This is a genomic window from Nonomuraea polychroma (genome assembly GCF_004011505.1).
In the GTDB taxonomy this organism is placed as follows: Bacteria; Actinomycetota; Actinomycetes; order Streptosporangiales; family Streptosporangiaceae; genus Nonomuraea; species Nonomuraea polychroma.
The window spans coordinates 4,203,085-4,430,981 of sequence record NZ_SAUN01000001.1 but is presented as its reverse complement, the minus strand read 5'-3'; the positions used below and the strand labels follow the sequence as shown (position 1 = coordinate 4,430,981).

The following is a 227,897-nucleotide window of genomic DNA, read 5'->3' as shown; positions in this document are numbered from 1 at the left end:
TGTGCGCCACGGCGTAGCGGAAGACGTTGCCGGGGCCGGAAGTGAGCTTCGCGGCGAAGCCGTCGGCGTCCTCGCCGTCGGAGTCGGCGTTGTCGTGCGACACCGCGCTCAGGACGAGGTTGTTGGACGGCCACTGGTCGCGGGGGGTGGTGGAGGTCATCCGCGACAGTTGCAGCCCGGTGTCGCGGTTGAAGCGCGTCACCGTGCGCTCGAAGATGTTGTTGTGGCCGCCGACGAAGATCCCGTTGTCGCCGGCGCGCTCGACGACGATGCCATAGACGTGCCAGAACGACCCGTTCACGGCAAGCCCGCGGTTCGCCGAGGCCTCGCTCTGGGCCGAGAAGTTCAGTACCGGGGTCTCACCCGGGTAGGCGGACAGCTTCTTGCGGGCGCTGGAGGTGCCGTTGTTGCCCGCCGCGATGGTGATCGTCTGCGAGTAGTTGTAGCGCCCGCCGCGCATGAGGATCGTCCCGCCGGGAGCGATGCGGGTGATCGCCGAGGCGAGTGTCGTCGGGCTCGACTCCGTCCCGGCTGCGCTGTCGCTGCCGTTCGGCGCCACATAGAGCGTGCTCCCTGATGGCGGGGGTGTTGTGCCGCCCGCTTCGACGTCGATGTAGTCGATGTTGGCCAGGCCGTTCGAGGTGGTCGGGTTGAGCCGGATGGTGTTGCTGCCCGACCTCAGCGACACGGTGAGCGTCTTGGTGACCCAGGTGTTCCAGGCGCCGGTGGCCTCGAACGAGACACTTTGGACGGTCGAGCCGTTGACGATCAGGTCGGCGGTCCGGGCACTCGTGGTCCCGTTGGCGAACCGCACGCCGAGAGTCGCCGTCCCGGCTGTGCCGGCGTTGACGGTGAACTCGGCGTAGGCGCCGGTGGCGTTGTTGCCGTTGCAGAATCCGCTGCCCGAGTATCCGGAGTGGTTGCTGTCGATGGTGCCGGTGCAGACCGCGGGCGAGCTTTCGGCCTCGTACCGCGTCGGCGCGGCATGCGCGGCGGGTTGTGACAGTGCGACGAACGTCCCGGCCAACAGGCCGGAGCACACGAGGACGCCTTTCAGGCGCATGATCCATCTCCCATGGTGTCGGTACGGCGGCGCAGGCGCGTGTTCCAGCGCACGAAACCGCCGACAAGATCGCCTTGTGTCCCTGCCCGGGCAAAGCATGGAAACATCGATGAAACGACGCCACAGTAGGAAAGCGCTTTCCCCGCGTCAACTGCCTGTGAAACTTTCATGACGTGATTCCTGTTCGGGCGACCACCGTCCACATCTGCGATGGCGCTGTGGCGCCGACGTTGTGATCGTGCGCTGACCCGCTGAGACGGGTGCTGACGATCTACGCTGGGCCCGTGAGCCGAATCGCCGTTGTCACCGGGGCCAACCAAGGCCTCGGATACGCCTTGGTCGAGGGACTGGCCCAGCGTCTCGGGCCGGAGGACATCGTCTATCTCACCGGACGTGACCGGGACCGGATCCAACAGGCCGCGAGCCGCCTCGACACGACCGTCGCCCGGATCCGTACCCACACGCTCGACGTACGGGATGAGGACTCGGTCACCGGATTCGCCCAGGAGCTGAGCGGGAGCCACGGGGGAGTGGACATCGTCTTCTCCAACGCCGCCGCTCGCCTGACGCCCGACACGCCCTGGAGCGAACTGGTCGGCCCGCTCGTCGAGACGAACAACCTGGGCACGACCCGGATGCTGCGCGCGTTCGCGCCCATCCTGCGTCCAGGCGGCCGCTTACTGGTCGTGGCCAGCGACTTCGGCACGCTGCGCAGCCTCCCCGCCGGCCTGCACGAGCGCTTCGGCACCGACGCGATGACCCTCGCCGACGTGGACACGGTCATGACCGCATGGCGCGACGCCGTACTCAACCGGACGGCCGAGCAGGAGGGGGTGGCCCGACTGGATCAACATCCCGTCCAAGGTCGGCCAGGTCGCCGCCGTCCGGGTCCTGGCTCGAGAGCGGCGCGAGGCGGACGTGGCCGCCGGTACGCTGCTGGCCGCCGTCTGTCCTGGCCTGGTGGACACGGACGCCTCGCGTCCATGGTTCGACAACATGAACGAGGCCCAGAGCCCCGCCGAGGCCGCGGCCGCCCTGCTCGATCTTGCCCTCCAGCCGGTCAAGCCGGAGACGTACGGCGAGCTTGTCCAGTTCGGAGTTGTCCGCCCATGGAGATGACCATGATACGGACCAGCCAACTCGCCGAGTCGGTCCCCCACGACCGGCCAAGCATCTGGCGTGCCGCCGGCACGAGGATCTGGGCCGGTCTGCGGATCGATCTCGCCAAAGTGCCGGAGGAGCGTGTTCAAGAGCTCGTCGAGCGCGCCTGGCGGCACAAGACCCCGAAGCGGGTCGTGGCTGGCTACGACGCCGGATGAGGGGCGGCGGCATGTGCCGCTTCGGCCGTGGGCTCGCCGGCGAGCCGGCGCCGGCTCTCCACGTACGACTTGAGCCGCATCAAGTCCTCCTTGAGCTTCGTCGCCGGATCCGCGCCCAGCAGTCGCGCGATCGCATGGCCGGCCGCACCCACCACCGGGTTGTAGGACATCTGCACCTGCACGCGCGTCCTGCCGTTTTCTTCGGGCGTCAGCCGCACCGTCCCGGCGTGGGCGATCAGCCGGCCTTCGGCGGATTTCCACGCGATGTGCTTGCCCTCCTCACGGCTGGTCTCGATGGCGTCGAGCCGGATGAGCCGACCGGCGGGGCCGGTGATCTCCCAGTGCGAACGGAGGCCGTCGGCGGAGCGCCGGACCTCGCGCACATCGGGCATGAACGTCGCGAAGACGGAGTAGTCACTGATCAGCGGCCAGATGTCCTCGGGGGGCGCCGCGATCGAGATGGCGCGGTTGACATCGATGGCACGCCGGCCGGCATTGATGCCGGTCAGCCGGCGTAGCGGAAGGTTCGTGGCGGCGCGGACGGCGAGCGTGACCCCCATACCGCGCAGGAGCCAGGCGATCGCGGGACGGGATCTGCGGGCAAGGACCCACAGGGCGGCGGCGGCCGTGCCGGTGACGAACCTGGCGGACGGCGCCCAGTGCTGATGGAGCAACTCGGGGGCGGGCGGGCGGACGCGGCCAGGACCCTGGAGCTGGGGCAGATCCGACGGAGCTCGGTGCACCTTCCACCTCGCATCGACGGCCTTCACGCCGGGGATGCGGCGGACCGCGCGTTCTGCCGGTCGCTCCTCGCCGCTGAGGACGTCGCCTTCCAACCGGGCCACGTGGTCGTCCACGCTCACGTGTACGGCATGCGGATGCGTCAGGTAACGACCGAGCTCTGCTCGCACGCGTTCGTGCAGGATCCGGTCGTCCGCGGAACGGCCGGTCAGCCGGAAGCGGGTCTGCGCGGCGATTCCGCGTGACCGGTTGCGTAGATCGCGGCCCACGCGGCCCACGCCGTACGTGAACTCGTGAACGGCGTGCGCGGCCTGGTCACGGACCTTGGCCCGGCGGCTTCGCCCACACTCAGGGTCGAACAGATACTGGATGGTGGCACCGGCTGCGGCGCCTGTGCCGAGCACGCGTACGGTCCTGGTCCACGGATGCCCTGCCGCCGTAGTCACCAGCGAATCGACGTCATGAGTGCGCACGACGTCCCCCCTTCCTCGCCTACCGATCGCGGCTACCCCGGCCCGTGCACGGCTAACGGGCACGCGCTGGTGTTCGCCCCGCTGGGAGGGCGGTGTCGGCCTACGACGACGGTCGCGCGGCTGAGGCGGAGGGGGTGCAGGTGGCGCTTCCGCCAGTGTGGGCGCGGATGGTGTGCGGGCCTACCTTGTGTGTGCGGACGGCGACTGTGGCGCGGCCGTTCACCACGGTGGCGATGCGCGTGCTGCTGTTGCTGCTGGTGCTGGTCGCACCCCCTGCTGGGCAATGCGCATACGATGTCGGTTTTTTCGGGTGGCCCATGTCCTGATGCCCAGGCGTGGGGCTGGTGTCGGGGTCGGGGTTGGCGTTGCCGGTCGCAGCCGTGATCGTCACCGTCACCAGCTCCGAGGCTGATGGGGCGCATGCGTCGTCACCTCCGTACGTGGCCATGATGGTGTGCCGACCGGGGGCGAGAGAGGCGACCGTGAGCGTGGCGCGGCCGTCCACAAGGGTGGCGGTGCCCAGTTCGGTGCCGTTCGCGGTGAAGACGACGGCCCCCGTTGCGGTTCCGGCCGGGCATGCCACGTCGGGTGTCAGTGTCACCGGCCGGCCGTGCGCCTGTGTTTCCGGTGAGGCCGACAGCGTGGTCGTGGTCTGTTCGAGTGCGAGGGGAACGATGGCCATGGCGTTGGATGAGCCGGACCCTATGGCCTGGACCGTGACGTCGGCTGGCAGCTCTACCTCGGCGGGCAGGCTGCTGTTGACGTCGGTGCCGTCGCCGAGCCGGCCGTAGCGGTTGTATCCCCAGGTCAGCACGCGTCCCTCGGACGTCAGCGCCACGGTGTGGTCTTCGCCGGCGGCGATCTGAGTGAAGGTGGTGCCGTCGGTCAGGTCGACCTGGATCGGGACGTTGCTCTGGGTGGTGGTGCCGTTGCCGAGCTGGCCGTAGGCGTTGTCGCCCCAGGCGAGCAACTGCCCATCGGATTGCAGCGCCAGGCTGAACCAGCCATGGCCTGCCGAGATGGCGGTGACCGTGGTCCCGGCCGGCAGGTTCACCTGAACCGGGACGTTGCTCTGGGCGGTGGAGTCGTTGCCCAGCTCGCCGCGGACGTTGAACCCCCACGACCACATCTCCCCGGTGGACGTCAGCGCCAGGCTGTGGGCCGAGCCGCCGGCCACCGCGGTGATCGTGACATCGGCGGGCAGGGGCACCTCCGCCGGCCGGCTGCTGCCGGTGGTGTCGCCGATCCCCAGCTGGCCCGTGTTGTTGTATCCCCAGCTCAGCACGCGCCCGGTCGAGGTCACCGCCAGGCTGTGCCCGGCGCCGGCGCCGATCGCCGTGATCGTGGTGCCGGCTCTCAAGGCGACCGGGACCGGGGCGTTTCTGTCGATGGTGGTCCCGTCTCCGACCTGGCCGAAGTCGTTGTACCCCCAGGCCAGCAGGCTCCCGGTGGAGGTCAGTGCCAGGGTGTGGTCGTCGCCGGTGGCGATGGCGGTGACGGTGGTGCCGGCCGGCAGGGCCACCCGGACCGGTACGGGGCTGCTGTTCGTGGTGCCGTCCCCGAGCTGGCCGTTGAGATTTTCGCCCCAGGCCCACACCTGCCCGTCCGAGGCCAGCGCCACGGTGAACCCGTAGCCTCCGCTGATCTGTGTGATCGTCGTGCGGTCGGGAAGCAGCGCCGTCACCGGCAGGTTGCCGTGGTCTGTGGAGTCGTCCCCCAGCTGACCGAACTGGTCGCGCTCCCAGGTCAGCACCTCGGTCTCGGGAGCGCGGGCGCCGCGCCCTGCGGCGCTCGCCGTGCCCGCCGCGCTCGCCGTGCCCGCCGCCACGCCCGCCGGCCCGAGGACCAGCGCGGTCACGAGGCACAACGAGGTGCCCAGCCGCCGGTGGACCCGGAATGCCGACCGCGCCCGCAATCGATAATTCACCTTCACCATGACCCCGTCAGTTGTTGAAGCATCGTTGGGTAAAGGCCAGGAGAAAAGCGGAATCGCCGTCAAAATCAAGAATCCCTGGCGACGCAGGAGCGTAGCACGATGTTTCCATCGAATTCAGATTCGCCGCTTACGCGCGTGTCGGGAGTCTGGCAACCCCTGGAACGGAAAGAAATTTTGGGGTAGCGCCGGGTTTCGGTTTTATCTGAATACCTGGAACCTTGTCGCTGTGGCAGGCGAGTTCAACCGCGCGCGGCGGCGGAATGCGGGCGGGTGTGGTGCGGGCATGGAGGAACATTCGGCGACAAGAGGCCGAAGTGGCCTGGAACGAACGACTCCCCGTGGTACGGAAACCGCCGAGCGCTATGGGGTGCGTGCCGGCAAAGCGGCAAGATCCCGTTCGGCGTAGAGCCGGTGTTCCCATTCCTCGCCGAGAATGCACAGCAGGCATTCACGCACCGAAAAGCTACGCGAGGGTGGCCATCCCGGCGTCTCGATCACTTCGGTCTGGCCGTCCAGCGACTCCTCGGTGAGGCCGCCGATGACCTCCCGCACGGTCGCCATCCGGTCGCGGCGTAGCTCGAGCACCGCGTCCAGCGAGGGTCGTGCCGTGCGGTCACGCGGTATCCCCGGTATGTCCGGCATCTCGTCCCACGGCAGATCCAGCGGATCCCACGGAGCGGGATCGCCGAGAATGGCCCTTCTGACCCAGGCGTCAGTGGCGAACACGAGATGACGCAAGGTCTCGACGAAGGACCACTCGCCGTCGACGGAATCGTGCAGCAGCGCGGGATCCAGGCGGCGGGCCCGTTGGACGGTGCCGTCCCAGAGCCGTTCGATCGTGTCCCATGCGTCCCGGAAACCGGCGGGCGTGGTCGGGCGCATCGTGGCCCGTTCGGGGTGGCGCCGGTCGAGCTCGGCGTCGATCAGCGGCCCGACGTCCACACCATTGATCGTCACGTTCACGATCTCGCCGGAGATGTCGGCGTTGACCAACTCGACTCCGCGCATCACGACACCGCTCATCTTGACGCCGCGGAACTGGGCACCGGCCAGGTCGCTGGCGCGGAACCGCGCGCCGCTGAGATCGACGCGCTCGAACCGCGAACCCTTGAGTTCTTCACCCATGAAGTCAGCCATGCCGCGACAGTAACCCCACGGTCCGACAGTCCCCACTCATCAGCAGAAGCGCGTAGTTCGCCGAACCGCTCGCAGACGACCGCGGCACAAAACAGGTGGCGAACCGGCTCCGACTTTCGAGATCGTCCAACCATGTCGAACGATGCTTCAGAACGCTATCGAGCAGGCCAAACAGCTTTGCTGGCCGTAATGGACGAAGCCGAGCCGCTGGTCGGGCACTGGCGGCGGCGCTTCGATGCCTCCGCGTCGGCCGGGGTTCCCGCGCACGTGACGGTGCTCGTTCCGTTCCTGGACATCGACCGTATGGACCCTGGAGTGATGGACGTTCTCACGGTGCTGATCGGCGAGCACAGTCCCTTCACCGTCCGGTTCGACAAGTGCCAACGCTTCCCTGGCGTGCTCTCTCTCGCGCCGACGCCTGACCAGCCGTTTCGCGCGCTGACCGAGACCGTCGCGGCGCGATGGCCGGAGGCGCCTCCCTACGGAGGACAGTACGCCGAGATCATCCCGCACTTGACCGTCGCCCATGGCCGGCAGACCCACGTGTTCGACGACGTGGAAGAACACCTGACCGCGCAGCTGCCGGTGACCGCGGAGGTTGCTGCGGTCAGCCTCTTCGTCAGCGATGGCGACCGCTGGCACCGACGCGCCGAGTTCCCCCTGCTGGGATGATCTCCCGTACCCGTCAGGCCCCGAGCAGCATGGCCAGGGCGAGGGCGAGCAGGAGGGAGTCAAGCCGGTCCAGCAGTCCACCGGCGCCCGCCAGCCAGGAAGCGGAATCCTTGGCCTCGACACCTCGCTTGATCATCGACTCCAGCAGATCCCCCAGGGGCGCACCGACCGTCACGGCGACGGCCAAAGGGAGCGTGAACGTACCCAGGAGGGCCAGCATGGCCAGGCCGGCGACGGCGCCGGCCGGCAGGCCGCTCCAATGCTTGGCCGGTGACAGCGGCGACAACCGCGGCCCGCCCAGCAGCCTGCCGCCGAACGAGGCGGTGATGTCAGCGACCGACACCGCGGCGAACAACGCGAGAACGGCCGGGCCGAGCAGCACCACTCCGATCAGCGGCGCGAACCACACGACGCCGAACACATCCAGGCACAGCCGATTCAGCCCGCCCGCCGCGTCCCCGGCCAGCAGCGGAACCAGCGCGACGACCAGGACTACGGCGGCGAGCACTCGAGGCAGCTGCGCAGGAGCAAGCCAGGCCGCCAGGGGTGCCACGGGCACGGCGAGGGTGAGCACCACGCGGTCCGGCCGAGGCAGGCTGGTCAGCCGGCCGTACTCGACGGCGCATCCCACACCCGCCGCCGCGGCCAGGACGGCCGCACCACCGGGCCCGAGATACAGGGCGGCGACCACTACAGGTACGGCCACCGCCCAGGCGCACCACCGCAGAACGTACTCGCGCCGCCGCGACACGGCCACGGCGATCCCGCCGGCCGCCAGTGCGCCGGCGAGGTACGGGATCAGATCACCGACGTCGGTCAAACCGTGCGCCGAAGGTCATGGAGCGCATCGGCGACGGTGTCGGCGGTGCGGGCATTGGCCGAGGCCTCACGCACCGCGATCCGCACCGTCCTGCCCTCGAACCCGGGCGACAGTGGTGACAGGTCACGCAGGAACACCCCCTGCCGCCGGCACCAGTCGACCAGGCGGGTGGCACTCGGGTCACCGCGGGGCAGCGTGATCAGGACAAAGTTCGCCACCGACTCGTGTACCTGGAGGTCGCCGTCGATCTGGGTGAGCGCTGTTGCCAGCTCGGCGCGCAGCAGGGCGGTCTGCGCCCAGCGGGCGGTGTAGTAGCCGGGATCGCGCAGGGCGTGCACCGCGGCGATCTGTGCGGGCAGGCTCACCGCCCACGGTGGTGTCCAGCGGCGTAGTTCGGCCGCGATCTGTGGTGGTGCGGTCAGGTACGCCGCCCGCAGACCCGACAGCGCATACATCTTTGACATGGACGTGCACACGACGGTGTTGTCCGTGCTCGCCGCATACCGCTCCAGCGACTGCCCGGGTCCGCTGTAGCCGACGTAGGCCTCGTCGATCCAGAACCGGGTTCCGCCCGGCGCCTGTGCCAGCACTTCCCGTAGCGCGCCCGAGTCGAGATGCACGCCGGTGGGGTTGTTCGGATTGACGACGACCACCAGGTCGTAGCGTCCGCGCAGGCAGTCGGCGAAGCGGTCCAGGTCGATCCGCCACCCGTCCTCACGGCGCAGGGAGAACCGGTCGGCACGACAGCCGATCACCCGCTCGACGACATGGGCATACTCGCCGTAGGAGGGATCAACCAGCAGCACCCGCGAAGAGGCGTCCAGCCAGCGGCCGAAAGCCCGGAAGATCAGATCGGAGGAACCGGCACCGACGGCGACGGCGCCTTCCGGGACGTTCCGGCGAACCGCGATCTCCTCAATGAGCCCAGCGGCCCGCGCAGGCGGAGATGTCCGCATGATCCACTCCTGGCCACCCGCGAGCGCCGCGACGACGGTGGGGGCAGGCGGAAACCAGGCGTCGAGCACGTCGGCGGCCACAACGTCGCGGCGCGTTCCCAGGGTGTCGAACCGGTGCCCCAGCGCCTCGATGGAAGCGCCGCCGTGCTCGCAGGACTCCGCCTCGGGCAAGAAGGACACCTCCAATCCCCAGCGCACCGTTCGCTGCACATCACGCAGCAAGGGACCGTACCGCCGCAGTGTCCGGTCAGTCAGATCGGCGACCTCGCCGGTCAGGAGTTCGAAGTCGACGGCACCCGAACGTACGGGCACGCCGGTAGAGGTCAGCCCCAAATCCAGATACACCGGCAGGAGCTCGACACGGCCCAAGGCCACGATGGTGCGGCCGCCGTGCGACATCACCCACCGCAGCGCCGCGTACATCAAGAGCTTGCCGGTCATCACACCCCGTCGACTCGGATCAACGGTCAGGATCCGGATCTCGAACAGGCCGCTCTCGCGCAGCTCCGGGTGCTCCTGCCTGCGCAGGTACTTGTCGATCGAATAGCGGCCCGCCCACGGAGGCGTGACGCTGACGAATCCGACAGGTCGGTCCCGGAGGGCCGCCACGATGTAGACGTTGTTCTCGTCGAGGTCGTCGGTGAGCCGCTCTGCCGCATTGGGGGCGTGCTGGCCAAGCTCACGCGCGTACACCTCATGCCGGAGGCGGTAGATCCACTCACGGTCGGAGGTCGACGCCAAACGTAATTCCAGCCCATCGGCAACCGCGGTCATGATCTCACCGTATATCGCCTCGCCAACGGTGATCTTGCGAAATTCAGGGATCGTCGGCCACCCCGCCACAGGGGCCTGGCGACCCTTGGCGGGGCTATTGCGAGCCGGCCCCGGTTGCTCGGGCGCCCACGCCATGCTGCAGGTTTTGCTCGACCGCCCAGGCGTCCAGGCATCGGATGGCGGCGTGGGACGGGGATCCGGCGGGCGCGCTGAGCAGCACGATTCCCTGCTCCGTGTCGTCGACCTGGGTGAGAACGTGCCAATCGACGAGGAATCGCCCGATTATGGGATGGTTGAGCCGACTCTGACCGCAGGTGCGCGTCGTGACGAGGTGCTGCCTCCACCACGTACGGAAATCGCGATCACAAGCGGTCAGCTCGTTGACCAGCTCGCGCAACCTGGCATGCGCCGGGTACGTGCCGACGGCCATGCGCAGACTGGACACGACTTCTTGCGCTCGCTCCCTCCAGTCCACCAAGAGGGACCTGGTGTGCGGATGAAGAAAGACCATGCGCGCGTAGTTACGATGCCGCGGCTTCAGATCCGCCAGGTTTCCGAGCAGCGCTGAGGCCAGCCGGTTCCACGCCAGGATGTCCAGGTACGGGTTGAAGACCAGGGCCGGCGTGTCGACAAGGTTGGTCAGCAGGCGCGCCACCTGTGGACTGACGCATTGCTCCACCTCTCCGTCGCCACAGCGATCGCCGTCATCGGGATGAGCGAGCTGGATCAGGTAGCGCTGCTGGTCGCCGTTCAGTTGCAGGGCCCGGCCAAGGGAGTCCAGCACGGCGCGCGAGGCGGTACGCACGCGTCCTTGCTCCAGACGGCTGTAGTAGTCGGTGCTGATGCCGGCCAGTTGCGCCACTTCTTCGCGGCGCAGCCCGGGTACACGGCGGATCTGCCCGGTTTGCGGCAAGCCGGCCTCGGTTGCGCTGACCGATGCCCGTCGCGCGGCCAAGAAGTCCCCTAGCGGGCCACGACTACTGCTGCCGCTGCTCTCGTGATCCACAACGGGGATTGTCGCACGTATGACCGGCTCTCCGTGGGAGGGCCCTTCCTATGAAAGACGTGTCCTTGCAGGTCAGCGGCCATATGTAGCAAGGTGGGAGCTCGGCGGATAGAAGCTGACGGGGTGGCACGGTTCGTGGCCAAGCAGGCGGGGCCGACGACTCAGATGGGGTGAGTCGTCGCTTGCCGTTTCAGAGGCCGCGGAGATCGCCGTGCCTCAATGGGCATCACCGTGCCTGGCCAAGGCGGCATCCGTCATGCGCGTCGCGCCTTCACGACACACACAGGGGGAGAAATGACATACGCAACAACGAGGGCTTGGCAGCCTTCCACGCCGATGCAGGGTGCGCAGCCGGCGTCATTTGGTGGTGGTTTTGGTGGGCAGCAGGGCCAGCAGATGGTTCCGGCGGATGCGATCGGCACGGTCGTGGATCTGGCGATCAAGCATGGACCCGGCCTGATCAGGGGCATCCTCGATCTGTTCAGCACACAACAGCAAGGTATGCGTCCTGCTTCGCCGGTCGGCTTCGGCGGTCAAGGGCAGCAGCAGTTCACTCCTTACAGCACTCAGCAGCAGGGTCAGCAGCTCTATCCTGCGGAGCTGGTGAGCACGCTGGTCGGTCTCGGGGTCACCTTCGGTCCCAGCCTGGTCAAGGGCATCCTCGATCTGTTCAGTACGCAGCAGCAGGGGATGCAGCCGGCGTCGGCTGGTTTGGGCGGAGCTCTGGGGCAGCAGGGCCAGCAGATGGTTCCGGCGGACGTCGTCAACACGATCGTGGATCTCGCCAGACAGCACGGTCCTGTCCTGCTCAAGGGCATCCTCGATCTGTTCAGTACGCAGCAGCAGGGGATGCAGCCGGCGTCGGCTGGTTTGGGCGGAGCTCTGGGGCAGCAGGGCCAGCAGATGGTGCCCGCGGACGTCGTCAACACGATCGGGGAACTGTTCAAGCGGTACCCCTCCTACACCATCACCGACTGCTTCGGCGCGCTGAGCGGTAAATTCTGAGCTGCGCGGGCAAATTCGGCCCGGCCTCTCCAAGACGACTCGGCGGACAATTCTGGGTCCGCAGTCCTGCGCCTGGAGACATGCGCGAAACACACTCATCGCGGGGACGCCGAGAAACGGGCTGCAACCAGCCACGTATATTCCGCCAACCGAAGCTGGTCGGACATTTTCCCACCGGAATGTTCGCCGACCGGCTTTCCGCTCATCAAAGCCTGACGGGTAGAAGTGATGTCATCATCAGCACAAACCAACACGCCGTCCGCGCAATCGATCTCATTCCGTCCGATGTCGGAGAGTGCGACGGCACCACCGTCCGTCGAAATCGGCGAACGATGCCGGGTGCTGCTGGAGCAGTTCAATAACTGGCTGCAGGCAACGGTGCCGCAGCAACCCCATCTCGTGGGAATCGTCCCTGTAGCGATTCAGGCCATTCAGCTGTACCGCACCAAGCAGTACGACGCATGCATCGGCCGGCTCCGGGACGCGGCAGAAATCCTCCGGCTGGTGGGCTATCCGGCTCCGATCCAGCCGTGAGCAAACCAGGTGAGCCGTCCGGACCGGACATGTTCCGGTCCGGACGGGCCGTGAGATTCATGATCGGCGGCAGGGACCGAAGTCTGCTCGCCCGGCTGGCGCAGGAGCTCGCCCGCGATCCACAGGTCAGGGTGCTTCGAACGGTCGGCAACGAGCAGGCTCCCAGCCTTGTCGTGGTGGAGATGACTACGGCACACGCCCAGGCGCTCAAGCGCCGGCTGGGGCCTCAGGTGGTCATCGAGCCTGACAATCCCCTTACTCCGCTGGGCTCCGGTCCGCAATCACAGTCTACTGAAAATGGCGATCCAATGGCAGAAAAAGAAAAAGGTGAGAACGGGAAGTCGCGAGCCCGTTCAGCCAAATCGAAACCGCAGCCGAACGCGCAGCCCGTGGATTCCGAGTCGGTGAAGAAGCGGCAACCCGCCGAGGGAATAGAGGCTCGTCTCCAACGCTATATGCTGGCGGCCAAGTCCCCGATGCAGCTCATGGGCGCCGGAATGGCCGAGCAGCCCGTCAGCCCGGCGGCCTTGCACCAGATGCTCCAGGAGGATTCCCGGGTCCAGGTCGTGCGCCGTCTCCAGCCGGCCCGTGCCACACTCTTCTCCACGGCGGTCGCCGTGCCGGAAATCGTCGTCGCGGAGATGGACGTCGAATACGCGCGCATGCTGCGCCAGCAGCTTCCGCAGGTGCAGATCGAGCGCGATCGCCTGCTCACCCTGGCCAAGAGCACGCCAACGATCGACACGGTGCATGCCGAGCCGCTGCTGACCCCGCTCGGCCTGCAGACCACCATCTCCTTCCTGGTCCAGGACGCCGCAGCCACTCCGCTGCGGGACGCGACGATCCATGTCATGGGAACAGCGGGAAGGTTCCAGGCGGTGACAGGGAACGACGGACGGGCGCAGGTCACGCTGTTCGGCGACACACCCCAATCCGTCCAGTCCGTGCTGGTCATGCCGGCCCACGGGCATTGGAATTGGCGCATGGACCGGCCCGCATTGTCTCCGACCCGAGACAACGTGGTGACGTTGAGGAAACTGTCGGACACGTTCACCGGGTTTCCGGCACAGCAGATGTTCGGCTGGGGACAGCGGGCCATGCGCTTGGACCAGTTGTCGCCCACTTTCCGGGGTGCAGGTGTCAAGATCGCGGTCATTGACTCGGGGGCCGACATCCAGCATCCCGATCTGAGAAATCAGGTCGCGGCTGGAAAGGACCTGGTCGATCGGAAGCCGAACGGATGGACCGTGGACGCCATCCGGCACGGATCGCATTGTTCCGGAATCATCACGGCGGAAGACAATGGCCAGGGCATCTTCGGATTCGCCACGGAAGCGGAGATGCACATTTGCAAGATCTTCCCCGGGGGATACGAGAGCGATCTCATCGAGGCCCTCGACTACTGCATCGACAAGCAGATCGATGTGGTGAATCTCAGCATGGGCATGCTCGGTTACAACAACCTGATCGCAGACAAGATCAACGATGCCCGTACTCTCGGAGTGGCGTGCATCGTCGCGGCCGGCAACACCGCGGGCCCCGTCAACTTCCCGGGCAACATGCCCACGGTCCTGACCGTGGCGGCCATCGGCAAGGTAGGCACCTACCCGGCAGACAGCGGACACGCGGCCGAGGCCCTGCAGCCGAACGGCGACGGATACTTCTCCGCGCGCTTCACCTGTCTCGGCCCGGAGATCGATGTCTGCGCCCCAGGCGTGGCCATTCTGTCGACCGTCCCTGGCGGCTACGCGAGCTGGGATGGCACGTCCCAGGCGGCACCTCACGTCACCGGACTGGCCGCGCTCGTGCTGGCACACCGAGAGGAGTTCCACAACGAGTATCGGTCGCGCGACCACCGGCGCGTCGACCGCCTGTTCGAGGTGCTCAAAGCCAGCTGCGTGCCTGTTGAACTCGGCGATCCGAACCGTACGGGAAGGGGAATGCCCGACGCCATACGAGTGTTCGAGCCCGTTCCGTCGGGGATGGTGCCGGCTCCCGGGGGACAGGCCGACCTGGAGCAACTCCTGAAGAAACTCCTTGAATCAGGGCTGATCCCCGCAGGGACCGTGGCTCCGCAACATCACCTGATTCCCGCTCAGGCCTCACCTTCGGCGACCGGTCCGGCAACGACTCCTGCGGGAGAACATCCCGTTTCCACGGGAGTGCAAGGGGCACTGGCCCGGCTCGATCGCGAGATGTACGCCGCGGGTCTTGCCGGCCATGGTCCCGATCCGCTTGCCTGACGCCGAAGGAGCCCTTCGTGAGGAGCATCAGCGGTAACGAGCGGATCCCTGGCTGGAGAATCCGGTTTCCGGCTGTTTCCTGAGCGCCTTTCTGAGCTCCGGCGAAAGCAGCCCCTCTCCGTCGCTGCTGGCTCGCCGGGCCCGGGCCCGCGCCGACCCCGGCGGCGCGGGCCCGTTGGAGGGCCATGCATGGATCGATGCGTCATTCACTGCGGCTGGTGCAGCTCCAGCCCGTACTCGGCGGCCGCGTCACCATCGCGGCGGGCTCCAGGGGACCGGCGCTCATCAAACCGACGTGCTCCGCCAGGACACGGCTGTGAAGCTTAGGCTTCCCGGTCGCCAGGGCCTCCGACACGAGCCCTGCGCTGCGACGCCACACCTTCGCGTTGCGTAAGAGCCTCGCTGCGCGACCTGATCAGCAACATCCGCGAGACCCACCTGACCCAGCAGGGCTGCCGGCTGAACGACATCATGAAGAAGCTGACCAGCTGGGCCGCCATCATCGCCGTCCCCACCATGATCACCGGTTTTCACGGCCAGAACGTGCCCTATCCGGGCTCTGAGCAGCCGATCGGCTTGTGGACCTCGTCCCTCGTCGTGGCCTCGGTCGGCCTCCACCTCGCCTTCCGCAAACGCGAGTGGCTCTGAAGCCCAAGGTATCGTCACGCCAGGACCGGATCAGGGCCACGTAGCGCGGCTCCAGGACACAGAGCTCGGGCGGTCGATCGTTCAGTGGGCCGATTCGTACTGCTTCACCACGCTGGCCGCGATGCGGCCTCGCTCGCTCACCGGCAGGCCTTGCTCCCTGGCCCACCGCCTGATCTCAGTGGACTTCTCACGGCTGATGCCTCGACCGGCGCCGGCGGCTCCGCGCCGGCCACGAACGCCCTTCTCCGCGCGGACCGGGCGGGCCTTGGTGATGAAGGGAGCGAGGGCTTTCTCCAACTTCTCCCTGTTCCGGCCCGACAGGTCGATCTCGTAGGACGTGCCGTCGAGAGCAAACGTGGTGGTTCCCTCGGCGTCACTGCCGTCGATGTCATCGATAAAGGATTCCACGATGCGCTTTGCCATGATGATGCTCCAATTACGTTATGGTTGCAGGTACTGTAGCGTCCTTCAGTACATTATGCATCGCCTGGAGCGCCTCCCTCGAACACGAGATCCGAGAACGGGCCGGGACCGCGAAGTCCTTCACTCGTGTGCGTGGTTCTCGAGTGTTACAAGCCTGTTATTCATCGTGAGCCAGTTGGCTCATGGCCAGGGCCGGTGAGACCTCAACCGATCCGCTCGACGGACAACCTCGCACTCCAGGTAGACCCCGACATCGCCACGGGACCCGCGTGGGCCTCGATATCCGGGATCATCACGTCTCCGGCCCCGTGGCGCGCCTCGGCCGGCGCGAAAGTCGCTGGTCGCTGTCGCGCGCGTCCGCGCTAAGCATCGGGCCTGACTCGGCTCTGGGCGATTGGAGTCCTAAGGGCGCCTGTCCTGAGTCAATTGCGATGAGATCTCGATGTTGAAATTGAATTCAACTCTTGCCCAGCTGTATAGCTATCGGCGGAAGCGATGGAACGGGCCGGCAACTCGGTATGGCAGACACCCCCGAATATTGCGGCAGTGCCGGGGATGGGCTTTGATCTGGCGCGGGCCCGCGAGGCGACGGTGAAGCGGATTACAGCCCGGTGGCACCGTCGATGAGTTCGCGGAGGATGTCCGCGTGTCCGGCATGCTGGGCGGTCTCTTCGATCATGTGGGTGTAGATCCACCTCAGCGATACCCGACCAAGCCTCTCGGAGGGGACCGTGTCGTCGAGAGCGAATCCCGCTGCGATGCGGCGGCTCTCCTGGCATACCTTGTCGTACTCGGCGATGAGGTGGTCGAGGGTGTCGTCGGGGCCCAGCTCCCAGCTCTGATCGTCACCTCTGGAGTTGCCGGGGATGCCGGCGGGATCGCGTTGTGCCAGCTGACGGTGGAACCAGTTTCTCTCCACCGCGGTCAGATGCTTGATCAATCCCGCCGGCGTGGTCTTCGAGGGCACGATTCGCCGGCGCGCGGCTTCCTCCGCGACCCCTGCGAGCTTCGCTTTGATCTGTCTGCGTTGGCAGTCCAGGAACGCTTCCAGGACTTCGCGTTCAGCACCGGTGCTGACCAGTTCTTCCGGCCACAAGGGCGGCGTGGACATGACTGTACCTCCATGTTCGCAACGTGGACTGTCACAGGTGGGACGGCGGCCGTTTGGCCGAAAGTACGACGGCCCCGGTGGCTCATAGGCGGATCCGGCGCGGACCGTTCTGCCGATGAGCCGGCACCGCCCCGGAGGCCACCATCGGAGGCATGACCTACCAGAGCACGACGAGGGCACCACGGGCGGGCTGGCTGCTTCCCACCGGGCTGATCGTCCTCAGCGTCATCCCGGTGCTCGCCGGCGCCATCCGGGTGACCGAGCTGACCGCCGGCGCCGAGATCACGCCGGCGAACGAGCGCTTTTTCGCCGCCCCCGTCCCCGTGGTGCTGCACATCGTCTCCGCCAGCGCGTTCAGCGTCCTGGGCGCCTTCCAGTTCGCGCCGCGCCTGCGCCGCCGCCGGCCCGGCCTGCACCGCGCCGCCGGACGGATCCTGGTCCCGGCCGGGCTCCTGGCCGCGTTGTCGGGCCTGTGGATGACCTTGTTCCACACTCTCCCGGTCGGTGACGAGGGCCTTCTCACCGTGTTCCGGCTCGGCTTCGGCACCGCCATGGTCGTCTCCTTGGCACTCGGCCTGGCCGCGATCCGGCGGCGCGACATCGCCCGGCACCGCGCCTGGATGACCCGCGGCTACGCGATCGGCATGGGCGCGGGCATGCAGGCGGTGACCCATGCCCTCTGGCTCGCCGCCGTCGGCACACCCGGCCAGCTCACCAGGCAGTTGCTCTTGGGCGCCGGCTGGGCGATCAATCTGGCCGTCGCCGAATGGGCGATCCGCAGGAGCCGCCGCGGGCGCAGGCCCGCCCCGGTCGGTGCCTGACGCGGTCGGCCCTGGTACGGCACGAGTGGCCGCGCACAGTGCTCTACGCACCGTAGAGTAAGTGGCGTTGCCTTCAGGACTTCCGGCTGCGGTCATGGCCCCGCGGCGGGCGTCGTCCTGGAGCCAGGCAGGTCGGAAGATCTGGAAGTCGCAGGAAGACAGGAAAGGTGGCGTGTGGTGGAGCTTCGTCTGTTCCGGCTCGTGGCGATCGCAGAGGCGCTGTCGTGGGCGGGGCTGCTCGTCGGGATGTTCTTCAAGTACATCCTGGTGACCGGCGAGCTCGGCGTGAAGATCTTCGGTCCTGTCCACGGCGGGCTGTTCCTGCTGTACGTGGCCGCGGTGATCTCTGCAGCGCGCACCCACGGCTGGAGCAGGGGGACGATCGTGCTCGGCCTGGCCTGCGGGGTGCCGCCGTTCGCCTCGGTGTGGTTCGAGCGGCGCATGTCCCGCCGGGCGGTGGAGGTCGCCCCAGAAGCCGTCTGACCTGCGACGGATCTATGAGTTCGCCACATCGTCCACCACGCCGGCAACGTCCGCCACTCCTATGGTGCCGTTGCCGGCGTCGCCTCTGTGGGCACGGGAATCGAGGGCGACGTCGCGGTTGTCGCTCATGATCCAGAGTCGGTCCCGCGGCACGTACACCTCGAAACTCAGATGGGATGCCGGAAGCTCGGCGAGGTAGGGCTCGTCCAGGGGCTTGCCGTCCACTTCCAGCCGGCCCTGGGCGTCGCAGCACTTCACCCTCGCTCCGGGTACGCCGATGACCCGCGAGACATACGTGCCGTCAGATGTCGTGGAGGACCACTCCCTTGGCGCGCGGTAAATGATGATGTCGCCGAGGCTCGGGACGTAACCGTCATCAGTCCGCCGCGCCGACACACGGGAGTCCTTCTTGATCGTCGGTTCCATGGCCTCGGACGTCACCGTGAACGTGGACCTGCCGAGGGCCATGCCGGCCAGTCCGCAACCGGTGGTCGGCGCCAGCATGAGGGCCAGGGCGAGGAGGGTCAGGCGTTGGCGGATCATCAGGGCATTATGGGGGTGCTGTGATGGATTCCGCCACCAGATGATCACGTCGGATCCGGGGACCGTGCCGGGAACTGTCGCAGGTGGCCTGGTTGCGCGCGTCCTACCGGCGCATCTCGGCCTCCAGCCGCTGCTCCTCGACGTCCTGCGCGTGCGGCTCGCGCCGCCGGTCCGCGGCGGCGGCCGGGCAGATGGGCGCGAGCACGCCCAAGCTGATCCGCGAGCGCGGGTAGGCGGCGCACTGGGCGCGGCCGTAGGCGAGCAGCAGATGGTCGGGCAGGGTGGGGAAACTGTGGTGGGCGCGCGCGTTGCGGCCCACCATAACCGTGATCTCCTGGACGTAGCTCGCCAACCTACCGTGAGCCGTGTTCTCTGGCTTTCGCCGCCAGCAGCTCTCGAAGCCTTCCCGGACCGTACGGCGCCGCGCCGCGGGTGTTCGTTCGCCTCAGAAGCAACGTGATGCTGTTCAGAGAGGCGAGACCGGCTGGAAGGAGCTTGCGGCGCGGAAGGCGGCGGTCGCTTGCCGGGGAGCGAGCCACAGCTGACCGTTGCGGGGGAGGACGACCCGGTCAGGGTAGTTGAACGATTCCAGGATCACCGATCCGGTGATCGAACCCGGACGGGCGTAGAAGGTCGCGTCCTTCTTGAACAGGGCACTCCCGTCACCGCGGTCGAAACGCAGCCGGAAGTGCTGATGGCGCAAGTAACGGCCGTCGGGGCCGATGAATGAGTACCCCTGGGGATCGGCGAGGCCCGGCACGATACGCAAGCCGGCGGCCTGCCGCGCTGCGACCGGGTCTTCCTCGCGGATGGCGGCAAGCCGGGCGCGGCCGCGGGACGCCTGGATGAAGGCCTCAGGAGTGCCGACCGACCGGAAGGACCGCCTGACACCTGTGGGCAGTCCGGCAGTGGCCGGCGGTGTGGACGTCCGTGATGGGGACACCGCGGCTGACGGACCGGGCGTGGAGGTCGGGGACGGCACAGAGGCGGCCGACGGGGTGGCGGAGGGGGTCGCGTCCGCGTTCCGCTTGACCAGCTTGATCCTAGGACTTCCCGCGGGCACGAAGCTCGCCCAGGCGGACGTGTCGCCGGTGTAGTAGATGATCAGCTTGGCCGGATCGGTTCCCGCGAACGCGGCCGGGTCCTGGACCGGTGGCTTCTGACCGAGGTACAGCGCCCGCAGTTGGGGATCACGCGCGAAGACCCGCGGACCGAGCCTGCTCAGGCTCGGCGCGTACACCGAGGTGAGGCTCGCGTTGTCGGAGATCGAGTCGTGCCAGGCGGTGGTCAGCGCGGGCGCGTACAGCTCCTTGAGCGAGGCGAGGCGGACGACGGCGTTCTTGTCCAGCGCCTGCAGGCTCGGCAGCCGCAACACCTTGATCCCTGTCCCGGCGGCGGCGTTGCCGTTGAGATCGAAGCAGTTGATGCCCATGTAGCGGAGCTCGGGCAGGTTGACCGCTTCCAGCACGTGGCTGTCGTTCAGTCCGTTCCTGCCGATCGACTCCAGCTCGGGGGCGTTGAAGTAGCGCAGGCGGGAAGCGTCGTCGAACGCGAAGTCGTCGATCGTGCGCACCCGCGGGAGGTTGACCTTCGTCAGGTACTGGTTCCGGCGAAAGGCGTTCGCGCCGATCTCCGTGACGCTGGGCAGGTAGAGCACACTGAGCTTGGCGTACGGTCCGTGCCCGAACGCCATCGCGCCGACGGTGCGGGCCGCCTTGAAGCTGACCGAGGCGAAGTTGTGGTTGCTGAAGGAGCCCGGTTTGATGTCCTGCAGATCGTCCAGCACCAGGTGCCTGACCCACGATCCCCACCAGCCGTTGTGCCACAGGTACGGCGAGCGCCCGCCGCGTGCGATCTGCCCGGCGCAGGCCAGGCCGGAGCCGGGGGTGCATTCGGTCCCGCCCTGGAGCGATCGCAGGTTGTAGACGTGCAGCCGATTGAGCTTGGTCAGCCCGAGCCCGCCCGCGCTCTCGGGGTTGCCCACGGTCTGTACCGCCCTCAGGTCGGCGTCGTTCAGCGCCGTCCCGCCGGTGAGGTAGAGCGCGATGCCCGTGCTGTGCGCGAGCTCCGCCCGCGCCTTGACGAGCTCCGCCTTCAGAGGGCGCCGTGCGGCTTGGGACACGTCGTACGACAGCGTGAACGTCCCCGGCGGCAAGGCGTGGTCGCCGGGCGCGGACGGCCGGTAGGTGTAGGTCTCCTTCCTGCTCAGATCCCCGTCGGAGGAGAAGACGGGATCGGCTCCCGGGTCCTTGACCGGATCGGGCAGGCCGGTGCCGCCGTACGGCGCCGCCGAGGCGCCGGTGCGCACGGTCGCGGAGGCCGCCGGCCCTTGCGCGCCGCAGACGGCGACCGCGGTCGCCAGCACGGCGAGGGCCAGGTGACGGGCTGAGGGGTTCGCAAAACCCTTGTCGCTCATTGCTGCCTTATCATCGCCGCCCCCCGAGTGGGGGCTCTCGTGAGAGGGGACGAAGCCGGCGGGCCCGGATAACAGAAAGGTGCCGAGTCAGATGGCAGCCGATGATGCCGGACGTCGGCAAGCCGATCCGCGAGCTCTGAACGATCTTCGGCGGGCGATGGAACGAGCTGATCGGCCCCACCCTGTTTCCGAAAACCGGCCGGTGACGCTCGCTGGGCTTCTTTCCATATGACTAGTAATTAGTGAAACTCCATATCATGGCCGCATTAATGATGAAAATACGGCGGAAAGTCGCCATCAGCGTGATGCGGGCGGCCAGGGCGGCCAACCGGAGCCGGGCGGCCCGCGCACTGCTGCGCGGCCGTAGCATCCGGCGGTTCTCCCTGGTCAACCGGCTCTACCACACGGTGTTCCGGCTGGGCGTCATCGCCGGGAATCGCGAGGCCGAGGCGCATTATCGAGGGGTGGTGCTGACCGGCCCGGCATGGGACACGACGATCATGCCTTCGGTCTCGGCGGGATACTACGAAGAGTTCGAGGTGAGCGTCTTCGAACGGCTGGCCACGGTGAGTCAAGTGATAGTCGACGTCGGAGCGAACATCGGCGTCTACGCTTGCACCGGTGCGGCGCGCCTTCCGCGGGGCGGCAGATTGATCGCCTTCGAACCGGTGCCGGAGAACGCCGCCTACCTGCGACGCAACGTAGACCGTAACGATCTGACCGGCCGCGTGACCGTGGAGCCGGTGGCCGTGGGAGCCTCGCCTGGCGAGCTGACGATGTATCTGTCGGGCGAACAGTCCGGCAAACACTCGGCTGCGGAGGCAAATGTCGGCACGCCCGCGGGGACGGTCACCATGCCCATGACGTCGATCGATGCCTACCTTGCCGGCAGTCGCCTTGAACCGCCCGACATCATCAAGATCGACGTCGAGGGTTACGAGGGCTTCGTGCTGCGGGGCTCGGCCCAGACCCTGACCGCCCTGCCGACGCTGCTGTTCGAGCTGCATCCCGAACTCCAAGCGGCCTGCGGCTGCAGTGCCGGCGACCTGCTTGACCTTGTCTTCGCCCGCTATCGCTGGGTCTTCCTGGTGGACGAGCTGGACAACGTCCTGCGGCCGTGCTCGCGAGCCGACCTCGGCAAACCCGACGCTGTCGGCCTCTACCGCTCCAATCTCGTGGCGATCGGACGGCAGGAGCACCTCGACGCGGTCCGGCAGTGGCACCGCCTCACCTGAGCGCCGCCGTGTCCGCCGAGGGCCCTGGCGGGATGCTTGGTCTCATGGCGACGGGGTAGGGCGAGCGCATGCCGCATCCGCTTGTGATGACGCAGTCTGGCGGTCGCTGATCCGGAGGTCGCATCGTGGCACGACGACTCGGTGACGCCGCGACCGGGCGGAGTCAGGCAGGCGCGGGCGACCGGCCACCAGCCGGCTGGCCTGCCGTACCGGGCCTGCTCCGCACCATCGCCGCGACGAGCACCTGCCTGCTGGTCGCGGCTGCCGCGATCGCGCTGGTGGGCTGGGTGCTCGTACGTCTGGCGCCCGTGACTCTGGCGGTGACGGCCGCGCTGTTCCTGACGGCGTTGCTGCACCCTGTGGCGGCCTTCCTGCACCGGCTGCACGTCCCCAAGGGGCTGGGTGCGCTCGCCGGAGTGCTCCTCCTCGTACTCGTCGTGGCCGGACCGCTGACCTTGGTGGCCAACCAGGCGATCGCGCAGTTCGACGATCTGCGACGCCAGCTCCTGGCCGGGCTGGATCAGCTGCGTGCCTTCCTGACCTCGGGCCCGCTGAACCAGCAGCAGCTGAACGCGGCCATCGAGGAGCTGATCAGGGCCCTGCGGGGCGCCGCTCCGGATCCCGTCGCGGGAGCGATGACCACGCTGCAGACGCTCGCCGCCATGGCCGCGGCGCTGGTGTTGCTGTTCTTCTTCCTGCGTGACGGGCCCGGCATGTGGGAATGGATCGTGCACCGTTTGCCGGCCCGCCGTCGCGAGCGCGTGGACGCGGCCGCCCGGGCTGGATGGAGCACCCTGGTCGCCTACGTCCGGGGAACCATGGCAGTCGCGGCCGTCGACGCGGTCGGCATCGGCCTCGCGCTGATCCTGCTGCAGGTGCCGTTCGCCCTGGGGCTGGCGTTCCTCACTTTTCTGTTCGCCTTCGTGCCCATCGTCGGCGCGGTCGTGGCCGGTGCGGTGGCCGTGCTGGTGACCCTCGTGAGCAACGGCGTGACCGACGCGCTCCTGGTCCTGGGCGCTGTCGTCATCGTGCAGCAGCTCGAGGGCAACCTGCTGGAACCCGTCATCATCGGCAAGGCCGTCCGTCTGCACCCGGCCGTGGTGCTGGTGGCTGTCACCGCCGGAACCTTGGTGGGCGGGATCGCGGGCGGGGTCGTGGCGGTTCCCCTCACCGCGGTGGTCTATCGTGCCGTCACGCGAGGTCTCGCCTTCCCCGAGCCGGCTGCGCCGGACGAGCCGGCTGCGCCGGACAAGGCGCCGCCGCCCCCGCCCAAGACTCCTGGGGATCAGCAGTCCAGGCCTTAGACCGAGCCGGCACGGGCCTATTGGTCCGGCCAGCCGAGTGGATAGGGCAGGTTCGCCGGTGGTTCGCCGCCTGCCTGGTTGAAGGCGGTCATGGCCGAGATGAGGGCCTGGCACTGCTCGGGGGTCATGCGAGAGACGATGGCGGCGATTTCCTCGCGACGGCGTCCGGTCACCTCATCGACGATGCGTCGTCCCTCGGAGGTGAGCCGCATGAGGACCTCGCGGCGGTTGTGGGGGTTGACCTCGCGGACGATCAGGCCGGCGTTCACGAGACGGTCCGCCATGCGCATGGCGGTGGAGCTGTTGACGTTGAGCAGGTCGGCCATGGTGACGAGCTTGGTCTCGCCATGGGCGGACAACACGACCAGCATGCGGAACTGGGGGAGCGTCACGCGGTCCTGGACGGCGGCCAGGGAACGGGCGGTGATGGCGACCAGCAGCCGGGAACCGGTGAGGACCGCCGAGACGACCGCGCCGAGATCCTCGGCATTCGCCCGGTCCGAAGCGCGCGATCCCATGGTCACAGTTGTACATGCTCGCGGCGATGACGGTGCGCACCAGCTGCCACGTCCGGCAGGACAGAGCCACCTCCGCGCCTCGATCTCGACCGGCGTGTGCTCGGCCGCGCTGCCCTGTCAGCCGGATGGGGTGGGGAAGCTTTCGGGGGTGGTGAGTCCGGTGCTTTCCAGGAGACGCTGGTGATTGAGCACAGCGGCGTTGGCCTGTTCGGAGAAGCGCCGGACCAGGGTGTTCTGGGTGCTGCCGCGGACGGTGCCGATCAGGGCGAAGACCTTGCCGTGAGCCAGTCGCAGCCATTTGACATAGGTGGCGTCGTAGGCTGACCCGGACTTGCTGGAGATGTCGTTCATCCAGTCCTGTTGCTCGTCGGTGGGCGTCACCGGCAGCTTGACCTTCAATTTCGCGGCCACGTCGCGGACCTGCTCGTCGAGGGTGTGGTGCTGTCCGGCGATCTCCTTGCTGATCTCGCGCACGCGGGAGGTGCTGGCTCGCTGCACCGCGTCCTGCGCCATGGGCATCTCCCACAGGCTGGCGAGCCGGACCCCGGTGATGAGCCTGCGGTCGGTTTCCGTCAGTGGCCCCCATTTGGTCTGCCAGGTGCCGGTCTCTGGTTCGGGCTCGGCCTCCGCTGAAGGCGAGCTGGTCTCGTCCACGTCGACGACGGCCGGCTCCGTGCTGAAGGCGGATGCGCCGGAGCCGGGCGTCGGAGAGTAGGGGGCGCAGGCGATGAGTGATGAGAGCGCGGCAATGCCGCAGACGGTGAGTACGGGGCGGCTCTGGCGCAGTCGCATATGCCGTCATCCCCTTCCGGGTCCTTGGGCGCGGCCTCGACGAGCGGCACCCGTCAGCTAGTTAGGGATACGCCGCACAGGGGAGCCATGTTCATGGCTGTATGCAAGTCTTGCAGTGAGCAAGGGAGCAGCGGTTCGACGCCTTCGAACGCGGCCGCCCCGGACCTGCCGACCGCTCATCTATTCTCCGAGGATGCTCGTCGTCCCTGCCGACTCCGGCACCGTCTTCTCCGCCTCCGGTGAGGCGGAGACCAGGCCGTCCGCCGCCAGCCGGTCGAGGACGTCGCCCATGTACGTGAGGGCCTGGCGGTCGCTGATCTGGTGCTCTGATGTGGGCGGGCGGGAGCCGTACGGGCTGCTGGAGACTTTGCCGGCGGCGGGGACGACGAGCGTCCGGGCAGCCATGGCACCGAAGTCGTTTCGCGTCTCGAGATACGCGAGCATGCGCGCGGCCTCGTCGTGATGGTCCAACACCGCCATCATGTTGATGAATTCGATGCAGACGACGCTGGCGGCGATCACGTTGTCGGTGGTGATGAGCTCGTCGATGTAGGTGCGGAGAATCCGGAACGCACGCCGGCGGTGGCCGCGGCGGAACGCCGTCTGCGCCTGGACGGCCTTGTTGGCCGAGAGTGAGCCTTCAGGGACGTCGACGGTGGCCGCCTCGTCGAAATACCGCTCGGCGTGGTGGGGCCGTCCCTGAAACGAGGCCGAATATGCGAGGGTTTGCAGGGCCCAGTGCCGGAGCGTGGGCGGACCTCCCGACCGGTACCGATCGGCCATGGCCGAGACGGTCCGGTCGACCTGGCCGAAGTGGCCGATGCCGAGCAGCGTCCCGGCCGAGTTCAACTCGAGGAAGGCGGCCACGTACGGCTCGCCCTGGCGGCGCAGGTCGGCGACAGCCGCCGGGAGCCATCGGCTCAGGGCCTGGCCGTCTCCACCGGCGTACGCACGGGCATAGCCGCTCAGTGGCCGGTCGGGCTGGCCGCCGCGGTTCACCAGGTCGTCGTAGCCGGCGGGGTTGCCGTTCTGGGTGTACCGCTCGGCCGCCCACAGAAGCCAGAAGGCCCGCACGTCCTGCTCGTCCGGCGGGACCATGTCGAGGATCCGCTCCGCCCAGTCGCCGATCTCCTGCTGGCCGCGAAGGGCGAGTTCCGTCGCCACCGGCCGGACCAACGCGCCGGCCAGCCGCGGATCGCCGGCCGAACCCGCCCACGCCACCGCCGCACGCAGGTTCGGCCACAGCTCGCGGAGGCGAGCGACCCCCTCGATCTCGGCAGGACCGGTCAGGAGCTCACCGACGCGGGTGACCTCGCGCAGGCACCAGCGCGCGTGCCGTTCGCCGACCAGGTCCATGCGGCCCTGTTCACGCAGGTGTACGGCGGCGAACTGGCGCATCGGCTCGAGCAGCCGGAAGCGCGAACCGAACGGGCCGGGCTCGACGGTCACCATCGACCGGTCGACCAGGGCGCTCAGAACGCCGTCGACCTCGTCGAGGCCGCGCGCCGGGTCGTCGGCGACCGCCGCCACCGCGTCGAGGTGGAACGGTCCGTTGAACACCGACAGGCACTGCAGCAACGCCTGCTCAGGAGACGTGAGCAGGTCGTAGGACCATTGGATCGCGGCATGCAAGCTCCGATGCCGTGGTGCGCCGGTCCGGCGGATGCCGGTCGCCCTGAAGTGATCGTGGACCCGAGCCAGCAGTTCGGCCGGATGGTGGCTGCGCACGCGAGCGGCGGCCAACTCGATCGCCAGCGGTACGCCGTCGAGCCGGCGGCAGAGCTCCGCGACGTCGTCTCGATACGCATCACGCTCATAACTCCGGTCCGCGGCGAGCGCGCGTACATGGAACAGTTCGGCGCCCGCGGCGGGATCCAGCGGGCCGACGACGAGCACCTGCTCGCCGTCGACGTCGAGGCGCTCCCGAGACGTGACCAGCACCCGCACACTTGCGCAGCCCAGGGCGACCGCCTGGACGAGCCGTGCCGCACCGTCGAGGACGTGCTCGCAGTTGTCGACGATCAGCAGCGCGGGACGGGACCCCAGAGCGGTGACGACCGACTCGGTGAGGCTGCGGCCGGGCCGCTGCGCGACCCCGAGCGTGCCGGCCACCGCGCGTGGCACATCGCTGGAGGAGTTGATCTCGGCCAGTTCGACGAACCAGGCACGCCATCCTCGATCGGCGGCCACGCGTCTTCCCGCCGCCAGGGCGAGCCGGGTCTTGCCGATCCCGCCCGGCCCCACCAGGGTGATCACCGTCGCCCCGGCGATCACGTCGTCGATGGTACGGAGGGCGTCGTCCCGGCCGATCAGAGGACTCAGACGGCGGGGCAGGTTGCCTTCCTGCCCGCCTGGCGCCGACGCCGGCGCGTCAGGCTCGCGCAGCCGCTCGTCCTCACGAAGAATCAGCGATTCCAGCTCCCGCAGCCGCGGTCCGGGTTCGATGCCAAGCTGCTCGATGAGGTGGTGCCGGGCCTGCCGGTACGCGGCCAGCGCATCGCCCCGGCGTCCGGTACGGGCGAGCGCGGTCATCAGCAAGGCCCAGAGTCCTTCACGGAGGGGATGGCGCCCGACCAGCTCTGTCAACGCGGCGATGGACGCGTGCGGGTCGGAGTCCACGCTGCTTTCGAGGTCGTCCTCGACCGCGCCGAGCCATTGCTCCGCGAGGCCGTCCACCGTCGCGGCGAGGCCCGGAGCGTCCACGCCCGCCAGTGGGATTCCCGTCCACTCCGCGAGGGCCGCGCCGACGTCACCCTCGCGAAGGTGCCTCCGGAACCGTGCGACATCGACCGCGTCGGGCGGCACGTCGAGGCGGTACGCGGCACCGACCCGCCTGATGGCGGCGTGGCCCAGTCCCTTGCGTAACCGGGCCACGTGCCATTGCAGGGTCTTCGCCGCGGTCCGCGGCGGCGCGTCGCCCCACACCAGCTCGATGAGGCGGGTGACCGGGACGGGGGAGCCGGGCGACATCGCCAGGGCACCCAGCAGTGCCTGGGTCCTGCCCGATCCGACGTCGATCGGCTGCCCGTCATCGGTCTCGGCGCCGACGCCGCCGAACACCCGGATCCAGACCACAGGGCTGCTCCCGAACCTCGGCCTCAGCCGAGCCTGCCACGGCCAGACCGCGCGGGCAACACCGCGGCGGGATCCCCCAACCGCCCGCACACCGCCGGCCCACCACTGGCACACCGGGCTCGGCCACGGTGGGAGTGTGACCGGCAGCGCGGTGGAAGCCAGCGGGCCGGACCGAGCCCTCGATCGGACGACATCGGACCATAGGAGCCAGGCTATGCGCAGGCGGACGACGGCACGAGCCGTCGGTGTCCTTTTCTTCATCGCGACGGCCGCGGGCGTGCTGAGCGTGGTGTTCCTCGGACAACCAGACACAGAGCTCTCACGCGAGGCCGTGATACAGGGCGCCCGGACCACGACGACCGGCGCGCTCATGGTGCTGATCATGGCTGCCGCCATCGCCATGATCCCACCGTTGATCTTTCCCGTGCTGAAGGAGCGCAGCGAACCGCTGGCGCTCGGGTACGTCGTGTCCAGGACGGTCGAGGTCGTCCTCCTGCTCCCCGGCGCCATCGGTCCGCTGATGGTGGTGGCCGTCAGCCGAGAGGCCTCGTCGCCCAACTCGTCGAACGCCGACGCCCGCCTCCAGGCGGCGTACACGTGGTCGCAGACCTACGACGACTGGGGCCACCCCGTAAGTTCGATCTTCTTCTGCCTGAGTGTCCTGCTGCTCAACTGGGTGCTCTACCGGTCATCGATGGTCCCCCGGCTGATATCGGCCTGGGCGCTGGCCGCGGTGGCGCCGTATCTGGCCGACGGCCTCCTCGTCATGTTCGGCGTGCTCAGCCTCTCCTCGCCGCTGCACACCATCCTCATCGTCCCGCTGGCGGTGAATGAAATGGTGCTCGCGCTCTGGCTGCTCACGAGAGGCTTCAACCCCGCCACACCACTCGCCGACGCGAGCACGACCCGGCGCGCCGAACCGACGTGAGTCCGGTAGCGCCCGATCTGCCGGTCATGCTGGCTCTTCGCCCTTCGATCGGCAGGCTGGTGGCAAGACCGAGCCGATCGGTCGCGTGGTAGCTTCGGGCAAGGAAGCCTTGATCCGGCGCGAGGAGAGTGCCCGGGCGTGACCACCGAGGACGATCACGACGAGCAAGGCCGGCCATCGGCATGGCAAGCGGCATGGGACGTGCTGGCACCCGTAACGGACCTGGTCACGCCGATGGCGGTGCGGGTCGCGGCCTCGCTGCGGCTGACCGATCTGATGGCCGGCGACGCTGTGCCGGTCGAGGAGCTGGCACGCCGGTCTGACAGCAACGCCGACGCGCTGGGCCGGCTGCTGCGTCACCTGGTCTGCCGGGGTGTCTTCACCGAACCGGAGCCGGGCACGTTCGCGGTCAACGAGCCCGCCGCGCTGCTGGCGTCCGACCACCCTTCCGGGATGCGGGCGCGGCTCGACCTGGACGGCTTCGGCGGGCAGATGGACCTGGCATTCATCGGTCTGCTGCACACGGTCCGCACCGGGCAGCCGGCGTGGGAGACGGTCTTCGGCGCCCCGTTCTGGCGCCATCTCGCCGCGAACCCAGAGCTGAGGGTGTCGTTCGACGCGATGATGGCGGCCGGAGCGGACTACGTCGCCGATGCTGCCAGCGGGTACGACTGGTCCGGTGTGCGGCACGTGGTCGACGTCGGCGGTGGCACCGGCGCCCTGCTCGCCGAAGTGCTGCGCGCCCACCCGGATATCCGGGCCACGCTCGTGGATCTGCCGGACACAGTGGACCGAGGCCGGCACTACCTGGCGGAGCGCGGGTTGGATACGCGGTGCGCGTTCGTCGGCCAAAGTTTCTTCGATCCGCTGCCCGCCGGGGGTGACGCGTACGTGCTCGGGCGGGTGGTGCACGACTGGGGCGACGACGACGCCCTGCTGATCCTGCGTCGGTGCGCCGACGCGGCCGGGCCGCACGGACGGGTCGTCGTGATCGAGTCACACGGCCACTCCGGTGACGACCCGGCCATGTTCGCCGAGATGAACCTGCGCATGCTCCTGCTCAGCGGCGGCCGCGAGCGCACTGTCGAGGACTACATCGCCCTCGCTGCCGAGGCCGGGCTCGATGTCGCCGACGTTCACAGCACTGCGCGCGGGCACGTCATCCTCGACTGTATTCCGCCGGGCCCTTGACGCGGATCAAGGACCTGGCCGCCGCCGATCGACCGCTGCTGCCTACTGCTGGACCTGGATGATCGCCACTGGGCAGGTGGCGTGGTGCAGGACAGCCTGGCTGACCGAGCCGTGCACCAGTGCGCTGAGCTCGTGGCGGTGGTGAGAGCCGACGACGAGCAGGGATGCCTCGGACGAGGCCCGCATCAGCGCCTTGCCCGGGTGGCCGGCGAGAGACTCCTGGACGACGGCGACTGCGGGGTAGCGCTCCTGCCACCGGTCCAGGAAGTGCTCCGGCAGGACGGCGCGACCTGGGCCGGCTGATCCGTCGGCGCCGACGTGCGCCAGTGTCACGGTGTTCGCCGTCCGGGTGGCGTACGCGAACGCGAAGCTCAGCAACGCCTCGCTCTCGTCGTGGCCGGCGATGCCGACCACGACAGGTCCGTGTGGTGTGAAGGGTCCGCGTACGACGACGACGGGGCAGGCGGCCTCGGTCGCGAGCCGGGCGCCTACCGATCCCAGAAGCAGGCCGCCGATTTCTCCCAGCCCGCGGCTGCCCACGACAAGGAGCTCTGCTTGGTGAGAGTCGTGCAGCAGTGCGGTGGCGGGCTCGGTTTCCGGCAGGCTGGTGGTCACCTCGATGCCGGGGGCGACCGCCCGCGCACGGTCCAGTGCGGTGGCCAGGACGCGTTCGGCGGCGTGCCGGAGGCCGCCTTCGGGGGGCGCTCCCGGTGCCGGTCCGAGGGGGACTCCCAGGAGGGGCCAGATGAAGGCGTGGAGGATCTGCAGCGGCCGACGGCGGCGTTCGGCCTCGCCGGCGGCCCACTCCACAGCCCGCAGGCTCTCTTCAGAGTCGTCCACGCCTACGACTACAGGGCTCGTCATTGCTGTCCTTTCAAGGGGAGGCGCCATTGCACCGTCAGCGGTGTTGAGGCGGCGACCATGAGCGCCGCCGCGTCCACGGCTTTCCTTCGGCCGCATCGACGACAGCACTTCCGGAAGCAAGACCGGGTAGCGGCGTGATTTGTGACATCCATGCCGGTGCGCCCCTGCTCCTGCTCGCCGCCCTCGAGGCCGACCTCGGCAGAGGGCTGGAGGAAGTGGATCTGACGGCTCTGGTCGAGACAGTGGCGGCTCGGCGGGCCGAGAGCCATGACGTGCGGCTCGACCTCGAAGCCGCGGTGACGGTGGAGGCCGTCTCCTGGCAGCTGGCCCGGTTGCTCGACAACCTGCTGGACAACGCCCTACGTCACGCCACGCACAGCGTCGAGGTTGACCTGCGTCGCGCAGGTGACCATGCGGAGCCGGCCGTGGCCGACGACGGGCAGGGAGTCCCCGCGGCCGACCGAGAACGCATATTCGAGCGCTTCGCCCGCCTGGACACCGCCCGCTGCCGCGATCGCGGAGGCGTCGGCCTGGGCCTGGCCATCGCCCACGACATCGCCTCAGCTCACCACGGCACCCTGCACGTCGAGGACGCGGCCGACGGTGGCGCGCGCTTCGTGCTGCGCATCCCCCTCGTCCGCTGATCCACTCATCCCGCCGACGGTCTTCAAGCAGGTTGCTGACCGTCCTTCAGGCTCACCTGACGCCCGATTTCCTCATCCTCGGCAGCGGCCAGCACCACCTGCAGGAGCCCGGGGAAGCGGGCCTGCAGATCCTGCACGCGTAAGGTCACGAAGCAGCGGGTGCCCTCCTGACGGGTGCGGGTCAGCCCGGCATCACGCAGGACCCGCAGATGGTGGCTGAGCGTCGACTTGGCCACCGGCGCCCGCAACTCGCCCCACCCGCGCTCACGACCGTCGGCCAGCACCCGCACCAGACCGATCCGGATCGGATCACTGAGCGCCGCCATCACCCCGGTCAGCCCGATCTCGCCCACTTCGGGGTGCTGCACGTGCCTCATGCCACCATGGTAGCTTGTTCGATGTTTCACGAACAACGAACGAAAGGAGGGTGACGTGACCGTCCCACCCGCCAATCACCTGCAGGACCAGGTCGCGATCGTGACCGGAGCCGGATCCGGGATCGGCCGCGCCACCGCGATCGCCCTCGCCCGCGCCGGAGCGCACGTGCTCGGCGTCGGACGCCGAGCCGACGCCCTGCATCAGACCGCCGCCCACCATCCGGGCATCACGACCATGGCCGCCGACATCACCGCCGACGGCATGCCCGGCGCCGTCATCAAGCAGGCCATCGACCGCTGGGGCCGCCTGGACATCCTGGTCAACAACGCCGGCGCCACCGCCGTCATGCCGCTGGCCGACACCGACGCCGCACGCATCGCCGACCTGCTGGCCCTGAACGTCACCGCGCCCAGCCTGCTCGCCCACGCCGCCTTGCCGCACCTGCGCACCAACCGCGGCACGATCATCAACATCTCCAGCACCTACGGCCACTGCCCCCTACCGGGCGCCGCCCACTACGCCGCCACCAAGGCCGCCCTGGAACAGCTGACCCGCAGCTGGGCGCTGGAACTGGCCGCCGACGGCATCCGCGTCAACGCCCTGGCCCCCGGCCCCACAGAGAGCGAGGCCCTGACCGCCGCCGGCCTGCCCGACACCGTTGTCGAGCAGATCAAGCAAGACGAGTCCGCCCGCATCCCGCTCGGCCGCCGCGGCACTCCCGAGGAAATAGCCGCCTGGATCGTGCATCTCGCCGATCCCCGTGCCACCTGGATCACCGGCCAGATCCTCACCGTCGACGGCGGCCTGGAACTCACCTGAAGACTCCCTTCCCGCAGGTCCGGGCAGCGGTAGCGAGTGGCACGCCGGCCGCCGAGAGCGCCCCGGCGGACGGCCGGTTTGCCTGCCCAGACGATGACAAGTCGCATACAAGCCGGTGCCGCCATCGTGGGGTCATGAGGAAACGCCGTCGTGGAGGCACGAGCAGACTCCGTCGCTACGGCCCGAGCCACACCCGCCCGAACGGCGAGGACGCGGGCCCCCGTCCGGCTCTTGGCACCGCCTCCCGCGGCCGGGGTCCCGGGCGGATCGGCAGAGCGCTGATCGTGCTGATGTGGGCGGGCGCCTTCCTGGTGCCGATTCCGCTGTCCGTGCCGTCCATCCTGCTGGCGGCAGGCGCCGTCGGCACGCGCGGCACGCTCACCGTGGATGCGTGCGTCAGCCTCGGCCGGGGACGTTACGACTGCGAGGGCACGTTCGTGCCCGGCGACGGTGGCCCCGCGATCCCGGTCTCCGCCCCGCCCGACCTGGAGGCGGGTGACACGGTGGCGGCGCAGCTCACCCCTGAAGGCGAGCGGGCGGCCGTGGCGGGGCCGCGCGGCGTGCTGACCGCGCTGATCCTGCCCTTCCTGTGCGTCGGCGCGCTCGGCTTCCTGCCGTACGTCGTCCTGTACTGGAGCTCCCGCGTCACCCGCCGCCACCTGCGTGCGGCCGCGCTCGGCGGCGGCGTGCTGACCGCCGTCGGGCTCGCCGGCGTCACCACCGGGCTGATCGCGATCTACTCGGTGTGATCCGCGGCCACCGGCATCCGCGGCCCACCCCGAGGACTTGCCCTAAAGGCTCGCCTGCGCGTCCTGCTCAAGCTGCTGTGCGAGGAGGCGGTGGCGGTCGGCCAAGGCTCGCGCCATGGTCGCGCTCGACGCGCTGCCGGTGCGGCCTGCGCGGCTCTACGTCGACGGTCTCCACCCGGTGGTTGTGGGCGGGGCCGCCGAGATCGTCGACGACCCGCGCGACGCCGACCTGATCGTGGTCCGGATCGCGGCGCCGTGGGAGGCGCGGGAGACGTGCATGCTGGAAACCGGCCGGAGGGACGGCTGCCGTTCGACAGCCCACGCTCGATGGACGCGGTCGAGAGGAGCCTCCCGGACGTTCCTGGGGACACCGCCGACGCATTGTTCCGCGCCGGATACGCTGCCAGCACACAGCCGGGATCACCCGGACCTGAGATGAGGGAACACCGTTGCCCGACAGGGAAGCGCTCACACCGTCGCGTCCCCGCCCCTATGAGAGCCCCGGCCGATACGAGAAGGGGCGGGCGAAGCGCCGGCAGATTCTCGACGCCGCGCTGGCATTGATCGCCGCGAACGGTTACGGCAACACGAGCCTGCAGCAGATCGCCGACGCGGCGAACCTCACCAAGGCAGGACTGCTCCACCACGTCGGCTCGAAGGAGGACCTCCTGACCGACTACTTCAGCGAGCGCTACCGCCGGGTCGCCGGAAACGTGCGCGCCGACATCAGCCACGCCGCGGACGCAGGCGAGCTGCGGCCCGGGCTCGACGCCGAGATGGTGTCCCGCATCCTGATCGCGGTCGCGGACGGTCTCCAGCAGCAGTGGCAGTACGACCGCTCGATCGACATGGCGGCGCATCTCGACTACCTGTGGTCGCTGCTCGGCACAGCACCGCCTCGGGACCTCGACGAGCGTGAGGATCCCGCCGATGGGACCGGCGCCCAGGGAGGCGCGGCATGAACGACCGGCGATTCGGACCGCACACCCTGCTCGCCGATCTCCTCGACCACGCCGAGGCCCGCACCATCATCCGGCGCACGCTGCCGGGGGTGGTGAACTCGCCGCTGCTCGTCCAGCTGCGCCGGCGCGCCCTCGGCGACATCACGGCCTCGGGACCGTACGCCCGGCTCACCCCCGCACAGCTCGATGACCTGTGGCGCGAGCTTGCCGCACTCGACGCCGGTGACCCGCGCGTACCCGCTGATCCGCCGGCGATCGCGCCGGATCCCCGCTACGAGCCGGCCGGCACGCCTCGCGGTTCGGCCGACGTGATCTCCGCACCCCCCGCCGGCGACGTGTGGGCGACCTGGGAGCTCGCACTCGCCGGACCGAGCCACGGCAATCCGTTCGTCGACGTCGAGGTCCACGCACGCGTGACCGCCCCCGACGGGTCGGCACGCCGGCTCGGCGGCTTCTATGACGGCGACGGGATCTGGCGCATCCGGCTGCTGCCCGACCAGGCCGGACGCTGGGTCGTCACCACGGAAGCGACCACGCCCTCCCTCGACGGCATCACCGTGGAGCTCACCGCGGCGGCCGGTACCGGCCGGGGACCGGTCCGGGTGGCCGGCCGGCATCACTTCGCGTACGCGGACGGCACGCGTCACCTGCCGCTCGGCACGACCGCGTACGCCTGGACCCACCAGAGCGAAGCGCTGCAGGAACAGACCCTGCGTACGCTTGCCGGCTCACCCTTCACCAAGATCCGGATGGGGGTCTTCCCGAAGTCGTATCTCTTCAACGCCAACGAGCCTCCGCTCCATCCGTTCGAGCGGAACAGCGACGGCACGTGGGACGTCACCCGCTTCAACCCCGCCTACTTCCAGGCCTTCGAGCGGCGGATCGCGGATCTGGCGGCGATCGGCGTCGAAGCCGATGTCATCCTGTTCCACGCCTACGATCGCTGGGGCTTCTCTGACATGGGCGCCGCCGCGGACGATCGCTACGTCCGGCACGTGGTCCGGCGATTGTCGGCGTTGCCGAATGTCTGGTGGTCGCTCGCGAACGAATACGACCTGTTGTTCTCCAAGACCGTCGACGACTGGGAGCGGCTGGCCGCGATCGTGGTCGAGGAGGACCCGGTCGGGCACCTGTTCTCCATTCACAACTGCTTCGGCTTCTACGATTACGGCCGGCCGTGGATCACCCACGCGAGTGTGCAGCGCATCGACGTCTACCGCACCGCCGAGAACACCGACCAGTGGCGTGAGCAGTGGGGCAAGCCCGTCGTCATCGATGAGTGCGCCTACGAAGGCGATATCGACCAAGGTTGGGGCAACATCACGGGTGAGGAGATGACCCGGCGGTTCTGGGAAGGCGCGGTGCGCGGCGGCTACGTCGGACATGGGGAGACCTACCTCAACGAGCGCGAAGAGTTGTGGTGGTCGAAAGGCGGCGAACTCGTCGGCTCGAGCCCGGATCGGATCGCCTTCCTCAAGCAGATCATCGAGGAATCGCCGACCGGTGTGCTCGACCCCCTGCCCGGTGACTGGGACGTCCCCTGGGGCGGCGTGGCGTCGCGCTACCTGATCGCCTACTTCGGCTTCAACCGGCTGTCCTATCGCGACATCACGATGGAGCCCGGCACGGTCTGGACGGTCGACGTGATCGACACGTGGAACATGACCGTCGAAAGGCTGCCCGGCACCTACTCGGGCAGCTTCCGGGTCCCCCTGCCGGCGCGCCAATACATGGCGATCCGACTGGTCGCAGCGGACGCGTAGCACCACCCAGTCCCGCGTGACCGCTTCCTTCAGGAGGCGGTCATGCGGCGCTGATTGTCGCTGGTCACTTCCTGGCGAGCACGCCGAACTCGTCGGCGTTCTCCGCGGTGACCAGCTCGCAGTCGATGGACTGCTTCTCCTCCTCGCCCGTCTTGCCGCTCTTGATGAACTGGTCGGCCTGGTCCACGGCGCTGGTCGCGCCGAGCGCGGCCGGCTGCAGCGCGGTGGCGTGCATCTCGCCCGCCTTGATGGCGGCGATGGCGTCGGGACTGCCGTCGAAGCCGACGACCACGACCTTCTTCAGCAGGCCCGCGGCCTTCAGCGTCGCGACCGCGTGAACCGATGGTCTCCATCTTGTTGACTGCTCCTCCGCCTGAAGCTGAAGGCGGGGATTCCTGGCTCACGCTGCCTGCCGGTCCAGCGGACGGTCAGGTCTTACGCGATCAGCACCAGCCGGGGAGTTCTTGTCTCTGCGGCAGGCGGTTCCGCACGCGGCGCAGGTGTAGGTACGTTCGGAAAGAGGTAGTGCGTGCTTGGTTCTCGCTCCGCACTGTGCGCAGTCCATGGTGGTGTGCGCGGGGTTGACCAGCCGCAGGTCACGGCGGTGCTTGCGGGCCGTCTCGACCAGGGCGCGCTTGGTCGCACCTATGGCCGCGTCGGCGGCCTTACGCGCCATGCTGGACTTGGCCAGGAACTTCGGACGAAAGTCCTCCACCGCGATCACGTCATGGTCTACGGTGTTGATCGCCGCGTTGACGTCGGCGTGCGCGGTGTGCCGCATGCCGTACATCGGAACTCGGCCTCGGTGATCCGGTTGTCAGCTGCACAGTGCCCGCATTCGGCGAACGTGCGGGAGGTGTTGGCGGGGTTCACCGCGATCAGGCCTCGACCGGCGCTCTCAGCCTTGTGCGACAGGATCGTCAGGAACGCCGATCAACCGGCATCCAGGATGCTGTTGTTCAGTCCGGAGGCCGGGATCTGCGGACGGCCGCGTGCCAGGCGTGCTTCCTGGCCGCTCGTTCCGTCTCATCGAGGGTGGGCTCGAACCGGTCGGCCGGGCGTGGCCGTTGTTCCAGCTGGTCGAGGGTCCACAGCTTGGCTGCGAGCCCGGTGGCGTCGGCGACACCTAGCGCGGACAGGTCGTGCTCGCCGGAGCGGGCGACGACGCGCCCGCTGAGATCCGCCTGCAACCGCATCAGCCGGGTACTGCGGGTGAGCCCGCCGTCAGCCATGAGGACGCGTACGTGTCCGACCGCCTCGTCGGCGGCGGCCACCACGTCCTCGATCTGGAAGGCGACGGCCTCGAGAGCGGCGGCGACGAGCTCGGCGCGCCGGGTGCCCAGCGTGAGGCCGGTGACAACCGGGGTCGCGTCCGGGTCCCACCAGGGGGCCCCGAGTCCGCCGAACGCGGGCACGAAGTGTACCCCTCCCGGGTCGGCGTCCTCCGCCTCGGCCAGCAAGATTTCGGCGGGTACGCCCAGCAGCTCCGACAGCCAGGCGATCGTGCGGCCGGTGGCGCGGATGTTGCCCTCGACGCACATCATGGGAGCGTCGATGTCCCAGGCGATGCTGCGGCAGAGGCCAGTCGTCCGGCCGCCGTCGCCGATGGCCATCACCGACGAGCCGGTGCCGTAGGTGGCCTTCACCACCCCGGGGCGCCAGCCGGCGTGGGCGAACATCGCGGCGTGCGAGTCTCCCATGACCGCCAGGACCGGGACCCCGTCGGGGAGCGGAGCCAGGTCGCGGACCGCGGGGAAGGCCCCGCAGGAGGGCACCACCCGCGGCAGCACCTCGAGCGGCACTCCGAACAGCTCCAGCAGCCGGGAGTCCCATTGTCTGGTCCCGATGTCGAGGAGCTGGGTGCGCGAGGCGTTGCCGACCTCGATGACATGCTCCCCGCCGAAGCGGCTGAGCAGCCAGGAGTCCACGGTTCCCAGGCACAGCTGGCCCGCGCGGCTGCGCCGCCGGTCCGGATCGTACGCGTCGAGCAGCCAGCGGGCCTTCAGCGCGGAGAACATGGGGTCCAGCGGCATCCCGGTCACCGCCCGCACCAACTCGGCCGCGCCGGTGGCGGCCAGCTCGTGGCACCGGGCGGCGGTGCGCTGGTCCTGCCAGCTGAGCAGCGGCCCGAGGGGCTCGCCGGTGCGGCGCTCCCACAACACCAGGGACTCTCGCTGGTTGCTGAATCCCACGCCGGCGACCCGATCGGCCAGTGCGGGGTTCACGCAGACGGCGACCGCCTGCCGCACGCTCTGCCACAACTCTTCGGCGGACTGCTCCACCCAGCCGGGGCGGGGCTGCGCCTCGGTGACCGGCGCGACCGCGCGAGAGACGACGTGGCCGTTCTCGTCGACGAGGAGCGCCTTGGTCGAGCTGGTGCCCTGGTCGATGGCCAGGATGAGCGGGTTAGCCATGGCGGAGCAGTCCTCGCGCGGACTCGGCGATCCCCTCGGGGGACATCCCGTACCGGTCGAGCAGGAATGCCGCCGAGCCGGTCGGTGCGAACTCCGGCACGCCGAGGATCGTGACATGCGCCGGATGATGCTGGACGACGGTCTCGGCGACCGCCCCGCCGAGGCCTCCGGCGACGGTCGACTCCTCGACCGTGACGATGCCGGAGGTCTCCCGGGCGGCCGCCACGACCGCCTCCACGTCGAGCGGCTTCACCGTCGGCATCGACAGCACCCGCGCCGAGATCCCCTCGGCCGCGAGCTGCTCGGCGGCGACCAGCGCCCGCCACAGGACGGTGCCGTTGGCGATCAGCGTCACGTCGGTCCCTTCGCGCAGTGTCACCGCCTTTCCGGGGACGAACTCGTAGTCGTCGGCGTTGACCTGTGGCACGCTCATGCGGCTGACCCGCACGAACACCGGCCCCTCGACCGCGGCCGCCCAGCGCAGGGCGGCACCGGTCTCGACGGGATCGGACGGGACGATGACGGTCAGGTTGGCGATGGCCCGCAGCCAGGCGATGTCCTCGATGGAATGGTGTGTCGCGCCGAGTTCGCCGTAGGCGACACCGGGGCTCATGCCGCAGAGCTTCACGTTGTGGTTGGAGTAGGCGACGTCGGCCTTGATCTGTTCCAGCGCTCGTGCGGTGAGGAAGCAGGAGGCCGCCGACACGAAGGGGATCCGGCCGCCGTTCGCCAGCCCGGCGGCCACGCCGACCATGTCCTGCTCGGCGATGCCGACGTTGATGAGCCTGTTCGGGAAGGACTTGCGGAAGCTGTTGAGCTTGCTGGAACCGATCGAGTCGTTCACCACTCCGACGATCCGGTGGTCCTCGTGGGCGAGCTCGGACAAGGTCGCGACGTAGGCGTCCCGGCAGTCGAAGCGGGGCAGGTCGGCGACCGAGGTTCGCGGCATCAATGCTCCTTGCCGAATCGGGGATGGCGCACCGTCTCCAGCTCGGTCAGCGCCTGGTGGTACTCCGCCTCGTTCGGCACCTTGTGGTGCCAGGCGACGTTGTTGCTCATGAACGAGATCGGATGCCCCTTGTGCGTGTGGGCGATCACGAACGTGGGCTTGCCCGGCCGGAACGGCACGGACGACAGCACGTCCAGCAGTTCGCCGTGGTCGTGCCCGTTGACCTCGACCACGGCGAAGCCGAAGGCGGCCGCCTTGTCCGGCAGCGGGTCGAGGTCGTTCGTCTCCTTGACCGTGGCACCCTGTTGCAGCCGGTTGCGGTCGACGATCACGGTCAGCCTGTCGAGCTGGTACTGCGAGGCCGCCATCATCGCCTCCCAGTTGCTGCCCTCCTGCAGCTCTCCGTCTCCGACCAGCACATAGGTACGACGCAGGGACACGTCCAGCTTGGCCGACAACGCGTGCCCGACCGCGACGGGCAACCCGTGCCCGAGCGGCCCTGTGTTGGCCTCGACGCCCTGGACCTTCGTGCGGTTGGGATGCCCGTTCAGCGCCGACAGGGGCTGAAGGAAGGTCGCGAGGTCGGCGACCGGGAGGAAGCCGAACGCCGCCAGCGTCGTGTACAGCGCACCCGCGACGTGACCCTTGCTGAGGATGAACCGGTCGCGCTCCGGATCGGTGAGCCGGTCGGGGCTGATGTCCAGCACCGTGCCGTACAGGGTGGCCAGGATGTCGATCGCCGAGAAGTCACCGCCGATGTGCCCGGCGCCCGCGTGGTACACGAGCTTGAGGTCCTGGATCCGGATCTGCCGCGCGGCTTCGGCGATGTGCGCGATCTGTTCCGCGCGGCCCGCGTGCGCGGCCAGCCGGCCGAGCACGGGCATGGTGACGTGCTCAGTGGTCTCCAGCGGATGGATGGCCGTCACGCGTCCTCCTCCAGCCCCGCCATCGAGGTCAGCAAGGCGTTCTGGACAAGTCGTTGTGCCGCCAGCGCGTCGTGCGCTGCCTGGGCAGCGGCGAGTGCCGTGTCGTCCAGCACGTCGAGCGCGCGGTGCACCGCCTTGAGGAAGCGGATCGCCTGCCTGGCCGCCTGTACGCTGTCCTCGCGGAACGGGAACTGGTCCAGCTGCCACACTCCCTGCCAGTCGTTCTTCCGCAAGGTGTGGAAGAACTCGAAGGTCTCCACCAGGTGGACGGAGCCGACGACCATGTCGTCGTCCCAGCCGCGCATGTTGTCGTTGACGTCGATCGCGAACAGCCGCCCGTAGTCGATGGCCAGTTGCGCCGCGTCGGCCGGTGTCTCCTGCCCGTAGAGGGAGTGGCCGAAGTCGAGCAGGATGCCGAGGTTCGGCAGGCCGATCCGTTCGATGCCGAGCAGCGTCCTGGCCACGCTCGGGAAGATGATCTTCACTCGCGGTTCACGCGGCTTGTACTCGATCACATAGTTGATCTCCGGGTGCGCGGAGCACAGCTCTTTCAAGCCGTCGAGCGCGAGCTGCCAGATGTCGTGGTAGTCCACCTGGAACGGGTAGTCCCAGCCATCCTGGCCGGGCCACAGCTTCACGTAGGAGCAACCGAGCTCCAGGGCCACGTCGGTGGCATCGTGCATCAACGCGAGCGCACGCTTGCGAACCGCCGGATCCGGGTTGGTGAACGACCCCTTCACGAAGTCCCGCGTGTAGATCTCGGGAGTGATCGCGATGGCGCGCAGGCCGTTCTTGTCCAGCGCGGCCTTGACGTCATCCAGCGTGCCGTCGAAACCGGCGAACGGCCAGTTGAGGTCGACGACCGAGAGGTCGCCCACGGCTCCGGCCCGGTCGATCTGCTCCAGCAGGCCGACCGGCGGCCCGTACCCGTCGGTGGCATAGCGGTCCTTATACGTGGCGAAATGCCAGATACCGGCGCCGAAGGTCGGCATATCTGTCACGATGATCACTCCTAGTCAGTCATCCCTTGGTGGCTCCAGCGGTCAGACCGCCGACGATCCACCGCTGGAGCAGCGTGTACGCGATGAGGATCGGCACGACCGCGATCAGGATCCCCGCGGCCAAACCGGTGTTGTTGCTGGAGAACTGGCCCTGGAAGTTGAGCAGCCCGACAGGGAGCGTCTTGTTCGCGTCGGAGTTCAGCAGGATCAGGGCGAACAGGAACTCGTTCCACGTGGCCACGGCGTCCAGGATCGTCACCGTGACCAGGGCGGGTGCGGACAGCGGCAGCACGATCCTCCAGAAGATCCGCCAGTCCCCGGCGCCGTCGACACGCGCCGCCTCGAAGATCTCGTTCGGGAGCTGCCGGAAGAACGACTGCAGGACCAGGACCTCGAACGGGATGCCGAACGCGAGATACGGACCGATCAGGCCGATGACGCTGTCGGTCGCGCCCGCGGTGCGCATCATGATGAACACCGGCACGATCGCGATGTAGATCGGGATCGTCAGCCCGAGGAAGACCGAGAACATCACGGTCCGCCGGAACTTCATCCGCAGCTTCGCCAGGGCGAATCCGAGCATCGCCGAGATCAGCACGCCGAGCGGCACCTTGAGGATCAGCAGCAGGGCGCTGTTGCCGTACGTCGTGGCGAAGTTGCCGATGTCCCAGGCGTCGGCGAAGTTCTGCCAGGTGAACGCTGACGGCCAGGACAGAGGGCCATTGCCGACGAAGTCCGAGAGCGGCCGGATCGCGGTGACGAGGAGCAACGCCAGCGGCGAGATCCAGAAGAGCGCCACCACGGTCACCACGATCGTCAGGCCGAGGCCGCCCTTGCCTTTGGCGGGCTGGGCCGGCTCAGCGGGGGCGACGGCCGTGGTCTTGGGGGCGGAGACAACCGACGTCATGCCGCACGCTCCCTGGTCTGCGACAGCACGTACGGGATGCCGACCGCGATGGCCACGACAGTGATCACGACGGCGATGGCCGTGCCGTATCCGGCTTGGTAGTACTGGAAGACGTTGGCGTACATCCATGTCCCCATCACCTGGGTGGCCGTGCCCGGACCGCCGTACGTCATGGCATAGACCATGTCAAAGACCTTGAAGGAGTCGATGAGGGACAGCGCCAGCACGATGTAGTGCGCGGAGCGCAGGCCCGGCATGGTGACATGCCAGAACTGGTGCCACCGGCTCGCCCCGTCGACTCTCGCCGCCTCGTAGAGCTCCGAGGGAATCCCCTGCAGGGCGGCGAGATAGAGCAACATCGGGAACCCGGTCCGCAGCCACACCGCCGGCACCATCACGGCCCACAGCGCGGTGGAGTCCTGCCCGAGCCACGGCTGGGCCAGGTCGTCCAAGCCGACGAGGCTCAGGAAGGAGTTGATGGCGCCGTACTGAGGGTTGTAGAGCCATCCCCAGATCGAGGCGATCGAGACGAGCGGCAGCACACCGGGCGCGTAGAAGATCAACCGCAGCACCGGTTTGCCGCGGACCTTGCCGTTCAGCACCATCGCCAGCGCCAGGCCGATCGTCACCGGGAAGACGATCGTCACCAGCGACCAGATGAGATTGTTCCTCGCCGCGGTCAGCACCACCGGGTCGCTGAACATCCGCGCGTAGTTGTCCAGCCCGACGATGTTGTACGCCGGGCTGAGGCCGTCCCAGTCGGTGAAGCTGAACCACAGGGACGACACGGCGGGATAGACGAGGAAGACGACGTAGACCCCCAGCGCGGGAAGGGCGAACAGCCACGGCCGCCATCGCCCCCGCCGGGCAGGGTGGGCGCGCAGGATTGCCATCAGGTGCCCCGTGTCAGTCGCGGGACCAGGCGGAGACGATCTCCTGCATCTTCTTGGCCGCCGCGGCCGGCGTCATCGAGCCCTGGAGCAGATCGCTCTGCACGCTGAAGTACTGGTCCGCCTCCTTCTTGGGGAAGGCCTGGTCCTGGATCGTGTAGAAGGGGCGCGCGCCGTACTTCTCGCCCCACTCCGCCGACAGTGGCAGCTCCTTGGGGTCGGGCTCGGCGCCTGTGACCGTAGACGAGGTGATCTTCATGGCTTTCTGGCTGTCCGGCTTCATGAGGAAGTCGAGCAGGGCCGCGGCCTTGTCCTTGTTGCCCGAACGGGCGTTGATCATGTAACCCTCGACGAACCCGGAGTGCCGGGCCGGGGTGTGATCGGTAGGCAGCTGGAAGTTCCCGAACTGTGCGGGATCCTTCTTCGCCGCCAGGATGGCCGAGGTCTCCGACCACTGACCCTCGATGCTGTACGCGGTCTTGCCCTCCACGTATGCCCGTCCGATGTCCGCGGGATCGAGGCCCAGCGCGCCCTCGGGCAGCCACTTCTCGTCCTGCCACTTCTTGAACAGGGTGAACGCCTCGACGACCTCAGGCCGGTCCCAGCTCTCCTGCCCGACCAGCAGCTTGTCGTGGAGCTGAGGACCTGCGGTGTGCTCGAGCAGGTACTCGAACAGGCGCATGACATGCCAGCCGAACTTGCCGCCCAGTCCGCACGGTGTCACTCCGGCGGCGACGAGCTTGCCGTTCATCTCCTCGAGCTCGGCGTACGTCGTGGGCACGGCGGTGACACCGGCCTTGGCCAGCAGCTCCTTGTTGTACCAGGCGCCCAGGCCGCGCGCCGTGAACGGGACGCCGCTCTTGACGCCGTCGAAGGTCATGCCTTCGATCGCCGCGGTGTTGATCGAGGAGTCCCAGCCGTACTTCTGGTAGTAGGGCGCGAGGTCCGCCGCCTGCTTGGCCTTCGCGAACGGCGCACCGATCTGCCCGCCCCAGATGCGCCAGATGTCGGGACCGCTGCCGCCCAGCAGCTCCGTCCGGAGTTTGTCGGGATATTGGGCGGCGCCTGAACCGGGAAGGCTGTCGATGGTGGTGGTCGTGCCGTTCTGCTCGTCGAACGTCTTCACCTGGGCCTTCAACAGGCCGATGGTCTCATCGTCCTCGTAGGTGAACAGGCGGAGCTTGTTCGACGCCGGAGCCGTCGCGCCGCCGCTGCTGAGAGATGCCCCGGTGCAGGCGGTGAGACCGAGCCCGGTCACCGCGACGGATGAGAGGGTGAGGAATCCCCGACGGGTGTACGACCTGCCAGTCATGTCGATCTCCTTACGTCGGCCGTGCGTCAGCCGTGCTCGCGCCCGAAGGCCCGGATCTTGGCGAACATGTCCTCCAGCAGGAACCGCACGTCGACCTCCTCGCAGACCCGGATCGGATGGTTCGAACCGGGCAGGTAGGAACCGTCCGCGCCGAAGCGCGGGGCGGGTCGCACGCGAAAGTTTCCGCTCCACGGGAAGAGCATCAGCGCGATGGCGGGGGAGTCGCCCAGGGAGCGGGACTCGATCGGCTCGGAGTGGTAGGTCGCGTTCCACTCGTGCAGCTGCTTGATCAGGTAGCGGCCCAGCGGACCGGCGTCGCCGATCTTCTCCTCCAGCTCGGCATAGCTCACCGAGACCTTGCTGTAGACGTCTCTGGGCACCTGCCACACGGTGATGCCGGAGCCGAACACCACGTTGGCGGCGTGGACGTCGTTGGAGAGATTGAACTCGATCCCCGGTCCCTCGTCGAACCCGCGGTATCCGCCGCCGCCGATCCAGATCACGACCACCGGTCGTCGTACGAGGTCTGGGTCCAGGAGGATCGCGGAGGCCATGTCGGTCAGCGGCCCGAGGAACGCCACGTAGAGCGGATCGTCCTCGCTCGCGAGCTTCGACTCCTCGATGATCAGCCGCGCGCCGGGCGAGTCCATCGGGGTGTGCTCGTCCGGCAGCGCCGTTGCCGCGCCGTTCGCGACCGTGACGGAATCCGTCAGACCGAGCAGGTCCAGCAGGAGGTCGATCTCCTCACGGGACTCCTCCATGCTGCGCTGCGATCGCCGGGTGCCGAAGTGGGCCGGGATCAGCGCGCGCATGTCGAGAGTCGGCGACAACAACCCGTGGACGATGGCGAACTGGTCATCCGCCTCGTTCTTGGCGTCGGTGTTGATGATCACTCTGCGTTTGCGCACCGCAGCCTCCTAGTGCATAATTATGCGCTGCTGCATAATATTCCGTGCCGGTAGGTTGGCTGATTCTCGGAGCACTGTCAATAACTTCGTGCCACGTTCGGCAGTGAGGAGCTTCTCGTGGGGCGGTGCGAACCGGGCGGCCGGGGCGGCGACGGGCTATGTCTGAGGGCGCGAGGAGTGACATGCGGGATGGAAAATGTTGGGCGAGGAGACTTCGCGATGGTGAAGGGGACGGATCCTGATGGCTGTGCACGCGGCCGGCGCCGGCCGGTCTGTCCCCGACGGGCGGGTGCGGCTGATCACCAAGGTCGCGCACATGTACCACGAACAGGGAATCCGCCAGGCCGACATCGCCGACGCCCTGCACATCTCCCAGACGAAGGTGTCCCGGCTGCTCAAGCGGGCGGGCGAGATCGGCATCGTACGGACCGTGGTCGTCGTCTCCCAAGGCGTGCACTTGGCGCTCGAACAGTCCCTGGAGAGCCGGTACGGCTTGCGGGAGGCGGTCGTCGTCGACGTCGACGGTGACGAGTCGGAGATCATCGCCGGCATCGGCTCGGCCGGAGCGGCCTACCTCGAGGCGACCTTGACCGGTGGAGAGCGGATCGGCATCTCGCCGTGGAGCCAGACTCTGCTGTCGGTCGTCGACCGGCTGCACCCGCTCCGCGTGGCAGGCGCCGAGCGAGTCGTGCAACTCGTCGGCGGCGTCGGCGAGCGTGCCGTCCAGGCCAAGGCCAACCGGCTGCTGAGTCATCTCGCCGAACTGGTCGGCGCCGAACCGATCTACGTCCAGGCCCCGGGCCTGGTCGGCACGGCCGAGATTCGCCGGAGCCTGGTCACCGATGCGGCCATGCAGTCCGTGGCCGAGGAGTGGCAGAACCTCACGATGGCCTTGGTCGGCATCGGCAGCGTGCAGCCCTCGCCGTTGCTGCGGGACAGCGGTAACGCGATCGCCCCCGCCGACCAGGACCAACTGCTCGCCGCGCACGCCGTCGGCGACGTCTGCCAGCGGTTCTTCGACGCGACCGGTCAGCTCATCCGCAGTGACCTGAACAGCCGCGTCGTCGGTATCGACCCTGAGACCTTCCGTACGATTCCACGTCGGATCGCCCTGGCCGGCGGCCGGCGCAAGCACGCGGCCATCCGCGCGGCGATCAGCGGCGGCTGGGTCAACGTCATCATCACGGACGTGGCGACGGCCCACGCCCTGCTCGATGAGGATCAGCGCGCGGAGCGCCCGATGGCCTTGTAGAAAGCCGATGCCCGGCAAGGGTCAGTGCAGGCGCTTCGGCGGGGAGGCCGCCGCGGCTCGTCAGGTCAGAAGCGTCGGCACTGGTCTTCCTTGTTGCCGCCGACGACGTTCTTGCCGCCGGTCGGCTTCGGGCGGTTCTCCTTGCACTGCAGGTCGCCCTTGACGGCGTTGCGGTGGATCTGGACGCCGCCGCGGTTGCTCATCACCTGGATGTTGCCGCCCACCCGGTTGCCGTTGACCCGCTGGTAGCGCCGGTTGTCGTCAAGCTGGATGTCACCGTTGATCCGCGATGACGTGACCGTGGCGGCACCGCCCTGCTTGACCTGGACGCTCCCGTCCACCAGCGAGCCGGAGATCACCGACACCGACCGCGCCCCCTCGGCCTGGACGTTGCCGTCGACCCTCACCTTGTGCGCCACCAGCGTCGCGTTGCGCCCGACCTTGATGTCGCCGTCGACGCGGGTGCCCACCAGGGTGCACGTCGCGCCCTTCGGCACGTACACGCCGTCCACCGCCACGGCGCGGATCGTGCCGCGGCAGGTCCGCTCGTCGGCAAGCGCCGGGGTGGCCACCACGAGTCCGCCGAACACGGTGCCGAGAGCGGTGCCTGCGAGGATCAGTTTGATGTTGTTCATGTCGTTCCTTCCCCTTGGGTCTCAGTTGCTCCATGAGAAGGATGTCGATCAGCGGTGAGGGCCCAGTGAGACGGACATTAGCCCCTTCTCATCTCGGGTCATGTCGACGTGTGCCGCGGGCAGCCCGTCCCGGCTCGGTGTGCCGGGCGCACCAGCATGGTGATGGGCGATGCGGCGGGGGCGCGTCTGGCTTGGGTCGCATCTTGGTGCGCTGAGGATCAGTCGGGCGGCGCCAGTTCGAGGTCGGCAAGTGCGGCGTAGTGCATGAACTTGAATGGGTTGAGCATCTGGTTCTGCGCGACCAGCGAATCCAGCAGGCTTTGCCGCAGGCCGACGAGTTCGGGATCGTCGGGATGGCTAAGGAGCCCCAGGTCGACGACATGCAGTGCCAGTGCGTGCTCGCCGCGCCGCGCTAGTGCGAGGCCTGCCGTGTTGAAGGCCGCAGGGCTCTCGCCGGCCAGCAGGTCCAGCGCAGCCGCCAGCTCCGCAGGTGCGAAGCGCTCAATGCCCTCGCCTCCCCGGTGCCAGTATCCGGTCCGCTGGCGGTGCACACGTTGAATGAAGTTGTCGCGGGTGACCAGGTAGGGCATGACGGAGACAGGATGATCCTTGAGAACGCCTGGCAGGTGGTTGAGCTGCAGGATCTCGACGAGCGTCAGCCCGTCTGCGATCCCGGCTGCGACGATCCGTTCCAGGTCGCGTAAGGCCGCCAGCAGCCCGGGGAAGGTCTCGATCGTGTAGTTGTCGGTCAGCGCGGTGTGCCCGTGGATGAGTTGCCGCGGTCGTAGGTCTATGATCATCTGCATGGCTTCGAACAGGCCCTGAGCGGAGCCTCCGGCGAGGGTCGGTGAGCCGAGATAGGGCATGCTCATGTCGCCGGTGAAGGCCACGTCCAGGCTCGGGATGTGGATGACCAGCCCGTCGTCGCTCTCTCCTCCGGGGATCGGGATGAGCGTGAAGTCCACGCCGCCGACCGTCAGCTTCTCCTCGTTGTCCACGAGGTGGTCGGGTGTGACGTGGGCGCGACGGCTTTGCCCGCGTGGGAGGTAGTATCCGAGCGGCGGTGGGCCGGAGTTCTGCAGCGCGAGTTCGTGGGGGAAGTTCGTCTGGGCGATCACCATGGCGCCGTCGGCCGTTAGGGCAGATCATCGCCAGGGCGGTAGTGAACAGCGGCTCGACCATCAAATTCCGGCGAAGCGGGAGACGTACTCGCCGGTAGGCTGGTCCGACCCGCACGTGCGACCCCCTCGTGGCCAGACGGGCACACCGGCCGAGCGGGAGAGCCTCGTCCGGTATTCGCCGACACAAGGCCCACCTCTTCACCGTCCTAGGCGTGTGAGACGCGCGTCGTCCAACTGTTGCATAATGCAATGGCGATGGGCGTCCGCAGCCAGCCGCTGCTGGCGTCGTCCCGGTGCCATGCCGGATCCCAGACGGCTATCGAACGAGGCGTGAGACCATGGGCCTTTCGCGGGAGGAGCGCCGAGCGCTCGACGAGATAGCCAAGCGCTTGGCCTGTGACGATCCCGAGCTCGACGCGGTGCTCTCCGGTTCGGCAACCCGCGCCCCGAGGCCAGAGTCGTCATCGTCGACCACCTCCTCCCTTCTTCAGGTCTGGTTCATGTTGGCGCTTATCACCTGTGCGATTTTCATGATCGGCATGGTGATGTCGCTGATGGCAGGGGAGAGGAGCTGCACGGGCTTACGCTCCAAGTCCTGCACGGAACCTTCCGCCACAGCAGGGAGATAGACAAGTCTGCGCCGACTCCGGCACCTGAGGGACGTTCATCCCGCCAACCGAGGTAATGCTCCTCGTTAGCGCCTGCGCGGCCGATTGCCTGAGGCGCACGAGTGTCCTTTGCCGATGCGGAAGCCGTTCGCCAGACGCTGGGTCCGACCTGCAACGGGCGGCCACTCTGCGTTAGACGCGCTGCTCCTGAGGTAGGAGAAGGCCTGGTCAGCGCGCGACGGGGGGCAAGCGATGGCATCGACGGCGAACCGCGCCCGGGACTGGAGCCGGCACAGTCGGGGTCGGGGCGATCCACACCTCCGTCGAGCCGTACGCGCGCATGTTCGCGGACCTCTCGCCCGACGTCGTACACGTACCGGAACGACGATCGCATTCCTGGCCACGCTCGCCACGGTGGTCACGACGCAGCCGGCCGATGCCGAGGCGAGCGGACCCCTGCCCTGTCCGTCACCGGGCTCCGTCAAACCGACGATCGTCCTGGTCCACGGAGCCTGGGCCGACACCTCGAGCTGGAACGGAGAGATGGAGGCGCTGCGCCGGGCCGGCTACACCGCGCGCGCCATCGCCAACCCGCTGCGCGACCTGGACGGGGACGCCGCCACCGTCGCGGACTTCCTGAAGACCGTCTCCGGCCCGGTCGTCCTGGTGGGGCACTCCTACGGAGGCTCCGTCATCACGAACGCCGCCGCGACCGCCCCGAACGTCAAGGCCCTGGTGTACGTCGACGCGGCGGTACCGGACATCGGGGAGACCACCGCCCAGCTCAGCGGATCCGGCTCCGCCCTCAACGGTGACCCCGACTCGCTGTACGACAAGGCGTCCTACGCCAACGCGCCCCGGGGGGCGAGCGACCTTTACCTCAAGAAGGACGTCTTCGTCGGCTCGTTCGCCTCGGACCTGCCGCGGGACACCGCCGTACGCCTCTGGGCCTCCCAGCGGGCCGCCTCGACCAGCGCGTTCCAGACCCCGTCACGGGCCGCGGCGTGGAAGAAGATTCCGTCCTGGTACTTCGTCAGCACCGGCGACCGGATCATCACGCCGGCGTCACAGCTCTCCATGGCGCAGCGCGCCCACTCCGAGGTCACCAAGTTCGCGGGAGGGTCCCATCTGACCCTCGTCTCGCACCCGGACGCGGTCACGTCCGTGATCGGATCGGCGATCTGCTCCGTCAAGGGGGAGTAGACGACTACCCGATGAAGCGGCGGATGCTGCGCGGGATCCGAGAGCGGGCCGAAGCCCAGCGCTGACGCCTGGTGTCGTGGCTCCGGCTCGCTCAGCTCTCATCGGCTCCGTGGAAATCCGTCGACGAGGTGACCGGTCGGCGGCCCGAAGATGGCAACTCGAGGGAGGCTTCACCCTCGAGTCGCCGTCGTCGGACCTGGCCGACACGTCAGCAGCGAGCAGTTCTTCCAATGCGGCGAGGTCGCCGGTCTGCGCCGCAGCGAGGAACGTCCGCACGAGGCGCCGGTGTGCGGTGGTGTTCACCGGCCGACGTCGCTCGGCGGCGAGGTGTTCGTGGGCGCGCCGCACGAGTTGCCGCGTGTGGTCTGCACCCAGGTCGAGAATTTCGGAGATCCGCCGGTAGGGGTAGTCGAATGCCTTGCGGAGGAGGTATGCCGCCCGTTCGGCGGGCGTCAGTTTCTCCAACATCAACCGGATCGCCACATCGACCGCCACATGTCGTTCAGCCGCTGTCTCAGGGCTGACACTGCGGTCCGCCATGTCGGGAAGCCAAGGGCCCGAGGACGTCTCGCGACGCCTGCGGGCGGACTGGGCGACATTGATGGCGAGCCTGGTGGTGGTCAGCGCAAGAAACGCGGGCGGACTGATGACGACCGAGCGGTCGGTACGTTCCCAGCGCAGCCACGCCTCCTGCACCACGTCCTCGGCCTCGCCCACGTCCTCGAGGACGCGGAGCGCGATCGCGAAGAGCCGGGGCCGTGCGGTGACGAACACCGAAGCGGCCCTGTCCAACTCGCTGATCAACCGGTCATCGACTGCGGAGACCGTCGGACTGGTCTGCGCTGCGTCGTCTCTGTGCGACTCCCACAGGGTCATGGTCACGGTCTCAGCTCCGTTCGCCCACAGCATCCGGCGATGCCACTGCGATAACGGTCGCTTTCGGGACCCCGGTGTCGCGCCCTTGGGACACCGTGGTCGGCACCCTGGTCCACCGTTGTGGCCGCCTAGGGTCTCAGCGCGGCGGCCTAGGGTACCCCCGCGACGGAGGTGTCCTGAGCTGGGGACGAACGTCGGTGCCACGATTGGGGGTCGCGGCGGCGAGCTGCGCGCCGGGGGCACCCGACACCCGGTTCAGAAGCGCTGGGCCGAACGTCTCCGCGGTTGCGCGGCCACACGAAGGAAGGGGTCCCGAACCGGGCTGGGTGGGCCGCATGGAGGTCCGGAACGTGGCCTTCGTGCGGCTATTCGTGTCCTCGGGGCTGCGCCGGAGCGAGGGTGGGTCGCTACTGACGTTCGAGGTTCCATAGCGGCGGCTGGAAGCCGCCCGGTACTACCCAGGCAAGATCGCAGCCGTGGTGACGCGATCGAAGGAGGGGCCGGACGTTCTATGTCGCCTCGGAGGCGATCGGGGACGTCGAGGCCTACGTCTTCGACTCCCCGCGGCAAGGGCCTGATGTGCGCGTTCGACCGGTCGACCAGCCCGCCAGGGACGCCCTGGCGACCAAGCTCGGGGGAGGAGCAGGGCGTCCTGTTGCTGCGCTGCGGGCCCGCTCCGTACGCCTGCGCCCGGCCCTGAACATCCCTTGGCGGCTCCTCTGAGCTACTGGGAGACGCTGGTGGCGCTGCGGCGCGGCCCGGCGTAGCGCCAGAAGAAGTTGAGCAGCACGCTGGCCCGGTTGCGGCCGCCCAGCAGGTAGGCCACGTGGATGAAGATCCACACCAGCCAGGCAGGGAGCCCGTGGACGGTCAGCCCGTTGGGTAGTTGCAGCACGGCCTGGGCCTTGCCCACGGTGGCCATGATCCCCGGGTCCTGGTACGAGAACGGCCGCAGCGGCCTGCCCCGCATGGCCGCGGCGATCTGCCTGCCCACATGCTCCCCCATCTGGATCGCCGGCTGGGCGAGCTGCGGCAGCGGCGCGGGCGGCCCGGACAGGTCGCCGGCCACGAAGATCTCCGGGTGCTCCGGCACGTTCAGCGCTGCGGTGAGCGTGATCCGGCCGCCCATGCCCTGCGGCAGGCCCCAGTCGGCGACCTGCGTGGGCGCGGTCACGCCGAGCGCCCAGACGGTCAGGTCGCTCGGTAGCCGTGTCCCGTCCGCCAGCACCACCGCGTCCGGCTCCACCGCCGCCACCGTGGACCCCAGCCGAAGCTCCACCCCTCTCTTGCGCAGCGCCTTCGCCGCCGCGTTCCGTAACCGCGGCTTGTACGGCGCCAGCACGTGGTCGAACCGCTCCACCAGCGTCACGCTGGTCTGGCCCGGCGTGATCTCCGGATGTGTCAGCGGCAGCGTGCGGCGGCGCAGCTCGGCCAGCGTGCCCGCCATCTCCACCCCGGTCGCGCCCCCGCCCACCACCACGACGTGCGTGCTCTGGCGGCGGCCGAGCGCGGTGTCCTCCAACCGCTGCCCCAGCCGGTCGCGCACCGCCGCCGCGTCCCCGAGTGAGTAGATCGGCAGCGCGTTCTCCCGCGCCCCGTCGACGCCGAGCCAGTTGGTGGTCACGCCCGTGGCCAGCACGAGATAGTCGTAGTCCAGCCCGCTCCCGTCCTCGAACTCCACCCGCCGCTCTCCGGCCGACACCTTGCTCAGGCCGGCCCGGCGCGTGCGCACGTTGGGCCACCTGGCGGCGAAGGCGCGGATCGGATACGACACGTCCGACGCTCCCATCCCGGCCGTGGCGACCTGGTAGAGCAGGGGCTGGAAGGTCGCGTACGGGTTGCGGTCGACGAGCGTCACCAGGGCCCCGGTCCGAGCCAGCTCCTTCGTGGCGGCCAGCCCCGCGAACCCCGCGCCCACGACCACGACCCGCGCTCTCTGCACCATGATCCGATCCTTTCCCTGCCGGTGGTTACCTCCTGTCTGGACCGGACAGCCCGGCAAACTGTGACAAGAACGCTTGCACGCCGGCGGTGTGGCACGCGTGTACGGTTGCGGCCACCCTGCGCCGCGTACCACGCTCGGAGCCCAAAGGTCATCGCGCCATGATCATGCTGTCCTCCTCGACGCACCCGCTGAGCCGGCCGACGCCGTGATGGTGGTTCCCGCCATGGCGGCGAGCACCGCGGACGCGTCCCGCAGCGCCCCGATCGCGGCCGGTCGTCCGGTCGCGGTGACGAACTGGATACAGGCGTCGACCTTCGGCGCCATCGATCCGGCGGGAAACCGCATGGCGCGGAGCTCGTCGACGTTCACTGTGGACAGCGGTTGCTCTTGAGGGGTGCCGAAGTCACGCCGGACGGCGTCGACGTCGGTGAGCACCACGAGGCGGTCGGCTCCCAGTTCGATGGCCAGCAGCGCCGCCGTGAGGTCCTTGTCGACGACGGCCTGCGCGCCCTCGAATCGCCCGCCGTCACGGGCGAGGACGGGCACCCCGCCCCCGCCGCCGCAGATCACGGTCGTGCCGCCGGCCACCAGTTGCCGGATCGTGGGAAGTTCGATGACGCGACGAGGTGCCGGGGACGCGACGACCCGGCGCCAGGCCCGGCCGTCCCGGGCGATGGTCCACCCATGCTCCAGCGCGAACCTTTGGGCTACCGGCTCCGGGTAGACCTGACCGACGAACTTGGTAGGGGTGCGGAACGCCGGATCGTCCGCGTCGACCTCGGTCTGCGTGACGATCGTGACGACCGGCCGGGCCATGCCCGCGTTGCCCAGCTCCTGCGTCAGCCAGTATCCGATCATGCCCTGGGTCTGGGCACCGAGCGTGTCGAGCGGGAACGGGTGCGCCAGAGCAGGGTCGTTCTCGCTCTCGACGGCCAGCATCCCGATCTGCGGCCCGTTGCCGTGACAGAGCACCAGCGTGTGCTCGGCGGCGAGCGGGGCCAGTGCACGGGCGGCGGAGCGCACGTGCTGCCGCTGCACCTCCGCGTCCAGGCGTTCGCCTCGCTCAAGGAGGGCGTTCCCGCCCAACGCGACGACAAGCAGCATGTCACGCTCCCAGCGCCGCGACGAGCACGGCCTTGATGGTGTGCAGCCGGTTCTCCGCCTGCTGGAAGACCACGGAGGCGGCGGAGGTGAACACCTCATCGGTGACCTCGGCTCCGGCGAGGCCGTAGCGCTGGTGGATCCGCCGGCCGAGCTCGGTGCTGGTGTCGTGCACGGTTGGGAGGCAATGGAGGAACCGCGTGTCGGGACGGCCCGTGGCGGCCATCACCTCGGCCGTGACCCGGTAGGGGGTGAGCAGCGGAACGCGCCGGTCCCACTCGGCGTCGGCCTCGCCCATGCTGACCCACACGTCGGTGTAGATGAAGGCGGCGCCGTCGAGCGCCGTCGCGAGGTCGTCGGTGACCAGCACCCGGGCGCCGCTGGCCTGCGCCATGCGCTCGGCCCCCTTCACCAGCGGTTCCGGAGGACTCAGCTCCTCGGGTGCGGCGATCCGTACATCCATGCCGAGCATGGCTCCGGTGGCGAGCAGCGACCGGGCTACGTTGCCGCGCCCGTCGCCGACGAAGCAGTAGCTGATCGCCTCGATCTCGCCGGGCTGGTGTTCGCGCATGGTCAGGACGTCGGCGAGCATCTGGGTCGGGTGCCACTCGTCGGTGAGCCCGTTCCAGACCGGCACACCCGCGTGCCGGGCCAGCTCCTCGACGGTCTCCTGGCCGAATCCGCGGAACTCGATCCCGTCGAACAGCGAACCCAGCACCCTCGCGGTGTCCGCGACACTTTCCTCCCGGCCCAGGTGCGACCCCGACGGTCCCAGGTACGTGACGTGGGCGCCCTGGTCATAGGCGGCCACCTCGAACGCACATCGGGTGCGGGTGGAGTCCTTCTGGAACACGAGGGCGATGTTGCGGCCGGCCAGTGCGGGTCGTTCGCGTCCGGACCGCTTGGCTTCCTTGAGTGCCGCCGCGCGGTCGAGCATCTCGAGGAAACCCTCCCGGCCGAGGTCGGTCACGGTGAGCAACGAGCGGGATGCGGCTGAGCGGGTCATGACGACTCCTTCGAGGAGAAGGGCACGGGGTCACGCAGGACGGGACAGGTCATGCACCGTGCGCCGCCGCGTCCCCGGCCGAGTTCGCTACCGGCCAGAGGAATGACCTCGAGGCCGTGGTCGCGCAGCATGGCGTTGGTCGCGGTATTGCGCTCGTACCCGAGCACCACTCCGGGAGAGATCGCCAGGAAGTTGTCGGCGTCGTTCCACTGCTCCCGCTCGGCCTCGCGCCGGTCTCCCCCCGCGGTGAGGACGCGGACGTCGTCGTCCTCGATCGCCTCGCGCAGGCCGGCGGTCAGCCCTGTCCGGTGCTGGACGTTCCCATCGGGGGCGAGCAGCCAGACCCGGGCCGCGGCCTGGTCGAAGTACGGGTAAGCCACGAAGGTGGCCACGTCGACCATCGTGAGCACGGTGTCCAGGTGCATCGTCGAGCGGCTCTTGGGCAGCTCGACGGCCAGCACGCGGCGGGCATGGCCACCCGAGAAGAGCCGCTGGGCAAGCATCTCCATGCCCATCGGCGTGGTGCGCTCGCCCATCCCGACCATGACGACGCCGTCGGCGATGACGTGGATGTCGCCGCCCTCCAGCGTGGCCGGGGCGTGGTGGAGGTCGTCGTCGCCGTAGACGGTCACGAAGTCGGCGTCGGCGAACAGCGGATGGTGCCGGTAGACGGTGCGGGTGTTGATCGACTCGCGGCTCCGGGCCGGCTTGGCCATCGGGTTGACCGCGACGCCCCGTCCGATCCACGCCGCGTTGTCGCGTTGGAACAGCGTGTTGGGCAGCGGGGTGAGCACGAATTCGTCGGCACCGAGGCTCTGCCATGCCACGCTTGCCCCGCCGGGCAGGTCGATGTCCGACTTGAGGATCCCGCCGATCAGGTAGCCGGCCAGCAAGACCGGGTCGGTATCCGTGAACAGCGCCCGCAGCTCCCGGGCCAGAGCCGGTCCGAACTGCTGATCAGTGCACACGCGATCCACGGCGAAGCGCCGGCCGGCGTCCGTCGCGAGCGCCTGGGCCAGCAGATCCGCGAACAGATGCACCCGTACGCCGTGGCCTCTCAGCACCTCGACGAACTCGTCGTGTTCGCGGCGGGCGCGGTCCGCCCAGAGCACGTCGTCGAACAGCAGTTGGGCGGCGTTGTCCGGGGTCAGCCGGTCCAGTTCAGATCCGGGCCGGTGCACGATGACCTCGCGCAGCCGGCCGATCTCGGAATGGATGCCGACCTTCAACGCGACGTCCTGGTCTGTGGTCATCGCGTCACAGCCGGGGTCTCGCCGTACGTGCCGCGGCGGGCCTTGACCCACACGTACACCGGCACGCCGAGCAACAGGCAGAACGTCCCGTAGTAGACGGCCGCGTAGCCGCTCCCGGCGAGGGCCCAGAACCCGAACACCAGCGCGAGCGCCGAGACGACGACGTCGCGAGCCAGATGCCTGACCCGCAGCCGCCTGCCGTCGGTGCGCAGCCAGTACAGCTGCGCCGCGGCGGACAGCAAGTACGGGACGACCGAGGTGAGCACCGACAAGAGCACGACGGTGATGAACACCTGCTCGAAGCTGGTGTAGCTGACGACGGTGAGCCCCGCGGCCAGCAGAGTGGAGATGACGATCCCGAACGCGGGAACCCCGGCACGGTTCTGCCGGGCGAAGGCGGTCGGGAACAACCCGTCCTGCGCCGCTGCGCGCGGCATCTCGGCCACGATCAGGGTCCAGCCGACCAGCGCCCCGAAGCCGGACACGACGGCTGCGGCGGCGACCGTGGCCCCCGCCCATCGACCACCGAAGATGACGTTGGCCGCGTCGGTGAAGGGCGCGGTGGAGCTGACGAGGTCGTCGTGCGCCACGGTGCCGAAGACGGTGACGGTGCCGAGGATGTAGACCGCGGCGCAGGCCAGGGTGCCCAGCACGGTGGCCCGGCCGACGTTCCGTTTCGGGTCGCGGACCCGGGCCGCGGCGACCGATGCGGTCTCGATGCCCAGGTAGCTGAACAGGGCGATGGCGCCCGCGGCGCTGATCGCGCCGAGCCAGGAGGTCCCACTGGCGTTGAAGTCGCCGAAGTTCGCCGTGTTGATGAACAGCAGGCCGATGGTGGCCATGAACACCAGCGGGATGAACTTCAGGACGGTCGTGACGACCTGGAACGCGGCGAAGCTGCGCAATCCCAACAGGTTCACCAGCGCCGGCAGGAGCAGCCCGGTCAGCGCGATGACGATCGACCACCCGGCCTCGTGCCCGGTGTTCCAGAACACCTCAACATAGCCGACCCACGCCACGACGATCGCCGCGTTTCCGGCCCACGCGGTGATCCAGTAGCTCCAGGCGATGAGGAATCCGGCGAACTCGCCGAACGCGTCGCGGGCGTAGACGTAGGGGCCACCCGCGCCGGGCAGCCGTACCGCGAGATCGCGGAATGTCAGCGCCAGCGCGATCGCGCCGATCGTGACGAGGACGAACGCCACCAGCGAGATCGGACCGAACACCGCCAAGGCGGAGGGCAGAGCGAATACCCCGGTCCCGATGACCGAGCCGACCACCAGCGCCGACGCCGTACCGAGCCCGAAGCGGGGCTCACCCGTCTCGGGCCCGGCCGGCGCACCGGTCGTCGGCGGCCCGGCCGAGACTGATGCGGGCACGTCCGGAGGCAGCACGCGGCTGCCCGACTGTCGCGGCGCTCCGATGTCGTGGCTCATCACGATCTCCTCATGGGGATGTCGGCTACGGGATGGGGAAGGGCACGCAAGCCCGCCACCTGCGGGTCCCCGTCTGAGACCGGTCTCCAGCGACATGCAAACCTCATGATCCACCTTTCTTCATCACGAATCGGATAGGTTTGCCCACTTGGACCGGGCGGCCACCCGCATCTGTGACACCGCGGGCCAGGTGTTCCAGGGTGGTGCCTGGGCGGGGGCGTTGCCGACGACGCCTCCCGCTGCTGCCGAGCGGCAGACCTGTTCGTCTGCTGACGCTGCGGCCGGTGTCAACGGCTCTTTGCCGTGATCGAGATCGGAGCGATAGCCTGCCGATGTATGACATAACGCCAGTCGTCTCGTACCTCCGGCGTTGATGGTCCACGGGCTTACGGTGGGTGGGGCGGGGGCGGTGCCCATGGCAAGCAGGGGGCCTGGTTTGCAGCTGCGTGGGCGGCAGATCGAGTGCGAGACGCTGGACCGGCTCGTGGCGACGGTGCAGGCCGGCCATAGCTCGGTCCTGGTCCTGCGCGGCGAGGCAGGCATCGGCAAGACGGCGCTGATGGAGTACGCGCGGGGCAGCGCCTCCGGCTGCCGCATCGTCAGAGCGGCGGGCGTCGAGTCCGAGATGGAACTGGCCTTCGGCGGACTGCACCAGCTGTGCGCCCCGTTTCTGGATCATCTCGGTCGCCTGCCGCAGCCACAACGCGACGCGCTCGGGACGGCATTCGGCCTGAGCGCAGGCACTCCACCAGACCGCTTCATGGTCGGGCTCGCGGTGCTCAGCCTGCTCGCCGACGTGGCCGAAAAAGAGCCGCTGGTCTGCCTCGTCGATGACGCCCAATGGCTTGATCGAGTCTCCGCGCAGACCCTCGCCTTCGTCGCGCGACGCCTGCTCGCCGAGCCGATCGGGCTGGTGTTCGCGGTGCGCGAGCCCGGCCTCGAAGAGGAGTTGACGGGGCTGCCGCAGCTCGAGGTGGGGCGATTGAGCGACAGCGACGCTCGCGCCCTGCTGGACTCCGTGACTCCTGGGCGACTTGATGAGCGGGTCCGGGACCGGATCGTCGCCGAGACGCAGGGAAACCCGCTGGCCCTGCTCGAGCTGCCCCGGGGATTGACGGCGGCGGAGCTGGCAGGTGGGTTCGGTCGGCCCGACGCGCGGCCGCTGGCCAGCCAGATCGAGCAGAGCTTTCTGCGGCGGGTCCAGTCGCTCCCGGCCGAGACGCAGCGTCTGCTGCTCATCGCGGCGGCCGAGCCGGTGGGCGATGTGACCTTGTTGAATCGAGCGGCAGAGCTGCTGGGAATCGAAGCGGCCGCCGCATCGCCGGCTGAAGCGGCGGGACTGATCACCATCGGGACCCGGGTGCGTTTCCGGCATCCCCTGGTGCGCTCGGCGGCCTACCACGTGGCGGCCCCGGCCGACCGGCAGAACGTGCACCGCGCGCTGGCCGACGCGACCGATCCTCAATCGGATCCCGACCGTCGAGCGTGGCATCTCGCCAACGCGACGGCCAGCCCCGACGAGACGGTGGCCGCCGGGCTGGAGCACTCCGCCGATCGGGCACAGGCGCGCGGCGGAGTGGCAGCGGCGGCCGCCTTCCTTGAACGGGCGGCCGAGCTGACCCCCGACCCCGCGCGCCGTGGAACCAGGGCGCTGGCGGCAGCCCGGGCCAAATACCAGGCCGGCGGATACGATGCCGCGCTGGAACTCCTGGACGCGGCCGAACTCAGCCCGCTGGACGAACGCGAGCTCGCCCAGGCCGACCTGCTGCGCGGCCAGATCATGTTCGCCTCCAGAAGTGCCGGCGCCGGCTTGCCGCTGCTGCTCAAAGCCGGCAGGCGCCTGGAGCCGCTGGACGCCGGGCTGGCCCGCGAGACCTACCGTGACGCGCTCTACGCGGCTTTCACCGCCGGCCGTCTGGCGGTCGGGGCTCAGATGGTGGACGTCGCCAAGGCGGCCCTCGCCGCACCGCCGGGGCCGCCCCCGGAGCGCAACGATCTGCTCCTGAATGGCCTGGCTGTGGCGACCATCGAGGGTTACTCGGCGGGCATGCCGATGGTGCTGCGGGCCCTGGCCGGCTTCCGCACCGAAGGGATCTCCAGGGCAGAGGGCCTTGGCTGGCTCCCGCTCGCGTGCCGCACGGCCCATAACGTCTGGGACTTCGACAGCTATTCGGTGCTCTCGGAGAAGCTGGTCGACCTGGCACGCGAGACGGGGGCTCTGTCGGTGCTGCCGCCGGCCCTCCTCCTGCTTCTGTCGGCTCGGGTCCTCGCCGGCGAGCTTGCCGTCGCCGATGCGCTGGTCGCCGAGGCGATGACGATCGGTGAGGTGACGGGCAGCCGCTTCATGGCCCAGTACGGAGCCCTGGTGGCCGAGCCGTGGAGGGGCCGGGAAGCTGCGACACGTCAGGTGATCGAAGCGATCACGCGAGACACGGCCCTCCAAGGGGAAGGCAAGGTGCTGACCGCCACCCAATGGGCGAGCTCGGTGCTCTACAACGGCCTCGGTCGCTACGAGGAGGCGTATGTCGCGGCCGAGCGAGGCGCCGAGCACCCACAGGAGCTCGGACTGTCCACCTGGTCCATGATCGAGTTCGTCGAGGCCGCCGTCCGGAGCGGAAGGCCGGCCCGGGCTGCCGAAGTCGCCCAGCGACTCGACGAGATGGCGCAGGCCAGCGGCACCGACTGGGCCCTCGGGACCTCGGCGAGCGTGCGTGCCCAGGTGAGCGACGGGCCGGCCGCCGAGACTCTCTACCGTGAGGCGATCGAGCGGCTCAGCCGTGCCGACGTCCGGATGATGCTCGCCCGCACCCGGCTGCTCTACGGCGAGTGGCTGCGCCGGGAGAGCCGCCGCGTCGACGCGCGCGAGCAACTGGGCATCGCGTACGAGATGCTCAGCCAGATGGGGGCCGAGGCGTTCGCGGAACGCGCCCGGCGCGAGCTGCAGGCCACCGGGGAGACGATCCGCAAGCGCCCCGTCGAGGCGGGCACCACTCTCACCGCCCAGGAAGCGCAGATAGCGCGCTTAGCCGGTGACGGGCTGACGAACCCCGAGATCGGCGCTCAGCTCTTCATCAGCCCGCACACCGTCGAATGGCACCTGCGCAAGGTCTTCGTGAAGCTCGGCATCGCATCCCGCAAACAGATCCGCGCCACTCTGCTCGAAGACACGACGGCCACGGCCTGACGCCGTGATCGGCGCTCACGCGTCGTGGGTGCTCTGACGGCGGTCGCGGACGCGGAGCACGGCTTTGACGAGTTCGCCGACCCACAAGATGGCCGATCCGACGGCCAGGCAGGTCAGCCACTGGCCGAAGGTGAGATCGGTGGTGGTGAAGAAGCCGTGCAGGGCATCCAGTTCGACGATGAGCAGCAGCAGGGCGACGACCGCGAGGGTGGCGATCAGCGGGTTGGTGTTGTGCAGAGTCTCGCGGTGGAACAGGCTGCGGGTGGGGTGGCGGACAGTGAGCAGGTTGAACGCCTGGAAGAAGACGAAGGTGACGAGCGCCATCGTGCCCGCGACGCTGGCCTGACCCACGGCAGAGGCGGGCTCCGGTGCCCAGGCGAGGACGGCGGCGGTGCCGGTCGCCATGATGGCGCTGGTCATCAGGATGCGGATGAGGCGCTCCCGAGTGAGGATGGGTTCGCGTATGGGGCGGGGTGGCCGGCTCATCGCGTCCGGGCTGACCGGGTCGACGCCGAGCGACATCGCGGGCGGGCCGTCCATGACGAGGTTGACGAAGAGGATCTGCAGGGCGGTGAACGGGGCGCCGCCGGCGATGCCGGTCAGCGAGGTGATGAGGAAGGTGAGCACGAAGCCGAGCGCGGTGGAGACCTGGAAGCGGGTGAACTTGACGATGTTGTCGTAGACGCCGCGCCCTTCGCGTACGGCTCCCACGATGGTGGCGAAGTTGTCGTCGGTGAGCACCATGGTCGCCGCTTCCTTGGTCACCTCTGTCCCGGTCAGGCCCATGGCGACGCCGATGTCCGCCTTGCGTAGTGCCGGGGCGTCGTTGACACCGTCGCCGGTCATCGCGACCACGTCGCCGCGGGCCTGGAGGGCGCCGACGATGCGGAGCTTGTGCTCGGGTGAGACCCGGGCGATGACGCCGATGTCGTCCAGGCGGCGGGCCAGCTCGGTGTCGTCGGGGATCTGGTCGAGTTCGGCGCCGGTGACGGCTTGGCCGGGGATGTCGAGGTCGCGGGCGATGGCCGCGGCCGTCACCGCGTGATCGCCGGTGATCATGCGGACGCGGATGCCCGCGTCGCGGCACTGCGCGATGGCCTGCCGTGCCTCCGGCCTCGGTGGATCGACGATGCCGACCAGGGCGATCAGGACGATCTGGTCCAGCAGCTTCTTCGCATCGCCGCCGGCGTCGAAGCCGTCGGCGGCGAAGTCCTGGCGGGCCACGGCCAGGACCCGGCGGCCCTGTTCGGCCAGGGTCGCGTTCCCTTCCCCGTAGCGTCGCCGGGCCTGCGGGTCGATTCCGGTGATGCCGCCCGGGCCCAGGTAGTGAGCGGCTCGTGCGGCCAGGACGTCCGGCGCGCCTTTGATGAAGCAGCGCACGATCGGCTGGCCGTCATCGTCGGTCCAGTGGTGGAAGGTGGCCATGAACTTGTGGTCCGCGTCGAACGGGATCTCGGCCAAGCGCGGGCGCTGTCGGCGCAGTGCCGCGACGTCGATCCCGCCCTTTTCGGCGAGCACGACCAGGGCGGCCTCGGTGGGGTCGCCGACCACCTCCTCGTCACGGAGCACGGCGTCGGTGCACAGTGCCATCGCGATCAACGCCTGGTCCATGGTGTCCGGTGGCGGGCGGCCGTCGGTGGAGCGGATCCGCCCGTCGATGGCGTAGCCGTGACCGGAGACGGTGAAGCGCCGCTGCGCGAGGATGAGCTCCCGGGCGGTCATCTGGTTGAGGGTCAGCGTGCCGGTCTTGTCGGTGCAGATCTGCGAGGTGCTGCCGAGGGTCTCCACCGAGGACAGCCGTTTGACGATGGCTCCGCGGCGGGCGAGCCGGTCGGTGCCCATGGCCAGGGTGAACGCCACCACCGCCGGCAGTCCCTCGGGGATGGCGGCCACGGCCAGCGAGACCGCGGTGATGAACAGCACGCCGAACTCCTGCCCGCGTACCAGCCCGAGCGCGACCACCACGACCACCACGACGGCCGAGATGAGCGCCAGGGTCCGGCTGAGTGCGTTGATCTGCCGTTGGAGCGGGGTCGGGGCAGGCTTGGCGGCGGCGAGCAGGCCGGCGATCCGGCCGGTCTCGGTCGCCATGCCGGTGGCGGTGACGAGCATTTCGCCCCGTCCGCGGGTGACCGCGGTGTTCATGAACAACGCATTCGTACGGTCGGCCAGCGGCGCCCCCTCCTCGACGCGGCCGACGGCGGACTTGGCGGCCGGCTGCGCCTCTCCGGTCAGCTCCGCCTCCCGCACCTCCAGTGAGGCCGCGGACACCAGCCGCCCGTCCGCGGGCACTCGGTCCCCGGCCTCGACGACCACCACGTCACCGGGAACCAGCTCCTTGGCGTCCAGGCGGGCGAGCCGGCCGTCTCGCCGGACGGTCGCCATGGTGGAGGTCATCTTCCGCAGCGCCTCCAGCGAGGCTTCGGCGCGGGATTCCTGCACGAAGCCGATGGTGGCGTTCAGCAGCACGACCACGGCGATCGCCAGCGGGGTCTCCCACTCGCGCGAGATCAGCAGACTGACCACAGCGGCGATCAGCAAGATCAGGATCATCAGGTCCTGGAACTGACGCAGGAACGCGCGCCAGCGCGGTTCGCGGGCCGCCTCCCGCAGCTGGTTGGGGCCGTGGCGCTCGAGACGTCGCGCCGCCTCGCCGGCCGACAGGCCCTGGTCCGGGGCCGCTTGGAGCCTGACGGCGACATCGCCGGCCGGCAGCGCGTGCCACGGCACGTGGTCCGGTTCGATCATGCTGTCGCCCTCCGGTGGCTGCGTGGTCGTCTCTTCAGCCGGCGGTGCGGCCTCCTCCTAAGACCGGACGGCCGCGCGGGGTTGTGACAGCGTGTTTCCACGCGTCGCCCGGCATGACCGGCCGCACGCCGAGACTGAGGGGTGAGCACATTGCTCGATTCACCTCCCGTACGAGCACGGCGTTGTCACAGATTCGGTGGCCGCCCGGTCCAAGTGGGCGAACCAAGCCTGAACACCGGAAAGGCACACTCATGAACGAGCAGCCCGTCATCGTCCTGGTCCACGGCGCCTTCGCCGAATCGGCCAGCTGGAACCGCGTCATTCAACGCCTGCACAGCAACCAGCTCACCGCCGTCGCCGCGGCCAACCCCCTGCGCAGCGTGGAGGGCGACGCCGCGTACGTGCGCGACGTGATCGCCGGCCTCGGCCGGCCGGTCGTCCTGGTCGGCCACTCCTACGGCGGTATGGTGATCACGCAGGCGGCGGTCGGCAACCCGAACGTCCGCGCCCTGGTCTACGTCGCAGCCTTCGCCCCCGAACCCGGCGAGAGCGCACTGCTGCTGTCCGCCAAGTTCGAGGGCAGCACCTTGGGCGGCGCCCTGAACGCCTACCCGGTCGCCTCCGGCGGCAACGAGTTCCGCATCGACCCGGACAAGTTCCACCACCAGTTCTGCGCCGACGTGGACGCCGGTGAGGCTGCCCTGATGGCGGCGACCCAGCGACCGGTGACCGAGCGGGCGCTGACCGACGGGCTGACGGCGGACGAGCCGGGCTGGCGTACCACGCCGTCCTGGTTCGTCCACGGCGAGAGCGACCTCAACATCCCGGCCGCCGCACTGCGGTTCATGGCCGAACGGGCCGGCTCGCGCGGAACCCGCGAGATCGCCGGCGCCTCACATGCGATCGCGGCGTCCCAGCCCGACGCCGTGGTCGCCGCCATCCTCGACGCCGTCGGCCAGTGATACGCCCATGCCTGCGATCCTCATTCACGGCGTCCCCGACACCCACCGCCTCTGGGCAGGCGTTCGCCGGCACCTGACGCGTACCGATGTGGAAGCGTGGGACCTGCCCGGGTTCGGCGCTCCCCGGCCGGACGGCTTCGGCAGTACCAAGGAGGAGTACGCCGACTGGCTGATCGGCCGTCTGGAGGCGGTCGGCGAGCCGGTCGACCTGGTCGGGCACGACTGGGGCTGCATCCTCACCGCCCGGGTCGCGTCCTTGCGCCCCGACCTGGTGCGTACCTGGGCCGGCGGCAACGGCCCGATCAGCGCCCGATACGTATGGCATCCGCTGGCCAAGATCTGGCAGGACCCGGTCGAGGGGGACCGCTTCATGGCCGGGCTGACGCAGGACGGCTTCGCAAGCGATCTGATCAACGGCTTCGAGGTTCCCGCCGGCCTGGCCAAGGAGATGGTGCGGCACGTGGATGCGCTGATGAAGGACAGCATTCTCAAGCTCTACCGCTCCGCGGTGCGGATGGGCAGCGAGTGGGAACCCGGTCTGACGAAGCTGACCTCGCCCGGCCTCGTGTTCTGGGGCGCGCGCGACCCCGCCTGCCCGGTCGAGTTCGCCGACGAACTGGGCCAGGCCATCCGGGCGGAACACGTGATCAAGCTCGACTGCAACCACTGGCCGGTGCTGCAGCGGCCTGCGCAGGTCGCCGCCGCGCTCGAAGGGCACTGGCGGCGCCACGAAGGCGGCTGATCGCATGGTCACCTCCCGGCACCTCAAGCCCTCGGCCAGCCCCGCGAAGGCCTCCACCACGTCGCTGACACTGAGGCATCAGCATCTTCCCGGCACGTGCCTGATCGCGGTCGGGGGTGAGGCCGACCTCACCACCAGCGGCCGGCTGGCCCACTACATCAACCGCGTCCGGCGACCCGGCGACCATGTGGTCTTCGACCTGACCGAGCTGTCCTTCCTGGACTGCTCCGGCCTGCGAGTCCTGATATCCAGCGCTCGCCGGGCCGCCGCCGAGGACGCGGGCGTACGTCTGGCGGGTGCCCGTGGCGCCCCCGCCCGTCTGCTGGAGATTGTCCGGATTCACGCGCTTCTGCCCGTGTACAACACGGTCGACCAGGCCCTCGCCGCCGTTCTGACCGTCGCCCGGATCAGCTGAAGCCAGCCCCCATGTCGACCCATGCACCCTCGTTCACCAGGTGGCGATCATGACTATCCAACAGACTCACCAGCACTACGCCCCGCGATCCCCTCTGCGCTGGTCGACCCGGGCCGCCTGCCAGGACGCGGACCCCGGCCTGTTCTTCCCGATCACCTGGGACGACCACCCCAGGCAACCCGATGATCAGGCACGGCGCATCTGCCAGGCCTGCCCAGTAAGGCAGAACTGCCTCGACTGGGCCCTGACCACCGGCGAACCGGACGGCATGTGGGGCGGCACCACCCCAGCAGAACGCCGCCGGCTACGCGCCCGCGAACGGCGGGCCACGGCCTGACCATCCGCCTGCGGTGTCCACCCCTCGGGGGCGGGAGTCCTCTGCAGCGTGAAAAGAAAATTTCGCGGCACCTGTCACGAGTCCGGAGGATGTCCGGTCTTAGCTGGCGACCGGTTGGTAACAGGTACCCCCGGCGGACAGGAGGGCTTGCTCATGAAGATCGTGGTTATCGGCGGGACGGGTCTGATCGGGTCGAAGCTCGTGACGAAGTTGGCTGAGCATGGTCACGAGGCGGTGGCGGCAGCGCCGAACACCGGAGTCAACACCCTCACCGGCGAAGGGCGGGCGCGCAGGTGGTGGTCGACGTGTCGAACTCCCCGTCGTTCGAGCGGGCCGCGGTGCTGGAGTTCTTCGAGACCTCCACCCGTAATCTGCTGGCGGCGGAGGCGGCGGCAGGGGTCGGCCACCACGTCGCGGTGTCAATCGTGGGCACCGAGCGGATGCCGGAGAACGGCTACTTCGCGGCGAAGATCGCTCAGGAGCAGCTGATCGAGAAGTCGTCCATCCCGTTCTCGCTCGTGCACGCGACGCAGTTCTTCGAGTTCGCCCGCGCCATCGCGGACGAGGCCACGGTCGATGGCAAGGTGCACATGGCGCCCGTGCGCTTCCAGCCCATGGCTGGCGACGACGTGGCCCAGGCGGTCGGCCGGACCGCGGTGGGGTCGCCGCTGAACGGCAGGGTGGAGGTGGCAGGGCCGGAGCAGTTCCGGATGGACGAGTTCTTCCGCGAGGCCCTGGCCGCCTGGGGCGACTCGCGCGAGGTGGTCACCGACCCGCAGGCGCGCTACTTCGGCAGCGTGCCGGGCGAGCGCACGCTGGTGCCCGGTGACGGCGCCACCTTCGGCCAGATCCGCTACCGCGACTGGCTCAAGACCGCCGCTCAGTAGCAGCAGACCCTCACCTCAGATCAGCCCGTCATCCCAAAAGGGGCGCACGCGATGACCGTGGTCTGTCGAGTACCCGCCCGGCGAGTCCGGAGCGCCGCCAGATCTCCGCGCGCCTGAATTCGCGCGGTCAGCCGGTCTGCCGGACCTCCACTCGAGCCGCGTACGAGCTCAGGACCGAGGGCGAGGCGAAACGCTCCTTCCGACAACCGAGGCAGGAGACTCATGACATACCTTGAACCACAGCGACCTGCTGCCGCACGGATCGACACCCTCGACAGCCTTCGTGAGCACCTTCAGTGGGCGATCGAGCTGGAACACGCGACCTTGCCGCCGTACCTGTGCGCGCTGTACTCGCTCGACCCGGAACGGAATCCGGATGCCGTCGAATTGGTGAGCACCGTCTTCGTCGAAGAGATGCTGCACCTGGCGCTGGCCGCCAACCTGCTCAACGCCGTCGGCGGCCGGCCGCGGCTGGACACGCCGGAGATGTTGCCGCCGTATCCCCGGCGGCTGCCCCACGGTGAGCTGGAGCTGTCGCTGCTGCCGTTCGGCGCCGAAGCGCTGGAGATGTTCCTGCGCCTGGAACGGCCGGCGCCGCCCGGCGCTCCGGCCGAGGGCGACGGCTACGAGACGATCGGGCAGTTCTACGACGCGGTCGAGCAGGGCCTGCGCGATCTGTGCGACCGGCTCGGCGAGCGCGAGGTCTTCTGCGGCGATCCGGCTCGCCAGGTGAGCGGCGCCCATTTCCGGCACACGGCAGGAGCGCTGTTCGCGGTCGAGGATCTGGAGTCCGCTCTGGGGGCGCTGGGGGAGATCGTCGAACAGGGCGAAGGCACCTCCCACGGTGAGGTCTGGGACGGTGACCAGGACGTCTTCCACCCCGATCGGGAGGAGGTCGCGCACTACTACCGCTTCCAGGAACTCAGGGCCGGTCGGCGGTACCGGCGGGGCGACACCCCGCAGTCCGGGCCCACCGGCGAGGAGGTCCTGGTGAACCTGGCCGCCGTGCGCCCGATGCGGCCCAACCCGCGTCTGTCCGACTACGCTGCGGGCAGCGCCATCCGCACGGCCCAGGAAGAGTTCAACCACACCTACTGCGCCCTCCTGAACCAGCTCGAACAGGCCTTCAACGGCAGCCCGAAGCAGCTCGGGGTCGCCACCGGCACCATGTTCGCGCTCAAGGCGCAAGCCGAGGCCCTGATGCGGATGCCCGACGAAGACGGCACCACGGCCGGGCTCACCTTCGAATACGTGCCACCCGAGTCGCGCCGGTGAGCATCGGCGACCTCTGCCGAGAAACAACGCACTGTGAAATCACGAGCGAAGGAAAGACATCATGAGCAGACACATCCTGGAGCCGGTCGCGTGGGAGCTGGCGGAGGCGACATCGAAGCCGCCCCTCCTGTATGAGCTGGGCTTCGACGGCGCCCGCAAGGTGCTGGACGACTGCCCTGGTACCAGGCGCCGGCGAAGCTTGCGGGAATCTCCCTGGTGCTCGTCACCGCCCTCAACGTGATCTTCCGATGACCATCTTCTCCCTGGAAAGGAGCCGGTACATGACCGACGACCAGCCCGCCACCAGCCGGTACGGCGGCGCAACGGAGAACGCCGGACCGCGTAACGGCTGCGCCCTGTGATCATCGAATCACCCGCACAGCCCATGGAGAAGGCCGACGTCACCGTATCCCGCGGGTGACCGGAACAGCCGGATGCTCCACCCACGTGTCGCCCTGTCAACCCTGAGCCCGGCCGGCGGCACCACCGCGAACGAGGCCACAACCCGCGCGTAGTCGACGACGTCGGCGCCGATCCTCGGCGGCCCAGGGGGCTGCCAGATACCGCGTGACCTGCTCGTGTTGCACCGCTCCTTGCATCTGATGAATGATTCTCGCGTCAGATGGAAGGGGTGGGCGTGGCCAGAGGGGTGGGACGGCCGCAAGGATCGGTCCGGCGCGCGCCAGGCGGGGGCCCCGGGTGATCGTCGGGCGGGCGGCGCAGATCCAGGCGCTGACCGCCGTGCTGGATGAGGCCACGCAGCACCGCGGTGGCGCACTTGTGGTGCGGGGCGAGGCCGGGATCGGCAAGTCCGTGCTGTGGCGGGAAGCCTGCGCGCTGGCCGAGGTCCGCGGGATGCGGGCGCTGACCACCGTGGGCGTGCAGGCCGAGGTGCAGCTGCCGTACGCCGGGGTCGGGCACCTGTTCCGCCGGCTGCGGCCGGAGTTCGGCGCGGTCGAGGGCGAGTCGCCGTTCCGGGTCGGCGTCGAGGTGCTCGACCTGCTCGGCGGTCTGGAGGAGCCGGTCCTGCTGGCCGTGGAGGACGCCCACTGGCTGGACCGGGCGAGCTGGGAGGTGCTGGCCTTCGTCGCCCGGCGCCTGGAGTCCGACCCGGTCGCGCTCGTGCTGACAGCGCGCGACGGCGAGGACGTCGACCGGCTCCTCGCCGCCGCCGCGCTGCCGGAGCTGCGGCTCGAGCCGCTGGAAGCCGATCCTGCCGGGACCTTGCTCGACCAGGTCGCGCCCGGTCTCTCGCCCGCCCTGCGCGCACGCGTGCTCGCCGTGTCGGCGGGCAACCCCCTCGGACTGGTCGAGCTCGGCGGACTGGCCGCCCGCTCCGGCGGCGCCGCGCTGCTGCCGTCACGCCTTCCGCTGAGCACCCGGGTGGAGCGGACGTTCGCCGGACTGGTCGGCGAACTGCCTGCGGCGACGCGCGCGCTGCTGCTCGTGGCGGCGTTGGACGATGGCGACGACCTCGATGAGATGCTCGCGGCGGCATCCCAGTTCGAAGATCGGCCGGTCACGGCCGACGACATGCAGCCGGCCGTGGTCAGCCGGCTGGTCAGCGTGGACGAGCAATACCGGTTGCGGTTCCGGCACCCGCTGTTGCGCTCGGCCCTGCAGCAGTCGGCGAGCGCGGCGCAGCGGCGGCGGGCGCACGCCTGCCTCGCAGCGGTCGTGGCTGACGACAATCGGCGGTTGTGGCACCGCGCGGCCGCGGCGACCGGCCCCGACGAGAACCTCGCCGCGGATCTGGCCGCCGTGGCCATCCGGGCCCGCTACGCGCAGGCCGCGGAGATCGCGCTGGCCGCGATGGAGCGGGCGGCGCAGCTGAGCGAGGACCCGCAGGAGCGCGGCAGCCGGCTGTTGTGGGCCGCGACGACGGCAGATGAGCAAGGCGACGCCAATGCGGCACGCCGCCTGCTCGAATTGGTGGACGAGACCCAGCTGCGCCCGGCGGACCTGGCGCGGCTGTCCTGGTATCGCGAGACGTATCTCGGCAGCGGCTGGACCGGCAGCGCGCGGCTGGGCGTCTACATCGAGCTCATTGACACCATCCGGCGCGCCGGTGACATCGAGCTGGCCCTTGAGGCTCTGACCAGTATTTGCCTGAGGTTCTACTGGTCCAACCCCGACGACCTCATCAGGCTCCGGTTCGTGCACGTCGCGGAGCAGATCGACGCACCGGAAGATGACACCCGGGTGCTCTGCGCGCTGGCCCAGGTCGCCCCCGTCGAGCGCGGCGCGTCCTGCCTCGAGGGATTGACGGCGTTGCGGTCCCGGCTGGACCTGACCCCGCCGCAGCAGCGCGACCTTGGCTTCGCGGCGTCGGCGCTGGGCGCGTACGCCCTGTCGAACACGTTCCTGCAGGCGAGCGCGGACGCGCTGCGGGCACAAGGCCGGATCGGCATGCTGACGCAGACCCTCACGAGCCTGGCCTACAACGCGGCCGCCGCCGGCGACGCGAGGGCCGCCGTGTCGGCCGCGGCGGAGTGCGTGGCGCTGGCCACCGAGACCCGGGCGCCGGTCTGGGCACTGCAGGCCCGGCTCCAGCTGGGCATGGCCGAGGCGCTGCGCGGCAACGAGGAGATCGCCACCGAGATCGCGGATGTCAGCGAGAAGACGATGCTCACGGCCGGCATGCATGCGATGTTGTCGCTGACGCAACGCATCCGCGGCATCAACGCGCTCGCCTCCGGCCGGTTCGAGGAGGCGTTCAGTCATCTGTATCGGGTGTTCGACGCAGGCGACATCGCGTACCACCCATACCTGCGCTTCCACCTTGTCGGGCACCTGGCCGAGGCGGCGGTGTACTGCGGCGCGCTCGACGAGGTCGGCGTCGTGGTGGCCGAGCTGACCCCGATCGCCGCGCAGAGCCGCTTGCCCGTCCTCCTCACGGGGCTCCGTTACGCGGAAGCCGTGCTGGCCGACGACGCGGCGGCGTACGAGGCCGCGATCGCCGCGGACCTGCGTGACTGGCCGTTCGAGCGGGCACGCCTGCAGCTCACGTACGGCGGATGGCTGCGCCGGCAACGCCAGGCGGCGGAGTCGCGGCCGCTGCTGCGCGCCGCGGCCGCCGCGTTCGACGCGCTGGGGGCGGCGCCGTGGGCGGAACGGGCACGGGCCGAGCTGCGGGCCACGGGCGAATCCCGGCGCAAGCCTATCGACGCCATCGACGCGCTGACCCCGCAGGAGCAGCAGATCGCGCGGCTCGCGGCCGACGGGCTGAGCAACCGGGAGATCGCCGAACGGCTGTTCCTGTCTCCGCGCACGGTCACCACCCACCTCTATCGGATCTACCCGAAGGTCGGGGTAAAGTCGCGCAGCGAACTCGCCGCCATGATGGCCGAACGGTCGTTCTGACGAGGGCGGGCGGCGGCCGCCGATCCCGCGTGCCCGGCCGCCAGGCTCCGGGGACGGACGGCGTCGGGGCACGTTCTCGCACCATTACGTACTCCTACGTACGCAGTCCCCCCTCAACCACTCGTACGTTCTTGAACACGTCAAGGTTCGGGAGATGTGGTGGGGGGTGATTCCGGGGTGCTTGGCAAGTCGAGCCTCGAGCTTCTCGGGGACGTGGGCGGACACGGCGGAGGACTGCCGACGTTGGGCAGCGTCAGGAGTCTGCCCGGCAGGGTTCACCGTTCCGGCACAAAGGCCGGCCTGCTGGGCCGGCAGGCCGAGTGCGAGGCGCTCGACCGGCTGCTCGCCGCGGTTCGCGTCGGCCAGAGCCGGGCGCTGGTGGTGCGCGGTGAGGCGGGAGTGGGCAAGACGGCGCTGCTGGAGCACCTGACCCAGAGGGCCTCTGGTTGCCGTGTGGTGTGCGCCGCGGGTGTGCAGTCGGAGATGGAGGTCGCGTTCGCGGCCCTGCACTCGCTCTGCGCGCCGATGCTGGACCTGCTGGACGGCCTGCCGGGACCACAGCGCGACGCGCTCGGCACGGCGTTCGGGCTACGCGCCGGACCGGCGCCGGACCGCTTGCTTCTCGGCCTGGCCGTCCTCAGCCTGCTCGCGGCGGCGGCCGACGAGCGTCCGCTGGTGTGCGTGATCGACGATGCCCAATGGCTGGACCACGCCTCGGCGCAGGTGCTCGCCTTCGTCGCGCGCCGGCTGGTCGCGGAATCCGTGGCTTGCGTGTTCGCGGTACGCGGCGCCGACGAGATGGAGCAGCTGTCCGGGCTGCCGGTGATGGACGTCGCGGGCCTGTCCGCCGGCGATGCCCGGGCGCTCCTGCGCTCGATGGTCCCCGGCCCGCTGGACGAGCAGGTACGGGATCGGCTGGCCGCCGAGGCCCGTGGCAACCCGCTGGCGTTGCTGGAGCTGGTGCGTGAGTTCACCCGTCCTGAACTGGCGGGCGGGTTCGGGCTGCCGACAGCCCAGACGCTTTCGGGCCGCATCGAGAACGCCTTCCGGCGACAGCTGGAACGCATGCCCGCGCACACCCGGCGACTGTTGCTGCTGGCGGCCGCCGACCCGCTCGGCGACGCGGCGCTGGTCTGGCGGGCGGCCGCGCGGCTCGGCCTCGGTATGGCGGTGATCGGCGCCGCGAACGACATGATCGTCATCGGGGTCCGCGTGCGGTTCCGGCATCCGCTGGCGCGTTCAGCGGTGTACCGGGCGGCCTTGCCGGAGGAACGCCGGAGGGTGCACCTGGCGCTGGCGGAGGCGACCGATGCCGATCCGGATCGGCGTGCCTGGCACCGCGCGCACGGCACCGCGCAGCCGGACGAGGAGGTCGCCGCGGAGCTCGAACGCTCGGCCGCACGTGCGCAGGCGCGCGGTGGCCTGGCGGCCGTCGGCGCCTTCTTGGAGCGGGCGGCCGCGCTCACGCCCGACCCTCAGCGCCGGGCAGAGCGCGCGCTGGCCGCCGCACGGGCCAAGCACCTGGCCGGCGCCCCCGAGCCGGCCCTGGTGCTGCTGGCCTCGGCCCAGGCCGGGCCGCTGGACGAGTTGCGACTGGCCCACGCGGAACTCCTGCACGCCGAGATCGCGAGCGCCTCGAATCCCGGCAGATCCGCCGTGCCGATGCTGCTCAAGGCCGCCGGACGGTTCGAGCCCCTGGACACCGGACTGGCTCGCGACACGTATCTGCAAGCGTTGTCCGCCGCGATCTGCGCCCTCCCGGACGAGGGCCCCGGCCTCGTGGACGTCGCGGCGGCCACCCGTGCGGCGCCACCCGCACCCGCCACCCCCCGGGTCGCGGATCTCCTCCTCGACGCCCTGGGCCGGCACTTCACGGAGGACGCGCGGAGCGCGGCACCGGCCATGCGGCGGGCCTTGGCCTTCTTCTTGACCGAGGACATCTCCGCCGCGGAGGAGTCCCGCTGGCTATGGGCCGCCCACATCATCGCCGTGGCCCTGTGGGACGACAGGTCGAGTCGCGAACTGGCGGATCGTCACGTCCGTCTCGTCCGTGACACCGGCGCGCTCGCCCTGCTGCCCCTGGCGTGGTGCACGCGTCTCATACGGCTCACCTTCGAGGGCGAACTGGACGAGGCGGCGTCGGTGAACGAGGAGATACAGACGCTCGTCGCCGCGACCGGTGTCCGGACCTGCTTCGGATACCACGGGCCGGGGGGCGGCGCCCTCGCTGTGGCAGCGTGGCGGGGACAGCAGGCCGAGACGGAACACCTGGCCGATGCCCTGATGAGCGAGGCGGCATCCCACGGCGAGGGATCCACCGTGTCAGTCAGCCAGTGGCTGAGAGCCGTTCTCCACAACGGCCTCGGCCGGCACGAGGAAGCCCGGGCGGCCGCCGAACGCGCCTGCGCGTACCACCCCTCGCCGGGTGCCGCGGCACATTGGGCGCCGGCCGAGCTCGTCGAGGCGGCGGTCTACAGCGGCGAGCGCGAGCTCGCCGCCCGAGCGCTCGAGCAACTCGTCGCGACCACTCAGGCGAGCGGAACCGACTGGGCTCTCGGGGTCGAGGCCCGGTCGCGGGCGCTGCTCAGCCAAGGCGACGAAGCCGAAGACCTCTACCGCGCGGCTATCGACCGGCTTCGGCGGACCCGCATGCGCGTCGACCTCGCCCGCTCCCACCTGGTCTACGGCGAATGGCTGCGCCGCGAGCGCCGCCGGCTCGACGCGCGCGAGCAGTTGCGCACCGCCTACGAGCTGTTCATGGCCATGGGCATGGACGGGTTCGCCGGCCGGGCGGAGCGCGAGCTGGTGGCGACCGGAGAGATGGCCAGCAGGCGTACGGTCGAAACCGTCGACCAGCTCACGCCGCAGGAAAAGCAGATCGTGCGGCTGGCCCGTCAGGGCATGACGAACAAGGAGATCGCCGCTCACGTGTACGTCAGCCCTCGCACCGTCGAATACCACCTTCGGAAGGTCTTCGCCAAGCTCGGCATTACCTCTCGTAACCAGCTCCAAGGCATCGCATGACCGGTGATGGGACGGCGCTGCCCCTGCCGAAGACCAGCGCTGCCGGGGAGGCTCACGAGATGACCTGCATGGACTACCGGTGGCGCCTGCGGGAGGTCATGGCCGGTCGCGGCATGTTCTCCACCACCGACCTACGTCCGCTGCTGGCCGAGCGCGGCATCGACCTGTCGCCGAGCCAGGTGTACCGGCTGGTGGCGGAGAAGCCGGAGCGGCTCAGCCTCCGTACGTTGATGGCGCTGCTGGACATCCTGGACTGCACCATGGAGGACCTGATCGAACCGCTGCCCGCCCGGTCATCCGGCGCGGACGGGGACGCACGCCGAAACTGACCCGGCGCATCCATCCCCATCCGTGTCACAGATTGGGCGGCCGCCCTGTCTTAGCTGAGGAATGAATCCGACGAGGCGCCGAGATGGAGAGGGCAGCCCATGAGAATCACGTATCGCCGGAGCTCGGCCTCCTCGGCTCTCAACGGCGTCGCCGAGGGCGACTCGCCGGGGGGTCACCGCTATGGGGAGCGGCAAGCATGACGGGCGGCGAAAGGCCGCGTCCCTCGTCATCGAGCCGGTCGGCCGAAGGCCCGAAGCCGGTCGGCTTGAGCGCCCTTCCCCGGCCCGTGGCGGTGGTGGTAGGGGGCGGGGGAGTGCTCGGGGCCGCGCAGGTTGGTATCGGGTACGCGTTGGAGCAGCGGGGATTCGTCCCGGATCTGATCATCGGAACGTCGGTGGGCGCCCTCAACGGAGCGATCGCGGCCGCCCATCCCGGCAAGGCCGCACCCTGGCTGGATCACGTGTGGACCCATGTGCGGCGCCGTGAGGTGTTCCCGCTCGGCTACCTGCCCTCGCGGGCCAGTATCTGCACTGATCGCGGCCTGCGTGGGCTGATCGCCCGGGCCGGGCTGCCGTCACGGATCGAACAGTTGGAGATCCCCTTCACCGCGGTCGCCATGGATCTGGCCACCGGCGCTCAGGCGCTGCTCGACCACGGAGATCTCGAGTCCGCGCTGCTGGCCAGCGCGGCCATTCCAGGGGTCCTGCCCCCGGTGGATCGGGAAGGCCGGACGCTGGTCGACGGCGGGGTGATCGCTCTTGTCCCGGTACGGGCGGCCCTGCAGGAAGGGGCGGCCAGCGTAGTGGTGCTGTCGATCGGGCCGACGAACTGGCCGCTCCGCCCGACCACCCCGCCCTGGCGGGCCGGCGCGGTCGCCGCCAGGGCGGGACTGCTCCTGTGGCACCATCAGATCGAGCGCGACCTGCACGAAGTGTCCCAACAGATTCCGACCGTCGTGCTGCCGACCGGCATCGACACCTGGCCCTCCCCTTGGGACTTCAGCCATTCCCGGCGGCTGATCAACACTGCTTCCCTCGCAGCGGGCCGCTTTCTCGACGGGCTGCGCATCAGCGGACCCGGCCTGTATCGGGTCGACGGTGCTCCTGAGACATCGGCCGGCCCGGGCAAGGCATGGACCGCCTCCGTATCGGGGGGCAGCCAGTGAGCACCATCGCGTTCCTCAACATCGCCATGCACGGGCACATCAATCCGACGCTGCCGGTCGTGGCCGAGCTGGTTCGTCGTGGCCACTCCGTCACCTATCACACCTCGCCCGCTTTCTCGAAGGAGATCGAGGACACCGGTGCGACCGTGTGCCTCTACCCCGGGGGTGACCAACCGTTCCCCGATCCGCCGATGCCGCTCACGATGCTGGACGGGCTGGCGCGCGCCGCCGTCGCTCTGCTGCCCGGTGTCCTTTCCGATCTGCGTCGCGTCCGGCCTGACCTGATCGTCCATGGCGCCGCCTGCCCCTGGGGTGCGGTCGCCGCCGGCGAACTCGGCGTGCCGGCGGCAGCGGCGTTCACCACGTTCGCGTTCAATCGGTATGTCCCCAGCCCCACTCGCGCCTCGTGGGAGCTGCTGGCCGCGGCGGCGACCCGGCCCCGCAATGCCCAGAGCTATCTGCGGTCGCGGTGGGAGTTGTACCGCCGCTACAACACCCGTGGGTTGCCACTGTTCGACTTGGCGAACGCACGCCAGCCACTCAACCTGGTCTTCACCTCGCGCGCGTTCCAGCCCGGCGTCGACGCCTTCGACCAGTCCTACCAGTTCGTCGGCCCTAGCCTCGGCGCCCGTTCACCCGACCCGTCGTTCCCGGCCGATCGGCTTCAAGCCCCGGTGCTGTACGCCTCAGTGGGCACGGTGTTCGATGCCGGCCCGCAGCTGCTGCGCGAGTTCGCCACCGCGCTTGCACCACTCGGCGGCACCGTGATCATCTCCACCGGACAGACCGATCCAGCCGCGCTGGATCCGCTGCCGGCCAATGTGCTCGCTCGCCGCTTCGTGCCGCAACCAGAGGTGCTGGCCCGCGCTGCGCTGTTCGTCACTCACGGGGGCATGAACAGCGTCAACGAGGCCATGCACGCCGGGGTTCCGATGCTGGTGGTCCCCCAGGGCGCAGATCAGCCGCTGGTGGCCCGGCGGGTTGTCGAGCTCGGCGCCGGCCTGTCCATCCGTACCCAGGACGCCGCCGCGGGAGCCGTGAACGCCCTCGCTCGACGCCTGCTCAACGAGCCGCGCTTCCAGGCCGTGGCGGCCACCTTGCAGATCGCCCAGCGCGAGGCCGGCGGCTATCTGCGCGCCGCCGACGAACTCGAGCGCTACCTGCACCGGGTCGGCCGGGTCAGCCGGCCGGCCCCGGCGGATTCGCCACAGGAGCGCTGAGCGATGTCACCTCTCGTCGTCGTCCTGCTGCTGCTCGCCGGGCTGTCTGAGTCCGCCGGGCGGATCCTGCCCCTGGTGGCTCGCCGGCCCGGCGTGTCGCGGTCCCACGCGATCCGGCTCCTGCTGACCGGTGCCGTGGCCGAGGGCGCTGTGTTCGCGCTGTGGCCACTGACCGCGTGGACCCTTGCCGAGCTGGTGCTGTCCGCGCGACTGCCCGGCGTCGCCGCCGCGTTGACCTGGACACCCGACCTGGCCGCACCGCTGCTTCTCGCCGCCGTCCTCGCGTTCCCGCTGCTCGGGCCGCTGCTGCACCTGTTGCTCCTCGTGGGCGTCGGGGCCGGCCTCGTCGCCCCGCTCGCCGCGACGACCGGGCTGGGCTGGTGGGCTGCCGCGGGCTGCGTGGCCGTCGCCGGAGTCGGGCTGGCCGCCGCCATCGATGTGGTCCGGCGCCTGGTCGGGAAGATCAGCGCCACCGGGACGCGGGAGCTGCTCACATGACCGAGTTCCCGCTCCTGGTCCTGGTGCTCGGCCCGGTCCTGCTCGCCGAAGCTCTGCTCGCCCGCTACGAGGTGATGGCCTACATCGCCGGCTGGCGGACTCCCACCACCGAGCTTCCCCAAGGCATGCGCTACGCCCGGGGTGCGGACCCCGACCGTCCTCCGGACGCCTACCTGGTCTATCTGGACGGCATCGGGAAACGTCGCTTCAGCGACACCCGCGACGGGGGGCAGCTGGTCAAGGCCCTGATCGCCGGAGCGCCCGAACTACGGGTGCTGGGTCAGGTGCAGCCCTACTCCCCGCTGGCCGACCCGCTCGTGAACCGGCCTGTGTGGGAGTGGCTCCGCCACCACATCGGGATCTTGCTGTTCCTGCACAACGTCATGCAGATCTTCGTCGCCGCCGACCACCGGTACCGTCCCCTGTACAACCGCGCCGTGGGCGCCCAGATCGCCAATCAGCTGCGCCTTGCCGGGTACCGGTCCGACAGCGGCATACCCGTGGTGCTGCTCAGCTACAGCGGCGGCGCGCAGGTCGCCACCGGCGCGGTGGAACAACTGCACACCCAACTGCGTGCCCCGCTCCTGCTGATCACTCTCGGTGGGTTCCACAACGGCGCCAACGATCTCACCCACGCTCAACACCTGTATCAGCTCACCAGCGCCGGCGACTGGATCGAGCGGGTCGCCACCTGGATCTTCCCTCAGCGGTGGCGGCTGTTCCGCCGCAGTGGATGGAACCGGGCCTGCCGCGCCGGAAAGATCACGGTGCACCGGCTCGACCCGGCCACTCACATCGGGCGGAACAGCTACATCAGCCCGGAGGCGCAGCTTCCCGATGGCCGCAGCTACCTCGATCGCACCGCCGACACTGTGACCGCACTCATCCGTGCATGGTCTGGACCGATGAGCGGATCGCCGCGGGAACCGTGACCTCCACTGATGATCATGGACCGGTGCGGAGGTGCCCACTCAGCAGGCGAGGTTGATGGTGGCGGGGATGCCGTGGCGGGTCATTTTGGCGTAGGGGCACAGCGCGGCCGCCTGGGTGAGCAGCGGGCCGGCCGTGCCGCGGTCGACTCCGGGCCAGGTCACGGCGAGCTCGGCGCGTAGCTGGTAGCCGCCGTCCGAGGGGTCGCGGCCGAAGGCGACGGTTGCCTCCACGGTGATCGGTCCGGGATCGAGGAGGTGCCGGCGGGCCAGCAGGCTCAGGGCACCGTGGAAGCAGGCGGCGTATCCGGCGGCGAAGAGCTGTTCGGGGTTCGGGCCGGGGTTGTCGCCGCCCAGTTCCTCGGGCATCCGCAGCTCGAGGGCGAGGGCGCCGTCGGCGGAGCGGGCCTGGCCGGTGGCCCGGCCGTGGTCGGAGCTGCCGCCGTTCACGGCGACGCGCGTGACGTAGAGCGGTTTGAACGCGGAGCCGTTGTAGTCGTGCTCCGTGGACAGGTTCGGGTTGTTCATCGGTACGCCTTTCAGCGGCATCGCGGTGTCGACAGCTAAGACCGGACAGCCGGTCTTGTTGTGACGCCCCCGGGGCAATGCTGAAGGCGGGAACCACACCCGGTTCCCGCCTTCCTCACCGTCAGCGTGCGGTGCTGAACAGGAACGCGCAGTCCTGCACAGCCTCGACGCGGTGGCGGCGTTCGGGCATGACGAGCAGATCGCCGGGCAGTCCGTCCCACGAGTCAGGCCCGGCGACCAGCCGCACCTGCCCGTGCAGTACGTGCACCGTGACCTCGCCAGGGTGCTCGTGTTCGTGCATGTGCTCGCCCTGCCGCAACGCCATCACGGTCTGCCGCAGCGAACGATCGCGCCCACCATGGACGGTGGTGGCACTGCGACCACTGTCCGCCTCACGGGCAAGCGTGAGCTGGTCGCGAACGAGCGCAGTCAACGAGACCTTGGTCATGACTGCGGTGCGCGACGGTCTCGCCGAGCTTCCAACTCCTCCGCGCTGACCGGGATCAACATCGGCTGCCCAGGCGCGCAGAACATCGTCACCACGAACGCCGACTCCTCGTCGGCGAGGTGGTTGCCGTCCTGGTAGTGGATCACGTCCCCACCGGGCTCCCAGAACGCGTCACCAGGCCGGAGAACCCGCGCGGGTTCGCCTTCGAGCTCGAAGTTGACGGCGCCCTTGATCACGTACCCGTACGCGGGTCCCGAGTGCCGGTGAGGCGGCGCACCAGGGCTGTTCGGCGGCAACGTGACCAGGAGCGTCATCGCCTCGGCCCCCTCCGGCGCAGGCGGCGCCCCCGGCACGGTGGCGACCACGTCGATCTTCGGCGGCGGCCCGCTCTTGTCGGGGTTCTCGAGGTGGTGAGCGTGAGCTTGATCGGTGCTCATCGGTATTCCTTCCGTGACGCGGCCGGCTCGATCCGGCCTTGCACCAGCTCAGACCGGATAGCGCCCTGATGTGTGACAACACCTCGGTCAATAGCGCAGTTCACGTGGGGTTCCGCCGAGCTTCGCAGCCGGCACGACCTACACGCCCAGACGGACGGCATCAGAGGGCCAATGCGGCCATGAAAGCCATGCTGGCCGCCATCCCGGCCGAGCACACATCCTGGCTGAGCATCCTTCGATCCGCGCTCGGCTCGGGCATAACGCGGATGAGCCGGGCGCAGGTCCAGCCCAGCCCGATGACGAGGGCCACCGTGGCCAGCGAACCGCCTCCATGCGAGTGCCCAGACGAAGCGCCGACGGGCCCGCCGAACGCCGTCAGCACCAAGAGCATGGACATGACCACGAAGTCCTGGATGTGATGACCGGTCTCCGCCCGGCGGGAGGAGGAGCCACAGAGCCAGCCGGCGGTCAGCAGCGCGAGCACCGCGACGCAGAGGAACAAGCCACCCAGATGCCCGGCCGCCATGCCGAGCGCCATGACGACGTGTGGCCACCTCCTAGTGGGACGTGCGGAGGGCAGCAGGGCCGGGGCGAGGGCCAGGACGCAGCCGACCGATACTCCCACCGTGTGGAGCGCGCTCAGCGGCTGCTCCAGGAGCGATGGAGCGCCTCTCGGATCCGGTGTTGGGCCGGCGGCGGGACGTCTCCGTTGCTCACCGGCGGCAACGCCGGCGGGGCCTGGGGGGCGGGCGGCGTGAGCCTCGCCTTCTCCTCCTCGGTCGCCGGCCGTTCGACCTCGGTGAAGCCGCCGTCGGGCCCGCGTACGATCACGCCGGTCTCCACGCCGTGCTCGACAGTGTGCCGGTCGCGCGCTTGCAGCCCCAGGCAGATCCACCGGGTGACCACGTACGCCAGCAAAGGCCCTGTCACGATCGCCACCCGGAAGATCCACGTCGTCGCGTTCAGGGAGATGTGGAAGTTGGAGGCGATCACGTCGTTGCCCCCGGATGTCCACAGCACCCCGTAGTACACGATTCCCGCGACCCCGATGCCTGTCCGTGTCGGCACGTCGCGCGGCCGGTCGAGCAGGTTGTGCACGGCCCGGTCACCAGTGACCCACCGCTCCACGAACGGATACAGCGCCAGTCCGGCGAACAGCAGCCCCGGCGCCGCCAGCGCGGGGATCAGCACACTCATGGTCACGGTGTAGCCGAACACGGTGAACTCCCACGGCGGCATGAGCCGCAGCGCGCCCTCCAGGAACCCCATGTACCAGTCGGGCTGGGAGCCTGCGCTGACCGTGCTGGGCACGTACGGCCCGTACAGCCAGATCGGGTTGACCTGGAACACCGTGGCCATCAGCGCGACCACCCCGGTCACCCACAGGAGGAACGCCGTCGTTTTCGCCAGGAACGCGGGGAAGAACGGATCCCCTCTCACCAAGCGTTCGTTCAGCCCTTTCGCCCGGTACTGCGTGTGCATCTGCCGCCACGTCAGCACCACCGCGTGCAGCGGGATGAGCAGCAGCAACAGCCCAGGGATCAGCAGCACGTGGATGCTGTACAGCCGGGAGATGATGTCATCGCCGGGGAACTCGCCGCCGAACAGGAAGGCCGCCAGGTACGTCCCCACCAGCGGCACCGACAACGTGACCCCGTGCAGGATGCGCAGCCCGGCCCCGGACAGCAGGTCGTCGGGCAGCGAGTAGCCGAACAGCCCGTTGAGCATCACCAGCCCGAACAGGGCCACGCCGATCAGCCAGTTCAGCTCGCGTGGCTTGCGGAAGGCACCGGTGAAGAAGTTGCGCAGCGCGTGCGTCACGATGCCGGCGAGGAAGATCAGCGTGGCCCAGTGGTGCATCTGCCGTATCAGCAGGCCGCCGCGGACCTCAAAGCTGATCTCCAGGGTGGAGGCGTACGCCTCGCTCATCCGCACCCCGCGCAGCGGCACGTAGGCGCCGTTGTAGACGACCTCCTGCATGGACGGCTTGAAGAAGAACGTGAGGAACACGCCGGTGACCAGGACGACCACGAAGGCGTACAGGGCGATCTCGCCCAGCAGGAAGGTCCAGTGGTTGGCGAAGGCCTTGCGCATCGCCTTGTTCAGGAAACCGGCGCCGCCGACACGATCGTCAAGCGCCTTGGCCAGTGAGCCGATCTTCATCGTCACCCCGCACCCGGCTCGGTTGCATTGTCGCAACCAACGACCGGATGGTGCGGCGATATGTGACACTTGCCACTGGATGGCCGTCCACGCGCGGGGTGCGGTCAGCGGCTCATCCGTTCCGCGGCCACCACGAGCCGCCAGGTCAGGTCACCGGACGAGGAGACGACCGCCGCCTCACCGGGGCCGGCTTCCGCCAGGTCGAACACGGCTCCGAGCATGGGTTCCACCCCGACGCTGCGATAGGGCGCGTGTTCGGGAAAGCCGCCGAGATTACGCCACAGGGCGGTACTGACGGGGACTCCCGGTGGTGCTTCCAGCCGCAGGTCGAGGACGTCGGCCTGGTCCTCCACCCGCACGGCGGCGCACCGCAGCACGGCGCCCACGGCCGTGCCGTCGTCGGGGCCGAACCGGTCGAGTTCGAGACCGAACGGCGCGGGCCAGCGTCCGTCCAGGTGGGCGGCGCCGTACGGCCAGGCGGAACCCAGCAGCACTGCCGCCTCGGGGAAGATCCGCACAGGCGTTCCGTCCGGAGCGACGAGCCGCGCCTTCTCACTGAGGTCGAGCAGCGCGTGAGCGGCCCAGAGGAACCTGAACCCCGGGTCGGCGCTCAGCCGGTAGGTCGCCACCAGCGCCCCGGCCTCGTCGCCGATCGTACGGGTCAGCTCGAATCCGTCGCAGCTCACCGTGCTCCGGGCCGGGGCGCCCGTCCAGGGGCGGCTCCACGCGTCACCGTGGTCGGGCAGCCCACGGACCGTGGGCACGCACTCTTCGAGACCGCCGACGTCGACGAACGCCGATCCCGGGACGACCGCGGACCTGGCGGGATCGGGCCGTGACCACAACCATTCGCGGCCGCCTCCGGACAACGACGTCCACCGGCCTCCCCGGGCGAGGTCGAAGCGCGCCGACAGGGGAATCACCACTCGGCCGGCCCACCGTCGTCGTGCCGCCAGATCGGGTTGCGCCATGCGTGTCCCGCCTGGTCGGCGCGCCTGACTGCGGCCTCGTCGATCTCCACCCCGAGCCCGGGCGCCTCCGGACGGGAGACGTACCCGTCGGTGAAGCGGAACACGGCCGGGTCGGCCACGTAGTCGAGCAAGTCCGCGCCCCCGTTGTAGTGCAGGCCGATGGACTGTTCCTGGATCAGGAAGTTCGGTGTGGCGAAGGCGACCTGGAGGCTGGCCGCGAGGGCGAGCGGGCCGAGTGGGCAGTGCGGGGCGAGCTTGGCGTCCCACACCTCGGCGAGTGCGGCGATCCGCCGCGTCTCGGAGATGCCGCCGGCGTGGGACAGGTCGGGCTGCACCACGGCCACTCCCGCCTCCAGCGCGGCCCGGAAGTCCCACCGCGAGTACAGCCGCTCCCCGGTGGCGACCGGGACGCTGCTGGCGGCCACCACGCCGGGCAACAGGTGCGGGCGGTCCGGCAGCACCGGCTCCTCGGCGAACATCGGCTGGAACTCCGCGATGAGCGGCAGGATCCGCCGGGCGTCCGCCGCGCTGACCCGGCCGTGGAAGTCCACCGCCAGGTCACGGGCAGAGCCCAGGATCTCCCTGGCCAGCGCCACCCGTTCCACCACGCCCGCGATGTCGGCGGCGGTGGCGAGGGCGGGCATGCGACCGGAGGCGTTCATCTTGACGGCGGTGAACCCGGCTTCGAGCCTGGCGCCGATGCCCTCGGCGAGTTCGGCGGGCTCGTCGCCGCCGACCCACGAATACACGCGGACCCGATCCCGTACGGGCCCGCCGAGCAACGCGTGGACCGGCGCGCCGTAGGCCTTGCCCGCGATGTCCCACAGCGCCTGGTCGAGGCCTGCCAAGGCGCTGGAGCGCACCGGGCCGCCCCGGTAGAACCCGCCGTTCGCCATGACCTGCCAGTGATCTTCGATGCGCAGCGGGTCCCGCCCGATCAGGTACTCCGCCAGCACGTGAACGGCGGCGCGGACCGGCTCGGCGCGGCCCTCCACGATCGGCTCGCCCCAGCCGGCCACGCCGTCGCCGGTCTCGACCCGGCAGAACAGCCACCGCGGTGGCACGAGGAACGTCTCGATCCTGGTGATCTTCACCATTGCCGCCACATGTCGATTCCGTGCCCGTCCGTCATGCCGAGTCCCTCACGGCCGTCCAGCCGCCGTCATGAACGCCCGCCCGAGAAGCCGGTGCCTGTCACGCAGACCGATCCCGACGACCTCAGGGTGGTCTCCGACCTCGCCCTCAGCGCCGACGGCACCCGGCTGGCCTACGCCACGCCGCTCATCGGAGGTGGCGCCAAGATATCCGTCCTCGACGTCGCCACCGGCCGGCGCCGGGACTGGAGGACGTTTGACGCACTCGATGGTGAGCGGCCTTTCCTGGGCCCCGGACGGCCGCTCGCTCGGCTTCGTGCTGGGTGGCCGGGCCGTCGCCTTGCTCGACCTCGCCCGCCTGGGCACCGACCCGGACGGCGCCGCGTCCCGGATCATCAAGAACGCCACGGGCGTCATGCCGATCCATTCGGTGGCCCACACCCCTGACGGCAGCGCGCTGATCTACGCGTCTGGGCACACCGTCGAACGCGTCCCCGTGGCGGGCGGGCCGGCGCAGGTCCTGGCCCGGCCGGAACCGCCGCCCGGCGCCTCGCTGAGCCTTCGCTTCAGCGTCGACGGGACCGGCGAGCACCTCCTGTACGTCCACGAGTGGCGCGCCTACCGGGTCGGCCTGGCCGACGGCGCGGTCACCTCGGTGCCGATCACCGTCGACGAGCGTCCGTGTGAGGGCGCCTCGCCGCGCGCAGCCTGGTGACCACCAGGCATGTTCTTGACGTGCCGGGGATCGCAGACCAGCATCACTGACACCGGACCGGCAGTCGACGTCCGGCGCGGCACGACTCCGCTTCACCCGCTGTTCTCCTTCGAGTGCGAAGGTAACGCCGCGCACAGCGTCGGCTTCAGCAAGGAAGGTGATCGCGTGTCCCAGCCCGGTACGGCCTCCGGCCCGGGGCGGACTCCCGCGTGGCGCTACGCCATCGGGATGTTCGGCACTTCCATCCCGATCAACATGATCAAGGGATCGATGATCCTCTTCTACGTCGACATTCTCGGGCTCGACGTTCGCGCTTACGGCGTGGTCATGGTGATGTACGCGGTCATCGACGCGCTCGACAACCCGCTGCTCGGCCACCTGTCCGACCGCACCCGGAGCCGGTTCGGCCGGCGCCGGCCGTGGCTGCTCGTCGGCGCGCCGATGCTCGCGGCCTGCATGATCGCATTCTTCTCCGCGCCGACCTCTTTGCAGGGCATCGGCCTCGTGCTCTGGTTCGCGGTGTTCGCGATCCTGTGTGAGGCGTTCGACTCGATGCTCAACGCCAACTACGGCGCGCTGCTCCCCGAGCTGTACCCGCGGGAGCGCGACCGCGCCGTGGCCAACGGTCTGCGCCAGGGCTTCCAGCTCGTGGCGCTCGTGATCTCGCTCGCGGTCACCCCGGTGCTCACGACGGACGTGTTCGGCACAGAGGAGTCCACCCAGGGCTTCCAGATCACAGCCATCATCTATGGCGCGGTCGCGCTCGTCGTGATCGTGTTCATGGCGCTCGGAATGCGCGAGAACCCCCGTTACTCGACGCGCGAGCGGCCGCCGCTGCTGCGTAGCGTGTGGTCGATCGTGCGCAATCCGATGTTCTGGACGGTCGGGCTCACCGGCGCCTGTTACGGGATAGCCATGGCGCTCGTGCTCTCGGGCATCCAGCTCTACGTCCGCTACTCGCTCGGGCTCCCGGTCGGAAACGCTCTCTACCTTCAGGGCATCGTCATCCTCGTCTCGGCGGGCGGACTCGTGGTGTGGACGCGCGTCGTCGCACGCCGCGGCGCCCTGTGGACCTGGCGGCTCGCCTTCGCGGTGCTCGCGGCCGGTTTCGCAGCCTTGTTCTTCGCCACCGACCTCGTCACCGCGATCGCCGCGGGGGTGGTCGTCGGGGCCGGGTGGTCGGGAATGCTCGCGACGAACGACCTCATCGTCGCGCGTGTGCTGGACGCCGACGCGGCGCGCAACGGGGAGCACCGGGAAGGGCTCTTCCTGTCCGCGTTCGGCTTCTTCGGCCGGCTCAACGGGATCGTGACCGGACTCGCGCTCACGTCGCTGGGCGTGTTCTTCGGCTACAACTCGGGCGCCGACCCCGGCGCCGATCCCGGGCTCGCGTTCCGGGTGTACTTATGCGTGTACCCGTTCGTGCTGACGACGATCGGCGCGGTCGCGGCCCGGCTCATCTCCGTCCCGATCGAGACGCCGCCTGAGGCGGCTGAGCCGGTCGAGCCGCCGCCCCCCGGTCCCGTGGACGAGTCCGCCGTGGAGCGACCCCGATGACCCGTCGCGTCGTGATCACGGCCGACGATCTCGGCCGGGAACCCGGGACGACGGAGGTCATCCTCGCACTGCTCGCCGAGGGACATGTTTCCGCGACGACGCTCATCTGCGTCTCGCCGGCCGCGGAAGACGTCGTGCGCCGGGTCGGGGAGCTCGGCGTCGTGCCGCGGCTGCATGTGACGCTCACGAGCGAGCGCGGCGTCCCGCGCTGGCGGCCCCTCAACGGCGCGGCGAGCCTCGTCGATCCGGACGGGACACTCAGCGACGATCCGCTGGCGCTCGGAGCCCGCGGCGAGGCCCAGGATGTCATTCGGGAGGCGGACGCACAGCTGCACTGGATGTGCGACCGGGGCCTTGTGCCCGAGGCGGCCGACTCCCACGCCGGCACCCTCTACGGCCTGCACGGCAGATCGTGGCTCGCCGAGGCGCTCGAGTGGTGTGCGCGCCACGGCCTTGCCTTCCGGCTGCCCCGGGACCCGGCGCCGTACTTCGGCGGGCCGCTCCCGCCGCAGCTCGCGGCAGCGCACGAGCGCGCCGTCGCCCTCGCCGACGCACTCGGCGTGTCCATCCCGCAGACGATCGCGACCAACCGGCGGAGGGCACAGGAGCTCGGTTCCTACGAGCGACTGCGGGACGATTACCTCCGCCGGCTCGCAGCCCTTCCCGAGGGCACGAGCGAGTTGTTCCTGCACCCGTCCTGCGAGGACGCGGTCACGGGACCGGACGGCATCGTGCGTACCTGGGAGGCGCGGCTGCTGCGTGACCCGGCGTGGCACGACGCCCTCGAGAGCGAGGGCGTCGAGGTCGTCGGAGACTGGTGGGCCTGACCTCTGTTCGATCTGGGGGAGCGGGCGGCTCGTGGATGGGCTGTCGACGAAGGCGCGTCAGTGGTGGTGGCCGTGCCGGCCGAGAGTCTCCACGGGGGTCGCGCCGGGGCGGGTCCACTGCGGTACGGGGCGGCTGGTCGGGCCCCAGGTGGCGTTCCCGTCCGCGTCCGAGCGCCAAGACCAGCACGGGCTGCGCCCCTCGGGCCAGCCCTCGGGGTTGTCCTCCCACGCCTCACCGCGGCCGTAGGGCGTCATGTCGAGCAGGCCCAAGGACCCGTTGACCCGCTCGTTGCCACGGCCCGTCGTGGAGTAGGTGAGGAACACGCGCTCGCCGTCGCGCAGGAAGCAGGTGACGTACCCCATGCTGCCGCCGACCGGCGCGTCCACGTCGCGTACCGAGTACCAGGGCTGGGTGTAGCCCATGAACTCGACGTAGGAGGACACCTCGTCCCAGCGGCCCGTGGTCAGGATGGCGAAGGAGACGCCGCGGGCATTGAGGTAGACGGCGTCCTTCAGGTGCCAGGCCGTGGTGGTGCAGCCCTCGCACTGCCCCTGGTGCGGCGCGCCGTCGTACCACATGTGCTTGTAGACCACGAGCTCGTCGCGGCCCTGGAACAGGTCCAGGAACGGGACCGGGCCGTCGGGTCCGACGACCTCGACCGTCCCGTCGAGCTCCACCATCGGCAGCCGGCGGCGGGCCGCGGCGATGGCGTCGCCCTCGCGGGTGTGGGCCTTCTCGCGGACCAGGAGCTCGTCACGGGCGGCCTGCCAGGTGGCGAGGTCGACGACGGGCGGGCGGCCGGGCAGCGCGGTGGTCGGGTCGTCCGGCGTGGTCGTCATGGTGTCCTCCGTGGTGTCTCGTGCCGGGCAGCGTCGTACGACGCGTCCTACGACGGTTACCACAACAGACCCGCGACCCGGCCGGAACTCATCGCGGCAGGGGGTGGGGCCGCCCCGACTACGCCATGTTCGCGAGTTCGCTCTCAAAGCGCGTGCGCAGCGCGTCCTTCTCGGGCTCCGGCAGCCAACACGCCTCCACCCCGGCCAGCGCCATCGCACGCAACCGCGCATCTTCTACAGCGAGCTGATCGGAGAGGATCCGATACTCGTTCGCCAGCGACGTCGGGAACATCCCGGGGTCGTCGGAAGCGGGAATGACGTTGAGCCCGGCCTCGAGCATCGCCGCGATCGACGCCCGCCGCCACGGCCGCCACGAGCGCCGCGAGGTGGTCGAGATGACCGTGAACGGGATCTGCTCGTCCCTGACCCTGGCGACCACCTCGTCGTCCTCGAGTACGAAGTAGCCGTGGTCGATCCGGTCGCACCCGAGTACGTCGAGGCAGGTGATCGTGTTGGCGGCGACGGGCGCGTGCTCGGAGGAATGAGCAGTGCGGCGGAGCCCGGCCTCACCGGCGAGCCGGAAGGCGGCCGCGAACCGCTCGGGCGGCCCGGCGGTCTCCAGGTTGTCCAGCCCGATCCCCGCCACGTAGTCGTGCGGGTTGTCCACAACCGTACGTATCCAGGCGAGCGCCTCCTCACCCGACTTGCTCCGGTCGATGGCCGCGATGAGCCTGCCCGACATGCCGAAGTCGCGTTCTGCCATCCTGATGCCCTCGGCGTACGCCTCGATCACCGTGGCGTAGCCCAGCTTCTCCTGATGTTCGGTCAGCGCGTCGAAGGAGAGCTCGAGATGCCTGGTCGCGCTGGTCCGGTGGGCGTCCTCGAAGGCCTCATAGGTGATTCGGGTGAGATCGTCAGGGTCGCGCAGGACCTGGACGACCCACGAGGACACCTGGAACAGCGAGTAGGAGGTCTGGGGCTCGTCCGCGCTCCTGCCCTGCGGAACCGGGATCCGGGTGTTCAGGTAGAGCGCCGGGTCCGGCGGAAGCGAGTTCACATCCGCGTAGATCCGCTCGGGCGTGTCGGGCAGGTCGAGCCCCTCCCGTTTGGCCAGCTCGGCGAAGGTCGAGGCGCGCACGGTGCCGATGAGGTGGCAGTGCAGATCGACCTTGGGCATCAGGTCGAGGTTCACTTGCCGGCCACCTCGCGGGTGAAGCGGTCGACCCAGGCGGCGCGGGTGTCGACGAGCTGGGCGGGGTCGAGGGTCTTGAACCCCGCGGCCACGGGGTCCTTCGCCGCCTCGCCCGTCACCTTGGCGATGTCGGCCGGGACCTCGGCCTTCGGGTTCGTGGGCAGGTCACCGACAGCTTTCGCCATGGCGCTCTGCGCCTCGGCCGACAGCAGGTAGTCGATGAACTTCGCCGCTCCCTGCTGGTTGCGCGCGCCCTTGGGGATCATCGCCCGGTTGGTCGCCATGTAGCGGCCCTTGGCGGGAGCCGTCCAGGCGATCGGCTCGCCCGAGGTGACCAGCTTGGTGGCGAAGCCGCTCAGCGCGTCGGCAGCGACGATCTCGCCTTGGGTCAGCAGGTTCGTGACCTCGGTCGAGGAGGTGTAGAACTGCAGGACGTTCGGCGCCCAGCCGGCCAGGGTCTTCAACGAGGTGTCGATGTCGTAGGGGCCCTTGCCGTACGACTCACCCACGCCCGAGATCATGAGTTGTCCGGCGGTCACCGAAATATCGGGGAGCGCGACCTTTCCCTTGTTCGCCGCGTTCGCGAACAGCTCCCAGTCGGCGGCCTGCTTCTGGCTGAGCTTGCCCGTGTTGTAGATGATCCCGTTGAGCTGGTGCGTGTAGGCCGGCCCCTCGTAGGCGCCCTCGGTCGCGAACGGCGCGAGTTCCTTGATGTTGGGCACGTCGACCTTCTGGAAGAGGCCGTCCTTCTGCCCGAGTGCGGCGAAGTAGTCGGAGATCAGCACCACGTCCGCGTCCGGCTCGCCCTTGGCGAGCTTCAGCTTCGACAGCCGGTCGGAGTTGGACCCGGTGTCCAGTTCGACCTTGATTCCCGTCTGCTTGGTGAACGGAGTGACGACCGCCTGCTCGAACTCCTTCACACCGAAGGGGAAGGTGCTGACGACGATGGTGTCCTGCTCGGCCTGCTTGTCACCGGAGCCGGAGCCGGAACATCCGGCTGCGGCGAGCACTGTCAGAGCAGCGGCCAGTACGGCACGGCGCGTGGGCATAGGATTCCTTCTTTCAGCGGGGGAGTGAGACCAGATGGTCGTCTGGCGCGATCACCGTGACGCTCGATCCGGGCGTCGGGGTCGCGCCGCTGCGTACGTCGGCGAGCAGCCTGACGGTCGCGCCCGACGGGTCGACCACGTCGAGCGAGACCAGCAGGTCGACGCCGCGGAAGGCCACGTCGACCACCGTCGCGTCAAGGCCGTGACCTTTCTCGGCGATGCGCAGATGCTCGGGCCGGATGGTCAGAGGGGTGCCGTCGGCCGCGGTGAGGAAGTTCTCGTAGCCGAGGAACTCGGCGACGAAGCGGTCAGCCGGACGGGGGAAGACCTGCTGAGGAGCGCCCTGCTGCACGATCCTGCCCTCGTTCATGACGACCATCTCGTCGGACATCTCCAGCGCCTCGTCCTGGTCATGGGTGACGAGGACGACGGTCAGCTTGGTCTCCGCCTGGATGCGCCTGATCTCGGCCCGCATCTGGACGCGCAGGCGGGCGTCGAGGTTGGACAGCGGCTCGTCGAGCAGCAGGAGCTTGGGCCTGATCGCGATCGCCCTGGCCAGTGCCACCCGCTGCTGCTGCCCGCCGGAGAGCTTTTTCGGCTTGCGGTCGGCCAGGTGCGCGAGCCCGACGAGCTCGAGCGTCTCCATGACCCGCGACCGTCTTTCCGCGGATGGCACCTTGCGCAGCTTGAGCCCGTAACCGACGTTGCCGGCCACCGTCATGTGCGGGAACAGCGCGTACGACTGGAAGACCATCCCGAGATTCCGCTTCTCCGGCGGCGTACGGGTGCTGTCGATCCCGTCGATGCGGATCGTCCCCGACGTCGGTGCCGAGTAGCCCGCGATCATCCTGAGCGTGGTGGTCTTGCCGCAGCCGCTCGGGCCCAGCAGCGTCGTCAGCTTCCCTGACGGCATGGCGAGGTCGATCTCGTCGACGGCGGTGAAGGAGCCGAACTTCTGGGTGACTCCGATCAACTCGGCGGCGGCGGTCATTGATTGATCCCTCCGAAGATCTTGGCGAATCCGACCGTGCGCTCGGCGATCACCGCGATGACCACGGTGGCGGCCAGGATGAGGGTGGAAGCGGCGGCGACCATCGGGTCATAGGACTGCTGCACGTAGTCGAGCATCGTCACCGGCAGCGTCCGGAAGTCGCGTCCCTGCAGCAGGAGCGACAGCGGCACGTTGTTGAACGAGGTGACCACGCTGAGCAGCCCGGCAGAGAAGATTCCCGGACGCAGGACGGGCAACGTGACGGTGAAGAACGCGCGCAGCGGCGAGGCGCCGAGACCCCGGGCGGCCTCCTCCAGCCCGGGGTCGGCCAGCGCGAGCGAGGCGCCGGTCACGCGCACCGCATAGGGCAGCATCAGCGCCGTGTGCCCGACCAGCAGGGTGCTGAAGTTGTCCAGGTCCATGCCGATCATCAGCTGCTGGAACAGCGCGAGGCCGACGACCAGCTCGGGGACGATGAGCGGCGACAGGAACAACCCCTCGACCAGGCCCTTGCCAGGGAGCTTTCCGCGGTGGATGGCGAGCGTGGCAGGCACGCCGACCAGCAGCGCGAGCGCGGTGGCCAGTACGGCGAGCTCCAGGCTGGAGATCGCGGCCTCGATGAAAGGCTCATAGCCGAGCGCCTCGTCGAACCAGCGCAGCGAGATCCCGTCGGGCGGGAACCTCAGGGTGCTTCCCGCCGTGAAGGCGGTGGCGACCACGAAAATGATCGGCACGATCATGATGACGTAGCCGATGACCGCGAGCGCCGCTGTGATCGGCCGCTTCATGAGGTGGCCCCCTTCCGCCCGATCAGCGAGGACAGCCCGGAGACCAGGAAGACCAGGACCGTCATGATGAGCGCCGTCGCCGAGGCGGAGGCCCAGTCGACCGTGGTGCTCGCGTAGGTGAAGAGCTGTGTGGAGAGCATCCGCTGGCTGGACCCGCCGAGCAGATAGGGCGTGGTGTAGGCGGTGACGGACCCCGCGAAGACCAGAGTGGCGGCCACCACGATGCCCGGCATGGTCAGCGGGATGACGACGTTCCACATCGTGCGGATCCTGCTCGCGCCGAGCCCGCGCGAGGCGTCGTCCAGGCCGGGATCGACCTGGGCGACGGCCGAATAGCAGGAGATGATCGCCAGCGGCAGGAAGAGCTGGGTGAGGCCGAGGACGATCGCCAGCTTGGTGTAGAGCAGTTGCGGCGCCACGTCGACGATGCCGAGCTGGACGAGCAGTTGGCCGAGCGCCCCCTTGGAGCCGAGAATGACCAGCCAGCCGAACGTCCGTACCACGTTGCTCAGCATCAATGGGAAGATCGCCACTGCCAGGAAGACTCCGCTCCAGCGTGACGGCGAGCGGGCGAGCCAGTAGGCGATGGGAAAGCCGAGGACGACGCAGATGATCGTGACCGCCAGAGCCAGCCCGACCGTGCGCCCGATCACCTCCAGGTCGTAAGGATCGGCGAGCATGTCGCCCAGGCGCGCGAAGATCTCACTGGTCGGCACGTCCGGCGGCGCGAAGAGCATCGCGGCGGAGGGGATGAGGAATCCCACGACCAGCAGGACGAGACCAGGCACCAGTAGAAAGGCCGATTTGGGGGAGATGTCGGCGTCCTTTCTCAGTGGCGTACGCTTGTCTGGAACCGGTTGTGGAACCGGTTCCAGAAGCCCGACCATAGATTATGAGCGGCCTCGCGCACAAACCCACGTGTGAATTCCGTGTAACGACTCAAGGAGGATCAGTGCCGACACTCGCGGACGTCGCCGCGCTGGCCGGGGTTTCCAAGGCGACGGCCTCCCGCGCCCTGGGCCGGCCGGACCTGGCCGCCCCGGAAACGGTGGCCCGCGTCCGCGCAGCCGCCGAGCAGCTCGGATTCGTCCCGAACCGGGCAGCCACTCAGTTGGCCCGCGGGAAGACCGGGGTGGTCGCTGTCGTGGTGCCCACGCTCGACAACACCTTCTTCACCCCGATCATCGGCGGTGCTCAGGCGCGGGCGGCCGACTCGGGCATGCAGCTGACCATCGCCGTGCACTCCCTGGAGCACGCCGCTCAGCTGGCCGCGGTCCAGCAACTCGCGCACCAGGTCGACGGCTTCCTGCTCACCGCGCCCCGAGGTTCGGACGAGATCGTCCGCGCCGCCGCCTCGTTCAAGCCGACCGTCCTCATCGACCGTGAGATCGAGGGCATGACCTCGGCAGTCGCCGACACGGCCAGCGCGTTCGGCGCGCTCGTCACCCGGTTCGTCGAGAAGGGTCACGAGCGCATCGTCTACATCGGCGGCCCGGCGGGCTCCTGGCAGGATCGTCAGCGCCAGGCGGCCATCCGCGCCGCGGCCGAGTCAGGCGGCGCGACGCTGACCATGCTCGGCCCCTACCCCTCGACGTTCGCCGCCGGAGTGGAGACGGCAGAGGCCGTGGTGGCCGCCCGCGCGACCGCCGTAGTCCCGTACGCGACCTCGATCGGCCTCGGCCTCATGTTCGCCCTGTTCAGCCGCGGAATCCGCGATGTCGTGGTCAGCTCGGAGCGCATGATCGTCGAGAGCCTCGGCCTGGGCGACGTCCCCTCGATCGACGTGGACGGTGAAAGGCTCGGCGAGGTGGCCATGGACCAGCTCATGACACTCCTCGGCGAGCGCAGGGAGCCGCCACCACCCACCAGACGCCGCCTCACCGTCCGGATCAGCTAGGCGGACCGTCCGCAAAGGGATCAGGTTCGCCCTGGCGGCCTCGCCGAGGAGGCCGTCCGGCGGGGAGCGAGCGTGCGCATGACACGGATCGGCGCCGGGGTGGTGGTGCGAGCCGGAGAGCATGGCCGGCCGGCGGACTCTGGCACTCGAGCGTTGCGGACACATGCTGGGTCGCCACGTCATCGCCACGGAGGAGATGATCCAGGACATCAAGGCGGCGGTGGACGCCCGGCGCGATCCGCGCTCGCGATCTTCTCGGTCGGCGCGGCGTTCGCCGCTGCCAAGGGCATGCGGGACTACCTGGAGACACTCGCCACCCGGGGCGACACCCGCCCGATGCCCGGGAACCTGCTCGGTTTCGCGGAGTTCAACGAGCTGATCGGCCTCGACGAGCACGCCGTGCTGGAGGAGCGGTACCAGATTGCGGGATGAGTCCCCGAGCGGGCATTCCCGGTGGCGAGCGGTACATCCGGCGGCGGCCTCTGGACGTATCACACGCATGGGGCTCGGGGACCGACGTCAATGATGGAGCTGCGTGATGACCGTGGACGACCGCTTCGGGCAAGGCATGGGAGAGGTACGAAAGAACCGGTTGCTGGGCACGGCCAGCGAGGTCGTGACCGATCCGGTCTCGGACTGGGCGACCGACTTCTCCCATGTCGATCCCGTCTGGGCCGCCGATCCCTATCCGATCCTGGACGAGCTGCGGCAGCGTTGCCCGATCGCGCACACCGAGCGGTTCGGCGGCGTGTGGCTGCCGACGCGGTATGAGGACGTGGCGGCCCTCGCGTACGACACCGAGCGTTTCTCGTCCCGGGCGATCATCGTCAGCAACAACAAACCGCCACTCGACCTGGCCCCGGTAGGCGACGCCCCGCCCATCACCTCCGATCCGCCGTTCCACCGCGACGCCCGGCAGCTGCTGCTGCCGATGTTCGCCAAGTCGGCGGTGGCCGAACAGGAGGAGGCGACGCGGGCGTACTGCCACGAGCTGATCGACGCGATGCGCGGGCGGGAGATCGTCGACGCCGCCCGTGACTACGCCCAGCACATCCCGGTGCGGGTGATCGCCGATCTGCTCGGCTTCCCGCCCGAGGACGGCCCGCGGTTCCGCGTGTTCGTCGAGAACGTCCTGGAGAGCATCAACCAGTCGCCTGAGGAACGTCTCGAACGCCAAGACGAATTGGTCGGCTACCTCGTCACGCAGATCCACGAGCACGTCGCCAGGCCGCGCGACGACCTGACGACGTACCTCATCAACGCCGAACTCCACGGGCAGAAGCTGGACCCCATGCACGTGGTGGGCACGATGATGCTGCTCCTCATCGCCGGCATCGACACGACGTGGAGCGCCATCGGGGCGTCACTGTGGCACCTGGCCAAGACTCCGGCCGACCGCGAGCGCCTGGTGGCCGAGCCGGAGCTGCTGCCGACCGCGATCGAGGAGTTCCTGCGCGCCTACGCCCCGGTCACCATGGCTCGCCTGGTCAAGCAGGACATGCGCTGGAAAGGCGTGGACATGAAGGCCGACGACTGGGTCCTGTTGTCCTTCCCCGCTGCCAACCGCGATCCGGCCCAGTTCGAGCGGGCGGACGAGGTGCTCATCGACCGTGAGGTGAACCGTCACGCCGCCTTCGGCCTCGGCATCCATCGCTGCGTGGGCTCTCATCTGGCCCGTATGGAGCTCCGGGTCGCCCTGGAGGTCTGGCTGGAACGCATCCCCGCCTTCGCCCTGGCGGACTCGGCGGCGGTGACCTGGGCCGCCGGCCAGGTACGCGGCCCCCGCGCCCTCCCTCTCCGCATCTCCTGACAGTCGAAGCCCTCGGAGAGACACCCATGAACGTGCGCATCGACCCCGAACGCTGCCAAGGCCACGGCCGCTGCTACGACCTCGCCTCCGACCTCTTCGCAGAGGACGACGAAGGCTACGGCCAAGTGATCGGCGACGGCACGGTAGTCCCGAACACGGAACACCTGGCCCGCCTGGCGGTTGCCAACTGCCCTGAACGCGCCGTCGACCTTCTCTAATGCCGGACGCGCGCACGAGCTCACCACACTTGCCCGAAGCAGGCAGGCGTGGCGGCGGGCGAGACGATGGTGACCTCGTCGGAGCCGCGTCCCAGGAGACCTCGAACGTCCAGCAGCCCGCCCTCGGCAGATCGATGCCAGACGAGGCCGGGTGATCCAGCGGCTCACCTTGGCCTTCTTGCGCAGCGCGCTCTACCCGGGGACACCGCCTGGCAGGCGGCGGCCACCGCACTGCGGGAAGACCCCAATCGGCTGGGGAAGCTGCAGAGCAAGTAAGCGAGCCTCACCATGAACCGGCTCTCGTGTTACGAGATCGTGGGGCGCACCGGCACCGTGGTCACTGTCTGATCAGCAGCGGGCGGGCGGCGTCGCCGGAGGCAGGGGAGTGGCGCCGTCCGGGCGGAGGGCGTCCAGCAGGAGCACCAGGGAGCGGCGCCAGCCCTCATCCGGGCCCTCGGCCGGTCGCAGCGTGCTGAGCAGCATCACGAGCATCCGCTTCAGGTCGTCCGGCTCCAGGTCGGCGCGGACCTGGCCGGCGGCCTGGGCGTTCCGCATGAGCTGGGTGAGCGGCTGGATGAACCGGGGGGCCACGTCGGCGGTGAGCGCTCCGGCGTCCCTGGCCGTGGCGAGGATGCCCGGTTGCCCCGACGCCAGGGTCAGCACCGTCTCCAGCATGACCGACATGCCGCGCAGCGGATCCTGCTCGGCGAGCGCACGGGTGATCGCCGGCTCGATCTCCTCGCGCATCAGCTCCTCGACGACCTCGCGGACGAGCCTGTCCTTGCTCGGGAAGTGGCGGTAGAGCGTGGCGAGCCCCACGCCGGCCCGCTGGGCGATCTCCTCCAGCGTGATGCCGCCGCCGGCCTCGGCGAACGCGGCCCGGGCCGCGCGCATGATCCGCTCCGCGTTGCGGGCGGCGTCGGCGCGCCGGCGGCGAGGCGCGTCGGTACTCCTCATCCACTCAGCGTAACAGGTGAGAGTCGCATCTCACTTCGTGTGTTACGGTGAAAAATGAGAGGTTGGTGTCAGTTAAGCGAGAAGGAGCCGGCTGATGTCCGAGATCCCCACCATTCCGTTGCCGCCGCTGCACGGCGACCCGATCCCGTACCACGCCGAGGACTATCAGCGGCTGCGCGCCGAAGGGCCGGTCGTCCGCCTGCCCATCGCCACGGGCGGCCCGGACGTGTGGCTCGTCACCCAGTACGCCGAAGTCCGCAAGGTGCTCAGCGACCCGGCGCACTTCAGCAACGCCGCCCGCGGGCCGCACGGCAGGCTGGCCGACCGCTCCGATGAGTCGTTGAAGGGCTTCATCATCGGCAACCCGCTGATGTACGACCCTCCGGAGCACACCCGGCTGCGCCGCCTGCTGACCGGCCAGTTCACCGTGGCCAGGATGCGGCACCTGCGGCCGCGCATCGAGCAGATCGTGACCGAGCACCTGGACGCCATGGAGGCCGCCGGGCCGCCCGCCGACCTGGTGCAGGCGTTCTCGTTGCCGGTCCCCTCACTGGTGATCTGCGAGCTGCTCGGCGTCCCGTACGCCGACCGGGAGGACTTCCAGCGGCGCAGCAACCGGCTCCTGGACATGACGCTGGACCGGGAGGCGCACGCCGCCAACACCGCCGAGATGAACGCGTACATGTCGGAGCTGATCCGCCGCGAGCGCGCCGAACCGGGGGAGGCGCTGCTCGGCCTGCTCGTGCGTGAGCACGGCGACGAGCTGACCGACGACGAGCTGCTCGGCATCGGCAACACGCTGCTGGTGGCCGGGCACGAGACGACCGCCAACATGCTCAGCCTGGGCACGTTGCTGCTGCTGCACCGGCCGGAGCAGGCCGCCGTCATCCGCGACGAGCCCGACGCCGTCACCCCGGCAGTGGAGGAGCTGCTGCGCTACCTGTCCGTGGCGCACCGTGCCGGGCCGCCCAGGCACGCGACCGAGGACATCACGCTCGGCAGCCGCCAGATCAAGGCCGGTGACCTGTTGATCCCCTCGCTGCTGGCGGCCAACCGCGACGAGGCGTTCGTCAAGGAGCCCGACGAACTCGACGTCACCCGCGACGCCGGCGGGCACATCGCCTTCGGGCACGGCGTCCACCACTGCCTGGGCGCGCCGCTGGCCAGGGTGGAGATGCAGGTGGCCTTCCCCGCGCTGCTGCAGCGGTTCCCCGGGCTGAAGCCGGCGGCGCCGTTCGAGAGCCTCCGCTTCCGGCTGCAGTCGACCGTCTACGGGGTGGAGTCTCTGCCGGTGACCTGGTGATCAGTGCGCTCGGAGCACAGGCACCCGGCGCCCCTGCCGATCCACTCCTGGCCGTCCCACTCCGGATGCCGGGCGATCATCACGGCCTGCTTCGAGTGCTCCGACGCGACGGTGAACCGGCTGCAGTCCGACATCGAATGGGGCCAGCGGGGCAACTTCGTCGCGATGCGTACAGAACAGGAGGCGGCGCCGGCCTGGGGCGACGGCGGCGTCATCATCCCCTGGCATCTGTGGCGCACCTACGGCGACCTGCGCGTGCTGGAGCACTGCTCCGCTGGGCGCCCGAGCAGCTTCTCGATGCTGCGGCGCTCGCGTTTGGTGGGACGACCCGCGCCACGAGCGCGAACGGCCACTGTCACGGCCTCCTCGCGCGGAGGGGGCGGAGGGCTCTTGTCGACGTAGCACTCGGCGGCCACGGCGGCGCCGACGCGCTTGGTGATGATCCGAGAGACGACCACGATGCGTTCGCGCCCGTCGTGCCGGAGCCGAATCTCGTCACCGACCCGGACGGCGTGCGCGGGCTTGACCCGCACCCCGTTGACCCGGACGTGCCCGCCCCTGCAGGCGTCGGACGCGATCGAACGAGTTCTGGTCAGCCGCACCGACCAGATCCAGCTGTCCACCCGTGCGCTCACCTGATCACCTGCCACCCAGACACTGTACTGAGTGACGCGACACCCGTGGCTCGCACAAGAGCAGGCGTCGAGGGTGATGATCTGCCTGGCGTTGACGCTCCTGCCGGCGGCCTGCGGCAACGCGCCGATGCCCGCGACCGGGCCGGGCATCGGGGCATCGTGCCGTCGCCGGCGACTTCGACGGAGACGGCAACGCAGACGTGGGCGGTGCCCGTGCGCGGTGTGGCCGCCTGATTGGTCTGGGCACGCACCCCTGAGGCGGGTACCGCGCTGTTCCGGCGACGTTCGTGCGTCGGTTCCCCGTCGCAGGGTCGAAATCATCACCCCGCCTGTCGATATATGATCTTTTCTCTGGTATTTGCCCGATTGTCGGAAAGGCCTCCATGACCCACCCCCTCAGCCGGCGGTCCGCCCTGCTGGGCGTCGGGGCCGTGGCCGGCCTCGCCCTGTGGGAGGGACCGGCCGAGGCGGCCGGCACCGCCGCGTTCGACGCCGCGCGTGAGCGGTGGGTGAGCCTGCTGGCCGGCGGGTCGTACAACTGCGCCTCCTCCGGCAAGACGCAGGCGGTCGAGGGCTCGGCCAATGCGGTGCTGCGCAAGCTGAAGCCCGCCCCCGACCGCCCCAGCCTGTGGCCCGACCTGCCGCTCGAGGACCCCCGGACGGGCAACTTCAACCGCGCCTACAACCGCATGCGCACACTGGCGCTGGGCTGGGCCACGCCGGGCACCGCCATGCACCGGGACAAGCAAGTGGCCGAGACCGCGGTCAGGGCGCTGGACTTCCTGTACGAGCACGCCTACCACGAGGATCTCGACCGGCGGGGCAGCAACTGGTTCTGGTGGGAGATCGGCGTCCCCCGCTCGCTGACCGACACCTGCGCCCTGCTGTACGACGGCTTGCCCGAGGACCGCCTCGAGCGCTGGCTGCGCCCACTGCGCCGCTGGTGCCCCGACCCGGAGCGCCGCGTCAGCCACCCCGGCGTCGTCGAGACCGGCGCCAACCGGGCGGGCAAGGCCATGGCGGTGGCGATGCGCGGATTGCTCACCCACGACGCCCGCCTCATCAAGCGGGCCAGGGCCGCGGTCTCCGACCTGCTGCGGCCGACCAAAGGCCCAGGCGACGGCTTCTACCGTGACGGGTCGTTCATCCAGCACGACGTGTACCCCTACACCGGCAGCTACGGCGTGGACTACCTGGAGAGCGTGGCCAAGCTGATCGCCATGCTCGCGGAGTCGCCGTGGGAGATCGCCGGAATCGGGAACATCTACGACATCGTGGACCGCTCGTTCGTGCCGTTCATCTTCGACGGGCTGATGATGGACTGCGTACGCGGACGGCAGATCTCGGTGCAGGGCCACCGCGACTACCACTCGGGGCAGAAGGCGGTCGAGGCCATCCTCACGCTGCTGGAGGCGGCGCCCGAGCGCCATGCCCGGCGCTGGCGACCGCTGGTGAAGGGCTGGCTCACCCGCAACACGGCCATCCCCTACGACACGCCGGCATCGCCGGCGAGCATCGCACGGGCCAAGGCCCTGCTGGAGGACCTGTCGGTGCCGGTCGGCCCGCGCACGACGGGCACGTACGTCTTCGCCGACATGGACCGGGTCGTGCACCGCCGTCCCACCTGGGCGTACGCGATCGCGATGAGCTCGGAGCGCATCGGCGCGGCCGAGGCCATGAACCGGGAGAACCTGCACGGCTGGTACACCGGCGACGGCATGACCTACCTCTACACCGGCGACCTCACCCACTGGAACGATGACCTGTGGCCCACGATCGACCCGTACCGGCTGCCGGGAACGACGGTCGACACCCGCAGACGCGCCGCTCTCCCGCACGGCAAGCGCCGCCTGCCACCGACCCCGTGGGCGGGCGGCGTGGCACTCGACGGCGAGTACGGCGTGGCGGCCATGAAGCTGATCGCCGACGGCTCCTCGCTGCGGGCCAAGAAGGCGTGGTTCCTCCTCGACGACGCCGTGATCGCCCTCGGCACCGGCATCACCGCCTCCGACGGCCGCCGCATCGAGACCATCGTGGAGAACCGCAACACGCACGACAGGCATCCGCCGCTGACCCGGGGCGACGGCTGGGTCCACCTGTCCGGTGTGGCCGGCTACGCGCTGCTCGACGGCGCCGACGCGAAGGTGATCCGCAAGAAGCGCACCGGCCGCTGGCGGGACATCGACAAGGGCGCCACCACCGGAGGCGACAAGACCCCCGTCGCCAGGCACTACACGACGATCGTCATCGACCACGGCGTCGATCCGCGCAAGGCGCGCTACGCCTATGCCGTACTGCCCGGCGCCTCCATCGCGCAGACCGCGGCTTACGGCCGGCGGATCGAGATTCTCGCCAACTCCAGAGCGGTGCAGGCCATTTCCCGCGACAACGTGCTCGCCGCCGTCTTCTGGCGCGCGGGGACCGTCGAGACCGCGGATGGACCGCTCGCCGCCGACGGCCCGTGCACGCTGCTGATCCGCCGCGATCATCAGCAGGTACGGCTCGCGGTCTCCGACCCGTCCAGGACCACCGACGAGGTGAAGATCACGCTGCCCTGGCCGGTGAAATCGGTCAAGGAAGGCGACCGCAGCGTGCGCAAGGCCAAGAGCGCGGTCAAGGTGGAAGTCGGTGGCAGCCGCGGGCACGCCCACACCGCGGTGGTGCGCATCTGAACCTCCGAGGCGCTCGAAGGGCCGGCGCCTAAGACGCTCTGCCTGGTTCCGCAGACGAAACCCGGTGGCGGGAGCGGGGATCGAGAGTCGATGATGCCATCGTGAAGACGGCGCATCCCACCATCGCGCCAGTTCGCGAGATCGCCTGCGACGAGTCAGGCTGGGAGGGCGCCAACCTCGTGGCCGGGAGCTCCGACGTCATCGCGTACGCCAGCGTGCGGCTGAGCGTCGAGGCGGCCACGGAGTTCCTGCGCGAGCTCAGCGGTGGCGCCGGGCACGCGAAGCGGGAGTACAAGGCGTCGCATGTGCTCCGCGCGGATCGACGGTCCAAGGTGAAGAGTCTGCTCGGCCCGGACGGGCCTATCCACGGCCATGCCTTTGTCCATCTCACCGAGAAGGCCTACTTCGTCGTCGGCAGACTCCTCGACCTCGTCCTCGGGCAGTCCGCGGACGCGGCCAGCGCGGGCGTGGCCGCCGATCGGCGGCTCGCCGGACTGGCGACCACGCTCAACCGGGAGGGTCCCGAAGCGTTCGGCCGTGATCGGTGGCAAGCCTTCCTGGCAGCGTCCAATGCCGTCCTGCGGACGTGGAAACCCCGGAACGTGCGTGAGCCCGTGGACGCGTTCGCCGATCTGGTCGAGACGCTCGCGGAACTCGACGGAGACAGCCGCGTGGGCGCGATTCTCGACGAGCTTCGACGGGCGAGATCGGTCGCCTACGCGGCACGGGCCCGGCTCCTCGAGCACCGCACCCTGCAACCGGCTCTGGAACCCTTGATCCCCGCCCTCGCCAGGACCATTCTCCATTGGAGCCGGGGCGGCGGGATCGACGTGTCGATCGTGCACGACGAGCAGTCCGCCCTGACCGAGCGGCGCATCCGGCGGCTCGAGCGGCAACTCCTGCCACCGGGCCGCTGCCTGCGTTTCCGGCAGGTGGACTCGCGCACGGATCCGCGGGTCCAGGTGGCCGATGTGCTGGCCGGAGTCGCGCGCAGACTCGCCGCCGACGAACTCCGCGGCCGTGGTGATACAGAACTCGGTGAGTTGCTGCGCGTTTACATCGATCCGGCCTCACGTTGGTCCGACGAGCGGAGCTGGTCCCGCCTCGGCCCGGCGCGCTGATCGGCCGGCATTTGCTCGAACACCCTCCGAGAACTCCCATCGGCAAAAGGAGTAAAGGGGCCGAGCTCATGACCAGTTGGTGGCGGCGATGACGTCGCGTGCGATGTCGACAACGGAGCGGCCGTCGGTGGGGATCCGCACTACCCCCGAGGGGGCGGTGGTCTCCAAGTGCCGGGCCATGGCGGCGCTGCGGGTCAGGTGCGCGTCCAGTTGGCTACCGATCTCGCGGGCGCCGAGGCGGTGCCGGGCGGTTGCGTCGTCAGCGGTCAGGAGCACCGAGGTGATGCGGGGTGTGCCGCCCATGGCGCGGGCGATGAGATCGGGCTCCAGGACGGAAACGGTGTTGGTGTAGATCAGCCTGCGGTATCCCAGCGCGGCGTAGTTGCGCCAGAGAGCGGCGAGGTTGGCCTCGGTCAATTGGGTGCGGCTCGGATCGCCGGGTGGGGCGGGGAACGCCTGGTCCAAGTTGTCGCCCTCGATGAGGCAGTGGGCGACGTGAGCAGCCTGTAGTTGCACGGAGACTTCCCATCCGACGGTGGTCTTGCCGACCCCGGCACGGCCTCCGATGAGCAGTGCTTCGGACAGGGCGACATCGTGCACAGGCGGGCTCCAAGTGGTCAGAGGGCCGATGGCGTCTCGGCTGACGCGGGCGCTGCCACCGTGATCATCGTGTGTTCGTGAGGACACAACGAAGATCGAACGGTGGCCGCGGGCCACAGCCTAGCGCCTGAGCAGGGGGGCGATGATGCTGGTCCGCTGCCGCCCGCCCTTGCCTCAGAAGCGCTTCGTGTAGCGGGTGCCCCGGTAGTAGATCTTCACGCCGTCGGGCTCGGAGGCACTGTGCCCGAAGGAGTACTTGCCGATGTTGCGGTAGCCGGTCTTACCGGAGGCGACCGCCACATAGCCGAAGTCGGACTGCCGGTCGCGCACGATCGCGTACTTGATCGTGCTGGCGCAGCGATTGCTCACCCGGACCTGCCACTTGGGATCGGACCAACCGTCGTTGTTCAGCTTGATGCGGGTGGCTGTCACACAGGAGGGCCAGGCGGCGGCCGCCGGCTGAGCGCTCGCGGCCGGGGCCGAGCCGGTGGCGGCCTGCGCGGTCAGTGGGGCGGCGAAGAAAGTGGTGCCCGCAGCCAGCAGGGCGAGGACTCGCATCGAGTTCCTTCCGGAGTGGTGATTTTCGGCGTCGAGCCGGATCCGGTGCCGACGAGCACCAGATCCGGCCGGGACGGGGTCAGCGGATGTGGAAGTCGGGGTTGCGGGCCTTGAAGGTGCATTCACCCACGAACTTCACCGTCTTGCCGGGCTTGACGTTCTTCCAGCCGGTGCTCTTCTGCTGCGAACCATTGCCGATCATGTTCTTGCACCAGTACACCAAACGCGCCTGACCGGTCTTGTTGCCGTTGTTCCAGCACTTGCCCCAGACGGTGGTGTTGCCGGTGCCGGGGGCGTTGCACACCACCTTCGCGCCCTTCGCCGTGAGAGCGGACGCGGCCGCGGCGTGGGCGACGCCGCCGCCGAGCGATACGGCCACGGAAATCGTGCCTGCCGCGAGAGCCAGCGAGCGCATTACCTTCGACATTTCTCATTCCCTCCGTCATCGATATCCGCACCCCCGAACAGGAAAGGCGTCCGTGGCGCGTGTTCGAGTCGTCATGCTGGCACGCGGCTTTCCGGCCGGCCAAGGGATCTTTGTCCAGAGGTCGTCCAAACCTGGTGCTCGCCCCGTTGGACAAATGAAACCGCAGGTCAGGGCCACGAGACGGGCCACGGTGTCGCCGGGCCCGGTAGCCGGCACAGTCACCTTCCCGGCTGTTGTGCCGCCTGCGTTGAGTGGACCCCAGCGCGTCTGAGCCGGTGTCGGGATGCCCATGGCAGATGTATGACCACCTGGGTCCCGGCGCCGGGGCGCGAACCTAGGGCCGGCGCTCTAGCCAGCTAACTCACTAGTACGTACATTAGTGAATCATGTCCACTGTCCTGGCCCTGAACGGGCCCAACCTCGACCTTCTCGGCCGCCGCGAGCCCCACCTGTACGGTGCCGCCACGCTGGCGGACGTCGAAGCGCTCTGCCGTGACACCGCCGCCGGCTGCGGCCCGCAGGTGGACTGCCGCCAGAGCAACCACGACGCCGACGTCGTGATCTGCGGCGCGGGCGCCCACGGGTGCGCGCTGGCCCTCAAGCATCTGTCGCACCTGCTGGAAAGGGAGCAATGATGGCCTCGTTCCTGGTCGGGCTGATCGGCTCGGGCATCGGCCCCTCCCTGAGCCCGCCGCTGCACGAGCAGGAGGCCGTGCACCACGGGTTCCCCTACGTCTACCGGCTGCTCGACACCGACCGGCTCGGGCTCGACGTGGGTGAGCTGGTGCGCACGGCCCGCCGGTTCGGCTTCGACGGCCTCAACATCACCCACCCGTGCAAGCAGAGCGTCATCCCGCACCTGGACGAGCTGTCGCCGGACGCCCGCATGCTCGGCGCCGTCAACACCGTGGTCTTCGACGGCGAGCGGGCCGTCGGCCACAACACCGACTGGACGGGCTTCGCCGAGTCGTTCGCCCGCGGCCTGCCCGACGCTCCCACCCACCGCGTCGTGCAGCTCGGCGCCGGAGGCGCGGGGGCCGCCGTGGCGCACGCGATGCTCACCATGGGCGCCGACCTGGTCACGGTCGTGGACGCCGACCCGGCGCGGGCGCGTGCCCTGGCCGGCGAGCTGGCCGGCCGCTTCGGCGCCGAGCGCGCGCGCCCCGCGACCCCGTCCGAGCTGCCGGGCCTTCTGGCCGAGGCCGACGGCCTGGTGCACGCGACCCCGACCGGGATGGCCCACCACCCGGGCATGCCGCTGCCGGCCGGGCTGCTGCACCCGGGCCTGTGGGTGGCCGACATCGTCTACCGGCCGTTGGAGACGGAGCTGCTGCGGCATGCGCGGGCGCTGGGCTGCCGGACGCTCGACGGCGGGGGCATGGTCGTCTTCCAGGCCGTGCACGCCTTCCGGCTGTTCACCGGCCGGGAGCCGGACGCCGAGCGCATGCTCGCCCACCTGACCGATCTCGTCGCCGTCTGAAGGAGGAAGTGGTGCGTAAATCCATCGCCACCGTGTCGGTGAGCGGCACGCTGACCGAGAAGCTGGAGGCGATCGCCGCCGCCGGCTTCGACGGTGTGGAGATCTTCGAGAACGACCTGCTGGCCTGCCCGCTGCCGCCGGAGGAGATCCGCGCTCGCGTCGCCGACCTGGGCCTGACGATCGACCTCTACCAGCCCTTCCGCGATTTCGAGGCGGTGCCGGAGCCGGTGCTGGCCAGGAATCTGCGGCGGGCCGAGCACAAGTTCCGGCTGATGGAGCGCCTCGGCACGGACCTGCTGCTGGTCTGCTCGAACGTCTCGCCGGGTGCGATCGGCGACGACGAGCTGGCCGCCGAGCACCTGCGGCTGCTGGGCGAGCGGGCCGCCGAGCACGGCATCCGGATCGCCTACGAGGCGCTGGCCTGGGGCCGGCACGTCAACGAGTATCTGCACGCCTGGCGTGTCGTGCGGATGGCCGGCCATCCCAACGTGGGCACCTGCCTGGACAGCTTCCACATCCTCTCGCGCGGCTCCGACCCCATCGGTATCGAGGCCATCCCCGGCGAGAAGATCTTTTTCCTCCAGCTCGCCGATGCGCCGCTGCTGGCCATGGACGTGCTGCAGTGGAGCCGCCACTACCGCTGCTTCCCCGGGCAGGGCACCTTCGACGTGGCGGGGCTGGTCAGGCACGCTCTCAACGCCGGATATCCAGGGCCGCTGTCGCTGGAGGTGTTCAACGACCACTTCCGCCAGGCCGACACCAAGCGCACCGCGCGGGACGGCATGCGCTCGCTCATCGCCCTGGAAGGAGAGCTGGTGGGCGCGGCGCATCCGTCCGTTCCGTCCGGGTTCGCCTTCGCCGAGCTGGCCGACACCGGCGCGCTCGGCGGGGTGCTGTCCGCTCTCGGCTTCGCGCGTACCGGGAGACATCCCACGAAACCGGTCGAGCTGTGGGAGCAGGGCGGGGCGCGGCTGCTGCTCAACGCCACCGGCGCCGAGTCCGCCCTCATCGCCATCGGGCTGGACAGCCCCGACCCGGCAGGCGCGGTCAAGCACGCCGAGACGCTGCTGTCGCCGGTCCTGCCCCGCGAGCGCGCGCCGGAGGAGGCCCGGCTGGACGCCATCGCCGCGCCGGACGGCACCCAGATCTTCTTCTGCGACGACTCCTGGCTGTCCGACTTCGCCCCGGACGCGCGGGCCGGGGGAGAGATCACCGGCATCGACCACGTGGCGCTCACCCAGCCGTGGCACTACTTCGACGAGGCGGAGCTGTTCTACCGCTCCGTGCTCGGCCTGCGCCCGCAGGGCGGCCTCGAACTGCCTGACCCGTACGGGCTGCTGCGCAGCAAGGCCATGTCGGCCCCCGACGGCGCCGTCCGCATGGTGGTCAACATCGCCCAGGTCGGCGCCGGCGACATCGCGTGGCAGCACGTCGCGCTGGCCTGCGACGACATCCTGGCTGTCGCCCGCAGGCTGCACGCGGAGCACCCCGGCCTGCTGCTGCCGATCCCCGGCAACTACTACGACGACCTGGAGGCCCGTCACGAGGTGGATCCCGAGCTGCGTCGTCTCGGCGTGCTCTATGACCGCGACGAGGACGGGGGCGAGTTCCTGCACCTCTATACCGTCACCATGGGCCGGGTCTTCTTCGAACTCGTCCAGCGGATCGGCGGATATGACGGCTACGGGGCCGCCAACGCGCCCATCCGGCTCGCCGTGCAGCATTCCGGCGGTGACTAAGATGAGCGCGTGACCGTCTCCGCCTCCTCCCCGTCCGGCGCGGCCGATCGCCAGCGCGACGCCGAGCGCACCAAAGCGGAGATCCTGGAGGTCGCCCAGCAGAAGTTCGCCCGCCACGGCTACGCAGGGGCGCGGGTCGACGAGATCGCCGCGCGCATGCGCACCACCAAGCGCATGATCTACTACTACTTCGGCAGCAAGGAGCGGCTCTACATCGCGGTGCTGGAGAAGGCCTATGCCGAGGTCAGGGCGGTCGAGCGCACGGTCGACGTGCACCACCTGGCACCGGTGGAGGCCATCCGCACGCTGGCCGAGCTGACCTTCGACCACCACGACGCGCATCGTGACTTCATCAAGCTGGTCGCGATCGAGAACATCCACCAGGCCGAGCACATCCGCAAGTCGGAGGCGCTGGCCGGCCTCGGCACGCCCGTGCTCGACCTCATCGAGGCCATCCTCGACGCGGGCACGGCGAGCGGCGACTTCGTCACCGAGGCGGACGCCATCGACGTGCACATGCTCATCAGCTCGTTCTGCTTCTTCCGGGTGGCCAACCAGCACACGTTCGAGGCGCTGTTCGGACGCGACATGACCGCGCCCGAGCACCGCGACCGGCTGCGCCGGATGGTGGGGGAGATGATCGTCGCCTACCTCCGCGGCCAGGGCGCCGGCAGCTGATCAAGAAGAGACAAGGTCACCGATCCGCAACACCCTTGTAATGTACGAACCGGTGAGTTAGTTTTCCTGTCACCGCACTCACCCCCCATTTTCCCCGTGAGGAGCTTAACGTGACGGTACAGGGCAAACCTCGCAAAGCGGCTATAGCTGCCTGGATCGGCAGCGCCTTGGAGTACTACGACTTCTTCATCTACGGGACCGCCGCCGCCCTGGTCTTCAACAAGATCTTCTTTCCCTCCTCCTCGCCCGCCACGGGAACGCTGCTCGCGCTGGCCACGTTCGGCGTCGGCTACCTGGCCCGCCCCGTGGGCGCCTTCGTGCTGGGACACGTGGGCGACAAGTTCGGCCGCAAGCGGGTGCTGGTGACGACGCTGGTGATGATGGGCGGCTCGACGTTCCTGGTCGGCTGCCTGCCGACCTACGACCAGGTTGGCCTGCTGGCGCCGGCCCTGCTCGTGGTGCTCCGCCTGATGCAGGGCTTCTCGGTCTCCGGCGAGCAGGCCGGCGCCAACTCCATGACGCTGGAGCACGCCCCCGAGGACAGGCGCGCCTACTACACCAGCTTCACGCTCAACGGCACGCAGGCCGGGCAGATCATCGCCACGGCGATCTTCCTGCCGATCGCCGCGCTCCCCGAGGACCAGCTGCTGAGCTGGGGCTGGCGGGTGCCGTTCTGGCTGAGCGTGGTGGTGGCCGTGGTCGGGCTGGTCATCCGGCGCACGCTGGAGGAGACGCCCGCCTTCGAGCAGGAGGTCGCCACCGACACCGTGGCCAAGATGCCCCTCGCCGTGCTCTTCCGCGAGCACTGGCAGGACGTGCTGCGCGTCGTCGTCGCCGCGGTCATCGCCTCGGTGAGCACGATCTTCACCGTGCACGCCCTGTCGTACGCGGTCAACACCATGGGCCTGGAGCGCACGCCGATGTTGTGGGTGGGCGTGCTGGCCAACGTCGGCGCGGTGCTCACCATCCCGCTCTGGGGCAGGTTGTCGGACCGGGTCGGCCGCAAGCCGGTGTTCGTGGGCGGGTCGCTCGGCTGCGCGGTGCTGATGTTCGCCTACCTGTGGTCGATCTCCATCGGCAACTACGTACTGATCTTCATCGCGGGCATCGTGATGTTCGGCATCGTGCACAGCGCCACCAGCGCCGTGTGGCCGTCGTTCTACGGCGAGATGTTCACCACCCGGGTCCGTCTGTCCGGCATGGCGATCGGCACCCAGATCGGCTTCGCGATCGCCGGGTTCGCGCCCACCGTGGCCACCGCGGTGGCCGGCACCGGCCCCGAGAGCTGGCTCGGCGTCTCGGTCATCACGGCGGTGGTGTGCCTGATCAACGTGGCCGCGGTCGCGACCGCCAAGGAGACCTTCCGGGTGCCGACCGAGCAGCTCGGCGTCAAGCTCCCCGAGCGGGTGAAGGCATGAGCGGCTGGCGCGTCCACGCCGTGCGCTACGCCCAGCGCGACGCCCGGCGGGGCGAGCATTTCCACGGGTACGAGCCCGGCGGGGAGAGCTCCCATCCGACCGCCTACTACATCTGGGCGGCCGTCTCCGACCAGCACACGGTCGTGATCGACACCGGCATCGCGCCGGAACGGGCGGCGCGCGCCGAGGGCCTCGACTACCGCTGCTCGCCTGTCGAGGCCCTGGCCGAGCTGGGCGTGGCCGCCGATGCGGTCGACCACGTGGTGCTGACCCACCTGCACTACGACCACACCGGCACCGCTCACCAGTTCCCCCGGGCCCGCTACGTCGTGCAGCAGGCCGAGCTCGACTACTGGACCGGACCCTGGGCGGAGCGGATCGCCCGCGAGCGCTGGCTGCTCAACGACCACGACCTCGCCCACCTGCGCTCCGCACGCAAGGACGGGCGGGTGCGGATGGTGGACGGCGACGCGTTCGTGGTGCCCGGCCTGAGTGTGCACCTGGTCGGCGGGCACACGGCAGGCATGCAGGTGGTACGGGCCGAGACGGCCCGCGGCCACGTGGTGCTGGCCTCGGACGCCAGCCACTTCTACGAGAACATCGAGAGCGACCGGCCGTTCCCGATCCTGCACAGCATGCCCGGCATGTACGGTGCCTTCGACCGCATCAAGGAGCTGGCCGACGGCCCCGAGCTGGTGGTCGCCGGCCACGATCCGCTGGTGCTCGAACGTTTCCCGCTGCTGGGCACCGACGTCGCCGAGATCGCGCCTTAGGCGGGCAGGACCTCGATCTTGCCTGTCGGGCGTGGGCTGTGGGAGTCGTTGAAGAAATACTCGCCGGGCTTCGTGAAGGTGTACTGGAACGACTCGCCCGGCTTGAGCCGTACGTCGAAGAGCCCCTCGAAGAACTGGGTGGCCCCGTGGACGTGCACGTTGTCAGGCGGGTTGACGAAGGTCACCGTGGTGCCGACCGGCACCCGCACATGAGTCGGGGCCATGGCGTTGACCGCCGTCGACTCCACGGTCCCGACCTGCCCGTTCTGGTAGGTGCGGGCGAGCACGACGGTGTTGTTCACGGCGCTGCCGTCCACCGGGCCGCCGGAGACCGGGCGGCGGATCACCGGGGCGGGCGGGGTGGCCGCCGGAGGCACGTCTCCGCCCAGCTTGAAGGCCCACAGATGGTCGCCGCGCGGCGCCGAGTTGCCGTAGGGGATGCCGGTGCCGCCCGCGTACACGGCGAGGTACTGCTCGCCGTCGATCTCGTAGGAGATCGGGCTGCTGCTGACGGCGGCGCCGGTCTGCCAGCGCCACAGCTCGCGGCCGTCGCGGGCGTCCAGGCAGAGCAGGTTGCCGTCGGGCTGGCCGATGAACAGCAGGTCGGTGGCGGTGGTGAGGATTCCGTTGCCGTGGGCCAGCGAGTACGGCATGTTCTTCTTCCATCGCACCCGATTGGTGCTCGGGTCCACCGCCACGATGCCGCCGGTCATGTACTCGCCGGGCGGGCGCAGCCCGTTCGACGCCTCGGTCAGGGAATGGGCGGCGGCCACGTAGCCGAAGCCCGTGTACACCAGGCGGGTGCTGTGGCTGTAGGACTGGTGGTTCCAGTCGGCGCCGCCGCCGTGGCCGGGAATGGTGAGGATCGGCTCGTCCCAGTGCGGCGTGAACAGCGAGCCGATCGTGTAGTTGGGCACGGCACGATGCGGGGCGCCGGGGATCTCGGTGCCGAGCGGCTGCCACACCGGCTTCAGCTCCGTCCAGCCGCCCTGGCGCGGGAAGGGCTGCGTGGGCCAGGTCTTCTGGCGGGGCTCCTGCGGGACCGGCAGCTCGTCGATGCCGAGCGGGGCCGAGCCGTTGGCGCGGTCGAGAATGTAGTACATGCCGGTCTTGCTGCCGTACACGACGAGCTTGCGCATCCGTCCGCTGATGCGGGCGTCGACCAGGACCGGGGCCATGACGTTGTCCATGTCCCAGATGTCGTGGTGGATGGACTGGAAGTGCCAGCGGTAGGCGCCGGTCTTCAGGTCCATCGCCACGATCGAGTTGGCGAACAGGTTCTGGCCGCCGCGCTCGGAGCCGTCCTGGGAGGACTTGCTGCCTCGCGCGTTGCCGAACGTCCAGTAGACCAGGCCCAGCTCCGCGTCGATGGCACAGTGCATCCACGGAGTCGCCCCGCCGGTCTGCCAGGAGTCGCCCTCCCAGGTGTCGCCGCCGACCTGGCCGGGGCTTGCCGTGCCCCAGAAGTGCCAGACGAGGTCGCCGTTGTCGGCATTGAAGGCGAGGGCGGCGCCGCGCGGGCCGTCGTTGGTGCCGCAGTAGAGCATGCCGTCGTGGTAGGTGACGGCGACCTTCTCCAGGTTGCCGTAGCCGTTGTGCTGGCGCTCCCAGACCACCTGGCCGCTCTTCTGGTCGAGGGCGATCAGCCAGTTGTCGTTGGCGCAGGTGAACACCTTGTCCGCGCCGACCGCCACGCCGCGGCGGGTGACCGAGCCGCGGGTCTGCTCGTACTTCCAGATCGTGGCGCCGGTGCGGCCGTCCACGGCGACGACGTTGCCCACGGCCGACTCGACGTACAGGACGCCGTCCACCGCCACGGCCGTGCTCTGGCTGTTGCCCGCCATGAGCCCGCCCTCGATGTGGTTGACCCAGGCTCCGCGCAGCCGCCTGACGTTGCCGCGGTGCAGGCCGCCCAGCGCGCTGTAGTTCTGGTTGGCCAGGTTGCCGCCGACCTTCGGGAAGTTCCGGGCGGAGCGGCCGCTGGCCGCGGTGGCCGGCGCCTGCCCGGCGCCCGCGAGCGCGACGGCAGCGACGGCAGCGACGGCACCCGCGAGTAAATCTCTCCGACGAACCATAACCAATTCCCTTTCGCGTTCCACGACGTGGACTGGTGAATCTGCTTCATGGGCGCGCACCGTGGCGGCCCGGGCTCCCTCAGGTCCTTCAGCCGGGGACCGTCATAGGCCGAGGTAGATGTGCCGGACCTGGGGGTCGTCGCGCAGCTCCGCCGACGTCCCCGTGGCGGCGATCTCGCCGTTCTCCATGATCAGGCAGGTGCTGGTGACGTCGAAGGTCAGCTTGGCGTTCTGCTCGACGAGCAGGATGGCCAGGCCGTCGGCGTTGAGCTTCTTGAGCACGGCGGCGATGTCGGTGACGAGTTTGGGCGACAGGCCCATGGAGGGCTCGTCGAGCAGCATCACCTTCGGCCGGCACATCAGCGCCCGGCCCACGGCCAGCATCTGCTGCTGCCCGCCGGACAACGCGCCGGCCAGCCGGTGGCGCATCTCGCCCAGCACGGGGAACAGCTCGTACACCTCGTCGATGGGGGTGTGTTTCCAGCTGCTCGTGTACGCCCCGAGCAGGAGGTTCTTCTCGACGGTGAGGCCGGGGAAGACGTGCCTGCCCTCCGGGACGTAGCCCATGCCGTGCCGGACCAGGGTGTGCGCGGGCGCGCGCAGCAGGTCGTGCTCCCCGAAGCGGATGGCCTTGGCCTGCCGCGGCGCCAGGCCCATGATCGCCTTGAGGGTGGAGGACTTGCCGGCCCCGTTCGCGCCGATGATGCCGAGCGACTGGCCGGGTTCCACGGTGAAGGACACGTCGTGGGCGGCCCGGACACCGCCGTAGTGCACCGAGAGTTCTTCCACGGTCAGCGTGGTCATCGGGTCGCCTCCTCGACGGCGGCTTCGGTGGGGGCGTCCATGGAGTCGCCGAGGTAGGCGGCGACCACGTCCGGGTGCACGGCGACGTCGGCCGGTTGCCCGTCGGCGATCACCTTGCCGCTGGACAGCACGGTGACCTGGTCGCACAGGGACATGACGAGGCCCATGTTGTGCTCGATGATGATCACGGTGACGCCCGAGTCCCTGATGGAGCGGACGATCTCGGCGAGCCGGCGCACCTCCTCGCCGTTCATTCCGGCGGCGGGCTCGTCGAGCAGCAGCAGGCTGGGGGACATGGCCATGGCGCGGGCCAGCTCGATGCGGCGCTGGATGCCGTAGGGGAGCGAGCGCGGCTCGGCGTCGGCGACCTCGGTGAGCCCGAACCGCTCGATGAGCTCCTCGGCTCGCCGGTGCAGCGCCCGCTCGTAGCCCAGCACCTTCCACGGCAGGCCGGGATAGCGCCAGATCCACGAGGTGCGGGTGCGGTCCAGGCCCAGGAGGATGTTCTCGCGCACACTGAGGTCCTCGAACAGGCGCAGGTTCTGGAACGTGCGGGCCACGCCGCGCTGCGAGAGCCGGTACGGCGCCAGCCCGGTCACGTCCCGCCCGCCCAGCAGCACCGATCCCTGCGTGGGGTCGTAGAAGCCGCTGATCACGTTGAACAAGGTCGTCTTACCCGAGCCGTTCGGCCCGACGATGCCGCGGATCTCGCCGGTGGGCACGGTGAGCGACACCCGGTCGAGCGCCACCAGGCCCTTGAACCGCTTCGTCACCTCCCGGACCTCCAGCGCGACCTCCTCGGACGAGGCAGGCGCGGCGTCGTAGGGCCGGAACGGGCCGAGCTGGGCCCGCGAGCCGCCGCCCCGCTTGCGCAGCAGGGACCGGAGCTGCCCGGGAAGGCCCGCCAGGCCCTTGGGCGCGAACACCACCACGAGCACGACCACGAGGCCGTAGCCGAGCTGGGCGTAGCCCGAGGCGTCCAGCAGCGCCTCCCTGACCAGCGCCAACGCGACGGCCCCGACGACGCAGCCCAGGATGCTGCTGCGGCCGCCGATGATCACCATGGCGAGCAGCAGGAACATGTTGGCGATGTTGAACGACTCGGGCGCCACGAAGCGGATCAGCCCGGCGTACAGGACCCCGGCCAGGCCGCCGTACAGGCCGGACAGCACGAACGCGGTCATCCGCAGCAGCGGGATCTCCGCGCCCAGCGCCCCGGCGGCCAGGTCGTCGTCACGCATCGCGCGCAGCCGCCGGCCCAGCGGCGAGCGGGTCACCAGCAGCGCGAAGGCCAGCGCGAGGGCGAAGACGATGAGCTCGACGTAGTAGAAGAGGTAGCCGCTGGACAGGTCGATGCCGAACATCGGCGGGACCGGGATGTCGCTGATGCCCTCGGCCCGGCCGGCGATGTGGGCGTTGGTGACCCAGTTGGTGAAGGCCAGGGCCAGGCCGAGCGTCACGATGCCGAGGTAGTGCGACTGCATGCGCAGCGCCGGGATGCCCACCAGCACGCCGAACACCACGGCGACCAGCAGCGCCAGCGCGGCGGCCGTCCAGAAGCCGAACCCGGCCTGCGTGGTGAGGATGGCGACCGTGTAGGCGCCGACGCCGAAGAAGGCGACCTGGGCCAGGTTGATCTGCCCGGCGACGCCCATGGTCAGGCCGAGGCCGATGGCCAGGATCGCGAAGATGATCGCCACGTCGGCGACGTGGATGGCGTAGCCGCCCAGGCCGTAGGGGAGCAGCCACGCGGCCACGGCCAGGGGCACGAGCCATGCGAGAGGTTTCATGCGCGGTTCACCGTTGCCTCTCCGAAGATGCCGGTGGGGCGGATCATGACGATGACGGCGAAGACCAGGAACGTGACGAGTTCGGAGTACTCCTGGAAGTTGCCGGCGGCGAAGGCGTCGAGCAGGCCGAAGGCCAGGCCGCCGACGATCGCGCCGGGCATGCTGCCGAAGCCGCCCAGCATGGCCGCGGCGAAGCCCTTGATGCCGAGTGTGCCGCCCATGGTGGGGTTGACGTACAGCATGGGCCCGATGAGGCTGCCGGCCAGCGCCGCCAGGCCCGCCCCGATCGCGAAGGCCATGGCGTTGCTGCGGCCGACGTGGATGCCGACCGCGGTGGCCGCCTGGTGGTCCATGGCGACCGCCTGCATGGCCGCGCCGCGCTTGGTCCGCTGCAGGAACAGCGCCAGCAGGCCGGTCGCCGCCGCCGCCACGGCGATGACGACCAGGTTGTAGGTGGGGATGCGGATGCCGCCGAGATCGATCGGCCCGGTCGCGACCGGCGACGGCACGGCGTGCCCGGTGGCGCCCCAGACGAGGACCGCCCCCGCCTCCAGCACGGCGCCGAAGCCGATCGTGCCGATCAGCATCAGCGTGAAGTCCTTGTTCTCCAGCGGGCGCAGGAAGCGCTCGATCACCAGGCCGATCAGTGCGGTAACCACGATCGCCACGACGATCGCCACGGCGAAGGGCAGCTTGCTGGTCATGTAGAACGTGGAGGCGGCGTACGCGCCGATCATCACGACGCTGCCGTGGGCGAAGTTGACCAGGCCCATGGTGCGGTAGACGATCGAGAAGCCCATGGCGACGAGCGCGTACACCGCTCCGAACGTGACCCCGCCGATCAGAGTCTGAAGGAAGACGTGCACGTCAGCTCGCGGCCTCGGGCACGACCTTGCCGTCCTTGACCAGGCCGATCTTGGTTTCGTGGATGCCGACCCCGTTGGCGTCGTAGTTGTAGTCGCCGAGCAGCCCGGCGCGCTTGACGCCGCGGATGGCGTCGGCCAGCTTCTGTCCGCCCTCGCCGTTGGTCTGCTTGAGCGCCTCGATGAGGATCGACGCGCCGTCGTAGGCCTTGGCGACGTGCATGCGGGCCTCCTCGTTGTAGGCGGCCTTGTACTTGGCGGCGAATTCCTTGATCGGCTCGCTGGCCTCGTTGCTCAGGTACGGTGAGCTGACCACCGAGCCCTCGGCGTTCTTCAGCCCGGCCGTGGTGGCGTACACGTCGGTGCCCATCGGGGCGCCGCCCGCGAAGACCGCCTCGATGCCGAGCTCGCGGGCCTGCTTGGCGATCAGCCCGGACTGGACCTCCTCGGCGCCGATGAACAGCACGTCCGGGTCCTGCTCGCGGATCTTGGCGAGGTTGGAGTTGAAGTCCTTCTGGTCGGGGGTGACGACCTCGTCGGCGACCGGGGTGACGTTTCTGGTCTTGAGCGAGGTGAGGAACGCGTCGTGCTCGCCGGCGCCGTACGCGCCGTTGTTGCTGATCAGAGCGATCTTCTTGTGACCCTTCTCGTCCACGAGGTATTCGGCGAGCGTCTCGTCGAAGGTGACGCTGGTCGGCGCGTTGAGGAAGAGGAACGGGCTCTTCAGCTCGGCGAGCTTGGGCGACTGTCCCGAGGTGATGTTCGGGATCTTGGCGTCCTTGAGTATGGGTGCCATGGCGAGCGTGACCGCGCTCTCCGCGGTGCCGAGCATCGCGATGTAGCCCTCCGCGGCGATCTTCCTGGCCACGTTCGTGCCGACGGTGGGGTCACCCTGGCTGTCGAAGAGGTCGAGCTTGATCTGCCGGCCGTTGACGCCGCCGGCCTTGTTGGCCTCGTCGATGGCGAGCTTGACGCCCTTGTGCTCCCACTGGCCGAGCGAGCTGAGCTGGCCGCTCTGTGCGTTGACGTTGGCGATCTTGATGGGGCCGGTGGCGCCGGCCCCGGTCTCGGCCTGCTGGCCGGGCGGGGCGCACGCGGCGAGCGCTATCAGAGCCGCGGCTGCGATGGAGAATCTCGTGAAACGCACGGTTCACCTCGTAGGGGGGTAGGTGAGAGTTAATTCACGGACTAGTACGTTCGTTATAGCGTCAGGATGCGACTCAGGGAATAGCGAACGTGCAACGGTTTCCGCCGGGTCAGTCGGTTCAGTCGGCGAAGAGGCCCTGGTAAATGTCCTTGATGTTCCAATGGCCGGGCGTGGGCACCGGCTCGTTCACCATCGGGACGTCGATCACCGCGGGACGCCGGTTCGCGACGGCCGTGCGGAGGGCCGCTCCGAGGGCGGCGGGCGTGGTGACGGTGTGCCCGTCGGCGCCGCACGCCTGCGCGAACGCAGCGAAGTCCGGGCTGTAGGGCCGCCCGGCGGGGTCGGTGAAGTCGCAGCCGTGGCTGCGGCCGAAGTGCGCCGACTGCAGGTCGGAGATCGTGCCGTGGGACCGGTTGTTCATCACCACGAAGATCACCGGGGCGCCCTGCTCGACCGCGAGCGGCACGGCGGGCAGCTGCGCGCTCATGCCGCCGTCGCCGATGAGCGCGACCACGGTCCTGCCGGGCTGGGCGAGCTGGACGCCGACTGCGGCGGCCGGCCCGAAGCCCATGGTGGAGGCGCCTCCCGGCGTGATGAAGCGGCCCCCGGCAGGCAGTTCGTAGCACTGGGCGACGCCGTTCTTGTTCCAGCCGACGTCGGTGACCAGGACCGCGTCGGCCGGGATCGCGTCGCGCAGGTCGGCCAGGATGCGTTCGGGTCGCAGCGGGAAGTCCTCGCTCCGCCCGCGTTCCCGGCTGTCCGTGAACAGCCCCGTGCGGGCCCGCTCGATCTGCCGCCGCAGCTCTGGCCGGCTGCGCGGGGCGTGGGACTCGGCGGCGTCGGCGATCGCCTTGACCGCGAGCGCCACGTCGGCCACCGCGCCGATCTCCGCCGGGTAGTTGCGGCCGATCTCGGCCGGGTCGATGTCGATCTGGATGAGCGTGCCCGCCGAGAAGTCCCAGGTGAAGCGGGGGTCCCACGAGCTGGCGTCGGTCTCGGCGAACCGGGTGGCGAGGGCCAGCACGACGTCGGCCGCGCGGGCGTAGGTGTTGGTCAGCTCCAGGCCCCAGAACCCGGGCATGCCGAGCACCAGCGGGTGGGCGTCGGGGACGGTGCCCTTGGCCATGAGCGAGTGCGCGATCGGGATGTCCAGGTGCTCCGCCAGGGAGATCAGCGCCGCGGTGCTCGATGTCGCCGGGTCCGCGACGGTGCTCGATGTCGCCGGGTCCGCGACGGTGCTCGATGTCGCCGGGGCCGCGACGGTGCTCGATGTCGCCGGGTCCGCGACGGCGTCCTCGCGTAGCCCGCCGCCCACGTAGATGAGCGGACGCTCGGCGGTTGCCAGCCGGGCGGCGATCAGCTCGGCCGTGGCCTCGGGCAGGTCGGGCGGGGCCGCGTGGCTGATCGCCGGGTACGGCGCGGCCGGCCGGGAGAAGACGTCCATCGGCACGTTGACCAGCACGGCGCCGGGACGGCCCGAGGTCGCCGTCCAGAAGGCGCGCTCCACGGCCCGGCCCAGGTCCTGGGTGCGGTGCACGTTCCAGGCCCGCTTGACGAAGGGCCGGAAGACGCTCGCCTGGTCGGCATCGGCGTGCAGGTTGATCTCCTGGTGGGGGTGGCGGCCGTGGTAATAGGAGGGGATGTCGCCGGAGATCACCACCATCGGCACCGAGTCCAGCGCGGCGGTCATGACGCCGGTCGTGGCGTTCGTCAGGCCCGGCCCGACGTGCACCAGGAGGACGCCCGGCTTGCCGGAGGCGCGGGCGTAGCCGTCGGCGGCGTGCGCCGCGGCCTGCTCGTGGCGGGCGATGACGAACCTGATGCGGCTGTCGGCCAGCGCGTCCAGCACGGCGATGTTGGTGTGGCCGCAGGTGCCGAAGACGTACTCGACGCCGAGGTCCTCGAGCTGCGCGACGAGCGCGTGAGCCGCTGTGGTGTCGTGGCCTCCTTCGCCGGCCTCGACACCAAGGTGACTGTGCTTATTGGTGCCCACACTGCGTTCGGTCACTGGTCTCCCCAAATGGTCAGCCCCCTGAGCAGCAGGGTCTTGGTCACGGTGAAGTCCTCGATCATCCAGCGGGGAGATTCGCGGCCGATGCCGGAGTCCTTCACGCCGCCGAACGGGACGTGGTCGAGGCGGAAGTTGGACGAGCCGTTGACGACGAGGCCGCCGACCTCCAGCTCGCGCCAGGCGGTGACGACGCGGCGCAGGTCGTGAGTGAACAGCCCGGCCTGCAGCCCGTACGTGCTGCGGTTGCACTCCTCCAGCACTCCGTCGAAGTCGTCGTAGGGGAGCACCGCGACCAGCGCGCCGAACACCTCCTCACGCACGACCCTGGCCTCGGTGGGCGGGGCGACCACGACGGTCGGCGCCATCACGGCGCCCTCACGCGTGCCGCCGGTCGTCACCCGGGCGCCCTGGCCGGCCGCCTCGGCGGTCCAGCGGACCACTCGCTCCGCCGCGTCGTCGTCCACCATCGAGCCGACGTCGGTACGCGGATCGAGGGGGTCGCCGACGACCAGGGACTTCACCTCCGCCGTCAGCGCGTCGGCGAACTCCTCGAAACGGCTGCGCTGGACGTAGACGCGCTGGACCGAGATGCAGCTCTGGCCGGAGTTGCTGTAGCCGGTGCGGGCGCACACCCGCGCCGCCTCGGCGACGTCGGCGTCCTCGCAGACGATGGTCGCGGCGTTGCCGCCGAGTTCGAGCAGCACCCGCTTCGGCCCGGCGGCGTGGGCGACGGCGTGACCGGCCGTGACGCCGCCGGTGAAGCTGACGACGGCGATCTCCGGCGCGGCGCACAGCCGCGCGCCCACGTCACCGCCCCCGTGCAGGATCTGCACCGCCTCCGCGGGCATCCCGGCATCCAGCAGCAGCGTCACCAGCGCCGTGGAGACCGCGGGCGCCTGCGGCGGCGGCTTGACGATCGTGGTGTTGCCGGCCGCGAAAGAGGCGGCGAGCTTGTGCGCCAGGAGGTTAGCCGGGGCGTTGAACGGCGTGATCGCCAGCACCGGGCCCGCCGGGGCCCGCTGGGTGATGGCGGTGTTGCCGACCCCGCGGCCCCAGCCCGCCACGGGCAGCACCTCGCCGCCGATCATCCTGGCCTCGGCGGCGGCGACGGACAGGGTGTCGGCCACGCGCAGGATCTCGCCACGCCCGTCCTTGAGCGGCTTGCCCAGTTCGAGGGCCAGCAGCCGGGCCAGCTCCTCGCCGCGCTCGGTGACCAGGGCGGCGGCACGTTCCAGGATGCCGGCCCGGGTGGCGGGCGCCAGTCGCGCCACGGCCCTGGCCGCCCGCCGGGCGTAGGCCAGGGCCGTGGCGATGTCGTCGTCCTGCGCGATCCGCGCCCGGCTGACGGTCTCGCGGACATAGGGGCCGATGCGGTCGTCGTACGTGCCGTCGGTCAGCCACTCGCCGGCGACTAAGCACCCTGCTTCGTGGATGGTGTTCATTGGTGACTCCCATAATCCGTGCAGTGGTTCTGAAAACCCGCACAGTGGATTGCCTCACGGTATGAGCACCGCGAACGTTCTGGCAAGAGGGCCAAGAAATCCGCTTGATGGAGCATGTGGACCACCAAGCGGACTGGGTGTTAGCGTACGGACCACGTGAGAAGGTGAGCAGCAGGTTCACCTTCGACCCCTAGTGAGGACCCGTGCCTTCGAACATTCCTGGAGCACCGGAGGAGAGCGGGGGCGTGCGCAGCGTCCAGCGCGCCTTCGACATCCTCTCGCTTCTCACCGAGGACCGGCGGACCCTGACGATCCGCGAAGTCGTCGACGAGACGGGCCTGGCCAAGACCACGGCGCTGCGCCTGCTCCAGACCCTGGAACACATGGGGCTGCTCTGGGCGACCCCCAAGGGCTACACGGCCGGACCCGCGCTGTGGCGCTGGGCGCACCTGGCCCGCTCGGCGTGGGAGCTGCCGCCGGAGACCGTCCAGCTCATGCGCGAGCTGGGCGCCCGGCACCGCGAGACTGTCAACCTCTACGTGCTGCGCGGCGTCCATCGCATCTGCATCGCCCAGCAGGAGAGCCCGCAGCCGCTCCGTCACGTGGTACGGGTCGGCGACGAGCTGCCCCTGTGGGCGGGCGCCTCCTCCAAGATCCTGCTCAAGGACGCCCCGGAGCGGTTGCTCGCCCGGGTGGCCCGGTCCTCGCCTCATGGCGAGGCGCACGTGGCGACGCTGCGGGAATGGATCGAGCAGGCGGCCCGCGACGGGTACGCGGTCAGCCACGGCGAACGCGAGCCCGGCCTGTCGGCGGTGGCCGTTCCGGTCACGGGCGGCTCGCGGGCGACCGTGGCGGCGCTGACGCTGAGCGGCCCCACGGTCCGCTTCACCGACGACCGCGTCCAGGAGTTCACGGCGGATCTGCGTGAGGCGGCCAAGCGCATGTCGGAGCGCGGGTTCGACCATCCTCTGACTTGACTCTATGGAGCGTGAATGCAGCAGTTGCCACTGGACGGCGTCAAGGTCGTGGACCTGACCAACGTTCTGGCCGGGCCGTACTGCAGTTATCAGCTGATGCTGTTCGGCGCGGAGGTGGTCAAGGTGGAGCTGCCCGGCAGCGGGGACCTCGCCCGGCGGCTCGGGCCCGACCCCGAGCTCAACCGGGAGCGGATGGGCGCCTCCTTCCTGGCCCAGAACGCCGGCAAGAAGTCGGTCGAGCTCGACCTGAAGAGCCCGGACGGGCGGTCTGCCTTCGAGTCGATGGTCGCCGGCGCGGACGTCCTGCTGGAGAACTTCAGAGCGGGGGTGATGGCCAGGCTCGGCTACGGCTGGGAGCGTCTTCGCACGCTCAACCCGCGTCTGGTGTACTGCGCGATCTCGGGGTTCGGGCAGAGCGGCCCGATGAGCGGGGCCCCCGCCTACGACCAGATCATCCAGGGGCTGTCCGGCATGATGAGCGTCACCGGCACCTCTGAGACCGCCCCGCTGCGGGTGGGGTTCCCCATCTGCGACACCATCGGCGGGCTGATGGCCGCCCTGGGCATCTCGGCCGCGCTCGCCGGACGGCACCGCAGCGGGCGCGGCTGCTTCCTGGACCTGTCCATGCTGGAGGCGTCGATCTCCGCGATGGGCTGGACCGTCTCCAACTACCTGATCAGCGGGGTCGAGCCGGAGCCGATGGGCGACCAGAACGCCACCGCCGCCCCCTCCGGCACGTTCGAGACCGCCGACGGGCCGCTCAACATCGCCGCCAACCAGCAGGCCCAGTTCGAGACGCTGTGCCGGCTCATCGGGCGCCCCGACCTGCCCGCCGACCCCCGCTTCGCCGAGCGCGAAGCGCGCAAGACGCACCGGCAGGCCCTCAACCACGAGCTCAACCAGGCGCTGCGGGCCAAGACCGCGCTGGAGTGGGAGGAGATACTCTCCCGCGAGGGCGTGCCCGCCGCCCGCATTCTCACCGTCCCGCAGGCGCTGGCACTCGACCAGGTACGCCGACGGGGTTTCCTGACGGAGGTGCCGTTCGCGGGTGAGCGGCAGGTCACCGTGACGGGCAACGGAGTCGTTGTCGACGGCGTCGCCCTGCGTCCGCGCGGGTCCGCCCCGCTGCTCGGCGAGCACAACGCGCAGTTCGAGGAGGCGCCGTGAGCGACCAGGGCGGCGCCGTGAGCGACCAGGGCGGCGCCGTGAGCGACCAGGGCGGCGCCGTGAGCGACCAGGGCGGCGCCGGGAACGACCAGCGCGGCGCCGGGAACGAGGCGGCCGACTGGTGGGCGACCGCGGTGTCGCGGATCGAGCCCGATGTCATCGAGTTGCGGGGCCACCCGGTCCAGGATCTCATCGGACGGATCGGCTTCGCGGAGATGGTCTGGCTCATGCTGCGCGGTGAGCGGCCGGACCCGCGCGGGGCGGCGTTGCTGGAGGCGGCGCTGGTCTCGTCGGTCGACCACGGCCCGCACGCCCCGTCCATCGCTGCCGCGCGCATGGCCGCCACCTGCGGGGTGGGGCTCAACAACGCCGTCGCCACGGGTGTCAACCTGCTCGGTGACGTGCACGGCGGCGCGGGGGAGCAGTGCGTCGGGCTGCTGGAGGAGGTGGTGCGTGAGGGAGACGCGACCGCGGTGGTGGCCCGCCGGCGCGCCCGCGACAAATACCTGCCCGGCTTCGGGCATCGCTTCCACACCCGTGATCCGCGCCGCGACCCGCTGCTCGGCCTCGTCGCCGAGGCGGTCGCGGACGGGGTGGTGCCGGGCGCGCACCTACGTGCCGCGATCGAGGTCGAGCGGTTGATCGAGCCGGTGCCGATGAACATCGACGGCGCGACCGCCGTGGTCTATGCCGAGCTAGGCTTTCCCGCCCCGCTGGCACGCGGGCTCTTCGTCCTCAGCAGGAGTGTCGGGATCCTGGCCCACGCCTGGGAGGAGAGCGGCCAGGGGAGGCGGAACAAGGGGCCGATCCCGCCGTCCATCCTGCCGACCTGGCTGTGAGTGCCGCACCGCGGAAGAAGTCACGTCGTTCCACTGCGGTCCGCTCAGTGGACCCCGAGATCCATGGAACGGACGCACCCTAAGTCCGGTCAGGGAGTAAAAGCAAGGCTTGTCTCGGCAAAGATCGGTGGTTACGCTCAAGCCCCTGAGTGGACCGATCGATCCGTCTAGTGGATCGCAACACGAGGTGCCCATGCGCAGCAAGCTCTCCATCGCCGCCACCGCCGGAGCGGCGGCCCTCCTGCTCACCACCACCGCACCCAGCTCCGCCGCCTCCCCTGGGCCGGCGCAGAACCTCGGCGATCCCGACTACGGGGTCTGCCGGGGCCTCGACCCCCGCTGCTACCACGACTGGGGCAACTTCGACCCCGCCAAGGGCTACAAGCTGCTGGTCTACAGCCGCACCGCCGGTCCCCGCCACGCCCACCTCGGCACCCCGCTCGCCCCCGGGCTGAACCCACCGCTCAACGACAACAACGTCGCCGTCAAGGCCGTCATCAGGCTGGGGCAGGAGAACGGCTTCGCCGTCGACTACACCGAGGACGTCACCCAGCTCTCCTCGGCGGGACGGCTCCTGCCGTACAACGCCGTGATGTTCCTCAGCACCACCCGCGACACGCTCGACGACGCCGCCCAGACCGCGTTACGCCAGTACGTCCGCGCCGGCGGCGGTTTCGTCGGCGTGCACAACGCCTTCGGCACCGAGTACAACTGGCCCTGGTACGAGGGTCTGCTCGGCAACGCCAACTTCTACGACCACAGCGCCAACCAGCCCGGCACCGTGGTCACGGTCAACCACCGCGACGCCTCCACTCAAGGGCTGCCCCGGACGTGGACCTTCTCCGACGAGTGGTACAACCTCGTCCCGGCCCCGACCCGCGTCCGCGTGCTGGCTGAAGTGGACGAAAGCACCCTGGCCCGAGGGGTGCGCGGCAACCTCGGCCACCCCGGCCACGGCGAGCACCACCCCGTGAGCTGGTGCCAGTACTACGACGGCGGCAAGGCCTGGCTCACCACCCTCGGCCACGACGTCAAGGCCTGGACCGACGAGCCCATGGACGGTGACCAGTACTTCATCCAGCACCTGCTCGGCGGCGTCAAATCCGTGCTCGGCATGGCCCCCTTCTGCCGCTGAGATCGGGGCGTTCCCTGCCCTCCCTCCGGCGGGGCGCCCCGGGGTGAGGGCGGTGGCCGTCCGCGACCTGGCCGGACGGCCGCAGCGACCCGGCGACGCTCGTGCGCCCTGGGAGCCGGTCCGGTGATTCAGGACACGCGCTGCGAGCTGCGGCTCAATCGCCGGGACTCTCCGTAGCCTGTTGTCATGATCTTCGTCATCGTCAGCTTCCTCGGGCTGGTGGTCGCCGCGCTCGTTCACACCCTTGTCGATGGTGCGCCGACGCGGCGGACCCGGCACCGCATGGTCGAGCTCTGGCTGCTGTGGTTCGTGGCCGGGGGCGGGGCGCTGGCGATCTTCGGTGGACTGATGCACATCGGTCCATTCGCGCCGCAGATCGCCGACAGCATCGGGTTCGCGCGCAGCCCGTTCCAGTGGGAGGTGGGGTGGGCCGACATCGCGGTCGGCGTCATCGGCCTGCTGAGTATCTGGAACAGAGGATCGTTCATGACCGCTGCGGTCATCGCCATCGCCATCCTCTACTGGGGCGACGCCGTCGGCCACATCATGCAGTGGGTCGCGCATGACAACACGGCGCCCGACAACATCTGGACGATTCCCACTGACATCCTCCAGCCGCTGATCGCGGTCACCCTGCTCATTCTCTATCGGCGGGGTGGCGAGTCCGGGGGTTGAGATCGGCGGGGGTTGCGTCCTGAAGTGATGCGGGTTCGACCCGCGCGTGCGCCGCGTCGACTTCGGCAACGCGGGTATCGGCCACCGAGGCGTCGCGCATCCAGGGCGAGGTCCCCCACAGTTTGACACGTCATGCACCTCTCGCGCTAAAGTGCATGACACATCAATTGATGTGTCATGTAGTCGAATGGCGGGCCCGCAACAGCCCCGTGCCAGAAGCGTTGTGAGGAGAGCTTTGATGACCGAGCAGATCAGTCGTCACGGTGTGCTGGCCGCCATGCGCCGCACGATCGATGTGCCCGGGCGTGAGGTCGTCCCACGTATCCAGGAACTGCTCACCAAGGAGCCCACCCATGCCTGATCTCGTGTTCGGCCTCGACACCTTCGGCGACGTTCCGGAGGACGACGCCGGTACGCTCCTGTCCAACGCCGCCGCGATCCGCCAGGTCGTCGACGAAGCCGTGCTGGCGGACGACCTCGGCGTGGACGTCATCGCCCTCGGCGAGCATCACCGGCCGGAGTACTCGATAACGACCCCCGAGACCGTGCTCGCCGGCATCGCCACACGCACCTCGCGCATCCGGCTCTCCTCCGGCGTGACCGTGCTGAGCTCGGACGACCCTGTCCGGGTGTTCCAGCGCTTCGCCACGGTGGACGCGCTGTCGCACGGCCGCGCCGAGGTCATCCTCGGACGTGGCTCGTTCACCGAGTCCTTCCCGCTGTTCGGCTACGACCTGCGCGACTACGACACCCTGTTCGAGGAGAAGCTCGAGCTCTTCGTGAAGCTGCTCGACGAAAAGCCGGTCACCTGGAGCGGCACCATGCGCCCCGCGCTCGAGCACGCCGACGTCTTCCCCAAGACCGAGTCCGGGCGCCTGACCACGTGGGTAGGCGTCGGCGGCTCGCCGCAGTCGGTCATCCGCACCGCGCGCCACGGCCTGCCGCTCATGCTGGCCATCATCGGCGGCCCGCCCCAGCGCTTCTCCCCCTACCTCGACCTGTACCGGCGAGCCGCCGACCAGTTGGGCACGACCGCACATCCCGTCGGCATGCACTCGCCCGGGTTCATCGCCGACACCGACGACGAGGCCAAGGAGGTGTTCTGGCCGCGTTACCGCGTCATCCGCGACACGATCGGCGCCCTGCGGGGATGGCCGCCGGTCCGCCGCGAGGAGTTCGACGCCGAGGCCGAGCATGGATCCCTCTACATCGGCTCACCGCAGACCGTCGCCCGCAAGATCGCCGCCACGATCAAAAGCCTCGGCGTCGGCCGGTTCGACCTCATCTACACCGCGGGATCCCAGCCGGTCAGCGCCCGTCTGCGCGCCGTCGAACTGTACGGCACCACAGTGATCCCCATGGTCCGCGACATCCTCGCCGGCTGATCCGCGCCCAAGGGTGCGGCATCGAACCTGGAGTACGACATGAACGGTCCTGAGAGCATCGGCATCCTCGGCGCCGGCAAGGTGGGCACCGTGCTGGCCAGGCTCGCCCTGGCCGCCGGCTACCGGGTGCTCATCGCCGGCTCCGGCGATCCGGCGAAGATCGCCCTCACCGTCGACGTGCTCACGCCTGGAGCCATCGCCACCACGGCCGCCGACGCCGCCGCCCGTGCCGACATGGTCATCCTCGCCCTTCCGCTCGGCAAGCACCGCAGCATTCCCGTGGAGGCGTTGCGCGGCAAGCTCGTCATCGACGCCATGAACTACTGGTGGGAGGTCGACGGCATCCGCGACGACCTCACCGACCCGCGTACCTCCTCCAGTGAGATCGTCCAGGCGTTCCTTCCCGGCTCACGCGTCGTCAAGGCGTTCAACCACCTGGGGTACCACGACATCGAGGACAAGGCCCGCCCCGCCGGACAGCCGGGACGCGTCGCCCTCGCGATCGCCGGCAACGGCCCCGCCGACCTCGCCGCCGTAGCGTCCCTCGTCGACGCACTCGGCTTCGACCCGGTCCTCGCCGGCCCCCTCGCCGAAGGCATGCGCTTCGAACCGGGCACCGAACTTTTCGGCGCCGCCGAGGACATCGACGAGGTCCACGCCAGACTGGACCGCTTCCCCGATTCCGAGCGCGGGCAGCTCATATCTCGCGCCCGTGCCGCGACCCCCGCAGAAGCGGGCGGGGAACGCCGGACCTGATCCCACTGCCGCCCCCCGCGCGACCTGACTTCGCCACCCCCAGTGGGGTGATGAGCCGGCAACCCTGGGGACCTGGTCGCGCAGGCCGGGAACCCCGGCCGGGCGATGTCCCCCGCCGGGGCGACCTGTATACGAAGCGGCGCTCGGCTTAGTACCCGTGTACGAATTGAGCGGCGATGCAGTTCGTAATCAGCAAGGGAGGCGGCACCCGGCATCGATGATCGCGGGAACGAAGGAGTTGGAGACGCTCGCTTCCGATCGGGCTGCTCGGACAGGGGCCTTCGGCGTGGCCCGCGACCCCGATCGTGTGATGAAGGCGCTCCGTGACCGCGTGCCAAAGCGGCTCTTCGAAACTAAGCGGGGTTGAGGAAGCCGCGGCCGCGTCGGGTGGTGGTGCAGCGGGTCCGTAGACGCTGATTTTCAGGGTTGCGAAAGCCGTAGGCGTTCCTGGCGGTGGTCTTGATGACGCGGTTGGTGCCTTCAGAGCCGGTGTTGGTGATGCCGGTCTGAATGAAGGTGAGGGGGGCACGTCGGCCATCACGGGTGGTCAAGCCGGCTATTGGCGGCTGACCGACCTCCCCCGAGCGGGGGAGGCGGTTCACCCACACAGGCGATCATTGTCGTCAAATGCCGCGAGAGAGTACAGCGATGGCGATCAAACTCCTGCATGCGGCCCCGGCCACCAGCGACACCGACCAGCCCGTCCCACGCTGGGCGCTCCGTGCCGCCTACGCGCTTCCCTGGCTGCTGCTCCCCTCGTGCCTGTGGAGATTGCCGTTTGCCTTTCACTTCGACATGGGCCAGCTCAACGACGCGCCCGTGTCACCGATGTGGATCACTATCCCCTATGTCTTCGGGCTCGGTGTGCTCACTGAGTTGGCGGCGCTGCTCAGCATCGGTCTGGTGCGCGGCTGGGGCGAGGTGGTCCCGAGCTGGATCCCGGTCATCGGCGGCAGACGTGTGCCGCCCATGGTGGCGGTCGTCCCTGCCGTAGTCGGTGGGCTGCTCCTGACCGCGGTCTCGGTCTGGATGGCGCTCACCTGGGTCGGCGTCTCCGACCGCATGGCGTACGAGAACGGCTGGTGGCAGGCGCTGGCCATGGTGTGCATCACCCCGATCGCGCTGTGGGGCCCGATAGTGCTCGCCCTGGCATACGCCTACCACGTGCGCCGTCGCCCTGCCCGCGGTCAGGGGATGCCTTCATGACGCCCCGAGCTTCCGCCGGGATCCTTCAACCCCGCCCAATTTCGAAGAGCCGCCAAAGCACGTAGCATCCGTCCGGACCCCGCAGGGCAGCCTGCGGCGACCGCCTGATGGCTGATCGACATGCCCGCGACATACCGCGATTCGGTAGGAATGCCTTCAACGACGTGTGCTCGAAAGGCTGACACAATGCGCGACACGCTGCCCCCGTTGCTGGTCACTCCACCGTGGGAGCAGAAGGCGCCACTGGTTCCCGGACTCCGGCCACCCACTGAACGGGTCGTCGACTGGGAACCGGGTGAACGCGAGGAGTGGCAGCAGCGGCTCCCCGGTCGGCCCCATTTCACAGCCGCCCTCAGGGAGATTCATCGGCTGGAGGGGTGGGCGGGTGTCGTGCGGGCGTTCCTGGACGGCCAGATCACCCACGAGCCCGCCCTGTTCTCCCTGTTCGAGCTGGGCCCCGAGAAACTCGTCCGGCCGCTGCTGGCGGACTGGCACCCGACGCTCAGCCGTACGTCCGACTTCTCGATCCTGCGAGCCGTCGCAGTGCGTTTCGGGGCCGACGCCCACCACGTGGTGTTCCCCAATGCCAAGGCCCACCGCTCGGGCTGGGCACTGATGCCCTTCCTCGATGTCGAGGTGGCCCGGTTGATGGCCGCCTGGCTCGGAATGGCCTCGGCGCGCCGGCAGGCGGGTGAGTGGTTCGCCCGGCACGGGCTGGCGGCGGTGCCGTACCTGGTGCCGGACGCTCTCGACGCGCGGCGCACGCTCCGTGACAAGGCGGCGGCGGCGCTGCTCCAAATAGCGTCCCGGTACGGCGAAGCGGGGGTGGTGGAGACCGCCCGCCGGTACGGCGCTCACGCCGCTTGCGCCGTCGCGCGGATCCTGGACGGCGACGCAGGGGCGGACAGGCCGCGGAGGGTCTCATGGCTGGACCTGGATTTGCTGCCCGAGGTGTGCCTGCGGGACGGCCGCGCGCTCTCCAGCGACGCGGTGAAGAACTTGATCGGCGCGCTCACCCTGTCTCCCGGCGTCCGGTGGAACGGCCCCGCCGAGATCTATCCGGGACTCGAGGACGCCCTGGACCACTGCGACCACGCATCGCTAGCAGCTTTCGGCTGGGCCGTCTTCGAGGCCTGGGAGAGCGCCGGGATGCCGTCCGGCAATCGCTGGGTGATCGACCAGCTCATCTGGCTGGGGGACGACGAGGTCGCGGGACGGCTCGGGGCCTTGGCGGTGAACAGTCCGGTGAGCATGGCCAAGCACATTACGGGGGTGCTCGGGGACATCGGCACCGACGCGGCACTCGCGCAGCTGGACCGCGTCGCGCAGCAAGCCAAGCCCGGGCTGCGCCGTACCGCCGAGGAGAGACTCGCCTGGGCCATCAAGCGACGCCCACGCCGGGAACTCACGACACCCTGATACGCGATGCCGTCGTCAGGTCGATTTGGGAAATGCGGATCGTGGGAGTCGTCGTCCCATGAGGATGATCATCGCCCACAAGACCATGGCCTCGTGATGCTCGCATAACCGCTCATGGTCCCGCACGCACCGCCTGCGCTGTGAGATCCAAGACAGCGTCCTCTCTACCACCCGGTTCGAGATTCGCTTGCCGCCGGGGCCCGTGCAGCGCGCGAGCGATCGACGGGCGAACTCGCTGACGCGTCCTCATGGTCGCCGTTCGCGCCGGGGACGTGCCGCGACAGGCCACGTGCCGGACGAGATAGGCGGGCGATCCGGCCAGCACACTGTGCCCCGACTGGTCTCGGCGGGGCCGGTGCTCGTGGTGCGCCGGCCACGGCCGGGGGTCCGGGTGTCGGCTGTCAGGTGTGCGGGAGCCGGGTGGCAGGGATGACGCCGAGCCGGCCGGCCGGGTCGTCCTCGAAGGCTTGGATCAGCTCCTCGCGGGTGTTCATGACGAACGGCCCCTGGTGGGCGACCGGCTCGCGGATCGGCAGCCCCCCATGACGTACAGTTCGAGCTTCGGGGTGTGTGAGTCCTGGCGTGGGTCGGCGGTGACACGCAGCGCGTCGCCCTCGCCGAACACGGCGAGCTGGCGGAGCCGGATCGGCCTGCTGCGGTGATCAGGCGAAGGGGTACGGGCCGAAGCGGCCCCAGGCCACGAACAGGGCCAGCGCGAGCAGCGCCAGGTTCATCACGATCGGCTGGATCTCCTTGCGCCGGGCGTGCGTGAGGATGGCGCCGATCATCGTCACCGCCAGCCCGGCGGCGGCCAGCGGCGCGAGCACCGGGACGATGCCCAGCACGGGTGGCAGGATCAGCCCGATCGCGCCCAGCACCTCCAGCGCGCCGATCGTCTTCAGCGCGCCGGGCGGGAAGTCCTCGGCCCAGGCCATGTTCGGCGAAGCGACGAGCTTCTCCTTCGATTGGGCCAGCTTCGCGGCGCCGGCGCCGAGGAACAGGACGGCGAGCAGAGCGGCGACGACCCACAAAACGATGTTCACAACGACTTCCCGGAATCTTCTTGGGGGTGGATGCGGATAGGGGATGACGGGAGTCGTGGTCAGATGCCGGGGAAGGCGCTCTTGTGCGCCGCCAGCCACCGCTCGAAGTCCTGCAGTTCCGGGTTGAGGCCGCGGACGACGTCGAGGTCGCGGTCGGCGACGAACTGCGGCACCTGCGCATAGAACTGGAACATGTTCCCCAGCTCGACGGCGGCGGGCCACGGCTGCGCGCGCATGGCATCGAACGGCACCGGCACGTAGGCCACCTCCTCGCCCAGCGCCTTGCTGAGGTGCGCGGCCATTTCCGCGCCGGTCAGGTGCTCACCGGCGATGCTGACCGTCCGGCCGACGAACTCGCCGCCCCGCTTGAAGATGCCGTAGGCGGTCTTCCCGATGTCTTCGGACGCGATGCCGGCGAGCTTGCTCTCAGCCATCGGCAGGGCGAGCACGACCCGCCCGTCCTCTGCCCGCGTCGGCGCCATCGGGCCGAGGAGGGCCTCCCAGTAGAACGTCGTCCGCAGGAACGTGGTCGGCACCCCGGCGTCGACGAAGAACCGGTCGGCCTCGGCCTTGGCGTCGAAGTGCGGCACCTTGTACCGGTCCATCAGCGTCGGCATGCGCTCGTCGTCGAGGGGGATGTGCTCACGGGAGTCATCCAGCGTCGACCAGATCACGTGACGCAGCCCGGCGTTCTTGGCCGCCCGCACCATTGTCGCGGCGTCCTGCTTCTCCTGCTCAGGCGACATGTGGTCCCAGAAGTTGGTCACAAGGTACGCCCCGTGCGCCCCCTCGAACGCCTCCGTCAGCCGCGCCTCGTCCCTGATGTCGGCCTCGACCACGTCGGCTCCCAGGGCGGCCAGTTCCCGCGCCTGGTCCGAGGCCGGGTTGCGGGTCAGCGCGCGTACCGCGAACGCACCGCCGGCATCGGCCAGGATGGCCCGGGCCAGCCCGCCGCCTTGTGCTCCGGTTGCGCCGACCACCGCGATCACTTTCTTGTCCGCCACAGCTTTCTCCTTTGGCTGCAGATGATGCGTCATGCCTTCAGACAGGAGGGTAGATGACGAATCAATTGATGTGTCATGTACATTAGCCGGAATGCATGACATGTCAAGTGCGGGGTAGACTTCGGGCATATGAACGAGACGCCCCAGTGGCTCAGCCCCGCAGAGCAGCAGGCCTGGCGCGCCTTTGTCCGCGTGCATCAGAAGCTGAGCGCCAGACTGGGCCGTGACCTGCAGGCGCACTCAAAGCTGTCCGGCGCCGACTACGAGATCCTCGTCGCTCTCACCGACACCCCAGAGGGCCGGCAGCGCTTCCAGGACCTGTCGAAGACGGTGGAGTGGGAGCAAAGCCGCCTGTCCCACCACATCGCCAGGATGTGCAAACGCGGCCTGGTCGCCCGCGAGGAGTGCGCCGAGGACGGGCGCGCGGCCTTCGTCGTCCTGACGCCCGCGGGCCGCAGAGCCATTGAAACCGCCGCCCCTCAGCATGTCGCCACGGTCCGGCGCTTGGTCATCGATGCCCTCAGCCCGGACGAACTCGCCATGCTCGAGCAGATCTCCAATCGCATCCTGGACCAACTGGACGACATGTCACCGTGACGCCGGCCACAGCCCCGGATGGCCGCAGCCGGGTCATTCACGCCGCGCCTCCTTGATCAGCTGAGCGCCCGCCGCAGGAGAGTCTCCGAAGCCGTCACGAACCGGTCGACGCGGTCCTGTCCGGTCCTCGGGAAGGCGAGATCGGCTGGGCCTTGCTGCCGGACATCACCCCGGAGCGCCCGTCGAGGCCAGAGCTGAACAGCAGAAGAAGCCGGTGAGCGGCCCGCTGTCGTCCGGCGACGTGCTGGAAAGCGGCCAGAGGTTCCGCGGCAGGGGCGCTGCACGGTTCCTGGAGCGGTGGCCGGTGTGCGGGCGCGAGGTTACGGGTGTGTTGCAGGCTCTTGACGTTCGCCTCCCCGGCTGCTCGCGTGGACGGCATCGTCATCTCCGAGCCGATCGACGAGGGAGCCGAGCTCGTCCGTGCCGACGTGCCCGTACTCGTCTACAGCACTCCACTGCCCTTCTCCGCTCCTCGCGTGGTGACCGCGGGCGTCGGCTCCGACGAGCTGGCCCGCGCGGCCACCGAGCATCTGCTGGATCTGGGGCACGCGACCGTTCATCACGTCGCGGGTCCGCAGCGCTGGTATGCCGCCAGGGAACGTCTCGCGGTGTGGCGAGCGGCGCATCCGTCCCCGCCGGCACGGCGCTGGAGCTCGGCGCGTGGGACATGCACGTGCTCGTCACCGACCAGCCACGGAGTCCCGGTATCTCGACCTGAGGAGAGACCCGGCATCGGCGAGAAGGCCACCGTGTCGCTGGCCGCCGCCGCGTCGGATCCTGCGGGCACGGCCTTGCACGCGAACACGACAGGTCATGGATATGTGTTCACAGCCGGCGGGAGGGTCGCGGATCTGGGCCTGATCTCCTTCGACCAAGCCCAGAAGGGCAGCGTGACGCTTCCAGAGACGATCACGGCCGGGACGAAGTTCAAGATCGCCGTGGTCTTCGACGACACGCCGCTGATGTGGGATTCGGCCACTGTTCGGGCTGCTGCGGCCGAACGTTGATCCGAGGTGGGTGGGCTGAGGAATCAGCCCACCCACCGAGGAAACGTCGCCGTCCTGAGCGGATACGATCTGTTGACATGAACCGGGCACCAGGCATGGTCGATGTGGCGCGCGAAGCCGGCGTGTCGCACGTCACCGTGTCCCGCGTTCTGAACGACCATCCCTCCGTTCGTCCAGAGACACGGGCTCGCGTCGAGGCCGCCATCGAGAAGCTCGGCTATCGCCGCAACAGCGTCGCCCGCGCTCTCAAGAGCCGCCGCTCCTCGACGATCGGCGTGGTGCTCGCCGGGGCCCAGCTGTACGAGTTGCCGCGCATCCTGCGTGGCGTGCAGACCGCGGCGCAGCGTGCCGGATACTGGGTCAACCTGGCCAGCTGGCAGGGCGGCAGCACCCTGGACCTGGCCGAGACGCTGCGGCGACTCACCGATCAGGCGGTCGAGGCCATAGCCGTGATCGCCGACCGGTCCATGGTGGCGGACGCCCTGGCCGACATCGTCACCGGGGTGCCGATGACGGTGGTCATGTCCGGCAACGTGCCCAACCCGGACCTCGGCTTCGTCGAGCTCGATCAGGAGCTCGGCGCACGGCTGGCCGTGCGGCACCTGCTGGAGCTGGGGCATCGGCGCATCGTTCACCTGACCGGCGCGTTGCGGACGTTCGATGCGCGCGCTCGTGTGGAGGGCTGGCGAGCCGCGTTGGACGAGGCACCCGAGGCTCACGGAGAGGAGCTCGAGGGCGACTTCACCGGCAACAGCGGCTACCGGCTGGCGCACTATCTCACCACCCGGAAGGCTCACGAGCCGCCGACGGCGATCTTCGCCGGCAACGATCAGATGGCGATGGGCGTGCTGGCCGCCTTCGCCGAGCTCGGCGTCAAGGTCCCCGGCGACGTCTCGCTCGTCGGGTTCGACGACATCGCCGGGGCGGCCTATCTCGTGCCCGCGCTCACCACGGTCCGCCAGGACTTCGTCAGCCTGGGGGAGCGCTCCATCGAGCAGTTGCTGCGGATGCTGCGCGGCGAGCCGGCTTTCTCCGAGCGGATCGCTCCCGAGCTCGTGGTCCGGCGCAGCACCGCGCCGCCCCGGTCGCGGGACTAACCGGTCCCGTCGGAGTGCGGCTGGTAGTCGAACCAGTGGACACGCGCGCGCCCTTGACTGGCGCGGTCGTTGCTCGTGCCGTAAAGGCCCAGGTAGACCCCCACGAACCCACCTGCGCGCTCGGTGCTGAAGAAGGATCGCCCGATGGTGGCCAGGCTGATCCACCCGTCGTCGTCGGAGAGGCGGAAGGTGTAGCCGGCCTCGTCCCCCTCGACCGCGAACAACGCGTTGCCCGCCGTGACCGGCACGGAGGCCACGCGGGTGCTCGTGCCCGCGTCCCGGACCGTCAGCACCGCCTGCGCCCTTCCACCGCCGTCCACGGTGAGGGCGAGCGTGGCGTGGTGGTCCTGATTCTGGAAGACGGCCAGTCCGGCCTCTTCTGACGGATGCTCCGCGGCGAAGCTGATCCGCGTCTGCGCGCGGAAGCGGACATGCTGCTGGCGTCGTGCGATGAAGGCCGGCACGCCGGTGGAGCTGAGCGGCTCGGGGGCCAGGTCGATGTCGATCCCCTTCCCCACGGCAGAGGGCCGGATGCGGTTGCCGACCGGACCTCGCAGGCTGTTCCACTCCAGGCCCAGCGCCGGCTCGTCGAAGCTCGTCCGGCGCACGATCGCGGAGTCGTCGCCTGGCCGCCCGGACGCGATCGACGGTAGCCGTTCCGACAGGCGCACCCGGCCCGACTCCGGGGCGAAAACGGGGCCGTGGGCGCCCCAGGTGACGGGGACCAGGAAGACCTCCCGGCCGAGCGTGTGGGTGCCGTCGATCGGCCGCACCCCGAGCGCCACCGCCCACGTCTCGTCATCGGGGGTCTCCACCAGGTCCACGTGCCCGACGTTCTGGATGGGCTCGTCCGGGCTGCGGTGCCGGTGCGTCAGCAGGGGGCTGCGCGGGTCGGTGGCGTAGGGGCCGGTGACGACGTCGGAGCGTGCGGCGGTGACGCTGTGATTGCTCCCGGTGCCGCCCTCGGCGGCGATCAGGTAATACACGCCGTCGCGTCTGTACAGGTGCGGCGCCTCCACCCAGGCTCCGCGTACGGCGCCGCGCCAGAGCACATGGGTGGGGCCGACGAGTTTGAGCCGCTCCAGGTCGAGCTCCCGCATCCACAGCTCGCCGGGACCGTCTTCGACGGCGTCCCGGCAGGCGGTGAGCCAGCAGCGGCCGTCGTCGTCGAAGAACAGCGACGGATCGATGCCTTCGGCCTCCAGGGGGATGGGGTCCGACCACGGTCCGGCCGGGTCCTGGGCGGTGACGATGAAGGTGAGGGCGCCCTGCCGGTTCCTGGCGAGCGTCGAGACCACGTAGAACGTGCCGTCGTGGTGGCGGATGGTCGGCGCCCAGACGCCGTCGGAGACGTCCAACCCCTCCAGAGGAAGCTGCCCGGGCCGATTCAGCACATGCGTGAGCTGACGCCATTCGACCAGGTCCCGGCTGTGGAAGAGGGGGATGCCCGGATAGTAGGCGAACGACGAGGTGACCAGGTAGAAGTCCGCGCCGACCCGGCAGACCGACGGGTCCGGATAGCAGCCGGGCAGGACAGGGTTGCGGAAGGTGGGCACGAGGGCGGACTCCGAAGCGTTGTGCCTGCTCTGTGACGAGGGGGGCTTGACAGGATGACAACGTTAACATCAGGTTAGATCCCAACGCACGACCCGGCATCCCGCCGCGGCGCACAACCCCTTGCCGAGGAGATCGTCATGACCCCACCGACCCTCCGCCCATCCCGACGCCGCCCCCGGCGGACGATGGTGAGCGCCGCCGTGCTGGCGGTCGCCTTGGCGGCGTCGCTGGTCGCCTGTTCGTCCGCCGACACTCCGTCCTCGGACACCGCGACCGCGGGCGGGCCGGTCACGCTCGAGTTCTGGACCTGGAGCCTCAAGGGCACCGATGCCAAGGCCAAGGCGATCGTCGACAAGTACCACCAGCTGCACCCGAACGTCACCATCAAGCTGTCCGAGGTGGGCGGCACCGCCGAGACCGCCTCCAAGCTGCTGGCCGCCGACCAGGCCGGCGACACCCCCGACGTGGTGCAACTGGAGTACCGCGGCGTGCCCGCCCTGGTGGTGGCCGGGGCCGTCAAGGACATCACCGCCGACGTGGCCGGCGCCAAGGCCGGCGTCGACCCCAACATCTGGGCCCTGACCACCTTCAACAACCAGGTCTACGGCGTGCCCCAGGACATCGGGCCGATGATGCTCACCTACCGCAAGGACCTTTTCGACAAGTACGGCGTCAAGGTGCCTGCCACCTGGGCGGAGTACGCCAAGGCGGCCGAGCAGATCCACAAGAAGGATCCGGACGCCTACATCGCCAGCTTCGCCGCCGGCCAGCTCGAGTTCTTCGCCGCGCACGCCGCGCAGGCCGGCGCGAAGTGGTGGAGCAACGACGGCAACGCCTGGAAGGTCGGCATCGACAGCGAAGAGTCCCTGAAGACCGCCGACTTCTGGCAGGACCTCGTAGAGCGGGACCTGGTGAAGGTCGAGCCGCTGCTCACGCCCGAATGGAACGCGCAAGTCAACGACGGCAAGATCCTCAGCTGGGCCGCCGCGTCGTGGGCGCCCAGCGTGATCCACTCGGTGGCCCCCGACACCGCCGGCAAGTGGGAGTCGGCGCCGCTGCCGCAGTGGACGCCCGGCGACCCCGCCGTTCCGTTCCTGGGCGGGTCGGCCTACGTGGTGCCGGCCAAGTCCGAGCACGCCAAGGAGGCGGCGGCCTTCGCGGCCTGGCTGGGCGCCTCCGACGAGGGTTCCAAGCTGCTGCTCGGCCTCGATCTCTTCCCCGGCGGCAACGCCGGCCGTCAGGCGACTCTCACCCACGAGCCGCCGCAGCTGATGCCGCAGCAGAAGGACTTCTACCAGGTCGCCGACCAAGTGATCAAGAACACCACCATCCCGGTGACCTGGGGGCCCAACGTGAACATGGCGCAAGGCGCGCTCGAGGACGCGCTGAACAAGGCCGCGCTCGGGAAGACCTCCTTCCGCGACGTGTACAAGGCCACGCAGCAGGCCGTCGTCGCCGACCTGCAGAAGTCCGGCTACACCGTGACCAAGTAGGCGTCCCGGGCCCGGCGACCCGGCCGGGCCCGTGACTGCCGGCCTTTCGAACCAACTCTGGAACACCTCATGCCCACCACTTCTGCCCCGGCCTCCGCGTGGCGTACGCGCATCCGCGCCGCAGCCACCCCCTGGCTGTTCGCCACGCCCGCGATCGTCCTCTTCACCCTGTTCCTGATCGTTCCGATCGGCTACGCGATCTACCTGAGCTTCCGCGGCTTCCGCATTGAGGGCGGCGCGTTCGGGCGGCGCGTACAGACCTTCGTCGGCTTCGACAACTACACCGCCGCGCTGGCCGACCCCGAATACCTCGCCGGGCTCGGCCGGGTGCTGCTCTACGGCGTCATCGCCGTCCCGAGCGTGCTGGGCCTGGCCCTGCTGTTCGCGCTGCTGCTCGACACCCCGAGGGTGCGGGCGCAGGGGTTCACCCGCACCGCGATCTTCCTGCCGTACGCGGTGCCCGGCGTGATCGCCAGCCTCCTGTGGGGCTTCCTGTACCTGCCGAGCACCAGCCCGCTCAACTACCTCGCCGAGCGGCTGCACGCCGGGCCGCTGGACTTCTTCAGCCCTCCGGTCCTGTACTTCTCGCTGGCCAACATCGCGCTGTGGTCCGGTGTCGGCTTCAACATGATCATCATCTACACGTCGCTGCGTGCCATTCCCGCCTCCGTCTACGAGGCGGCCCGCATCGACGGGGCCAGCGAGCTGCAGATCGCATGGCGCGTCAAGATTCCGCTGGTCGCCCCCGCCCTCGTGCTCACCGGTCTGTTCTCCGTGATCGGCACCCTGCAGCTGTACAGCGAGCCGGCCACGCTGAGGCCCGTCACGGCCACCATCTCCTGGACCTGGGTGCCGCTGATGAAGATCTACCGGGAGGCGTTCGCGAACGACAACCTCAGCGGGGCGGCGGCCGCGTCGGTCCTGCTGGCGCTGGGCATCCTCGTCCTCTCGCTGCTGCTGCTGCGTTTCTTCCAGCGCCGGACCTTCGGAGACAACGCATGAGCGCCACCCTGCACGCCTCGCCCCGCACCGGCGACCGCCGATCCCACCGCGGCCGCCCTGGAGCGCAGCGGCGGCCGCGGCTGGCGCTGATCGTGCTGTTGCTCGGCGCGCTGTACTGCCTGACGCCCGTGGCCTGGGTGGTCATCGCCGCCTCCAAGAGCCCGCGCGAGCTGTTCACCACGTTCTCCTTCGCGCCCGGCAGCGGCATCCTCGACAATCTCGCCAACCTCAGCGCCTACGGCGGCGGCCAGTTCTGGCAGTGGGGGCTCAACTCGCTCCTGTACGCCGGCCTCGGCGCTGTCCTGTCGACGCTGGTCTCCGCCATGGCCGGGTACGCCCTGGCCAAGTTCCGCTTCCGCGGCCGCGAGGTCCTGTTCTCCGCGATCCTCGCCGGCGTGCTCGTGCCCGGCATCGTGCTGGCCGTCCCGCAGTACCTGTTGCTGGCCGCCGTCGGTATGGCCGGCACCCACTGGTCGGTGCTGTTGCCGGTCATCATCAACCCGTTCGGCATCTTCCTGTGCCGGGTGTTCGCCGCCGCCGCGGTCCCGCAGAGCACCCTGGAAGCGGCGCGCCTGGACGGCGCAGGAGAGCTGCACATCTTCGGCCGCATCGTGCTGCCCATGATGACGCAAGGGCTCGTCACGGTGTTCCTGCTGACGTTCGTCGGCATCTGGAACAACTTCCTGCTGCCCTTCATCATGCTGTCCGACCAGGACAAATATCCCATCACCCTGGGGCTGTACACGTTCCTGGGCAAGGGCGCGGGCGACGCCGACCTGTACCCGCTGGTCATCATGGGCTCGGCCGTCTCCGTCATCCCGCTGATCATTCTCGTTCTGGTCCTGCAGCGCTTCTGGCGTGCCGACCTGCTGGCGGGCGGGCTGAAAGGGTGACGACTGCTCAAGCGAGTGCCTGGCTCCCGATCCGTGGCGCGGCTTGCCCCGCTCAGTTCGCTCACCGCGCCATCGCTCGGTTCAGGAGCACGGACAGGGGGTCGTCCCATCGACGGCCGTCCAGGCGTCGGTGGCGGCGGCCAGGCAGGCAGTCGCTGACACTGCGAGGGCCCGGGCCCGGGATCTTCGGCGGATTCCGAGCCTGGCCGTGCGCGGCGCAGGTCAGCTCCAGCTCGCGATCGTCGTGGCTGTGAGCTGACAACGTGGAGAGACAGGTTCGAGCCGGTCAGCGGAAGTCGGAGATGCGTAGCACTGCCAGCATGTCCGTCGCCCGGGAGCCGGTCGAGAAGGATGCCTCCGCGCCGACCCAGCCGCGGAAGGCTCCCGTGTCGTCGATGATTTGCATGAGCGGTTTGACGTGGGAGTTTCCGGTGTAGCAGAACTGCTTGCGCTCCATCGCCAGGCAGGTGCACCAGTGCCACAGCGTGTCGCGGCGGTCGGACTTGGAGATCATCGTGAGGTAGTACTGGATGGAGCTGATGTTGGGGCGCGTTCCGCCGCCGTACTTCGGGCAGCCGCCCGACTTCTGGCACGCGCCGCGCGAGGAGGGCTGCAGGTAGGTCAGGCACGAGGTGGTGGAGGCGCAGGCACGGAAGGCGGAGTGGCCGAACGGCTGATTGCCGGAGGTGACGAGCTTGCCGCTCGCCCAGCTCGTCAGGTCCTGCCTGAGTGAGCCGGGGAACGCCTTCACCGAGCTCATCGCGCGCCGGGTGCTGGTCGCGGCGTTGCTGCCGTAGCCGTACCCGTGCGTGGCCAGCGTGCTCTGCTTGAGGTCCAGGCGGGCCAGCCTGCCGTCAGGCGAGGGCCGCACGTACCACTGCTCCGTCCACGTCTGAGCGATCTTCCACCGGATGGTGAGCACGTTGCCCGACACGGTGTACGTCCCGGTGCGGCTCTCGCTGGGGGCGCCGGTGAAGCCCCCGGCGGTGAGCACTTCGCAGGCGCGGGGCCGCGATGCGGCACCGCCCGCCTTGGTGGTGCAGCTCGGATCGGGGACGGTGCCGGTGCGCTGCCTGGCCTTGGGATGACGCTGCCACCAGAGGTACATGGCGGCGCTCACCGTGCCGTTCGAGGCGAAGCGGTAGCTGCCCAGGCGTACCCAGTTCTGCTGGGAGGCGGCCTTCAGGTGACCCTGTGAGACGACATAGGTGGTCTTGCCGCCCGGCAGCGGCGAGGCGGAAGCCGCGGCGGTGGCCGGCGGAGCGGGCAGGATGATGGCGAGCACGAAGGAGAGGATTGCCGCTGCGGTGCGCATGAAGAGACTCCGGAAGGCTTACGGGCTTGGCCGATCGTCAATGGGCCACGGTATTCGGCCCGAACCGGATATGTCTCCGAAACCGCAGGGGAACCTGGCGGGCTCAATGCCTGCCATGAGTGGTGATCCTGAGGGCGGCCAGCTGTTGCGACCGATGCAGGCGGACACGCATTCATGCCATCGGACTACGAGTGCCGTCCGTGCGGCCATGTCCGCTGGGCTCGCCTGGCCCGCCTGCACTCAGTGGCCGTTCCTGTGATCTACAAAGTACAGGCCGTGGCTCGGGTAAGATCCCCCAAACCCTGGATCTCCTGGCCTGAGGGCCGCTGTGTTGGATACTGAGATCAGATTTTGAACATGGACAGGGGAGCGGTGCAGAGGGTCTGCTCAGCGCCGAACTCCTCGAACGTGCTGATGGGGCGAAAACCAAGGCGGGCGGCAAGTTTTAGAGATCGCGTGTTCGCGGTCTGGGTCACGAGCAAGACCGGCTGGTCGGGGAGTTCGTCAGCCGCAGCACGCAACGCGACCGTTGCGGCCTCGAAGGCGAACCCCGCGCCCCATGCACTGCGCCGCAGTACATAGCCCAGTTCCAGTTCCTCGCCATCCTCGGTGACATGCCCGGGGCTATCGGTCGACCGGCGGGCGAGCATCAATGTGCCGATGACGCGGTTCGTCGCGTTGTCCGCGATGACATAATTGCCAGGCCTGGATGTCGCGTTGGCGGCTAGGACTGCATCGAAGTGCTGCTCGGCCTCACTCCGAGGCCGGGGACCACCGATGTATGCCCGGACCTCGGGATCGGTCGAGAGCTCGATGAGTCCTTCACGGTCGGTATCGTGCAATGCTTGGCGAAGCAGGAGTCGTTCGGAAAAGAGTTCCGTGGCAGATAGCGTGGGCAATTGGCTCATAGGCCCATGATCATAGAATATGGGACCCTTGTCTGGAGCTGCCGCACTCGCCCGGGCCCCGGCACCGCCGGTGAGATCGCCTATTGGCCGGACATGCCGGCGATGGTGGCGTAGTCGCGCATCCGCTCGCGCAGCTCGCCCCGGTCAGCGGCATCGCCGCAGACGGCCGGCGAAGCCGACACACCGTAGAAACCCGCGCCCCAGGGCCGCTCCGCAGCCGGGTGGTGGCCGGAGCCGCAGTTGCTGGGTGACTACGGTGTGGCCTGGTCAGCGCGGTTCGAAGACCAGGCCGCAGGGTAACGACGCCGCCAGCGTTAGGTTCCGGCCGTGCGCCCGCGTGCGCGCTCGCGTTCGTATTCGGCGTTGATGCGCAGCGCCTCGGCGAGCTGGTCCTCCAAGATGATGATCCGGCACGCCGCTTCCACGGGAGTGCCCTGATCGACGAGTTCCCGGGCCCGCGCGGCCAGGCGCAGTTGGTAGCGGGAGTAGCGGCGGTGACCGCCGCTGGAGCGTTTCGGCTCGATCAGATGGGCGGCGCCCAGAGCCCGCAGGAACGTCGGGGTGACACCGAGCATCTCCGCGGCCGTGCCCATGCTGTAGGCAGGGTAGTCCTCATCGTCGAACCGGTCTTCGGCCGTGCGTTCGGCCGTTGTTTCCGTAATCCTGCCGTGAGCGAGCGTGTCACCCTCGGCAGCCGAGCGACGTTGATCCATACATTCCTTTCTCATCACGCGCACAGGGGGCCCCGGCGCCTGTTGCGCCGGGGCCCCGAAGAGTTCAACACCATCTACCGGCCATCCGGCCGGATTACTATGTTCCGCATCTGCCGTACTGAGCGGCGATGATGCGCGGATCGCGGATGCGTGACCGTAGACCACCTTCCAATCCCGTGGAACTGCGGTACCCGAGCGGCGAGACTCAGCCGGCAACGGGCGATCCCGATGGCGTCAACACTCCTTTCATCTTTCTCTTCCGGACCACTTGTCCAACTTCACCTTCGGCAGCGCGTCCACGCTCTGGGCCCCTTACCACTGCGCTGGCCCGTCACGTCCGACCTTCTGCCATCAACCTTTGACTTCATCCTGCTGCGGGCAGTTCGTCGTGATGCCAGTAACTACCTTCTGCTGCCCGGTGGATCCGTTCCTTGCGATGTCAGAAACCATAGTACCCACACTCGCGAATGTCTACCATGGCCACTGTAGATTTTCGGCTCCGGGCACGGCAGCCTTCCGGTCCGCGCCGTACCTGCGCTGACGCATGGCAGGTGTCCCGCGGCCACGCCAGCGAGTCGCTCTCCCCGAGCGCGCCCAGCTTCGCCACCGGCAGCCGGGCCCGCCCTCCCCTGGCTCGCCTCCCCACCCAGACCAGTGCGTCCTCGCCCGCCTCCTCCAGCCGGGCGGCCATCCGCTTCCAGGCCGATGCGCGCGCCGGTCGGCCCAGCGCGGCAACGGCGAGGCGAACACATCCCCGATCGTCGGGGCCCGCATCAGGTGCTCCAGCACGCGCACCACATATGCGTCTCGGTCCACGGCGCCGTCGGGCAGATCCGGATTGGAAAGGACGGTGAACGATATCGGCGCCGGTGGTCGTGTACCCGGCTGCACGGGCATGTCGCAGAGCTTCCGCCCGAACCCGGGCACCCGCGGGGACATGATCCAAGTTCGGCCGTCCGTCCCGCCTGCAGGAGAACGCCGGTGCGGCCGCAGTGGGGCTGTCCGCGGACGAGCGAGCCGACCTGGATGCATCGCACTCGAGCCTCGTCGGCCAGGCCCTGCGTCTGGTTGCGGCGGAAGGCCATCAGATCTTGGAACGGTCCCGGAGGTCCGCTTGATTCTGATTATTTATTCATGTCAACTCCCGACGTCATGAGAAGCAAATGGGAAGCGATTACCCCGTCGCACGGAGATGTGCCCGCTAGCCGCGGCAAATGCCTGCATGTCGGGACAGCGCTCTTTGTTTCTCGTGGCGATTCACTTTCCTGCCCGTCTCGGGATTCCAGCCGGAAAAATAGCGAGACATTGGGCGAACGGTAAATGCCGTTGTTTTCTGTGCCTTCCCCGCTGGGCATGACCAGGCGGACGGGGGAGTGAGGAGCAAGGGGCGGTCGTGGCAGCTGACGGGCGGGAACGGGGACGGGGGCGGCCCCTTCTCTCGACGCCGGTGTTCGTGGTGGGAATCCTCGGCGTTACAGTGCTGGTGGTCGGGCTGGACATCGTCGTGGGGACGACGCTGCGGCTGCTGCCACTGCTGATCTTCCTGCCGTCCATTGTTGCGGGCCTCGGTCCCGTGTGGGCGACCGTCATGGCATCGGTGTGGGTCGTGCTGGTGGTGGCGGTGACCCAGGCCTACGTCGGCAAAGACCCCGCCGACGACGCGCTGGCGATCGCGTTCACCGCACTGTTCGGGGTGGTCAGCGTGCTCAGCTGCCGCTACCGCGTACGACGCGAGGAGGAGGTTGTAAGGCTGCGCTCCGCCGGGGCGGCGCTGCAGCGTCAGATCGTGCGCCCGTTGCCGCTGCGCACCGGCGAGGTGGTCGTGGACGGGCTCTACCAGCCGGTGGAGGAGGACGCGATGGTCGGTGGCGACATGTACGAGGTGGCCGCCTCTCCCCATGGGACCCGCGTGCTCATCGCGGACGTGCAGGGCAAGGGGCTACCCGCGATCGGCACCGCGCTGGCCGTGCTGGGGGCCTTCAGGGAAGCGGCGTATCGGGAGGACACGCTCACCGGGGTCGTGGAGGCGCTGGAGTCGGCCGTGGCAAGGCACAACCTGGGCGCCGTACGGACCGGCGAGCCCGAGCGGATGGTCACCGCGTTGGTGCTCGACATCGGCAGGGAACCGCGGGTCGAGGCGGTCAACTGCGGGCACATCCCGCCGTACGTCATCCACGAAGGCGACGCCGACCAGGCGGCGATCGGCGTGCCGGCCGTGCCCCTCGGCCTGGCCGCGCTGGCTCCCGCGCCGCGCCGTAGCGTGTGCTTCCCCTTCCCGTACGGGGCGACGCTGCTGCTGTGCACCGACGGCGTCACCGAGGCCCGCGACCCGCAGGGCGCCTTCTACCCGCTGGAGCAGCGCCTGCGCACCTGGGCGCGAGAGCCGCCTGCCAGGCTGGCCGCGTCACTGGAGGCCGACCTGCGGCGGTTCACCAGAGCCGCCCCGCGTGACGACGTGGCGGTCCTCACGGTGACGAGGACCGGCCAGCCGCCCCCGTGAAACCGGCCCCGCGCCCTCGTGAGCCGGTGCCCCGATCGGCGCGTACCTCAACCCGTCGGACACGCGTTCCCTTGAGGTGTCGTGGAGCTCGGCCGCTGCACGATCCGCGACAGCCGGTTGCCCTCGTCGTTCGCCAATTCCCGGACCGGCAACTCGTCACGCACCACTGCTCCTGACCTCGACCGTGATCACTCCGCGCGACGATCACCTTGAACCGGTGGACCTACAAGGCCAAGGTTTGCTGCAGCGGCACGTGCTGCGACCGGCGACGTTCGCCTTGTCTCGAAGGCCCGCGGTCAGCCGTGGGTATCCAGCCCGTTGCGATCGAGTGCTGCTCGGATCTGGCTGAGCCACTCTGTGGCCAGCCGGCGCCCGTTGGGGAGTTGGTCGCCTCGATCCCAGCGCCACGTTGTGATCATCGCCAGCACGAGGATCCGGCACTCGCGGAGCAAGCCTTGGTTGACACCCGGATAGTGCTCGCTGACTTCTTCGGGCGCATGGGCGAGGTCGAATGCGACAGGCCCACGGCAGCACGTCTCGAGGTCGATGAACAGCAGCCCGTTGTTCGTGGTGAGCACGTTGCCCGGGTGCGGCTCGCCGTGCAGGAGCTGCTCGGCGCCGCCGCGCTCGCCGATGGCTCGTCTCAGGCTTCGTAACGTGTCGCTGAGGAGCTCCCGGTCCGCGTCCGCGAGCGCCGGCGTGCGGTCGCGGCTCGCCAGGAGTTGTTGAGCGTGCTCGACTCGATCGGTGAAGTGCGGCGTCGGGACATCGAGCTTGCGCATGCCGGCATGCAGCCGCTCGAGCGCATTGGCATAGTCGGCTGGTGAGACCGGCGTCGCAGGTTCGTAGTAGGTCCACAGCGTGACCACGAAGCCATCACGCTCGTAGACACGTGGCTCCACTCGCGGCTCGAGGACAGCCACAGGGCTCTCGGATTCGGCGAGCCGTTGAGCTAACTCGATTTCGAACTCTGCGACCTGATGCGCTACAGGTGCCACCCGGGCCAGGACGTCACACGGCAGCAGACGCAGAGTGAGCTTGTTCGAGTCATGAAGAACGATCGCGTCGTCGACTGCCAGGTCAAGTGATGAGGCGGTCGACATGGCCGCAGCCACTGCACGCGCGACCTCTGACGCCTGCATCGTCGCCTGCCCCTCTTGCTTGCGCGCTGCCGTACTCTCCAAGCGGTGCAACCCGGCACCATACCAAGGTGTCGATAGAGAGCCGCGGTGGCGCGACGGGCGGGGTGCTACTGAATCGGCGATCTGCCCCCTGAAGTTGCCGCTGCCCGCCCACGTGCGAGGACTCGGCGCCGACCGCGAGCCGTATGCGGGCCAGCGGGTTCTCGTCGTCGGCGCGGGTCATTCGGCCGCCACCACGCTGCTCGCGCCGGCCGAGCTGGAGGACACGCCCATCACCTGGGCGATCCGCGGTGGCAGCGCCACCCGGGCCTATGGCGGCGGCGCCGACGCGGTGCTGGGCGCGGTCGCGGTGGCCTCCGCCATCGCCGCATTGGCCCTGATCGCCTACCAGCGCCTATAGTTAGTTAGATTTGTGTCGAAGTAAGGAGTCGTATCGTGGCCGCCACGACCGCAACGTGCTGCGCACCCATCGCGCGTGAGCCGCTGTCCGAGACGGAGGCGGCCGAGATCGCGGCGTTGCTGAAGGCGGTCGCCGACCCGGTACGGCTGCGCCTGCTGTCCATGATCGGCTCCCACGCCGGCGGCGAGGCATGCGTGTGCGACCTGACCGACGCCTTCGACCTGACCGCGCCGACGATCTCGCACCACCTCAAGGTGCTGCGGACGGCCGGCCTGATCGACGGCGAACGCCGCGGCACCTGGGTCTACTACCGGATCATCCCGGACGTGGTGAACAAGCTCGGCGCCCTGTTCGCACCGCTGGCCGAGCCCGCACCCGGCTCCGGCGGTGGCCCGGTCGACATGGAGTTCGTCACCGTATGACCGACGTCGTCGTCATCGGCGCCGGGCAGGCCGGGCTCGCAGCCGGCTACTACCTGCGCCGCGCGGGCATCGACTTCACCATCCTGGACGCGCAGGAGTCCCCGGGCGGTGCCTGGCGGCACGCCTGGCCGTCGCTGCGGCTGTTCTCGCCCGCGCAGTACAGCTCGCTGCCGGGCCGCATGATGCCCGCGCCGGCCGCCGGCGACTACCCGAGCGCCGATGACACGGTCGCCTACCTCACCGACTACGAGCAGCGCTACCAGCTGCCGATCGTCCGGCCGGCCACCGCGCATGCCGTACGGCGGGCGGACGGGCGCCTCGCGGTCGAGACCGGCACTCGCACCTGGCATGCCCGCATCGTCGTGAGCGCGACCGGCACCTGGTGGCGTCCGTACGTTCCGCACTATCCCGGCATGCGGGCGTTCCGCGGTCGCCAACTGCACACCGCGCAATACCGGGGGCCGGAGCCCTTTCGCGGACGGCGGGTCGTCATCGTCGGTGGTGGCAACTCCGCGGCGCAGATCCTGGCCGAGCTCTCGACCGTCGCCCAGACCACCTGGGTCACTCTCCGGCCACCGCGCCTGCTCCCCGACGAGCTCGACGGCCGCGCCCTGTTCGCTCTGGCCACCCGTCACCAGCAGGGCGGCGAGAGCATCGGCGCTCTGGGGGACATCGTCGCCGTCACGCCGGTGAAGCAGGCACGCGACCGCGGGGTGCTCAAAGCCGAGCCCATGTTCAGCCGCGTCACCCCGACCGGTGTGGCATGGCCGGACGGCAGTGCCCTGGAATGCGACGTCATCCTGTGGTGCACGGGCTTCCGTCCCGCGCTCGGGCACCTGGCGCCGCTGAAGCTGCGCGGGCCCGACGGGCTCATCCCCACCGACGGCACCCGCGCTCGGGCCGAGCCCCGGCTGCACCTGATCGGCTATGGCGACTGGACCGGCGCCGCGTCGGCCACCCTGATCGGCGCCAGCCGTACCGCCCGAGAGATGGTCTCCCAGATCCGCCGGCAGCTCAGCTGAGAACCGCGCTCGTGTGGCACCTCGCGGTGACGCCCAGTCCAACAGCTCTGCGATCAGCTTCTCGACCGCCGGTAGTGTGCGGCGGTCACGGGTGACGGTGTCCAGCCGGTCGTAGCGGACCTTCGCCAGCACCGGAGACATCATCAGCAGCAGGCCGAGCGCGATCGGCAGCGAGATCTCCCCGATCTTCACCGCCTCCAGCGCGGTGTCCGGCCCCGGTACGATCCGGCCGAGCAGCAGTCCGCCCCCATGGCCAGGCCGATCCAGACGGGCAGGAACCGGTCCAGCGTGGACAGGGTGCCGATCACGGCGGCCGGCTTGGCCGACAACTGCGGGGGAGTCGCGGTCATCCAGTCTTTCCCTTTAGACGGCGGCGGGCGTGCCCAGCAGGGCCGACAGTTCAGCCAGCGTGTCGGGGACCAGCCGGTAGTGGACCCAGGCGCTTGCCGGGATAGACCGGGCAGGCGTCCCCGCAGCCCATGGTCACCACGACGTCGGCCGCGCGGGCGATCTCATCGGTCCACGGCGTGGGGAACTCGCGGGAGACGTCGATGCCGCGCTCGGCCATCGAGGCGATCGCGGCCGGGTCGACACACCATGCGACAGGGGCCGCACCCGTCGGCCGCGAACCAGTACGGCGTGCCCGGCAGCAGGATCCGGCCCGCTCCTTCACCAGTGTTACCCGCGCCCGAGCTTGGCCACGCGGTGGGCGATGGCGTACAAAAGGGCGCGTTGTCAGCGTCTGCGATTCTCTGTGTTTACCTGAGTATTTCGGGCAAATCGGGCGGGCGTGGCCGTGGCGGGCCGTCTGCGTACTGTCCGAGGGGGAGTACGGGGGTGGCCGCGACGCGGTGGAAGCCGGTCCGGTGTTGAGGATCGCGTGCAAGCCCTGTACGTCCCGCGGGTGGGCGGGTCGTCTGGGGTGCTTGGCCCGCCGGACGCTGTCCACCCCTGTTGGGGAGTGGGGCGGGCACCGTGCGCCGGTCGGGCGCACGGCTGGAGGTCTTTGAAGCGCGGGTGGGGCGTTTCGGGGTAGGCCGGTTCTTGGATCGGTCTCGCGCGGCCGGGCGGGGGTGTAGGTCGGTTCGGGTGCGGCGGGCGCGGCGGGCGGCCCGGGTCGCCTTGCGAGGGCGGCGGGCGCGGGCTACGTTTCCCTCCACCACCTGCCGGATGGCACGGGTCCCGGTGGTGCGGTCGGTGCGGGTGGCCTGCTGGCCGAGCAGGCCACGCGCGAGGATGCGTTCGGCCGCCGCCCAGTCCCGATCACATGACAGGCCGCAGCCTGGGCAGTGCGCCCACGCCCAGCCCCGCTCGGTGAGCCGGTCTGGGGCCGGGCAATGCGTCAGCGCCGACGTGCCGGTGCCGCAGCGGGGGCAGTATCGGGAGGTGCCGCGGGCCGGGACGGTGACCACGGCGATCGCGTGCTTGGCCGCCAGATGCCGGATCGCCGCCACCACCTGCCCGCGCACCTGTCCCGACAGGCGCGCGTTCGCGCGTCCCCGCCGCCCGCGTGCTTCCAGGGTGGCCAGGTCCTCCAGGTAGATGACCGTCGCCCCGGCGGCGAGGGCGTGGTCGAGTGCCCAGCGGGCCGCCGACCAGGCCAGCGCCTTGTTCAAGCGCCGGATGCGTGCGCAGACCCGCTCATGCTCCACCGCGATGACCTCATACGCCGGGGTCAGTTCGGCGACGCGGGGGTCGGTGGGGGTGAGGCCGGCCAGCAGCCGTTCCTGACGGTCCCGTTTGGCGGCCAGGTGCTCGCGCTGGTCCCGCAGCCGGTGCAGTTTGGCCGACACGCCGCTGGCGTCGTAGGCCAGTGGCCGCCCATCGGTGACGACCCGGCCCTCGGCCGTCAGATGTCCGATCGTGCCGGTGAGCAGGGTGTTCAGGCCCCAGTCGAAGCCGCACCCGATCACATGACCGGTGGCGGGCGCGAAGCCGATTGGGGTCTGGAACGGCAGGTCGACGCGTACCCGGCCGTGGTGCAAGCGCAGGGTGGGGGAGCACAGTTTCGCCTCCGACGGGACGGTCGGCGGCAGGGCGATCGGCAGCAGGTGCCAGGCCCAGTCCTTGGCGGATGCGGGGCAGGCGGTCAGGGGCAGCTTCACCCGCAGGCCGGCGGTGTGCTCACTGGTGCGCTCCAGGGTGGCCAGTTGCCGGTCGCCCGCGGCCAGCACGATCTGCGCCGCACACGCCGGAGGCCCCTCCACCTCGGTCAGATCCGCCGGCAGCACGCCGTCGTGGCTGTCGCGGTAGGCGCGGACCTGCCGCGTGCGATTGCGGACCTCCGCCGCGCCCACCCCGTCCGGCAACAGCGCCCGCAACGCCGCCCATTCGGCGTCGGTGCGCCTGCCCGGCTCGCGCGGCCAGGCCGCCACGATCGCCGCCACCACCGCGCGGCGATGCAAAGCTAGCCGCAACAGGCGGGCCGCCTGCTCCTGGGCACACCGCAGCACGCGATCACACACATGCACGCCTGAGGCCGGCCTCACGTCCCAGCCCAGCCGCCGCAGGGCCATCCAGCCCTTGGACGGCAACACCCGCCCATCCAAACCCACCCCAGACGCCAGCGCATCGAGATCCGCCGCACTCCACCGGCCGGCCACGATATCGGCGGCAAGGTCCCGCGCCAGACCGGCCAGCCAGGCCACCCGCTCGGCGAGCAGCGCCTGCGGGACGACCTGACCGGTCTGCTCCACGATCGCGCCATGGGCGGTGCAGGTCGCCGTCGCGGTGAGCTTACTCATGCATCCACCGGCCCCGCCGCGGGGTAGGCCGGGGCAGGCCGAGGCTGACGCCTCGCACTGGGGTCGGGCACCGTCCTGGCCCTGCTCGACGACCGGCACGCCCGCATACCCGCACCTCCGCCCAGGCTCCGGCTTTCACCTTCAGTGACCGTAAGGCTACCAATACTTAGCTCTGCCGGGTAGAACATATGAGCGATTTGATGCCCGCCTCGCCCTCGCTCACCTGGCCAGAATCGGCCACCGCCCGTCATGTCGCAGAGTGTGAGGGCTCGGGCGGCGTCACGGGGCAACCAGACCGGCGGGCACCTCGCCGAGGCATACCGGTCCGGCAAAATGATCCTGCCCGGGGCCTGACCGTCGCCACCAACCTGACCAGCGCCACGACGAGATCAGGGCAGACGCTTAGGTTTCCGTAGCGAATAGGACAAGCAGTCCATACCCTTGCCGAAGACTTTGACCATGCGTCCCCACCCATCTGCCGGCTCGGGGTACGGCACCGGCATGAGCAAGCACACACCGATGGACGAGGAAGCCGCCGCCCGCGTCCAGTCGGCCGGAGCGAAGCATCCCGGCAGCCACCGCCCGCGATGAGTTCGGTGGCCGCGCCCGAGGCGGCGGCATGGAGCTGACGAACGTGCTGGCTCTGTGGCACCGGCTCGGCCTGGGCGGCGGGGGAGTGCAGCCGTGGCAGGCCAACCGGCAGGACAACGCCCACATCTTTTGCTGTCGAGCGCATCTCTGAGGAGAATCGCGGAGGGAGGCCCGGTGATGGCTCCATTGAAGAGCGCGGTGAAGACACCCGTGCAACGGGTGAAGGCCCGCTCCAAGCCGGCGCGGCGACCGGCCAGGCCTCGCGTCGTGGTCGTGGGCGCCGGCTTCGCCGGGCTGAACGCGGCCCGCGAGCTCGCCCGCGGCGGCGCGCTCGTCGCCCTTGTCGACCCCCGCCCGTACACCACCTTCCAGCCGCTGCTCTACCAGGTCGCCACGGCAGGCATCAGCGCCGGGGACGTCGCTTACCCGCTGCGCGCCTTCGCCGGCAAGTACCCCAACGTGCGCGTCCGTGTGTCCAGGCTGAGCACCCTGCACCTCGACGACAAACGGGTGGAGCTGGCCGACGGCACCGCCATCGACTACGACTACCTTGTGCTCGCCACCGGCGTCACCACCAACTGGCTCGGCATCAACGGCGCCCGGGAGCACGCCATGCCGATGTACTCCGTTCGCGACGCGGTCACCCTGCGGGAGCGGATACAGCGCTGCCTGGAGGAGACCGCCGAGGGCAAGCGCCCCAGCACCCACGTCGTCATCGTCGGCGGCGGCCCCACCGGCGTCGAGACGGCCGGGGTCATCGCCGAGCTGCGCCGCCGTACCATCCCGCTCACCCACCCGGAGATCAAGCCCGAGCAGACCAGCGTCACCCTGGTCGAGCGGTTCGGCTACGTGCTGGCACCGTACAAGCCGCGCCTGCGTGACGCCGCCGCCGACGCACTGCGCAAACGCGGCGTCGATCTCAGGCTCGGCAGCACCGTCGCCGCGATCGAACCCGACGCCGTCATCCTCGAGGACGGCACCCGGCTGCACAGCGACGTCACCATCTGGGCGCCCGGCGTGATCGCGCCCGAGGAGGTCGCCGACTGCGGCCTGCCGCAGGGCAAGGGCGGCAGGGTCGTCGTCACCGAGGCGCTCAACCTGGAGGACCACCCGGAGGTGTTCGTCGCCGGCGATCTCGCGCTGCCGCCCCAGCCGCTGCCGCAAGTCGCCCAGCCGGCCATCCAGATGGGCAAGCATGTGGGCCGGCAGATCCTCGCCGCCGCCCAGGACCGCCCCGTCCAGCGGTTCTCCTACCGCGACCCCGGCATCATGGCGATCGTCGGCCGCGCTGAGGCAGTGATACAGCTGCGCAACGGGGTGACCATGCATGGCCTGGTCCCCTGGCTGGCGTGGATCCTCGTGCACGTCGCGTACCTGCTGGGCGGGCGGAACCGGATCACCGTGCTCAACGACTTCTTCTGGCGTTACCTGGGGCCACGCCATAGCGCGGCCTCGGTCGCCGAGTGACCCCGGAATGAACCAGCGCCAACCCGCGCGCATCCCTGGGCCACGTCGGTCAATCCGGCAGGGACACGCGCAGGGAGACGGCGCCGCGAAGATCGAGCCACGCCGTGCCGAGACCGCGCACCAAGCGCAGCACCACCTCCGCGCATCCGGGGCACCGGGCCACCAGCCTGGGCCGGACCGCCGTGGACAGGCGCCAGTTCTTCGCCGTCGAAGCGGTGCGCGGTCCACGCCTGGCCGTCGAGCAGGTCATCGAGCGGCAGGTTGGTGGTGCAGCCGCCGTAGGAGTAGATCAGCGCGTACTCGGCGGCGGTCTCCACGTCCTCGAACAGCACGTCGAGCGGAACGCCCGCCCAGCTGGTGTCCAGCTTTGACCATTTGGTGACGCAAAGGACCCGCCGACAACACGGAAAGTCCTCGACCAGATACTGGCCGGGTGGGACCCGGCCGCCGCCCTCACTGGGCCTGCCGCGGAAGCCGCGCGAGACGATGGCCACGGAAGCCTCCTTCAGCGACGGGTCATCCGGCCTTCCACCATGCCCGGGCCCCGTGATCCACATGCCTCGGCAAAGGATCTACGGGCAAACCTGAGAAGAGACGCTGACCTGCACATACGCATCAAACCCCAGCTCAGGCGGGTACGTTTCGTCCTGTCCGATATGCCACCGCTCGCGAGGACCTGTCATGCAGGCCATCACCGTCCGAGACCGCGCCGCCGGTCTGGCTGGGCTCTCCCTGACGGAAGTGCCCTACCCCCACGCCGCCGAGAACGACGTCATCGTGCGGGTGCATGCCGCGGCGTTCACCCCCGGAGAGCTCGACTGGGCGGCAACGTGGTCCGATCGCGCGGGCCGCGACCGGACGCCGAGTGTGCTCGGGCATGAGGTGTCCGGTGTCGTCGTCGAGCTGGGATACGGAACCACCGGCCTGACCGTCGGTCAGCGGGTGTTCGGGATGACCGACCCGGCCCGCGACGGCTCGCTGGCCGAGTACGTGGCGGTGGAGGCCCGCAACCTCGCGCCGCTGCCGGCCGACGTCGACCACACCGTGGCCGCCGCACTGCCGATCTCAGGGCTGACAGCATGGCAGGGCCTGTTCGACCATGGCCGCCTCACTGCCGGCCAGACCGTCCTGATCCACGGCGCCGCGGGCGGTGTCGGTGCTCTCGCGGTGCAGCTCGCGCGCGAGGCAGGAGCCCGGGTGATCGGCACCGGCAGGGCCGGCGCCAGGGACACGGCACTCGAGCTCGGCGTGGATGTCTTCCTGGACCTGCAGGCCGATCGTCTCGAAGATGGCGGTCAGGTCGACGTGGTGCTCGACATGATCGGCGGCGACATCATGGACCGCTCGGCCGCCCTGGTGCGCGCCGGCGGCACGCTCGTCGCCATCGCCTCGCCACCCACGGTCCGGCCCCGAGACGGGCAGGCGATCTTCTTCGTCGTCGAACCCGATCGCGCCCGCCTCGCGGACCTGGCCCTGCGGCTCCGGGACGGACGGCTCCGCCCGAACGTCGGGGCCGTGCGGACGCTCGCCGAGGCGCCGTCGGTGCTCGCGGCCGCCCAGCGCGGCCAGGGCAAGACGATCATCCGGGTCGCGGAAGGCGGATAGCCGGCTCGACCTGCGCCTGAGCAGACCATCGCCAAGGCTTGAATCCGCCCTCGGTAGGCGTCGAAGTGCCTGGGCAGCGTACTCGAGCAACTCCACTCCGCCTGGCCGAGACGCCACGCCGAGGTTAGCGGCTGTCTGCGGTGGTGTGGCGAGTCAGAGCAGCGAGCCCTTGGGGCCGGAAGCGGGAGGCCTCGCGATCGTCCCCTCCGCCTCAAGGGTCCAAGCGGGATAGGAGAGTCGTCATGATCCGAGTACGGTTCGCCAGCGGGTTCCTGGCTGCCGGTGTGGTGGCCGCGGCCGCCGCGTGTGCTCCCGTAGCAGAGCGTGCGGCCGGCACGGTACAGGTTGCCGCCGAGGTGCCCGTCGCTGCCACGGTTTCGCAGCCACCGTCCGAGACGCTGTCGCCTCTGTTGGAACAGGCCGTCCCGAATGTCAAGGGCAAGACGTTCACCTCGGCGATCGCGGATTTCCCGCCAGGTTCACGTGCGGTGCCGCATCGGCACGGCAAGGCTTTCGTGTACGCCTACGTGCTCGAAGGCACGTTGCGTAGCCAGATCAGTGGCGAGCCGGTGCGCATTTTCCGCCAGGGCGAGGACTGGGTCGAGCCGCCGGGTGCCCACCATGTGCTCACGGAGAACACCAGCCGGACAAAATCGGCGAAGTTGCTGGTCATCTTCATCTCCAACACAGGAGACAAGATCAAGATCGATGATCCGCCAGGGTAGGTCATCGTCGCCCCATAGATCACCGCATCACTTGTCTCAGTCGGCAACAGAAACGGTCAGAGAGGACGAAGGAACGCATGAGCGCCGAACATATGCACCACCTCGAGAACCCCAATGCGACTAAGCCGCCGCCGAGAATCGAACTCATCTCGTCGGTGCCGTCGCCGCCGCCGATGCCCGACAACGCCGAGGCGATGACCATCCTGGTCACTCTGCCGCCGGGCAGCGAGGGCAACCCGCCGCACCGCCACACCGGTCCCGCCTTCGGGTACATGATCAGAGGCGAGATGATCTTTGAACTGGAAGGCGAACCACAACGGGTCGTCAAGGCCGGAGAGACGTTCTGGGAGCCCGGCGGCGATCTCATCCACTACCAGGATGCCAACAACCTCCCGGACGCCGAAACGGAATTCGTCGTCACGATGTTCGGTGTGGCCGGGCAGCCGATGCTCATCCCGGTGAGCGCGGAAGAACTCGAAGAGCGTCGGGACCGCCGGGCGCCTCGCCCATAACCGCGGGCTGCGAGGCGGCCGCTGCTCCGGGCCTGTCCCTCGCGTGACGGCCCCAGCGCCAGAGGAGTAACCGCCGGATGAGGTGCTCCGAACACTGAGCTGGCCACGATGCCACAGGGTGCGGCACCGGTCGGCGTCTGCGGCTCGCCGAGCGACCACCGGAGTATCTGATGTCGTACGACAACCTGCTGATCGTGCTGGCGGTAGCCGCCGGCGTCCCGTTCCTTCTCGCCACGGTGCCCCGCCTACCCGTGCCCGGCGCCGTCCTCGAGATCGTGGCAGGTGTCATCCTTGGCCCGGCAGTGTTGAACGTGGTGACGGCGGACACTGCCGTCCAATCATTGTCGATCATCGGCCTGGGCTTCCTCTTGTTCCTGGCCGGACTTGAGATCGACATCCGACAACTGCGCGGTCCGCGGGCGGGACTGGTCAGCGTGGGTCTCGTCGGCACGGTCGCGCTGGCCGCGATCGTCGGCTGGTCCCTGCACGCAGGGGGGCTGGTCGAGAGCCCACTGCTGATCGGCACCGCTTTGGTGGCCACGTCACTGGGGTTGCTGGTTCCCATTTTGAAGGACGTCGGCGCGATCGACCGGCCGGTCGGCCAGCTGACCATCGGCGGGGCCTCGGCCGGTGAGATCAGCGCTGTGGTGCTGCTGTCGCTGTTCTTCTCCGAGCATTCGTCGGACCCGGGCTCCAGGCTGCTGCTGCTCCTCAGCCTCGTCGGGTTGGCGGTACTCATTGTGCTGGCGTCGATGCAGGCGGGGCGCTCCATGTGGCTGTCCCGAGCCGTGGAGAAGCTGGCGGACACGAGTGCGCAGGTCCGGGTCCGCCTGTCGATGCTCCTCGTCGTCGGGCTGTCTGCGATGGCCTTGCATCTCGGATTCGAGGCCATCCTCGGCGCCTTCGTCGCGGGAGCCGTGCTCCGGTTGATCGACCCCGAAGCGCAACAGACCCACCCGCGGTTTCACATCAAACTCGAGGGTCTGGGCTACGGATTTCTCGTCCCGGTGTTCTTCGTGACGAGCGGCATTCAATTCAATCTTGGCGCGCTGTTCGCCGACGCTGGCACGGTGTTGCGGGTGCCGATGTTCCTGGCCGCGCTTCTCCTGGTTCGCGGGCTTCCCGCACTGGCCTACCGCGCCGCCGGTCTCTCGCGCGCGGAGGTCATGGCCAGCGGACTCCTGCAGGCCACATCGCTGCCGGTGATCGTGGCCGCGGCAACGATCGGCCTGAAGCTGGACGCCATCCGTCCGGAGAACGCCGCCGCGCTGGTGGCGGCAGGCCTCCTGTCCGTGGTCGTGTTCCCCTTGGTGGCCGTGCGGCTGCTGGGCCGTTCCCACCACCCACGCCGGTGGCGCACGATCAAATCGCCCAGCACAGGGCGTTGACGTCCCTGGTGGAGGTCCACCGCCACCTCGCCTGCCCCAGGCCGCCCAGCGCCTTGAACGAACTGCGCTTCATCCTGCGACGGTGACGAGGAGAAATGAGCACCCCCGTACTCATGTCATCACTTCCTGTTGGTGTGAACGTGTTCACACCAACAGGAGGGCGACATGAGCAGCAGACTCTTAGGAACTTTCGCCGGGCTTCTCAGCCTGCTGGCGGTGAGTCTTGTCTCGGGCACAGCGGCCCAGGCCATCGCCACACGAACCATCACCGTCACCATCACCCACGTCGAATGCATCGACAGCTGCAGGAACGAAGGGCTGGAAGCCGCAGCAGAGGGCCCGGCCGACCTCTACGCCAAGGTTTGGATCAACGGGCAGAAACAGCCGCCGGGAAGCAGCGATGACGATCCCTCAACGCCGCACGAGGACGACAAGTCACTCGTCACACCGTACTGGGTGCTGCCCGCGCAGGTGCCGGACACCGTGCTCAACATCCCCGTCAGCATCCAGATCTGGGACCACGACAGTTCCTCAGGCGACGACCTGGGCGACATCAGCCCACGCAACGGCGACAACACCCTCGACTTCAGGGTCGACCATCTCACCGGCAAGTGGATCGACCACACCGGTAACGAGGACAAGGTCAACTGGCCGCAGTCCTGTGCGGTCGGCGACGGCGACGATGACGACGAGCCCCGAGTCAAGGTGTGCTTCGACATCAGCATCGACTCCAGCAACGGCGACACCGACGGCGACTTCCTGCTCGACGGGTGGGAGCGGTGGGGTTACAACGCCGACGGCGACTCCACCATCGACGTCGACCTGCCCGCGATGGGCGCCAACTTCCGCCGCAAGGACCTCTACCTGGAGATCGACTGCCTGTTCGGCGCCAACCACAACCATTGCCCGGTCCAGGGCGCTGTGCAGACGGTCGTGCAGTCCTTCGCCGACGCGCCGGTGCTGAACGCCGACGGCTCATCAGGTATCCAGCTCCATGTCGACATGGGAAATTTCTACGGTCAGGCCGCAGGCGTGGCCACGAACGTGCCAAGAGCTGGAGGCGGTGCCGTCGGCACCTTCGGCAACTACGGCGGAGGCGGCAACCAGATCAACGAGGCGACCAACATGGTCGTGGACTGGGACGGCGCTCCAGGTCAGCCCGCGACGAACTTCTTTACCTTGAAGAACATGAACCCCGCCCGCGACTTCGTCTTCCGATATGCGTTGTCCGGCCACCAGACCAACGCTCGCGCGGCGGCCAACGACTGTACCTCGGGTCAGGCCAAGGGAATCCCCGGGGTCAACTTCATGGTCACGCTCGGCGGCACGAATGCGGCCGGGAACGCGTGCTGGGGGACCAACGCCAGTGGGCAGTCCGTCGGCACCCAGGACCAGCAGGCGGGCACGCTCATGCACGAGTTCGGCCACGTGCTGGGGCTGCAGCACGGCGGTCGCGACGAGTTCAACAACAAGCCCAACTACCTGGGCGTCATGAACTACACCTTCCAGGCGTGCGGTGTCACGGCCGTGCCCGCGGCCGGTCTGCCCGGCGGGTGCGACTACTCCCGGATCGCGCTGGGCCCCCTGAACGAGGTGCTTCCTCCCGGCCTGGACGAGTGCATGGGCATCGGCATCCCGGCTCTCGGCGGTGTCGACTGGAACGGCGTCGGCGGCATGACCGGTGCCAGTTGCGCACCCGCGACCGGGAACGTCTCGGCCAACATCAACGACGACACCAGCAACGACATCAACAACGACGGCGACCAGGACCCCGGTGAACCGCCGCTTCTCAGCCGCCTCGACAGCTTCGAGGACTGGAACAGACTCTTCTACGGCTTCCGTACGATCGAGAACTTCCGCACGGCCGGTGCGCCCGTGCAAGACGAGCCGGACCCGCACACGGTCGAGGCAGCACGGGACAATCTGGCCACGTTGGTGAAGCCAGAGCTCAAAGTCGACGTCACCGGACCGGCTGACGCCACTCCAGGTGACACGCTGACCTACACCACCTCGCTCGACAATCCCGGCCGCGGACCGTCGCTGCGGACTCGGCTGGGGTCTGAGAACGTGGACACGGTCGTCGCCGGCGGTTCCGTCTCGCGGACCGAGACCGTCGAGGTGCCGTGCGACACCGCTGACGGGACCGTTCTGACCCGCAGCGCGTCCGCCGGGGGCGAGGACATGCTGGGCAACCGGGTGTCCGGCTCGGACTCCCTGTCCACCACCGTCCACGCGCCACGTCTGACCGTAGGCAAGACCGCCACGGCCACGGTGAACGCGGGTGAGGCGATCACGTACCGGATCGCGTACGAGAACACGGGCAGTGGAGACGCCTCCGGGGTCACCGTCACCGACGTACTGCCCGCAGACGTCTACTACAGCAAGGCGCTGGACACCGGCGCGGGACCCCAGCCATCGACCGTGGTGCGCAACGCCGATGGCACGACCACGCTCACCTGGCGGATCGGTGCCGCAGCACGTGGCTCGGGAGAGAAGACGATCGAGTACACCGCCCGGCCCAGCTTGCTCTTCCTGCCTGGCGATGAACTCACCAACTCGGCGACCTTGACCTTCACCAACCAGAACGACTGCACCTACGAGCCGGTGAAGGCGTCGGCGGCCACCAAGATCACCGAGGTGCCCGCCACGCGGAACCCCCGGAGTCAGGGCTACTGGAAAACGCATCAGGGGGAGTGGACCTCCGAGATCCTGGCTCGGATCCAGGCGACCGACCAGCGCTTCGACACCGGAACCGACGGCGCGTTGTCGGAACCCGAGGTCACGGCGGTATTCGCGCCCGGCGACCCGCACGCGAGCATCCTGCGGGTTCAGCTTCTCGGTACGTACTTCAACCTCGCGGCTCGGAAGATCAACGCATCGACGGTCATCAGGTCCGAGACGGCCGATCGGCACAACCTTCACAATGTCCGTGGTGCCGCCCTGTTCGGGATACGCACGTTGGCGCTCCCGGTGAGCGGTAACACCGGCATCTACAGCGACGCGATCCGCGTCCTCGACGAGATCAACAACAACAGGAGCGAGGTGTACTGAGCCGACGCCCGCCGACGAACCTTGGCCCGCGCGCTCGCTTCCCGGCGGGCGCCGGCCAAGCCGTGCCCACACGTGACACCTCGCTCACCGGAGCCCGTGATGAGCCTGATGGCCCCCTGCCCGCGCTGTGGCACGCTCTGTCCCGCCGTCGCATGACCGGCCGCCACCAACGGTCCGGGTTATTCGCGAAGGATCTCCAGTGCCCGCTCAGCGTGGGCATTCATGTCCGTCTCGCTGTGGATCACTCCCAGGATCCTGCGGTCGGTGCCGATCACGAAGGTCATTCGCCTGGTCCGCAGCGGCCCGATCGGTAGGCGCCTGCGCACCCCGAAGCGATCGGCTATCTCCCCGGTCGGGTCGGACAACAGCGGATAGTCGAATCCGTGCAGGTCGGAGAACGTGCGCTGTTTGGCCACATGGTCATGGCTGATCCCGATCCGCTGCGCGCCCAGCCCAGAGAACTCGGCGCCCAAGTCGCGAAAATGACATGACTCCTTGGTGCAGCCGCTCGTCATCGCACCGGGGTAGAAGAAGAGCACGACCGGGCCCGTGGCCAGGAACTCCGACAGGCTCCGCCTGGCCCCGTGCTGGTCAGGTAGGTCGAAGTCCTCGACCAGGTCACCCTTTTTCATTCTGGCCTCCCGCCCCATACTCCCCGTGCGCCACGGTAGCCGACTACAGCAGCCGCGCCCGCCACGGACTGCGCCGCGCACTCGACGTCGAGACCACCCGGACCATGGTCGACTACCTCGGATCGCGGCCAGCACGCCTGCGCCGAGCGCTGGACGGGCAGTGCCGCCGCGGTCCTCAGGCCCAGGCCGTGGTCGCACGGCAGGCGCGCGATCGGCACGTCGCCGGCCTCGATGGCGTCGCACGCCATGCCCTCGACCAGGCCGCGCAGGATGTCGACGATGCCCACGGCGAGCAGCCGCCGACCGCCTCGCGGACCGTCGTCCTGCTCGCCTCGAGGATCTGGGCCAGTGGGACGGGGCCCGGAGTGGTCCGGGCCCCGGTTCACCTGATCACGGCGTCAGCGGAAAATGCGCCTCCATCTCTTGTAGACGCGGTATCCGTAACGGGCTCCCCGGTAGAGGCCGTAGGACGTGCCATAGGACGCTCCTCCGAAGGCGCCCCAGCCCGCGCCGTAGGCGAAGTAGCGCGGGCAGCTACGCCACGCTCGCCGGTACCCGCAGTAGCCGAGACCCGAAGCGCCGCCGATGTAGCCGCCGCGGCTGGTCCAGACCCGGCCGTAGTGTGCGACCCGGTAGGCGCCCCGGTAGGCCCGGCGGCCCCACCGGCTGCCCCAGCGCCAGGCCTTCGGCCCGTACTTCCGCGCGGCGCCCCAGGCGGCCCTGCCTCCCCGCGCGCACCAGCGGATGCAGGCCTGGACGCCGAGGCGAACCAGGAACGCCCACTTGCCGTCGAGGTCGGTGCAGTTGACCGGATCGGCCATGCAGTACTCGTAGGCGTTGGCGCTGCCTCCCTCCACCGGGTCGAGCTGCAGGAAGCGACCCAGGGCCGGGTCGTACAGCCGCACGCCCATCAGCATGACGCCGTCGAGTGTCTCGGCTGACCGCTGCTTGCCACCGAGCCAGCCGTAGCGGCGGGCGGACGACCTCGAGACGCCGTACTCGTCGGCGTCCACGACGGTCGCCACGCCGGTGCCCAGCTCCAGCTCGGTACCGACGTCCCCGTGGAGCGTCGTGAGCTGCAAGCGAACCGCCCCCGACGCGGAGGTGACGGCCGCCAGGTCGCCATCGAGGCCCGACACGTTCCTGGTGATCTCACCGGTGGCTTCCTTCACCCAGTCGGGAGAGTCACTGTCCGAGCCGTAGTGGTTCACCGTAGTGGCGGGTCCCGACCCCGTGTCGGTGGTGAAGGACCGGATGCGGTCGGCCGCGTCCAGTGCCCACGTCATCGTGCTGGAGCCGACCTTCTGCCGGTGGACCAGGTCGTTGACGTGGTACTCGAGCACCCGGCCGCCGGGCAGCGACGTGGTGCGGCCCAGCGCGTCGTACGCGATGCCGTCGCCCACCAGCCGGTCGCCCGAGTCGTAGACGTAGGACGTGATCGTGGCCGCTGCGTCGTCCGCGGCGGGGCACGACAGGTCCGCCGCCTGCACGGCGAGGCGGGTCCGGTTGGAGTTGTCGTCGACGGAATACCTGCGCAGCGTGCAGCGATCGCCGACGGACTCCTTGACCGAGGTCAGGCGCCCGGCCTTGTCGTAGCCGTACTCACGGTCGGCCCCGGAATCGCTGCGCGCGTGGGTGATCCACTGCCCGTGCACCGACTCCAGCACCCGTTCGTCCAGGATCGGCCCCTCGACGCCGTCCTTGGTGAAGACGCGGCCGACGTCCGCACCGATCTCGTCCTCCACGACCGCCAGGTGCACCCCGCCGGGGAAGCCGCCGCCGGCCAGTTCGCCGTCGGCGTCGTAGCTCGCCGTGAACGTGCCCGCCACCGAGTCGGTCAGCGAGACCGGCAGGCCGCGCGGTTCCTTCGCGTGGTCGTAGGTGTACGTCGTCGTGGAAGGAGCGGTGTCGGTCACCTTGACCCGCCGGTCGAGCAGGTCGTAGGCGGTGGTGGTGACCCCGCCGTCGGCGTCGGTGTAGGAGATCGTACGGCCCAGCCGGTCGTAGGCGGTCACGAGACGTTCGATGACCGTGCCGGCGGCGTCGATCCGCTGTTTCTCCAGGACCTTGCCGGTGTCGGGTGAGTAGTAGACGTTGGAGGCGGGCAGCGCCTGGCCCAGCCCCCCGGAGATCCAGCTGGTGAGCGGCCGGCCGCCCGCGTCGTAGGTGACGTGAGTGGTGCGGGTCACGCCGTTGGCCGTCTCGGCCACCGTGGCGGGGTCGCCGAACCGGTTGTAGGTGGTCGCCTTGACCGGCATCTCGGTCGGGTTGGACCCGCCGCCGACGATGGCGCCCGCGGGTGCCGTACGGCAGACCAGCCCGGCCCATTCCGGCTTGCCGCCGCATGGCGCCGCGCCGGAGGCGGTGTAGTAGGTGGTGACGAGGGTGGCCGCGTCGTTCGACTTCGGCAGCGTGGACCGGATCGGCCGGCCTTCGGCGTCGTAGGCGGTGGTGGTGGCGAGGGCCAGGCCGCCCGCGTCCTTGACCGTCTTGGTCGCCTTGCCGAGTTGCCAGTCGTACTCGGTCGTGGTGACCCTGACGTCGGCGTCCGGTTCGCTCTCCTTGCCCAGCACCTTGGCGCCTACGGCGACCTTGGTGACCAGGTCCTTGGTGGGAGCGTCCGCGGGTCTGCCCTCGTCGTAGGTGTTGACGGTGTGCGACCTGGCGGCCACCACCGTGCCCTGCACGGTCACGAGGTGGAGCGGACCGTACTCCTCCAGCTCGCGCTGCCCGTCCTCGCTGAAGAGCGATCGCGTCGACAGCAGCTCGGCGCGCTCCGCCGTGCCGAGCCCGGAGATGCCGAGTTCGGCCAGCCGCGCCGAGGCGCCGAGCGCCAGCTCGCGGTTGCCCGCGGTGAGGGATCGCACGGTGTTGCCGAACTTGTCGTGTTCGGTCGTCGACAGGTGACCGCCCGGGCTCAGCTCGTTCACCTCGCGCCCGCTGGCGTCGAGGTAGGTCACCGACGCCCGCGTCCACGACGACTGTGCCCCGGTGTGCGAGGCCGGCACCTGGTCGGCGGGGAACACGGCGGTGGCGTCGGTCGGGTTGTCGCTCTGCCCCCAGGTGGCGGTGTGCTGCGGGCGAAGGTCGGCGGGGCCGCCCGAGGCCTTGTCCAGAGGGACGTCGTAGACGATCGAGGTGCGGGACTCGCCCTGGACCTGGTCGATCGTGCCCGGCGTCAGCGCCGGCCGGGAGACCGCGAGCAGGCGCCCGTCGTTGGGGTCGGACGGGTCGCCCGCCTTGCCGTACACGAACGTCCAGGGCTTCTCGCCCGGCGGGGTGAGCGATGTGACGCGGCCGGCGGCGTCGTAGCCGTAGACCGTCTTGAGCGGCGGCGAGATCCTGGGGTCCCACGCCTCGATCAGGCGTCCGGAGGTGTCGTAGGCGTACTGCGCGACGGCCACCGGCGTCTGGGAGTCGTGGAACAGGATCTTGCTGACGCGGCCCGCGTAGTCGCCCCCGGCCGTGGCGGTGGCGTAGACCAGCTCCAGCACCCGGCAGCCGGGCTTGGGAGCCGGCAGCGCGCAGTCAGTGCCGAGGTCGGCCACCGCGGAGGTCGGGGCGATGATCGCCTTGAGCCGGGTGGCGCCTGACACGGTCTCGTAGACGTACCGGGTGACGTTGTTGTCGCCCGGCGGAGTCGTGCTCGCCGGCAGGTGCACGGTGGCGCCTGACGGCTTGCTGAAAGTGGTGACGACGCCGTCGGCGTCCTTGAGCGTGTAGGCGCCCGTCAGGGTCAGCTCCTCGGCGCCCTCCTCCGGCTTCCAGCCGGAGCTCGTCTTGGTGAACTGGATGGGCGTGCCGTCCACCAAGGTCAGCTCGACGGAGCTGGCCGAGGTCTCCCGTAGCGAGGCGTACTCGGACTCGGCCACCTCCGAGACGCCGCCCGCCGACCACTCGGGGCCGAACGGCGAGGTCTGGCCGGTGACGCGCGAGCCGAGTTTCGGATCGCGTGAGGACGCGGTCCTGGAGATCGACAGGCCGAACAACGAGGCCTCCGTGGCTTCCAGGCGGAAGTCGCCGGTCAGCAGGTTCACCGTGCCGGGGCCGGCCTGCTCGGTCGCGGCGCCGGAGGCCTGCCGGTCGGCGACCAGGTCCTCCGCGGGAGTCGTGGCCGAGCCGCCGGAGGCATTGGTGAACACCGCGCGCACCTGTACGGCGGCGTCGCCGCCGAGCTGGTCGACGACGTTCCAGGTGAGGCCGGACACGCGAGCGGAACCGCCGGAGACCGTCGCGGTCACCGGCCAGGAGGCGATGGGCTGGCCGTTCGCCCCGACGACGTTGGCCGTGGGGATGTCGGCCCAGGCGTCGGTCTCGGCCCTGCGCCACTGGAACCTCACCCGGTCGAACTCGCCGCGTCCGGTCGCGCCCAGCTCCGCGCGCCGGGCGGTGCGCTCTCCGTCGGCCGGCGAGGAGAGCGTGCCCGCGCCCACGTTGAACTCGTGGCTCGTGGTGGGAGAGACGTTGCCTGCCTTGTCGATGGTGTAGGCGGCCAAGGTGTGCGGGCCCGGCGTGGCCGGGGTGACGGTCACCGTCGTGGCCGCGCCGGTGGTGGCCACCGTGGTGACGGCTCCGTCGTCCAGCTTGTAGGCGATCCAGCCGGTGTCCGGGCCGGCGGGCGTGACGGTGAACGTGGCGGCCTTGCCCGCGTCGGCGTACCAGCCGCCGTCGGCCGGGTGCGAGGTGCTCGCGACGGCTGGAGCGGCGGGTTTGGTGGTGTCGACGACGAAGGTGTAGCTCTGGTAGGCCTTGGAGGTCAGGGAGCCGTCGTTACCCCAGGCCCTGACCGTGTAGGTCTTGCCGTCGGCCAGCTTGCCCGCCGCCAGGTTCGCCGTCGAGGAGAAGCCGCCGCTGGCGACGTACGCTCCGTAGACGTTGTCGATCAGCAGTGTGCTTCCGTCGTACACGTCGAACAGGCCGCGCACGTTGCCGCCGTCGGGGTCGCCCACGTGCGCGCGGAGCTGCGGGGTCGTGGTGTTCACCCAGTGCGTCGTGGTGGTGCCGACGGTGTAGTTGCTGTTCGGCGACGTCCAGGTGGACACCGGGGTGGACGGGTAGGAGTTGTAGGTCACCGCGATGTACGGCACGTTCGAGGCGGCGTTGCCGGAGTTGAACCTCTTCCAGCCGTACGGGTCGGACTCGTCGGCGGCCTTCAGCCCCATGCCCGACTCCGGCCAGCCGTTGTCCGCCCAGTACTGCGCGAGGGAGGTGATGTTCGCGCTCACCCAGCCGTCGGCGCAGCCGGATCCGTACCCCTTGGTCTGGGTCGAGGTGGCGTAGCGGGTGCTCAGGGCCGGGCCCGGCCACCTGGAAGAGGTCGAAGCCCGGTTGGCCGACCAGACCTCCCAGGTCCTGGCGTTGCACGACCAGGAGTGGAAGTTCCACAGGTTCAGCGTGGCCGACAGGATCTTCTTGCCGGCGATGCCGGGGGTCTTCCAGGTGATGAAGGAGCGGGCCCGCTGTCCGCTGCCGTTGTTGCCGATCTTGAGCTCGGTGGCGCCGGACTGGTCGGTGCCGTAGCCCTCCTGCACGAAGGTGTCGAAGGCCTGGCCGAGGTTGACCGCCGGGTCGACCGTCACGGGGTAGGTGGTGGCGGGGTCGGCGAGGAAGGCGGCGTCGGGGGTGACGACGAGGTCCTTGCCGTCGATTTTCATGTCCACCTTGCCGCGGCGCGTGTGCTCCCCTGACTGCGGGTGCGTCTGCGCGTCCCACATCGTGGGGGCGGGCACGGTGGCCACGGTCTTGTTCTTCTTGTCGACGAGCTCGATGCCTCCCTCGTCGGTCCGCCGGGCTTCGAGTCCCGGCGCCTGGAGTCTGAGGCGGTAGGACAGGGGGGCCGTGGGGCGATCCTTGAGCACGAGGAACTGCTCGGCTCCCGTGCGGGTCGCGGTGACCACCAGGTCGGCACCGGGCAGCACGGCCGGATAGGTGACGGTCTCCCCGGCCACCTGGGGCTGCGGGAGCCGGCCAGGCCACTGCAGCGAGATGTGCTCCTCGCCCGTGCCAAGGGTGATCAGATCGGTGTGGGTACGGGAGCCGCGCGCTGTGCCGGCGCCGCCGATCCGCAGGCCACGGCGGTGGGACCGGGCGGCGACCGTGCCGTCCGTCATGGCCGTCAGGGAGATGTCGACCGGCTTCCAGGTGTTGCCGTCGCGGTATCTGATCGGACCGGTAAACGTTTCCACGGTGAGGCTGCCGTCAGGGTTCGCGTAGGTCGACGACGTCTCCGTACGCGCTGCCTCGATCTCGACGCGCTGCTTGGTGAGCCGCGCCGTCAGCCTGGCCGAAGCCTCGTCCGCTGCGCTGCGCGCGGCCGGGGGATTCGGTGTCGCGGCGGTCGGTTGCGGGGTGTGTTGGGGGGTGGGAGCGGGTTGCGCGTGTGCCTGCCAGCTGTCCACGATGGTGGCCACCATGACCACTGACAGGACTGCCGCGATCCGCCGGAGGGCCGGTTGGAAGCGGCCCACGGGGGTACGACCTAACGCCACTCTGATCTCCGATCACGTACTCGGGGGGATGCGCGATCATGCTGCGCGGCGTCAGCATAAGAACGTAGATCGTCACCGGTAAGTGGGCGAACTCATCGTTCTCCCAAAGATCACCCCTCGTATACTCCGTCAGTGAAAGACCCACAATGACCGGTATTTGCTCGCAAATGTTGACCGGTGCGAAGAGTGGCGAAGGCGAGGCCTCCGTGGTCGGCGCTCCCACATACACCACCTGAGGCACCGGACCTGCTTCACCCTTTGCCGACCTGAAAGCGCTGCTCAGGGATGGGGCAGGGCTGGGTGGGCAGGACATTCCTCGTGCCGGAACTCCCTGATGTGGAGGGCTTCCGCCGGGTGTTGTCGGAGCACACCGGCGAGCCGATCAGGGCCGTGCGCGTGCGCGACCCTGGGGTTCTTCGTGGCATCGGCGCGCGGCAACTGACCGATGCGCTGCGAGGACACCGGTTCGAGCGGCCGTGGCGGCACGGCAAGTGGCTGATCGCGCCCGCCGGCGGGCCGGTGCTGATGCTGCACTTCGGCATGACCGGCTCACTGTCCTGGCATGCCCTTGACGCACCATGGCACCGGCATGACCGTGTCGTGTGGCGGTTCGACGACGGTGAGCTGCGCTTCCGCGACATGCGGAAACTCCAGGGCATCCGCCTTGCCGCCGATGAGACGCAGGCCGAGCGGATGCTCGGCGATCTCGGCCCGGACGCGCGCGAGGTGGCACGCGAGCGCTTCGACGAGCTGCTGTCGGGCCGCCGGGGACGGCTCAAGTCGGTGCTGACCGACCAGACATTCCTCGCCGGCCTGGGCAACCTGCTCGCCGACGAGATCTGCTGGCATGCCCGTATCAATCCTCAGCGTGCCGTGGCAGACCTGGACGAAACCGAACGCTCGGCGCTGTACGGGGCGATGCGGCGGGTCCTGCGAGAGTCCATCAAGGCCGGATGTGTGCCCTCACGTGACACCTGGCTCACCGGAGCCCGCGATGAGCCTGATGGCCCCTGCCCGCGCTGTGGCACGCCTCTGTCCCGCCGTCGTATGACCGGTCGTACGACGGTCTGGTGCCCTGCCTGCCAACCTTCCTGATCAAGCAAGGCCGGATGTCCTTGCCGCCCGCCACGGCTGACACCCCACGGCCGTCTCCACGCAAGGTCTCAGTGCATGGAGCAACATCCGATACCGTGGGCACGTGCATTTGTACTTCCTCTGAGGACGACCCGGCTCAGCCGCCCTTCTCTGGTGGCCGCTGAGCGCGTCTGCCGTCGTCTCTCACCTTTCAGGTTCCCGTCTCCGCGCTGTCGTGCCGCGCAGAGGCGTGCCGGAGCCTGCCTTCGGAGGAAGTCATGTCCACCGTCATTGCTCTACCGGCCCGTGCGCGGGCCCATCTCAATGCCACTGACCTGTACGTGTCTCGCGGCGGCCGGCCGGTCCTGACCGGCGTGGACCTGACCGTCTCTGCCGGCGCCCGGCTGGGGGTGGTCGGCGAGAACGGCCGCGGCAAGACCACGCTGCTGCAGGTGCTCGCGGGCACCCTGACCCCCGACGCGGGCACCGTGCACCGAGTGGGCACGCTCGCCGTCGCCGACCAGGAGATGCCGATCGGGGACGATCGCACGGTCGGCGGCCTGATCGACCACGAGCTCGCCCAGGTACGCAGCGTGCTGCGCGCGTTCGAGTCGGCAACCCTCGCGCTCGCCGAGGAACGTCCCGGCGCTGAGCAGGCCTATGGCGACGCGCTGGCGGTCGCGGAGTCCATCGGCGCGTGGGAGGCCGACCGCCGGGTCGACATCTCGCTGGCCGCGCTCGGCGCGGTGAGCGACCGGGCCCGGCCGCTGGCCGGGCTGTCAGTCGGTCAGCGGTACCGGATCCGCCTGGCCTGCCTTCTGGGTGCCGGGCATGACCTGCTGCTGCTGGACGAGCCCACCAACCATCTGGACGCCGACGGCCTCGACCACCTGACTGCCAGGCTGCGCGATCACCCGGGCGGGGTGGTGCTGGTCAGCCACGATCGCGCGCTGCTGTCCGACGTGGTCACCGCGGTGCTCGACCTGGATCCGACCAGCGACGGGCGCCCCCGTACCTACGGCGGCGGGTACATGGGCTACCACGAGGGCCGGCGCGCCGAACGCGAACGCTGGGAGGTCGCCTACCGCGACCAGCAACTGGAGCGGCAGCGCCTAGCTCACGATCTGTCCGCCGCCCAGAACCGGCTCTCGACCGGGTGGCGGCCGGAGAAAGGGACCGGCAAACACACCCGCGCGACCCGGGCGCCGGCGCTGGTACGGGCGGTGCACCGGCGGCAGGAGGAGCTGGAGGCGCACGTCCTCGATGTGCCCAGGCCGCCGCTGCGCTTCCAGATGCCGCAGTTGGACGCGCCACAGGGCGTCACGCTGCTGAGGGCTGACGGGGTGACGGTTCGCGGCAGGCTCCGCGCCCCGCAGTCGGTGCTTCTGCGGTCGGGCGACCGCCTGGTGGTGACCGGCGCCAACGGCACCGGTAAATCCAGCCTGCTGTCCGTGCTCGCGGGCACCCTGGCACCGGAGTCGGGCACCGTGCAGAGGAAGCGCGGGGTACGCGTCGGGCTGCTCGCGCAGGTGTCACCCCGGCCGCTGCGGCAGCGGGCCTTCGAGGTCTACGACACCGTCGTGGGCCGGCTCGTCAGTTCCGGCAAGCTCGCCGAGGCCGGCACGATCGGGCTCGGCCAGCTGGGCCTGCTGCCTTCCGAAGCCGCACACCGGCCGGTCGCCGATCTGTCGATCGGGCAGCGGCGGCGGCTCGACCTGGCGGTCCTGCTGGCCGCGCGCCCGCACGTCTTACTGCTCGACGAGCCGACCAACCACCTGTCGATGGCCCTGGTGGAGGAGCTGACGCAGGCGCTGGCCGTCACGGGCGCCGCGGTGGTGCTGGCCACCCACGACCGGCAGCTGCTGCGCGACACGGCGTCCTGGCCGCGTCTCCACCTGTGATCGCCGACATTTCCGCATCCACGCCTGATGGATGCCGGCCGAGATGCTGTCGCATGCCTGCCGGGGCGGCGGTGACGGCACCTAATGCCCGGGGCAGACATGAGGTTTGCGGGAAGGGGCTTGGTCAGCGCTCTGACGTGGTTTCCCGTACCCAGGGCAGCGCCAGTCGCTCGACAAGCACAAGGGCGGAGTAGAGCGCGACGCTCATCGTTCCCAGCAGGACGATCGCCGCCCAGGCGGTGGCGCTGTCGGCGATTCCGCTGTACTGGACGATCTGGTAGCCGAGGCCTCCCTCGCCGGCCTGGAACTCGCCGATCACAGCGCCGATGGCGGCCAGCGGCATGGCGACCTTCAGCCCGACGAAGATGTGCGGCAGCGCGGCCGGTAGCCGTACCTTGCGGAAGGTCTGCCAGCGCGAGGCGTCCAGGGATCGGGCCAGTTCGGCGAGTTCGGCGGGCGTCGTGGTCAGGCCGGTCGTGGTGGAGATCACGATCGGGAAGAAAGAGAGCAGGAAGACCATGGTCAGGATGGGCCGCTGCCCCCAGCCGAGTGAGACGACCAGCAGCGGCCCGAGCGCGATCTTCGGCACCGCGTTGATCGCCACCAGCAGGGGCGAGAACATCCGCTCGGCCGCCCGCGAGGTGGCCAGGAGCAGCCCGATCAGCACTCCGGCGACCACGGAGATCAGGAAGCCGGCCACCGTCTCCAGAGTTGTCGTGGTCAGTCCGGCGAGCAGTTCCGCCGACTTCACCTGGAAAGCGGTCAGGACCTCGGCGGGTGGCGGCAGCACCGCCGGATGGACGAGGGGGAACGCCGAGGTGACCAGCCACCAGCCGCCGATCGCGACCGCGAGCCCGAGAGCGGGCCACCCCACCGCCGTGACCGTCGCGCGCCCGTGGGGAACGACACGTCTCGCGGGTCGGGAGTCGCCCGCCTCGGCCATGTCACATGCTCCTCGTCCGGTCAGGGCTTCGGTGTCAGGTCTGCGCTGATGAGCTGGTCGGGGGTCAGCCCGGACGGCACGGCACCGGCGTCCTGGAGCAGCTTGATGCTGCCGGCGACCCGCTTCGTATCGATCGTGCCGACCACGTCGCCGGAGCCTTCCGGCCGGACGAAAGCACTCATCAGGGTGAGTTCGGCGGCGGCGGGGGCGGCCGCCGACGCTGGGACGTTCTTCTGGAGGATTCGGCCAGTCTCGTCCGGGTTGTCGATGCTGTGAACGAGCCCTTTCATCAGGGCCGCGATGAAACGTTTGGCCAGGTCCGGCTGCTCCCGGGCGATCGTGGTCGTGGTGACCAGCACGTTGCCGTAGAGATCGCTCATCACATCGCTGTAGGGAAGCACGACGGCTTGCCTGCCCTTGGCCACCGACTCCACCGTCGGCTCGCCCACCACGAACTGACCGATGCCCGCCACGGTGCCGCTTGCCAGCAGGCCGATGAGGTTCGCGGGTGCGCCGTTGACCCAGGTGACCTTCGTCGCGTCGACGCCCGCCAGCTTGGCGTAGGTGGGGAAGAGGTTGCGCACCACCGAACCCGGGCTGTCGGCGAGTGTCTTGCCCTCCAGGTCCTTCGGCTTGGAGATCCCGTTGCCTTGGAGGCTGATGAGCGCGGCCATGGTGCGCTGCTGAACTCCGGCCACCACGACGATGCTCTTGGCTCCGCCGCTGCCGCGCGCCAGCAGGAGGCCGGTGAGGTCGACCGGGGCGAACATCGCCGCTCCGGCCTCGACCTTCGCAATGTTGTCGCCCGTACCGCTCCCGGGCTTGATGTCCACGTCAAGGCCGGCCTCACGGAAGAACCCTTTGTCCTTCGCGACCCAGGCGTACGCGTCTCGCCCGAAGTTGCCGAACGAGGTCAGATAAGTCACCTTTTCTAGTGGTTTAATGCTAGAAGTCGATGTCTGCGGTTGATTGTCAGAATTGCTGCAACCAACGATGAACGTACAGGTCAAGACGAGAGTGGCGACAGTACGGGTGAGCCTGCTCATGCACCGTTTCCTTTCATCCAGCGCCGATCAGTCCCCGAGGGGGACGTTCGGGGTCGGAGCCGGGAGATCGTGGGTGAGGTGATGTCGCGGGGGCGGCTGTCGCGGACAGCGTACGAGGTGCCTGAGCCCTCAGATGGAATCGCGGTGAATAATACAACAAATGGCATCTATCCCCACAAGACTTCCATTTCTTGTCAATCCGTATACTCTGGTTCGACTGGGTAAAAACCGCAGTCAGATGGAGAGCTGCGCGCATGATTGGGCTGTCCGGCGTTTCCCGAAGTTTCAGTGGACGTTCCGGGGTCGTGGAGGCGCTGCGCGGTATTGACCTGACCGTAGCCGAGGGGGAGTTCGTCGCTCTGGTCGGCCGATCAGGATGCGGGAAATCCACACTTCTGAGGCTTATCGCCGGTTTATTGCCGCCGACAGCAGGTGAGATCACGGTCGCCGGCGAGCAGGTCACCAAGGCACGGCGCGACATCGCGATGCTCTTCCAGCGGCCCGCGCTGCTGCCCTGGCGGTCGGTCATCGACAACGTGCTGCTCCCGGTGGAGATCTTCGGCTGGCGCCGGGCGGCGCATCGTGAGCGCGCCATGCGACTTCTGGAGATGACCGGACTGGCCGGATTCGAGAAGCGCCTGCCGCACGAGCTGTCCGGCGGTATGCAGCAGCGGGTCTCCCTCTGCCGGTCGCTGATCGGCAACCCCCGGGTGATGCTGATGGACGAGCCGTTCTCCGCGCTCGACGCGATCACACGTGAGGAACTGTCGGTGGAGTTGCAGCGCGTGCACATGGAGAACGCGTCGACCATCGTCTTCGTCACCCACTCCATCGACGAGGCGGTGCTCCTGGCCGACCGGGTGGTGGTTCTCACGCCGCGTCCGGGACGCATCCGGGAGGTGGTCGACATCCGCATCCCGCGCCCGCGGACCCTGGGCCGCAACGCCCATCTCGAAGAGGTCGCACGATGCAGCGCCGATCTGCACGAGCTGCTGATGGGGTGGGGCACGTCAGCGGTGGCCCGGGAGAGAGGACAGTGAGCATGCGCGTGGGTGTCTTCACCGAACCGCATCGCGGCGCCACCTACGACGACCAGCTGCGGATGGCGCGGCTGGCCGAGGACGGCGGGTTCGAGGGCTTCCTCCGCGCCGACCACTACCGGTCCATGGAGCTCAAGGGTGGCCTGCCCGGCCCCACGGACGCCTGGGTGACTCTGGCCGGCCTGGCCAGGGAGACCTCCCGGATCCGGCTGGGCACGCTGGTCTCCTCGGCGACCTTCCGGCTGCCCGGGCCCCTCGCGGTGACCGTCGCGCAGGTGGACCAGATGAGCGGAGGCCGGGTGGAGCTGGGCATCGGCACGGGCTGGTACGAGCGGGAGCACACCGCCTACGGCATCCCGTTTCCCCCGGTCCGTGAGCGCTTCGACCGGCTGGAGGAACAGCTCGCCATCGTCACGGGGCTGTGGACCACGCCGCCCGGCGGCCGGTTCAGCCACCACGGCGAGCATTACCGGCTGGTCGACGCCCCTGCCCTGCCCAGGCCGGCGCAGCGGCCCTGGCCGCCGATCATCATCGGAGGCCGCGGGCCGAAGCGCACCCCGCAGCTCGCCGCCCGCTACGCGGACGAGTTCAACCTGCCGTTCAGGAACGTGCCGGAGACCGCAGAGGCGTTCGAGCGCGTCGTCGAGGCGCAGGAGCGGATCGGCCGGACTCGCGACGGCCGCGCTCCGCTGGTGCTCTCCGCAGGCATCGTCGTCGCGATCGGGCGCAACGATGCGGAGGCCCGGCGCCGGGCGGCCCCGCTGCACGTACCGAGCGCGCTGCCCCCGGAGGATCCGGTGATCGGCTCACCCGCCCAGCTCGTCGATCGGATCGGCGAGTTCGCCGCGATCGGCGCCACCCGGGTGCATCTGCGCCTGTTCGACTTCGCTGATCTCGATCACCTGGAATTGATCGCAGCCAAGGTGCTGCCGCAACTCGACGGTGGGCGTTGAGGACTGCTGGGCCGCCACGCGGCCGCGACGTCTGACGGATGCAAACTGTTGGTGGACAACCCAGCCGGAGCGTAGGGCTCACGTGGTTGTTCACTTCCGCGAACTGATCGACTCCATCGTTATCTTGGTGCGGCCTGCTTCCCCTTCCGGATATACCGTCTGTAGACCGCGCGAGCGGCGGGCGAAGCGCGCCATGGTGCGGCGATGATCAGGGTTCGGGCATTACGTGTCGCGCTCGCGTTGGTGCTGGTTGTGGCCTCTGCCCCGGGCAGCGCGGCCGTGCTCGTCGATACCCGCTTCGTAAGCTGCGGTTACTCCTGGGGCGGCGGCGTGTCGCTCGACTGCGACGATCCCGAGTCGGAGGCCGCGCTGCGTGCCCGGATGCTCACCGCCGAGCAGGCGCGCGAGGTGGGTGTCCCGATCTGGTGGAGGCCGAGCCCGCGCCCTCGGACGAACCCGGCCCCACGTACTACGTGAACATGGACCCGCCGTCCGAACCCCCTCTTCCTCCGAGGGCCACCGATCCGGCCGTGACCGCGCGCGTGAATGCCGCCTGGGTCAAGATCGAGCGCTGGCTGGCCGCCCACGCCTCCGCGAAGCTTCGCAAGCTCTCCTTCCCGTCTTCCCCCCGCGACATCGACCGATGGGAACGCTCCTTCGGCATGAAAATCCCCGACGCGCTGTACGTGTCGCTGATGCGGCACGACGGCGCGGACGGCAATTTCGGCGCCGGTTTCCAGCTCCCCCTCGACATCGGCCTGGCCAGGTTGTCGAGCTACTCCAGTTTGCACAGCTACAACTGCATCGACCTGATCATGGCGGGGTTCGGAGGAGGACGCCGACCCCGATACGGCTGGCGCCGCCCTGGTCGGGTCGCTCGGCGCGGGCCGGGCCGACGACTGGAGCGACATTGACCTGCTCGTGGTCGTGGACGACGCGCACCTCGACGATTACGCAGTGCCCGACCGTCTCCCTTCCGGCCTGGGGACGTTGACGGCGGCCTTCGACGCCCGCCACAACGGCCCTCGCGGCACCAGGGCGGTCAGCGGACAGCACCTCGTGGACGGCCTTCCGCTCTGTGTCGACAACGATGGAACCCGATGGCCTCTCGACGATCCACCGGCACGGCAGAACCTGGGCCAGCACAGTTGGATAGTGCCAATAACCATGGCCATGTTCCAACTAACGTGTCACGGCTCAACTGCAAGAGAACTCACAGGTTGCCGCGGCCTCAACCGTGTTCGTCATGAAGAGGTGCTTGATCGGCTGCTCGCATGGCCTCGACCACGGGAGCAGAGCGGCATGGTTCGACCGATGCTTGAGGCTTTCCCGGCTACCGGCACAGAACCGTCCACGAAAGGCGGCGAAAAGTCTCCGGGCTCGGTTCAACGACAGCCTTGAAGTCATGAGTGCTGGTGACAACGAGCAGCCCGGCGCGGAGCCTGCCATCGAGACCCGCGGCCGGCGGCCGCGCCGCGGACGGATCGATGCACGGAACGTCTCCATGGCCGGGGCCAGCGAGTCCGAACCCCGAAAAGCCCACCTCGGCCCCCGACGAACTGAGGGAGATGACCGCGTGATTCCCGATTCAACCCCCGCCCCGCCTGCCTGGCGGGAACTGCTAGGCCCCGAACATCTCGGAGCTGCGATCGTGCTGGCGGGCGGCGTGCTCGTCGGTGCGGTCAATATCTATCTGGCCTCGAGCCTGCTGCCGACCGCGGTGGCCGACATCGGCGGCGCCGGCTTCTACGCGTGGAACATGACGATCTACCTCGTCGCCATGGTGATCGCGACGATGCTGGTCAGTCGGCTCCTGGCCCGGTGGGGGAACGTCGGCGCCTACCGCCTCGGCTTCGCCGTGTTCCTGGTGGGCTCGCTGGCCTGTGCGGCGAGCCCGGCGATGCCGGTACTGCTGGCCGGCCGCGGCGTCCAGGGATTTGGGGCGGGGGTGCTGTCCGGGCTGGGGTTCGCCGTCATCCGCTCGGCCCTGCCGCGCCGACTGTGGACCCGCGGCAACGCCCTGATGTCAGCGATGTACGGTGTCGGCAACTTCGTCGGTCCGGCGCTCGGCGGCCTGTTCGCCCAGTTCGGCTCGTGGCGCCTGGCGTTCGTGGCGATGGCGGTGATCGCGGCGGCGTGCTGCGCGGTGGTGCCCCGGGTGCTGCCGCGCGGCGAACGCAGCGACGCGCGGGCTCCGGTCCCGGCCGTGTCGCTGCTGCTGGTCACGGCGGCCACCGCGGCTGTCAGCCTGGCGGGGATATTGCCCGGCACCATGGCGATGGCGGGCGGCATCGTGGTGGCACTGCTGCTGGTGGCCGCCTTCGTCGCCTACGAGCGGCGCAGCGAGCTGCGGGTCTTCCCGCGCACTACCTACCAGGCCGGCTCACCACTGAAGTGGATCTATCTGACGCTCGGGCTACTGGCCTTCGGCGTCGCGGTCGAGTCGTTCGTCCCGCTGTTCGGCCAGCAGCTGGGTGGGCTGCCCCCGCTCGCGGCCGGCCTGTTCGGGGCGGCCATCTCGCTCGGCTGGTCATTGACCCAGCTCGGCAGCTCATCGGCCACCAGGGAGCGCGCGGTACGCCGTTTGCGCATCATCGGCCCGCTGCTCCTGGCGTCCGGCTTCCTCCTCCAGGGACTGCTGCAGCGCGAGGACACGCCGACCTGGCTGGTACTCATCTGGGTACCGGTGTTGTTCATCGCGGGTTCCGGCATCGGCCTGGCCTACCCACACCTGTCCGTGGCCGCCATGTCCAGCACCCAGGATCCGGGGGAAGGACGCAGGGCCGCCGCGGCGATCGCCACCGTGACGAGCCTGTCGATCGCGTTCGGCACGGCCGTGGCCGGAGTCCTGGTCAACCTCGGCGACCCGTCGATGCTCGACTCGGCACGGTACGTACTGTTCGGATTCGCGATCATCTGTGCGATCGGCGCCATCACCGCACGCGCGGCGAACCGTTCGAGCCGCCCGGAGCCCGCCGAGCCGGCCGCCCACACTCCGCTGCAACAGGGCTCGTGACTCGCGATCCACCGACATGACGTCCACCCCCCGGGGATGACCGGCTCGGGGTTCCGATCGCCTGTTACCACGTGCCCGAGACCGTTGCTCCGGAAAGTGCGTCCGGGCAGCGCCTACGTCACCGGTGACCTGCGCCGCCAGCCCGACCCCTTCGACCAGCGCCGGACTTCAGGCCGTCGATCTGGCCATCTGAATCTCGGGCGTGCAGTGAAGGGGTCGGAGGCCGAGGACAGAGTCTGGATGTTTCAGGTCCATCCCGCAACCCTCACGTACCTGTCGTTAGACGTTTGCCGGACTAGAGGCGGTGGTGCCGGTTCTGGCCAGCCACGCCGTGACTGTCAACACCGCCATCGAGAGCGCAGCCACCACCGGAAGGTTCGCCGGCTCCTCCACCCAGCGCAGCCAGCCGAGGGTGACGCCCATGAGCGGCAACACAATGAACACCGCCCGCCGCCCCACGGGGGAGCACACTGCCACTACCGCCGCCACCGCGAGCACGAGAAGCGGGAGGTAACTTGCCGCTGGCAAGGGAATCTGAAGCGCCACGACGCTGGCGAGTAAGACGGCGGTCCATCCGACCAACCGCCGGGTTCCCAACGGAGCGGGACCGGATGACGGAGTGAACGTCAGCATCACGGCGGCCAGGCAGGCGGGCAGAACGAACCGCACGACGCTTGCGAATCCCGTGCTTCCGTTCCACACCACGTGGATGGGAGAAAGGCCAAGATCGGGCGGGCTGGCGACGAGCCCGGCGTACAGCACGGTCCAGCCCCATGCCACGGCGGCCGCGACCTTTCGCGAGTTCCGCCATGCCAGGAAGGCGATGACCCCGTAAGGCAGCGCGATGGCGAGCGTCTTCAACGCCATTTCCGGGCCGTTGTTCGCGGATCGCAGCGCATGCCCGGCGTAGGCGGTGGCCCGACCGAGGTCGAGGATGAGCAGCCAGATCGGTGCGAGAAGCGCCGCAAGGTTGAAGGCGGCATGCCAGTGCCGGCGGGAGACGGGCCCCACGGCACGGTGCAACCGGATGGCGAAGGCTCCTCGCAGCAGGTCGAAGGTCTCGCGGGCACTCGGCCGGTCTCGGCCGGGCGTGGCTGCCGCGAGGAGCACCGCGACCATTTCCTCTTCGTGCGACGCTCGGTGCTCCTTCGGATACCACGCCAGTAACCGCCGGTAACGATCCTCCAAGTTCACGTGGCGCTCCTGAAGACCATGGCGAGGCCCGCTTCCCGAGACGCCGCCGGTTTGATGCTGAACGCCGGGCGGAGTCTGGTGCGCAGGCGAGAGGTGGCGGTGTCGGCGTTGCGACGCAGGTGCTCCGCTTCTGTGGCCAGCCGGGCTTCGCCCTCTGAGGTGAGACGGTAGTAACGCCGCGCGCGGCCGTCGACGACCTCCTCGCGGTCGGTCGCGACCAGCCCCTCGCCCTGGAGGCGGTCGAGCGCGGCGTACAGCGTGCCGGCTTGCAGTCGTACCCGTTCACCCGAGATCTGCACAACGTCCGTGATGATGCCGTAGCCGTGCTGGGGCCCAGCGGCGAGCGCTGTAAGGATCAGGAACGTCGGTTCCTGCAAAGATCTTCGACTCATGCGATCTATATATAAAGATTAATTGACTCGCTCGCAAGTCATACCTGGAAGCCTGTCCCGCTCGAAAACACGATTGAACAGGGTGGGCCGAGCGGCGAGGTGCCTGGTGTTCAGTCCTTTTCCGGCGCGGCCTCCCTCCGAACCACGCGGGCTGGTTTCCCAACACGTGGCTCTCCAGCGATCTATGCCGCGTTCGCGGCGGGTTGCCCGTGGTGGATGGCCTCATGGCAGGCGCGGCAGACTACGAGGGTCTTGCGCCGCTTCTTGATCATGAGAGCTGCCCAGGCGGGCTGGTCTGGTCCCGGCCACGGCGTCGCCGAGCTCGCCCGGCCGGTCAGCTGAACAGGCTGATGATCAGGTCCATGCTGAGAACGGCCGGGGTGAGGCGGTGCTCCGGCGGTTCGATCCCCATGAGGTTGCGGACGAGGAAGTCCCACTTGCGCCGGTAGACGTGATGCTCGTAGCCGACGAAGAAGTGCTCGGCGCCGGGAACGACGAGGAGCTCGACGTCCTTGTCGGCGGTGATGAGCCGCTCGGCCAACCGCATGGAGTGGTGGACGTGCACGACGTCGTCCACCCCTCCGTGGATGAGCAGCAGTTTTCCTTCGAGCCTGTCAGCCAGATCCACGTTCGACGATCGGGCCCAGGCCGCGGGGTCCAGACCGTCGTACGCCTCGGCGAACTGCAGATGGAAGAGGCGGTTGTCGTGGTTGCCCGACTCGGCGACCCCGACCCGGTAAACCTCGGGGCAGGCGAGCATGGCGCGGACGGTGGCAAATCCGCCGCCGGAGTGGCCGGTGGCCCCGACTCGTCCGAGGTCCATCCAGGGGCGGGTCGCGGCGAGTTGCCGCAGGGCGGCGACGTGGTCGGCGATGCCGCCGGCGGAGGCGTAGTTGCCGTAGGAGGCGTCGTGGAAGGCCTTGTCGCGGCCGGGCGTGCCGCGCCCGTCGACGGCAACGACGACGAAGCCGAGCGCCGCCAGCACCTCGGCTTCGCGGCCGAGCATGCCGGGGTCGAAGGCAGGGGAGACGCGCGTGCTCTGCGGGCCTGGATAGAGGTGGTCTATGACCGGGTAGCTGCGGCCGGGGTCGAAGTCGTGCGGCCGGTACAGCACCCCGTAGACGTTGGTAACCCCGTCGGCCGCCGTGGCGCGGAAGCGCTCGGGAGGAGTCCAGCCCGTCGCAAGGAGCGGTTCGATATCGGCCCGCTCCAGCTCGACCAGCACCTGCCCGTCCAGGTCGCGCACGCTGATGACCGGAGGGCGGTCCACGGTGGAGGCCACGTCGATGAGGAAGTCCTTACCGGGAGCCATCGTGACCACGTGGTCCAGGTCGTCATCGGTAATCCGGGCGAAACCCGTGCCGTCGAGGCCGGCCCGGCACACCGACCGGCGGTAGGGGTCCTGCTCGACCAGGCCAGCGGCGGCGAAGTAGACCACCCGCGCCGCCTCGTCGACGTGCAGGATCTCCTGCACCGCCCACTCGCCTGCGGTGACCTGGCGGAGCGGCCGGCCGGTGTGCGCGTCGTACAGATAGAGATGGCCCCAGCCGTCGCGCTGGGAGTACCACAGCACCTGGCGTCCTCCGGCCAGGACCTTGACGAGCGGCTGCAGGGCGGCCGGGTTCGGCTCGACGCGGGTCGGGCCACTTTCGCTCAACACCGTGCGCACATGCCCGGTCGCGGGGTCGAGCCGGTTCAGCCGGATCGTGCGCACATCACGGGATTGGCTCAGGTAGTACACGGCTTGGCCATCCTCGGCCCACCAGGCCCAGCCGGAGGCGATCGGCGACTGCAGAGGGATGGGCTCGGGTTCCGCCAGCGCCTGAACGGCGTGTCCGGTGGTGACGTCGATCACCACGAACTCGCCCAGTGACATGTGCGCGTCACCCGGGTAGGCGTACCGCTGGGTGAGCAGCCTGGGCACGCCACCGTCGGCCGGCAGGGCCTCGACCATGTGAGTACGGCGCACCTGGCGCTGGTCGGTTCGGTGGGTCAGCACCCGGGTCGAGTCGGGCGACCAGGCCAGGGCCGGTGGCAGGTGCGTCGGCAGGCCCAGCTTGTTCGGCAGGACCGCCGGTGCGAAGGGCGTGACGCCGTACCCATGGTCCTCTCGCCCGTCGGTGGTCAAAGGCCATTCGCGACCGCTGCCCGGCGAGCGTACCCACAGGTCGTGTTCGCGCCGGAACGCCACGAACCTGCCATCCGGGGACGGCACCTCCAGGAAACCGGCGCCACCGGCGGCGTCCAGGGAGATCGCCTCGCACAAGTAGATGTCCAGCGAGCACTGCCAGAAGGAATCGAACGCGGAGAACACGACGGCCTTCTCCCGCAGGTCGATGGCGGCGAACGGGAGCGCCGCCGCATCCACCTGCCGGCCGCTGGCCGCCGCCAGCGCAGCCGCGAGGCGGGCGTGGTCGAAGGCGGGCTCACGCGACCCCGCGGCGGGATCGACGACGACGAACCTCTTCCCCCCGCAGGTGTCCACCGAGTACCAGAAGCGGGCGCCGCCCTCGATCCACTGAGGGCTGACGGCGCCACCGCGCACCAGCCCAGCGCGATTGTGCCTGAGCAGCCTCTCCGCCGCCTGATACCGGGCTACGTCCATCGTGGTCATACCTGTTTCGCCCTCCATCGATCCAACTGCGAAACGATTCGTTTCGTTTTCTGATCCTGCCGGGGCGAAGCGAGGGATGTCAAAACAAAACGTTTCGTTTAGAGTGGTGAGCGTGCCCCGACCGACGACACGCCCAAACGTGGACCGTCGCCGCGACAGTAGTCGCAGGGCGACGCTCTCGGCGGTCCTGGACCTCTGTGTGGAACGCGGGTACGCGGCGGTGACTGTGGACGCCATCGCCGCCCGGGCCGGGGTGAGCAAAGCGACCATCTACCGGTGGTGGCCGTCAAAGGGAGCGATCGTCCTGGAGGCGATCGACGACGCCGCGCCGATCCCCCAGACGTTTCCCCACACCGACGACCTCGCAGCCGATCTGCACGCCTGGCTCACCGGCATCCTCGACGTCTTCCGCGACCCGTATCTCGGCCCGGCCTTCACCGGGGCGCTCGCCGAAAGCCAGCTCGACGCCGATCTCGCGCGCCAGCTCCGTGAGCGACTGATCGACCACCGGGTCAGCCAGTTCAACGAACGCATGACGGCGGCACGAGAGAACGGGCAACTCGACAGCGACGCCGACCTCGAAGTGGCGCTGGACGTGCTGTTGTCCCCCGTCTACCGACGGCACGTGCTTCACTACCCGCTGCCCGACCACGCCTACCTGGACAGGCTCATCAAACACGCGTTGCGTGCCCTGGGCGGCACCGGCGACAGTGCGTGACAAGCCTGCCGGCGGGCCGAGGTGCCGCCTGACCAAGATCGATGCGGCTCGGAGGCCGTCGCGCTCCGGCTGCTTGGGTTTTCGATGTGGTGGTCCTGCCTCCGTCAGGAGTTGGAGGACGAGCCAGCCTGCCGAATCGACGTCAGCGTGCGCCAGCAACAGGCGGCGCTCCCCACCAGTACGGTCATTCCGGACAGGGCGCCGATCATGACGGGCGCCCATGCCGGGGCCATGGTGGCGGCCAGCGTGAATCCGGCAACGCCGAGCACGACGAGGATCACGCCGGGAATCAGGGGGAGGCGCGCCCGCCAGCGCGGTGCGAGCACGATGAAGTGCACGCCCGCCATGAACGTCAGCCAGGCCACCGTGGCCTGCTCGGCCGGGCCCCACCCGCGGAGCAGGGCGAGACCGGCCAGGAATAGCGCGGCCTCGGCGGCGACGATGAGGGCGTACGTGCGGTCGAAGAGCCCACTCCCCGCATCCGGCGCCACGGGAAATACGTCGCCCGACTGGACGGCCTTGACGCCGAGGAGCCACATGACAGCGACACCGGCGAGGACCGCGATGGCTGGCACGCGCAGGACGATCGCCAAGAGCGAGTTGTGGACGTCGTTGGCGCTGAGGTGAATGAACACCGCTCCGATCATCGCACCGACGAACAGTCCGGACAAACGTTGCATGGGGTGGCACTCTAGCGCGGCGGGTTCCTGCTCGCTCCTGCCTCGCCAAGGCGCCAAGGCTAAGGACCCGAATAGGGAAGATGCCGGATGCCGCCACGCCCGCCCTGTTGAGAGGCTCGGCTTGGCGCCGGCGGCCCTCTCCAGCCTGTCGATCAGCCGGAGCGTCTCGCCGGTCGAGCCCGCGGCGAGGGTCCCGCACCTGGGCAACCTAATCCAATGTGATGCGTCTTCAAGCGAAGATACTTTGAAACGGGGAAGAAATGGACGTCATCGTCGTCGGTGCGGGGGTGGGCGGCCTGGCCGTCTCACGTGTCCTGCTGGCCGCCGGTCACCGCGTGCGGGTCTTCGAGCAGGCGCCGTCCCGGCGGACCGGCGGCAAAGCCGTGCTCATCTGGAGCAACGGCAACGCCATCCTGGACGACCTGGGCATCAGCCTCGACGGCGTCGGCGCGCGCATCGACCGGATCGACGCGCTGAGCTCCCGCGGCAGGCTCCGCACCACCATGAACATCGCCCACGCGGCCGACCGATACGGCTTCCCGACCAAGGCCATCCCGCGCCGCCACCTGCTGGAGCGCCTGGCTGACGGGCTACCCGCCGACATGATCCAGTACGGCGTCGCCTGCCGCGGCGTCACCCAGGACGATGAGCGGGTCACCGCCACCCTTGCCGACGGCTCCACCGTCATCGCGGACCTGCTCATCGGAGCCGACGGCCACCACTCCGTCGTACGCCGTACGCTGTGGGGCGAGGGCACCGTCCAGCCCGCCACCTTCGGCACCTGGCAGGGCCTCAGCCCGATCGCCATCGACATCACCGACACCACCCGCCACCTCATGATCAGCGGACGGGAGGGTGCCTGTGGCCTCATGCCCGCCGGGAAGGGCCTGCTGCAGTGGTGGTTCGACGTGCGCTGGGCCCCCACCGACCCGCGCCCCGCCGCGCCGCTGGCCGACCTGCGGCGCCGCTTCGGCCACTGGGTCTCCCCCGTCCCCGAGGTGCTCGCCGCCGCCTCCGATGACGACCTGGAGTTCTTCGGTCACCACTGGAACAAGGTCCGCCCAGTGTGGGGGGAGGGCCGCATCACCCTGGTCGGCGACGCCGCCCACACCATGCCGCCCACCCTCGGGCAAGGCGCCAACCAGACCCTCGAAGACGCCTGGGTCCTCGGCCGCGAGCTCGCCGAAGGCGGCGATCTCGTGGAACGGCTACGCGCCTACGAGAAGGCCCGCTATCCGCACATCAACCTGGTCTCCCGGCTGGCCAAGCGCAATCCCGCCAACTGGCGCACACCGCCGATGCTCGCCCGGCTGTTCCCGGAAACGATGCAGACCGCCATGCTCGCCCGCTTCAGCAACCGCCTCACCGCCGCTGCCCAAGGTGCGGCAGCCGCTCGCTGATCCGTCGGCGGCCAGGCCTCCATCTCCCAAGGGGCCTGCTTGTGAGCGAGCCCCCGCCGCCCTCAGCCGAGACCATCAAGATCGAGATATGCCGTCAACCGTGTTACCGGACAAAGCCGTCACCTCAGCGGCCATCTGGGCGTGCGGCACCCTCGTTCTCTGATCTTCAAGGAGCCCCATGGCAGTCGACATCGACATTCGTGACCTCCGCCCGGGGGAGCTCCCCGCGGCGGTGGGCGTCCTGGCCCGCGGGATGCGGGACAACCCGCTGCACGTGGCCGCGTACGGCGCCGATCCCCGCAGGCGGCTGCGCTGCCATGCGCAGATCATGCGCGGGCTCTTCGCCACCTCATCCCGCCAGCAGCCGATCTGCGCGGTCCGTGGCGAAACGATCCTGGGTGTGATGGGTGTGTCGCCGCCGGGCGCCTGCCAGGCGGGTCCCGGCCAGAAGCTGCGGCAACTGCCAGGCTTGCTCTTGCTCGGCCTGCCCACCTCGATGCGCGTGCTGCGCTGGGTCACGGAATGGTCCGCGCGTGATCTCGCCGAGCCGCACGTCCACCTCGGCCCGCTGGCGGTGGATGCGCACCTGCAGGGACAGGGGGTTGGCACGCTGATCATGCGGGCTCACTGTGACCGGCTCGACCAGGACGGCCTGCCCGGCTACCTGGAGACCGACAAGCAGCAGAACGTCGCCTTTTACCGGCGGTTCGGCTACGCCGTGATCGATGAGGGGACGGTGCTCGGCGTACCGAGCTGGTACATGCGGCGCGCTCCGCGCTGACGGGAAAGGTGCTCACCTTTCCCGCGGTACCCGCTCCCGACTCCAGCCCGTGACACGCAAGCTGAGGACCCGAATAGGGGGAGAAAACATATATGCGAACCGATGATCGAGACCGGGGGGAGCCACGCGCCGACTGGCAGTACATGGCCTCGGCGGACTGGAACGACCTGGACCTGGTCCGAGGTCGGCTGGCGGCGGGCGCGGACCCGAACGGGCCTCTTCACCCCAGCGGCTACGGAACGCCGCTGAGCGAGGCCGCCGGCTCAGGCTCACCGGAGGTCGTCGCCACGCTGGCGGCGCTGGTCCGCGACGTCGATGCCGACAACGGCGAAGGGCAGACGGCCTTGTGGGCCGCGGTCTGCGGTCGGCGGGCGGAGAACGCCGCTGCGCTGCTGGCAGCCGGAGCCGACGCGTGGCGTCCGATCGCGGGCGACTGGTCTCCGGGGCGGCTGGCCCTGTTGTCTCCCCTCGCCTCACACTTCGAACACCTTCCCGGCGCCGTGCCTCCCCCCGCCGAGGAACGGGCCGCCGCGGCGGAGGCTGACCGATTCCGCGGAATGCTGGGCGATGTAGATGCCGAAGGGCTGGGGATCGCATTCGTCGCCGGGATCGACGAGGACGAGACGATCCGCCGGCTGGGCGCTTCCCCGGAGCGGTGCCCGGTGCTCGACCTTGATGACCCGCCGTTCCCCTTCTGCGAGCCCGACGAAGACGAAGAGGAAGACGATTACCTTGACCCCGATGACTTCTGCGACCTGCGCTTTGTCGGAGTCACGGGCGTCGAAGGCGGCTGCGTCGTATCTCAGCCCTGGGGTTTTCTGCCGGCCAACCACACCGTGCTCGGCCGGCTCTCGGCCGGGACGGTGGCCTACGGCCTTTACCTGAACCCCAAGAGCGGTGCCCAGGGCATGGTCGCCCGCGACGGAACGCTCGACCACGACTGGGGTTTGGACATACACCCGATCGAGGTCGGCTACCTTGAGCCCGGCGGGGGGAACGTCTTGCTCCGCTTTCTCTACTCCTCCTGTTACGCAGGGGACGCCGTCGGCTACGGCTGCGCGTACACCGGTCTGAGGATTTCCGATCGCCGAGCTGTGACAGGCCCGTTCCGCCGCTGGGTCCAGGTGCCGGGCTGGGACGAGGACGGCCCGGCACAGCGCTGACATCGCCAGCAGTCGCGAGCTTGCTCGGAACGCGTAACCGGTTCTCGGCAAGCTCGGTCGACCAGCTTCCGCATCAGGTGGTACCTGACGGTTCAGCGAAGATCCTCATAGAGGCGAGGACACGCCTCATGATGCACATCGACTTCGACCCCAACGCCCGGGGCGGCGCGACGCGGCTCTCGCGCCGACTACGCCATGGCGCTCCTCGACACCGTCGAGGACCCCACACGGGCCGGCAAGGCCCTGGGCATTTGCGGCCCCAATAGCATCGCCCCTTCGCCGGTACCATCACACGTCCGCGGGCGTGCGCTGAACCTGCACCACGCCGCGACGGATATCTACCTGTGGCAGCTGTGGCGGCGCGACCGCGGCCTATCGCGCCAGGAGGTCGAACGTGTCATGTGCGACTTGTTGATCCCCGTTGACCTGCGAAAAGAGGAGACCACGAGTGCACCAGTCGGCATGGACCAGACGCGCGAACTCCACGGTAATATCCTGATCTTCGCATCCCCACGGAGGAGTCATGTCCCGTCCCAGCCTGCCTCAACCAGCGCCCGGTGATGTGCTCTTGGTCTGCACGTGCTACGAGGACGGCAAAGCCCTGTGGGGTCGGCTGCTCGAAGAGATCGGAGGCCGCCAGGAAGGTGACGTGCTCGTCCTCGGCGACAGCGGGGTGCGACTCCTCCCGGTCGAGAACCCGGAATGGGACTACCTGCACGGCGGTAACGTCCCGGCGCTCATTCCGGACGGCGGCGCCGTGCCGCCGGTTGTCGTCTTGGCCGACATTTCGGTGGTGTACGGCGGGGATGGGCCGCTGCTGGTGGACCTGGCGGTAACACCCGGGCGAGGCGTCCGGGTCCCGCCGGCCCGGCTCGGCGAGATCCTGGCCGCCCTACTGGACCGCATCCTCGCGTTCGACGACCTGGTGCGCCACATGGACATATGCGGTATGTACCTGGGGGACGGCGGCAGACCGGCCTTTCCCCCACCGACGACCACGCCGCACAGGTCGTTCCCGGCCTTGCCCGCCACCGACGCGGCTCTGCTGGTCCGCACCTCCTTCGGCGACGAGGAGGGCTGGCGGGCTCTGCTGGAGGAACTGGGCGGGGCCGACGAGGACGGCTGGCTCGGCGCGGACATGGACCCGGATGAGATCAACGTGGAGCACTGGCCGTTGACGGCGCTGGTCGTCGACGACCGGGCCTTTGAGGGCCTTCAGCCGGGCCAAGTCCCGGCGCTGGTGCCGCCTGAGGAGCACACCACGCTGGTCGCGCTCGCCGACGACAGGACCTTTGTGGAGCCCGGCCGACCGCTGATCGTTGTCGACCTTTACGACACGCCAGGGCAACCCGCCGTTCTTCCATGTCGCATGGTCGGATCGCTCGCGAACAACCTGGAGATCGCCAATATGGACTTCTACGAGTTCGTCGCCCAGGAGGGCGTGGAGCCGTGGTGGGAAGGCTCCTGAGAGGGTGCGGTCCTTGTTTCGCCAGGGTTTTCCTAGATCATGGATGCCTGGATACCGGCCGGGCGGCCAAGCAGGCTCGACGGGACGGTCCTGCCGGAACTCACGCCGCTGCTCGGCGGGCGGCGAGGGCTTCCTCGGTGGCGAGGGTCTCCGCCATACGGCGTTCGTCCCTGGATACCGGTGTCGCTGGGCAGACACGCCCACCGGACCATGGCCAGCCAGCAGGATGGCCCCGCAGCACCAGAGCGAGGAAGACGATGGTGCCGCGGTAGGGGAACGGCTGCCGGAGGTGAGCGCGTTGGGGACGGCGAGCGCGGCGGCCAGTGAAACCGCGCCGCGGAACCCGGCCACGCCGCTGACCAGCCGGGCGCGGTTGCTGACGCGCAGCAGCCGCTGCTGCGGGCGGCGGTCCAGTAACCGGATCGTGTACGCCGCGGCGAACAGGAAGGCGAAGCGCACGGCGACGAGGTCCGCGACGGCCACGGTGGTGGCGGTCAGGGCCTGGGCGAGGGCCAGGCTGGTCAGGCCGCGTACCGCCGGTTGTAGTTTGAGCCCGACCAGGACGAACAGGGAGCCGTTGAGCACGAAGGTGGCGACGGCATAGAACTGCTGCGTCTGCAGGCGGGCGTCCACCGATACGCGGCCCGGCCTGGCTCACGATGAGCCCGCACACCACTGGTCGGCGCCAGCTAGGGGGTGGCGATGCGGCGGCGGTTGACCTTCTCGGACAGCAGGCCGGGCGGGGCCCGGCCGCGCACGGCCGCAGCCAACTTCCAGGCCAGGTTCACAGCGCCTGCAGGCGGCGCTCGTGTACATCTTTTCTGAACTAGTTGATGATCTTGTTCGGGTTGGCGCTGACGGTGCGGCCAGCGACGTCGCGGAATGTCGGGATGCCGAGGTTCACGGTGGCGGCGCGACGGGCGCGTTCGTTGAGCTGGGCGAGCTTCTGTTCCGCTCCGGCGAGGCTGACCTTGAGTCCTTCGACTTCGCCCAGCCAGTTCTCCCGGCATCGGGCCAGCCCGAGGGGGATCAGACTCGGGCTTGAGATGCGCGTTGGGCGGGTCTGCCCCGGCTTGATCTGCTCCGGATGCAGCCTCCAATAGTCATCCTCACCTTCAGCCGGCGGTTCGGTGGTGAGCAAGGCCGGATTGTCCGGCAGGTACGTGCCCCGGGGCTCCTTGCACTGCTTACCGGTCGGCAGGAAGGTCACGTTCGCCTGCACGTCGAGGTTGCGCAACTGGCGTTCGATCACCTCAGGATGCTTGTAGTCCCTGATGTAGATCTTGATGGACCGGTCCGGTTCGCGGATCACCGCGTTCGCTGGGGTGGCACCCTGGCCCAGCAGCACGGGGACGCCGATCGCCAGTGCGGCGGTGACAGCGGTTCCCAGAACGGCCAAGCCCAGTCAGCGACGGCGTCGGCGTACCGGTGCAGATGCGGTTTTCTGTTCGATCATGGTCGTCAGGTGGGCCTTTCTGAGTGAGTGCCGGGCGGCAGGAAGGTCGCGTTCTTCCGGAAGCTTGTGGTTGGTCACAGCTCCTCTCCCTTCTTGCGGAGCGCTGAGAGGCGCTCACTCCATCTGTGTCCGAGCCGTGGTTGGGGTTCCTTTTCCAGGAGGTCTTTCAGGCGGCTTCGAGCCCGGGACAGTCGCACCGCACCGTGCCCACCGGGATGCCCAGGGCGACGGCCGCTTCCTCGTAGGTCAGCTCCGACAAGACGCAAGGGCGAGTACTTCGCGGTCCGCCGACGACAGCCGGTCCATCCGCTCTAGGATCTCGCGCATCCGGTGCTCGTCGTCGATTCGCCGGGCGATGTCCTCGGCCGGGTCGCGCTCGTATGCCTTGGGAGGGAGCTGTTCCAGTGCAGTCTTGTGGCGGCGCAGCGATCGGTGCCGATTGCGCAAAACGTTGTTGGCCACGCCGAGCAGCCAGGGGAGCGCGCTTTCGTGGCGGATTCGCACATGGCCGCGCCGCCGCCACGCCTCCAGGAACACCACCGAGGTGAGATCTTCGGCGGCCGACCAGTCTGCGGTACGGCGGAAGCAGTGGTTATAGACATCGCGCGCGTACTTGTCGAACAAGGCCGCTAAAGCCTCGCTGTTCCCTTCGGCTGCGCGGGACCATAATTCGAGATCAGTGCTCACGACTCGTCTGTGTCCGTACGTCGATTCCAGTTCCATGTGATAGCCGCCACAGGCGGTCAAGCTCCTGCACTATGGCAGGCCAGCGCTATATTCGTGGGCAATTTCTTCGTGCTCCTGGGACTCCATAACCCCGGCTGAAGGGCCATCGACCCAGCTGGCCGATTTCGGGGGTGACGCCAGGCTCCTCCTATGCCTTGTCCGGCTTGTCAGGATTGAGGTGGCGGTAGATCGTGGCGCGGCTGACGCCGAGCCGGTCGCGAATCTGCTGAACGGTGTAGCGGCGCTTGCTGTCCTCGCCCTTCATCTCGTACAACGCGCGAGCCATCTCCACACCGTGAGTGTCCAGGGCAGAGGGGCGTCCACCGACGCGGCCCCGTGCTCGGGCCGAGGCGAGCCCTTCGAGGGTGCTCTCGACGATGAGCTCCCGCAGGAACTCGTCGAAGGCGCCGAACATGTGGAACTGCAGGCGCCCGGACGGCGTGGAGGTGTCGATGCCCTGCTTGAGCACCACCCGTGACTAGAACCCCGACAGCCAGCGCGACGCTCTCACTGCGGCCACATCAGTGGCTCATAAACGACTGAGCCGAGAGGTAGTGAAACATAGTTTCCGAACGCGGATTTCGCACAAGATCAAAGCAGGCTTTGGAGAGGCTTCGGGCTGGCGAGCCGCTCGTTTGGGGCTCATAACGCGTTTCTTGCCGGCACCCCAGGTTGAGCCGGGGGCACCCATGGCCGAATGGACGTGGGCGGCGTCACCGGCCAGGAACACTCTGCCCTGGCGGTAGCGGTCGGTCACGCGGGCGTTCAGGACACCGGGTCCGGTGGGCAGCATGGCGTACGCGTCGCGATCGGTCGGTGCCAGGCGTACAGCCCGAACGTACCGATCCCCGGCATCTCCAGATGGAACCGGTGAATCCGTAGCGGCGCAGGGCTTCGGCGGCGGCAAGCCCAGCGACCGTCGACTTCCCCAAGCTGCGCTCAGGAATGCCTCGATCGGGCCAAGGCCGCCTGCGCGGGACTAATCGAGCGCAGGAAGGCGCGACGACCAGCGCCACTTCACCAACGAAGAGCTCCACTCCTCCTCCGTCCCCAATGGCCAACCTGTTGAACCCAAGGACCGAGAGGCGAAGGTCCTGGCGGCCAGCGGCAGTCGCAGGCCCCAGGTGCGATTGCTACGCCTGTAGCGCGCAGGTGCTACAACTGTAGTCATGACGGAGGGCATCACCCGACCCGGCAGGTGCACGCTGTGCGAGGCGATGTGCGGCCTGCGCGTCACCACGTCCGGCGACCGGGTCATCGACATCCGAGGCGACGAGGACGACCCCCTGTCGGCCGGGCACATCTGCCCCAAGGCGCTCGCCCTGGCCGACCTCCGGGAAGACCCCGACAGGCTGCGCTCGCCCGTTCGGCGCACCAAGGACGGCTGGCGGGACATCTCCTGGGAGGAGGCGTTCGATCTGGTCGCAGGGGAGCTCGCGCGGATCCGGCGCCGGCACGGCGCGGACGCGGTCGCGGTCTACCTGGGCAACCCCGTCACGCACAGCCTGGGCTCGATGACGCACGCCCCGGCGTTCGCGAGCTTGCTCGGAACGCGTAACCGGTTCTCGGCAAGCTCGGTCGACCAGCTTCCGCACCAGGTTGTGTCCCGGCTGCTGTACGGCAACCAGTGGTTGCTCCCGGTTCCCGACATCGATCGCACCGCGTACTTTCTCGTCTTCGGCGCGAACCCGGCCGTCTCCAACGGCAGCCTGATGACGGCGCCGGGGATGGGACGCAGGATCCGGGCGCTGCTGGCGCGCGGTGGCACGATGGTGGTGTTCGATCCGCGCAGGACCGAGACCGCCAAGCTGGGAGGCGAGCACCACTTCGTCCGGCCGGGGACCGACGCGGCACTGATCCTGGGCATGGTGCGGGTCATCCTGGAGGAGGGGCTGGCGCGTCCGGCCGCGTACGTGGACGGGCTCGACGAGGTCCGTGACGTCCTGGCGCCCTTCACGCCCGAACGGGTCGAGGCCGTCGCCGGCGTCGAGCCCGGCACGGTGAGGCGGGTGGCACGGGAGTTCGCCGCCGCGCCGTCCGCCGCCTGCTACGGCAGGATGGGTGTGTCCACGCAGCGGTTCGGCACGCTGTGCCAGTGGGGCATCCAGCTGCTCAACATCGTCACGGGCAACCTCGACCGGCCCGGCGGCACGATGTTCACCAAGCCCGCCGTCGATCCGATCAGGGCCAGGCAGATCGATCCCGGTCACCAGGGCAGGTGGCGCAGCCGGGTACGGGGGCTGCCCGAGTTCGGCGGCGAACTGCCCGTGGCGGCGCTCGCGGAAGAGATCCGCACGCCGGGGCCCGGACAGGTGCGCGGCCTGCTCACGGTGGCGGGAAACCCGGTGCTGTCCACGCCCGCCGGGCCCGCGCTGGACGAGTCGCTCGCCGGACTGGACTTCATGGTCGCCGTCGACTTCTACATCAACGAGACGACGCGGCACGCCCACGTGATCCTCCCGCCGACGGAACCGCTCGAACGCGACCACTACGATCTGATCTTCCACATGCTCGCCGTCCGCAACACCGCGCGATACGTGCCGGCCGTCTTTCCCCGGCAGCCCGGTGCCCGCCACGACTGGGAGATCTTCCGCGAGCTGGGGCGCAGGTACGGCCGGCTGGTACGGTCTCGACCATGGCGTGCCGCCCTCATGCTGAGGATGCGGCCGAAGCGCATCGTGGACCTGGGCCTTCGCACCGGCCCGTACCATCTCTCGCTGGCCCGGCTGCGCCGCCGCCCGCATGGAGCGGACCTCGGCGAGCTGCGGCCCAGCCTGCCCGGGCGATTGCAGACCCCGCGCAGGCGCGTACGAACCGCGCCCCCGCCCCTGGTCGCAGCGGCCGAGGAGGCGGTCGCCGAACTGCTGGAGCCGCCCGCGCCGGGCACCCTGCTGCTGATCGGCCGCAGGCAGCTGCGGGGCAACAACTCGTGGATGCACAACTCCGCCCGGCTGGTGAAGGGAAGGGCGCGCCACCACCTGCTGATGAACCCTGACGACATGGCGGCGCGCGGGCTGGGCGAGGGCGACCTCGTGAACGTGCGCTCACCCGCGGGCGTGCTGACGGTGGAGGCGAGCGCCGGCCACGACATCATGCCGGGCACGGTGAGCCTGCCTCACGGATACGGCCATGACCTGCCAGGGGTCCGGCTGTCGGTGGCCCGCCGGGTGCGTGGTTCCAACGTCAACGCCCTCACCGACCCGGCCCGCCTCGATCAGGTCAGCGGTACGGCGGTGCTCAACGGGGTGCCGGTCACCGTGGAGCGATGCCAGTGAGGACGCGTAGGCAACGCGCCGCGGACGCCGCCATCGAGGTGATCGCCGAGCAGGGCATGCGAGGTCTGACCCACCGCGCCGTCGACGCGCGGGCCGGATTGCCGCCGGGGAGCACGAGCAGCTGCTTCCGCACCCGGCTCGCGCTGCTCGACGGGGTGCTGAAGCGCATGCTGGAGCTGGACGAGGCCTCGCTCGTCCAGCTCCCGGCCGATGCGTGGAGCAGCAGGGAACAGGTCACGGCCACCCTGGTCGGCCTGCTCGAGCACTGGCTGGGCCCGGCCAGGGCACGGACCCGGGCGAGGATGGAGCTGTATCTCGACGCCGCCGGCAGCACCCTGCTGCGGACGGAGCTCGACACCGCCAGCGAGCGCTTCCTCCGCTTGGCCGCCGACGGCATGCGCGCCGTAGGAGTGCCGGACGCAGGCAACGCGGCGCGCATGTTGGTGGCGCAGCTCGACGGCGTGCTGTTCGACGCCCTGGCCCGCTCCTCCCCCGCGGCGGACGGCGGCGCGTGGCTGCGCTACGCCGCCGAGACGATCATGCGAGGCGCCCCGCCGACCGACCACGAACGGGAGCGCGGCCGCGGATGACCTCCACGAGTCTGTAGGCAGGTCATAGGACGAGTCGTATTCCTGCTTCCCATCCCCGTTTCGTAACTTGCAGGAGGAAAGGCGCATCATGCATAAAGGTCGGCTATGGAGCTGATCGGCCGCCGGCAGCAACTCGCACTTCTCCACCAAGCGCTGGAACTGGCGAGCTCAGGACGCCCCCAGTTCGTCGTGCTCGAGGGCCCGGCCGGTATCGGCAAGTCCCGGCTGATGGAGCACCTTGCCACGCAGGCCGCTCCGGCCGACGTGCGAGTCCTGCGTGGCGCCTGCATCGAGCTGGGCGCGCATGGTCTGCCGCTCGCGCCGTTGACGGCGATGCTGCGCGATCTGATCGGGCAGCTCGGTCGGGAGGCCGTGGCGGCTCTCGCGCCCGGTGCCGAGACCGTGTTCGCCCTGCTGCCGGAGGCAGGCGTGGGCTCGCCGCTGGACGTCGGCGGCAAATCACGCCTGTTCGAGGTGTTCGGCACATGTCTGGAGCGGCTAGGGCATGAACAGCTGGTCCTGCTGCTCGTCGACGACCTGCGCTGGGCCGACCACTCCACCCGCGAGTTGCTGGGCTACCTGGCGCGCCGGCTGCGTACCGCCCGTGTCATGGCCGTGCTGGCCCACCGCGGCGACGACCTGCCCCTGTGGCACCCTCTACCGGCCTTCGTCGCGGAGCTCGAACGCCTGCCGGCCGTGCGGCGGTTGGTGCTGCCCCGCCTGACCAGAGTCGAGACCACCGAACTCCTCGAGAGCCTCACCGGATCCCCACCCGCTCCCGGCGTGGTGGACAACGTGCTGCGTCGCGCGGGCGGCAACCCCCTGTACACCGAGCAGCTGGCTGGAGCCGAGCACCTGCCCGGATCCCTCAAGGAGCTCCTGCTGGAGCGCACCCGGGACCTGCCTGACACCTGCCGCAACCTGGTGGCACTGGCGGCTGTCGGCGGGCAAGCCGTCTCGCACGACCTGCTCGCGGAGGTCGCCGAGCTGCCGGAGGAGGAGTTACTGGAGGGGCTGCACCAGGCGGTCCAAGCCCGCGCGCTGCTGCCGCACGCCGGCGGCTACCGCTTCCCACATGCGCTGCTTCGTGAGGCCGTTCTTGCGGACCTGTTGCCCGCACGGCTCACACAGATGCACCGGCGCTTCGCCCAGGCGTTGGAGGCGCGGCCGGAGCTCGTCGCCCCGGAAAGACACGCCGGGGAGATGGCCCACCACTGGCATGGCGCGGGCGCGCACGCTCGCGCGCTGCCCGCGCTGCTGTCGGCTGCCCAAGCCGCCGGCAGCGTCTCCTGCCACACCGAGCAGGCACAACTGCTGACGCGGGCGCTGGAGCTGTGCGGGGATGACGACCGCCAGGAGCTCCTCCACCAGGCTCTTATGGCGTGCCTATGGGCAGGCGAGTCAGTGCAGGGACTCGATCTGATCGCGCGCGCTCTTTCCGAGACAGATCCGGCGCCCGCTCCGGGCCAGCGGGCCATCTTGCTCGCCCATCGCGCCATCCTGCTGGCGAACCTGGGGCTCGAGGGCGTGCAGGAGGCACTCGAAGAGGCAGCCGCACTGTTGCCTGCCGAACCGAGCGTGATCCGCGCTGCCGTCCTCGATCGACTGGCCGCTATTCTGCTCGTTCGCGAAGATCTGGAGCGGGGGCAGCGGGCAGGCATCGAGGCCGTGGACGTCGCCGAGGCTCTCGACGAGCACGAGGTCCGGCTCAATGCCCGCATCACTGTGGCCACGATACGTTTCCGGCTTGGCGATCACACTGCGGGCTTGGCGGAACTACGGCAGGCGGGGAAGGCGGCCGAGGCCCGCGGTGACATCACGCGAACCGTCCGGGTCAAGGTCAGCATCGCCGCGTGCTTAGCCGGTGCCGGCCGCTACCACGAGGCCGCTGAGGCGGCCCGCGCCGGGCTGCCCCTCGCCCATGCGGCCGGAACGATGCGCTCGCTCGGGGCCGCTATGTCCGAGCACCTCGCCACATCGCTGTTCGCTCTCGGCCAATGGGACGAGGCCGCGCACGTGATGCAGGACGGGCTCGCACATGATCCCGAGGGCAGGTACGCCGTCGGCCTCCAGTTGGTGGATGGCGAGCTCGCCCTGGCCAGGGGGGACATGGCAGCGGCCCGAGAGCGGCTCGCCGCCGCAGAGCTGCTCGACGGCGGCGAAGGCACCAGCAGCAGGTCACCGGCGATCCACCGGCTCGCCGCCGCCATCGCCTACCGCGACAACCGTCTCGAGGATGCCCACAGAGCCATCCGGAACGCTCTACCACCGCTCCAGAAGCCGGGGATGGCCCCGGTGGCCTGGCCGGCGCTCGTCCTCGCCGCTGCTCTGGTGCGGTCCACCCGACTGTCGACGGCCACAGACCCCGTCCTGCTCAAAGAACTGCAGCAGACCATGCGGAGCCTTCCCACGGACACGCCTTTGTGGGCGGCCTGCGCAGCGCAGGTGGAAGCCGAGCTCGGCGCCATACCGTGGGCGCCGGTGATCGAGGCGTGGCAGGCGGTCGGAGACCCCTATCGGATCGCGTACGCGCGGACGCGTGCGGCGGAGTCGGCGGCCTGGAACAGCGACCGCGCCGCCGTCCAGGAACTGCTGAGCATGGCGGCGCAGAAGGCGGCGGCGCTGGGCGCCCAGCCGCTGCTGCGCGACATCGCGCAGCTGGCCCGCAGCGCCCACGTCAAGCTCCACGATCACTGTCACGAGCCGGCCGGCAGAAAAAGCGCCGATCAGGAACAGGCCCGGCGACTCGGACTGACCGAACGGGAGCTGGAGGTGTTGCGGCACATGGCGGACGGCGCCAGCAACCGCCGCATCGCCTCGGGCTTGTTCATCAGCCCCAAGACCGTGAGTGTGCACGTCACCCGCATCCTTGCCAAGCTCGAGGCATCCAATCGCGGCGAAGCCACCGCCATGGCCCGTCGTCTCGGTCTGCTCGACTGAATGACCCCGCCAGGCCACGCTTTGGCGCGGACATCATGGGTGCTTCTCATTTCCATGGACATGTCAACGGTCACGCATGGCCATCCCTCGCGATCACCACCGTGATCACGTGACAACATTGGCCCAGCAATCGCGAAGACCTCGTTTCTCATCTCTCGATCGGCCAGTTGTCGCCCGTCCACCACCAGCCGTCATCAAGGGGTGCGCATGTGTACTGCACGTCGTCGATCTCATTGAGTCGGGTGCACGGGTCGGCCCCCGCCCTCTTGCCCAGCACCCGGGTGAAGCCGATCCGCTCTGGCTTCATCTCCGCGACCGTGAGGAACAGCACGTCTTCTGACCTCTCCACTGCGCCTCGTCCGAGCGTGAGCTTGCGGTAGCGGCCCGGCAAGGCCGAGAATCCCTCCGGAAGGTCGTCGCCCGTGCGCGCCAACTCGGCGAAGGCGGTCCGGTGGATCTCGAACCAGGTCTGCCGGAAGACCCGTTCCCAGGGGAGCACGCCGGCGACGGCCACCCCTACGGCGATTTGACACGCCACGGCCACCAGGGCCCATCCCTGCCTTTCCCGCCGTCGCAGACGTAGCACCCAGAACGTTGTCAGGCTGACCGCCAGGAGCCACAGCGCGGGATAGGCGAGCGACCATGGCCACAGGTTGTCTATCAGCCAGAGGTGGAAGTAGTACGTCGCCCCGAGGGCGACCCAACTCGCGACTACGCAGAGAAGAAGCATGATCCATTCGATGCATGTGGATGGGAAAGGGTTTCCGCTCACTCAGTGAGATGAACGACTCACGTTCAGCCGTCTATGGGCCGCTGGATCACCTGCGCGAATCCCGACGACTACGGCGGGATGGCCACCAGTTGGTTGAATGCGAGACCAGGGACTATTCAGCCGAGAATTACAGTGTTGTAGTACTACTGTTCCTGGCCGCGTCGCATGATCAGCGCGTGGCGGCAGACCGACCGGGTCGGAGATCTCCATCCGGGCGCAGGTCGCGGATCTCAATGGGCCGCATGGCCATTCTTCAGGTTCAGGCGGGTGTTCACCTGGGATTCCTGACCTGGTTCGACGATCACGAACTGGCCCATCATGCCCTTGTCCTCATGCACGAGCATGTGGCAGTGGAACATGTACGGGGCCGCCGGGTCGGTGTGGCGGCCGAACTCCACGAGCAACCGTACGTGCCCTTCCGGCGGTACGTACACCGTGTCCTTGCGGCCTGCCTCATAGGCGGCGGGCGCCTTCCCGTTGACGTCGAGAATCCGGAAGCTGGCCTCGTGGATGTGGAAGGAATGGTAGGCGCTCGGATTGTTGAGCTCCCAGATCTCGGTGGCTCCGGCGGGGACCACTTCGTCGATCCGGGCCAGATCCATCTTCTTGTCGTTGATGGACGTGCTGCCGAGCCGGAAAGTCCGCGTCTTGGCGTTCGGCGGGACGACCGGGGCCTGGACGTCGGCGAGCCTGGCCGGCACAGCCGCCGATTCGGCGAGCCGCCCGTCGGCGGTGAACTTCATCAGATCGAAGGCGTCGGCGCCACCGGCGAACCGGTCGAACGCGGTGCCACCTCCCAGCTCCGCGGTGAAACTGCGGAGCACCACCTGCTCGCCGGGGCGGAAATCGACGACGATCTCCGCCCGTTCACCGGAGGCCAGCAGCACCCTTGTCAGCCGTACCGGCTCGCCGACCAGGCCGCTGTCCGTGGCGACCAGCGCGAACTCCCGGTCATCCGCGAACCCGACGTTGTACACCCGGCCCACCGAAGCGTTGAGCAGCCTGAGCCGCACCCGCGTGGTGGTGACCGTGAAGGCCGGTCCGAGAGTGCCATTGACCAGGACCTCCTTACCGAGAAAGCCCATGAGGTCCATGCCCGGCACCACGGACATGCCGAAGTTATCCAACGTGAGCGAGCCGTCGCCGTCGAAAGTCGCGTCCTGGATGATGAGCGGGATGTCGTCCACGCCATATTCGTGGGGCAGTTTCGCCGCGTGCTCGTCGTCGATGAGAAACAGCCCAGCCAGCCCCTGGTAGACGTGCCGGGCCGTGGTGCCGTGCAGGTGCGGGTGGTACCAGAGGGTGGCCGCCGGTTGGTCGATCTTCCACGTCGGTTTCCAGGTCGAGCCTGGAGCGATCATCTGGTGCGGGCCGCCGTCCATGGTGGCCGGCAGGCGCATGCCATGCCAATGCACCGAGGTGGCTTCGGGCAGGGCATTGTGCACCCGTGGGGAGACGGTCTCACCCCGCCGCATGCGCAGCGTCGGTCCCAGATGGGGTCCGTTGACGCCCCAGGTGCCGGTCTTCGTGCCCGGACGCAGTTCGCTGACGCCCGCTTGGAGCCGCAGGTCGAACGAGCCGCCCTCCAGCAGCGGCGGGATCCGTAACGGCAGATCGAACGCCAGCTCATCCACGTTGCCCGTAGCAGACGATAGCCAGGCCCAGCCGAATCCGCCGCCACCCGCGACGGCCAGCGCCGACACGCTCGCCAACCCCACCTTCAAGAACTTCCGCCGCCGCATTCACCGACTCCTGTCAACGTCCATGCCGATAACAGGCAGACCCTTCCAACAGGGCGGGATCAGCGGCATCAGGCATATTCCCTATTCGGCTCCTCAGCTTGCGTCGCAAAGCCGGGGGTCCGCAGCGAGCCGACTGTCACGATCCCGCACCGTGCTCTACAGGATCAGAGGAAACCGGCGGAATTTGAAGCTCCCAGGCCATCGCGCGAGACGACCAAGATGCGCCGATCGTCCACCCAATGCAATCCACCAGGGCTGACAAAGGGTCACGATGGTGGGCGTAAGACGCAACATCCGCATACGAGCAAATGCGGCCCTGGGCTCCTGTCCCATGGTCTTCTTCGGCAGGCTGGCCCGCAGCGCCCACGTCAAGCTCCACGACCACTGCCATGAGCCGGCCGGTGTGGGGAACGCCGCCATGGAGCAGGTGCGGCGCCTCGGGCTGACGGAACGGGAGCTGGAGGTGTTGCGGCACATGGCCAACGACGCCAGCAACCGCCGCATCGCCTCCGTCCTGTTCATCAGCCCCAAGACGGTGAGCGTGCACGTCACCCGTATCCTTGCCAAGCTCGGCGCGTCCAATCGGGGCGAAGCCGCCGCAATCGCCCGCCGCATCGGTCTGCTCGACTGAATGGCCTCCGGCACCTGGATGGGTGGGATGCCGCCGTCCGCCCTGCACGCCAGCATATCTTCGACGACCTGCTGACTGGGCTCGATTGTCTGGCGTCACCGGCGCTCAGGCCGCGCGAGGCTAGTTCGGGTTAATGGCTTCCCGCAAGAAACTCGGAAGGGTGTGGCGAGGGCATGGGGACATCCTTCCTGATGATCAAGGATGACCGCAGGTCAGGTGTCCGGAGAACGGGGGGAAGCTCAAGCATCCCGGTCAGCTTCTCGGCGACCTCCTCGTAGTCATCGTCAGGAAACAGACACAACGCGATCAGGAGATAGACGACCACGTGCGCGGCAGCTTGCGAACCCGGCGCTCACGGCACCCGAGTGCGGCGATGGCCGCGTCCAGGACCTGGCGTGGGATCAGCGCTGTCAACGCGCCGACCGCCACCGGATCCGTCAACCGACCCCGACCGCCGCCTAACTCACCCATCAAGATCACCAAGCGACGCCACCAGCAAGATCGCTAACTAAACGGCATCGGCGCCCCCTCGGCAAGTCGGGCGTATCGGAGCTGCCGGGTGATCGACCGGGCGACGACGAAGAGCGCAACGGTCGTCGCGAGCAGAGCTGCGACAGTCCAGCCGTACTCCTGGACGAGCCGCTCGATGACTGCACGGACTTCGTTGGCATCGAGGTCGCTGAACGGCGGCTCCATCGGTTCCCTTCCGGTCGGTCGTGCAGGCGGGAGATGCCTGCACCCGCAAAGACCCGTTCTGGAGGGCTGCGGGGACAAACCTGCGGAGGCATGGATCAAGCGTCAGCTATGGTGACGGCATGTTGAGGAGCGTCCGGCTCGGGATCGTGGCCTTCGTGGTGGCGGGGTGTGGTTCGCAGGGTGCACTCAGTCAGGCCTTGATCGACCAGGCCCGTGCGTCAGGTGCCGCGCCTGACCTGATCTACGTTGTGGATCTGCCGGGCTACGAGCTCGCCGAGCAGTCCGTTGGTGGAATCAATGAAGAGGGTTTCGGGGCCTTCTACGTCTCTCCTGAGGGGAAGCAGGTTCAGCTGCGCGTTGATCGTGGCACTTTCAGCCACGCGCTCTGCCCCGACAGGCCCGTCACCGATGCCGACCCCGTCGGCTCGCCAGTCCAGTGCTCCCGTGATGAAGTCGGCTGGTACCGGCAGGCCGCTGGGAGGCATGAGTACATCGCTGTCCGCGACGACGCGCTCCTCTTGCTGGCCGGGAAGCTCGCTGACGTCAACCGGGAGACCTTGAAAGCCGCGATAGATGGCGCCCGCCGTGCTGTCGGGACGGGATCGTCGGGGCCGCGCCCGAGCCCGGTCGAACGAGGCGACTTGCCTACCTCCGGTGACGGTGCGCCGATCCAGCCGACCGGACCGGGCGGATGAGCTGGTACGCCGGGCATATCGGAGGTGCGGGGTCATGGTGATAGTGCAGCGAATCGTGGTCGAGTGGACCAAGGAGGAGCGTGGCGCTGAGCAGGCGGCTCTCCGAAGTCACGTGCCCTCTGCGATGGAACTGCCACCGATGCCGGATGCCGCGCTGGCCGTTCATGAAGTCCTTGCGGAAGGGCGAACGGGCTACCTCCCCGTCGAGACAACCGCCGAGCACTCACTCCCCCGGCAGCTGCTTGGGCTTCGATTCGCTCTGTCGGGAGATGGGGTCCTGGTTTCGCGGACATCGGCGCATGACGCGCATCCGCAACTCCGGCGTCCACATCAGCTTTTCCTGCTGCGCCCTGGGGAACGGGCTCGGTACCAGGCCAACTTCCGCTACAGCAGCTCTCGCACGCAGTGGTACTACACGGAATGGCAGGTCAACATGGCATATGCGCCGTGGCGGCGTGATCTGTTTGTGGATTCCGATCTGGTCTTCGACTACGAGAAGGATGAGCGGGTCTCGTTGTACGGCGGCCCGAGGTAGCGGGCATGCTGGGACCGATGATGATTGAAGATCAGCCGCCGCCTCGAGATGAGGCGCTTCTCCAGCTCCGACAGGGGTCAAGCCGGGGATACTTGAACACGCATGAGCATCCATCGAGGAGCCGGCGGCCGCCTCTGCGAGCCCATGATGACATGCACGTGATCCGGAACACGTGGCGAAGATCAGAAGTCGGGTGGCCGACGCCCAACTGGACGAGGTCGCCAGTGCTGGACCCGGGGGACCCTGGAGCATCCCGCTTACAGGCGGACGATGAGCAGGGCGATGTCGTCGCGGGCGCCGCTGCTGACGTCCAGGCCTGCCAGCAGGGCGTCGGCGAGGTGTTCGGGGCCGAGCCGGGCGAATCTGGTGAGCGCGTCGGTCAGGCGTGCCAGACCGAGGTCGATGTCCTCGCCGGGGCGCTCGATGAGACCGTCGGTGTACAGGACCAGGGTGCCGCCATGCGTGTAGGGCAGCTGGACCTGAGGACGGGTGACGTGCTCAGGGCGAGCACCCAGCGGAGGGTCGGTGGCCTGGTCCAGCAGGGTACACGAGCCGTCCGGGTGGAGCAGGACGGGCGGCGGGTGGCCGGCGTTGCTGTAGCTGACGTGGCGTCTCCTGGTGTCGATCACGGCCTGTATGGCCGTGGTGTTCAGCGCTTCGTCCAGGGAGCAGGCGTACAGGTCGAGCACGTCCAGCGCCGGGGCCGGCTTCTTCACGGCGCGGATCGCGGCGCTCAGCGCGCTGCGCAGCATCCCCATGACGGCGGCGGCTTCCAGACCGTGGCCCACGACGTCGCCGACCGCGACGGCGAAGCAGTCGTCCGGCAGGTCGACGATGTCGTACCAGTCGCCGCAGACGTTCAGCGTTCCCACGGCGGGCAGGTAGCGCACTGCGATGCCGGGGTGGAAGTCCAGGCTGGGGCAACGGAGCATGGCCTCCTGCAGGGCGAGCGCGACATGGCGTTCCCGGGAGTGGGCCTGGCGGAGCTCCTCGTTCAGCCGATGCAGTTCCTGCGCCCTGCCATACAGCTCGGCCTCCATCGCTTCCTCGCGCACCTTCGGGCGGCGGGCGGCGAGCCGGCCGGGGCCGCCGGAGCGGACGAACTCCGTCACGTCCTCCACCCGGTGGATGATCCACAACACGGCCCCATCCGGCGCCAGAACGGGCGTATTGATCGGGGACCACCAGCGCTCCTCGAACGCCCCAGGATGGTCGGCGAGGGGGATGTCGTACTTCTGCAGCACCATCGTGTCCGGTTCCCGGTAGGCCAGCACGCGCTGCAGCGAGGCCCTCAAGTTCCTCACTCCGTCGGCGTGGGGATCGTCGGGGTTGTCGGGAAAAGCGGCGAAGATGTGCCGCCCGATCAAGTCGTCTGCCGTGCGGCCGGTCGCGCGCAGGTATGCCCGGTTGACATCAACGATCACGAGGTCCGGGTCCAGCACCAGGCACGGGGACGGCGTGGCGGCGAACAGCGCCGCGTAATCGATCCGCGGCCTGATCGGCAGCTGCGTGCCCTGCCTGCGAGGGCTGGCCCATCTGCCCACGTCATCCACTCTATGAGGTGTTTGCCTGCTCACCATAGGCGGAGGTCCGGGGACGGCTACCAGGTGATCACTTTCCCGCCTTCGCCAGCCGCCAGGCGGTCACCGCGAGGAGAACGAGAGCGGCAGCCGCGAGCATCGGCAGGTCGGGCAGATGGCCCTGTACGGCGGCCGCGACCTCTTGCAGGCGCTCCTGCCAGTCCTCCGGGATGGGCAGGGTCAGGCCGCGGGTGCCGTCGAACGCGAGGAAGACGACGCCGAGGGCTATGAAGGTCAGCCCGGACAACAGCGTGGCGGTGTGCAGCCGCAGCCTGCCCAGGCGGATCCCGCGGCCGCGCAGCCAGGAACGGTGAGCCAGGTCGTAGCGCTGCCACAGGGAGGCCAGGAGCAGCAGCGGCGCCGCCATCCCGGCGGCGTACACGGCCAGGAGAACGGCCCCGCGCAGCGCGTCGCCGGAGGACGCGGCGACGGTGAGTACGGCGCCGAGGATGGGGCCCGCGCAGAATCCGGCGAGCCCGGAGGTGGCGCCGAGGGCCAGCACCGCCCCCGGCGAGTCCCCACGGACGCGTCCGCGCAGGTGCTCCAGCGGCCCGAGCGTCCAGCCCTGGCCGAGCACTTGCAGCACCCCGAGGACGATCAACACGACACCGGCCACGATGATCACTACGTCCTGGTGACCGTAGAACAGCTGGCTGGCCAGGGCGGATCCCATGCCGAGCGGCACCAGGACGGCGCACAGTCCCAGGTAGAACAGCAGCGTGCGGCCGATCAGCGCGCCGCGGCCGGGGAAGGCGTAGGCGAAGAACGCCGGGAGGAGCACCGCGCCACATGGGCTGACCAGGGCGAACAGCCCGCCCAGGAAAGCGGCGGCGTATCCCACCTCACCCATGGCGGGCTTCTTCGATCGCCTCGACGAACTTCGACAGCGGTTGCGCACCGAAGAAGAGCTCTCCATTGATCAGAAAGGCGGGGGTGCCGGGCAGGCCGAGCTGGGCCGCGAAGGCGAAGTCCTGCTCCACCGCCCGCCGCAGCTCCGGGTCACGCCGGTCGGCGTCGAAGCGGGCCACATCCAGGCCGACGCGGGCGGCGACCGCACGCAGCCGATCATCGGTGAAGCCCGAGGACTGCTCGGCGTACAGGGCGTCATGGAAGGGCCAGAACGCGTTCTGCCGGTCGGCGGCACGGGCCGCGATGGCCGCCCGCTCGGACTCTTTGCCCTGGGCGGGGAAGTCGCGCCAGAACAGGCGCACGATCCCCGTGTCGATGTAACGGCGGCGCAGCGCGGGTTCGATGCGGCGCGCGAACGTGCCGCACTCCGAGCACTTGAAGTCGCCGAACTCGACGATGGTGACCGGTGCCGACGCCGAACCCTGTGCCAAGCTCTCGTCGATCGGCGGGACGGTCGGCCCTTCCCACCTCGGTATGGGACTCGCCGTGGACAGACGGGGGGACGCCTGCGGTGTGGCGGTGTCGGCCGCGGGCGGTTCGGCGGGGATCACGGCACGGTTGTCACGGCGGGGGTTGGTGCCGTTGCCGAGGGTCGCGATGGCCAAGACGGCAAGGGCCGCCATGCCGGCCGCGGCAATGATCAGAATGCGGCTCCGCGAGCCGCGGCGCGTTCCGGCAGTGCTGTCGTCTTCCACCTGTCCCACCCTTCACCCGGGGATGGACAGGATCCCACGGCCACGAACTCAAGACCGGGAACTGCCAACGAGACGACGGCATCGGGTGGGTCTGGGCAAGACGCGGCAAACGCGGTGGCGGTCACCCCGGAGCCCCGACACTGGTCGCCCGAACGTCGCCGAGACGAACTGCACCCAACAAAGCGACGAGGCGATTCGCCAAGTCTGTTACGCGAACGTTATGGGTGAGGCTGCGTTGCGGCGTTTCTCCACACACAACCGTTTGACCTGTGATTTCGCACGCTAAGACCACCCGGCGAAGTCAAGATGGAATTTTTCCGGATTATTGACGAAATTTGGGCGGCTTCGGCAGACTCTCCGCATGCGGCACAAGGGCGGCCCTCTCACTCATCGCCGGCAAGAGCAAGACGCGCTCGTCCTCTACGCCTGCTGCGCAAGACCGGCCGCTCAGCAGAAGCGAGCTCGGCAGGCTCCGAGTAGGAGGGCATGACTGATGACCAGTTCCGACAACGGGTTGCACGTTGGCCGACGGTCCTTGCTGGCCGGCGCCGCCGGCTTTTTGGGAACGGCGGCCCTGCCCGCGACCGCTGCACAGGCAACCCCGACGGAGGTCGCGTCGACAATGCGGCGGTACCCGTCGAACTGGCCCGACCTCGAACCCTACGGCCTGGCGGACACCCGGCTGGACCTGTGGCCACGCGAGGACAACTCATTCATCCTTCCTCTCGAACTACGCCCCCGCGACAAGGAGCTCGGCCGGGTCTGGATGCGCGACACGTACGTCAACTGCTTCGTCGTCAACGGCCGTCCGATCTACGTCGCCACGGGCACCACCCGCGTACCCGGCCTCAGCGCGGCCGCCCCATGGAACGACGGCATCTTCATGTGGGTGTCCCCGTCGCTGCGGGGGCCATGGAGGCTGGTCGACACCACCGGCATCCGGCCCGGCGCCGAAAAGGGCAAGGTGTGGTCACCCGAGTTCGTCGGCGAGAACCGGCCCGGACGCATGGTCGTCGCGCCGTGGCAGGAGTACTGGCACGACGACCAGTTCGGCAAGCGAGGCGACGTCTGGGCCCCGGAAGTGCACCATTTCCGCGGCACGTGGTACATCGTCGCCTGCATGGGCGACCACTCCCGGAAGGTCGGTTCATTCATGCTCGTAAGTGAGGGCGGCATCGAGGGCCCGTACCGCCTTGTCGAAGGCAACCTCGAAAAACCCTTCGGGGACTCTTTCATCGGCGGACCGAACTTCATCAAGCCCGGCGCCTACCACCACATCGACGGCAGCCTCTACACCGAGGGCGACGACGCGTGGCTTGTGCTGCACAACCACCTGTACGCGAAGTTCCGGGACGACATGGAAGACATCATCCCGACGACCAACCTCTCGAAATTCCAGCAGACGCCCTACACGCCCGAGCCGTACCTCGAAGGCGCGTATGTCTTCAAGCACGGAGGCAAGTACTACCTCCTCCACGCTGCATGGAACCGAACGTCGACCACTCCCGGCGGCACCACACGATACGCCTATGACCCACCCGGCCCCGGCCGTGTGCAGCATCAGTACGACGCGGTCGTCGCCGTCTCGGACAAGTTCGAGGGACCGTATTCCCGGCGGTGGACCGTAGGCGTCGGCGCCGGCCACAACAACTTCTTCGTGGATCGCAGCGGCCGGCTGTGGGCGACGTTCTTCCGCAACCCCAACTTCGGCTACTGGTCCGACCCGACGCGCGTCGCCGACGCCGCCGTGGCCGGCATCGTGCGTCTGGAATGGACCGGCCCGCAGGGCAATCGCCTGTACGTCCAGCGCCGGAATCACGGCCACACGATCCGCGATTGACCCACGCAGCGGCCTCTTCTCCTTAGCCCCGGCTTCGCGGTCCACGCCACTGGAGGCATGTTTCGAATAACCGCCTCTATCGCTGCCCATCTCAGGATTTCGGTGTCTGCGAACACCAGCAGGCTCGTTTCTCTAGCCTGCTGGTCGACTGCTGTTACAAACCAGCGCGTGACTCGCGAGCCACGGCCAACTCCAGCGCCGCCTGCTGGTCCAGTAGGCGGCCGCTCACCTGGGACTGGGCCTCCACGCCCAAGCTTGCAGGAGGCGCGCCGCCGTGGTGCTGGCCGTGTCGGAGTGCAGATCTGTCCTGTTGCCTGGCTAGTGGCTGCCGGTGAGTTCGCCGGACAGGGTGGCGTGCATCTTGGCGCTGGGCTCGTTGAGGCCGATGATCTGCACGGTTTTGCCGCGGGCGGCGTACTTGGCTTGGACGGCGTCCAGGGCGGCGACGCTGGAGGCGTCCCAGATGTGGGCGCCGGACAGATCGATGACGACGTGGTCGGGGTCGCCGGCGTAGTCGAACTGTCCCACCAGGTCGTTGCTGGAGGCGAAGAACAGCTGGCCGGTGACGGCGTAGATGGCCTGGCTTCCGTCGGGGTCGACGACGGCGGAGACCTCGGCCAGGTGAGCGACCCGGCGGGCGAAGATGACCAGCGCGGTGAGCGAGCCGAGCACGACGCCGATGGCCAGGTTGTGGGTGGCGACCACGACGGCGACGGTGACGACCATGACGGTGATCTCGCCGGCGGGCATGCGCTTGAGCGTGGCCGGGGCGATCGAGTGCCAGTCGAAGGTGCCGACCGAGACCAGGATCATCACGGCGACCAGGGCGGCCATCGGAATCTGCGACACCCAAGGGCCGAAGACGATGCACAAGACCATGAGGAAGGCGCCCGCGCAGAAGGTGGACATGCGGGTGCGGGCGCCGTTCTTGACGTTGATCATGGTTTGGCCGATCATGGCGCAGCCCCCCATGCCGCCGAAGAAGCCGGTGACGATGTTGGCGATGCCCTGGCCGATGGATTCGCGGGTCTTGGAGGAGCGGGTGTCGGTCAGGTCGTCCACCAGTTTGGCGGTCATCAGCGATTCCATCAGCCCGACCAGGGCGAAGGCCAGCGCGTACGGGGCGATGAGGACGAGCGTGTCCAGGGTGTAAGGCACATCCGGCAGGCCGGGGACGGGCAGCGCGGACGGCAGCGCGCCGCGGTCGCCGACGGTGGGCACGGCCAGAGCGGCGCCCACGGTGATGGCGGTCAGGGCGGCGATGGACACCAGCGGCGCGGGGATCGCCTTGGTCAGGCGGGGGAAGAACACCATCAGCGCAAGCCCGCCGGCGACCAGGGGATAGACGATCCAGGGCACGCCGGTGAGTTCGGGCACCTGCGCCATGAAGATCAGGATCGCGAGGGCGTTGACGAAACCGACCATCACGCTGCGCGGTACGAACCGCATCAGCTTGGCCACCCCGAGCGCGCCGAGCGCGACCTGGATGAGGCCGCCGAGGATGACGGTGGCGATCAAGTAGCCCAGGCCGTGCTCGCGTGCCAGCGGCGCCACGACCAGGGCGATGGCGCCGGTGGCAGCAGAGATCATCGCCGGGCGGCCGCCGGCGATCGCGATGACCACGGCCATGGTGAAGGAGGCGAACAGGCCGATGCTGGGGTCGACGCCGGCGATGACGGAGAACGAGATCGCCTCGGGGATCAGGGCGAGGGCGACGACCAGCCCGGACAGGATCTCGGTGCGGGCTACCGAGGGGCTCAGCCAGGCGGGCCGGCCGGTTCGGCGGGCGCGGGGAAACAAACGGGGCATCACAACGTCCTTACGTGAGCAAAGACCGCCCTGCGTGCGAGGGGGCCACGATCGGCAGCGCGCGGGCGCAGGCGGGCACCAAGGGTGGCCGGGGGGTGGTGGGCGCGGGGGCGCGTCTATGACGGCGCCCGGAGAAAGGTGGGCGGCAGGCGGCACGGCGTGCCGGACCTACCGCGAGGAGGTCACGGCGGGCAGCTGGCGGTGGCGGTCACGGGCATGCGCGCGTCGATGTTCCTTACCTCGGATGCGGAGCGGCACCAGGGGGTGCCGGTGGACGGAAGCCGCCGGGCGGCTGACAGCATGCGGCCGGGCCAGGTCCGATCAACGCCAACTGTACCTTAACGTTAGGGTAGAGATTCGGCGGGGGTTGGGGGCGCCGGTCCGCACTGCCCCGCCACCACACAGTGAGGTCACACCGCAGATGGACACATCGGCAGATGCTGCCGCCCCCGATGACGCTCCGGCCGCGCCCGGGGGTGGTGGAGATCACCTGCACATCGGTCAGGTGGCCGCTCGGACCGGGCTGTCGCTGCGCACCATCCGGCACTACGACGAGGTGAGCTTGGTGCGGCCGTCGGCGCGCAGCCGGGGTGGGTTCCGCCTCTACACCGAGGCGGACGTGGCCCGGCTGATGGTGATCCGCCGGATGAAGCCGCTGGGTTTCACGCTGGAGGAGATGGGCGAGCTGCTGGCCATCACCGACCGGCTCGTCACCGACCGGCTCGACCAGGCGGGCCCGGCAGCGGGTCGGACGCCGCTCGGCGCGCTCGGCGCGGCCGAGCGCGCCGACCTGCGGGCGCGGCTTGAGCGCTTCGAGCAGGCCGCCCAGGAGCGATGCGCAGCACTGCGCATCCAGCTGAACCGCGCCGAGGAGTTCGCCGCCGAGCTTCACCAGCACGCCATCAACCTCGCCGCTGACGACCCCTGTGTGCAGGAGGACCCGTCCCGGTAAGCGAGCACGCAAGCTGCAGGAGCCCGGGCGGGCGGCACTACCGGGACCGCATGGACGGGTGCTGCGTCCACGAGGCCTTTGACCTCAACGGGGGTTGCCCCTTATGGGCCACGGCGTAGCGCCGGTTCGTCGCCCCGAGCTCCAGGTGCAAGCAGACATCATGGGGGAGCGCATGCTTGCCGCCTCCGACCACGACGGACATGGAAACAGCTGCGGCTCTCGACCAGGCCGGCTTTGAGGACGTGCACGTGCTGCGCGGTCCACGGGCGGTACGCCGGCCCCGGCCTGGCCGCGTGAGGGGGTGTGTCATCCTCGACCCACGCCTGACGAGATGCCCAACCGTGCGTTGTGGGATCTGCGTGCCCGCGTGCACGGCACCACCCCCGCCGACCGGATCTACGACGTGGATTCGTTCCTGGCCGGGCAGCAGACGCTCGGCTCGCTGGAGCGCGAGGTGGTCGGTGACGTAGCCGGGAAGGATCTGCTGCATCTGCAATGCCACTTCGGGATGGACACGCTGAGCTGGACTCGGCTCGGGGCCCGGGTGACCGGGGGTGGACTTCTCCCCGGTCGCGATCGAACGCGCTCGCGGGTTGGCGGAGCAGGGCGCCAGGATCCCTCGTCATTCGACGAGGAGCTCGTCCACCAGCGGGTCATCGCGCAGCGTGGCCGCGACGGCGTCGGGGTCGAGCGCCTCCGCCGCCAGGTGCACGCCGGATGGCACGGAGCCCGCCAGCACCGCGCGGGTCGCCAGTGCCATCACGACCCCGCTCAATGCATAGGAGTCCACGGCCTTGAGCAGCACCCTCGCCGGGCCGGGTGGCGCACCTGGATGCGAGCGGGCGGTGAACAACATGACGTAAAAAGCGCCGAAGTCGGCGTTGTCCTGCAGCGAGGCGCGCACCACGGTGTCCGCGTGCGGTGCCAGGGCGGCGGGGTGGATGTCGTCCGCATCGGCCCACACGGCTGCGAGGGCCTCCGGGAGGCGGTTGGAGACGAACACGTTGTAGGAGCGCACCTCGTCGGCGCCGGTGTCCGCGGCCAGGGTCTGCGCCTCGGTCGTGAGGTACGGCCACGCGTGCACCGGCACCGGGAAGCCGGGCAGCCGCACCTGGTGCAACGGGATCAGCGTATGGGGGGCCACCCGGCTGTCCCGCCAGGCCGCCATCGGCACCCCGAACTTCGGTCCTCGGGTCAACAGCGCGTCCACCGCGGACAGCGGGGTGAAGACGGCCGCGCCGCCCACGTACACGTCGAGGCGGCGCAACGGCCGTCCCTTGGCCAGCAGCCGGGGCAGCAGGCCGGAAAGCCCCGGCATGACCCCGGCCGAGAACACCGCGATCCTGCCGGTGGCCACGTCGCGGCCGGTAAGCGCGTCCTTGGCGGCCAGTTCGCCGCCGATGTCCACATAGTCGGCGCCGGCCGCGAAGGCGGCGCGGGCCACGGTGTCCAGGATCTGGTACGTGGGTCCCGCGCAGTTGACCACGATCCGGCACCCGTCGCAGAACGCGGCCAGCTCGGCGGGGTCGTTCAGGTCCACCCGGACCGCCTGGGCGGGAGCGGCCAGCGAGCCCGCGAGCTCGGCGGCGCCCGTCAGATTCCTGCCGCCCACGCGAAGCGGTCCGAGACCGTAGGTCGCAAGGCGCTGCGCGGCCGTGCGGCCGACCGCGCCGGTGCCGCCCAGCAGCCCGATCATCGCTGGTCGCCGAGGCGAGAGCGGACGGCGAGCGCCACCCCGGCCACCGTCGAGTCGGCCAGGAACTCGCGCACCGGCACGGACACGCCGACTTCCTTGGCGAGCCGCACCACCGCCCGTACCGCGACCAGGGAGTCCCCGCCGAGGCCGAAGAAGTCGGCGGCACGGTCGAGCACGGGCACCTCCAGGAGTTCCTCGAAGACGTCGGCGACCGCCTGCTCCAGATCGTCGGCCGGAGGCCCTTCGCGGTGGCGGACGATCGGCTCGGGCAGCAGGCCGAGCCGCAGGCCGCCGTCGCCGGCGCACGGGTCGGCGGCCTCGGGCAGACCGGGCACGCGGTCCCAGCCGGCGCCGTCGGCGAGGCCGTCGACCAGCGCCACGAACTCGGCGAACGCCGCCGCCACCTGATCGGTCTCGAACAGCTCGTCCACGAGCGAGAAGACCGCCACCATCTCCGGGCCCAGTTCGAAGCAACGGACTTCGATCGCGACCTGCGGAGTGCGCAACTGGTGGAAGTAGTCGGAGGCGACCACCCGGCCGAGCGGCCCGGCGTCCTGGGGCGGCCCGCCGCCCATGGCCGCGTCCACCCCGAGCACGCTCTGGAACACCACCGGGCCGACCGGCCGCCAGCTTCCACGGCGGCGGGCCAGCTCGCGCCCGACCTCGACACCGGTGATCAGGTTGTGCGCGGCATGCTCACCGGATGCCGCCTGCACAGTGGTGGCGAGCTCGGCGAAGGTGGCGCGCGGATCGAGGTCGAGGGGGAGCAGCATGGTGGCGGCGAACGCGCCCACGACCCGCTGCACGTCGGGATGGAGGGGTAGCCGGTTGAGCTGCAGCGAGTTCAGCAACATCCGGCGATGTCCCGCCCAGCGCGCGAGCACCAGGCCGAAGGCGGTCAGCATGGCGGTTGACGGGGTCACGCCCCGGCCGCTGCACTGCTGCCGCAGTGCGGCCCAGCTCTCGGCGCTCCAGCGGTGCTCCCGGTTGCCCATGGTGACCGGTCGCACCTCCTGGGGGTCGGCGGCGAGCGGCAACGCCGGCGGTCCCGGCAGCGCGTCGAGCCGGGACCACCACCAGTCCCGGTCGGCCTGCCACGCCTCGGTGGCGGGCAGCTCCGCGAGCGAGGTGACGTAGTCGCCGAAGTGGATCTCCAAGGGCGGCAGGGCGGCGTTCCAGTCGGCGACGAAGGTGAGCAAGTCGCGGCTGAGCACGCTGGAGGACCACCCGTCGAAGACCAGCAGGCTCAGGCCCAGGTGAAGCCGGCCCGCACCGCCGGGCAGGAGAGTGAGGCGAAGATCCAGGCCGGGGCCGCTGGTGGGGTCCGGGCCGCGGGTGCTCATCTCCTGGCGTACGTCCCTGAGGGCCGCCGCGATCTCCTCGCCGTCGGCGTCCCGCAGGTCGTACACGCGGACCTGGGGCACCGCGCCTGGCGCGGACATCGGCAGGACGTGCTGGCGGCCGTCAGAGGTCACGCGGGCCCGCAGCGTGGGCTGGTGCACGGCAAGCCGTTCGACCGCGTCCGCCAGTGCGTCGGCGGCCTCGTCGCCGTCGACTCCGGTCAAGGCGTAGTCGAGGTAGTAGTGGGCGGAGTCGTAGGACAGTTCCCACCCGTCCTGCTGCCCGACGAAGTAGCCCTGCTGCAGGGGGAGCAGGGGGAATTCCGCGTGGGGGTCGGGGCGCGGCGTGACGGTGATCGGCAGGGCGCGGGGCGTGGGCTCGCCGGACGCGCGTCGCCGTACGAGCTCGGTCAGCTCGCCCAGCGTGGTCTCGACCCGCACCTCCGACAGGGCGAGCGTGACGCCGAGCCGTTTGCGCACCAGCGCCGACATGCGGACCGCGAGCACCGAGTCGCCGCCCAGGCGCAGGAAGCCGACATCGTGCGGGATCTCGCCGGGCGGCAGGCCGAGCAGCTCCGACCAGATCTCGGCCAGTTCCTTCATGGGCACTCCCATCGTCAGGTGATCAGCGGGTGGCGACGAACAGGCGCTGCGACAGCGCGGCCAGCGGGTCCCCGGCGCGGGGCAGGTCGACCTCGACCCGCAGCCCGCCGGCTTCCAGCGAGCCCCGCCATTCCTCGCGGCTCAGGTACGTGCGGGTGGTGCCGGCGCGGCCGTCGAGCCGCCGCGGCGGGCCGTCCTCCGTGGACAGGGCGAACGGCATCGAGGTGAGCGACTGGGGGTGTTCGCGGACGGTCTCGATGAGCAGCACCCGCCCGCCGGGGGCGAGCAGCGCGGCGACCTGGTCGAGCAGGCGGCCGACGTGCGGCGCGTTGTGCGCCATGGTGGCCGCGACGACCAGGTCCAGCTCTTTCGGCTGGTGTGGCAGGTCGCGGGCGATGTCGAGCAGCGCGTACCGCAGGAAGCCGGAGTCGAAGCGGCGTCGCGCGGTGTCGAGGAAGAACGGCGACAGATCGGTGAAAAGGTAGAACTCGACGGGCCGGGCGGCCAGCACGGGCAGCAGGTCGGCGGTGGTGGCGCCGATGCCCGCGCCCAGCTCCAGGATCCGCAGCGGACGGGTGGCCCGTTCGGCCTGGTCCCTGAGCACCTCGGCCGCGGCGGCGTTGAGGTAGCGGTTGATCAGGTTGTCGCGGTAGACGGCCTCGGCGGTGGCGGGCTCGCCGTCGGGATAGAGCAGCGCCTGCACGCCGATCTCGTCGCGGAGCAGGGCGGGCAGCAGCCGCAGCGAGCGCAGCATCAGCTCGGCCAGCTCGGCGGGGTAGCCGAGCGCCAACCGCGCGGCCTCCATGCGGGTGCGGGCGGCGGCCAGCTCCGCGCGCCGGGGACCGTGCAGGCCGTGGTAGCGGCCCGCGGCGTCCCGGCTCGCCAGGCCGGCCGCGCGGAGAGCGGCGAGCCAGTGACCGGCGATCCAGCGGTGCCGCCGGGCGGCGCCGAGGTCGTCCGCGACCACGCCGGGCTCATGCGCCGCGCCGTCGCGCAGCCGGGTACGCCGGTGCAGGTCGGCTGCGATGCCCAGCAGGACCAGGCGGTCCAGGTCGTGGATGGCTTCAGCCGCGCCGCAGGTGTCGGATCCGGCGATCGCGGCGTGCCCGGCGCGGTCCGCACGATCGTTCAGGGGCGACATAGGGCGAGATCGTACGAAATAACGGTAATCATTTTCAAGATCTGGACAAAGTGCCGAAGTTGTGTAGCAATGAAAACCGTTTCCATTGACTGATCTCCGTGGAAGGGGTCTCCCTTGGGTTCCGCCACCGTCGAAGATGTGCTCGCCTGCCTGGCCGACGTTCTGGAACTCCGGCCCTCGGACCTGGACCCCGACACCCCGCTCATCTCCTTGGGGCTGGAGTCCTTCACCGCCGTGCGGCTGCGGCGGCGCCTGCTGGAGGAGTCCGGACTCGACCTGCCGCTGACGGCCTTCCTCGGGGACGCGACCGCGCGCACGGTCGCCGCCGGGACCGTGCCGGACGAGTCGGCGCAAGCGGGCGAGCCGTTCCCGCTGACCCCCATCCAGACCGCCTACCTGGTCGGCCGGGACCCGGCGTTCCCCCTGGGCGGAGTGGCGACCTTCTACTACTTCGAGTACGACCGCGTGCCGCAGGGGCCGTCCGAGGCCGACCTCGACCGGTTGGAAAGCGCCTGGAACCGGCTGGTCCGGCGGCACGCGATGCTGCGCATGGTCGTGGACGCCGACGCCCGGCAGCGGGTGCTCGACCAGGTGCCCGACTACGCCATCGCCCGTGTCGACCTGCGTGGCGAGACACCGGAACGCGCCGAGCAGGCGCTGACCGCGCTCCGTCATGAGTGCTCGCACCAGGTGCTTCCCGCCGACCGGTGGCCGCTGTTCGACCTGCGTGCGGCGTTCCTGCCGGACGGCCGTACCCGGCTGTTCGCCGGCGTGGACGTCCTGGCCCTGGATCTCATGAGCTGGATGCGCCTGATGCGGGAGTGGGGGCAGTTCGTGGCCGACCCCGCCCTGGAACTGCCCGCGCCGCCGCTCGGCTTCGCCGATCTGGTACGGCGCCGGCTGGAGGATTCGGCCGAACAGCGGCGGCGCGAGCTGGACGCCGCCTACTGGGCCCGGCGCGCGCCGGGCTTGCCGGACGGACCTGCTCTGCCCTGGACGCGCGGCCCGGCGGAATTCCGCGGTCACCGCATCACCCGGCACGCCGCCGAACTGTCCGCCGAGGACTGGGCGCAGCTGCGCAAACACGGCGCGGCACACGGACTGAGCCCCACCGGCCTGCTGCTGGCGGCCTTCGGCCTGGTGTTGCAGCGCTGGGGCGCCCGCGAGCCCTTCTGCCTCAACACCACCCTCTTCGACCGCGACGACCTCGCTCTCGGCGACGACACCCCGGGCCTGGACAGCGTTGTGGGCGACTTCACCAGCACGGTCCTCGTGGAGATCCCCACGGCCGACCCCGGACGCTGGTACGGCTTCGCCGGCTACGCCGCCGCCGTCAACCGGCAGTTCTGGACCGACCTCGACCACCGGGCCGTCTCCGGGATGGAGGCACTGCGTGCCGCGATCGAGTCGGGCGAGCGCCCCAGGGTGACCGACCCGGCCACCGGCCTGCCCGTGCCCACGCACACCGTGGTCTTCACCAGCGGAGTCGGCCTGGCGGGGCCGGGCGACCCGCCCGCCGCCTGGCTCGGCACGGAGGTCTTCGGCGTTTCGCAGACGCCGCAGGTGATGCTGGATCACATCGTCTGGGACGAGGACGGCAGGCTCCGCATCGCGTGGGACGCCGTGGACGGGGCGCTGCCGGCCGGGTTCGTCGACGGGATGCTGGCCGCGCACGTCCGCCTGCTGCGGCGGCTGGCCACGGAGCCCGAGCTGTGGACCGACCCCGCGCTCGGCTGGGATCCGTCGTTCCTGGCCGACGAGGACGTGCCGGGCGGGGCGTTCGACGGGGCCGGTCCGCTCCTGGACGACCCGCTGCGCACCGCCGCCGAACGGTCCCCGTTCGTACCCTCCCTGCTCGACCTGACACGCGAGGTGACGGCGGGGGAGCTGGCCGAGCGCGCCGCCCGCACCGGACGCGCGCTGGCCGCGCTCGGGGCCGGGCCCGGCGACCTGGTGGCGGTGGCGGCGGACAAGGGCCTCGCGCAGGTCACCGCGCTGCTGGGGGTGCTGGCCAGCGGGGCGGGGTACGTGCCGGTGGAACCCTCCTGGCCGGCCGGCCGGGTGGCCGCGCTGTGCGAGCAGGCGTCGATCCGGATGGCGCTGCTCGCCGCGGAGGCCGACGACGCCGCGTGGCCGGAGCAGGTGATCGTGCACCGCCTGGACGACGACGGCGTTCTTCAGCATCCCGACGAGGCCGAGCCGCGGCGGCCCGCGCCGGACGACCTCGCCTACGTGATCTTCACGTCGGGCTCGACCGGGCGGCCCAAGGGCGTGGCCATCGAGCACCGCGCGGCCCGTACCACTCTGAACGACCTCGCCGAGCGTTTCCCCCTCGGCCCCGGCGACCGGGTGCTCGCGTTGTCGGCGTTCAGCTTCGACCTGTCGGTCTACGACATCTTCTCCGTTCTGGGCTCCGGCGGCGCCGTCGTGCTGCCCGATGCCGGCCGGCAGCGCGATCCCGGTCACTGGCTGGAGCTGATGGCCCGCCACCGGGTCACCGTGTGGAACACCGCTCCCGCGCTGCTGGAGATGCTGGTGGAATACGCCGAGCTGGAGCCGGAGGCGGTGCGCGGGGCGCTGTCCACGCTGCGGTTGGTGTTCCTGTCGGCCGACTGGATCCCGGTGACCCTGCCCGACCGGCTGCGGGCCCTGGCCCCGCACGCCGAGGTGGTGAGCCTGGGCGGCGCGACCGAGGCGTCCATCTGGTCGATCTGCCACCCCATCGGCGAGGTCGACCCGTCCTGGCCGAGCATCCCGTACGGCAGGGCGCTCCGGGGTCAGTCCTTCCACATCCTCGACGAACACGGCCGGCCATGCCCGGTCGACGATCCCGGCGAGCTGCACATCGGCGGGGACGGTCTGGCCCGTGGCTACGTCGGGGACCCGGGGCAGACGGCCGAGCGGTTCATCACGCACCCGATCCTGCGCCGCCGCCTTTACCGCACGGGCGACCTCGGACGCTGGAGGTACGACGGGACGATCGAGTTCCTCGGCCGGTTGGACCGGCAGGTCAAGATCCGAGGCCACCGGATCGAGCTCGGCGAGATCGAGGCCACCCTTGACCGGCTGCCCTCCGTGCGGCAGGCGGTGGCCCGCGCGGTGCCCGGTCCCGACGAACGCCCCCGTCTGGTCTGCTACGTGGTCCCCGCCGATCCGGCGGCGCCGCCGCCGGACGACGAGCTGATCGAGACCTTGCGGACGAATCTGCCCGGATTCATGGTGCCCAACCGCTTCCTGACCATGGACGCGCTGCCGATCACGGACAACGGCAAGATCGACTACAAGGCGCTCGCGAACCCGTACCAGCGGTCGGACGCTCCGGCCGTGGATGAAGCCTCCCAGGTCGACGTCCCCTCGGAGACGCTTTCCGCGCTGACGGCCGCCGAAGAGGACGCACCGCGTGTGAGGGCGATCACGGCGACGGCGACGCGCGGGTTGCGTCTCAGCCTCACCGTCTCGCCCGACGGGGTGATGGAGCTCGTCGTGGAGGGCAGCGCCGACGGCGAGGGGCTCTCCGGGTCCGTCGCCGCCACCTCCTCGCAGCCAGGCACCACCGCCCTGCCGCACTCCGCCGCTGGGCCGGCCGCCGTGCCGCAGCCTGCTGGGCCCGCGGCCGGGACGCACTCAGCCACCGCATCCCCCGGAGTGCTTCCCGCCACGGTCGCCCCCGGAGTGCTTCCCGCCACGGCCGCCCCCGGAGTGCTTCCCGCCACGGCCGCTGCCCCGCTCCATCAGGAGCCGACGCTCGCCGCCCTTGCCGCGGGGCCGGATCCGCAGGTGGAGCGGGTCGTGGCCCGGGTGTTCAGCGAGTTGCTCAAGACGCCGGTCGATGTCACCACGCCCTTCTTCCGGCTCGGGGCGTCGTCCCTGACCATGGTGCTCGCCCATCGCAAACTGCGAGCCGAGCTGGACGACGGGCTGACGGTGGTGGACATGTTCGCTCGGCCGACAGTCCGGGAGCTGGCCACGTTCATCACCGCCCGAAGGGAGGCGCCCGGCGACGGCACAATACCCGCGGAACCATCCCAGGACGGTGCGCCGCCGGCGGCCGAGCCGGAACCCGCGTCGGGGCGGGCCGCTGCTCGCCGGGCCGCCCGGGCGCGTGCCGCGGAGCTGGCCGGATGACCGCCGTGCCGAACCCGCCCCTCCCCGACCCCGGCGAGTCCGGGCCGATCGCCGTCGTCGGCCTGGCCTGCCGCTTTCCCGGGGCGCCGGACGCCGAAGCGTACTGGGAGCTGCTGCGCGACCGCCGCGAAGGCCTGACCAGATTCACCGATGACGAATTGGCCGCTCGCGGTGTGCCGAAGAGGCTACGAGCGCACGCGGGTTTCGTCCCGGTCGGCGGGCTCATCGAGGGCCAGGCGGATTTCGATCCCGAGCCGTTCGGGTTCAGCGACGCCGAAGCGGCTCTCCTCGACCCCCAGCAGCGCCTGTTCCTCGAATGCGCCTGGCACGCGCTGGAACACGCCGGCCATGGGGGCGGACGCGGGGCCGGCGCGATCGGGGTCTTCGCGGGTGCTATGCAGAGCGCCTATCTGGCGAGCAACCTCATCGGCCGATGGGATCCGACCGGCGCGGGGCGGGACCCGCTCGGCAGCCTGCAAACCGCGATCTCGACCCAGGCCGACTACCTGCCCCTGCAGACCGCCTACCGGCTCAACCTCACCGGCCCGGCGGTCGCGGTGGCGACCAGCTGCTCGACCTCGCTGGTCGCGGTGCACCTGGCCGCGCAGTCGCTGCTGTCCGGCGAATGCGACACCGCGCTCGCGGGCGGGGTGTCGCTGATCGTTCCTCAGGGCCAGGGGTACGTGCACGTCCCCGGCGGCGTGTACGCGGCGGACGGGACGATCAGGCCGTTCAGCGCGAACGGCACCGGCATCGTCTACACCCAGGGCGTCGGCGTGGTGGTGCTGCGGCGGCTGGCCGACGCGCTGGCCGACGGCGATCCCGTCCTCGCCGTGTTGCACGGCTCGGCCGTCAACAACGACGGGGCCGACAAGGCCGGGTTCACCGCGCCGTCGCTGCGCGGCCAGACTCGGGCGGTGGCCGAGGCGCTCGCGGTGGCCGGTGCGTCGCCGCGCGAGATCGGGCTCATCGAGGCGCATGGCACCGCCACCGCGCTGGGCGACCCCATCGAGGTGGCCGCGTTACGGCGGGTGTTCGGGGACACCGGCCCGGCGTGGTGCGGGCTCGGGTCGGTGAAGGGCAACATCGGCCACGCGAACTCGGCGGCCGGCATCGCCTCGTTCATCAAGGCGGTCCTGGCCGTGCACCACCGGGTGCTGCCCGCGTCGCTGCACGCCCATCCGCTCAACCCGCTGCTCGCTCTGGAGGAGTCGCCGTTCGAGGTGATCGCCGAGACGCGGGACTGGGACACGCCTCCGCTGGCCGGGGTCAGCTCGTTCGGCATCGGCGGCACCAACTGCCATGCCGTGCTGGGACCGGCCCCGCAGCGTCCGCCCGTCGCCGCCGACCCGCGGCCCCAGCTGCTGGCCGTCTCGGCCGCCACCGCCGAGGCCGCGGCCGCCACCGCCCGGGCCGTGACGTCCGGAGCCGAGCCCGGCGAGGCCGATCTGGCGTACACGCTGGCGGTGGGACGTTCGGAGCTGGCCTACCGGGTGGCGGGCGTGGGCAGGGCAGGGCTGGCCGTCGCGACGCCGGTCAAGGCGGACGGCCCGCGCGTGGTCTTCGCCTTCCCCGGTGCGGGGAGCGCGTATCCGGGGATGGGCGGTGGGCTCTATCGCGACGAGCGGGTCTTCGCCCAGGCCGTCGATGAGTGCGCTGAGCTGTTGCGCCCGCTGCTGGGCGCCGACGTCCGCGACGCCATGGACCCGGGGATCGCCGAGGGGCGCGTCCGCGACGCCGGCTTCGGGTTGCCGGCGATCTTCGCGGTGTCGTACGGGGTGGCGCGGCTGCTGGCCTCGTGGGGCGTGCGGCCCGACGCCGTCGTCGGGCACAGCCTGGGTGAATGCACTGCCGCGGTGGTGAGCGAGGCGCTGCCTCTTGCCGAGGCCGCCAAGCTGGTCGCCGCCCGGTGCGCCGCCGCCAGAGCCGCGGGCGGCGGCGCGATGCTCGCCGTCCCGCTCGGCGAGGACGATGTACGTGAGCTGCTGTCCCGCCATCCCGGCCTCGACCTCGCCGCCGTCAACACCCCGGCCGCCTGCGTGGTGTCCGGGTCCGCGGCGGCCGTGGACCTGCTGGCGGACGAGCTTCGCGAACGTGGCATCACCGGCACGAGGCTACGGGTGGACGCCGCGATGCACTCCCGGCTGATGGAGCCGGAGCTGCCCGGGCTCGGTGCCGCACTGGCCGATCTGACCGGCGGCGCCCCGGTCGTGCCCGTGTTCAGCACGGTCACCGGCAGGCCGATCGGCACCGAGCTGGCGCAGGCCGGTCACTGGACGCGGCAGCTGCGCGAGCCGGTGCGGTTCGCGCAGGCCCTGCGAGCCGCGGTCGGTTCTGCGGGCGACACGCTCCTGGTCGAGGTGGGCCCGGGGACCGCCTTGTCCGCTCTGGCTCGCAGGAACACCCTGCCGGCTCTGCGGTCCGTCGTGACCACGCTGCTGCCGGACGAGCCCGAATCGGTGAGCCTGCGGCAGACGGCCGGCACCCTGTGGGCCCACGGCCGCCCCGTGGACCTGGCCGCGCTGTCCACCCCTGGGCGGCGGCGCGTGCACGCGCCCGGCTACGCCTTCCAGCGCCGCCACCTGTGGATCGACCCTCCGGCGGAGGGCACGTCGCTGGAGGTCGCCGCGGACGAGCCGCTGCAGGTTCCGGTCTGGAACCAGGTCGTGCCGGCCGGGCCGGTCGCGGTTCCGGACGGGCGCTGGGCGGTGATCGGGACCGGCGCGTTGGCGGACGCCCTCCGTGGCGAGCTGGGCGGGGCCTCGGGCGAGCCCGTGACCGGACTGGTCGTCGTGGCATCGGAGGAAGCGGCCGCCGGCGGTGACGCCGTCTCGGCCGCCGTACTCGCGTTCGGCGAGGCCGCGGCCGTGGTCGCCGCCCAGGCTGATCAGCCGTGTGTGCTGCTGGTGACCCGGCACGGCGAGCAGGTCGGCGGTGACCCGCCACCCGATCAGGCGCAGGCGGCCGTCCGCGTGCTTCCCCGCGTCCTGGGCCAGGAACAGCCCGGGTTGCGCTGGGCCACGCTCGACCTCGGCGTACCGGCCGACCCCCACGCCGACACGCGGGCCGTGCTCCGCGAGCTCGGCACGCTGGCGAGCGGCGAGGAGACGGGAGCGGAAACCGCCGTGCGCGGCACGACCCGTTGGCGCCGCCGCCTGGCGCCCTGGACCGGGGCGGTCCCCGAGAAGACCGCCGTGGTGCCCGGCACCGTACTCATCACCGGTGGGCTGGGGGCGGTGGGGCAACTGTTCGCCAGGCACCTGGCCGCGCGCGGGCATCGAGTGGTCGTCACGTCCCGTACGGCCGCCCGCCGCGGGACCGGCCTCGACGAAGCCGGTGTGGAGGTGCGGGCCTGCGACGCCGCCGACCCCGTCGCCACCTCGGCCCTGATCGTGGAGCTCTCCGCCGACGGGCCGATCGAGCTCATCGTGCACGCGGCAGGCGTGGTCGCGGACGCGCGGCTGGACCCGCTGCGCTCGCTGGACCCCGGGCAGACCGCCGAGCACGTACGGGCCAAGGCCGGAGGAACGATCGTGCTCAGCGACGCGATCGCCGCGCTGCCGGCGGAACGCCGGCCACGGACGGTGCTCCTCATGTCCTCGGTGACCACACTGGTCGGCGGCGTCGGCATGGGCCCGTACGCGGCGGCCAACGCCGCAATGGACGCGCTCGGCCGCGCCGCGCCCGGCCCCACCCAGTGGGTCAGCGCGGTCTGGGACGGCTGGCGGGTGGGCGACGACGGAGGTGAGGCCACCGTCGTCCTCGCCGACGCCCTCGACGCGGCCACCGGCACCGAGGCGCTGGACCGGCTGCTGGCCGCCCGTGCGGCGGGCACGCTGCCCCCGATCGTGGCGGTCGCCGCGACCGATCTCAACGTGCGCGTCGCCGCGGCCGGACGGCCCCGGCAGGCCGTGGCCACCGGCGACATCGCCCGGCTGAGCCCGGCCGAGCGAGCGGTGGCCGAGGTGTGGTCGGAGCTGTTCGGCGTGCCCGTGACCGATCCCGACACCGACTTCTTCGCGCTCGGCGGCCACTCCCTGCTGGGCGTACGGATGCTGGCCGCGCTGGGCGAACGGTTCGGGGTCCAGCCGGGCATGAGGGAACTGCTGGCTGCGCCCACCGTGGCGGGCATCGCCAAGCTGATCGAGTCGGCACGCTCGCAGCCGTACCCGACCCTGGAGATCACTCCGGACGCGGACGCCGTCGACCGCGACGGCACCTTCGCCATGACACGGGTTCAGCACGCGTACTGGATCGGCCGGGACGGCGGCTACCGGTGGGGAGACCTGCCCTGCCGCTTCTTCCTCGAGTACGACTGCCACGGCCTGGACCTTGACCGCTACGAGGACGCGTGGAACGAGGTCGTGGCCCGCCATCCCATGCTGCGCGCGGTGGCCACGCCCGACGGGCGGCTCCGCGTACTGGACGACCTGCCCCGCTACCGGATCAGGGTCCACGACCTGGCCTCCATGACGGAGGAACGCAGGATGGAGCGGCTGGCCGTGCTGCGGGAACGATTGTCGACCAAGCCCGGCCCGCCCGATCGCTGGCCGCTGGCGCAGATCCAGGCGGCCCGGTTGCCCGGAGATGTGGTCAGGCTGTTCATCGGCGTCGATGTGCTCATCTGCGACGCCGCCAGCTGGTGGATCATCGAGTCGGAGCTGCGCACCCTCTACCAGGACCCCGGCGCGCCGCTGCCGCCGCTGGACCTGCACCCGGCCGCCTGCGCGGCCGCCCTGGAACGGCGGCGCGACGACCGCGCCGCGCGCTACTGGCGCGAGCGGCTCGACACACTGCCCGGCCCGCCCCGCCTGCCGGTCCGCGACCCGGACGGGACGCCGCCCCAGTTCGTACGGCGTGCCGCGCGGCTGAGCCGCGAGGAGTGGGCCAGGCTCCGGGACGCCGCCGCCCGGCACCGGGTCACGCCCGCGGCGGTGCTGCTGACCGTCTACGCCGACGTGCTGGCCCGCTGGGCGGGGTCGGCCGGGTTCTGCGTGACGCTGACACTCTTCGACCGGCCGCCCATCCACCCGCACGTCAACCGGGTCGTCGGCGACTTCACCTCCTTGCTGCTCCACGAGGTGCCTGCCGAGCCCGCCGCCACCTTCGCCGACCGGGCCGCCGCCACCCAGGCCAGGATGTTCGCCGACCTGGACCACCGCGGCTTCTCCGCCCTCGACGTGCTCGCCGAGCAGGCAGCGCGGACGGGGGAGGTACGGCCGGTGCCCGTGGTGTTCACCAGCGCCCTCGGCATCACCGACATGGTGGAAGGCGGTCGCCGCCTGGAGTGGGCCGGCGAGCAGGTGTACGCGGTCTCGCAGACCCCGCAGACCTGGCTGGACCACCAGGTGCTCGAACACGACGGCGAACTGCGGCTGCAGTGGGACGCGCTGGACGCCGCCCTGCCCACCGACGAGCTGGAGGCGGCGATCACCGAGCACGTGGAACGGGTGCGCGCCCTGGCCGGATCGTCCGACGCGTGGCTCCGCCCGGAACCATGGAGGCACGCCCCGCAGCCAGGCCACGCCGCACCATCCGCACGCCAAGCCGTGCCGACCCCGCGGGCGGCCGTCCAGGCCGGGCCGGTGCGGGACATCGTGCTGCCGCTGCGTGCCGAGCCCGGCGGCGCCGCCCGCCCCACGCTCTACCTGGCCCATCCGTCCGGTGGCGACGTGTTGTGCTACGCCGAGCTGTCCCGGCTCCTGGACCCCCGCGTGGACGTCGTGGCACTGGCCGACCCCGAGCTCGCTGGCGCGCCGGGCCCGGGACCCGAGACCATCGAGGGCATCGCCGAGCAGTACGTGGCGGCGATCGACGCCTCCGGCGGCCCCGGCCCGGGTCCCTGGCTGCTGGGCGGCTGGTCCATGGGTGGCTCCGTGGCTCAGGAGATGGCCGCGCAGCTCCACGCCGGCGGCAGGCACGCCGCGCTGCTGGTGCTGCTGGACTCCAACGATCCCGCACTGATCCGCGAGGTGCCCGGCCGCGACACCGCCGAGATCGCATGGGAGGTGACGGTACGGCACCTGCACGCGCTGGAGGCGTACCTCGGCATCGACCTGACCATCGGCGACGTACCCGAAGAAGGGCGGATGGCGGCGGTCGCCGAGCGGCTGCGCGAGCACCGGCTGCTGGGTCGCGGCGAGGACCTCGCGGGGCGGCTGTCCGTGTTCGCCAGGCATCTGCGCGCGCTGGCCGCCCACGCCCCCCGGCGCCTGGGCGACCCCGGCACGGCCACGTTGCTGATTCGTGCGGACCGGGCGTCGCCTCGCAACTCCGGCATCGGGATGGGAGTCGACGACACCCCGCCCGGCCGTCCCGACCTCGGCTGGGGGCGCTATCTGGACGGCCCCGTCGAGGCCGCCGGGGTCGACGCCCACCACTACGGCCTGCTGCACCCTCCGGCGCTGCCGGCTGTGGCCAAGCTGATCAACGCCGCGCTCGACCGGGCGCTGGCGCGACTGTGAGAAAGGTTGCCATGCATCCCCAGCTCCGCCGCCGGTCAGCGGCGATCGTCACCGCGGTCGCCCTACTGACGGGCTGCGCCGCCACGAAGCCGGCCGTCACCAGTTCCCCAGCGGCCGGCACCAGCACCGGGACGATACGCTACGCTGCGCCCGGCTCGCCCTCCAACGCCGTCACCGACCCGCACGGCCTGCTGCCCGGCGAGAGCGACGTGGTGAGGATGGCCCTGACGTACGACGTCCTCACCGTCCCCGGCGCTGACGGCTCCAGCCGGTCCCGCCTGGCGACCGCGTGGGAGCCGGATGCCACCTTGACGAAGTGGCGGATCACCATCCGGGGCGACGCCACGTTCTCTGACGGCCGCAAGGTCAAGGCGGCCGACGCGCTCTTCTCACTGCGTCGCATGGGCAAGAAGGCAGCGGAGAACTTCGGCCGCATGGCCATGTTCGACCTCGACGCCTCCAAGGTGATCGACGACACCACCTTCGAGCTGGTGACCAAGAAGCCCTACGCCGAGGTGGGCAAGGCGCTGGAAGGCGCGACCTTCGTGGTGCCGGAGGGCATCGACGACTTCACCAAGCCGGTCCCCGGCTCCGGGCCGTTCCGCCCGGCGAGCAAGGGCGGGGCGCAAGCGGTGGTCTTCGAGAGGAACGACGACTGGTGGGGCCCCAAGCCGACGGCCAAGGTCATCGAGGTACGAGCCGTGCCCGATCCGCAGGCACGCGCCCAGGCACTGCTGTCGGGCCAGGTCGACCTGGCCGGAGGGGTGCCGGCCACGCTGGCAAAGCAGCAGGAGGGCAACAGCGCGGTACGCCTGCTCCGCAGGCCCGGCGCGACCCTGTATCCGCTCGTCATGCGGATGGACACCAAGCCCTTCGACGACCTCCGGGTACGCGAGGCCGTGCGGCTCGCCCTCGACCGCAAGCAGCTCTTGGACACCGTCTTCCTCGGCTACGGCGAGATCGGCAACGACCTCATCACCCCGAAGGACCCGACGAGCCCCAAGAACCTGCCGCAACGCACCCGCGACCTCGCCCGCGCCAAGCAGCTGATGTCCGAGGCCGGTCTCGCCGGCGGCATCGACCTCACGCTGCACACCACCACGGCGTACCCGGGCATGGACAGCGCCGCCACGCTGATCTCCCAGCAACTCGCCGAGATCGGAATGAAAGTGAAGGTGTCCGTGGAACCGGCCGACACCTACTTCTCCGCCGTCTACGCACGAAAGCCGTTCTATCTCAGCTACCTAGGCGGCATCCCGTTCCTCGACGTGGTGAGGGTGACGCTCACGCCTGGTTCGCCCACCAACGAGACGGCGTGGAAGGACCCGGCCTGGTCCGCGGATCTGGACAAGGCCTTGGCCGAGCCGGACGACGCCGAGCGGCGCGCACTCCTCGCAGACCTGCAGACCCAGCTCCGTGACCAGGGCGGCTACGCCATCTGGGCGCTCAGCGACCGGCTCGACCTGGCCAAGGCGGGGCTGAGCGGCGTGCCCGAGGGGATCGGCTTCGCCTCGGCGTTCATCGACCAGGTCAGCCTGGACGGTTGACGTGGGGCCAGTGCCGCGACTGGCCCGCGCGCTGGTCAGGAGCGGGTTGCTGTTGATCGCCGCCTCCGTGGTGATCTTCCTGTGTACGGCGGCGCTACCCGGAGACGCGGCGGACGCGCTCGGCGGTGGCCGTGCCACCCCGGAGGAGCTCGCCCGGCTGCGAGCGGAGCAGGGGCTGGATCGTCCCCTGCACATCCGCTACCTGGACTGGCTGTCGGGGGTGCTGACCGGCGAGCCGGGCGCCTCGCTCATCACCGGGCGGCCGGTCGCCGAGCTGGTAGCGCAGCGCGCCGGCGTGACGGTCGCCCTGGCCGGGGCCGCGCTGGCGGTGAGCGTACCGCTCACGGCGGCCCTGTCCTGGGCCGCCGTGAGCGGGCCCCGGCGGCTGCGGTCCGCGGTGAACGCGCTGATCGTGGCCGGTGCCGCCCTGCCCCAAGCCGTGGTGGCGGCCGCGCTGGTCGCCTGGTTGTCGGCGGCCTGGGGGTGGTTCCCGCCGGTGTCGATGTTGCCCGCCGGAGAGCCACCCTGGCGCCGGCCCGACCTGCTGGCGCTTCCCGCGCTCACGCTCGCGCTGCCGGCCGCCGCCTACGGGGCCGCCCTGCTCCGGGGGGCGATCGCGGACGTGCTGGCCCGGCCATACGTTCGTGACGCCGAGCTCCGCGGCCTGTCGCCCGTCACGATCGGGCTCCGGT

The 227,897-nt window shown here is 69.6% G+C and carries 201 protein-coding genes and 6 pseudogenes (2 of these 207 only partly in view); 106 read left to right on the top strand and 101 right to left on the bottom strand.

The window, feature by feature from the left end; genetic code table 11:
• On the bottom strand, positions 1 to 1,063 hold the 5' portion of the coding sequence (locus tag EDD27_RS20265) for a carbohydrate-binding protein (RefSeq protein WP_127933802.1). 512 nt of this gene lie to the left of the window's left edge; 1,063 of the gene's 1,575 nt are visible here — the first part of the coding sequence; its start codon is at positions 1,061 to 1,063; the stop codon falls past the left edge of the window.
• A 284-nt stretch (positions 1,064 to 1,347) separates the two neighbouring features.
• Between EDD27_RS20265 and EDD27_RS20260 the strand changes: the two genes are divergently transcribed.
• Positions 1,348 to 2,382, top strand: coding sequence for an SDR family NAD(P)-dependent oxidoreductase (locus EDD27_RS20260; RefSeq protein ID WP_206641536.1), 1,035 nt, complete (start codon positions 1,348 to 1,350; stop codon positions 2,380 to 2,382).
• Here EDD27_RS20260 and EDD27_RS20250 read toward each other — a convergent pair.
• From EDD27_RS20250 to EDD27_RS20240, 3 genes are all read right to left on the bottom strand, one after another.
• Positions 2,367 to 3,596, bottom strand: coding sequence for an SRPBCC family protein (locus EDD27_RS20250; RefSeq protein WP_127933800.1), 1,230 nt, complete (start codon positions 3,594 to 3,596; stop codon positions 2,367 to 2,369). The genes EDD27_RS20260 and EDD27_RS20250 overlap by 16 nt on opposite strands.
• 100 nt (positions 3,597 to 3,696) lie before the next feature.
• A complete protein-coding gene (locus EDD27_RS20245) occupies positions 3,697 to 5,532 on the bottom strand; it encodes an RCC1 domain-containing protein (RefSeq protein ID WP_127933799.1) in 1,836 nt (611 codons plus the stop codon).
• 360 nt (positions 5,533 to 5,892) lie between these two features.
• Positions 5,893 to 6,669 carry a DinB family protein gene (locus EDD27_RS20240; RefSeq protein ID WP_127933798.1) on the bottom strand — a complete coding sequence of 259 codons (777 nt, stop codon included), beginning with the start codon at positions 6,667 to 6,669 and terminating at the stop codon, positions 5,893 to 5,895.
• A 132-nt stretch (positions 6,670 to 6,801) separates the two neighbouring features.
• Here EDD27_RS20240 and EDD27_RS20235 point away from each other — a divergent pair, with 132 nt between their 5' ends.
• Positions 6,802 to 7,341, top strand: coding sequence for a 2'-5' RNA ligase family protein (locus tag EDD27_RS20235; RefSeq protein ID WP_127933797.1), 540 nt, complete (start codon positions 6,802 to 6,804; stop codon positions 7,339 to 7,341).
• A gap of 13 nt (positions 7,342 to 7,354) precedes the next feature.
• Here EDD27_RS20235 and EDD27_RS20230 read toward each other — a convergent pair whose 3' ends face one another.
• The 3 genes from EDD27_RS20230 to EDD27_RS20220 form a co-directional block, all read right to left on the bottom strand.
• Positions 7,355 to 8,161, bottom strand: coding sequence for a phosphatidate cytidylyltransferase (locus EDD27_RS20230; protein WP_206641535.1), 807 nt, complete (start codon positions 8,159 to 8,161; stop codon positions 7,355 to 7,357).
• On the bottom strand, positions 8,158 to 9,891 hold the full coding sequence (locus EDD27_RS20225; RefSeq protein ID WP_127933796.1) for a pyridoxal phosphate-dependent aminotransferase: 1,734 nt from the start codon (positions 9,889 to 9,891) through the stop codon (positions 8,158 to 8,160). Before EDD27_RS20225 ends, EDD27_RS20230 begins: the two co-directional genes overlap by 4 nt.
• A 94-nt stretch (positions 9,892 to 9,985) precedes the next feature.
• Positions 9,986 to 10,846 (bottom strand): helix-turn-helix domain-containing protein, encoded by an 861-nt coding sequence (locus EDD27_RS20220; RefSeq protein ID WP_164903702.1) that lies wholly within the window; start codon positions 10,844 to 10,846, stop codon positions 9,986 to 9,988.
• 270 nt (positions 10,847 to 11,116) lie between these two features.
• On the opposite strand from EDD27_RS20220, the gene EDD27_RS20215 reads away from it, so the two are divergent.
• The 5 genes from EDD27_RS20215 to EDD27_RS20205 all read left to right on the top strand — a co-directional run bounded on the left by EDD27_RS20215 (position 11,117) and on the right by EDD27_RS20205 (position 15,327).
• Positions 11,117 to 11,902 carry a hypothetical protein gene (locus EDD27_RS20215; RefSeq protein WP_127933794.1) on the top strand — a complete coding sequence of 262 codons (786 nt, stop codon included), beginning with the start codon at positions 11,117 to 11,119 and terminating at the stop codon, positions 11,900 to 11,902.
• 339 nt (positions 11,903 to 12,241) lie between these two features.
• Positions 12,242 to 12,436: a hypothetical protein gene (locus tag EDD27_RS54385; RefSeq protein WP_164903701.1), complete on the top strand. Its 195-nt coding sequence runs from the start codon at positions 12,242 to 12,244 to the stop codon at positions 12,434 to 12,436.
• Between the two features lie 59 nt (positions 12,437 to 12,495).
• Positions 12,496 to 14,679: a S8 family peptidase gene (locus EDD27_RS20210; RefSeq protein WP_241564822.1), complete on the top strand. Its 2,184-nt coding sequence runs from the start codon at positions 12,496 to 12,498 to the stop codon at positions 14,677 to 14,679.
• Between the two features lie 197 nt (positions 14,680 to 14,876).
• Entirely contained in the window at positions 14,877 to 14,999 is a 123-nt protein-coding gene (locus EDD27_RS57830; protein WP_277750734.1) for a hypothetical protein, read from the top strand.
• Between the two features lie 40 nt (positions 15,000 to 15,039).
• Entirely contained in the window at positions 15,040 to 15,327 is a 288-nt protein-coding gene (locus tag EDD27_RS20205) for a CorA family divalent cation transporter (protein WP_127933792.1), read from the top strand.
• 81 nt (positions 15,328 to 15,408) lie between these two features.
• Here the strand turns inward: EDD27_RS20205 and EDD27_RS20200 are convergent, their stop codons facing one another.
• Positions 15,409 to 15,750: a histone-like nucleoid-structuring protein Lsr2 gene (locus tag EDD27_RS20200; protein ID WP_127933791.1), complete on the bottom strand. Its 342-nt coding sequence runs from the start codon at positions 15,748 to 15,750 to the stop codon at positions 15,409 to 15,411.
• A 601-nt stretch (positions 15,751 to 16,351) separates the two neighbouring features.
• A complete protein-coding gene (locus EDD27_RS20195; protein WP_127933790.1) occupies positions 16,352 to 16,861 on the bottom strand; it encodes a DinB family protein in 510 nt (169 codons plus the stop codon).
• A gap of 152 nt (positions 16,862 to 17,013) precedes the next feature.
• Between EDD27_RS20195 and EDD27_RS20190 the strand changes: the two genes are divergently transcribed.
• Both EDD27_RS20190 and EDD27_RS20185 read left to right on the top strand, forming a co-directional pair.
• Positions 17,014 to 17,682, top strand: coding sequence for a DUF2306 domain-containing protein (locus tag EDD27_RS20190; protein WP_127933789.1), 669 nt, complete (start codon positions 17,014 to 17,016; stop codon positions 17,680 to 17,682).
• A gap of 177 nt (positions 17,683 to 17,859) precedes the next feature.
• Positions 17,860 to 18,165 carry a DUF3817 domain-containing protein gene (locus EDD27_RS20185; protein ID WP_241564153.1) on the top strand — a complete coding sequence of 102 codons (306 nt, stop codon included), beginning with the start codon at positions 17,860 to 17,862 and terminating at the stop codon, positions 18,163 to 18,165.
• Positions 18,166 to 18,177: 12 nt separating this feature from the next.
• Here EDD27_RS20185 and lepB read toward each other — a convergent pair whose 3' ends face one another.
• The 3 genes from lepB to EDD27_RS20170 all read right to left on the bottom strand — a co-directional run bounded on the left by lepB (position 18,178) and on the right by EDD27_RS20170 (position 21,124).
• Complete coding sequence (gene lepB, locus EDD27_RS20180) at positions 18,178 to 18,708, bottom strand: signal peptidase I (protein ID WP_127933787.1); 531 nt, start codon at positions 18,706 to 18,708, stop codon at positions 18,178 to 18,180.
• A 103-nt stretch (positions 18,709 to 18,811) separates the two neighbouring features.
• Positions 18,812 to 19,030, bottom strand: coding sequence for a hypothetical protein (locus tag EDD27_RS20175; RefSeq protein ID WP_127933786.1), 219 nt, complete (start codon positions 19,028 to 19,030; stop codon positions 18,812 to 18,814).
• 144 nt (positions 19,031 to 19,174) lie between these two features.
• Positions 19,175 to 21,124, bottom strand: coding sequence for an AbfB domain-containing protein (locus EDD27_RS20170; RefSeq protein ID WP_127933785.1), 1,950 nt, complete (start codon positions 21,122 to 21,124; stop codon positions 19,175 to 19,177).
• A gap of 242 nt (positions 21,125 to 21,366) precedes the next feature.
• Here EDD27_RS20170 and EDD27_RS20165 point away from each other — a divergent pair, with 242 nt between their 5' ends.
• On the top strand, positions 21,367 to 22,359 hold the full coding sequence (locus tag EDD27_RS20165; RefSeq protein ID WP_127933784.1) for an FkbM family methyltransferase: 993 nt from the start codon (positions 21,367 to 21,369) through the stop codon (positions 22,357 to 22,359).
• 125 nt (positions 22,360 to 22,484) lie between these two features.
• Entirely contained in the window at positions 22,485 to 23,663 is a 1,179-nt protein-coding gene (locus tag EDD27_RS20160; RefSeq protein WP_164903699.1) for an AI-2E family transporter, read from the top strand.
• 17 nt (positions 23,664 to 23,680) lie between these two features.
• Here EDD27_RS20160 and EDD27_RS20155 read toward each other — a convergent pair whose 3' ends face one another.
• The 3 genes from EDD27_RS20155 to EDD27_RS20145 form a co-directional block, all read right to left on the bottom strand.
• Positions 23,681 to 24,181 (bottom strand): MarR family winged helix-turn-helix transcriptional regulator, encoded by a 501-nt coding sequence (locus EDD27_RS20155; RefSeq protein WP_127933782.1) that lies wholly within the window; start codon positions 24,179 to 24,181, stop codon positions 23,681 to 23,683.
• 117 nt (positions 24,182 to 24,298) lie between these two features.
• Positions 24,299 to 24,973, bottom strand: a complete 675-nt coding sequence (locus EDD27_RS20150) for a DUF4142 domain-containing protein (RefSeq protein ID WP_127933781.1) — start codon at positions 24,971 to 24,973, stop codon at positions 24,299 to 24,301.
• 180 nt (positions 24,974 to 25,153) lie between these two features.
• Positions 25,154 to 28,048 carry an AfsR/SARP family transcriptional regulator gene (locus EDD27_RS20145; protein ID WP_206641534.1) on the bottom strand — a complete coding sequence of 965 codons (2,895 nt, stop codon included), beginning with the start codon at positions 28,046 to 28,048 and terminating at the stop codon, positions 25,154 to 25,156.
• A 214-nt stretch (positions 28,049 to 28,262) separates the two neighbouring features.
• Between EDD27_RS20145 and EDD27_RS20140 the strand changes: the two genes are divergently transcribed.
• Together EDD27_RS20140 and EDD27_RS20135 are read left to right on the top strand one after the other, a co-directional pair.
• Positions 28,263 to 28,976: a DUF4386 domain-containing protein gene (locus EDD27_RS20140; RefSeq protein ID WP_127933779.1), complete on the top strand. Its 714-nt coding sequence runs from the start codon at positions 28,263 to 28,265 to the stop codon at positions 28,974 to 28,976.
• A gap of 138 nt (positions 28,977 to 29,114) precedes the next feature.
• Positions 29,115 to 30,167, top strand: a complete 1,053-nt coding sequence (locus tag EDD27_RS20135) for a methyltransferase (protein ID WP_127933778.1) — start codon at positions 29,115 to 29,117, stop codon at positions 30,165 to 30,167.
• Between the two features lie 42 nt (positions 30,168 to 30,209).
• Here EDD27_RS20135 and EDD27_RS20130 read toward each other — a convergent pair whose 3' ends face one another.
• Positions 30,210 to 31,031 (bottom strand): universal stress protein, encoded by an 822-nt coding sequence (locus EDD27_RS20130; RefSeq protein WP_127933777.1) that lies wholly within the window; start codon positions 31,029 to 31,031, stop codon positions 30,210 to 30,212.
• Positions 31,032 to 31,165: 134 nt separating this feature from the next.
• Between EDD27_RS20130 and EDD27_RS20125 the strand changes: the two genes are divergently transcribed.
• Positions 31,166 to 31,675 (top strand): ATP-binding protein, encoded by a 510-nt coding sequence (locus tag EDD27_RS20125; RefSeq protein ID WP_127933776.1) that lies wholly within the window; start codon positions 31,166 to 31,168, stop codon positions 31,673 to 31,675.
• Between the two features lie 23 nt (positions 31,676 to 31,698).
• Here EDD27_RS20125 and EDD27_RS20120 read toward each other — a convergent pair whose 3' ends face one another.
• The gene (locus tag EDD27_RS20120; protein WP_127933775.1) at positions 31,699 to 32,052 is read right to left on the bottom strand and encodes an ArsR/SmtB family transcription factor; all 354 of its coding nucleotides are present in this window, start codon (positions 32,050 to 32,052) and stop codon (positions 31,699 to 31,701) included.
• 55 nt (positions 32,053 to 32,107) lie between these two features.
• Between EDD27_RS20120 and EDD27_RS20115 the strand changes: the two genes are divergently transcribed.
• The 5 genes from EDD27_RS20115 (at position 32,108) to EDD27_RS20095 (ending at position 36,346) form a co-directional block, all read left to right on the top strand.
• Positions 32,108 to 32,872 carry an SDR family NAD(P)-dependent oxidoreductase gene (locus EDD27_RS20115; protein ID WP_127933774.1) on the top strand — a complete coding sequence of 255 codons (765 nt, stop codon included), beginning with the start codon at positions 32,108 to 32,110 and terminating at the stop codon, positions 32,870 to 32,872.
• Between the two features lie 134 nt (positions 32,873 to 33,006).
• Positions 33,007 to 33,621, top strand: a complete 615-nt coding sequence (locus EDD27_RS20110) for a hypothetical protein (RefSeq protein WP_241564152.1) — start codon at positions 33,007 to 33,009, stop codon at positions 33,619 to 33,621.
• Between the two features lie 115 nt (positions 33,622 to 33,736).
• Positions 33,737 to 34,060 carry a hypothetical protein gene (locus tag EDD27_RS54380; RefSeq protein ID WP_164903698.1) on the top strand — a complete coding sequence of 108 codons (324 nt, stop codon included), beginning with the start codon at positions 33,737 to 33,739 and terminating at the stop codon, positions 34,058 to 34,060.
• Positions 34,061 to 34,070: 10 nt separating this feature from the next.
• Positions 34,071 to 34,583, top strand: a complete 513-nt coding sequence (locus tag EDD27_RS20100) for a TetR/AcrR family transcriptional regulator (RefSeq protein WP_127933772.1) — start codon at positions 34,071 to 34,073, stop codon at positions 34,581 to 34,583.
• Entirely contained in the window at positions 34,580 to 36,346 is a 1,767-nt protein-coding gene (locus EDD27_RS20095; protein ID WP_127933771.1) for a DUF5605 domain-containing protein, read from the top strand. The genes EDD27_RS20100 and EDD27_RS20095 overlap by 4 nt, the downstream gene beginning before the upstream one ends.
• Before the next feature lie 64 nt (positions 36,347 to 36,410).
• On the opposite strand, the pseudogene EDD27_RS20090 reads toward EDD27_RS20095, so the two are convergent.
• The 11 genes and pseudogenes from EDD27_RS20090 to EDD27_RS20040 all read right to left on the bottom strand — a co-directional run.
• Positions 36,411 to 36,671: pseudogene (locus tag EDD27_RS20090) on the bottom strand (substrate-binding domain-containing protein); the annotation flags it as partial.
• 75 nt (positions 36,672 to 36,746) lie between these two features.
• Positions 36,747 to 37,127 carry a transposase gene (locus tag EDD27_RS20085; protein WP_241564150.1) on the bottom strand — a complete coding sequence of 127 codons (381 nt, stop codon included), beginning with the start codon at positions 37,125 to 37,127 and terminating at the stop codon, positions 36,747 to 36,749.
• Positions 37,079 to 37,219 (bottom strand): transposase, encoded by a 141-nt coding sequence (locus EDD27_RS56735; protein ID WP_241564149.1) that lies wholly within the window; start codon positions 37,217 to 37,219, stop codon positions 37,079 to 37,081. The genes EDD27_RS20085 and EDD27_RS56735 overlap by 49 nt, the downstream gene beginning before the upstream one ends.
• An 86-nt stretch (positions 37,220 to 37,305) precedes the next feature.
• Complete coding sequence (locus tag EDD27_RS20075; RefSeq protein WP_127933769.1) at positions 37,306 to 38,760, bottom strand: FGGY-family carbohydrate kinase; 1,455 nt, start codon at positions 38,758 to 38,760, stop codon at positions 37,306 to 37,308.
• Complete coding sequence (locus tag EDD27_RS20070) at positions 38,753 to 39,709, bottom strand: transketolase family protein (RefSeq protein WP_127933768.1); 957 nt, start codon at positions 39,707 to 39,709, stop codon at positions 38,753 to 38,755. Before EDD27_RS20070 ends, EDD27_RS20075 begins: the two co-directional genes overlap by 8 nt.
• Positions 39,709 to 40,635 carry a transketolase gene (locus EDD27_RS20065; RefSeq protein WP_206641532.1) on the bottom strand — a complete coding sequence of 309 codons (927 nt, stop codon included), beginning with the start codon at positions 40,633 to 40,635 and terminating at the stop codon, positions 39,709 to 39,711. Before EDD27_RS20065 ends, EDD27_RS20070 begins: the two co-directional genes overlap by 1 nt.
• The gene (locus tag EDD27_RS20060) at positions 40,632 to 41,627 is read right to left on the bottom strand and encodes a sugar phosphate isomerase/epimerase family protein (RefSeq protein WP_127940817.1); all 996 of its coding nucleotides are present in this window, start codon (positions 41,625 to 41,627) and stop codon (positions 40,632 to 40,634) included. The genes EDD27_RS20065 and EDD27_RS20060 overlap by 4 nt, the downstream gene beginning before the upstream one ends.
• Before the next feature lie 28 nt (positions 41,628 to 41,655).
• Entirely contained in the window at positions 41,656 to 42,543 is an 888-nt protein-coding gene (locus EDD27_RS20055) for a carbohydrate ABC transporter permease (RefSeq protein ID WP_127933767.1), read from the bottom strand.
• Positions 42,540 to 43,436: a carbohydrate ABC transporter permease gene (locus EDD27_RS20050; RefSeq protein WP_127933766.1), complete on the bottom strand. Its 897-nt coding sequence runs from the start codon at positions 43,434 to 43,436 to the stop codon at positions 42,540 to 42,542. Before EDD27_RS20050 ends, EDD27_RS20055 begins: the two co-directional genes overlap by 4 nt.
• A 13-nt stretch (positions 43,437 to 43,449) precedes the next feature.
• The gene (locus EDD27_RS20045; RefSeq protein ID WP_127933765.1) at positions 43,450 to 44,745 is read right to left on the bottom strand and encodes an ABC transporter substrate-binding protein; all 1,296 of its coding nucleotides are present in this window, start codon (positions 44,743 to 44,745) and stop codon (positions 43,450 to 43,452) included.
• A gap of 26 nt (positions 44,746 to 44,771) precedes the next feature.
• On the bottom strand, positions 44,772 to 45,653 hold the full coding sequence (locus EDD27_RS20040) for a nucleoside hydrolase (RefSeq protein WP_127933764.1): 882 nt from the start codon (positions 45,651 to 45,653) through the stop codon (positions 44,772 to 44,774).
• A 241-nt stretch (positions 45,654 to 45,894) separates the two neighbouring features.
• Between EDD27_RS20040 and EDD27_RS20035 the strand changes: the two genes are divergently transcribed.
• Entirely contained in the window at positions 45,895 to 46,905 is a 1,011-nt protein-coding gene (locus EDD27_RS20035) for a sugar-binding transcriptional regulator (protein WP_127933763.1), read from the top strand.
• 65 nt (positions 46,906 to 46,970) lie between these two features.
• On the opposite strand, the gene EDD27_RS20030 is transcribed toward EDD27_RS20035, so the two are convergent.
• Together EDD27_RS20030 and EDD27_RS20025 are read right to left on the bottom strand one after the other, a co-directional pair.
• A complete protein-coding gene (locus EDD27_RS20030) occupies positions 46,971 to 47,540 on the bottom strand; it encodes a hypothetical protein (protein WP_127933762.1) in 570 nt (189 codons plus the stop codon).
• 218 nt (positions 47,541 to 47,758) lie between these two features.
• A complete protein-coding gene (locus EDD27_RS20025) occupies positions 47,759 to 48,661 on the bottom strand; it encodes an MBL fold metallo-hydrolase (protein ID WP_338324650.1) in 903 nt (300 codons plus the stop codon).
• 338 nt (positions 48,662 to 48,999) lie between these two features.
• On the opposite strand from EDD27_RS20025, the pseudogene EDD27_RS58785 reads away from it, so the two are divergent.
• Together EDD27_RS58785 and EDD27_RS56730 are read left to right on the top strand one after the other, a co-directional pair.
• A pseudogene (locus EDD27_RS58785) lies at positions 49,000 to 49,149 on the top strand (DUF3040 domain-containing protein); the annotation flags it as partial.
• Positions 49,150 to 49,683: 534 nt separating this feature from the next.
• On the top strand, positions 49,684 to 50,472 hold the full coding sequence (locus EDD27_RS56730) for an alpha/beta hydrolase (RefSeq protein WP_241564148.1): 789 nt from the start codon (positions 49,684 to 49,686) through the stop codon (positions 50,470 to 50,472).
• Positions 50,473 to 50,811: 339 nt separating this feature from the next.
• Here EDD27_RS56730 and EDD27_RS56725 read toward each other — a convergent pair.
• The 6 genes and pseudogenes from EDD27_RS56725 to EDD27_RS19980 form a co-directional block, all read right to left on the bottom strand.
• Positions 50,812 to 51,348 (bottom strand): annotated as a pseudogene (locus EDD27_RS56725) (sigma factor); the annotation flags it as partial.
• Positions 51,349 to 52,072: 724 nt separating this feature from the next.
• Positions 52,073 to 53,293 carry an NAD(P)/FAD-dependent oxidoreductase gene (locus EDD27_RS20000; protein WP_127933758.1) on the bottom strand — a complete coding sequence of 407 codons (1,221 nt, stop codon included), beginning with the start codon at positions 53,291 to 53,293 and terminating at the stop codon, positions 52,073 to 52,075.
• 162 nt (positions 53,294 to 53,455) lie between these two features.
• Complete coding sequence (locus tag EDD27_RS19995; RefSeq protein ID WP_127933757.1) at positions 53,456 to 54,397, bottom strand: carbamate kinase; 942 nt, start codon at positions 54,395 to 54,397, stop codon at positions 53,456 to 53,458.
• 1 nt (position 54,398) lies between these two features.
• Positions 54,399 to 55,400 (bottom strand): ornithine carbamoyltransferase, encoded by a 1,002-nt coding sequence (gene argF / locus EDD27_RS19990; RefSeq protein ID WP_127933756.1) that lies wholly within the window; start codon positions 55,398 to 55,400, stop codon positions 54,399 to 54,401.
• Positions 55,397 to 56,653: an arginine deiminase gene (locus EDD27_RS19985; RefSeq protein ID WP_127933755.1), complete on the bottom strand. Its 1,257-nt coding sequence runs from the start codon at positions 56,651 to 56,653 to the stop codon at positions 55,397 to 55,399. Before EDD27_RS19985 ends, argF begins: the two co-directional genes overlap by 4 nt.
• The gene (locus EDD27_RS19980) at positions 56,650 to 58,089 is read right to left on the bottom strand and encodes an amino acid permease (RefSeq protein ID WP_127933754.1); all 1,440 of its coding nucleotides are present in this window, start codon (positions 58,087 to 58,089) and stop codon (positions 56,650 to 56,652) included. Before EDD27_RS19980 ends, EDD27_RS19985 begins: the two co-directional genes overlap by 4 nt.
• 436 nt (positions 58,090 to 58,525) lie before the next feature.
• On the opposite strand from EDD27_RS19980, the gene EDD27_RS19975 reads away from it, so the two are divergent.
• Positions 58,526 to 61,273, top strand: coding sequence for a helix-turn-helix transcriptional regulator (locus EDD27_RS19975; protein WP_241564147.1), 2,748 nt, complete (start codon positions 58,526 to 58,528; stop codon positions 61,271 to 61,273).
• Between the two features lie 15 nt (positions 61,274 to 61,288).
• Here the strand turns inward: EDD27_RS19975 and EDD27_RS19970 are convergent, their stop codons facing one another.
• The gene (locus EDD27_RS19970; RefSeq protein ID WP_127933752.1) at positions 61,289 to 64,021 is read right to left on the bottom strand and encodes a cation-translocating P-type ATPase; all 2,733 of its coding nucleotides are present in this window, start codon (positions 64,019 to 64,021) and stop codon (positions 61,289 to 61,291) included.
• A 251-nt stretch (positions 64,022 to 64,272) separates the two neighbouring features.
• Between EDD27_RS19970 and EDD27_RS19965 the strand changes: the two genes are divergently transcribed.
• From EDD27_RS19965 to EDD27_RS19900, 15 genes and pseudogenes are all read left to right on the top strand, one after another.
• The gene (locus tag EDD27_RS19965) at positions 64,273 to 64,983 is read left to right on the top strand and encodes an alpha/beta fold hydrolase (RefSeq protein WP_127933751.1); all 711 of its coding nucleotides are present in this window, start codon (positions 64,273 to 64,275) and stop codon (positions 64,981 to 64,983) included.
• Between the two features lie 7 nt (positions 64,984 to 64,990).
• Positions 64,991 to 65,725: an alpha/beta fold hydrolase gene (locus EDD27_RS19960; protein WP_127933750.1), complete on the top strand. Its 735-nt coding sequence runs from the start codon at positions 64,991 to 64,993 to the stop codon at positions 65,723 to 65,725.
• Between the two features lie 4 nt (positions 65,726 to 65,729).
• A complete protein-coding gene (locus EDD27_RS19955) occupies positions 65,730 to 66,140 on the top strand; it encodes an STAS domain-containing protein (protein ID WP_127933749.1) in 411 nt (136 codons plus the stop codon).
• Positions 66,141 to 66,189: 49 nt separating this feature from the next.
• The gene (locus EDD27_RS19950; RefSeq protein WP_127933748.1) at positions 66,190 to 66,477 is read left to right on the top strand and encodes a WhiB family transcriptional regulator; all 288 of its coding nucleotides are present in this window, start codon (positions 66,190 to 66,192) and stop codon (positions 66,475 to 66,477) included.
• Between the two features lie 153 nt (positions 66,478 to 66,630).
• Positions 66,631 to 66,687 (top strand): annotated as a pseudogene (locus tag EDD27_RS58780) (hypothetical protein); the annotation flags it as partial.
• Positions 66,688 to 66,782: 95 nt separating this feature from the next.
• Positions 66,783 to 67,364: an SDR family oxidoreductase gene (locus tag EDD27_RS19945; protein ID WP_241564146.1), complete on the top strand. Its 582-nt coding sequence runs from the start codon at positions 66,783 to 66,785 to the stop codon at positions 67,362 to 67,364.
• A 222-nt stretch (positions 67,365 to 67,586) separates the two neighbouring features.
• Complete coding sequence (locus EDD27_RS19940; protein WP_127933747.1) at positions 67,587 to 68,639, top strand: ferritin-like domain-containing protein; 1,053 nt, start codon at positions 67,587 to 67,589, stop codon at positions 68,637 to 68,639.
• Positions 68,640 to 68,700: 61 nt separating this feature from the next.
• Complete coding sequence (locus EDD27_RS55610; protein ID WP_206641530.1) at positions 68,701 to 68,880, top strand: hypothetical protein; 180 nt, start codon at positions 68,701 to 68,703, stop codon at positions 68,878 to 68,880.
• A 458-nt stretch (positions 68,881 to 69,338) separates the two neighbouring features.
• Positions 69,339 to 72,002, top strand: coding sequence for a LuxR C-terminal-related transcriptional regulator (locus EDD27_RS19930; RefSeq protein WP_164903697.1), 2,664 nt, complete (start codon positions 69,339 to 69,341; stop codon positions 72,000 to 72,002).
• A gap of 159 nt (positions 72,003 to 72,161) precedes the next feature.
• Positions 72,162 to 75,026, top strand: a complete 2,865-nt coding sequence (locus EDD27_RS19925) for a helix-turn-helix transcriptional regulator (RefSeq protein ID WP_206641529.1) — start codon at positions 72,162 to 72,164, stop codon at positions 75,024 to 75,026.
• Positions 75,023 to 75,355: a helix-turn-helix domain-containing protein gene (locus EDD27_RS19920; RefSeq protein ID WP_241564145.1), complete on the top strand. Its 333-nt coding sequence runs from the start codon at positions 75,023 to 75,025 to the stop codon at positions 75,353 to 75,355. The genes EDD27_RS19925 and EDD27_RS19920 overlap by 4 nt, the downstream gene beginning before the upstream one ends.
• A 266-nt stretch (positions 75,356 to 75,621) precedes the next feature.
• Positions 75,622 to 76,521, top strand: coding sequence for a patatin-like phospholipase family protein (locus tag EDD27_RS19915; RefSeq protein ID WP_206641528.1), 900 nt, complete (start codon positions 75,622 to 75,624; stop codon positions 76,519 to 76,521).
• Positions 76,518 to 77,741 carry a macrolide family glycosyltransferase gene (locus EDD27_RS19910; protein WP_127933744.1) on the top strand — a complete coding sequence of 408 codons (1,224 nt, stop codon included), beginning with the start codon at positions 76,518 to 76,520 and terminating at the stop codon, positions 77,739 to 77,741. Before EDD27_RS19915 ends, EDD27_RS19910 begins: the two co-directional genes overlap by 4 nt.
• 3 nt (positions 77,742 to 77,744) lie before the next feature.
• Positions 77,745 to 78,239, top strand: a complete 495-nt coding sequence (locus EDD27_RS19905; RefSeq protein ID WP_127933743.1) for a hypothetical protein — start codon at positions 77,745 to 77,747, stop codon at positions 78,237 to 78,239.
• Positions 78,236 to 79,171, top strand: a complete 936-nt coding sequence (locus tag EDD27_RS19900; RefSeq protein WP_127933742.1) for a hypothetical protein — start codon at positions 78,236 to 78,238, stop codon at positions 79,169 to 79,171. Before EDD27_RS19905 ends, EDD27_RS19900 begins: the two co-directional genes overlap by 4 nt.
• Before the next feature lie 39 nt (positions 79,172 to 79,210).
• On the opposite strand, the gene EDD27_RS19895 is transcribed toward EDD27_RS19900, so the two are convergent.
• The 7 genes from EDD27_RS19895 to dgoD all read right to left on the bottom strand — a co-directional run bounded on the left by EDD27_RS19895 (position 79,211) and on the right by dgoD (position 84,812).
• A complete protein-coding gene (locus EDD27_RS19895; protein WP_127933741.1) occupies positions 79,211 to 79,696 on the bottom strand; it encodes an Ohr family peroxiredoxin in 486 nt (161 codons plus the stop codon).
• 121 nt (positions 79,697 to 79,817) lie between these two features.
• Positions 79,818 to 80,129 carry a cupin domain-containing protein gene (locus EDD27_RS19890; RefSeq protein WP_241564144.1) on the bottom strand — a complete coding sequence of 104 codons (312 nt, stop codon included), beginning with the start codon at positions 80,127 to 80,129 and terminating at the stop codon, positions 79,818 to 79,820.
• Positions 80,130 to 80,140: 11 nt separating this feature from the next.
• Positions 80,141 to 80,581, bottom strand: a complete 441-nt coding sequence (locus tag EDD27_RS19885) for a cupin domain-containing protein (RefSeq protein ID WP_127933739.1) — start codon at positions 80,579 to 80,581, stop codon at positions 80,141 to 80,143.
• A 160-nt stretch (positions 80,582 to 80,741) separates the two neighbouring features.
• The gene (locus tag EDD27_RS19880) at positions 80,742 to 81,119 is read right to left on the bottom strand and encodes a hypothetical protein (protein ID WP_127933738.1); all 378 of its coding nucleotides are present in this window, start codon (positions 81,117 to 81,119) and stop codon (positions 80,742 to 80,744) included.
• A gap of 101 nt (positions 81,120 to 81,220) precedes the next feature.
• Positions 81,221 to 82,744, bottom strand: a complete 1,524-nt coding sequence (gene qcrB / locus EDD27_RS19875; protein WP_127940814.1) for a cytochrome bc1 complex cytochrome b subunit — start codon at positions 82,742 to 82,744, stop codon at positions 81,221 to 81,223.
• Positions 82,745 to 82,848: 104 nt separating this feature from the next.
• Complete coding sequence (locus tag EDD27_RS19870; RefSeq protein WP_206641527.1) at positions 82,849 to 83,670, bottom strand: hypothetical protein; 822 nt, start codon at positions 83,668 to 83,670, stop codon at positions 82,849 to 82,851.
• Positions 83,664 to 84,812 (bottom strand): galactonate dehydratase, encoded by a 1,149-nt coding sequence (gene dgoD / locus EDD27_RS19865; protein WP_241564143.1) that lies wholly within the window; start codon positions 84,810 to 84,812, stop codon positions 83,664 to 83,666. Before dgoD ends, EDD27_RS19870 begins: the two co-directional genes overlap by 7 nt.
• A 253-nt stretch (positions 84,813 to 85,065) precedes the next feature.
• On the opposite strand from dgoD, the gene EDD27_RS19860 reads away from it, so the two are divergent.
• From EDD27_RS19860 to EDD27_RS19850, 3 genes are all read left to right on the top strand, one after another.
• Entirely contained in the window at positions 85,066 to 85,524 is a 459-nt protein-coding gene (locus tag EDD27_RS19860; protein WP_127933737.1) for a TolB-like translocation protein, read from the top strand.
• A gap of 165 nt (positions 85,525 to 85,689) precedes the next feature.
• A complete protein-coding gene (locus EDD27_RS19855; RefSeq protein WP_127933736.1) occupies positions 85,690 to 87,081 on the top strand; it encodes an MFS transporter in 1,392 nt (463 codons plus the stop codon).
• On the top strand, positions 87,078 to 87,908 hold the full coding sequence (locus EDD27_RS19850; RefSeq protein WP_127933735.1) for a carbohydrate deacetylase: 831 nt from the start codon (positions 87,078 to 87,080) through the stop codon (positions 87,906 to 87,908). Before EDD27_RS19855 ends, EDD27_RS19850 begins: the two co-directional genes overlap by 4 nt.
• Positions 87,909 to 87,965: 57 nt before the next feature.
• Here the strand turns inward: EDD27_RS19850 and EDD27_RS19845 are convergent, their stop codons facing one another.
• From EDD27_RS19845 to EDD27_RS19820, 6 genes are all read right to left on the bottom strand, one after another.
• Positions 87,966 to 88,748, bottom strand: a complete 783-nt coding sequence (locus EDD27_RS19845; RefSeq protein ID WP_127933734.1) for a DUF899 domain-containing protein — start codon at positions 88,746 to 88,748, stop codon at positions 87,966 to 87,968.
• A gap of 118 nt (positions 88,749 to 88,866) precedes the next feature.
• Positions 88,867 to 89,940 (bottom strand): adenosine deaminase family protein, encoded by a 1,074-nt coding sequence (locus tag EDD27_RS19840; RefSeq protein ID WP_206641526.1) that lies wholly within the window; start codon positions 89,938 to 89,940, stop codon positions 88,867 to 88,869.
• On the bottom strand, positions 89,937 to 90,989 hold the full coding sequence (locus tag EDD27_RS19835) for an ABC transporter substrate-binding protein (protein ID WP_127933733.1): 1,053 nt from the start codon (positions 90,987 to 90,989) through the stop codon (positions 89,937 to 89,939). Before EDD27_RS19835 ends, EDD27_RS19840 begins: the two co-directional genes overlap by 4 nt.
• Before the next feature lie 13 nt (positions 90,990 to 91,002).
• Entirely contained in the window at positions 91,003 to 91,980 is a 978-nt protein-coding gene (locus EDD27_RS19830; RefSeq protein WP_127933732.1) for an ABC transporter ATP-binding protein, read from the bottom strand.
• Positions 91,977 to 92,768, bottom strand: coding sequence for an ABC transporter permease (locus tag EDD27_RS19825; protein WP_127933731.1), 792 nt, complete (start codon positions 92,766 to 92,768; stop codon positions 91,977 to 91,979). Before EDD27_RS19825 ends, EDD27_RS19830 begins: the two co-directional genes overlap by 4 nt.
• A complete protein-coding gene (locus EDD27_RS19820; protein WP_241564142.1) occupies positions 92,765 to 93,556 on the bottom strand; it encodes an ABC transporter permease in 792 nt (263 codons plus the stop codon). The genes EDD27_RS19825 and EDD27_RS19820 overlap by 4 nt, the downstream gene beginning before the upstream one ends.
• Positions 93,557 to 93,720: 164 nt before the next feature.
• On the opposite strand from EDD27_RS19820, the gene EDD27_RS19815 reads away from it, so the two are divergent.
• The 4 genes from EDD27_RS19815 (at position 93,721) to EDD27_RS19800 (ending at position 96,693) form a co-directional block, all read left to right on the top strand.
• On the top strand, positions 93,721 to 94,665 hold the full coding sequence (locus EDD27_RS19815; protein WP_127933729.1) for a LacI family DNA-binding transcriptional regulator: 945 nt from the start codon (positions 93,721 to 93,723) through the stop codon (positions 94,663 to 94,665).
• A gap of 288 nt (positions 94,666 to 94,953) precedes the next feature.
• Positions 94,954 to 95,097, top strand: a complete 144-nt coding sequence (locus tag EDD27_RS54375) for a hypothetical protein (RefSeq protein WP_164903696.1) — start codon at positions 94,954 to 94,956, stop codon at positions 95,095 to 95,097.
• Positions 95,098 to 95,203: 106 nt separating this feature from the next.
• On the top strand, positions 95,204 to 96,475 hold the full coding sequence (locus EDD27_RS19805) for a cytochrome P450 (protein ID WP_127933728.1): 1,272 nt from the start codon (positions 95,204 to 95,206) through the stop codon (positions 96,473 to 96,475).
• Between the two features lie 26 nt (positions 96,476 to 96,501).
• On the top strand, positions 96,502 to 96,693 hold the full coding sequence (locus EDD27_RS19800) for a ferredoxin (protein ID WP_127933727.1): 192 nt from the start codon (positions 96,502 to 96,504) through the stop codon (positions 96,691 to 96,693).
• Between the two features lie 348 nt (positions 96,694 to 97,041).
• Here the strand turns inward: EDD27_RS19800 and EDD27_RS19790 are convergent, their stop codons facing one another.
• Positions 97,042 to 97,650: a TetR/AcrR family transcriptional regulator gene (locus EDD27_RS19790; RefSeq protein ID WP_127933726.1), complete on the bottom strand. Its 609-nt coding sequence runs from the start codon at positions 97,648 to 97,650 to the stop codon at positions 97,042 to 97,044.
• Between the two features lie 94 nt (positions 97,651 to 97,744).
• Between EDD27_RS19790 and EDD27_RS19785 the strand changes: the two genes are divergently transcribed.
• Positions 97,745 to 98,953 carry a cytochrome P450 gene (locus EDD27_RS19785; protein ID WP_127933725.1) on the top strand — a complete coding sequence of 403 codons (1,209 nt, stop codon included), beginning with the start codon at positions 97,745 to 97,747 and terminating at the stop codon, positions 98,951 to 98,953.
• Here the strand turns inward: EDD27_RS19785 and EDD27_RS54370 are convergent.
• Both EDD27_RS54370 and EDD27_RS19775 read right to left on the bottom strand, forming a co-directional pair.
• Entirely contained in the window at positions 98,920 to 99,087 is a 168-nt protein-coding gene (locus EDD27_RS54370) for a hypothetical protein (RefSeq protein ID WP_164903382.1), read from the bottom strand. The genes EDD27_RS19785 and EDD27_RS54370 overlap by 34 nt on opposite strands.
• A 105-nt stretch (positions 99,088 to 99,192) precedes the next feature.
• Positions 99,193 to 99,738: an RNA-binding S4 domain-containing protein gene (locus tag EDD27_RS19775; protein ID WP_338324649.1), complete on the bottom strand. Its 546-nt coding sequence runs from the start codon at positions 99,736 to 99,738 to the stop codon at positions 99,193 to 99,195.
• A gap of 233 nt (positions 99,739 to 99,971) precedes the next feature.
• Here EDD27_RS19775 and EDD27_RS19770 point away from each other — a divergent pair, with 233 nt between their 5' ends.
• Together EDD27_RS19770 and EDD27_RS19765 are read left to right on the top strand one after the other, a co-directional pair.
• Positions 99,972 to 102,260, top strand: a complete 2,289-nt coding sequence (locus EDD27_RS19770) for a polysaccharide lyase 8 family protein (RefSeq protein ID WP_127933724.1) — start codon at positions 99,972 to 99,974, stop codon at positions 102,258 to 102,260.
• 101 nt (positions 102,261 to 102,361) lie between these two features.
• A complete protein-coding gene (locus tag EDD27_RS19765; RefSeq protein WP_127933723.1) occupies positions 102,362 to 103,381 on the top strand; it encodes a DUF3800 domain-containing protein in 1,020 nt (339 codons plus the stop codon).
• A 66-nt stretch (positions 103,382 to 103,447) separates the two neighbouring features.
• On the opposite strand, the gene EDD27_RS19760 is transcribed toward EDD27_RS19765, so the two are convergent.
• The 3 genes from EDD27_RS19760 to EDD27_RS19750 form a co-directional block, all read right to left on the bottom strand.
• Positions 103,448 to 103,981 carry a P-loop nucleotide/nucleoside kinase family protein gene (locus EDD27_RS19760; protein WP_164903695.1) on the bottom strand — a complete coding sequence of 178 codons (534 nt, stop codon included), beginning with the start codon at positions 103,979 to 103,981 and terminating at the stop codon, positions 103,448 to 103,450.
• A 174-nt stretch (positions 103,982 to 104,155) separates the two neighbouring features.
• On the bottom strand, positions 104,156 to 104,539 hold the full coding sequence (locus EDD27_RS19755; protein ID WP_127933722.1) for a hypothetical protein: 384 nt from the start codon (positions 104,537 to 104,539) through the stop codon (positions 104,156 to 104,158).
• Between the two features lie 79 nt (positions 104,540 to 104,618).
• Positions 104,619 to 104,954 carry a hypothetical protein gene (locus EDD27_RS19750; protein WP_164903694.1) on the bottom strand — a complete coding sequence of 112 codons (336 nt, stop codon included), beginning with the start codon at positions 104,952 to 104,954 and terminating at the stop codon, positions 104,619 to 104,621.
• Between the two features lie 398 nt (positions 104,955 to 105,352).
• Here EDD27_RS19750 and EDD27_RS19745 point away from each other — a divergent pair, with 398 nt between their 5' ends.
• The 6 genes from EDD27_RS19745 (at position 105,353) to EDD27_RS19720 (ending at position 111,054) form a co-directional block, all read left to right on the top strand.
• Entirely contained in the window at positions 105,353 to 105,601 is a 249-nt protein-coding gene (locus EDD27_RS19745; RefSeq protein ID WP_206641525.1) for a type II 3-dehydroquinate dehydratase, read from the top strand.
• Complete coding sequence (locus EDD27_RS19740; RefSeq protein ID WP_206641524.1) at positions 105,598 to 106,446, top strand: shikimate dehydrogenase; 849 nt, start codon at positions 105,598 to 105,600, stop codon at positions 106,444 to 106,446. Before EDD27_RS19745 ends, EDD27_RS19740 begins: the two co-directional genes overlap by 4 nt.
• Before the next feature lie 11 nt (positions 106,447 to 106,457).
• Positions 106,458 to 108,185 carry a bifunctional sugar phosphate isomerase/epimerase/4-hydroxyphenylpyruvate dioxygenase family protein gene (locus tag EDD27_RS19735; RefSeq protein ID WP_127933719.1) on the top strand — a complete coding sequence of 576 codons (1,728 nt, stop codon included), beginning with the start codon at positions 106,458 to 106,460 and terminating at the stop codon, positions 108,183 to 108,185.
• A gap of 9 nt (positions 108,186 to 108,194) precedes the next feature.
• Complete coding sequence (locus EDD27_RS19730; protein ID WP_127933718.1) at positions 108,195 to 108,863, top strand: TetR/AcrR family transcriptional regulator; 669 nt, start codon at positions 108,195 to 108,197, stop codon at positions 108,861 to 108,863.
• A 110-nt stretch (positions 108,864 to 108,973) separates the two neighbouring features.
• Positions 108,974 to 110,281, top strand: a complete 1,308-nt coding sequence (locus tag EDD27_RS19725; protein WP_127933717.1) for an MFS transporter — start codon at positions 108,974 to 108,976, stop codon at positions 110,279 to 110,281.
• On the top strand, positions 110,278 to 111,054 hold the full coding sequence (locus tag EDD27_RS19720) for an N-acyl homoserine lactonase family protein (RefSeq protein ID WP_127933716.1): 777 nt from the start codon (positions 110,278 to 110,280) through the stop codon (positions 111,052 to 111,054). Before EDD27_RS19725 ends, EDD27_RS19720 begins: the two co-directional genes overlap by 4 nt.
• On the opposite strand, the gene EDD27_RS19715 is transcribed toward EDD27_RS19720, so the two are convergent.
• From EDD27_RS19715 to EDD27_RS19685, 7 genes are all read right to left on the bottom strand, one after another.
• Positions 111,051 to 113,129 (bottom strand): outer membrane protein assembly factor BamB family protein, encoded by a 2,079-nt coding sequence (locus EDD27_RS19715; RefSeq protein ID WP_127933715.1) that lies wholly within the window; start codon positions 113,127 to 113,129, stop codon positions 111,051 to 111,053. The two genes, EDD27_RS19720 and EDD27_RS19715, sit on opposite strands and share 4 nt — an antisense overlap.
• Positions 113,130 to 113,231: 102 nt before the next feature.
• Entirely contained in the window at positions 113,232 to 113,933 is a 702-nt protein-coding gene (locus EDD27_RS19710; RefSeq protein WP_127933714.1) for an ABC transporter ATP-binding protein, read from the bottom strand.
• Complete coding sequence (locus EDD27_RS58330; protein WP_127933713.1) at positions 113,930 to 115,723, bottom strand: branched-chain amino acid ABC transporter ATP-binding protein/permease; 1,794 nt, start codon at positions 115,721 to 115,723, stop codon at positions 113,930 to 113,932. Before EDD27_RS58330 ends, EDD27_RS19710 begins: the two co-directional genes overlap by 4 nt.
• Positions 115,720 to 116,589 carry a branched-chain amino acid ABC transporter permease gene (locus EDD27_RS19700; RefSeq protein ID WP_127933712.1) on the bottom strand — a complete coding sequence of 290 codons (870 nt, stop codon included), beginning with the start codon at positions 116,587 to 116,589 and terminating at the stop codon, positions 115,720 to 115,722. Before EDD27_RS19700 ends, EDD27_RS58330 begins: the two co-directional genes overlap by 4 nt.
• Before the next feature lies 1 nt (position 116,590).
• Positions 116,591 to 117,733 carry an ABC transporter substrate-binding protein gene (locus EDD27_RS19695; protein WP_127933711.1) on the bottom strand — a complete coding sequence of 381 codons (1,143 nt, stop codon included), beginning with the start codon at positions 117,731 to 117,733 and terminating at the stop codon, positions 116,591 to 116,593.
• A 118-nt stretch (positions 117,734 to 117,851) separates the two neighbouring features.
• Entirely contained in the window at positions 117,852 to 119,741 is a 1,890-nt protein-coding gene (locus EDD27_RS19690) for a thiamine pyrophosphate-binding protein (protein WP_206641523.1), read from the bottom strand.
• Entirely contained in the window at positions 119,738 to 121,186 is a 1,449-nt protein-coding gene (locus EDD27_RS19685) for an aldehyde dehydrogenase family protein (protein ID WP_127933710.1), read from the bottom strand. The genes EDD27_RS19690 and EDD27_RS19685 overlap by 4 nt, the downstream gene beginning before the upstream one ends.
• A gap of 245 nt (positions 121,187 to 121,431) precedes the next feature.
• Between EDD27_RS19685 and EDD27_RS19680 the strand changes: the two genes are divergently transcribed.
• The 8 genes from EDD27_RS19680 (at position 121,432) to EDD27_RS19650 (ending at position 128,120) form a co-directional block, all read left to right on the top strand.
• A complete protein-coding gene (locus EDD27_RS19680; protein WP_127933709.1) occupies positions 121,432 to 122,163 on the top strand; it encodes an IclR family transcriptional regulator in 732 nt (243 codons plus the stop codon).
• Positions 122,164 to 122,178: 15 nt separating this feature from the next.
• On the top strand, positions 122,179 to 123,330 hold the full coding sequence (locus EDD27_RS19675) for a CaiB/BaiF CoA transferase family protein (RefSeq protein ID WP_127933708.1): 1,152 nt from the start codon (positions 122,179 to 122,181) through the stop codon (positions 123,328 to 123,330).
• On the top strand, positions 123,327 to 124,169 hold the full coding sequence (locus tag EDD27_RS19670) for a citryl-CoA lyase (protein WP_241564141.1): 843 nt from the start codon (positions 123,327 to 123,329) through the stop codon (positions 124,167 to 124,169). Before EDD27_RS19675 ends, EDD27_RS19670 begins: the two co-directional genes overlap by 4 nt.
• A gap of 193 nt (positions 124,170 to 124,362) precedes the next feature.
• Positions 124,363 to 125,304 carry a ThuA domain-containing protein gene (locus EDD27_RS19665; protein ID WP_127933707.1) on the top strand — a complete coding sequence of 314 codons (942 nt, stop codon included), beginning with the start codon at positions 124,363 to 124,365 and terminating at the stop codon, positions 125,302 to 125,304.
• 186 nt (positions 125,305 to 125,490) lie between these two features.
• A complete protein-coding gene (locus tag EDD27_RS19660; RefSeq protein WP_127933706.1) occupies positions 125,491 to 125,979 on the top strand; it encodes a DUF6790 family protein in 489 nt (162 codons plus the stop codon).
• 238 nt (positions 125,980 to 126,217) lie between these two features.
• Positions 126,218 to 126,340 (top strand): hypothetical protein, encoded by a 123-nt coding sequence (locus EDD27_RS57825; RefSeq protein ID WP_277750733.1) that lies wholly within the window; start codon positions 126,218 to 126,220, stop codon positions 126,338 to 126,340.
• Positions 126,333 to 127,364 (top strand): LLM class flavin-dependent oxidoreductase, encoded by a 1,032-nt coding sequence (locus EDD27_RS19655; protein ID WP_127933705.1) that lies wholly within the window; start codon positions 126,333 to 126,335, stop codon positions 127,362 to 127,364. Before EDD27_RS57825 ends, EDD27_RS19655 begins: the two co-directional genes overlap by 8 nt.
• A gap of 39 nt (positions 127,365 to 127,403) precedes the next feature.
• Positions 127,404 to 128,120, top strand: a complete 717-nt coding sequence (locus tag EDD27_RS19650; RefSeq protein WP_127933704.1) for an NADPH-dependent F420 reductase — start codon at positions 127,404 to 127,406, stop codon at positions 128,118 to 128,120.
• Positions 128,121 to 128,473: 353 nt separating this feature from the next.
• On the opposite strand, the gene EDD27_RS19645 is transcribed toward EDD27_RS19650, so the two are convergent.
• Positions 128,474 to 128,671 (bottom strand): transposase, encoded by a 198-nt coding sequence (locus EDD27_RS19645; RefSeq protein WP_241564140.1) that lies wholly within the window; start codon positions 128,669 to 128,671, stop codon positions 128,474 to 128,476.
• Between the two features lie 97 nt (positions 128,672 to 128,768).
• On the opposite strand from EDD27_RS19645, the gene EDD27_RS19640 reads away from it, so the two are divergent.
• Both EDD27_RS19640 and EDD27_RS19635 read left to right on the top strand, forming a co-directional pair.
• Positions 128,769 to 129,326: a hypothetical protein gene (locus tag EDD27_RS19640; RefSeq protein WP_127933703.1), complete on the top strand. Its 558-nt coding sequence runs from the start codon at positions 128,769 to 128,771 to the stop codon at positions 129,324 to 129,326.
• Positions 129,327 to 129,512: 186 nt separating this feature from the next.
• Positions 129,513 to 130,745, top strand: coding sequence for a hypothetical protein (locus EDD27_RS19635; RefSeq protein ID WP_127933702.1), 1,233 nt, complete (start codon positions 129,513 to 129,515; stop codon positions 130,743 to 130,745).
• 662 nt (positions 130,746 to 131,407) lie between these two features.
• Here the strand turns inward: EDD27_RS19635 and EDD27_RS19620 are convergent.
• Both EDD27_RS19620 and EDD27_RS19615 read right to left on the bottom strand, forming a co-directional pair.
• Positions 131,408 to 131,788, bottom strand: a complete 381-nt coding sequence (locus tag EDD27_RS19620) for a DoxX family protein (RefSeq protein ID WP_127933701.1) — start codon at positions 131,786 to 131,788, stop codon at positions 131,408 to 131,410.
• Positions 131,789 to 131,847: 59 nt separating this feature from the next.
• Entirely contained in the window at positions 131,848 to 132,792 is a 945-nt protein-coding gene (locus EDD27_RS19615; protein WP_127933700.1) for an NmrA/HSCARG family protein, read from the bottom strand.
• Positions 132,793 to 132,921: 129 nt separating this feature from the next.
• Between EDD27_RS19615 and EDD27_RS19610 the strand changes: the two genes are divergently transcribed.
• The 3 genes from EDD27_RS19610 to EDD27_RS19600 all read left to right on the top strand — a co-directional run bounded on the left by EDD27_RS19610 (position 132,922) and on the right by EDD27_RS19600 (position 135,493).
• Complete coding sequence (locus tag EDD27_RS19610) at positions 132,922 to 133,389, top strand: MarR family winged helix-turn-helix transcriptional regulator (RefSeq protein WP_127933699.1); 468 nt, start codon at positions 132,922 to 132,924, stop codon at positions 133,387 to 133,389.
• Between the two features lie 368 nt (positions 133,390 to 133,757).
• Positions 133,758 to 134,396, top strand: a complete 639-nt coding sequence (locus EDD27_RS55605; RefSeq protein WP_206641522.1) for a type 1 periplasmic-binding domain-containing protein — start codon at positions 133,758 to 133,760, stop codon at positions 134,394 to 134,396.
• Positions 134,397 to 134,473: 77 nt separating this feature from the next.
• Positions 134,474 to 135,493, top strand: a complete 1,020-nt coding sequence (locus EDD27_RS19600; protein WP_127933698.1) for a LacI family DNA-binding transcriptional regulator — start codon at positions 134,474 to 134,476, stop codon at positions 135,491 to 135,493.
• Here EDD27_RS19600 and EDD27_RS19595 read toward each other — a convergent pair.
• The gene (locus EDD27_RS19595; RefSeq protein WP_127933697.1) at positions 135,490 to 137,049 is read right to left on the bottom strand and encodes a glycoside hydrolase family 43 protein; all 1,560 of its coding nucleotides are present in this window, start codon (positions 137,047 to 137,049) and stop codon (positions 135,490 to 135,492) included. The genes EDD27_RS19600 and EDD27_RS19595 overlap by 4 nt on opposite strands.
• Before the next feature lie 138 nt (positions 137,050 to 137,187).
• Here EDD27_RS19595 and EDD27_RS19590 point away from each other — a divergent pair, with 138 nt between their 5' ends.
• The 3 genes from EDD27_RS19590 (at position 137,188) to EDD27_RS19580 (ending at position 140,438) form a co-directional block, all read left to right on the top strand.
• A complete protein-coding gene (locus EDD27_RS19590; protein ID WP_206641521.1) occupies positions 137,188 to 138,543 on the top strand; it encodes an ABC transporter substrate-binding protein in 1,356 nt (451 codons plus the stop codon).
• Between the two features lie 69 nt (positions 138,544 to 138,612).
• Positions 138,613 to 139,545 carry a carbohydrate ABC transporter permease gene (locus tag EDD27_RS19585; protein ID WP_127933696.1) on the top strand — a complete coding sequence of 311 codons (933 nt, stop codon included), beginning with the start codon at positions 138,613 to 138,615 and terminating at the stop codon, positions 139,543 to 139,545.
• Positions 139,542 to 140,438, top strand: coding sequence for a carbohydrate ABC transporter permease (locus tag EDD27_RS19580; protein WP_127933695.1), 897 nt, complete (start codon positions 139,542 to 139,544; stop codon positions 140,436 to 140,438). Before EDD27_RS19585 ends, EDD27_RS19580 begins: the two co-directional genes overlap by 4 nt.
• Positions 140,439 to 140,724: 286 nt before the next feature.
• On the opposite strand, the gene EDD27_RS19575 is transcribed toward EDD27_RS19580, so the two are convergent.
• From EDD27_RS19575 to EDD27_RS19565, 3 genes are all read right to left on the bottom strand, one after another.
• On the bottom strand, positions 140,725 to 141,753 hold the full coding sequence (locus EDD27_RS19575) for a hypothetical protein (RefSeq protein WP_127933694.1): 1,029 nt from the start codon (positions 141,751 to 141,753) through the stop codon (positions 140,725 to 140,727).
• A 344-nt stretch (positions 141,754 to 142,097) separates the two neighbouring features.
• Positions 142,098 to 142,661 carry a GNAT family N-acetyltransferase gene (locus tag EDD27_RS19570; protein ID WP_127933693.1) on the bottom strand — a complete coding sequence of 188 codons (564 nt, stop codon included), beginning with the start codon at positions 142,659 to 142,661 and terminating at the stop codon, positions 142,098 to 142,100.
• Positions 142,662 to 142,975: 314 nt separating this feature from the next.
• A complete protein-coding gene (locus EDD27_RS19565) occupies positions 142,976 to 143,254 on the bottom strand; it encodes a helix-turn-helix domain-containing protein (RefSeq protein ID WP_127940803.1) in 279 nt (92 codons plus the stop codon).
• 1,513 nt (positions 143,255 to 144,767) lie between these two features.
• Here EDD27_RS19565 and EDD27_RS19555 point away from each other — a divergent pair.
• The gene (locus EDD27_RS19555; protein WP_127933692.1) at positions 144,768 to 145,874 is read left to right on the top strand and encodes a PP2C family protein-serine/threonine phosphatase; all 1,107 of its coding nucleotides are present in this window, start codon (positions 144,768 to 144,770) and stop codon (positions 145,872 to 145,874) included.
• Between the two features lie 296 nt (positions 145,875 to 146,170).
• On the opposite strand, the gene EDD27_RS19550 is transcribed toward EDD27_RS19555, so the two are convergent.
• The gene (locus EDD27_RS19550; RefSeq protein ID WP_127940802.1) at positions 146,171 to 147,016 is read right to left on the bottom strand and encodes a phosphotransferase enzyme family protein; all 846 of its coding nucleotides are present in this window, start codon (positions 147,014 to 147,016) and stop codon (positions 146,171 to 146,173) included.
• A gap of 154 nt (positions 147,017 to 147,170) precedes the next feature.
• On the opposite strand from EDD27_RS19550, the gene EDD27_RS19545 reads away from it, so the two are divergent.
• From EDD27_RS19545 to EDD27_RS19535, 3 genes are read left to right on the top strand one after another with little or no spacing between them, the layout of a single operon-like run.
• Positions 147,171 to 147,416 (top strand): hypothetical protein, encoded by a 246-nt coding sequence (locus EDD27_RS19545; protein ID WP_241564139.1) that lies wholly within the window; start codon positions 147,171 to 147,173, stop codon positions 147,414 to 147,416.
• Positions 147,417 to 147,451: 35 nt separating this feature from the next.
• Positions 147,452 to 147,838: an ArsR/SmtB family transcription factor gene (locus tag EDD27_RS19540; protein WP_241564138.1), complete on the top strand. Its 387-nt coding sequence runs from the start codon at positions 147,452 to 147,454 to the stop codon at positions 147,836 to 147,838.
• On the top strand, positions 147,835 to 148,860 hold the full coding sequence (locus EDD27_RS19535; protein WP_127933690.1) for an ArsO family NAD(P)H-dependent flavin-containing monooxygenase: 1,026 nt from the start codon (positions 147,835 to 147,837) through the stop codon (positions 148,858 to 148,860). The genes EDD27_RS19540 and EDD27_RS19535 overlap by 4 nt, the downstream gene beginning before the upstream one ends.
• A gap of 72 nt (positions 148,861 to 148,932) precedes the next feature.
• Here the strand turns inward: EDD27_RS19535 and EDD27_RS19530 are convergent.
• The 3 genes and pseudogenes from EDD27_RS19530 to EDD27_RS19520 form a co-directional block, all read right to left on the bottom strand.
• Positions 148,933 to 149,210, bottom strand: a pseudogene (locus EDD27_RS19530) (ACR3 family arsenite efflux transporter); the annotation flags it as partial.
• A gap of 50 nt (positions 149,211 to 149,260) precedes the next feature.
• On the bottom strand, positions 149,261 to 149,533 hold the full coding sequence (locus EDD27_RS56705) for a low molecular weight phosphatase family protein (RefSeq protein WP_241564137.1): 273 nt from the start codon (positions 149,531 to 149,533) through the stop codon (positions 149,261 to 149,263).
• An 85-nt stretch (positions 149,534 to 149,618) separates the two neighbouring features.
• The gene (locus EDD27_RS19520; protein ID WP_127933689.1) at positions 149,619 to 151,604 is read right to left on the bottom strand and encodes a zinc ribbon domain-containing protein; all 1,986 of its coding nucleotides are present in this window, start codon (positions 151,602 to 151,604) and stop codon (positions 149,619 to 149,621) included.
• 619 nt (positions 151,605 to 152,223) lie between these two features.
• Between EDD27_RS19520 and EDD27_RS57820 the strand changes: the two genes are divergently transcribed.
• The gene (locus EDD27_RS57820) at positions 152,224 to 152,346 is read left to right on the top strand and encodes a hypothetical protein (RefSeq protein WP_277750732.1); all 123 of its coding nucleotides are present in this window, start codon (positions 152,224 to 152,226) and stop codon (positions 152,344 to 152,346) included.
• Between the two features lie 26 nt (positions 152,347 to 152,372).
• Positions 152,373 to 153,662, top strand: a complete 1,290-nt coding sequence (locus EDD27_RS19515; protein WP_127933688.1) for an NAD(P)/FAD-dependent oxidoreductase — start codon at positions 152,373 to 152,375, stop codon at positions 153,660 to 153,662.
• Here the strand turns inward: EDD27_RS19515 and EDD27_RS58775 are convergent.
• A complete protein-coding gene (locus tag EDD27_RS58775; protein WP_206641520.1) occupies positions 153,620 to 154,156 on the bottom strand; it encodes a molybdopterin-dependent oxidoreductase in 537 nt (178 codons plus the stop codon). The two genes, EDD27_RS19515 and EDD27_RS58775, sit on opposite strands and share 43 nt — an antisense overlap.
• Positions 154,157 to 154,343: 187 nt before the next feature.
• Between EDD27_RS58775 and EDD27_RS19505 the strand changes: the two genes are divergently transcribed.
• From EDD27_RS19505 to EDD27_RS19485, 5 genes are all read left to right on the top strand, one after another.
• Positions 154,344 to 155,267: an NADP-dependent oxidoreductase gene (locus EDD27_RS19505; protein ID WP_127933686.1), complete on the top strand. Its 924-nt coding sequence runs from the start codon at positions 154,344 to 154,346 to the stop codon at positions 155,265 to 155,267.
• A 242-nt stretch (positions 155,268 to 155,509) separates the two neighbouring features.
• Positions 155,510 to 155,992 (top strand): cupin domain-containing protein, encoded by a 483-nt coding sequence (locus tag EDD27_RS19500; protein WP_127933685.1) that lies wholly within the window; start codon positions 155,510 to 155,512, stop codon positions 155,990 to 155,992.
• A gap of 77 nt (positions 155,993 to 156,069) precedes the next feature.
• Positions 156,070 to 156,504 carry a cupin domain-containing protein gene (locus EDD27_RS19495; RefSeq protein WP_206641519.1) on the top strand — a complete coding sequence of 145 codons (435 nt, stop codon included), beginning with the start codon at positions 156,070 to 156,072 and terminating at the stop codon, positions 156,502 to 156,504.
• A 170-nt stretch (positions 156,505 to 156,674) separates the two neighbouring features.
• Positions 156,675 to 157,892: a cation:proton antiporter gene (locus tag EDD27_RS19490; RefSeq protein ID WP_206641518.1), complete on the top strand. Its 1,218-nt coding sequence runs from the start codon at positions 156,675 to 156,677 to the stop codon at positions 157,890 to 157,892.
• Between the two features lie 165 nt (positions 157,893 to 158,057).
• Positions 158,058 to 160,943: a DUF11 domain-containing protein gene (locus tag EDD27_RS19485; RefSeq protein ID WP_127933683.1), complete on the top strand. Its 2,886-nt coding sequence runs from the start codon at positions 158,058 to 158,060 to the stop codon at positions 160,941 to 160,943.
• A gap of 179 nt (positions 160,944 to 161,122) precedes the next feature.
• Here EDD27_RS19485 and EDD27_RS19480 read toward each other — a convergent pair whose 3' ends face one another.
• The 3 genes from EDD27_RS19480 to EDD27_RS19470 form a co-directional block, all read right to left on the bottom strand.
• Positions 161,123 to 161,575 (bottom strand): peroxiredoxin, encoded by a 453-nt coding sequence (locus EDD27_RS19480; RefSeq protein ID WP_127933682.1) that lies wholly within the window; start codon positions 161,573 to 161,575, stop codon positions 161,123 to 161,125.
• Complete coding sequence (locus tag EDD27_RS19475; RefSeq protein WP_127933681.1) at positions 161,572 to 161,862, bottom strand: hypothetical protein; 291 nt, start codon at positions 161,860 to 161,862, stop codon at positions 161,572 to 161,574. The genes EDD27_RS19480 and EDD27_RS19475 overlap by 4 nt, the downstream gene beginning before the upstream one ends.
• Before the next feature lie 111 nt (positions 161,863 to 161,973).
• Positions 161,974 to 168,063, bottom strand: coding sequence for a DNRLRE domain-containing protein (locus EDD27_RS19470; RefSeq protein ID WP_127933680.1), 6,090 nt, complete (start codon positions 168,061 to 168,063; stop codon positions 161,974 to 161,976).
• A 318-nt stretch (positions 168,064 to 168,381) separates the two neighbouring features.
• On the opposite strand from EDD27_RS19470, the gene EDD27_RS19465 reads away from it, so the two are divergent.
• Both EDD27_RS19465 and EDD27_RS19460 read left to right on the top strand, forming a co-directional pair.
• A complete protein-coding gene (locus EDD27_RS19465) occupies positions 168,382 to 169,158 on the top strand; it encodes an Fpg/Nei family DNA glycosylase (RefSeq protein ID WP_127933679.1) in 777 nt (258 codons plus the stop codon).
• Positions 169,159 to 169,415: 257 nt separating this feature from the next.
• Positions 169,416 to 171,038: an ABC-F family ATP-binding cassette domain-containing protein gene (locus EDD27_RS19460; RefSeq protein WP_127933678.1), complete on the top strand. Its 1,623-nt coding sequence runs from the start codon at positions 169,416 to 169,418 to the stop codon at positions 171,036 to 171,038.
• A 124-nt stretch (positions 171,039 to 171,162) separates the two neighbouring features.
• On the opposite strand, the gene EDD27_RS19455 is transcribed toward EDD27_RS19460, so the two are convergent.
• Positions 171,163 to 171,981 carry an ABC transporter permease gene (locus tag EDD27_RS19455; RefSeq protein WP_127933677.1) on the bottom strand — a complete coding sequence of 273 codons (819 nt, stop codon included), beginning with the start codon at positions 171,979 to 171,981 and terminating at the stop codon, positions 171,163 to 171,165.
• A 20-nt stretch (positions 171,982 to 172,001) separates the two neighbouring features.
• Positions 172,002 to 173,027, bottom strand: coding sequence for an ABC transporter substrate-binding protein (locus EDD27_RS19450; protein WP_127933676.1), 1,026 nt, complete (start codon positions 173,025 to 173,027; stop codon positions 172,002 to 172,004).
• A 254-nt stretch (positions 173,028 to 173,281) separates the two neighbouring features.
• On the opposite strand from EDD27_RS19450, the gene EDD27_RS19445 reads away from it, so the two are divergent.
• The 6 genes from EDD27_RS19445 to EDD27_RS19420 all read left to right on the top strand — a co-directional run bounded on the left by EDD27_RS19445 (position 173,282) and on the right by EDD27_RS19420 (position 178,036).
• Complete coding sequence (locus EDD27_RS19445; RefSeq protein WP_127940800.1) at positions 173,282 to 174,067, top strand: ABC transporter ATP-binding protein; 786 nt, start codon at positions 173,282 to 173,284, stop codon at positions 174,065 to 174,067.
• A 2-nt stretch (positions 174,068 to 174,069) separates the two neighbouring features.
• Positions 174,070 to 175,020, top strand: a complete 951-nt coding sequence (locus EDD27_RS19440) for an LLM class F420-dependent oxidoreductase (protein WP_127933675.1) — start codon at positions 174,070 to 174,072, stop codon at positions 175,018 to 175,020.
• Between the two features lie 204 nt (positions 175,021 to 175,224).
• A complete protein-coding gene (locus EDD27_RS19435; RefSeq protein ID WP_127933674.1) occupies positions 175,225 to 175,497 on the top strand; it encodes a hypothetical protein in 273 nt (90 codons plus the stop codon).
• A gap of 53 nt (positions 175,498 to 175,550) precedes the next feature.
• Positions 175,551 to 175,934 (top strand): SMI1/KNR4 family protein, encoded by a 384-nt coding sequence (locus tag EDD27_RS19430; RefSeq protein WP_127933673.1) that lies wholly within the window; start codon positions 175,551 to 175,553, stop codon positions 175,932 to 175,934.
• Positions 175,885 to 176,421, top strand: a complete 537-nt coding sequence (locus EDD27_RS58770) for a nucleotidyltransferase domain-containing protein (protein ID WP_127940799.1) — start codon at positions 175,885 to 175,887, stop codon at positions 176,419 to 176,421. The genes EDD27_RS19430 and EDD27_RS58770 overlap by 50 nt, the downstream gene beginning before the upstream one ends.
• Positions 176,422 to 176,596: 175 nt before the next feature.
• Complete coding sequence (locus EDD27_RS19420; RefSeq protein WP_127933672.1) at positions 176,597 to 178,036, top strand: MFS transporter; 1,440 nt, start codon at positions 176,597 to 176,599, stop codon at positions 178,034 to 178,036.
• A gap of 279 nt (positions 178,037 to 178,315) precedes the next feature.
• Here EDD27_RS19420 and EDD27_RS19415 read toward each other — a convergent pair whose 3' ends face one another.
• The 4 genes from EDD27_RS19415 to EDD27_RS19400 all read right to left on the bottom strand — a co-directional run bounded on the left by EDD27_RS19415 (position 178,316) and on the right by EDD27_RS19400 (position 182,236).
• Positions 178,316 to 179,224, bottom strand: coding sequence for a hypothetical protein (locus EDD27_RS19415; RefSeq protein ID WP_127933671.1), 909 nt, complete (start codon positions 179,222 to 179,224; stop codon positions 178,316 to 178,318).
• A 2-nt stretch (positions 179,225 to 179,226) separates the two neighbouring features.
• Entirely contained in the window at positions 179,227 to 179,622 is a 396-nt protein-coding gene (locus EDD27_RS19410; RefSeq protein WP_127933670.1) for a PadR family transcriptional regulator, read from the bottom strand.
• Positions 179,623 to 179,804: 182 nt separating this feature from the next.
• The gene (locus EDD27_RS58765) at positions 179,805 to 180,059 is read right to left on the bottom strand and encodes an HNH endonuclease (RefSeq protein WP_127933669.1); all 255 of its coding nucleotides are present in this window, start codon (positions 180,057 to 180,059) and stop codon (positions 179,805 to 179,807) included.
• Positions 179,957 to 182,236: a S9 family peptidase gene (locus EDD27_RS19400; protein WP_127933668.1), complete on the bottom strand. Its 2,280-nt coding sequence runs from the start codon at positions 182,234 to 182,236 to the stop codon at positions 179,957 to 179,959. Before EDD27_RS19400 ends, EDD27_RS58765 begins: the two co-directional genes overlap by 103 nt.
• 76 nt (positions 182,237 to 182,312) lie before the next feature.
• On the opposite strand from EDD27_RS19400, the gene EDD27_RS19395 reads away from it, so the two are divergent.
• Positions 182,313 to 182,954 carry a TetR/AcrR family transcriptional regulator gene (locus EDD27_RS19395; protein ID WP_127933667.1) on the top strand — a complete coding sequence of 214 codons (642 nt, stop codon included), beginning with the start codon at positions 182,313 to 182,315 and terminating at the stop codon, positions 182,952 to 182,954.
• Positions 182,955 to 183,058: 104 nt separating this feature from the next.
• Here EDD27_RS19395 and EDD27_RS19390 read toward each other — a convergent pair whose 3' ends face one another.
• Positions 183,059 to 183,634 (bottom strand): hypothetical protein, encoded by a 576-nt coding sequence (locus EDD27_RS19390; RefSeq protein ID WP_127933666.1) that lies wholly within the window; start codon positions 183,632 to 183,634, stop codon positions 183,059 to 183,061.
• A 260-nt stretch (positions 183,635 to 183,894) separates the two neighbouring features.
• Between EDD27_RS19390 and EDD27_RS19385 the strand changes: the two genes are divergently transcribed.
• From EDD27_RS19385 to EDD27_RS56690, 4 genes are all read left to right on the top strand, one after another.
• Positions 183,895 to 185,034 (top strand): FAD-dependent oxidoreductase, encoded by a 1,140-nt coding sequence (locus EDD27_RS19385; protein ID WP_127933665.1) that lies wholly within the window; start codon positions 183,895 to 183,897, stop codon positions 185,032 to 185,034.
• A 178-nt stretch (positions 185,035 to 185,212) separates the two neighbouring features.
• Positions 185,213 to 185,815 carry a GNAT family N-acetyltransferase gene (locus EDD27_RS19380; protein ID WP_127933664.1) on the top strand — a complete coding sequence of 201 codons (603 nt, stop codon included), beginning with the start codon at positions 185,213 to 185,215 and terminating at the stop codon, positions 185,813 to 185,815.
• A 92-nt stretch (positions 185,816 to 185,907) separates the two neighbouring features.
• Positions 185,908 to 186,978, top strand: a complete 1,071-nt coding sequence (locus EDD27_RS19375; RefSeq protein ID WP_206641515.1) for an ankyrin repeat domain-containing protein — start codon at positions 185,908 to 185,910, stop codon at positions 186,976 to 186,978.
• Positions 186,979 to 187,501: 523 nt separating this feature from the next.
• Complete coding sequence (locus EDD27_RS56690) at positions 187,502 to 188,446, top strand: DUF6924 domain-containing protein (RefSeq protein ID WP_127933663.1); 945 nt, start codon at positions 187,502 to 187,504, stop codon at positions 188,444 to 188,446.
• A gap of 354 nt (positions 188,447 to 188,800) precedes the next feature.
• Here EDD27_RS56690 and EDD27_RS58760 read toward each other — a convergent pair.
• The 5 genes and pseudogenes from EDD27_RS58760 to EDD27_RS56670 all read right to left on the bottom strand — a co-directional run.
• Positions 188,801 to 189,031, bottom strand: a pseudogene (locus tag EDD27_RS58760) (hypothetical protein); the annotation flags it as partial.
• 241 nt (positions 189,032 to 189,272) lie between these two features.
• Positions 189,273 to 189,845 (bottom strand): hypothetical protein, encoded by a 573-nt coding sequence (locus EDD27_RS19360; RefSeq protein ID WP_127933662.1) that lies wholly within the window; start codon positions 189,843 to 189,845, stop codon positions 189,273 to 189,275.
• Between the two features lie 303 nt (positions 189,846 to 190,148).
• Entirely contained in the window at positions 190,149 to 190,589 is a 441-nt protein-coding gene (locus EDD27_RS19355; RefSeq protein ID WP_164903692.1) for an RNA polymerase sigma factor, read from the bottom strand.
• Between the two features lie 187 nt (positions 190,590 to 190,776).
• Positions 190,777 to 191,097, bottom strand: coding sequence for a recombinase family protein (locus tag EDD27_RS57815; protein WP_277750731.1), 321 nt, complete (start codon positions 191,095 to 191,097; stop codon positions 190,777 to 190,779).
• Between the two features lie 60 nt (positions 191,098 to 191,157).
• Positions 191,158 to 191,421, bottom strand: a complete 264-nt coding sequence (locus EDD27_RS56670) for an FAD-dependent monooxygenase (RefSeq protein ID WP_127933660.1) — start codon at positions 191,419 to 191,421, stop codon at positions 191,158 to 191,160.
• A 376-nt stretch (positions 191,422 to 191,797) separates the two neighbouring features.
• On the opposite strand from EDD27_RS56670, the gene EDD27_RS19340 reads away from it, so the two are divergent.
• The 3 genes from EDD27_RS19340 to EDD27_RS19330 all read left to right on the top strand — a co-directional run bounded on the left by EDD27_RS19340 (position 191,798) and on the right by EDD27_RS19330 (position 197,433).
• Complete coding sequence (locus tag EDD27_RS19340) at positions 191,798 to 193,903, top strand: molybdopterin-dependent oxidoreductase (RefSeq protein WP_127933659.1); 2,106 nt, start codon at positions 191,798 to 191,800, stop codon at positions 193,901 to 193,903.
• On the top strand, positions 193,894 to 194,493 hold the full coding sequence (locus EDD27_RS19335) for a TetR/AcrR family transcriptional regulator (RefSeq protein ID WP_127933658.1): 600 nt from the start codon (positions 193,894 to 193,896) through the stop codon (positions 194,491 to 194,493). Before EDD27_RS19340 ends, EDD27_RS19335 begins: the two co-directional genes overlap by 10 nt.
• Before the next feature lie 105 nt (positions 194,494 to 194,598).
• Complete coding sequence (locus tag EDD27_RS19330; protein WP_127933657.1) at positions 194,599 to 197,433, top strand: helix-turn-helix transcriptional regulator; 2,835 nt, start codon at positions 194,599 to 194,601, stop codon at positions 197,431 to 197,433.
• 148 nt (positions 197,434 to 197,581) lie between these two features.
• Here EDD27_RS19330 and EDD27_RS19325 read toward each other — a convergent pair whose 3' ends face one another.
• Positions 197,582 to 198,163, bottom strand: a complete 582-nt coding sequence (locus EDD27_RS19325) for a hypothetical protein (RefSeq protein WP_127933656.1) — start codon at positions 198,161 to 198,163, stop codon at positions 197,582 to 197,584.
• Positions 198,164 to 198,435: 272 nt separating this feature from the next.
• Positions 198,436 to 199,947 carry a multicopper oxidase family protein gene (locus EDD27_RS19320; RefSeq protein WP_127933655.1) on the bottom strand — a complete coding sequence of 504 codons (1,512 nt, stop codon included), beginning with the start codon at positions 199,945 to 199,947 and terminating at the stop codon, positions 198,436 to 198,438.
• Between the two features lie 331 nt (positions 199,948 to 200,278).
• On the opposite strand from EDD27_RS19320, the gene EDD27_RS19315 reads away from it, so the two are divergent.
• Positions 200,279 to 200,578 (top strand): response regulator transcription factor, encoded by a 300-nt coding sequence (locus tag EDD27_RS19315; RefSeq protein ID WP_241564134.1) that lies wholly within the window; start codon positions 200,279 to 200,281, stop codon positions 200,576 to 200,578.
• A 130-nt stretch (positions 200,579 to 200,708) separates the two neighbouring features.
• Here EDD27_RS19315 and EDD27_RS58755 read toward each other — a convergent pair whose 3' ends face one another.
• Together EDD27_RS58755 and EDD27_RS19300 are read right to left on the bottom strand one after the other, a co-directional pair.
• Entirely contained in the window at positions 200,709 to 200,903 is a 195-nt protein-coding gene (locus tag EDD27_RS58755; RefSeq protein ID WP_127933653.1) for a transposase domain-containing protein, read from the bottom strand.
• A 179-nt stretch (positions 200,904 to 201,082) separates the two neighbouring features.
• Positions 201,083 to 201,274, bottom strand: a complete 192-nt coding sequence (locus tag EDD27_RS19300) for a hypothetical protein (RefSeq protein ID WP_127933651.1) — start codon at positions 201,272 to 201,274, stop codon at positions 201,083 to 201,085.
• 119 nt (positions 201,275 to 201,393) lie between these two features.
• On the opposite strand from EDD27_RS19300, the gene EDD27_RS19295 reads away from it, so the two are divergent.
• On the top strand, positions 201,394 to 201,969 hold the full coding sequence (locus EDD27_RS19295) for a hypothetical protein (protein ID WP_127933650.1): 576 nt from the start codon (positions 201,394 to 201,396) through the stop codon (positions 201,967 to 201,969).
• Positions 201,970 to 202,003: 34 nt separating this feature from the next.
• Positions 202,004 to 202,504, top strand: coding sequence for a hypothetical protein (locus EDD27_RS19290; RefSeq protein ID WP_127933649.1), 501 nt, complete (start codon positions 202,004 to 202,006; stop codon positions 202,502 to 202,504).
• A gap of 257 nt (positions 202,505 to 202,761) precedes the next feature.
• On the opposite strand, the gene EDD27_RS19285 is transcribed toward EDD27_RS19290, so the two are convergent.
• The 3 genes from EDD27_RS19285 to EDD27_RS19275 all read right to left on the bottom strand — a co-directional run bounded on the left by EDD27_RS19285 (position 202,762) and on the right by EDD27_RS19275 (position 205,688).
• Positions 202,762 to 204,048: a PP2C family protein-serine/threonine phosphatase gene (locus EDD27_RS19285; protein WP_241564133.1), complete on the bottom strand. Its 1,287-nt coding sequence runs from the start codon at positions 204,046 to 204,048 to the stop codon at positions 202,762 to 202,764.
• Between the two features lie 67 nt (positions 204,049 to 204,115).
• A complete protein-coding gene (locus tag EDD27_RS19280; protein ID WP_127933648.1) occupies positions 204,116 to 204,934 on the bottom strand; it encodes a cytochrome c biogenesis CcdA family protein in 819 nt (272 codons plus the stop codon).
• Positions 204,927 to 205,688, bottom strand: a complete 762-nt coding sequence (locus tag EDD27_RS19275) for a DsbA family protein (RefSeq protein ID WP_127933647.1) — start codon at positions 205,686 to 205,688, stop codon at positions 204,927 to 204,929. Before EDD27_RS19275 ends, EDD27_RS19280 begins: the two co-directional genes overlap by 8 nt.
• A gap of 622 nt (positions 205,689 to 206,310) precedes the next feature.
• Between EDD27_RS19275 and EDD27_RS19270 the strand changes: the two genes are divergently transcribed.
• Positions 206,311 to 207,528: a family 43 glycosylhydrolase gene (locus EDD27_RS19270; RefSeq protein WP_206641513.1), complete on the top strand. Its 1,218-nt coding sequence runs from the start codon at positions 206,311 to 206,313 to the stop codon at positions 207,526 to 207,528.
• 318 nt (positions 207,529 to 207,846) lie between these two features.
• Here EDD27_RS19270 and EDD27_RS19265 read toward each other — a convergent pair whose 3' ends face one another.
• Positions 207,847 to 209,337 (bottom strand): SulP family inorganic anion transporter, encoded by a 1,491-nt coding sequence (locus EDD27_RS19265; RefSeq protein WP_127933645.1) that lies wholly within the window; start codon positions 209,335 to 209,337, stop codon positions 207,847 to 207,849.
• A gap of 421 nt (positions 209,338 to 209,758) precedes the next feature.
• Between EDD27_RS19265 and EDD27_RS19260 the strand changes: the two genes are divergently transcribed.
• Positions 209,759 to 210,289 (top strand): MerR family transcriptional regulator, encoded by a 531-nt coding sequence (locus tag EDD27_RS19260; RefSeq protein WP_127933644.1) that lies wholly within the window; start codon positions 209,759 to 209,761, stop codon positions 210,287 to 210,289.
• Between the two features lie 622 nt (positions 210,290 to 210,911).
• On the opposite strand, the gene EDD27_RS19250 is transcribed toward EDD27_RS19260, so the two are convergent.
• The 3 genes from EDD27_RS19250 to EDD27_RS19240 are packed head-to-tail and all read right to left on the bottom strand — an operon-like array spanning position 210,912 to position 215,069.
• Entirely contained in the window at positions 210,912 to 211,985 is a 1,074-nt protein-coding gene (locus EDD27_RS19250; protein WP_127933643.1) for a saccharopine dehydrogenase NADP-binding domain-containing protein, read from the bottom strand.
• Complete coding sequence (locus tag EDD27_RS19245) at positions 211,982 to 213,928, bottom strand: condensation domain-containing protein (protein ID WP_241564132.1); 1,947 nt, start codon at positions 213,926 to 213,928, stop codon at positions 211,982 to 211,984. Before EDD27_RS19245 ends, EDD27_RS19250 begins: the two co-directional genes overlap by 4 nt.
• A 22-nt stretch (positions 213,929 to 213,950) precedes the next feature.
• Positions 213,951 to 215,069, bottom strand: a complete 1,119-nt coding sequence (locus tag EDD27_RS19240) for a class I SAM-dependent methyltransferase (RefSeq protein WP_127933641.1) — start codon at positions 215,067 to 215,069, stop codon at positions 213,951 to 213,953.
• A 114-nt stretch (positions 215,070 to 215,183) separates the two neighbouring features.
• On the opposite strand from EDD27_RS19240, the gene EDD27_RS19235 reads away from it, so the two are divergent.
• The 4 genes in view from EDD27_RS19235 to EDD27_RS19220 are tightly spaced (at most 11 nt apart) and all read left to right on the top strand, a layout consistent with a single transcriptional unit that may run on beyond the window.
• Positions 215,184 to 219,194, top strand: a complete 4,011-nt coding sequence (locus EDD27_RS19235) for a non-ribosomal peptide synthetase (protein ID WP_127933640.1) — start codon at positions 215,184 to 215,186, stop codon at positions 219,192 to 219,194.
• A complete protein-coding gene (locus tag EDD27_RS19230; RefSeq protein ID WP_127933639.1) occupies positions 219,191 to 225,658 on the top strand; it encodes a type I polyketide synthase in 6,468 nt (2,155 codons plus the stop codon). The genes EDD27_RS19235 and EDD27_RS19230 overlap by 4 nt, the downstream gene beginning before the upstream one ends.
• 11 nt (positions 225,659 to 225,669) lie before the next feature.
• Positions 225,670 to 227,205 (top strand): ABC transporter substrate-binding protein, encoded by a 1,536-nt coding sequence (locus tag EDD27_RS19225; RefSeq protein ID WP_127933638.1) that lies wholly within the window; start codon positions 225,670 to 225,672, stop codon positions 227,203 to 227,205.
• Between the two features lie 10 nt (positions 227,206 to 227,215).
• Positions 227,216 to 227,897, top strand: partial view of an ABC transporter permease gene (locus EDD27_RS19220; protein ID WP_241564131.1) — the 5' portion only. Its footprint extends 257 nt past the window's final position; the window shows 682 of its 939 coding nt (coding positions 1–682); its start codon is at positions 227,216 to 227,218; its stop codon lies beyond the right edge, outside the window.

What these genes read in the sequence shown, in the direction of transcription:
- EDD27_RS19970 (WP_127933752.1), bottom strand. Translation starts at nt 64,021, where the DNA reads ATGATCGAACCGGACCACGTGCCGTGGCACGCGCTGCCGGCCGGCGAT.
- EDD27_RS19290 (WP_127933649.1), top strand. Translation starts at nt 202,004, where the DNA reads ATGGTGATAGTGCAGCGAATCGTGGTCGAGTGGACCAAGGAGGAGCGT.
- EDD27_RS19755 (WP_127933722.1), bottom strand. Translation starts at nt 104,539, where the DNA reads ATGCGAGTCCTCGCCCTGCTGGCTGCGGGCACCACTTTCTTCGCCGCC.
- EDD27_RS19245 (WP_241564132.1), bottom strand. Translation starts at nt 213,928, where the DNA reads ATGAAGGAACTGGCCGAGATCTGGTCGGAGCTGCTCGGCCTGCCGCCC.
- EDD27_RS19485 (WP_127933683.1), top strand. Translation starts at nt 158,058, where the DNA reads ATGAGCAGCAGACTCTTAGGAACTTTCGCCGGGCTTCTCAGCCTGCTG.
- EDD27_RS19480 (WP_127933682.1), bottom strand. Translation starts at nt 161,575, where the DNA reads ATGAAAAAGGGTGACCTGGTCGAGGACTTCGACCTACCTGACCAGCAC.
- EDD27_RS20075 (WP_127933769.1), bottom strand. Translation starts at nt 38,760, where the DNA reads ATGGCTAACCCGCTCATCCTGGCCATCGACCAGGGCACCAGCTCGACC.
- EDD27_RS19995 (WP_127933757.1), bottom strand. Translation starts at nt 54,397, where the DNA reads ATGCTGCTTGTCGTCGCGTTGGGCGGGAACGCCCTCCTTGAGCGAGGC.
- EDD27_RS19775 (WP_338324649.1), bottom strand. Translation starts at nt 99,738, where the DNA reads ATGCCCGGCCCGGTCGCGGGCATCGGCGCGTTGCCGCAGGCCGCCGGC.
- EDD27_RS20175 (WP_127933786.1), bottom strand. Translation starts at nt 19,030, where the DNA reads ATGGTGGGCCGCAACGCGCGCGCCCACCACAGTTTCCCCACCCTGCCC.
- EDD27_RS20190 (WP_127933789.1), top strand. Translation starts at nt 17,014, where the DNA reads ATGACCTACCAGAGCACGACGAGGGCACCACGGGCGGGCTGGCTGCTT.
- EDD27_RS19590 (WP_206641521.1), top strand. Translation starts at nt 137,188, where the DNA reads ATGACCCCACCGACCCTCCGCCCATCCCGACGCCGCCCCCGGCGGACG.
- EDD27_RS20025 (WP_338324650.1), bottom strand. Translation starts at nt 48,661, where the DNA reads ATGGTGATCGCCCAGACGAACTTCCCCCACGAACTCGCGCTGCAGAAC.
- EDD27_RS19660 (WP_127933706.1), top strand. Translation starts at nt 125,491, where the DNA reads ATGATCTTCGTCATCGTCAGCTTCCTCGGGCTGGTGGTCGCCGCGCTC.
- EDD27_RS20095 (WP_127933771.1), top strand. Translation starts at nt 34,580, where the DNA reads ATGAACGACCGGCGATTCGGACCGCACACCCTGCTCGCCGATCTCCTC.
- EDD27_RS19375 (WP_206641515.1), top strand. Translation starts at nt 185,908, where the DNA reads ATGCGAACCGATGATCGAGACCGGGGGGAGCCACGCGCCGACTGGCAG.
- EDD27_RS19455 (WP_127933677.1), bottom strand. Translation starts at nt 171,981, where the DNA reads ATGGCCGAGGCGGGCGACTCCCGACCCGCGAGACGTGTCGTTCCCCAC.
- EDD27_RS19380 (WP_127933664.1), top strand. Translation starts at nt 185,213, where the DNA reads ATGGCAGTCGACATCGACATTCGTGACCTCCGCCCGGGGGAGCTCCCC.
- argF (WP_127933756.1), bottom strand. Translation starts at nt 55,400, where the DNA reads ATGACCCGCTCAGCCGCATCCCGCTCGTTGCTCACCGTGACCGACCTC.
- EDD27_RS54380 (WP_164903698.1), top strand. Translation starts at nt 33,737, where the DNA reads ATGGTCGCGCTCGACGCGCTGCCGGTGCGGCCTGCGCGGCTCTACGTC.
- EDD27_RS19955 (WP_127933749.1), top strand. Translation starts at nt 65,730, where the DNA reads ATGGTCACCTCCCGGCACCTCAAGCCCTCGGCCAGCCCCGCGAAGGCC.
- EDD27_RS20070 (WP_127933768.1), bottom strand. Translation starts at nt 39,709, where the DNA reads ATGCCGCGAACCTCGGTCGCCGACCTGCCCCGCTTCGACTGCCGGGAC.
- EDD27_RS19385 (WP_127933665.1), top strand. Translation starts at nt 183,895, where the DNA reads ATGGACGTCATCGTCGTCGGTGCGGGGGTGGGCGGCCTGGCCGTCTCA.
- EDD27_RS58330 (WP_127933713.1), bottom strand. Translation starts at nt 115,723, where the DNA reads ATGAAACCTCTCGCATGGCTCGTGCCCCTGGCCGTGGCCGCGTGGCTG.
- EDD27_RS19575 (WP_127933694.1), bottom strand. Translation starts at nt 141,753, where the DNA reads ATGCGCACCGCAGCGGCAATCCTCTCCTTCGTGCTCGCCATCATCCTG.
- EDD27_RS19535 (WP_127933690.1), top strand. Translation starts at nt 147,835, where the DNA reads ATGACCGACGTCGTCGTCATCGGCGCCGGGCAGGCCGGGCTCGCAGCC.
- EDD27_RS19400 (WP_127933668.1), bottom strand. Translation starts at nt 182,236, where the DNA reads ATGACCACGATGGACGTAGCCCGGTATCAGGCGGCGGAGAGGCTGCTC.
- EDD27_RS19280 (WP_127933648.1), bottom strand. Translation starts at nt 204,934, where the DNA reads ATGGGTGAGGTGGGATACGCCGCCGCTTTCCTGGGCGGGCTGTTCGCC.
- EDD27_RS57830 (WP_277750734.1), top strand. Translation starts at nt 14,877, where the DNA reads ATGCGTCATTCACTGCGGCTGGTGCAGCTCCAGCCCGTACTCGGCGGC.
- EDD27_RS19785 (WP_127933725.1), top strand. Translation starts at nt 97,745, where the DNA reads ATGTCCGAGATCCCCACCATTCCGTTGCCGCCGCTGCACGGCGACCCG.
- EDD27_RS19585 (WP_127933696.1), top strand. Translation starts at nt 138,613, where the DNA reads ATGCCCACCACTTCTGCCCCGGCCTCCGCGTGGCGTACGCGCATCCGC.
- EDD27_RS20050 (WP_127933766.1), bottom strand. Translation starts at nt 43,436, where the DNA reads ATGGCAATCCTGCGCGCCCACCCTGCCCGGCGGGGGCGATGGCGGCCG.
- EDD27_RS20225 (WP_127933796.1), bottom strand. Translation starts at nt 9,891, where the DNA reads ATGACCGCGGTTGCCGATGGGCTGGAATTACGTTTGGCGTCGACCTCC.
- EDD27_RS19565 (WP_127940803.1), bottom strand. Translation starts at nt 143,254, where the DNA reads ATGGGCACGGCCGCGGAGATGCTCGGTGTCACCCCGACGTTCCTGCGG.
- EDD27_RS19940 (WP_127933747.1), top strand. Translation starts at nt 67,587, where the DNA reads ATGACATACCTTGAACCACAGCGACCTGCTGCCGCACGGATCGACACC.
- EDD27_RS56690 (WP_127933663.1), top strand. Translation starts at nt 187,502, where the DNA reads ATGTCCCGTCCCAGCCTGCCTCAACCAGCGCCCGGTGATGTGCTCTTG.
- EDD27_RS20195 (WP_127933790.1), bottom strand. Translation starts at nt 16,861, where the DNA reads ATGTCCACGCCGCCCTTGTGGCCGGAAGAACTGGTCAGCACCGGTGCT.
- EDD27_RS19570 (WP_127933693.1), bottom strand. Translation starts at nt 142,661, where the DNA reads ATGAGCCAATTGCCCACGCTATCTGCCACGGAACTCTTTTCCGAACGA.
- EDD27_RS20245 (WP_127933799.1), bottom strand. Translation starts at nt 5,532, where the DNA reads ATGGTGAAGGTGAATTATCGATTGCGGGCGCGGTCGGCATTCCGGGTC.
- EDD27_RS54375 (WP_164903696.1), top strand. Translation starts at nt 94,954, where the DNA reads ATGCGGGACTACCTGGAGACACTCGCCACCCGGGGCGACACCCGCCCG.
- EDD27_RS19515 (WP_127933688.1), top strand. Translation starts at nt 152,373, where the DNA reads ATGGCTCCATTGAAGAGCGCGGTGAAGACACCCGTGCAACGGGTGAAG.
- EDD27_RS19710 (WP_127933714.1), bottom strand. Translation starts at nt 113,933, where the DNA reads ATGACCACGCTGACCGTGGAAGAACTCTCGGTGCACTACGGCGGTGTC.
- EDD27_RS20060 (WP_127940817.1), bottom strand. Translation starts at nt 41,627, where the DNA reads ATGCCGACCTTCGGCGCCGGTATCTGGCATTTCGCCACGTATAAGGAC.
- EDD27_RS19500 (WP_127933685.1), top strand. Translation starts at nt 155,510, where the DNA reads ATGATCCGAGTACGGTTCGCCAGCGGGTTCCTGGCTGCCGGTGTGGTG.
- EDD27_RS20150 (WP_127933781.1), bottom strand. Translation starts at nt 24,973, where the DNA reads ATGCGACTGCGCCAGAGCCGCCCCGTACTCACCGTCTGCGGCATTGCC.
- EDD27_RS19885 (WP_127933739.1), bottom strand. Translation starts at nt 80,581, where the DNA reads ATGAGCACCGATCAAGCTCACGCTCACCACCTCGAGAACCCCGACAAG.
- EDD27_RS19410 (WP_127933670.1), bottom strand. Translation starts at nt 179,622, where the DNA reads ATGAGTCGAAGATCTTTGCAGGAACCGACGTTCCTGATCCTTACAGCG.
- EDD27_RS19950 (WP_127933748.1), top strand. Translation starts at nt 66,190, where the DNA reads ATGACTATCCAACAGACTCACCAGCACTACGCCCCGCGATCCCCTCTG.
- EDD27_RS19600 (WP_127933698.1), top strand. Translation starts at nt 134,474, where the DNA reads ATGAACCGGGCACCAGGCATGGTCGATGTGGCGCGCGAAGCCGGCGTG.
- EDD27_RS20120 (WP_127933775.1), bottom strand. Translation starts at nt 32,052, where the DNA reads ATGAGGCACGTGCAGCACCCCGAAGTGGGCGAGATCGGGCTGACCGGG.
- EDD27_RS19580 (WP_127933695.1), top strand. Translation starts at nt 139,542, where the DNA reads ATGAGCGCCACCCTGCACGCCTCGCCCCGCACCGGCGACCGCCGATCC.
- EDD27_RS19850 (WP_127933735.1), top strand. Translation starts at nt 87,078, where the DNA reads ATGACCCGTCGCGTCGTGATCACGGCCGACGATCTCGGCCGGGAACCC.
- EDD27_RS19770 (WP_127933724.1), top strand. Translation starts at nt 99,972, where the DNA reads ATGACCCACCCCCTCAGCCGGCGGTCCGCCCTGCTGGGCGTCGGGGCC.
- EDD27_RS19750 (WP_164903694.1), bottom strand. Translation starts at nt 104,954, where the DNA reads ATGCGCTCGCTGGCTCTCGCGGCAGGCACGATTTCCGTGGCCGTATCG.
- lepB (WP_127933787.1), bottom strand. Translation starts at nt 18,708, where the DNA reads ATGATCCGCCAACGCCTGACCCTCCTCGCCCTGGCCCTCATGCTGGCG.
- EDD27_RS19440 (WP_127933675.1), top strand. Translation starts at nt 174,070, where the DNA reads ATGCGCGTGGGTGTCTTCACCGAACCGCATCGCGGCGCCACCTACGAC.
- EDD27_RS19685 (WP_127933710.1), bottom strand. Translation starts at nt 121,186, where the DNA reads ATGAACACCATCCACGAAGCAGGGTGCTTAGTCGCCGGCGAGTGGCTG.
- EDD27_RS20235 (WP_127933797.1), top strand. Translation starts at nt 6,802, where the DNA reads ATGTCGAACGATGCTTCAGAACGCTATCGAGCAGGCCAAACAGCTTTG.
- EDD27_RS19895 (WP_127933741.1), bottom strand. Translation starts at nt 79,696, where the DNA reads ATGAACAACCCGAACCTGTCCACGGAGCACGACTACAACGGCTCCGCG.
- EDD27_RS19655 (WP_127933705.1), top strand. Translation starts at nt 126,333, where the DNA reads ATGCCTGATCTCGTGTTCGGCCTCGACACCTTCGGCGACGTTCCGGAG.
- EDD27_RS19260 (WP_127933644.1), top strand. Translation starts at nt 209,759, where the DNA reads ATGGACACATCGGCAGATGCTGCCGCCCCCGATGACGCTCCGGCCGCG.
- EDD27_RS20130 (WP_127933777.1), bottom strand. Translation starts at nt 31,031, where the DNA reads ATGACGAGCCCTGTAGTCGTAGGCGTGGACGACTCTGAAGAGAGCCTG.
- EDD27_RS19650 (WP_127933704.1), top strand. Translation starts at nt 127,404, where the DNA reads ATGAACGGTCCTGAGAGCATCGGCATCCTCGGCGCCGGCAAGGTGGGC.
- EDD27_RS19800 (WP_127933727.1), top strand. Translation starts at nt 96,502, where the DNA reads ATGAACGTGCGCATCGACCCCGAACGCTGCCAAGGCCACGGCCGCTGC.
- EDD27_RS19460 (WP_127933678.1), top strand. Translation starts at nt 169,416, where the DNA reads ATGTCCACCGTCATTGCTCTACCGGCCCGTGCGCGGGCCCATCTCAAT.
- EDD27_RS19505 (WP_127933686.1), top strand. Translation starts at nt 154,344, where the DNA reads ATGCAGGCCATCACCGTCCGAGACCGCGCCGCCGGTCTGGCTGGGCTC.
- EDD27_RS54370 (WP_164903382.1), bottom strand. Translation starts at nt 99,087, where the DNA reads ATGTCGGACTGCAGCCGGTTCACCGTCGCGTCGGAGCACTCGAAGCAG.
- EDD27_RS20155 (WP_127933782.1), bottom strand. Translation starts at nt 24,181, where the DNA reads ATGGGATCGCGCGCTTCGGACCGGGCGAATGCCGAGGATCTCGGCGCG.
- EDD27_RS19395 (WP_127933667.1), top strand. Translation starts at nt 182,313, where the DNA reads ATGTCAAAACAAAACGTTTCGTTTAGAGTGGTGAGCGTGCCCCGACCG.
- EDD27_RS19335 (WP_127933658.1), top strand. Translation starts at nt 193,894, where the DNA reads ATGCCAGTGAGGACGCGTAGGCAACGCGCCGCGGACGCCGCCATCGAG.
- EDD27_RS19845 (WP_127933734.1), bottom strand. Translation starts at nt 88,748, where the DNA reads ATGACGACCACGCCGGACGACCCGACCACCGCGCTGCCCGGCCGCCCG.
- EDD27_RS19665 (WP_127933707.1), top strand. Translation starts at nt 124,363, where the DNA reads ATGCGCAGCAAGCTCTCCATCGCCGCCACCGCCGGAGCGGCGGCCCTC.
- EDD27_RS19740 (WP_206641524.1), top strand. Translation starts at nt 105,598, where the DNA reads ATGATGGCCTCGTTCCTGGTCGGGCTGATCGGCTCGGGCATCGGCCCC.
- EDD27_RS56670 (WP_127933660.1), bottom strand. Translation starts at nt 191,421, where the DNA reads ATGCTGCCCACCGGACCCGGTGTCCTGAACGCCCGCGTGACCGACCGC.
- EDD27_RS19325 (WP_127933656.1), bottom strand. Translation starts at nt 198,163, where the DNA reads ATGCTTCTTCTCTGCGTAGTCGCGAGTTGGGTCGCCCTCGGGGCGACG.
- EDD27_RS19265 (WP_127933645.1), bottom strand. Translation starts at nt 209,337, where the DNA reads ATGCCCCGTTTGTTTCCCCGCGCCCGCCGAACCGGCCGGCCCGCCTGG.
- EDD27_RS19390 (WP_127933666.1), bottom strand. Translation starts at nt 183,634, where the DNA reads ATGCAACGTTTGTCCGGACTGTTCGTCGGTGCGATGATCGGAGCGGTG.
- EDD27_RS20055 (WP_127933767.1), bottom strand. Translation starts at nt 42,543, where the DNA reads ATGACGTCGGTTGTCTCCGCCCCCAAGACCACGGCCGTCGCCCCCGCT.
- EDD27_RS19445 (WP_127940800.1), top strand. Translation starts at nt 173,282, where the DNA reads ATGATTGGGCTGTCCGGCGTTTCCCGAAGTTTCAGTGGACGTTCCGGG.
- EDD27_RS19675 (WP_127933708.1), top strand. Translation starts at nt 122,179, where the DNA reads ATGCAGCAGTTGCCACTGGACGGCGTCAAGGTCGTGGACCTGACCAAC.
- EDD27_RS19720 (WP_127933716.1), top strand. Translation starts at nt 110,278, where the DNA reads ATGAGCGGCTGGCGCGTCCACGCCGTGCGCTACGCCCAGCGCGACGCC.
- EDD27_RS19635 (WP_127933702.1), top strand. Translation starts at nt 129,513, where the DNA reads ATGCGCGACACGCTGCCCCCGTTGCTGGTCACTCCACCGTGGGAGCAG.
- EDD27_RS19300 (WP_127933651.1), bottom strand. Translation starts at nt 201,274, where the DNA reads ATGGAGCCGCCGTTCAGCGACCTCGATGCCAACGAAGTCCGTGCAGTC.
- EDD27_RS19495 (WP_206641519.1), top strand. Translation starts at nt 156,070, where the DNA reads ATGAGCGCCGAACATATGCACCACCTCGAGAACCCCAATGCGACTAAG.
- EDD27_RS19745 (WP_206641525.1), top strand. Translation starts at nt 105,353, where the DNA reads ATGTCCACTGTCCTGGCCCTGAACGGGCCCAACCTCGACCTTCTCGGC.
- EDD27_RS19825 (WP_127933731.1), bottom strand. Translation starts at nt 92,768, where the DNA reads ATGAAGCGGCCGATCACAGCGGCGCTCGCGGTCATCGGCTACGTCATC.
- EDD27_RS20215 (WP_127933794.1), top strand. Translation starts at nt 11,117, where the DNA reads ATGGGCATCACCGTGCCTGGCCAAGGCGGCATCCGTCATGCGCGTCGC.
- EDD27_RS19610 (WP_127933699.1), top strand. Translation starts at nt 132,922, where the DNA reads ATGAACGAGACGCCCCAGTGGCTCAGCCCCGCAGAGCAGCAGGCCTGG.
- EDD27_RS55610 (WP_206641530.1), top strand. Translation starts at nt 68,701, where the DNA reads ATGAGCAGACACATCCTGGAGCCGGTCGCGTGGGAGCTGGCGGAGGCG.
- qcrB (WP_127940814.1), bottom strand. Translation starts at nt 82,744, where the DNA reads ATGAAGATCGGCTCACTGGCCAAGGCGCTTGACGATCGTGTCGGCGGC.
- EDD27_RS19965 (WP_127933751.1), top strand. Translation starts at nt 64,273, where the DNA reads ATGAACGAGCAGCCCGTCATCGTCCTGGTCCACGGCGCCTTCGCCGAA.
- EDD27_RS20170 (WP_127933785.1), bottom strand. Translation starts at nt 21,124, where the DNA reads ATGAGCGACAAGGGTTTTGCGAACCCCTCAGCCCGTCACCTGGCCCTC.
- EDD27_RS19835 (WP_127933733.1), bottom strand. Translation starts at nt 90,989, where the DNA reads ATGCCCACGCGCCGTGCCGTACTGGCCGCTGCTCTGACAGTGCTCGCC.
- EDD27_RS19805 (WP_127933728.1), top strand. Translation starts at nt 95,204, where the DNA reads ATGACCGTGGACGACCGCTTCGGGCAAGGCATGGGAGAGGTACGAAAG.
- EDD27_RS19315 (WP_241564134.1), top strand. Translation starts at nt 200,279, where the DNA reads ATGGTCTTCTTCGGCAGGCTGGCCCGCAGCGCCCACGTCAAGCTCCAC.
- EDD27_RS20030 (WP_127933762.1), bottom strand. Translation starts at nt 47,540, where the DNA reads ATGAACAACATCAAACTGATCCTCGCAGGCACCGCTCTCGGCACCGTG.
- EDD27_RS20200 (WP_127933791.1), bottom strand. Translation starts at nt 15,750, where the DNA reads ATGGCAAAGCGCATCGTGGAATCCTTTATCGATGACATCGACGGCAGT.
- EDD27_RS19905 (WP_127933743.1), top strand. Translation starts at nt 77,745, where the DNA reads ATGTCACCTCTCGTCGTCGTCCTGCTGCTGCTCGCCGGGCTGTCTGAG.
- EDD27_RS19715 (WP_127933715.1), bottom strand. Translation starts at nt 113,129, where the DNA reads ATGGTTCGTCGGAGAGATTTACTCGCGGGTGCCGTCGCTGCCGTCGCT.
- EDD27_RS57825 (WP_277750733.1), top strand. Translation starts at nt 126,218, where the DNA reads ATGACCGAGCAGATCAGTCGTCACGGTGTGCTGGCCGCCATGCGCCGC.
- EDD27_RS19295 (WP_127933650.1), top strand. Translation starts at nt 201,394, where the DNA reads ATGTTGAGGAGCGTCCGGCTCGGGATCGTGGCCTTCGTGGTGGCGGGG.
- EDD27_RS20110 (WP_241564152.1), top strand. Translation starts at nt 33,007, where the DNA reads ATGAGGAAACGCCGTCGTGGAGGCACGAGCAGACTCCGTCGCTACGGC.
- EDD27_RS19830 (WP_127933732.1), bottom strand. Translation starts at nt 91,980, where the DNA reads ATGACCGCCGCCGCCGAGTTGATCGGAGTCACCCAGAAGTTCGGCTCC.
- EDD27_RS19230 (WP_127933639.1), top strand. Translation starts at nt 219,191, where the DNA reads ATGACCGCCGTGCCGAACCCGCCCCTCCCCGACCCCGGCGAGTCCGGG.
- EDD27_RS19790 (WP_127933726.1), bottom strand. Translation starts at nt 97,650, where the DNA reads ATGAGGAGTACCGACGCGCCTCGCCGCCGGCGCGCCGACGCCGCCCGC.
- EDD27_RS19960 (WP_127933750.1), top strand. Translation starts at nt 64,991, where the DNA reads ATGCCTGCGATCCTCATTCACGGCGTCCCCGACACCCACCGCCTCTGG.
- EDD27_RS19270 (WP_206641513.1), top strand. Translation starts at nt 206,311, where the DNA reads ATGCGGCGGTACCCGTCGAACTGGCCCGACCTCGAACCCTACGGCCTG.
- EDD27_RS19550 (WP_127940802.1), bottom strand. Translation starts at nt 147,016, where the DNA reads ATGCAGGCGTCAGAGGTCGCGCGTGCAGTGGCTGCGGCCATGTCGACC.
- EDD27_RS20210 (WP_241564822.1), top strand. Translation starts at nt 12,496, where the DNA reads ATGATCGGCGGCAGGGACCGAAGTCTGCTCGCCCGGCTGGCGCAGGAG.
- EDD27_RS20000 (WP_127933758.1), bottom strand. Translation starts at nt 53,293, where the DNA reads ATGGTGCAGAGAGCGCGGGTCGTGGTCGTGGGCGCGGGGTTCGCGGGG.
- EDD27_RS19520 (WP_127933689.1), bottom strand. Translation starts at nt 151,604, where the DNA reads ATGAGTAAGCTCACCGCGACGGCGACCTGCACCGCCCATGGCGCGATC.
- EDD27_RS19330 (WP_127933657.1), top strand. Translation starts at nt 194,599, where the DNA reads ATGGAGCTGATCGGCCGCCGGCAGCAACTCGCACTTCTCCACCAAGCG.
- EDD27_RS19490 (WP_206641518.1), top strand. Translation starts at nt 156,675, where the DNA reads ATGTCGTACGACAACCTGCTGATCGTGCTGGCGGTAGCCGCCGGCGTC.
- EDD27_RS19450 (WP_127933676.1), bottom strand. Translation starts at nt 173,027, where the DNA reads ATGAGCAGGCTCACCCGTACTGTCGCCACTCTCGTCTTGACCTGTACG.
- EDD27_RS19985 (WP_127933755.1), bottom strand. Translation starts at nt 56,653, where the DNA reads ATGACCACAGACCAGGACGTCGCGTTGAAGGTCGGCATCCATTCCGAG.
- EDD27_RS19250 (WP_127933643.1), bottom strand. Translation starts at nt 211,985, where the DNA reads ATGATCGGGCTGCTGGGCGGCACCGGCGCGGTCGGCCGCACGGCCGCG.
- EDD27_RS20035 (WP_127933763.1), top strand. Translation starts at nt 45,895, where the DNA reads ATGGCTGTGCACGCGGCCGGCGCCGGCCGGTCTGTCCCCGACGGGCGG.
- EDD27_RS19435 (WP_127933674.1), top strand. Translation starts at nt 175,225, where the DNA reads ATGATCAGGGTTCGGGCATTACGTGTCGCGCTCGCGTTGGTGCTGGTT.
- EDD27_RS57820 (WP_277750732.1), top strand. Translation starts at nt 152,224, where the DNA reads ATGGAGCTGACGAACGTGCTGGCTCTGTGGCACCGGCTCGGCCTGGGC.
- EDD27_RS19240 (WP_127933641.1), bottom strand. Translation starts at nt 215,069, where the DNA reads ATGTCGCCCCTGAACGATCGTGCGGACCGCGCCGGGCACGCCGCGATC.
- dgoD (WP_241564143.1), bottom strand. Translation starts at nt 84,812, where the DNA reads ATGGTGAAGATCACCAGGATCGAGACGTTCCTCGTGCCACCGCGGTGG.
- EDD27_RS19320 (WP_127933655.1), bottom strand. Translation starts at nt 199,947, where the DNA reads ATGCGGCGGCGGAAGTTCTTGAAGGTGGGGTTGGCGAGCGTGTCGGCG.
- EDD27_RS19640 (WP_127933703.1), top strand. Translation starts at nt 128,769, where the DNA reads ATGGCGATCAAACTCCTGCATGCGGCCCCGGCCACCAGCGACACCGAC.
- EDD27_RS19920 (WP_241564145.1), top strand. Translation starts at nt 75,023, where the DNA reads ATGACCGGTGATGGGACGGCGCTGCCCCTGCCGAAGACCAGCGCTGCC.
- EDD27_RS19880 (WP_127933738.1), bottom strand. Translation starts at nt 81,119, where the DNA reads ATGGCGCTCGGCATGGCGGCCGGGCATCTGGGTGGCTTGTTCCTCTGC.
- EDD27_RS20240 (WP_127933798.1), bottom strand. Translation starts at nt 6,669, where the DNA reads ATGGCTGACTTCATGGGTGAAGAACTCAAGGGTTCGCGGTTCGAGCGC.
- EDD27_RS19980 (WP_127933754.1), bottom strand. Translation starts at nt 58,089, where the DNA reads ATGAGCCACGACATCGGAGCGCCGCGACAGTCGGGCAGCCGCGTGCTG.
- EDD27_RS19225 (WP_127933638.1), top strand. Translation starts at nt 225,670, where the DNA reads ATGCATCCCCAGCTCCGCCGCCGGTCAGCGGCGATCGTCACCGCGGTC.
- EDD27_RS19340 (WP_127933659.1), top strand. Translation starts at nt 191,798, where the DNA reads ATGACGGAGGGCATCACCCGACCCGGCAGGTGCACGCTGTGCGAGGCG.
- EDD27_RS20045 (WP_127933765.1), bottom strand. Translation starts at nt 44,745, where the DNA reads ATGACTGGCAGGTCGTACACCCGTCGGGGATTCCTCACCCTCTCATCC.
- EDD27_RS20140 (WP_127933779.1), top strand. Translation starts at nt 28,263, where the DNA reads ATGCGCAGGCGGACGACGGCACGAGCCGTCGGTGTCCTTTTCTTCATC.
- EDD27_RS19900 (WP_127933742.1), top strand. Translation starts at nt 78,236, where the DNA reads ATGACCGAGTTCCCGCTCCTGGTCCTGGTGCTCGGCCCGGTCCTGCTC.
- EDD27_RS20085 (WP_241564150.1), bottom strand. Translation starts at nt 37,127, where the DNA reads ATGCGGCACACCGCGCACGCCGACGTCAACGCGGCGATCAACACCGTA.